227 protein-coding genes, 7 pseudogenes and 4 other annotated features (1 of these 238 only partly in view) are annotated in these 230686 nt (G+C 33.8%); of the genes and pseudogenes, 193 read left to right on the top strand and 41 right to left on the bottom strand.

All coding sequences use genetic code 11. The features are described 5' to 3' along the window. Together narK and AC0L0O_RS14520 are read left to right on the top strand one after the other, a co-directional pair. Positions 1-321, top strand: partial view of a nitrate transporter NarK gene (gene narK / locus AC0L0O_RS14525; protein WP_000841852.1) — the 3' end only. Its footprint begins 849 nt before the window's first position; only the last 321 of its 1170 coding nucleotides appear in the window; its start codon lies beyond the left edge, outside the window; it ends in the stop codon at positions 319-321. A gap of 353 nt (positions 322-674) precedes the next feature. After that, positions 675-1592, top strand: a complete 918-nt coding sequence (locus tag AC0L0O_RS14520) for an AEC family transporter (protein WP_000497480.1) — start codon at positions 675-677, stop codon at positions 1590-1592. Between the two features lie 220 nt (positions 1593-1812). Here the strand turns inward: AC0L0O_RS14520 and AC0L0O_RS14515 are convergent, their stop codons facing one another. The 6 genes from AC0L0O_RS14515 to ric all read right to left on the bottom strand — a co-directional run bounded on the left by AC0L0O_RS14515 (position 1813) and on the right by ric (position 8105). Continuing rightward, the gene (locus AC0L0O_RS14515) at positions 1813-2286 is read right to left on the bottom strand and encodes a precorrin-2 dehydrogenase (protein ID WP_428888691.1); all 474 of its coding nucleotides are present in this window, start codon (positions 2284-2286) and stop codon (positions 1813-1815) included. Beyond that, a complete protein-coding gene (locus AC0L0O_RS14510) occupies positions 2279-2989 on the bottom strand; it encodes a sirohydrochlorin chelatase (protein ID WP_000676461.1) in 711 nt (236 codons plus the stop codon). The genes AC0L0O_RS14515 and AC0L0O_RS14510 overlap by 8 nt, the downstream gene beginning before the upstream one ends. Continuing rightward, complete coding sequence (locus tag AC0L0O_RS14505; protein ID WP_001014960.1) at positions 2986-4410, bottom strand: uroporphyrin-III C-methyltransferase; 1425 nt, start codon at positions 4408-4410, stop codon at positions 2986-2988. The genes AC0L0O_RS14510 and AC0L0O_RS14505 overlap by 4 nt, the downstream gene beginning before the upstream one ends. A 62-nt stretch (positions 4411-4472) precedes the next feature. Then, on the bottom strand, positions 4473-4790 hold the full coding sequence (gene nirD, locus AC0L0O_RS14500) for a nitrite reductase small subunit NirD (RefSeq protein ID WP_000616670.1): 318 nt from the start codon (positions 4788-4790) through the stop codon (positions 4473-4475). A gap of 15 nt (positions 4791-4805) precedes the next feature. Beyond that, complete coding sequence (gene nirB, locus AC0L0O_RS14495) at positions 4806-7202, bottom strand: NADPH-nitrite reductase large subunit (RefSeq protein ID WP_428888692.1); 2397 nt, start codon at positions 7200-7202, stop codon at positions 4806-4808. Between the two features lie 210 nt (positions 7203-7412). After that, positions 7413-8105, bottom strand: coding sequence for an iron-sulfur cluster repair di-iron protein (gene ric / locus AC0L0O_RS14490; RefSeq protein ID WP_428888693.1), 693 nt, complete (start codon positions 8103-8105; stop codon positions 7413-7415). A gap of 277 nt (positions 8106-8382) precedes the next feature. On the opposite strand from ric, the gene AC0L0O_RS14485 reads away from it, so the two are divergent. Beyond that, positions 8383-8952: a hypothetical protein gene (locus AC0L0O_RS14485; RefSeq protein ID WP_000456975.1), complete on the top strand. Its 570-nt coding sequence runs from the start codon at positions 8383-8385 to the stop codon at positions 8950-8952. 124 nt (positions 8953-9076) lie between these two features. Here the strand turns inward: AC0L0O_RS14485 and AC0L0O_RS14480 are convergent, their stop codons facing one another. After that, positions 9077-10033, bottom strand: coding sequence for an excalibur calcium-binding domain-containing protein (locus AC0L0O_RS14480; RefSeq protein ID WP_000996485.1), 957 nt, complete (start codon positions 10031-10033; stop codon positions 9077-9079). A 199-nt stretch (positions 10034-10232) separates the two neighbouring features. Here AC0L0O_RS14480 and exsG point away from each other — a divergent pair, with 199 nt between their 5' ends. Together exsG and AC0L0O_RS14470 are read left to right on the top strand one after the other, a co-directional pair. Continuing rightward, positions 10233-10385: an exosporium protein ExsG gene (gene exsG / locus AC0L0O_RS14475; RefSeq protein WP_000395678.1), complete on the top strand. Its 153-nt coding sequence runs from the start codon at positions 10233-10235 to the stop codon at positions 10383-10385. Positions 10386-10600: 215 nt separating this feature from the next. After that, a complete protein-coding gene (locus tag AC0L0O_RS14470) occupies positions 10601-10810 on the top strand; it encodes a hypothetical protein (RefSeq protein ID WP_000830253.1) in 210 nt (69 codons plus the stop codon). A 95-nt stretch (positions 10811-10905) separates the two neighbouring features. On the opposite strand, the gene AC0L0O_RS14465 is transcribed toward AC0L0O_RS14470, so the two are convergent. Further along, entirely contained in the window at positions 10906-11745 is an 840-nt protein-coding gene (locus AC0L0O_RS14465; protein ID WP_000988909.1) for an arylamine N-acetyltransferase family protein, read from the bottom strand. 550 nt (positions 11746-12295) lie between these two features. On the opposite strand from AC0L0O_RS14465, the gene AC0L0O_RS14460 reads away from it, so the two are divergent. Further along, a complete protein-coding gene (locus tag AC0L0O_RS14460; RefSeq protein ID WP_428888694.1) occupies positions 12296-13897 on the top strand; it encodes an esterase/lipase family protein in 1602 nt (533 codons plus the stop codon). A gap of 429 nt (positions 13898-14326) precedes the next feature. Further along, positions 14327-14599 carry a stage V sporulation protein SpoVS gene (spoVS, locus tag AC0L0O_RS14455; RefSeq protein WP_000427803.1) on the top strand — a complete coding sequence of 91 codons (273 nt, stop codon included), beginning with the start codon at positions 14327-14329 and terminating at the stop codon, positions 14597-14599. Positions 14600-14840: 241 nt separating this feature from the next. On the opposite strand, the gene AC0L0O_RS14450 is transcribed toward spoVS, so the two are convergent. Continuing rightward, positions 14841-15977, bottom strand: a complete 1137-nt coding sequence (locus tag AC0L0O_RS14450; protein WP_473785844.1) for a site-specific integrase — start codon at positions 15975-15977, stop codon at positions 14841-14843. A gap of 20 nt (positions 15978-15997) precedes the next feature. Then, positions 15998-16516, bottom strand: coding sequence for an ImmA/IrrE family metallo-endopeptidase (locus AC0L0O_RS14445; RefSeq protein WP_473785843.1), 519 nt, complete (start codon positions 16514-16516; stop codon positions 15998-16000). Positions 16517-17062: 546 nt separating this feature from the next. Here AC0L0O_RS14445 and AC0L0O_RS14440 point away from each other — a divergent pair. Continuing rightward, positions 17063-22777: a P-loop domain-containing protein gene (locus AC0L0O_RS14440; protein WP_473785842.1), complete on the top strand. Its 5715-nt coding sequence runs from the start codon at positions 17063-17065 to the stop codon at positions 22775-22777. Between the two features lie 126 nt (positions 22778-22903). On the opposite strand, the gene AC0L0O_RS14435 is transcribed toward AC0L0O_RS14440, so the two are convergent. Beyond that, the gene (locus AC0L0O_RS14435) at positions 22904-23308 is read right to left on the bottom strand and encodes a helix-turn-helix domain-containing protein (protein ID WP_473785841.1); all 405 of its coding nucleotides are present in this window, start codon (positions 23306-23308) and stop codon (positions 22904-22906) included. Positions 23309-23481: 173 nt separating this feature from the next. Here AC0L0O_RS14435 and AC0L0O_RS14430 point away from each other — a divergent pair, with 173 nt between their 5' ends. The 37 genes and pseudogenes from AC0L0O_RS14430 (at position 23482) to AC0L0O_RS14250 (ending at position 52122) form a co-directional block, all read left to right on the top strand. Next, a complete protein-coding gene (locus AC0L0O_RS14430) occupies positions 23482-23679 on the top strand; it encodes a helix-turn-helix transcriptional regulator (RefSeq protein WP_473785840.1) in 198 nt (65 codons plus the stop codon). A 34-nt stretch (positions 23680-23713) separates the two neighbouring features. Further along, entirely contained in the window at positions 23714-24013 is a 300-nt protein-coding gene (locus tag AC0L0O_RS14425; RefSeq protein ID WP_473785839.1) for a DNA-binding protein, read from the top strand. 67 nt (positions 24014-24080) lie between these two features. Next, a complete protein-coding gene (locus AC0L0O_RS14420; RefSeq protein ID WP_473785838.1) occupies positions 24081-24596 on the top strand; it encodes a helix-turn-helix domain-containing protein in 516 nt (171 codons plus the stop codon). A gap of 28 nt (positions 24597-24624) precedes the next feature. Next, complete coding sequence (locus AC0L0O_RS14415) at positions 24625-24846, top strand: RNA polymerase subunit sigma (protein WP_097809072.1); 222 nt, start codon at positions 24625-24627, stop codon at positions 24844-24846. A gap of 186 nt (positions 24847-25032) precedes the next feature. Beyond that, on the top strand, positions 25033-25317 hold the full coding sequence (locus AC0L0O_RS14410) for a hypothetical protein (RefSeq protein WP_473785837.1): 285 nt from the start codon (positions 25033-25035) through the stop codon (positions 25315-25317). A gap of 117 nt (positions 25318-25434) precedes the next feature. Then, positions 25435-26382: a DnaD domain-containing protein gene (locus AC0L0O_RS14405; protein WP_473785836.1), complete on the top strand. Its 948-nt coding sequence runs from the start codon at positions 25435-25437 to the stop codon at positions 26380-26382. Further along, positions 26379-27701: a replicative DNA helicase gene (gene dnaB, locus AC0L0O_RS14400; protein WP_473785835.1), complete on the top strand. Its 1323-nt coding sequence runs from the start codon at positions 26379-26381 to the stop codon at positions 27699-27701. The genes AC0L0O_RS14405 and dnaB overlap by 4 nt, the downstream gene beginning before the upstream one ends. A 2-nt stretch (positions 27702-27703) precedes the next feature. Further along, positions 27704-27892 carry a hypothetical protein gene (locus AC0L0O_RS14395; protein ID WP_473785834.1) on the top strand — a complete coding sequence of 63 codons (189 nt, stop codon included), beginning with the start codon at positions 27704-27706 and terminating at the stop codon, positions 27890-27892. Then, the gene (locus AC0L0O_RS14390) at positions 27867-28229 is read left to right on the top strand and encodes a cell division protein SepF (protein WP_473785833.1); all 363 of its coding nucleotides are present in this window, start codon (positions 27867-27869) and stop codon (positions 28227-28229) included. The genes AC0L0O_RS14395 and AC0L0O_RS14390 overlap by 26 nt, the downstream gene beginning before the upstream one ends. A gap of 71 nt (positions 28230-28300) precedes the next feature. Next, complete coding sequence (locus tag AC0L0O_RS14385) at positions 28301-28492, top strand: DUF3954 domain-containing protein (RefSeq protein ID WP_473785832.1); 192 nt, start codon at positions 28301-28303, stop codon at positions 28490-28492. A 133-nt stretch (positions 28493-28625) separates the two neighbouring features. Then, positions 28626-29195 (top strand): hypothetical protein, encoded by a 570-nt coding sequence (locus AC0L0O_RS14380; RefSeq protein ID WP_473785831.1) that lies wholly within the window; start codon positions 28626-28628, stop codon positions 29193-29195. 397 nt (positions 29196-29592) lie between these two features. After that, positions 29593-30090, top strand: coding sequence for a hypothetical protein (locus tag AC0L0O_RS14375; RefSeq protein WP_063221093.1), 498 nt, complete (start codon positions 29593-29595; stop codon positions 30088-30090). A gap of 276 nt (positions 30091-30366) precedes the next feature. After that, positions 30367-30837, top strand: a complete 471-nt coding sequence (locus tag AC0L0O_RS14370; protein ID WP_473785830.1) for an ArpU family phage packaging/lysis transcriptional regulator — start codon at positions 30367-30369, stop codon at positions 30835-30837. Then, positions 30834-31376, top strand: coding sequence for a site-specific integrase (locus tag AC0L0O_RS14365; RefSeq protein WP_473785829.1), 543 nt, complete (start codon positions 30834-30836; stop codon positions 31374-31376). The genes AC0L0O_RS14370 and AC0L0O_RS14365 overlap by 4 nt, the downstream gene beginning before the upstream one ends. A gap of 310 nt (positions 31377-31686) precedes the next feature. Next, the gene (locus AC0L0O_RS14360; RefSeq protein ID WP_473785828.1) at positions 31687-32331 is read left to right on the top strand and encodes a 3-hydroxyisobutyrate dehydrogenase; all 645 of its coding nucleotides are present in this window, start codon (positions 31687-31689) and stop codon (positions 32329-32331) included. Between the two features lie 413 nt (positions 32332-32744). Beyond that, the gene (locus AC0L0O_RS14355; RefSeq protein WP_001104804.1) at positions 32745-33467 is read left to right on the top strand and encodes a hypothetical protein; all 723 of its coding nucleotides are present in this window, start codon (positions 32745-32747) and stop codon (positions 33465-33467) included. A 483-nt stretch (positions 33468-33950) separates the two neighbouring features. Then, positions 33951-34178 (top strand): hypothetical protein, encoded by a 228-nt coding sequence (locus tag AC0L0O_RS14350; protein WP_000778967.1) that lies wholly within the window; start codon positions 33951-33953, stop codon positions 34176-34178. After that, positions 34165-34500, top strand: coding sequence for an HNH endonuclease (locus AC0L0O_RS14345; protein WP_000666395.1), 336 nt, complete (start codon positions 34165-34167; stop codon positions 34498-34500). The genes AC0L0O_RS14350 and AC0L0O_RS14345 overlap by 14 nt, the downstream gene beginning before the upstream one ends. A gap of 124 nt (positions 34501-34624) precedes the next feature. Then, positions 34625-34936 carry a P27 family phage terminase small subunit gene (locus AC0L0O_RS14340; protein WP_428888723.1) on the top strand — a complete coding sequence of 104 codons (312 nt, stop codon included), beginning with the start codon at positions 34625-34627 and terminating at the stop codon, positions 34934-34936. After that, positions 34933-36600, top strand: coding sequence for a terminase large subunit domain-containing protein (locus AC0L0O_RS14335; protein ID WP_428888724.1), 1668 nt, complete (start codon positions 34933-34935; stop codon positions 36598-36600). The genes AC0L0O_RS14340 and AC0L0O_RS14335 overlap by 4 nt, the downstream gene beginning before the upstream one ends. Positions 36601-36608: 8 nt before the next feature. Then, positions 36609-37754 (top strand): phage portal protein, encoded by a 1146-nt coding sequence (locus tag AC0L0O_RS14330; protein ID WP_428888725.1) that lies wholly within the window; start codon positions 36609-36611, stop codon positions 37752-37754. Further along, on the top strand, positions 37754-38497 hold the full coding sequence (locus tag AC0L0O_RS14325; protein WP_428888726.1) for a head maturation protease, ClpP-related: 744 nt from the start codon (positions 37754-37756) through the stop codon (positions 38495-38497). Before AC0L0O_RS14330 ends, AC0L0O_RS14325 begins: the two co-directional genes overlap by 1 nt. A 3-nt stretch (positions 38498-38500) precedes the next feature. Further along, positions 38501-39652, top strand: a complete 1152-nt coding sequence (locus AC0L0O_RS14320) for a phage major capsid protein (RefSeq protein ID WP_428888727.1) — start codon at positions 38501-38503, stop codon at positions 39650-39652. Positions 39653-39657: 5 nt separating this feature from the next. Continuing rightward, entirely contained in the window at positions 39658-39951 is a 294-nt protein-coding gene (locus tag AC0L0O_RS14315; protein WP_428888728.1) for a hypothetical protein, read from the top strand. Position 39952: 1 nt separating this feature from the next. Beyond that, complete coding sequence (locus AC0L0O_RS14310; RefSeq protein WP_428888729.1) at positions 39953-40306, top strand: phage head closure protein; 354 nt, start codon at positions 39953-39955, stop codon at positions 40304-40306. A gap of 1 nt (position 40307) precedes the next feature. Continuing rightward, a complete protein-coding gene (locus tag AC0L0O_RS14305; protein ID WP_428888730.1) occupies positions 40308-40652 on the top strand; it encodes an HK97 gp10 family phage protein in 345 nt (114 codons plus the stop codon). Next, positions 40649-40978 carry a hypothetical protein gene (locus tag AC0L0O_RS14300; protein ID WP_428888731.1) on the top strand — a complete coding sequence of 110 codons (330 nt, stop codon included), beginning with the start codon at positions 40649-40651 and terminating at the stop codon, positions 40976-40978. Before AC0L0O_RS14305 ends, AC0L0O_RS14300 begins: the two co-directional genes overlap by 4 nt. Continuing rightward, on the top strand, positions 40979-41551 hold the full coding sequence (locus AC0L0O_RS14295) for a major tail protein (RefSeq protein WP_428888732.1): 573 nt from the start codon (positions 40979-40981) through the stop codon (positions 41549-41551). Positions 41552-41555: 4 nt separating this feature from the next. Further along, positions 41556-41918, top strand: coding sequence for a hypothetical protein (locus AC0L0O_RS14290; protein ID WP_428888733.1), 363 nt, complete (start codon positions 41556-41558; stop codon positions 41916-41918). 41 nt (positions 41919-41959) lie between these two features. Then, positions 41960-42142 carry a hypothetical protein gene (locus AC0L0O_RS14285; protein WP_428888734.1) on the top strand — a complete coding sequence of 61 codons (183 nt, stop codon included), beginning with the start codon at positions 41960-41962 and terminating at the stop codon, positions 42140-42142. Positions 42143-42159: 17 nt separating this feature from the next. Continuing rightward, a pseudogene (locus tag AC0L0O_RS14280) lies at positions 42160-46087 on the top strand (phage tail protein). A gap of 6 nt (positions 46088-46093) precedes the next feature. After that, on the top strand, positions 46094-46897 hold the full coding sequence (locus AC0L0O_RS14275; RefSeq protein ID WP_428888736.1) for a phage tail domain-containing protein: 804 nt from the start codon (positions 46094-46096) through the stop codon (positions 46895-46897). 12 nt (positions 46898-46909) lie between these two features. Then, positions 46910-48637 carry an SGNH/GDSL hydrolase family protein gene (locus AC0L0O_RS14270; protein ID WP_428888737.1) on the top strand — a complete coding sequence of 576 codons (1728 nt, stop codon included), beginning with the start codon at positions 46910-46912 and terminating at the stop codon, positions 48635-48637. A 4-nt stretch (positions 48638-48641) separates the two neighbouring features. Beyond that, positions 48642-50615, top strand: coding sequence for a phage tail spike protein (locus AC0L0O_RS14265; RefSeq protein ID WP_473785827.1), 1974 nt, complete (start codon positions 48642-48644; stop codon positions 50613-50615). Between the two features lie 38 nt (positions 50616-50653). Further along, a complete protein-coding gene (locus AC0L0O_RS14260) occupies positions 50654-50857 on the top strand; it encodes a hypothetical protein (protein WP_428888738.1) in 204 nt (67 codons plus the stop codon). Between the two features lie 36 nt (positions 50858-50893). After that, positions 50894-51319, top strand: a complete 426-nt coding sequence (locus AC0L0O_RS14255; protein ID WP_428888739.1) for a phage holin family protein — start codon at positions 50894-50896, stop codon at positions 51317-51319. Further along, on the top strand, positions 51319-52122 hold the full coding sequence (locus tag AC0L0O_RS14250) for a glycoside hydrolase family 25 protein (RefSeq protein ID WP_428888740.1): 804 nt from the start codon (positions 51319-51321) through the stop codon (positions 52120-52122). The genes AC0L0O_RS14255 and AC0L0O_RS14250 overlap by 1 nt, the downstream gene beginning before the upstream one ends. Before the next feature lie 35 nt (positions 52123-52157). Here AC0L0O_RS14250 and AC0L0O_RS14245 read toward each other — a convergent pair whose 3' ends face one another. Further along, the gene (locus AC0L0O_RS14245; RefSeq protein WP_428888741.1) at positions 52158-52760 is read right to left on the bottom strand and encodes a hypothetical protein; all 603 of its coding nucleotides are present in this window, start codon (positions 52758-52760) and stop codon (positions 52158-52160) included. 599 nt (positions 52761-53359) lie between these two features. Next, complete coding sequence (locus tag AC0L0O_RS14240) at positions 53360-54121, bottom strand: hypothetical protein (RefSeq protein WP_000499706.1); 762 nt, start codon at positions 54119-54121, stop codon at positions 53360-53362. Between the two features lie 109 nt (positions 54122-54230). Here AC0L0O_RS14240 and AC0L0O_RS14235 point away from each other — a divergent pair, with 109 nt between their 5' ends. The 16 genes from AC0L0O_RS14235 to AC0L0O_RS14160 all read left to right on the top strand — a co-directional run bounded on the left by AC0L0O_RS14235 (position 54231) and on the right by AC0L0O_RS14160 (position 75432). Then, positions 54231-54878, top strand: a complete 648-nt coding sequence (locus tag AC0L0O_RS14235; protein WP_000165938.1) for an HD domain-containing protein — start codon at positions 54231-54233, stop codon at positions 54876-54878. Beyond that, on the top strand, positions 54875-56770 hold the full coding sequence (locus AC0L0O_RS14230; protein ID WP_000783201.1) for an ABC-F family ATP-binding cassette domain-containing protein: 1896 nt from the start codon (positions 54875-54877) through the stop codon (positions 56768-56770). Before AC0L0O_RS14235 ends, AC0L0O_RS14230 begins: the two co-directional genes overlap by 4 nt. 75 nt (positions 56771-56845) lie before the next feature. Beyond that, positions 56846-57577, top strand: coding sequence for a Bax inhibitor-1/YccA family protein (locus AC0L0O_RS14225; protein ID WP_001260645.1), 732 nt, complete (start codon positions 56846-56848; stop codon positions 57575-57577). A gap of 105 nt (positions 57578-57682) precedes the next feature. After that, on the top strand, positions 57683-57937 hold the full coding sequence (locus AC0L0O_RS14220) for a DUF4318 domain-containing protein (protein WP_000975125.1): 255 nt from the start codon (positions 57683-57685) through the stop codon (positions 57935-57937). A 158-nt stretch (positions 57938-58095) separates the two neighbouring features. After that, positions 58096-58431 (top strand): single-stranded DNA-binding protein, encoded by a 336-nt coding sequence (locus tag AC0L0O_RS14215; protein ID WP_000982007.1) that lies wholly within the window; start codon positions 58096-58098, stop codon positions 58429-58431. A 548-nt stretch (positions 58432-58979) separates the two neighbouring features. Further along, complete coding sequence (locus tag AC0L0O_RS14210; protein ID WP_072180510.1) at positions 58980-60107, top strand: conserved virulence factor C family protein; 1128 nt, start codon at positions 58980-58982, stop codon at positions 60105-60107. A 3-nt stretch (positions 60108-60110) separates the two neighbouring features. Beyond that, complete coding sequence (locus AC0L0O_RS14205; protein WP_000634879.1) at positions 60111-60494, top strand: thiol-disulfide oxidoreductase DCC family protein; 384 nt, start codon at positions 60111-60113, stop codon at positions 60492-60494. Positions 60495-60577: 83 nt separating this feature from the next. After that, the gene (locus AC0L0O_RS14200; protein WP_000063713.1) at positions 60578-61012 is read left to right on the top strand and encodes a BrxA/BrxB family bacilliredoxin; all 435 of its coding nucleotides are present in this window, start codon (positions 60578-60580) and stop codon (positions 61010-61012) included. Between the two features lie 49 nt (positions 61013-61061). Next, complete coding sequence (locus AC0L0O_RS14195) at positions 61062-61838, top strand: class I SAM-dependent methyltransferase (RefSeq protein WP_000637435.1); 777 nt, start codon at positions 61062-61064, stop codon at positions 61836-61838. Positions 61839-61878: 40 nt separating this feature from the next. Further along, positions 61879-62093 (top strand) — a binding site (T-box leader). A 45-nt stretch (positions 62094-62138) separates the two neighbouring features. Next, positions 62139-63827: an arginine--tRNA ligase gene (gene argS / locus AC0L0O_RS14190; RefSeq protein WP_000384894.1), complete on the top strand. Its 1689-nt coding sequence runs from the start codon at positions 62139-62141 to the stop codon at positions 63825-63827. A gap of 114 nt (positions 63828-63941) precedes the next feature. After that, positions 63942-64271, top strand: a complete 330-nt coding sequence (locus tag AC0L0O_RS14185; RefSeq protein ID WP_000620803.1) for a DUF2085 domain-containing protein — start codon at positions 63942-63944, stop codon at positions 64269-64271. A gap of 29 nt (positions 64272-64300) precedes the next feature. Continuing rightward, positions 64301-64519 carry a hypothetical protein gene (locus AC0L0O_RS14180; RefSeq protein ID WP_000498599.1) on the top strand — a complete coding sequence of 73 codons (219 nt, stop codon included), beginning with the start codon at positions 64301-64303 and terminating at the stop codon, positions 64517-64519. 136 nt (positions 64520-64655) lie between these two features. Beyond that, positions 64656-65534 carry a class I SAM-dependent methyltransferase gene (locus AC0L0O_RS14175; RefSeq protein WP_000451291.1) on the top strand — a complete coding sequence of 293 codons (879 nt, stop codon included), beginning with the start codon at positions 64656-64658 and terminating at the stop codon, positions 65532-65534. A gap of 369 nt (positions 65535-65903) precedes the next feature. Further along, on the top strand, positions 65904-70106 hold the full coding sequence (locus AC0L0O_RS14170) for a bacteriocin-processing peptidase family protein (protein ID WP_072180188.1): 4203 nt from the start codon (positions 65904-65906) through the stop codon (positions 70104-70106). A gap of 98 nt (positions 70107-70204) precedes the next feature. Further along, positions 70205-70444 (top strand) — a binding site (T-box leader). Positions 70445-70498: 54 nt separating this feature from the next. Further along, positions 70499-73600: an isoleucine--tRNA ligase gene (gene ileS, locus AC0L0O_RS14165; protein WP_428888742.1), complete on the top strand. Its 3102-nt coding sequence runs from the start codon at positions 70499-70501 to the stop codon at positions 73598-73600. A 320-nt stretch (positions 73601-73920) separates the two neighbouring features. Next, a complete protein-coding gene (locus AC0L0O_RS14160) occupies positions 73921-75432 on the top strand; it encodes a M36 family metallopeptidase (protein WP_000482297.1) in 1512 nt (503 codons plus the stop codon). A gap of 81 nt (positions 75433-75513) precedes the next feature. Here AC0L0O_RS14160 and AC0L0O_RS14155 read toward each other — a convergent pair whose 3' ends face one another. Beyond that, positions 75514-76017 carry a hypothetical protein gene (locus tag AC0L0O_RS14155; protein WP_131370159.1) on the bottom strand — a complete coding sequence of 168 codons (504 nt, stop codon included), beginning with the start codon at positions 76015-76017 and terminating at the stop codon, positions 75514-75516. A gap of 81 nt (positions 76018-76098) precedes the next feature. Between AC0L0O_RS14155 and AC0L0O_RS14150 the strand changes: the two genes are divergently transcribed. The 38 genes and pseudogenes from AC0L0O_RS14150 (at position 76099) to AC0L0O_RS13965 (ending at position 117922) form a co-directional block, all read left to right on the top strand. Further along, positions 76099-77463 (top strand): UDP-N-acetylmuramoyl-tripeptide--D-alanyl-D-alanine ligase, encoded by a 1365-nt coding sequence (locus tag AC0L0O_RS14150; protein ID WP_473785826.1) that lies wholly within the window; start codon positions 76099-76101, stop codon positions 77461-77463. Positions 77464-77529: 66 nt separating this feature from the next. After that, positions 77530-77741 (top strand) — a binding site (T-box leader). Positions 77742-77849: 108 nt separating this feature from the next. Beyond that, the gene (gene aspS / locus AC0L0O_RS14145) at positions 77850-79148 is read left to right on the top strand and encodes an aspartate--tRNA(Asn) ligase (RefSeq protein WP_000529810.1); all 1299 of its coding nucleotides are present in this window, start codon (positions 77850-77852) and stop codon (positions 79146-79148) included. Between the two features lie 200 nt (positions 79149-79348). Further along, complete coding sequence (locus tag AC0L0O_RS14140; protein WP_000966846.1) at positions 79349-80113, top strand: vWA domain-containing protein; 765 nt, start codon at positions 79349-79351, stop codon at positions 80111-80113. 11 nt (positions 80114-80124) lie between these two features. Further along, positions 80125-80898 (top strand): protein phosphatase 2C domain-containing protein, encoded by a 774-nt coding sequence (locus AC0L0O_RS14135; RefSeq protein WP_000241763.1) that lies wholly within the window; start codon positions 80125-80127, stop codon positions 80896-80898. A gap of 28 nt (positions 80899-80926) precedes the next feature. Beyond that, on the top strand, positions 80927-81289 hold the full coding sequence (locus tag AC0L0O_RS14130; RefSeq protein WP_473785825.1) for a hypothetical protein: 363 nt from the start codon (positions 80927-80929) through the stop codon (positions 81287-81289). Positions 81290-81320: 31 nt separating this feature from the next. After that, positions 81321-85328 (top strand): type VII secretion protein EssC, encoded by a 4008-nt coding sequence (gene essC / locus AC0L0O_RS14125; protein WP_473785824.1) that lies wholly within the window; start codon positions 81321-81323, stop codon positions 85326-85328. Between the two features lie 127 nt (positions 85329-85455). Further along, a complete protein-coding gene (locus AC0L0O_RS14120; RefSeq protein ID WP_000807831.1) occupies positions 85456-85728 on the top strand; it encodes a WXG100 family type VII secretion target in 273 nt (90 codons plus the stop codon). 83 nt (positions 85729-85811) lie between these two features. Next, positions 85812-88487, top strand: a complete 2676-nt coding sequence (locus AC0L0O_RS14115; RefSeq protein WP_000506924.1) for a tetratricopeptide repeat protein — start codon at positions 85812-85814, stop codon at positions 88485-88487. A 23-nt stretch (positions 88488-88510) separates the two neighbouring features. After that, entirely contained in the window at positions 88511-91264 is a 2754-nt protein-coding gene (locus AC0L0O_RS14110; protein ID WP_473785823.1) for a hypothetical protein, read from the top strand. 70 nt (positions 91265-91334) lie between these two features. After that, the gene (locus AC0L0O_RS14105) at positions 91335-91772 is read left to right on the top strand and encodes an SseB family protein (RefSeq protein ID WP_001050360.1); all 438 of its coding nucleotides are present in this window, start codon (positions 91335-91337) and stop codon (positions 91770-91772) included. Between the two features lie 56 nt (positions 91773-91828). Next, on the top strand, positions 91829-93184 hold the full coding sequence (locus AC0L0O_RS14100; RefSeq protein ID WP_473785822.1) for a WXG100 family type VII secretion target: 1356 nt from the start codon (positions 91829-91831) through the stop codon (positions 93182-93184). Between the two features lie 7 nt (positions 93185-93191). Continuing rightward, the gene (locus AC0L0O_RS14095; RefSeq protein ID WP_473785821.1) at positions 93192-93584 is read left to right on the top strand and encodes an immunity 22 family protein; all 393 of its coding nucleotides are present in this window, start codon (positions 93192-93194) and stop codon (positions 93582-93584) included. Positions 93585-93919: 335 nt separating this feature from the next. Beyond that, positions 93920-94324, top strand: coding sequence for an immunity 22 family protein (locus tag AC0L0O_RS14090; protein WP_000414707.1), 405 nt, complete (start codon positions 93920-93922; stop codon positions 94322-94324). A gap of 529 nt (positions 94325-94853) precedes the next feature. Next, positions 94854-95180 (top strand): annotated as a pseudogene (locus AC0L0O_RS14085) (WXG100 family type VII secretion target); the annotation flags it as partial. Between the two features lie 99 nt (positions 95181-95279). Next, on the top strand, positions 95280-95573 hold the full coding sequence (locus AC0L0O_RS14080) for an HNH/ENDO VII family nuclease (RefSeq protein ID WP_080466680.1): 294 nt from the start codon (positions 95280-95282) through the stop codon (positions 95571-95573). Positions 95574-95588: 15 nt separating this feature from the next. Then, positions 95589-96038: an SMI1/KNR4 family protein gene (locus AC0L0O_RS14075; RefSeq protein ID WP_001030889.1), complete on the top strand. Its 450-nt coding sequence runs from the start codon at positions 95589-95591 to the stop codon at positions 96036-96038. A gap of 761 nt (positions 96039-96799) precedes the next feature. Then, the gene (locus AC0L0O_RS14070; RefSeq protein WP_000391693.1) at positions 96800-97582 is read left to right on the top strand and encodes a recombinase family protein; all 783 of its coding nucleotides are present in this window, start codon (positions 96800-96802) and stop codon (positions 97580-97582) included. Positions 97583-97740: 158 nt separating this feature from the next. Further along, entirely contained in the window at positions 97741-98976 is a 1236-nt protein-coding gene (locus tag AC0L0O_RS14065; RefSeq protein ID WP_473785820.1) for an IS110 family RNA-guided transposase, read from the top strand. 257 nt (positions 98977-99233) lie between these two features. After that, positions 99234-99515, top strand: a complete 282-nt coding sequence (locus AC0L0O_RS14060) for a hypothetical protein (protein ID WP_017560550.1) — start codon at positions 99234-99236, stop codon at positions 99513-99515. A gap of 13 nt (positions 99516-99528) precedes the next feature. Beyond that, positions 99529-100227 carry an SMI1/KNR4 family protein gene (locus tag AC0L0O_RS14055; RefSeq protein WP_000435837.1) on the top strand — a complete coding sequence of 233 codons (699 nt, stop codon included), beginning with the start codon at positions 99529-99531 and terminating at the stop codon, positions 100225-100227. 428 nt (positions 100228-100655) lie between these two features. Beyond that, entirely contained in the window at positions 100656-101228 is a 573-nt protein-coding gene (locus tag AC0L0O_RS14050; protein WP_411501275.1) for a GH-E family nuclease, read from the top strand. 16 nt (positions 101229-101244) lie between these two features. Next, entirely contained in the window at positions 101245-101784 is a 540-nt protein-coding gene (locus AC0L0O_RS14045; protein WP_149885491.1) for an ankyrin repeat domain-containing protein, read from the top strand. Further along, positions 101774-102118 carry a DUF2185 domain-containing protein gene (locus tag AC0L0O_RS14040; RefSeq protein ID WP_071736283.1) on the top strand — a complete coding sequence of 115 codons (345 nt, stop codon included), beginning with the start codon at positions 101774-101776 and terminating at the stop codon, positions 102116-102118. Before AC0L0O_RS14045 ends, AC0L0O_RS14040 begins: the two co-directional genes overlap by 11 nt. 452 nt (positions 102119-102570) lie before the next feature. Further along, positions 102571-102927, top strand: a complete 357-nt coding sequence (locus tag AC0L0O_RS14035; RefSeq protein ID WP_240049736.1) for a hypothetical protein — start codon at positions 102571-102573, stop codon at positions 102925-102927. A 2-nt stretch (positions 102928-102929) separates the two neighbouring features. Next, entirely contained in the window at positions 102930-103394 is a 465-nt protein-coding gene (locus AC0L0O_RS14030) for a hypothetical protein (RefSeq protein WP_071736284.1), read from the top strand. A gap of 476 nt (positions 103395-103870) precedes the next feature. Then, positions 103871-104905: pseudogene (locus AC0L0O_RS14025) on the top strand (DNA/RNA non-specific endonuclease); the annotation flags it as partial. A gap of 12 nt (positions 104906-104917) precedes the next feature. Continuing rightward, positions 104918-105388, top strand: coding sequence for an immunity protein YezG family protein (locus AC0L0O_RS14020; protein WP_000449604.1), 471 nt, complete (start codon positions 104918-104920; stop codon positions 105386-105388). Positions 105389-106016: 628 nt separating this feature from the next. Continuing rightward, the gene (locus AC0L0O_RS14015) at positions 106017-106592 is read left to right on the top strand and encodes a CdiA family toxin C-terminal domain-containing protein (RefSeq protein WP_347560098.1); all 576 of its coding nucleotides are present in this window, start codon (positions 106017-106019) and stop codon (positions 106590-106592) included. A 34-nt stretch (positions 106593-106626) separates the two neighbouring features. Then, positions 106627-107016 (top strand): hypothetical protein, encoded by a 390-nt coding sequence (locus AC0L0O_RS14010; RefSeq protein WP_001087573.1) that lies wholly within the window; start codon positions 106627-106629, stop codon positions 107014-107016. Positions 107017-107546: 530 nt separating this feature from the next. Further along, on the top strand, positions 107547-108359 hold the full coding sequence (gene imm47, locus AC0L0O_RS14005; protein WP_000862554.1) for an Imm47 family immunity protein: 813 nt from the start codon (positions 107547-107549) through the stop codon (positions 108357-108359). A 546-nt stretch (positions 108360-108905) separates the two neighbouring features. Further along, a complete protein-coding gene (locus tag AC0L0O_RS14000) occupies positions 108906-110090 on the top strand; it encodes a glycerate kinase family protein (protein ID WP_042511373.1) in 1185 nt (394 codons plus the stop codon). Then, the gene (locus tag AC0L0O_RS13995) at positions 110087-111517 is read left to right on the top strand and encodes an SLC13 family permease (RefSeq protein WP_042511372.1); all 1431 of its coding nucleotides are present in this window, start codon (positions 110087-110089) and stop codon (positions 111515-111517) included. The genes AC0L0O_RS14000 and AC0L0O_RS13995 overlap by 4 nt, the downstream gene beginning before the upstream one ends. A 128-nt stretch (positions 111518-111645) precedes the next feature. Then, positions 111646-112329, top strand: coding sequence for a response regulator transcription factor (locus AC0L0O_RS13990; protein WP_131370680.1), 684 nt, complete (start codon positions 111646-111648; stop codon positions 112327-112329). Between the two features lie 3 nt (positions 112330-112332). Next, entirely contained in the window at positions 112333-113691 is a 1359-nt protein-coding gene (locus tag AC0L0O_RS13985; RefSeq protein ID WP_000694900.1) for a sensor histidine kinase, read from the top strand. A gap of 19 nt (positions 113692-113710) precedes the next feature. After that, positions 113711-114649: a PepSY domain-containing protein gene (locus tag AC0L0O_RS13980; RefSeq protein WP_473785819.1), complete on the top strand. Its 939-nt coding sequence runs from the start codon at positions 113711-113713 to the stop codon at positions 114647-114649. A gap of 108 nt (positions 114650-114757) precedes the next feature. Continuing rightward, on the top strand, positions 114758-115141 hold the full coding sequence (locus AC0L0O_RS13975) for a PepSY domain-containing protein (protein WP_000780498.1): 384 nt from the start codon (positions 114758-114760) through the stop codon (positions 115139-115141). 129 nt (positions 115142-115270) lie between these two features. Then, positions 115271-115519, top strand: a binding site (T-box leader). Positions 115520-115636: 117 nt separating this feature from the next. Continuing rightward, the gene (locus AC0L0O_RS13970) at positions 115637-116977 is read left to right on the top strand and encodes a sodium-dependent transporter (RefSeq protein ID WP_000814522.1); all 1341 of its coding nucleotides are present in this window, start codon (positions 115637-115639) and stop codon (positions 116975-116977) included. 39 nt (positions 116978-117016) lie between these two features. Next, positions 117017-117922 (top strand): alpha/beta fold hydrolase, encoded by a 906-nt coding sequence (locus tag AC0L0O_RS13965; RefSeq protein ID WP_000774251.1) that lies wholly within the window; start codon positions 117017-117019, stop codon positions 117920-117922. Positions 117923-117958: 36 nt separating this feature from the next. Here AC0L0O_RS13965 and AC0L0O_RS13960 read toward each other — a convergent pair whose 3' ends face one another. Next, on the bottom strand, positions 117959-118534 hold the full coding sequence (locus AC0L0O_RS13960) for a nucleotidyltransferase family protein (protein WP_000701717.1): 576 nt from the start codon (positions 118532-118534) through the stop codon (positions 117959-117961). Positions 118535-118566: 32 nt separating this feature from the next. Further along, the gene (locus tag AC0L0O_RS13955) at positions 118567-119364 is read right to left on the bottom strand and encodes a lipid II flippase Amj family protein (RefSeq protein WP_001018765.1); all 798 of its coding nucleotides are present in this window, start codon (positions 119362-119364) and stop codon (positions 118567-118569) included. A 196-nt stretch (positions 119365-119560) separates the two neighbouring features. Here AC0L0O_RS13955 and AC0L0O_RS13950 point away from each other — a divergent pair, with 196 nt between their 5' ends. The 6 genes from AC0L0O_RS13950 to AC0L0O_RS13925 all read left to right on the top strand — a co-directional run bounded on the left by AC0L0O_RS13950 (position 119561) and on the right by AC0L0O_RS13925 (position 124974). Next, on the top strand, positions 119561-120226 hold the full coding sequence (locus AC0L0O_RS13950; RefSeq protein ID WP_428888750.1) for an HAD family hydrolase: 666 nt from the start codon (positions 119561-119563) through the stop codon (positions 120224-120226). A 209-nt stretch (positions 120227-120435) separates the two neighbouring features. Continuing rightward, complete coding sequence (locus AC0L0O_RS13945) at positions 120436-121875, top strand: GntP family permease (protein WP_000424312.1); 1440 nt, start codon at positions 120436-120438, stop codon at positions 121873-121875. 52 nt (positions 121876-121927) lie between these two features. Next, positions 121928-123130 (top strand): alcohol dehydrogenase EutG, encoded by a 1203-nt coding sequence (gene eutG, locus AC0L0O_RS13940; RefSeq protein ID WP_001158518.1) that lies wholly within the window; start codon positions 121928-121930, stop codon positions 123128-123130. Positions 123131-123277: 147 nt separating this feature from the next. Next, on the top strand, positions 123278-123976 hold the full coding sequence (locus AC0L0O_RS13935; protein WP_000848553.1) for an aspartate/glutamate racemase family protein: 699 nt from the start codon (positions 123278-123280) through the stop codon (positions 123974-123976). An 87-nt stretch (positions 123977-124063) separates the two neighbouring features. Continuing rightward, positions 124064-124537, top strand: a complete 474-nt coding sequence (locus AC0L0O_RS13930; protein WP_000493269.1) for an SAM-dependent methyltransferase — start codon at positions 124064-124066, stop codon at positions 124535-124537. Then, entirely contained in the window at positions 124534-124974 is a 441-nt protein-coding gene (locus tag AC0L0O_RS13925; protein WP_001223857.1) for a GNAT family N-acetyltransferase, read from the top strand. The genes AC0L0O_RS13930 and AC0L0O_RS13925 overlap by 4 nt, the downstream gene beginning before the upstream one ends. A gap of 56 nt (positions 124975-125030) precedes the next feature. On the opposite strand, the gene AC0L0O_RS13920 is transcribed toward AC0L0O_RS13925, so the two are convergent. Together AC0L0O_RS13920 and AC0L0O_RS13915 are read right to left on the bottom strand one after the other, a co-directional pair. After that, positions 125031-125558: an HAD-IIIA family hydrolase gene (locus tag AC0L0O_RS13920; protein WP_001284184.1), complete on the bottom strand. Its 528-nt coding sequence runs from the start codon at positions 125556-125558 to the stop codon at positions 125031-125033. A gap of 29 nt (positions 125559-125587) precedes the next feature. Continuing rightward, positions 125588-126019: a GNAT family N-acetyltransferase gene (locus AC0L0O_RS13915; RefSeq protein ID WP_000009791.1), complete on the bottom strand. Its 432-nt coding sequence runs from the start codon at positions 126017-126019 to the stop codon at positions 125588-125590. Positions 126020-126172: 153 nt separating this feature from the next. Between AC0L0O_RS13915 and AC0L0O_RS13910 the strand changes: the two genes are divergently transcribed. The 6 genes from AC0L0O_RS13910 to AC0L0O_RS13885 all read left to right on the top strand — a co-directional run bounded on the left by AC0L0O_RS13910 (position 126173) and on the right by AC0L0O_RS13885 (position 131023). Continuing rightward, on the top strand, positions 126173-126883 hold the full coding sequence (locus AC0L0O_RS13910; protein ID WP_000895239.1) for an ABC transporter ATP-binding protein: 711 nt from the start codon (positions 126173-126175) through the stop codon (positions 126881-126883). Beyond that, positions 126876-128075: an ABC transporter permease gene (locus AC0L0O_RS13905; RefSeq protein WP_473785818.1), complete on the top strand. Its 1200-nt coding sequence runs from the start codon at positions 126876-126878 to the stop codon at positions 128073-128075. The genes AC0L0O_RS13910 and AC0L0O_RS13905 overlap by 8 nt, the downstream gene beginning before the upstream one ends. A 285-nt stretch (positions 128076-128360) precedes the next feature. Continuing rightward, positions 128361-128948: a YpjP family protein gene (locus AC0L0O_RS13900; protein ID WP_001134414.1), complete on the top strand. Its 588-nt coding sequence runs from the start codon at positions 128361-128363 to the stop codon at positions 128946-128948. A gap of 106 nt (positions 128949-129054) precedes the next feature. Beyond that, on the top strand, positions 129055-129690 hold the full coding sequence (locus AC0L0O_RS13895) for an HAD family hydrolase (RefSeq protein WP_149282994.1): 636 nt from the start codon (positions 129055-129057) through the stop codon (positions 129688-129690). Between the two features lies 1 nt (position 129691). Beyond that, on the top strand, positions 129692-130078 hold the full coding sequence (locus tag AC0L0O_RS13890) for a VOC family protein (protein ID WP_001094656.1): 387 nt from the start codon (positions 129692-129694) through the stop codon (positions 130076-130078). 12 nt (positions 130079-130090) lie between these two features. Next, on the top strand, positions 130091-131023 hold the full coding sequence (locus tag AC0L0O_RS13885; RefSeq protein ID WP_411501282.1) for an aminoglycoside phosphotransferase family protein: 933 nt from the start codon (positions 130091-130093) through the stop codon (positions 131021-131023). Between the two features lie 32 nt (positions 131024-131055). Here the strand turns inward: AC0L0O_RS13885 and AC0L0O_RS13880 are convergent. From AC0L0O_RS13880 to AC0L0O_RS13870, 3 genes and pseudogenes are all read right to left on the bottom strand, one after another. Beyond that, a pseudogene (locus AC0L0O_RS13880) lies at positions 131056-131367 on the bottom strand (S41 family peptidase); the annotation flags it as partial. Between the two features lie 127 nt (positions 131368-131494). After that, positions 131495-131830, bottom strand: coding sequence for a DUF3471 domain-containing protein (locus AC0L0O_RS13875; RefSeq protein ID WP_407707266.1), 336 nt, complete (start codon positions 131828-131830; stop codon positions 131495-131497). A gap of 120 nt (positions 131831-131950) precedes the next feature. Beyond that, positions 131951-132928, bottom strand: a pseudogene (locus AC0L0O_RS13870) (serine hydrolase domain-containing protein); the annotation flags it as partial. Positions 132929-133136: 208 nt separating this feature from the next. Here AC0L0O_RS13870 and AC0L0O_RS13865 point away from each other — a divergent pair. The 6 genes from AC0L0O_RS13865 to AC0L0O_RS13840 all read left to right on the top strand — a co-directional run bounded on the left by AC0L0O_RS13865 (position 133137) and on the right by AC0L0O_RS13840 (position 141140). Then, the gene (locus AC0L0O_RS13865) at positions 133137-135719 is read left to right on the top strand and encodes a family 78 glycoside hydrolase catalytic domain (protein ID WP_411501283.1); all 2583 of its coding nucleotides are present in this window, start codon (positions 133137-133139) and stop codon (positions 135717-135719) included. Positions 135720-135825: 106 nt separating this feature from the next. Continuing rightward, positions 135826-136782 carry a thymidylate synthase gene (locus AC0L0O_RS13860; protein ID WP_000679592.1) on the top strand — a complete coding sequence of 319 codons (957 nt, stop codon included), beginning with the start codon at positions 135826-135828 and terminating at the stop codon, positions 136780-136782. 19 nt (positions 136783-136801) lie between these two features. Continuing rightward, the gene (locus tag AC0L0O_RS13855; RefSeq protein WP_000637198.1) at positions 136802-137290 is read left to right on the top strand and encodes a dihydrofolate reductase; all 489 of its coding nucleotides are present in this window, start codon (positions 136802-136804) and stop codon (positions 137288-137290) included. A gap of 155 nt (positions 137291-137445) precedes the next feature. Further along, positions 137446-139431 carry a penicillin-binding protein 3 gene (gene pbpC, locus AC0L0O_RS13850; RefSeq protein WP_001227211.1) on the top strand — a complete coding sequence of 662 codons (1986 nt, stop codon included), beginning with the start codon at positions 137446-137448 and terminating at the stop codon, positions 139429-139431. A gap of 242 nt (positions 139432-139673) precedes the next feature. Further along, a complete protein-coding gene (locus AC0L0O_RS13845; protein WP_000170017.1) occupies positions 139674-140309 on the top strand; it encodes an FMN-dependent NADH-azoreductase in 636 nt (211 codons plus the stop codon). A gap of 111 nt (positions 140310-140420) precedes the next feature. Further along, positions 140421-141140 carry a lysophospholipid acyltransferase family protein gene (locus tag AC0L0O_RS13840; RefSeq protein ID WP_000616588.1) on the top strand — a complete coding sequence of 240 codons (720 nt, stop codon included), beginning with the start codon at positions 140421-140423 and terminating at the stop codon, positions 141138-141140. A 40-nt stretch (positions 141141-141180) separates the two neighbouring features. Here AC0L0O_RS13840 and trhA read toward each other — a convergent pair whose 3' ends face one another. Continuing rightward, positions 141181-141837, bottom strand: a complete 657-nt coding sequence (gene trhA, locus AC0L0O_RS13835; protein ID WP_000136894.1) for a PAQR family membrane homeostasis protein TrhA — start codon at positions 141835-141837, stop codon at positions 141181-141183. Between the two features lie 213 nt (positions 141838-142050). On the opposite strand from trhA, the gene AC0L0O_RS13830 reads away from it, so the two are divergent. The 4 genes from AC0L0O_RS13830 (at position 142051) to AC0L0O_RS13815 (ending at position 144611) form a co-directional block, all read left to right on the top strand. Then, positions 142051-142236, top strand: coding sequence for a twin-arginine translocase TatA/TatE family subunit (locus AC0L0O_RS13830; RefSeq protein WP_000492443.1), 186 nt, complete (start codon positions 142051-142053; stop codon positions 142234-142236). A gap of 42 nt (positions 142237-142278) precedes the next feature. Next, positions 142279-143022, top strand: a complete 744-nt coding sequence (gene tatC, locus AC0L0O_RS13825; protein ID WP_473785817.1) for a twin-arginine translocase subunit TatC — start codon at positions 142279-142281, stop codon at positions 143020-143022. A gap of 342 nt (positions 143023-143364) precedes the next feature. Beyond that, entirely contained in the window at positions 143365-143616 is a 252-nt protein-coding gene (locus AC0L0O_RS13820) for a DUF2535 family protein (protein WP_000629012.1), read from the top strand. Positions 143617-143768: 152 nt separating this feature from the next. Next, positions 143769-144611, top strand: coding sequence for a DegV family protein (locus AC0L0O_RS13815; RefSeq protein ID WP_003266758.1), 843 nt, complete (start codon positions 143769-143771; stop codon positions 144609-144611). Between the two features lie 199 nt (positions 144612-144810). Here the strand turns inward: AC0L0O_RS13815 and AC0L0O_RS13810 are convergent, their stop codons facing one another. Beyond that, complete coding sequence (locus AC0L0O_RS13810; RefSeq protein WP_001129615.1) at positions 144811-145785, bottom strand: MBL fold metallo-hydrolase; 975 nt, start codon at positions 145783-145785, stop codon at positions 144811-144813. A 335-nt stretch (positions 145786-146120) separates the two neighbouring features. Between AC0L0O_RS13810 and AC0L0O_RS13805 the strand changes: the two genes are divergently transcribed. Then, positions 146121-146708, top strand: a complete 588-nt coding sequence (locus AC0L0O_RS13805) for an SCO family protein (RefSeq protein ID WP_000833353.1) — start codon at positions 146121-146123, stop codon at positions 146706-146708. Positions 146709-146749: 41 nt separating this feature from the next. Here the strand turns inward: AC0L0O_RS13805 and AC0L0O_RS13800 are convergent, their stop codons facing one another. Next, a complete protein-coding gene (locus tag AC0L0O_RS13800; RefSeq protein ID WP_001288087.1) occupies positions 146750-147211 on the bottom strand; it encodes an Hsp20/alpha crystallin family protein in 462 nt (153 codons plus the stop codon). Positions 147212-147428: 217 nt separating this feature from the next. Between AC0L0O_RS13800 and asnB the strand changes: the two genes are divergently transcribed. The 10 genes from asnB (at position 147429) to AC0L0O_RS13750 (ending at position 155980) form a co-directional block, all read left to right on the top strand. Then, on the top strand, positions 147429-149330 hold the full coding sequence (asnB, locus tag AC0L0O_RS13795; RefSeq protein WP_000333816.1) for an asparagine synthase (glutamine-hydrolyzing): 1902 nt from the start codon (positions 147429-147431) through the stop codon (positions 149328-149330). A gap of 93 nt (positions 149331-149423) precedes the next feature. Further along, positions 149424-149783, top strand: a complete 360-nt coding sequence (locus tag AC0L0O_RS13790; protein ID WP_000627511.1) for a GNAT family N-acetyltransferase — start codon at positions 149424-149426, stop codon at positions 149781-149783. A 48-nt stretch (positions 149784-149831) separates the two neighbouring features. Continuing rightward, positions 149832-150161, top strand: a complete 330-nt coding sequence (locus tag AC0L0O_RS13785) for a hypothetical protein (RefSeq protein ID WP_000094412.1) — start codon at positions 149832-149834, stop codon at positions 150159-150161. Between the two features lie 379 nt (positions 150162-150540). Continuing rightward, entirely contained in the window at positions 150541-151389 is an 849-nt protein-coding gene (locus tag AC0L0O_RS13780) for a phosphatase PAP2 family protein (protein ID WP_000247170.1), read from the top strand. Positions 151390-151534: 145 nt separating this feature from the next. Next, positions 151535-152497: an ABC transporter substrate-binding protein gene (locus AC0L0O_RS13775; protein ID WP_131370662.1), complete on the top strand. Its 963-nt coding sequence runs from the start codon at positions 151535-151537 to the stop codon at positions 152495-152497. Between the two features lie 131 nt (positions 152498-152628). Beyond that, entirely contained in the window at positions 152629-153504 is an 876-nt protein-coding gene (dat, locus tag AC0L0O_RS13770) for a D-amino-acid transaminase (RefSeq protein WP_000648356.1), read from the top strand. Between the two features lie 98 nt (positions 153505-153602). Beyond that, a complete protein-coding gene (locus AC0L0O_RS13765; RefSeq protein WP_001105306.1) occupies positions 153603-154250 on the top strand; it encodes a nitroreductase family protein in 648 nt (215 codons plus the stop codon). 259 nt (positions 154251-154509) lie between these two features. Next, positions 154510-154998: a hypothetical protein gene (locus AC0L0O_RS13760; RefSeq protein ID WP_000713488.1), complete on the top strand. Its 489-nt coding sequence runs from the start codon at positions 154510-154512 to the stop codon at positions 154996-154998. A gap of 67 nt (positions 154999-155065) precedes the next feature. After that, positions 155066-155320, top strand: a complete 255-nt coding sequence (locus AC0L0O_RS13755; protein WP_001061030.1) for a hypothetical protein — start codon at positions 155066-155068, stop codon at positions 155318-155320. A 111-nt stretch (positions 155321-155431) separates the two neighbouring features. Further along, on the top strand, positions 155432-155980 hold the full coding sequence (locus tag AC0L0O_RS13750; RefSeq protein ID WP_000816782.1) for a cysteine hydrolase family protein: 549 nt from the start codon (positions 155432-155434) through the stop codon (positions 155978-155980). A 35-nt stretch (positions 155981-156015) separates the two neighbouring features. On the opposite strand, the gene AC0L0O_RS13745 is transcribed toward AC0L0O_RS13750, so the two are convergent. After that, positions 156016-156465, bottom strand: coding sequence for an NUDIX hydrolase (locus AC0L0O_RS13745; RefSeq protein WP_000540516.1), 450 nt, complete (start codon positions 156463-156465; stop codon positions 156016-156018). Positions 156466-156690: 225 nt separating this feature from the next. Here AC0L0O_RS13745 and AC0L0O_RS13740 point away from each other — a divergent pair, with 225 nt between their 5' ends. From AC0L0O_RS13740 to adhP, 6 genes and pseudogenes are all read left to right on the top strand, one after another. Beyond that, entirely contained in the window at positions 156691-157128 is a 438-nt protein-coding gene (locus tag AC0L0O_RS13740) for an Hsp20/alpha crystallin family protein (RefSeq protein ID WP_001245063.1), read from the top strand. Positions 157129-157427: 299 nt separating this feature from the next. Continuing rightward, a complete protein-coding gene (locus AC0L0O_RS13735) occupies positions 157428-158321 on the top strand; it encodes a mechanosensitive ion channel family protein (RefSeq protein ID WP_000055435.1) in 894 nt (297 codons plus the stop codon). A 150-nt stretch (positions 158322-158471) separates the two neighbouring features. Next, positions 158472-159590, top strand: coding sequence for a GAF domain-containing sensor histidine kinase (locus AC0L0O_RS13730; protein ID WP_001008440.1), 1119 nt, complete (start codon positions 158472-158474; stop codon positions 159588-159590). Positions 159591-159603: 13 nt separating this feature from the next. Continuing rightward, the gene (locus AC0L0O_RS13725; protein ID WP_000694643.1) at positions 159604-160233 is read left to right on the top strand and encodes a response regulator; all 630 of its coding nucleotides are present in this window, start codon (positions 159604-159606) and stop codon (positions 160231-160233) included. Between the two features lie 20 nt (positions 160234-160253). Then, positions 160254-160769, top strand: a pseudogene (locus AC0L0O_RS13720) (MurR/RpiR family transcriptional regulator); the annotation flags it as partial. A 289-nt stretch (positions 160770-161058) separates the two neighbouring features. Continuing rightward, positions 161059-162096: an alcohol dehydrogenase AdhP gene (adhP, locus tag AC0L0O_RS13715; protein ID WP_473785816.1), complete on the top strand. Its 1038-nt coding sequence runs from the start codon at positions 161059-161061 to the stop codon at positions 162094-162096. Between the two features lie 150 nt (positions 162097-162246). Here adhP and AC0L0O_RS13710 read toward each other — a convergent pair whose 3' ends face one another. Together AC0L0O_RS13710 and AC0L0O_RS13705 are read right to left on the bottom strand one after the other, a co-directional pair. Then, positions 162247-163266, bottom strand: a complete 1020-nt coding sequence (locus AC0L0O_RS13710) for an ABC transporter permease (RefSeq protein ID WP_000836593.1) — start codon at positions 163264-163266, stop codon at positions 162247-162249. Further along, a complete protein-coding gene (locus tag AC0L0O_RS13705; RefSeq protein ID WP_000902503.1) occupies positions 163263-164165 on the bottom strand; it encodes an ABC transporter permease subunit in 903 nt (300 codons plus the stop codon). Before AC0L0O_RS13705 ends, AC0L0O_RS13710 begins: the two co-directional genes overlap by 4 nt. Positions 164166-164813: 648 nt before the next feature. Between AC0L0O_RS13705 and AC0L0O_RS13700 the strand changes: the two genes are divergently transcribed. The 16 genes from AC0L0O_RS13700 to AC0L0O_RS13625 all read left to right on the top strand — a co-directional run bounded on the left by AC0L0O_RS13700 (position 164814) and on the right by AC0L0O_RS13625 (position 182663). Next, the gene (locus tag AC0L0O_RS13700) at positions 164814-165971 is read left to right on the top strand and encodes a serine hydrolase domain-containing protein (RefSeq protein WP_000845166.1); all 1158 of its coding nucleotides are present in this window, start codon (positions 164814-164816) and stop codon (positions 165969-165971) included. Positions 165972-166124: 153 nt separating this feature from the next. After that, positions 166125-167456, top strand: coding sequence for an erythromycin esterase family protein (locus tag AC0L0O_RS13695; RefSeq protein ID WP_000728401.1), 1332 nt, complete (start codon positions 166125-166127; stop codon positions 167454-167456). Between the two features lie 501 nt (positions 167457-167957). Then, entirely contained in the window at positions 167958-168146 is a 189-nt protein-coding gene (locus AC0L0O_RS13690) for an FGGY family carbohydrate kinase (RefSeq protein ID WP_002036301.1), read from the top strand. Positions 168147-168188: 42 nt separating this feature from the next. After that, entirely contained in the window at positions 168189-168407 is a 219-nt protein-coding gene (locus tag AC0L0O_RS13685) for a hypothetical protein (protein WP_473785815.1), read from the top strand. 151 nt (positions 168408-168558) lie between these two features. Then, entirely contained in the window at positions 168559-169779 is a 1221-nt protein-coding gene (locus AC0L0O_RS13680; RefSeq protein WP_000526210.1) for a tetratricopeptide repeat-containing glycosyltransferase, read from the top strand. 34 nt (positions 169780-169813) lie between these two features. After that, the gene (locus AC0L0O_RS13675; RefSeq protein WP_000767359.1) at positions 169814-170968 is read left to right on the top strand and encodes a CgeB family protein; all 1155 of its coding nucleotides are present in this window, start codon (positions 169814-169816) and stop codon (positions 170966-170968) included. A gap of 145 nt (positions 170969-171113) precedes the next feature. Then, a complete protein-coding gene (locus AC0L0O_RS13670; RefSeq protein WP_000780361.1) occupies positions 171114-171650 on the top strand; it encodes an NADPH-dependent FMN reductase in 537 nt (178 codons plus the stop codon). Between the two features lies 1 nt (position 171651). Further along, a complete protein-coding gene (locus tag AC0L0O_RS13665) occupies positions 171652-172881 on the top strand; it encodes an MFS transporter (RefSeq protein ID WP_001275517.1) in 1230 nt (409 codons plus the stop codon). A 63-nt stretch (positions 172882-172944) separates the two neighbouring features. Beyond that, a complete protein-coding gene (locus AC0L0O_RS13660; protein ID WP_473785814.1) occupies positions 172945-173502 on the top strand; it encodes a YdcF family protein in 558 nt (185 codons plus the stop codon). 102 nt (positions 173503-173604) lie between these two features. Further along, positions 173605-174552, top strand: coding sequence for an ABC transporter ATP-binding protein (locus AC0L0O_RS13655; protein ID WP_000614096.1), 948 nt, complete (start codon positions 173605-173607; stop codon positions 174550-174552). 3 nt (positions 174553-174555) lie between these two features. Then, on the top strand, positions 174556-176067 hold the full coding sequence (locus AC0L0O_RS13650) for an ABC transporter permease/substrate-binding protein (RefSeq protein WP_000129141.1): 1512 nt from the start codon (positions 174556-174558) through the stop codon (positions 176065-176067). A gap of 213 nt (positions 176068-176280) precedes the next feature. After that, positions 176281-177708 (top strand): arginine-ornithine antiporter, encoded by a 1428-nt coding sequence (gene arcD, locus AC0L0O_RS13645; protein ID WP_000129469.1) that lies wholly within the window; start codon positions 176281-176283, stop codon positions 177706-177708. A gap of 76 nt (positions 177709-177784) precedes the next feature. Next, positions 177785-178045 (top strand): hypothetical protein, encoded by a 261-nt coding sequence (locus AC0L0O_RS13640; RefSeq protein WP_000398577.1) that lies wholly within the window; start codon positions 177785-177787, stop codon positions 178043-178045. Positions 178046-178150: 105 nt separating this feature from the next. After that, on the top strand, positions 178151-179971 hold the full coding sequence (locus AC0L0O_RS13635) for an AAA family ATPase (RefSeq protein WP_000766178.1): 1821 nt from the start codon (positions 178151-178153) through the stop codon (positions 179969-179971). Next, positions 179961-181811, top strand: coding sequence for a hypothetical protein (locus AC0L0O_RS13630; RefSeq protein ID WP_473785813.1), 1851 nt, complete (start codon positions 179961-179963; stop codon positions 181809-181811). The genes AC0L0O_RS13635 and AC0L0O_RS13630 overlap by 11 nt, the downstream gene beginning before the upstream one ends. A 255-nt stretch (positions 181812-182066) precedes the next feature. Next, complete coding sequence (locus AC0L0O_RS13625; RefSeq protein WP_000487803.1) at positions 182067-182663, top strand: hypothetical protein; 597 nt, start codon at positions 182067-182069, stop codon at positions 182661-182663. Positions 182664-182758: 95 nt separating this feature from the next. Here AC0L0O_RS13625 and racA read toward each other — a convergent pair whose 3' ends face one another. Further along, positions 182759-183301 (bottom strand): chromosome-anchoring protein RacA, encoded by a 543-nt coding sequence (gene racA / locus AC0L0O_RS13620; protein WP_000456010.1) that lies wholly within the window; start codon positions 183299-183301, stop codon positions 182759-182761. A 354-nt stretch (positions 183302-183655) separates the two neighbouring features. On the opposite strand from racA, the gene AC0L0O_RS13615 reads away from it, so the two are divergent. Beyond that, positions 183656-185011: a hemolysin family protein gene (locus AC0L0O_RS13615; protein ID WP_000356256.1), complete on the top strand. Its 1356-nt coding sequence runs from the start codon at positions 183656-183658 to the stop codon at positions 185009-185011. Between the two features lie 134 nt (positions 185012-185145). Beyond that, positions 185146-186570, top strand: a complete 1425-nt coding sequence (locus tag AC0L0O_RS13610) for an aldehyde dehydrogenase family protein (protein WP_000716439.1) — start codon at positions 185146-185148, stop codon at positions 186568-186570. A 119-nt stretch (positions 186571-186689) separates the two neighbouring features. Here AC0L0O_RS13610 and AC0L0O_RS13605 read toward each other — a convergent pair whose 3' ends face one another. Next, the gene (locus AC0L0O_RS13605) at positions 186690-187082 is read right to left on the bottom strand and encodes a YueI family protein (RefSeq protein WP_000247554.1); all 393 of its coding nucleotides are present in this window, start codon (positions 187080-187082) and stop codon (positions 186690-186692) included. A gap of 230 nt (positions 187083-187312) precedes the next feature. Here AC0L0O_RS13605 and AC0L0O_RS13600 point away from each other — a divergent pair, with 230 nt between their 5' ends. Further along, entirely contained in the window at positions 187313-188446 is a 1134-nt protein-coding gene (locus AC0L0O_RS13600; RefSeq protein ID WP_000425094.1) for a BA2291 family sporulation histidine kinase, read from the top strand. A 33-nt stretch (positions 188447-188479) separates the two neighbouring features. Here the strand turns inward: AC0L0O_RS13600 and AC0L0O_RS13595 are convergent, their stop codons facing one another. After that, the gene (locus AC0L0O_RS13595; protein WP_000083261.1) at positions 188480-189229 is read right to left on the bottom strand and encodes a DUF4397 domain-containing protein; all 750 of its coding nucleotides are present in this window, start codon (positions 189227-189229) and stop codon (positions 188480-188482) included. 814 nt (positions 189230-190043) lie between these two features. Between AC0L0O_RS13595 and AC0L0O_RS13590 the strand changes: the two genes are divergently transcribed. The 10 genes from AC0L0O_RS13590 to AC0L0O_RS13545 all read left to right on the top strand — a co-directional run bounded on the left by AC0L0O_RS13590 (position 190044) and on the right by AC0L0O_RS13545 (position 199348). After that, a complete protein-coding gene (locus AC0L0O_RS13590; RefSeq protein WP_001205893.1) occupies positions 190044-191354 on the top strand; it encodes an aspartate aminotransferase family protein in 1311 nt (436 codons plus the stop codon). Then, on the top strand, positions 191351-192049 hold the full coding sequence (gene atoD, locus AC0L0O_RS13585) for an acetate CoA-transferase subunit alpha (protein ID WP_000208097.1): 699 nt from the start codon (positions 191351-191353) through the stop codon (positions 192047-192049). The genes AC0L0O_RS13590 and atoD overlap by 4 nt, the downstream gene beginning before the upstream one ends. Continuing rightward, a complete protein-coding gene (locus tag AC0L0O_RS13580) occupies positions 192034-192696 on the top strand; it encodes a CoA transferase subunit B (RefSeq protein ID WP_000525271.1) in 663 nt (220 codons plus the stop codon). Before atoD ends, AC0L0O_RS13580 begins: the two co-directional genes overlap by 16 nt. A 15-nt stretch (positions 192697-192711) precedes the next feature. After that, a complete protein-coding gene (locus tag AC0L0O_RS13575; RefSeq protein WP_000436675.1) occupies positions 192712-193980 on the top strand; it encodes a peptidase in 1269 nt (422 codons plus the stop codon). Further along, positions 193977-194822, top strand: a complete 846-nt coding sequence (gene ablB / locus AC0L0O_RS13570; protein WP_000878620.1) for a putative beta-lysine N-acetyltransferase — start codon at positions 193977-193979, stop codon at positions 194820-194822. The genes AC0L0O_RS13575 and ablB overlap by 4 nt, the downstream gene beginning before the upstream one ends. 99 nt (positions 194823-194921) lie before the next feature. After that, positions 194922-196307, top strand: a complete 1386-nt coding sequence (gene rocR, locus AC0L0O_RS13565; protein ID WP_003288007.1) for an arginine utilization transcriptional regulator RocR — start codon at positions 194922-194924, stop codon at positions 196305-196307. 209 nt (positions 196308-196516) lie between these two features. Continuing rightward, entirely contained in the window at positions 196517-197938 is a 1422-nt protein-coding gene (gene kamA / locus AC0L0O_RS13560; RefSeq protein ID WP_000902136.1) for a lysine 2,3-aminomutase, read from the top strand. Beyond that, positions 197935-198207 (top strand): YokU family protein, encoded by a 273-nt coding sequence (locus tag AC0L0O_RS13555; RefSeq protein WP_000995764.1) that lies wholly within the window; start codon positions 197935-197937, stop codon positions 198205-198207. Before kamA ends, AC0L0O_RS13555 begins: the two co-directional genes overlap by 4 nt. 72 nt (positions 198208-198279) lie before the next feature. Further along, positions 198280-198495: a YozE family protein gene (locus AC0L0O_RS13550; RefSeq protein WP_000750724.1), complete on the top strand. Its 216-nt coding sequence runs from the start codon at positions 198280-198282 to the stop codon at positions 198493-198495. Positions 198496-198685: 190 nt separating this feature from the next. Beyond that, positions 198686-199348 (top strand): hypothetical protein, encoded by a 663-nt coding sequence (locus AC0L0O_RS13545; RefSeq protein WP_000101489.1) that lies wholly within the window; start codon positions 198686-198688, stop codon positions 199346-199348. 4 nt (positions 199349-199352) lie between these two features. On the opposite strand, the gene AC0L0O_RS13540 is transcribed toward AC0L0O_RS13545, so the two are convergent. Next, on the bottom strand, positions 199353-199520 hold the full coding sequence (locus tag AC0L0O_RS13540) for a DUF3930 family protein (protein ID WP_000456537.1): 168 nt from the start codon (positions 199518-199520) through the stop codon (positions 199353-199355). Between the two features lie 149 nt (positions 199521-199669). On the opposite strand from AC0L0O_RS13540, the gene AC0L0O_RS13535 reads away from it, so the two are divergent. From AC0L0O_RS13535 to AC0L0O_RS13515, 5 genes are all read left to right on the top strand, one after another. Next, positions 199670-199849 carry a YozD family protein gene (locus tag AC0L0O_RS13535; protein WP_000658451.1) on the top strand — a complete coding sequence of 60 codons (180 nt, stop codon included), beginning with the start codon at positions 199670-199672 and terminating at the stop codon, positions 199847-199849. 110 nt (positions 199850-199959) lie between these two features. After that, on the top strand, positions 199960-200142 hold the full coding sequence (locus AC0L0O_RS13530) for a hypothetical protein (RefSeq protein ID WP_000473370.1): 183 nt from the start codon (positions 199960-199962) through the stop codon (positions 200140-200142). Further along, positions 200142-200963 (top strand): serine/threonine protein kinase, encoded by an 822-nt coding sequence (locus AC0L0O_RS13525; RefSeq protein WP_000872036.1) that lies wholly within the window; start codon positions 200142-200144, stop codon positions 200961-200963. Before AC0L0O_RS13530 ends, AC0L0O_RS13525 begins: the two co-directional genes overlap by 1 nt. Further along, complete coding sequence (locus AC0L0O_RS13520; protein WP_000486596.1) at positions 200945-201700, top strand: sporulation protein; 756 nt, start codon at positions 200945-200947, stop codon at positions 201698-201700. The genes AC0L0O_RS13525 and AC0L0O_RS13520 overlap by 19 nt, the downstream gene beginning before the upstream one ends. Before the next feature lie 77 nt (positions 201701-201777). Next, positions 201778-202413: a phosphatase PAP2 family protein gene (locus tag AC0L0O_RS13515; protein WP_000833366.1), complete on the top strand. Its 636-nt coding sequence runs from the start codon at positions 201778-201780 to the stop codon at positions 202411-202413. Here the strand turns inward: AC0L0O_RS13515 and AC0L0O_RS13510 are convergent. The 4 genes from AC0L0O_RS13510 to AC0L0O_RS13495 all read right to left on the bottom strand — a co-directional run bounded on the left by AC0L0O_RS13510 (position 202403) and on the right by AC0L0O_RS13495 (position 206154). Then, positions 202403-203284 (bottom strand): cation diffusion facilitator family transporter, encoded by an 882-nt coding sequence (locus AC0L0O_RS13510; protein WP_000380395.1) that lies wholly within the window; start codon positions 203282-203284, stop codon positions 202403-202405. The genes AC0L0O_RS13515 and AC0L0O_RS13510 overlap by 11 nt on opposite strands. A 288-nt stretch (positions 203285-203572) precedes the next feature. Beyond that, on the bottom strand, positions 203573-203887 hold the full coding sequence (locus tag AC0L0O_RS13505; RefSeq protein WP_098500211.1) for a thioredoxin family protein: 315 nt from the start codon (positions 203885-203887) through the stop codon (positions 203573-203575). Between the two features lie 847 nt (positions 203888-204734). Further along, positions 204735-205343 carry a hypothetical protein gene (locus AC0L0O_RS13500; protein ID WP_000807974.1) on the bottom strand — a complete coding sequence of 203 codons (609 nt, stop codon included), beginning with the start codon at positions 205341-205343 and terminating at the stop codon, positions 204735-204737. 412 nt (positions 205344-205755) lie between these two features. Next, on the bottom strand, positions 205756-206154 hold the full coding sequence (locus AC0L0O_RS13495) for a RidA family protein (protein WP_001243654.1): 399 nt from the start codon (positions 206152-206154) through the stop codon (positions 205756-205758). A 734-nt stretch (positions 206155-206888) separates the two neighbouring features. On the opposite strand from AC0L0O_RS13495, the gene AC0L0O_RS13490 reads away from it, so the two are divergent. Then, entirely contained in the window at positions 206889-207242 is a 354-nt protein-coding gene (locus AC0L0O_RS13490; RefSeq protein ID WP_000865301.1) for a hypothetical protein, read from the top strand. Between the two features lie 268 nt (positions 207243-207510). On the opposite strand, the gene AC0L0O_RS13485 is transcribed toward AC0L0O_RS13490, so the two are convergent. Then, on the bottom strand, positions 207511-207597 hold the full coding sequence (locus AC0L0O_RS13485) for a hypothetical protein (protein WP_350340440.1): 87 nt from the start codon (positions 207595-207597) through the stop codon (positions 207511-207513). Between the two features lie 112 nt (positions 207598-207709). On the opposite strand from AC0L0O_RS13485, the gene AC0L0O_RS13480 reads away from it, so the two are divergent. Both AC0L0O_RS13480 and AC0L0O_RS13475 read left to right on the top strand, forming a co-directional pair. Next, on the top strand, positions 207710-208366 hold the full coding sequence (locus AC0L0O_RS13480) for a DUF6944 family repetitive protein (RefSeq protein ID WP_000431334.1): 657 nt from the start codon (positions 207710-207712) through the stop codon (positions 208364-208366). 392 nt (positions 208367-208758) lie between these two features. Beyond that, complete coding sequence (locus AC0L0O_RS13475; RefSeq protein ID WP_000520721.1) at positions 208759-209031, top strand: hypothetical protein; 273 nt, start codon at positions 208759-208761, stop codon at positions 209029-209031. Between the two features lie 120 nt (positions 209032-209151). Here AC0L0O_RS13475 and AC0L0O_RS13470 read toward each other — a convergent pair whose 3' ends face one another. Continuing rightward, a complete protein-coding gene (locus tag AC0L0O_RS13470) occupies positions 209152-209289 on the bottom strand; it encodes a DUF3956 family protein (RefSeq protein WP_000443219.1) in 138 nt (45 codons plus the stop codon). A gap of 203 nt (positions 209290-209492) precedes the next feature. Here AC0L0O_RS13470 and AC0L0O_RS13465 point away from each other — a divergent pair, with 203 nt between their 5' ends. The 3 genes from AC0L0O_RS13465 (at position 209493) to AC0L0O_RS13455 (ending at position 211120) form a co-directional block, all read left to right on the top strand. Further along, positions 209493-209891 (top strand): CHRD domain-containing protein, encoded by a 399-nt coding sequence (locus AC0L0O_RS13465; protein ID WP_000464537.1) that lies wholly within the window; start codon positions 209493-209495, stop codon positions 209889-209891. Positions 209892-210212: 321 nt separating this feature from the next. Beyond that, positions 210213-210464, top strand: a complete 252-nt coding sequence (locus AC0L0O_RS13460) for a DUF3947 family protein (RefSeq protein WP_000500085.1) — start codon at positions 210213-210215, stop codon at positions 210462-210464. A gap of 119 nt (positions 210465-210583) precedes the next feature. Next, on the top strand, positions 210584-211120 hold the full coding sequence (locus AC0L0O_RS13455; protein WP_009879854.1) for a C1q-like domain-containing protein: 537 nt from the start codon (positions 210584-210586) through the stop codon (positions 211118-211120). Positions 211121-212029: 909 nt separating this feature from the next. On the opposite strand, the gene AC0L0O_RS13450 is transcribed toward AC0L0O_RS13455, so the two are convergent. Further along, complete coding sequence (locus tag AC0L0O_RS13450; RefSeq protein ID WP_000412569.1) at positions 212030-212224, bottom strand: hypothetical protein; 195 nt, start codon at positions 212222-212224, stop codon at positions 212030-212032. Positions 212225-212659: 435 nt separating this feature from the next. On the opposite strand from AC0L0O_RS13450, the gene AC0L0O_RS13445 reads away from it, so the two are divergent. From AC0L0O_RS13445 to AC0L0O_RS13430, 4 genes are all read left to right on the top strand, one after another. Continuing rightward, positions 212660-213511, top strand: coding sequence for a peptidylprolyl isomerase PrsA (locus AC0L0O_RS13445; protein WP_000727474.1), 852 nt, complete (start codon positions 212660-212662; stop codon positions 213509-213511). A 504-nt stretch (positions 213512-214015) separates the two neighbouring features. Beyond that, positions 214016-214234 (top strand): hypothetical protein, encoded by a 219-nt coding sequence (locus AC0L0O_RS13440; RefSeq protein WP_000864284.1) that lies wholly within the window; start codon positions 214016-214018, stop codon positions 214232-214234. Positions 214235-214418: 184 nt separating this feature from the next. Beyond that, positions 214419-214826 (top strand): hypothetical protein, encoded by a 408-nt coding sequence (locus AC0L0O_RS13435; protein ID WP_134188994.1) that lies wholly within the window; start codon positions 214419-214421, stop codon positions 214824-214826. 429 nt (positions 214827-215255) lie between these two features. Beyond that, positions 215256-215591 carry a YolD-like family protein gene (locus tag AC0L0O_RS13430; RefSeq protein WP_001000616.1) on the top strand — a complete coding sequence of 112 codons (336 nt, stop codon included), beginning with the start codon at positions 215256-215258 and terminating at the stop codon, positions 215589-215591. Positions 215592-215807: 216 nt separating this feature from the next. On the opposite strand, the gene gerPF is transcribed toward AC0L0O_RS13430, so the two are convergent. Further along, a complete protein-coding gene (gerPF, locus tag AC0L0O_RS13425; protein ID WP_001141565.1) occupies positions 215808-216023 on the bottom strand; it encodes a spore germination protein GerPF in 216 nt (71 codons plus the stop codon). A 209-nt stretch (positions 216024-216232) separates the two neighbouring features. Here gerPF and AC0L0O_RS13420 point away from each other — a divergent pair, with 209 nt between their 5' ends. Then, positions 216233-216568: a hypothetical protein gene (locus AC0L0O_RS13420; protein ID WP_001066870.1), complete on the top strand. Its 336-nt coding sequence runs from the start codon at positions 216233-216235 to the stop codon at positions 216566-216568. 298 nt (positions 216569-216866) lie between these two features. After that, entirely contained in the window at positions 216867-217079 is a 213-nt protein-coding gene (locus tag AC0L0O_RS13415; protein ID WP_134188992.1) for a YqaE/Pmp3 family membrane protein, read from the top strand. A gap of 69 nt (positions 217080-217148) precedes the next feature. On the opposite strand, the gene AC0L0O_RS13410 is transcribed toward AC0L0O_RS13415, so the two are convergent. Continuing rightward, positions 217149-217355, bottom strand: coding sequence for a KTSC domain-containing protein (locus tag AC0L0O_RS13410; RefSeq protein ID WP_000423633.1), 207 nt, complete (start codon positions 217353-217355; stop codon positions 217149-217151). Positions 217356-217823: 468 nt separating this feature from the next. Between AC0L0O_RS13410 and AC0L0O_RS13405 the strand changes: the two genes are divergently transcribed. Further along, positions 217824-220328, top strand: coding sequence for a PBP1A family penicillin-binding protein (locus AC0L0O_RS13405; protein WP_001293985.1), 2505 nt, complete (start codon positions 217824-217826; stop codon positions 220326-220328). Positions 220329-220382: 54 nt separating this feature from the next. On the opposite strand, the pseudogene AC0L0O_RS13400 reads toward AC0L0O_RS13405, so the two are convergent. After that, positions 220383-220705, bottom strand: a pseudogene (locus AC0L0O_RS13400) (hypothetical protein). A 237-nt stretch (positions 220706-220942) separates the two neighbouring features. Between AC0L0O_RS13400 and AC0L0O_RS13395 the strand changes: the two are divergent. The 8 genes from AC0L0O_RS13395 (at position 220943) to AC0L0O_RS13360 (ending at position 230644) form a co-directional block, all read left to right on the top strand. Further along, positions 220943-222088: an MFS transporter gene (locus tag AC0L0O_RS13395; protein WP_098638755.1), complete on the top strand. Its 1146-nt coding sequence runs from the start codon at positions 220943-220945 to the stop codon at positions 222086-222088. 15 nt (positions 222089-222103) lie between these two features. Next, complete coding sequence (locus tag AC0L0O_RS13390) at positions 222104-222394, top strand: HesB/YadR/YfhF family protein (RefSeq protein WP_000406139.1); 291 nt, start codon at positions 222104-222106, stop codon at positions 222392-222394. Between the two features lie 398 nt (positions 222395-222792). After that, positions 222793-223914: a citrate synthase gene (gene mmgD / locus AC0L0O_RS13385; protein ID WP_001983266.1), complete on the top strand. Its 1122-nt coding sequence runs from the start codon at positions 222793-222795 to the stop codon at positions 223912-223914. A gap of 98 nt (positions 223915-224012) precedes the next feature. Continuing rightward, the gene (gene prpD / locus AC0L0O_RS13380) at positions 224013-225449 is read left to right on the top strand and encodes a 2-methylcitrate dehydratase (protein WP_000598114.1); all 1437 of its coding nucleotides are present in this window, start codon (positions 224013-224015) and stop codon (positions 225447-225449) included. A gap of 18 nt (positions 225450-225467) precedes the next feature. Then, positions 225468-226376 (top strand): methylisocitrate lyase, encoded by a 909-nt coding sequence (gene prpB / locus AC0L0O_RS13375; RefSeq protein ID WP_000312655.1) that lies wholly within the window; start codon positions 225468-225470, stop codon positions 226374-226376. A gap of 154 nt (positions 226377-226530) precedes the next feature. Further along, positions 226531-228240: an acyl-CoA dehydrogenase family protein gene (locus tag AC0L0O_RS13370; protein WP_000416013.1), complete on the top strand. Its 1710-nt coding sequence runs from the start codon at positions 226531-226533 to the stop codon at positions 228238-228240. Between the two features lie 16 nt (positions 228241-228256). Next, positions 228257-229147 carry an NAD(P)-dependent oxidoreductase gene (locus AC0L0O_RS13365; protein WP_000719416.1) on the top strand — a complete coding sequence of 297 codons (891 nt, stop codon included), beginning with the start codon at positions 228257-228259 and terminating at the stop codon, positions 229145-229147. Between the two features lie 36 nt (positions 229148-229183). Beyond that, a complete protein-coding gene (locus tag AC0L0O_RS13360) occupies positions 229184-230644 on the top strand; it encodes a CoA-acylating methylmalonate-semialdehyde dehydrogenase (RefSeq protein ID WP_000633351.1) in 1461 nt (486 codons plus the stop codon). The last annotated feature ends 42 nt before the right edge of the window (positions 230645-230686 follow it).

Genomic DNA, 230686 nt, shown 5'->3' with positions numbered 1-230686 from the left:
CTATCATTTATGCCAAGCATGAACGTGTATACATTTGGTTGCCTACTAGTCGCATTTTGTGCAGGTATCGGTAATGGTACAATCTTCAAACTCGTTCCAATGTATTTCTCAGAACAAGCTGGTATTGTAAATGGGCTTGTTTCAGCTTTAGGCGGACTAGGAGGATTCTTCCCGCCGCTAATTTTAACATTACTATTCCAACTAACAGGTCATTATGCGATTGGATTTATGGCATTATCAGAAGTCGCTCTAGCTTGTTTAATCATTACAGTATGGATGTATAGCCAAGAGAAACTGTTAGTGATGTTAAAGAATCATTAATAAGGAAAAAGAACCGTTCCAAAGTATTTTGGGACGGTTCTTTTAGTAACAGGCTTCGCTATATTTTTTAGGACCAGATTCTTTAGTAAGGCTAACAGATATTATGAAATAGTACACTTAAACTAAAGAATACAGTTTAGGTCGATAAGATAAAATTATAAATTTCTATAAATAATCCATAATTTTCTTTATGACTCATATTTGTTATGTTAAAGAAAAGAGAGGGGAGGGAAATAAAATAAGCGTTTTTTTCTGATTATTGAGAATTGAAGGTGTTTTCCGATGAATTAAATGTGATCCATATGTAGTAAAGCGTTTAATCCAACTAAAATATATGTAGAATGAGGTTTTACATGTTTGTATTTATTATATTAGACGTAATATTACCGATATTAATATTGATGTTAATTGGTGCAATCTTACAAAGAAAGTTTCAATTTGACTTAAAGCAACTATCTACACTTATTACGTATTGCTTGATGCCTGCGGCTGTATTTGTGAATATATATGATATTCGTATAGAAATAGATTTGTTGCTCCAGATAATATACTATTTAATGCTTTATAGTCTGAGTCTGATCATAGTAAGTCATTTCATTTCAAAAATATTAAAGTTAGAAAAAGGAGAAAGTGCAGCTCTGAAAAATAGCATTTCGTTAATGAATTCCGGTAATTATGGATTACCAGTAAGTCAATTGATTTTCAGTCACAATCCAGTGGGGGTTTCCATTCAGATTTTTATTGTTATTTTCCAGAATCTTTTAACCTATTCATATGGGATATATAACTTACTATCAGCAACAAAAACAATCGGAGGTATTATTCAATCATTTCTAAGACTGCCTGTATTTCATGCGCTCGTATTAGGGATTCTCTTTCAATCTTTTACAATTCAATTACCTAATTCTATCTTGCTACCTCTTAATCAGCTCGCGAATGGTTTTGTTGCAATAGCACTCATATTGCTAGGGGCGCAATTATCCAACATTAAGCTTAATTTTTCCCATCGAGTCATAACATGGGCTTTAATTGGAAGGTTACTAATGGGACCATTAGTAGCACTTGCCATGATTTATCTACTAAACATTGATGGTATTGTTGCACAATCATTATTTATTGCAAGTTCTTTTCCTACTTCAAGAAATACATCAACCATTGCTATGGAGTATCAAATTGAGCCTGAATTACATGCACAAATCGTTTTATTTTCAACACTTTTTAGCATTATTACAGTAACTGTCGTTATTTATTTATCATATATTTTGTTTTGAATATACGTTTAAAAACGAATAGATTTGAGGTGGTGAATGATGGATGGAAATCCTATCGATATGAGAAGAAAACAGTCTTTCATATATTAGGTGTCGTTTACAATTGTACTATGTCTGATAATCAAGCGGCTTAATTCAAAAAAGAAACCAAAACCAAAAGAACAAACGCTTCTAAAAAACGTTCGTCCAAAGGTAATTACTATTTTAGCTAAGAAATAGATTATAATTTGTGAGTACGAGAAAGCTTTTTTATAAAAGTAGGAAAAATAGATGTTAGTTCCTGCTTCATACGCTTCGTAAAAGATGGATCTTTACCTGAAGTTGAAATCGTTACAACATATTCACCATTTCGGATGACACCCGGTGTGTGAAACGATGATTCTGTACCGTCACTTACAACGTTAACCCATTGAAAATCATGGGCGGCCTGTTTGACCATCATATTTATAGCATGTTGATTTGTAGCTGCATAAATAAGATGAGCATCTTTAATATCATCATTACTAAAAGTTTTTTGCTTCCAAGTAATATAAGGAAGTTCCTTCATTTCCTTGCAAATTTCTGGGCTGACAACGGTGACAAAAGCGCCTGTATCTTTTAATCCAGACGCTTTTCGATATGCGATTTTACCTCCACCAATGATAACGACCACTTTATTATGTAGATTAAACATAAGAGGGTACATGTTATACATACACATATTCCTCCATTCGTTCTAGTAATGTTAATTTCATATATGTATCAAACTGAAGACAGTTACAAGTTGTAACGTGATCGTATTTTTTTGTATGCAACTTAATTTTTTGAAGCAATAATCCAGTAAAGAGAAGGTACGGCATGACATATACATGAGATGCAGTCGATGTTATAGTCTTGAGCTCAGCAGTAAAAGAGGGCGTTCCTTTCGTTAAAAAGGAACAACATACTCGCATACCGAGTTTTTGTTCGACAGCTACTCCAATTTGCTGTAACTCATGTATCGGCTGGGGGTCACTACTACCTCTTCCTACGAGTAAAATACTACTATTTTGCATTGGCATAGCTTCACGTATTCTTTTCACTACAAGTTCAACCATATGCGGATGCGTACTAAAAGGTGGTACAACTGAAAATGTTATATGTGGATATTGCTTTTGCATTTTTTCTATCTCAAAAGGAATATCACATTTATAGTGAGCTGCTGCAAATAATAAAATAGGTACAATCATTATTTCAGTTGCTCCCTCTAGTATCGTTTCTGTAACTGCATCAGAAATGGTAGGTGTCGTTAGTTCTAGAAAAGCTATTCTTTGAATTCTTTCGTTACGTTCTTTCATAACAGATTGAATAAAGTGAATGAATTGTTCGTTACCCTCTTGCAAGCGACTACCGTGTCCAACATATACAATTCCTTTCATTGTCTTACCATGTCTTTCTGCATAAGAGTTTCTTGTAATTGATGATCAATGTTATGAAACCCGACTTTATTTGCATAGCGTAAAGTTGGAACGTCGGTATACGAGAATGGGAGAGTAACAATATCGATAAAGCCAAGACGTTTTACTTCTGCTAGAAACGTATCAATAGAAGCGCGTCCTTCAAATACAATGCTATCCCATAAGAATTCTGAAAGCATACGAGAATGGACTTCATCGAAACGATGATCAATTGTATACTTATGAGTCATCATATAGGAGCCGGCACCAATTTTCTCTTGAATAAAAGCAATCCGATTAATATTTCTGCCTAAATAAACAGTTGTATCGGAAGAGAACTTTGCTTCTTTACTTAGTAGCCCATATTGCATAAGTTTTTCTTGAGTGGCAACGTTCATGTGTTGTAGCTCTGCCTGTAAGGAACGAATATCTTTCTTGTATTTACTACATGATTGCATCAAAATTTCTACACTTTCAGCTGAACAAAAAACAAGGCGATTAACGTTAAAAATTTCATTGATTTGTTCAAGTGTTAATGTATATTCTTCCTTTTTGAAAGTTGGAATTTGATATATTTCTGCACCAGCTTCTTGTAACTTTTGCTTCATTACACTTGTTTTATTTGTTGCGGATGTAAATAAAACTTTTTTACCATGTAATGGTTTATGTTCTTTCCAAGCGATTTGATCTCGTAATGAAACGACATCACCAACAATTGTCATAGATGGATTAGAAATATTTTCGTTTTTGACGATAGAAACAATGGTAGATAGTGTCCCTGTAACAACGCGCTGTTTACCAGTTGTACCCCATTCAATAACTGCTACTGGCGTATCTTCTTTTTTTCCTGCTTGTCGTAAGTCTTCACAAATTGTAGGTAAGTTTTTTATACCCATGTAGTAGGCAATCGTATCGCTATTGTGAGATGAATTATATTTTCCATGATCGGTTAAAGGACCTTTTGCATGTCCGGTTAGTAAAGTGACGCTATTACTGTAGTTACGGTGGGTGAGGGGGATACCTGCATAGCTACTAGCGGCGATGCTAGATGTAATGCCTGGTACAATTTCATATGGAATATTTGCTGCTGCTAAAGTTTCTGCTTCTTCACCAACACGGCCAAAAATAGATGGATCTCCGCCTTTTAATCGGACAACAATTTTTCCCTCTTGCGCAAATTGAAGAAGGTGTGCGTTAATCATTTCTTGTCGCATAATATGATTCTTTGGCATTTTTCCGCAATACATAAGTTCACATGTTTGTTTTGTATAGCTAAGAAAGAAAGGGTTTAGTAAACGGTCATATAAAACAATATCTGCACGTTTTAAACACTCTATCGCTTTCTTTGTAATAAGCCCTTCATCACCTGGTCCTGCACCAACTAAATATACATATCCGTTCATATAATTGCACCTCATCTAGTTTTATTTAAAAGGAAGCCAGGGGGGAGGCTTCCTTTTGTAAATTACATATATATATAAATGTCACCATCAATGATTTCTACTTCGTACGTTTGAATACAACCGTCATCAGGTTTTTGAACTTCACCTGTAAGTAATGAAATCTTCCAATCATGTAGCGGACAAAAGACGAATTCACCAGATACAATTCCTTCGGCTAATGGTCCGTTTTTATGAGGACAACGATTTTCTACAGCTCGAATATCGCCATTTGAAAGGCGGAATAGGGCGATAGACATACCTTTCATTTGGACCTCTTTACCGATTTGAATAGGAAGATCTTCTGCACGCATAACTTTTATTTTATCTTTCGTTTGTATCATATAGATCACAGCTCCTTATTTCACAGTTTCTACTTCATACATCGCTTTTAATGATTGTGCTTGTCCCCAAGCTTCTTTATATGTGCCACGGGCCGTTTGGAAACGTTCATTTAACTTAGTGACCATATTTGCATCTTGCAGTATTTCTTTTATGTGATCGAAGCCTAATCGTTCTGTCCAGTAGGCAGTACGCTCTCCGTAAATACCAGTTTCACGATAATATTGCATGTAAGCTGTAGCGATGTGAAGAACATCATCTTCAGTAGGGACAATCATTACAAAATCAGCTTCACGTACTTCTGTACCACCATTTCCACCAATATAAAGTTGGTATCCATTTTCGACACAAACAACGCCAAAATCTTTCGTAAGTACTTCCGCACAGTTACGCGGACAGCCCGTTACACCCATCTTCATTTTATGAGGTGTATCTACCATTTCTAATGATTGTTCAAGGAGCATACCAAGTCCTAATGAATCTTTCGTACCGAAACGGCAGAAACGAGAGCCAACACATGATTTTACATTACGAAGAGATTTTGAATACGCATATCCAGAAGTCATATTTAAGTCAGCCCATACGTTAGGTAAATCTTGTTTCTTAACACCGTATAAGCCAATTCGACTTGCACCGGTAATTTTCACAAGTGGAACATCATACTTTTTCGCAACTTCAGCAATTTTCATTAAATCATCTGCTGTTGTAACGCCTCCGTACATACGTGGAATAACAGAGAATGTACCATCGTGCTGGATGTTACCATTCATTCTTTCATTAACGAAACGGGAGGCTTTATCATCTTCATATTCTTCTGGAATCGCCATACGTAAATAGTAGTTCAAAGCAGGACGACATTTTGAACAGCCATCTTCATGTACAAAACCAAGAACATTTCGTACTTCTTTTGGTGATTTTAAGCCTTTTTCATGAATTGCCGCTACGACTTCATCACGTGATAAAGGTGTACATCCGCACATACCAGCAGACTGGGCTGAGGCATCAAAAGCATCTCCGAGTGTATGAGATAAAACTTGTTCTACAAGCGGACGACATTTACCACAAGACCCTGCGGCTTTCGTACAGCCTTTAACTTCTTCAAAAGTCGTTAACTCTTGTTCTAAAATGGCATGAACGATTGTTCCTTTCGTAACACCATTACATCCACAAATCGTGTCATCCGCACTCATTGTAGCAACATCAAGTTCACTTTCTTCACCAGCTTTGTGAAGAATGGACGCTGGTGTATATTCTTGTATATCTTCTTCTTTCTTTAACATGCTAAAGAGGCGTGTACCATCAGCTGTGTCACCATATAAAACGATACCGACGACTTTATTGTCACGAATTAATACTTTTTTATAGGAACGTTTGCATTCATTAAAGATGGATATTGCTTTCGTTTGATCATCTTCATAAATTTGGCCTGCAGAGAATAAATCACAACCAGCAACTTTTAATTGCGTACCGACGATACTGCCCGAATATCCATCAGTTTGTAAATTCGATATATGTTTCGCTAATATTGCACCTTGTTCATAAAGAGGGGCAACAAGTCCATATGCGATACCGTCATGTTCTGCACATTCGCCAACTGCATAAATGGACTCATCATTTGTTAGCATATAGTCATTGACTACAATGCCGCGATTGACAATTAAACCAGCATCTCTTGCTATTTGCGTATTTGGTCGGATTCCGACAGCCATTACGATTAAATCACAATCTACAACTTCACCATCTTCAAATTGAATGCCCTCAACATGGTTTGTACCAAGAATTTTTACAGTTTTCTTTTCCATGAGAAACTTCATGCCTTGTGCTTCTAAATCTTCACGCAGTAGAGAAGCGGCTTTCGTATCTAGTTGTTGCTCCATTAAGTTAGGCATTAAATGAACAACATGTACGTCCATTCCTAAGTCAATAAGACCTCGTGCTGCTTCTAAACCAAGTAATCCACCACCAATGACAACGGCCTTTTTCTTTTCTTTAGCAGTATCCATCATAAACTGTGTATCTTCAATGGTTCGAAAACCTGTTACACCAGGAAGAGTGGAACCTTCAACAGGTAAAATAAAAGCACTAGAACCTGTTGCAATAATAAGCTTGTCATATGTAAGAGTACGATTCTTTTCTGTCATAATAACTTTTTCTTCTCGGTCAATACTTTGAACTCTTTCATTTGTATACAAAGTTATTTCGTTTTCTTCATACCAACTGTATTCATTCATAATGATATCTTGTATATTTGTTTTACCTTGTAAAACATGAGAGAGCATAATGCGATTATAGTTTGGGTGTGGTTCATCTCCAAAAATAGTAATCTCATATGAATCACAATCATGTTTTAATATTTCTTCCATACAACGTATGCCAGCCATACCATTTCCGATCATAACTAAACGTTTTTTCATTTTCGTTTCCCCTTTTTTATGTGAAGTATTGAGCAAAGGATTATATTTCTATTATAGAAAATCAAAAAAGGGGGAGATGTGATATTTATCACACTTTTGAAATGATTCACAAATTGTTAAAATTCGGATTTGTGTGAGGGAGGATATGTATATTTTTTGTGAAATGAAAAAGCAGGACATCAGTATGTATACTTATGTCCTGCACTTTATTTACGCTCTCGTAATGGCACGTGGAAATAAAATATTATTTTCTAAATGAATGTGCTCAAATAAATCAGACTCTAACGCTTCAAGGCGATAAGTGCCGCAAGCTCCTTCTGGGGGAGTAAAGTCATTTGTAACTTTACGAAGCTCTTTAATAATGTTGCCAGCGTGGTTATGTTCATTTTCTAGTTCATCTACTACTTTACGTAACTTTGCATAGTTTTCATCAGTTGGATTTTTTTCAAATTCTAAAATTAATGGGAAATCTTCTGTTTCTTCTTTAATTAAATGCTGTTCTAATTCCATTTTAAGTTCATGAAATAGCTTATGAATTTTAGCTAAATGCGGCTGATTTGCTCCATGAACACGTAATACTTTCGTCACATAAGGACTTAACTGTGGTAACTCTTCATTTAAATAACGATGATGCTTATGAATCACATAATCAATCAATTCACGATAAGAAGCATTTTTCCAATCAATTTCAGATTCATTTAATCGTTTCGTATTATGATAAAGCGTATTTAACTCTGTAATTACTTCAGTAGCTGATAAATTTCTTTCATGAATTGCATCAATAAGTGGCTTATTACCGCCACAACAAAAATCTATTCTATAGGATTTAAAAAGATCACTAGCTTTTGGAAATTGTGTAACAATCTCACCGACAATAGAAGTTTCAGTAAATGTATGTTCCATATGAATGCCTCCATAAAGTTTAAATGTAATATCTAAATTAAGAATAGTCATAAATGAAAAACAATGTGGTGATTGAAATCACTTATTATGTGTCAGTTTTGAGAATAATAGGTATGGTATTTAACAGAGGACATTATAGAGCAGATGGCGAAGAATTTTTTGAGTAGGAAATTATCCACAGGGAATTATTATGATTTAGATAGTATACAAATTTATATTCTATCAATCTAAGTTCGCTTTTGAGTAGTTAGAAGTATATCTTTTATAGGAGGTTTTTATGGAATATGTTTATCATATGGTACCAGAAAAACTAAAAGGAGAATATTTAATCCCATTAAATGAGTTGAAAAGATTATATCCTAGTTTATACGGTGATTACATACAAAAATATAAAGACCATCCTCAAAGAGAGAACTTATTAACACGTAAAATACCGAAACTAGAATGTTTATGGAATGATGTTGTGCATTTTTTACCACTGCATCCTTATGAGATTTATAAAGCATTATTGGAAATAGGAGTAAACATCCATACAAATAAGCTATTTTATAAAATTCCTATTAGCGCACTGAAGGGTCAGTGTATGGCAATATACAAGTACTCAAAGCACAATTGGGGTGGACCAAATAGCGAATTAAAAGAATGTGAAATAGAATTCATCAATTTTAATGAATATAAAGAATTAAAGCAATTAAATACCTACACAAGAGAATATTATAGAGATGAATACAAAAATGGTAGGAGATTCGGGATGTTTCACTTAATTCCACATGTTCTTGTCAAAGGGAAAGTGGAGGTGAAACATATTGAAATCATAAATTGGAGTATTGATCCAGTTACTGATTAATGTTACAAGCATTCAAAAATAAGATGCCATTTTGAATTGATATTTGACTTAAAAGAATGGAAGAGTAATTAGATCTTATATGTAACAGTAAAAAAGAAGCTTACTAGAAGCTTCTTTTTTACTACTATTTTTCACATGCAACTCCATCGCCATCACGATCAAGATGTGAGTCATAACCTGGTTGTCCTTTATATAGAGGAGCTTTCCCGGCAGCTCTAACTGCGGCACAATTTTTGTAATATGCACTACTAGTATTTCCTGAAGCAGGTTGTGTTTGAGTTTGCTGTGATTTTTTCTGTTCCTCTTGTTGTTTGCGAGCTTGTTCATCAGCCAGACGTTTTTGCTCTTCTTGTTGTTTACGAGCTTGTTCATCAGCCTGGCGTTTTTGCTCTTCTTGTTGTTTACGAGCTTGTTCATCAGCCTGGCGTTTTTGTTCTTCTTGTTGTTTACGAGCCTGTTCATCAGCCTGGCGTTTTTGTTCCTCTTGTTGTTTACGAGTTTGTTCATCAGCAAGACGTTTTTGTTCTTCTTGTTGTTTACGAGCTTGTTCATCAGCCTGGCGTTTTTCATCCTCTTGCTTACGAGCTTGTTCATCGGCTTGACGTTTCTCATCTTCTTGCTTTTGAGCTTTTTCGTCCGCTTCTTTCTTTTCTAGTTCTTTTTTCTTCTCGCTATCTTTTTGTTCTGCATTGTTAGATGCAACTTGTTTACTAGTTGCTGTCGTTTTTTCAGAAGTAGGGTTTGAAATACTTGATAACGCACCAAAAATAACAAATAAAATAGCACTGATAATAAATTGTTTTTTTGCTACACCTGTCTTTTTAATTACAGATAAGATTGCTAGTACGAGGAAGAAAACAAATAAAACAAAACTTAAAATAGAAAAAAATTCAACAATTGGGTTATTAGCAGTCTCAGCACTAGTTATTATTAATACAATCGAAATCATAAAAAGAATAACGGCAGGACGACCATACTGTTTTGCTTTTCCATTTTTTTTAAAGAATGAAATGATACATAGAATTAAAAGAATAAAAGCAATTAAAAATAAAGCTGTACCAATATTACTCAAAATCGCCATTTCTATACCTCCATTTGTAAGATTTTCATTGCTAATTATATAGGAATTTATTGGGTATTACACGATTTATATAAAATTAGTAGTTCTAATAGACTGATAAACATTTATTCGAATATAGGAGAAAATGGATGTATTTCCTATTACATTTTTGAATAAAATCCATAAAGTATAATATACGGATTGAAAGGAGGAGATTTGAATGGAATTCCAATTGTTGGTGACTTGTATATTACAAGAAGGTAATGCTTTCTTTTTAGTAACGAAAGTAGACGATGTTATTACATTGAAAGTACCAATTACAGCGGGAGTAGCAGGTTTATTCTTAGCTTTAGGTGTACCAAGATGTTCTTAATTTAAATCTCTAGAGTAGAAAGAGGAGGACAAGCCTCTTTCTACTAATACATAATTATTTTATGTAAACTAAAGTATTCTTTTTGTAATAGCACGTTTAAAATGGACATGCATATACTATAATGTTTCATTGGATGTTTGTGATAAAAGGTAGTTTTAAATAGTACATTCAGTGATATTTTTTTAGCTATGAAAATAAAAGAGGTGCTATTATATATGAAAAGAAGAACATTTGATATTCCAGTCACATTACGAAGAGAGTGGTTTTTAATTGAATTGGCCCATTTAACGAAAAAATATGGAATTGAAATTGCAACTAGCAAAATGGAAGCTGCACCGTTTTTAAGAGATCAAGTTACGGAATCAAAAATAGGGTCAGGGCTCCAATACGATAAATATGATGATGAGTATATCATTGAAAATTAAAGGATAAGAGCAAAACAAATTTCTTTATAACAAAATATAAAATAAAGCAGATTCTAAATATGGAATCTGCTTTATTATGAAATACTTTTAGTCAACTAACCTCTTTCTAGTGTTTTTCCTACATATTTCACTTGTGTTATTCCAAAAGATTCACGAAGAATGCGAGCATAATCTTTTGATTCTATTGGACGTTTATTTTTGGTGCCTTTAAAGGTTTCTGTATAATTTTTATTTGTTAATGATATGTGACCATAATTAGTTAATTTACAAGTGATAGCTCCTTTATTAAAAGGAGATTCTTTATGTTCTACAATGACTTTTTGAATGTTATTCACCTTTTGCTCATCTATTGGATCTAAAGTGAAGGCATAGCCTATTTTCCATTCATCTGAAGGTTCAGATTGTAAAAAATTTGTAGATTCCCCGTTAGCTCCTTTTCTCATTTCTAAAATGTGTGTACCTTTTTGAGTAGTTCGTTTGCGAATTCGATATTCACCCGTTTGAGAAGATATGACTTCTCCGCTAAAAGGGACTGGATGTAAAGGTAGGTGAGAGGCAAAACCGGCATCTATAACATAATCTTTTTTATTATGATGTAATATGATAATGACATGACCATCATCAGGTTTCCATTTATTATCGTAAAGGTCATAAACAGTACCGGCTACTTTATATACTTGAAATCCACAATCCATTAAAAAGTAATATAGTAAGGAGTTTAATTCATAACAAAGACCGCCTCGTTTTTGAATAAGTAACTTTTCTACTAAGTTATTTTTTGAGATGTTTTTAATAGTGCCAGCCATAATATCAAGATTTTCATAGGGGAGAATCATTCCCATGTTTAAGAGAATTTCATCTAAATCATTAAATGTTATTTCTTTTGCAGGAATTTTTAGTCGTTTAAAAAACTCCTTTTGTAAATTGGTCATCATAAAGCATTCTCCTTTCTTTTTACAGAATTATCTTCTGCTCACCGATAGGTTAGTACTTCTGAAAGTTTAATTCAAGTCTGCGAAAATTATCATAATATATGTTTCTGGAAATATTAGTATCTATTCATAAAATTCAGTTTAATATTTAATGATAGGAAAGTCTTACAATATTAGCTTCTATTTTGTTTAGTTTGTATTTAATTAAATAAAAGCACATATATTCATTAACTTTTTTTATAACTAGCTGGTAATAAAGTGTTTTTTTACTAAAGTTTTTTCAAGATTTGTATGCTTTATATAAACAATAATAATTGGGGGATATTAGATTCAGTAAAGTTAACAATTGTTGAGAAACTTTTTTGTAGCATTCACTCAAAAGGAAGAGATAGAAACAAAGAGAATAACGTGTGTTAAGGAAGAAGGGGGACTAGTAATCTCTTAAGAATAGGGACAGGATCTTGTTTAAGTACAAAGATTATTTAGTATTAAGAGAGAAGATAAAAAATATTACAACGAGCACCTTCTTTCAAAAAAAAGTGGGGGGAGTAACATGCGATTGATGAGAAGATGTGTTGTCTTACTAATTGTATTTTTTATCATGGTTCCAATGATTAGCACAAATGTGCGAGCAGACGTTGTAAAAGAGCTTAAAACAGGCTTTCCAGATCAAGAAGTCTTTACACCTGGAGAATGGTTTTTAGGTCAAAAACCTGCTAATTATGATGAAAGTAAGCCTCCAATTCTCTTTGTGCAAGGAAGGAATGGGAATGCTGATAGTTGGTATGGAAAGACAGTGTATCACGATATAAATGATATGTATGACTATGCTTTGAAAGCAGGCTATCAAACAGTATTTATACAATTATATGATGCTGCTGGGAAAGGATCAGCTAGTCAGTGGGATAACGGAAAATTGTTAGCACAAAAATTAGAAGAAATATATAATCATTTCGGTAAAAAAGTTAATATTGTAGCACATAGTAAAGGTGGTATCGATACACAAGCTGCATTAGTAGGATATGGGGCAAATCGATTTGTCGGAAATGTTATTACACTTGCGACGCCACATCATGGATCAAACTTAGCGGATTTATCATATAGTTGGTGGGCAGGATGGCTTGCTTCTATATTAGGTCAAAAAGATGATGGTACGTATTCATTACAAATGGGCGAAATGGCAAAATTTCGTTCAACGATTGATAATAATCCAGCAGCTAAATTAAACCGTTATTATACAGTTACTGGGACTAGCTGGGGCCCTGTATTTTCGGCGTTATCAATGGGTGGATTATATTTGTCATCATACGGTTCAAATGATGGACTAGTAAATGAGTGGAGTGCTAAGCTGCCGTATGGAACGCATTTATTTACAGATTCTAGATTTGATCATGATAATATACGAAAAGGATCTGCTGTGTTCTCACGAATTGAACCATATTTACGTACGTCAAATGTAGCCGTACCAGATTTAGTAGCATCCAGCACTAGTTCAAATGAAAACATAGAACCATTAAATACAACTTCAAACCAAAACATTTTAGGCGGAGAATTGCCACAAAATCAGTGGATAGAGCAAACTGTTGCGGTTGATAAAAAGGCAGAAGGAATTGTTTCTATATTAACTGCTTCGTCGGATGTAGAAGTACAAATGATATCACCAAAAGGAAAAGTGTATACAAATAAGGATAGTGTTATAACTACTGGTGAAGATGAATCTTTCTTTGGTGGCGCGACAATTAAAACATTTAAATTTGATAAAATGGATGTAGGAGAATGGAAAGTTAAAATGATGGCGAAGCAGTCGAAAGATGCATATTTAGTTGTAAGCGATTACAAAACTGGCGCACCATTTGTTCTTCAAATGCCTACAAAAGTAAAAGCAAATAAATCTGAGTATAAACTGAAAAAATCACCTGTGGCACCTGAAATGAAAGGAAATCTTTCCCTAACAGTAAGAGTCGTGAATAAAGAAGGGAAACTAGTCTCTGAATATAATGAATTACAAAATGTGAATAACAATACATTTACTGGTGCTTTGAAGGACATAAAGCAACCAGGAGTATATAACGTTACGATGGATATAAAAGGGATGAATAAAGAAGGACAACCATATAATCGTACAATCGTTAAGTCGGTTTATGTGGAGAAATAAGAAAGAATGAGAAAAAAGTACCGAATTTTTGTAGTAGTAAAGTTCGGTGCTTTTTCATGTTTATTAGATTAACAAAAAGGTACAAAGGGAATTTTTGAAGGCACAAAGGTTAAGTATTTGGTAGAGAATTCTTGGAATGTAGCAGGAATGCTTTTTATATTGTAATTGCACCTGCAAAAGTAAAACGAGTATCTTCAGTTACAATGATGTGATTATTTAAGTGAATTTATGTCTTTTGAATATTTGTATATATAAGGTTTGGAGTCGTTGACCTTTATTTACGTAGCACGGCAGGAAGAAGAGAAAAAGTATCGAATGAATGTACATATGTAGTATTGTTTGCTTTTGGTGTGAATAGTAGTTAAAGATACGTTGAAATATTTTATACGGTAACAAAAGAGTAATTAAATAATAGAGGGAGCAACTTACATGGAAAATATATTAAAGGTATCTTCAAAATCAAGCCCCAATTCGGTCGCAGGTGCAATAGCAGGTGTACTAAGAACAAGTGGAAATGTAGAAATTCAAGCGATTGGAGCGGGTTCATTAAACCAAGCGATTAAAGCAATTGCAATCGCAAGAGGATTTGTTGCTCCAGGTGGTATTGACTTAGCCTTTGTTCCAGCATTTCAAGAGGTTACTATTAATGATCAAGAAAGAACGGCGATTAAATTAATTATAGGTCCTAGAAAGAAAAGGTAACTGCAGTAATTTACTATTGAAATGACATTTAATATAACAAACAAAAAAGTGTCACAAATGCTATAAATCAGGTATTTGTGACACTTTTTTTATTTTAAAGGAAATGAATAACCTTAAAACGGCTCATTCTTCTCCCAAGATTCAACGATATAGTATGGGAAACCTTATTATATCAAGGTTTTTAAGTGGTGATTTCCCTCGATGCTCACATTTTGCTCACATTAAATCTTTTCATTTGTTATCAGGTGTTTTCATTAGATTTTATTATGCTCTCGAAGTTTTCCGCTGCTTGTTGCTGCATGTTCTGTGTGATATGACTATACTTGTCTAAAGTCATTTGAATAGATGAGTGTCCTAAGCGATCTTGTACGATTTTAGGGTGTTCTCCAGCCTGAAGCATGAGTGTAGCGTGAGTATGTCGTAAGTCGTGTATACGAATCCGAGGAACACCAGCTTTTTTATAGTGATCATTCAAAAAGCGATAAGGAGCATCTATATGTAAGGGCGAATGTATCGTATTGCCGGTGAAAATAAACGCCTCTTCATTCAAATGTATACCCCAGCGGAAAAATTCTTTCTTTTTATAGGAGTAGTAGGATTGTAACTTTTCTATAACAAAAGAAGAGATACTAATGCTTCTATTTGAAGACTTAGTTTTTGTAGCAGCTTTAAATAGTCCTTTTTCTGTTTTTACAAGTGATTTATTAACCAGGATACGATTATTATCAAAGTCAATATCTTTCCATGTTAGTGCAAGTAATTCCCCGCGTCTCATACCTGTATAGATTGCAAGTAAGAAGAACATATGATACTTAATATTTTTTTCTTTTAGATACTGGAGGAATCGATTACATTCTTCGCTCGACCATGTTTTCATCTCACCTTGCTCTTCACGTGGTTTTTTAACCTTATTCATTATATTATCATGTATGATTTCCCATTCTACAGCGTGTTTGAAAATGCATCTTAGGCAGCGGTGGATATTGCTGATTGTACCATTTGATAGTCCTTTTTCCTTAAGTTCAGCATAGTAGCTTTGAATCATTACAGGTTTAATACTTTTAATTTTTTTATAACCAAAAGGGGGAAGGATATAGAGTCTAATTAAGCTCATGTCTTTTTCATAAGATGTAATTTTTAATTCAGCTTTTCGAAGAGGTTTTAGTTTTTCCCATACATCTAAAACAGTTAATTGTTTGTCATCAAAATATATGCCTTTCTCTATCTCCGTAATCATCGTTGCAGCAGCATTTTGGGCTTCCTTTTTTGTTCTAAATCCACTTTTACTTTTTTGCTGGCGTTTTCCTGTTGCCGGATCTATACCGATATCTATTGTAAAAGACCACGTATTTCCACGTTTACGAAAACTTCCTTTCATATTCAACACCTCCTGTATCTTTATTTTTGAAAATTACAGTATTGTGATATTTGATTCTGTAATTTACTTGCTAATAATTGATTTTCATAATGTAAAAGCCTTTTTTCAGCAAACTGTGTTGTTACATTAAACTTTTCTGAGATTATATATGCTTTTAACTGTAGGGGAGGAAGCTTTCGTAACATAAAAGTAGGTACACAAAATTGTTGTGCGAAGTTTTTAGCCTTTGCTTCTTGATAATTTAGAAACATTTGATGCATTAATAGTTGATTACCTGAATGAAATAGGATATGACAAGTCTCATGGCCAAAATCCTCCCATTGTTCTTGCTGAGAGATACGATTATCAATAACTAAGTTAGCTATTTGATTTCTTTCCATTGCATGACTTCCAAACGGAGCAAAGTACAGCCAAATGTTTAGCTTTTTCGCAATCTCTATCATATCTATTTGTTCAGGAACAATAATAGATATGGATTGGTACAAGTGCTGGATATAGTCTTCAAGTTGTGTTGTGTAGTAGGGTTGCGATTGAAACATATTTTCACTCCATTCATATTATAAGAACGTACGTTCTTATAATATGACAAAAATAAAAAAAATGGAAGGCTGGATAAAGAAAGAAGTATAGAAGTTTAAGAAACATATAAAGAGATTAATTGTAAGTGGCTGAAAATGAAGCTTTAGATAGAAAAGGGAAATATTAATTAACACATATAATAATAACTGTCTATGCCTAAGAAAATAAGATAAAATATATATGGAAAATTATTCTGTAGTTTTCGTATTTTTGTAAAATTAAATGTTGAAATATAGAAGAATATTAATTTTAAAACCATGGTGAAAATTTAAAGGTTAGCTATTGTGACATAAAAGATTGCTTTTGTTTTTATGTTAGTCTCATGTTGGGTAATCTATCTACCAATTTATGAATGATAGTCCATCATATGTTTGGAATAATAGAAATGAGGAATGATGTGCTTTTACAGCGCATATTAAACTATACCGCAATTTAATTAATACACTATGGAAAGCAAAAAGTAATTATTTATGAATTAGGAGAGTTTAAAGCAGGAGGTAATAATTATGGCATTACATAACGCACACGAGGGATATGAGTACCAAGATTTATTAACTATTTATTGTATTTTAAGAGAGCTTATTAATGAAAATAAGGCAGAATTCAAAATAGATGAAAAGATATTTGAGGAAGATAAATTTGATGACTTAAGAATTCTTAAAGAGAACATGATAGAACAGATGCAAGTCAAATATAGCAATGAAGATGTAAGTTATACTTTGTCCAAAACGGATTTAGCAGCCAAAGGAAATCATAAGATTCCATTAGATTTATTGTTTAATTCCTGGAAAGAAACGAATAAAATCTTAGAGGGTAAAAATTTGGAGTATAGGCTTTGTTTGGCTTGGAATCCTCCTATTGAAGATGATAAGATTCAGGATGTTATATTTGAAAATAATAGTTTAAATAAAACTTTTGAGGATACAAAAATATATCAAGTTGACGTCAATAAATTATGGCCAGTTGGAGGTAGACCGTTAGTCTCATGGCAAAGGTTACGTACAGAATCTGAAAAAATAGATAGAGAAGAATTTAGGGAATTTTGTAATAGCTTAATTATTGAAGTTAATTTCCCAAAGGCTAGTTTAGATATAGAGAGGCCGGGTCAATTAGAAAAACAGGTAGCACTTCTTGTTGAAAAATTAGGAATTGGAAAATATCCTAACAATAATATAAATATAAATGAGGCAATATTAAAATTAGCGCATTTGGTTAAATCCGTAAGGGCAAAATCTAGAGACGAGAAAATTAGAACGAATTATATAATCAGTTATCTTAATTTAGTAACGGATTATGGTAGCATAAATCAATTTATAAAAATTGACCAAAATAAAAATGTAAAAACAGAAAATGTGTTCAATGAATACATTGAAAAATTAAATGACTCGAACAAATTAGTTGTATATGGTAATCCAGGTTCCGGCAAATCTTGGTTTGTGGAAAACATCTCCGAATATTTAGAGGGTAAAGGATATATGACAGTAAAGCATTACTGTTATACACAATTAGGAGATGAGGAGGATTATAAAAGAATAAAAACTAGTTCATTATATGGGAATCTAATAGCAGATATTCTTAACAGGTTTCCGGAATTGAAACAGGACAAACCCACAAAATATGGTGTGGATAAAAGCGAACTTGAATATTTGTTAAATCAAATTCAAGAAGAATGTGTGATATTTATTGATGGTCTAGATCATATAGAGAGAATTTATATGTTGAATAGTGAAAAGTTAAATAGGTCCGAAATTTCTATAGTGGAAGATTTTGCAACTTTAGAAATTCCAAGTAATATAAAGGTTATCATCTCAACACAACCAATTCAAGAAGAATCTCTACTTGTAGAAAATGGGTACAGTATAAAAGAGTTGGAAAATTGGGATAATGAGCAAATCAAAATTTTGATGGGAAAATATAATGTTGAAAATATAAAACTAGAAACTGAATTTTTATCACAAATGTTATTAGCTAAGAGTAACGGAAACCCATTATATCTAACATATTTATTAGAGGAAATAAAAAAAGAAGAATTTATAGTTAAAGAAAAAATTGATTTATTGCCGCCATATTCTGATAATTTGGATGAGTACTATAAATATTTATTAAATGAGTTAGAAGACATGCTGGTAGTAAATGTTCTTTGTGGTGCTAATTTTAGTATTAGTATGACGGAATTAAAAGAAATCACAGGTTTAGGAGAGTATGTAGAGAAAGTTATTAGTGTACTTAGACCAGTATTAAGACATAACTTAGCCTCTGGTGGAGTAATTATTTATCATGAAAGTTTTAGAAGGCATATTATAGAGAGATTAAGAGCTCAAGGAGTTATGGTTAAAAAGATAATCTATCGAGATTTAATTGAATGGTTTGAAGAGAAAGGATTTTTGCGTCATCCTAAGGCGTATCGATATTATTTACCTGTTTTGTTAGAAGTAGGAGAAACAACCAAAATTATATCTTTATTGGAACGTTCATTTGTGGTGGATAGTTATTATTATGGCTATCCTAAAAAGTTAGTTGAAGGGAATTATAAAATTTTCTTAAAAGCAGTTACTATTCAAATGGATTTTGAGAAAGTTGTTTTATTATCTGAGATGGGTAATCAACTTGCTTCTACGATAAGTGAGGTGGAAGCAAATTATGGATTATATTTTCAAGCATTGGGACATGTTCATGGATTCGAACAATTAAAAAGTTGTTTAGTTTATGAAGATAAACCTGTATTTAGTCAAGAAATAGGATTAAAAGGATGTTATATTTGTTCGGAAAATGGTGTCATGCCTAATTGGGATGCCTATTTATTTTTAAATGATACAATATCTATTGAAAATTATAAATATTTTATTAGAGGGATTTTTGACAGTAATAACGATGAATTAATTAGAAAAGAAATGCTTTCTATATCCGATTCGGAGCTTAATGCATTCAAGGAACAATTTGTCCAGGAATACATAAATCATCATGATTTAGAATATCTCAAAAATGAAATTCAAAAATTAAACGATTTGAATTGGGAAAAATTCATAAAATATTACGAGGGAAAATTTAGTGTTTCACAAGAATCAGCGGAATACTCTGGGATTTCCAAGGATGTGTTAGATATTAGGCGTTTACGTGAAGAGGAAATTGAGGTTGTTACAAATTTATTTAATCAAATTAACTTAGCTATAATTAAACAGGAATTTGATGAAATTAAGGAGTTTATAGAAGAATTAAAAGGAAGGAATTGGTTTTTTAATTGGTTAATATTCACTGTAGAATTGAAATTGTTACAATATGAATCTACTAGTGGGTCAAAAGAGAATTTAGAAGAAAAAGTGAAAGAATACTTTAATCTACTTGAGCTAGATACCAATCCCTTTAAAGGGGAACCCAGGGTTGTAGATTTACACAATATAACAGATTTAATCCATCAAACATTTAAAGATGGATTAAATTTAATTAATACAAAAGAAACGTGGAATTACATAATTGATATTTTAAATAATGTTAGTATAAAAACTTCTTCTAGATTGCAAGGGGCTTTAGTAGGCCCTTTATCGAGCGAAAAACTAATTGAATTACTTTGTAATAATATTAAACCTGAAAACATTGAAAAGGTAATCGAAATAATAAATTATTATCAAGATGGAGAAGAAAATCAGGCATTTTATTCGTATTTAGCAGAGTATGCATTTAGAATAGCGATTTTATATTCAAAAATAAATCAAGCGGAACAAGCAGAACATGAATATAATAAAGCGATTACATATCTTACATCTTATACATTCCATAAAGATAGAACATTAGATCAGTTAATAGATTCATTTGATTCAATAAATGCATTAGATTCTACTTTAGCTAATACGTATATATATAAAATAAACACATTAGTAAACACTGTACTATCTCATACAAATGGTAAGGAAACAAGGTGGTATCCTATTTACTGGTATGAAAAGTTTGTGAATTTAGACTATAAGAATGCATTGCTATTTTTTAGATCGCGATTATTAGAAAGCACACCTAATAGAATTACTGAAAAAATGCTAATTGGTTTAATAACTAAAATTCCAGAAACGCAAATCACGGAAAAATGTTTGTTACTTAGAACCTTCCCTAATAAAATGTCAGATGAATTCATTAAATTATATATTGACTTAATTTATAAGCTTGATGAGTTAGATTATAGTCATATGGCAAGAATTTCTTTTTCAGATTTGATTAGTAGATTTGACTTTCAAAGTTTAAATTTAAAGGATATTTCTAAGAAGAACATTTCAAAAATGTACTGGCTTGCTAAAAGTTTGAATTACAATTGCGAAAAATTAGAAAGATGGTTTATCATCAAAAATAGTATTATTGAGAAACAAGAGGACAATAATTATTTACAAAATGGAATTATACATCGAAAAAGATTTTCTGACATGTCTACACAAGAATTTATAATATATTTTGAGAAAAATATATTAGTTGAAGAAGATATGAACGCATTTATATATTACTTGAGTTCAAACGCTTATGAAGACGATGAACTCAAATATATAATAAAAACTTTAATATGTAGGAATGAGCGATTTTTAGGGCGAAATGAACATATTAAAAATCTAAAAAAGTCATTTGAAGTTTTCTTATCAAATGATTTAAAAGCATATATGTTAACATGTGTATTTTGTGTAGAAGAAGATGGATGGTTAAATCGGTTCGTAAATATTGACGTTTTTGCTGAAGCCTACGAATTAGATAAAGAAATTACTATAAACACCCTATTTGAATGTATATATGAACATTTAGAAAGGATGGGATATCATAATTCTATAGGTTCATATCTAATTAACGCTTTAACAAAAATTAATTACGATAAAGAAATGGTAAAAAATATGTGGGGAGAGCTATACAATATTATTAGTTTTCGACTACCTGAAAAAATAGAATTAAATTGGGATAAAATATTACAAAATGATTTTGAAATGGATAATACTGAGTTATTACAATCAATAGTGCTTACTAGATTGAACCATGGAGAATTAGTACGACAAAAAATCATTATTAGTGGAATTAGTTATTTAATGGAGCGAGAAATCCAGAAATTACAAAAGCCTTTAAAGTGGTTTTTTTCTAATAAAGATAAGTTTACTAATATCTCAATTATTTTAATTTTGCAGTTGATTTTGGAACAGGATGATTATAGTAGCGAGGAATTAAAGGGTACCCTATTAGAAATATACCCAGTTCCCAATTATATGATAAATATATTGTTAGAAGAAATTTGTGAAGTCTATATAGAAAATAAACCTAAATTACCACAAGTTCAGGTGAATTATAAACCTACAGAAAAGCAAAAAGAGATGTTAAAGGTCCAACATACCGAAGTAGGAAAAATAGATAGAGCTGGATTAGATATAAGTCAAATAACAGCGCAATTTTATAAAAAAATATATGGTGGACTAGGGGAGGAAATAGGAAGGCTATTTTATAATCGATCACAAAAAATATTAATTCCAAATATTTATGAGAAAGATATAATAATTTCTATAATAAATGAAGAATTGTATGAGTATGATAATAATGGGCTGTTAGATGATTATGATGAGTTAGAATTATATTGTTGTGTTGCTCCAGATATTAAAACTATAGTAGCATATGAAAATACATTATCTATTAGACCTCAGAATATGCTAAGACCGAAGCAATATCAACAAGATATCTTTGAAAATTATATTAAGGATGCAGATAGACAATGGGTTCGATTAGCTTATTGGGAAGAAGAGTTAGTTAAAAGAAATTACACTTCTTTCGAAATTCATGAAGTGTTACAAGGGATTGTATTTTGTGAAGAAAAGCTGTCATTACCTGTTGGTCATTTGTATACAAAAGATATTTGGGGGTATCCAGAAATTTTAGGTGTAAATAACGAAAAACCAATTTGTATGGATATGTTTAGCGACTCTTTTATAAATTACCGTATTCTATGGCTAAATCCATTATTTATAAAACTATTGGGTTTAAAAGTTAAAAGTATGAATTGTGGATTAAGTGCAGTAAATGAGCAAGAGGAAGTAGTTTTGTTGTTAAAAAGTTGGAAAACTTCCTATTTAGGAAATGATGAGTTTCCAAGTTATGAATTACCTTGTTTAAAAGGGAATGAATTAGTAATAAGAGAAGATTATTTTGAAAAACTTTGTTCAATAATTGGAAAAGCACCAAAAAAGCAGCTAATAAAAAAGAGTTATAAAATATAAAGGCTTGATAAAATGTACTCCTTGAATTTATTTATTGAAGAATGGTATGTGACTTTCAGTGAGTGGATTCATATATTAGAGAGGTGAAGTTTTTAAAAATGGTTTTTATATCGTAAAAAAACACGCTTAGCGTGTTTTTTTATTTCCGTTAGTATTATATTTTTTTTCATTCAATTTAATAAAATCCCAAAAACGTTTTAATTCTTCACGTTTCTCAGGGGAAGCGTCTTTAATATCTTTAAACCAGAGGCCTAGCTCTAAATCTAAATCGTTTATTACAGTATCTAGATTAGGTGACCCAATCTTATTAGACTCTGATACTCTTCCTAATAAAAAGTCAGTAGTAACAGAAAAAAGATTTGCTATTTTTAAAATAGTTTCCATAGGTGGTTGTTTAGTATCATTTTCATATGCGGTATATGTAGTACGAGCAACACCTAGTTGATTAGCTACATATGTTTGCGTCCATGCAGCATTCTCTTTCTTTTTCTCTTCACGTAAATACTTAAGTTTTTGACCAAAAGTATTCAAAGTAGTCACCACCATTATACTTAAGTCTTATTTTTAATTATAAACGAATTTTTGAGTTACTAATAGTAACTAGTTAAAATGTTCTTATAAGTAACTTTTTTATTGATTTGTTCCCTTTAGTAACATATAATCTAATTAAGATGTTTTATAAGTAAAAAAAGGAGGTAGTTATATTGAGAGATTGGTTAAAAGAATTTAGATGTAGAGAAGGATATACTCATAAGGAAATTGCAAATAAATGTGAGATATCTAGGAGCTATTATACTCATATTGAGAATGGGAAAAAAACACCTTCTGTAGAAATAGCTCAAAAATTAGGGAGGGTATTAAATTTTAGTTGGATAAATTTTTTTGAAAAACATTGTTCCTAAAAGGAACAATTTATGATGTAGAGAGGTGATCTTAATGATTAATTTTGATATCGATTCATTTCGTCAAATCATCCGTGAAGAAGTGCAAAAAGCAACTGAGCACCTTCAACCAATGAAAGAGTTACCACCATTTTTAACTATTACAGAATTAATGGAACTATTACATATTAAACGTACCAAAGCATCTGAGTTATTAAATCGTTCTGATTTTCCAGTATGTCGTGAAGCAGGAGTTCTTATTCCTACACATCTTCTTTTTAAGTGGATGGAAAATCATACTGACTGGGTCGAAAATCATACTGAGTACTACAATCCATTCAAAGAATCCGTCTAATACTAAGTTACCATGTTGGGTTGTCACAAATAAATAATACTTTAGGTACGAATGGGGGAAGTAAACGATGTCTATAGGAAAAGAAGTTGCTATGGCACGTAAACGGAAGGGAATCACTCAAGAACAACTCTCTTTAGAAATCCCTGTGAGTCGTGAGTCACTAGCGAAATATGAAACTGAAAAACGGCGAATACCGAAAGACTTGCGAAAATGTATTACTGAAGGAATAGATGACCCACAACTGTTTTTTAAAATGTGGAGTGAAGCAACAGGTCATGTAAGTATCCCATTTTTTAATGGAGAATACATAGACCATCATCCTACAAGTATGAGGTACATGGTGCTGCAAGAAACAAATGAAGCTTTGAAACAGCTTGATACATTATGTTGGTTTAAGCCTTCACAAGCATGGTCTGAACACGAGAAAGAATCTATGAAAAAGGCCATGCATGAAATTTTAGATGCTACAGGTTCGATGATGAGTCTTGTAGCGGTGTTATGTGATCAGTATGGTTTTTCAATGACGGATATATTTAAATATTGGAAAGTGTCACTGAGAGCAAGGAAATATACAGATGGTTAATTTGATTATTACTAGGGAGGTTAAAGTAATGACAATTGATTATGTGAGTCCAACTTTAAAGCAATATAAAGAACTGGTAAGAAGAGAAGCAAATTTATATGGGGATATCCGAATTGCATCAATTTGTGGAGATTTTATAAAAGCTAAAAGTTTAAAGCAAGAGAAGAAATTAACGGAGATAAGAATCCGAATTATAGAAGCTGCATTTGTTTTGAAAAATAAAAAGAAAAAAGAAATGGCTACCGCATAGCCCGCGATAACCACAAAATATCAACAAATGAATTATAACATATTCCGATTTAATGCGACAAGCAACTGCGCTTGTCGTTATGGCCAGAAAGATTTGTTCTCCTGTTGTTAATAGTTTATAAGATTGTACTTTCTGGCCATAACGATACGTACAGTATCAAATTATTTGAAGTGTGAGGGATGAAACATGAAAGTAGAAAGTAATCGTCTGTTTGATTTAGTTCTACCAGGAGACTTTTCTTTTGCAAATGAATTACATAACTGCATGATGACATGTATTCATAATATGTTCAATGCTGGTTCGCTTGATGAAGCGGATCATTGGGAGAAAGAGTTAAATAGGTGCGTTAAAGAATTCAGGAGTATTCGTAACGCAAGAGAAGAACATGATGTATCAAAGAGTTATCGTGTGGTTGTAAAAAAGCTTCAAGGGAAAGGGATTAATGCATCAGTAGTTAGTCGAAGAAAATAAAAAATCTATCACTTGGCAGAGTGATAGATTTAAGACTCATATAGCGAGTCTTTATAAATATTAATTTAGTTAAATTATATCAAAGTAAATCAAGTAAAACAATGGAGGATGAATAATATGGCAGTTTATAGACCGGTACACGTTTCATTTTGGCAGGATTCATTTGTTTTAGATCTTACACCAGAGGAAAAGTATTTTTACTTGTATTTGATGACAAACAGTAAAACATCTCAATCAGGAATCTACGAGCTTCCACTTCGTATTATTGAAACTGATACAGGATATAACCGCGAAACTGTTATGAAGCTATTAGAACGTTTTTCCGAGTACGGGAAAATTAATTACAACCAAAAAACAAAAGAGTTGTTCTTAATCAACTGGTTGAAATTCAATCCGATTAAAAATGTAAACATTGAAAAGTGCGTTTTAAAAGAGATTCAATCTGTGAAAGACCAAGATTTTTTAGTTGATTTTTATGAAACTTGTTTGCAATTAGAAAAAGAGCAAGATTTTAAAATTCCTCGTATTAAGGAGTATTTATCAGTCCGTTTGGAGGGGCTTATAAGGGGCTTCCAAGACCCTAGCAAGGAAGAAGAAAAAGAAAAAGAAGAAGAAAAAGAACAACAACAAGAACGCGCAGGCGCGGAACAAGTTGTTGAGGTTAATCCAATTTCTTTTTACGAGCAAAACTTCGGATTCATTACACCTTTTATCGCAGATGGTATTTATGCTTGGATAGATGATTTAAATGCAGAGTTAGTTATTAAGGCTATGAAAATTGCTTTAGAGAAGAATACGAGAAACATGTCTTACGTAAATACGATTTTAAGAGATTGGCATCTTAAAGGCTTTAAAACAGTAGCTGATGTTGAGGCAGCTGATAAAGTATTTCGTGCTCAGCGATTAACAAAATCGCAACAACAGACACAAGCTCCTTATCAACAAAAAGGATTATCGGAATCTACTAAAAACGTATTACAGCAGCAACAAGCATGGGAGCAGAACATTCCAACAGAAGAAGAACTTGCAGTACTTAACCAACAGAATGCGTGGTTGGCCAAATGAGTAACGATATGATTCGTAATGTAGAAGCTGAACAAAGTGTTTTAGGTAGCATAATCCAAGAAGGCGATTTAATTAAAGATTGTCAGCTAAAGGTAAAACAGTTTTCTTTACCAACGCACCAAGTGATATTCAAGGCAATGAGAGAATTAGAAGATGCTGAGGTTCCGATAGATCTTGTTGCTCTCATTGGAAAATTCGATGAAAGCTTTATGCATCAAATTGGCGGAATCGAATTCTTTGTAAACCTGACAGAAGTTGTAACAACAACTAAGAACTTCTCGTATCACGAAGGTTTAGTGATTGAATCTTGGAAGATGCGACATGCTCAAGAGGTTGCTGGTAACTTATATAACCGCCTTCAGCAAGATAGGGATATGAGTGCTATTAGTACCTCAATTGATGAATTAAGCGCCATTGAAGAAACAGGTTATTTAGATGAATTTAATTTAAAGGAAACCCTAGTTGATCTGTATAAGAACATGCAAATTGATGTAGGAGATTTAACTGGTATACCAACTGGTTATGACGACTTGAATAGAATGACAGCGGGGTTACAAGAAGGTGATTTAATTATTGTTGGGGCCCGACCTTCAATGGGGAAAACAGCATTTGTATTAAACGTTGCTTTTCATGCAGCAAGTGCTCATACAGCAACAGGAATCTTCTCGCTCGAGATGGGGGAGGAACAGCTACTAAAGAGAATGATCTCAAGTACTGGAAATATAGATGCTACGAAATTAAAGAATCCTAAGAAGCTATGTAATTTAAAGGATTGGGAAAAGATTAGTCAAGCGATGGGATTAATTAATGATTTACCATTAGAAATTTACGATAAAGCAAATGTCACGATGCAAGAGATTTACGCTAAAACTAGGAAACTAAAGCGTAAGTACCCTGATAAAAAGGTTTTAATTGCAATTGATTATTTGCAGCTTATTGTGGGCGATCAAAAGCATAGGGGAAACCGCATGCAAGAAATCGGCGAGATTAGTCGTAAGTTAAAACTGATGGCAAGAGAATTAAATGTATGTGTAGTTGCATTATCACAGTTAAGCCGTGCTGTAGAAAGTAGGCAAGATAAGAGACCGTTGCTATCAGATTTACGTGAGAATGGTCAAATTGAGCAGGATGCTGATTTAATAGCGTTCTTATACCGTGAAGATTACTATGACCGTGAAACAGAAAATAAGAATATAACGGAAATTATTTTAGCGAAACAGAGGAACGGTCCAGTTGGTGTTGTTGAACTAGCATTCATTAAAGAATTTAGTAAGTTTGTAAATTTAGAGAGAAAGTTCAACCATCAACAGGAGGCTTAATCATGTTGTTACGTCAGGAAGTAGAACGTAGAAAACTAATAATCATTCGTAAATTAATGGGATTAGGATTAGCTCAAATTAACGGGCAAACATTAGATCAACTAACGTTAACGCAGCTTGAAGAAATTTTGATTGCAAGCTTGCAGGTATTGGAGGGGAAAAACAATGCCGAAGCAATTAACAATTTTTGACGTGGAACCAGTCGTATCTTTTGATTCTGAGAAAGCTCATATTCACCGTTTAAATTCAAAATTACGCTATGCAGATGTGGTTGTGCAAATACCACGTCAAGCCAAGGCGATTGATGAATTAAAACCAACGACAGCGCCTGATGAGCGTTATGAGTTGTTTGAGGATTATACAATTGGGATTTGGCGTTATAAAAGAGTAGAGGATAAACAATTTGTATGGGAAGAAGCTGAAGAGATGTGTAAGCGAGCAAGAGATGAAAAAGAGCCGATTCCGATTCGTCTCCATCTATCACTGGAACAATCGTTTGTTCCGGAAAATGTTTTGCAATATTTATAGATAAATAAAAAAGCTGAGATCACTCTCAACTTACTTCGACAAAGTAATTATAACATATGGGAGTGATTTTGGTGGGGATTAGAAAAGAAAATCTTGTTGAAATGACAGCTGAAATTTCATTAAGTCAAAATATGATTTACGTTGTAAAAGATGGAAAGATACATCAGATTGAGCCACCAATAACTGGTTATGGCGAGCAATCATTTGTATATAAAAGTGGGAAAGTAACTCGTATGGATGAGCGAAAGATACAATCGTTTTGATTTTGTTATATATAGATAATTAAATTTATTTTATAGAAAAGTTGAACGTTTATTAAGATATTGCACTATTTGAATTAAAGGGAGGAATAGTCTAGACTATTCATAGAAAAATGAATTGAATAGGAGGCAGATTATGTTTGATTTATTCGGGAGAAAACACAAGAGATTATATGAATATATGATAGATACATATTCTAAGTTAAAAACAGAAAAACAATTAAGTGATATTAAAAAAGAACAATCTGAAAACATTATTAATAACATTTCCAGTATTATTAGTGAGCATAAATATGAAATACTTTCTATAGAGTACAATAAAAAAATTAATGACTATGTGATAGTTTATATACGAAATGACGTAGGAGAGAATCTTACTTTTTCAGGAAAAGAGAGTTTTGATGTTTATATTAAAACTTTAGGCTATAAACAACTCAGGAATAAGAGTGAGATAAACTTTTTTGTTGATTTAAAAACAAAAGAAAAGTCATTTTTTATTGTGGACATTCAAACTGGAGGTAACACTAGTAAAGGTTTTGGTGCTATTGCAATGGATAATTTAATTAAACTAGCAAAAAGATGGGATATATTATGTATATATGGGGATAGATATTTTGAAGACGAGGCTAATAAAGTAAGACAAGAAAAGTATTATAGAAAATACGGATTTAAAGTCACTGAACATTCGATAAGATTAAATTTATAAAAATTGTTATTGTGTATGAATTTTAGCTTAACAATAACGAGAATAGTTAATTACCTAGAAAGATTAGAAGTGTGAGAAAAATGGTAAGGATATACTAGTATCCTACTGAAAGAATCAGTAGAAATCGAACCGCAGTGTATTAGTAATATTACTCTGCAGTTCGATTTCCGCATTTTTATTTTTGTTAGGATCGATAGGAATGAAACTAATTTGTGATCAACATTAAAGAAAGGAAATTGGATTGGCAACATAAAAAATTAAGTATTAGAGTAATAGAGGGGAATAAGTGTATTTATGGTGAAGTATTAGGGTGAAAAAATTTTGTAATTATATATATATTTCTTTCTTATTATTGTTAAAATAGGATTAAGGGATTTTTATTGGAGGGGAAATATTTATGAGTAATGATAAGTTAAGAAAAGAGTTAGAAAAAATGGGGATTAACACTGAAAAGTTAACTGACAAAGATATTGAAAAAATACTAATGAAGTTTACAAAAGGAAAATTTAGCGAGGAAACATTAATAGAATTTTTTAAAGAGAGCAATGTTTCTTCGCAGACATTAATTGATGCTTTGAAAAACTTTGCTAAACTTCATGAAATTTCAGAAGAAAAATATTTTAAAGCATTATACCATCTTATTGATGTGTACAGTGAAGAATTAAAAAAAGCAGAAACTTTGGAAGAAAAAAGACATTGCGATGGGATTTTACGCGACATTTTGGAAATGATGCGTGAAGAAGTTGAAGCAGACAGAAATCATGCTCTTAGATTAGCAATGATTGGCGGTGGAGCAGCAGCCGTTTCAGCAGGTATTGCTGTTTTTGCAATAACTCGTAATCCGAAAGTGTTATTAAAGGGAGCAAGAATGATATCTAAAGGTTTCTTTCGATAAGGAAAGTTCGTAAAAAAAGGTGTTATACTTAATGGCTCTTTTTTCTGACTTGGTAATCCTCTGAATTTTAATAATATGTATTCGAACAAACAGTCAAAAATCATTTTAATTGGAAATAGGACTGTTTTGATAAAAATGGTACAATAGAAATCGAGTGTTTAGTCCTACTGGAAAAACCAGCGGACATCAAACTATAAAGAGCTTTATCAGTATTGCTCTGTAGTTTGGTGTCCGCTTTTTGTATTTCATTATAATTGACAAGGAGTGTTTATATATATGACTCAATTAACTTTCTTACCTAAAATTAATCGAAGAGCAACGCAAGCTCGTTTAGAAGAGATTCTTGAAAATGTGCGTATTTATAGACGATTTGGGATGATTAGAAATGAGATGAAGGTTACAGCTTCTTATGAGGTAAGATATCATGGTCCAACAAACATAATAGGAAAGCCAACTGAAGATGTTGCTTTAGTAAATGTCGCAGTGAGCGAAAGAGAAGCGAAATTACACCGTCTATCTTTTCAAATTGATAAAGCGTTGAGTCGATTTAGCAAAACTCAACGAGACATCATTATAAAACGATATTTGGAAGATGAGGAAGTCTTTGATTATATGGTTTATAACGATATTGGTATGAGTGAACGCACATATAGAAGAAATAAATCTAATGCTTTTTATAAACTTGCTTTTGCTCTTAGATTAGAAGTATATGAGACGGAAGAACAGAATGGTGGGGATAACCTATGAATTTTGTTCAACCTATTCGGGAGCCAGAGCAAATACAACAAATTAAAGAATATCTGAAAGAAAACAGCGAACGCAATTTTATTTTGTTTGTAATGGGAATTAACACAGGTTTACGTATTAGTGACATTCTCAAATTGAAGATAGGTGATTTGAAAGGTAGTCATATTTCGATGAGAGAAAAGAAGACAGGGAAACAAAAACGCATCCAGTTAACTCCAGCGTTAAAAAGAGAATTACGTTGGTATATTGAAGAGAGAGAAGATAGTGAGTATTTAATTAAGAGTCGAGAAGGGAAGAATAAACCAATTGGTCGTAGCATGGCATATAAGATACTTAGAAGTACAGCGGCAGAGTTTGGTTTAGATGAAATTGGAACGCATACATTACGTAAGACATTCGGATATCATATGTACATGCAGACAAAGAATATAGCTTTGCTAATGGAAATATTCAATCATTCAAGTGAACGGGTAACGTTAAGATATATAGGAGTAAACCAAGATGCAATGGATAAAGCAATGACTAGGTTTAAAATCTAATCATTGCTTTATTTATTTTTCACTTCTCCTTCTGCTTCAACTTTATTCTAATCTTCATTATGCCAATTTTCCAAGTAAAAGAAGAGAAGTGATGAATTTATAATTTGTAAAGGGAAATTAAGAAAATCACGAGATTGAAATGGTTACTATACAACTAATAAATAAAAATCTATAAATAGTAATTTAGCGATATTTTTGTTATCATTGTAAATGATGGAAATGTAAAGCTAACTCAATTTAATGAAACTAAAATTATTAAGCATTAAGGTAAATTGAAAAGGAATAAGTTTAATGAAGGAGAAGGGTATTAGTGATTAAACGGATATTTTATTATTTAATAGCTTTTATAATAGGGACTGTTATTTGTGGTCTGTTAGGACTGGTGAATGATAAATTAGGTAAATTTGTAGGTTCATTGTTCATTAGTGTATATACGCTAAAGGTTTATTATGATTGTATGAATAGTACAATTTTAAGAAAGCGATTGGTACGTAATAAAAGGGTAAAGTATAAAACATTACAAGAATGGGTTGAAGGAAAATATAAGGGTTTTTACGAATTGGAGAATACAATATTTGCAGGAGAGGCTAAAACTGATTGTTTAGATAATTTAAAAGTAATTAGAAATCAAATTTTAAAGTTAGGAAAAGAAAAGGTAAAGTTATTACGTGCGCATTTAAAAGTAGTAGATAAGAATGAGTCTTACATAGAATTTTTACTTAAATTTATTACATCGATGGTAATGGGTATATTTCTATGGGGGGTGAAAAGTTTGCTCTTTAAAGAAACGCTGTCTTATGGTTTTGAAGAGGTTATTAATTTAATCACCTATTGTTTTGCTATTTTTATTTGGATCTCATCGATAGTTAGTAATAACCTTGAATCTTGTTATAAGACAAGAGTGTTACTCGAAATAATAGACACCATAGAGGACGATGATTATTATCTAAGTTAATTTTACCAGTTAACGGGGGAACATTAATTAGAAAAACTTAATTAGTTTTTCTAATTAATGTTTCTTTTTGTTTTTATATGCAAAAGAGCTGTAGAGCTGTAGAAATAATTCTCGTATTTTAGGCTATTGATACAGGAAGGTTATGATGTAATTATTATATTTTTTATTGATGGATAAAACAATGACTAGGTTTAACATTTTATCATTACTTTTTCCTTTTAATTCTATACAGTTATTCATTTTTATTGTGATGTGTAACTCAAAAAAGAAAATCGCATAAAAGCATGAATATCAAAGGCTATAGCGTTTGGCCTAGTTACACAAAATATAAGATATGGGTAACTAGATATAAGATTGTAAAAAATGTAATATGTTATTAGTTATATATTTCATAGAGTAATGGAGTGAGAGAAATGAATTGGTATTCAGCAGTAGAAGAGGGGTTAAAATGGATTCAAAGTTTAGGGATATTTACTGTAGGCACCGCAGCGCTAACGGGGATAATCGGTTACCTATTTAAAACATTATTTGCTCATGTTTTAAATAAACAATTAGAAGATCATAAAACGGCTTTAAATAAACAGATATCTGAAAATCAGTTGATGGTAAATAAACAATTAGAAGATCATAAAACGATTTTAACGAGACAGATAGATGAACATAAATCTGAATTGCAAAAATTAGAAAATAAACATCATATTATATTTAATAAGTTACATGAGAATAGAGCAGAGACAATAAAGGTTTTATATTCTAAATTTGTCGATTTAGAAAATAAAATGATTAATTTAACAAAGCTTTTTCGAGCGGCAGGGGAAAAAAGTATGAAAGAAAAAGCGGATGAAGCATTAATGAGCTATGAGGATTTTATAAGTTTTTATAGCGTGAACAGAATATATTTTAATGAAGATGTTTGTGAGCTGATTGATAAAATAGAAAAGGAAATTAGAGGGACATTAATTGATACTGGGGTATACGAATTAAATTTAATTGAATCAGGCCCAGGGAGTAAAGTTAGTGAGCAACAGACACAAATATGGATTAAGAATTGGAATCGTATTGAGAAGGATGTTCCGAAATTAAAAGGAAATCTGGAAGGGGAATTTAGAAAGTTACTGGGAGTTATTGAAAGTTAAAAATGTGGCAGAGTCGTGACCGCTTTTTGGCAGTAAATGTGCCGGTTGTTTTGGAATCAACGTGATATATTTGTATTGTGAGAAGTGGCGGAAAACATTTCTCACATTCCTTTATAATTCAAATGGATCGTTAGACTATGGGTGATGGTTGAGGATTGAATGAGATGTTGTTTCTTGTTTTCAATTCCAAAGTCAAATCTGTTTTGTAAACGGAGAGGGGCTTTTGCTCTTCTTCCAGTTACTTAATAATGTTGGCGCATATGAATGTAACAGCATTAGGTGATTGGAAGAAGAATAAAACTTCACGTACCGCAATTGAAACATAAATGAATAATTGAAAGAAAAGCATCCATTCGGGTGCTTTTTATTTTGGAGGAGGATGAAAGATGACTGTATTTCTATTTTGAAAAATGTAACGATATATGTGAATGGTAAAGAAGCATTAAAAGGTCTTGAGCATTTAATTGAAAAGGATGATGAGTAATGAAACTAACTAAACAAGAACAAGCGGTTGCAATTGGTACATTCATTGCCATGTTAGGACAGGATCTTGTGAATGAGCGTATCGATAAACAGAAGTTAGAAGGTGCGATTCCAATCTTTAATGAGTTAGAAGATAACACAACACCAAAGCAAAAGAGAGAAGCGATGGTTAGTTTGCTTGGTAAGACAATGGATGAATTCTTAGTGACGAATGATGAAAGAATATAAAACCAAACAACAGAAGCGTAAGTTCTATGACAGTGGTGAGTGGAAACAGTTACGTGAACAAGTAAAGAAGCGTGACAACTATGAGTGCCAAGAGTGTAAACGCAATGGTCGAGTACAAACAGATACCAATGAGTACAGTGAGAGTGCGAAGCGTAAGAAGATTCAACTCGTTGTCCATCATATCAAAGAACTTGAACATCATCCTGAGCTTGCATTAGATAAAGACAATCTCGAAACAGTCTGTGTAGATTGCCATAATAAAGAACACGGTAGAGTATTCGAAAAGAAAATCAACAAATGGGAACACGATGAAAAGTGGTAAAAAAGAATCAACAATAACAGTCCCCCCCTTAAAAAATTTCATCAAAAAATGCTCTAAGGGGCACCGGAGGAGGGGGTTAACTGTCAGGTTTTTTCGGAATTACGCACGTAAGGGGGGTGGGTAGATGGCTGTCAGTATTACAAAGTTAAAGGAACAGCTAATGAACAGTATTGATATTGAAGATTTAGTAGAGGTTGAAAAAGTAGAACGATACATTGATCTAGTTAAAGCATTTAGAAAAATAAACAGGACTATCAATCAAGAAGGTGAGTCTGTTACAGTCAAAAACGGATCCCAAGTTTTTGTTAAGGCCCATCCTCTTATAAGTGAGAGAAATAAAATTAACAGTTCTTTAATTGCTTTAGGAAGAGATATAAAGTTTGTTTGTAAACCAAATATCCCTAAGGCTGGTTATAATAAAAGTGATTTAACATGATTAGGCAAAAGTATGTAGAAGAATACATTGGACTTTATCGAAGTGGAAAAATAAAGTTCAACAAAGAGAGAGAACTGTTAATTAATTATCTAGAAAAATACGTTTTAAACAGAGACGATTTGTATTTTGATGATGAAATGATTCAGGATTGTATCAACTTCGGTGAGAAGTGGTATTTTCCATTGCAGCCATTTCAAAAATTCTTAATAGCATTCGTTTTTTTGTTTTATAAGAAAAATGGACGCGTATTTTATCGGAAATTCCTATGGATGTTAGGACGTGGTGGCGGTAAAAATGGTCTGATATCTGTAATTATTCACTTTTTAATTAGTGAATTGCACGGTATTCCAGAGTATAACATTTCCGTTGTTGCAAATAGTGAAGAACAAGCAAAAACAAGTCCTGACGAAGTTCATAAGTGCGTTAAAAAAAATGAGATTTTACAGAGAGCCTTTAAAACAACATTAACTCAAACTGTTTCAAAAGCTACTGAAAGTGTACTAAAGTTTAGAACTTCAAATGGTGATACAAAAGATGGGCTACGTGATGGTGCGGTTGTATTTGATGAAATACATCAATATGAAAGTAATAAAGACGTTCGAGTCCATATCAGCGGTTTAGGGAAAAAGAAAAACCCACGCGAGTTTTATATTGGTACAGATGGATATGTACGTGATGGTTTCTTAGATAAGCAAAAAGATAAAGCGGTGAAGGTTTTAAAAGGTGAAGCTCGTCCCAATGCTGTATTTCCATTTATCTGTAAGCTTAATGATGAAAAGGAAGTCGATGACATTGATAATTGGGAATTAGCAAATCCAATGTTATCAAAACCGTTAAGTGAGTATGCTGAAGGGTTGCTTGAAACGATAAAGGAAGAATATGAAGATTTAGAGGATGATCCAAGTAACCGAGAAGAGTTTATGACAAAGCGTATGAACTTACCAGTTACAAATCTAGAACGATCTGTTGCAAAATGGTCAGAGATTCTTGCTACAAACCGTCCATTTCCTAATTTATATGCTCAAGAATGCATAGGAGCGTTAGACTTTGCAAGTATTCGAGATTTTGCAGCATGTGGTCTTTTATTTAGACGAAATGGTGAATATATTTTTAAAACTCATTCCTTAGTACGAAAAGAATTTGTTGATATCTATTACGGGTATTCTAAAAAAGCCGGCGAGTTCAAGAAACAAAAATTCGCTCCAATTAAAGAGTGGGAAGAGCAAGGGCTACTAACAGTTGTGGATGAACCGACTATTAATCCTCAACACATTGTTGATTGGTTTGTAGAAATGCGAGAACAATATGGAATTAAAAAGATTATAGCTGATAACTTCAGAATGGAAGCAATAAGGCCACTATTAGTAGCAGAAGGGTTTGAAATAGAGGTTATACGAAACCCAAAAGCAATTCATAGTTTATTAGCTCCACGTATTGAAATGGCGTTTGCAAATCAACAAATTGTGTTTGATGATAATCCACTAATGCGTTGGTATACACAAAATGTTTTGGTTGTTATCAAAGCTGATGGAAATAAAATATATGAAAAGAAAGAGCCCGTTCGTCGAAAAACAGATGGGTTTCAGTGTTTTGTTCATGCTCTTTATCGGGCGGACGAGATACAAGAAGCTACTGACTTTGTTATAGGCAATATTAAATTCTAATAAAGGGGGTGATAACCATTGGATGGTTAGGTTCAGTATTTAAAAGAAATAAAGAATTAGAATTCATGTTGGATCTAGACATAATAACTGATACAGCAAACAGGCTTCATATGAAACGTTTGGCGATTGATACATGCGTATCATTTTTAGGAAGGACAATTAGTCAATCTGAATTTAGAGTAAGAAATGGTAAAGCATTTAAGAAGGATGAGCTTTATTATCGATTAAATGTAAGACCAAACAAGAATATGACCGCAAGTACCTTTTGGGAAAGGTTTGTTCGCAAACTTATTTATGATAATGAGTGTTTAGTTATACAAGCTGATGATGGGGATTTACTTATTGCAGATGGATTTCAACATAATGAGTATGCTGTGTTTGAAGATACTTTTACTGATGTAAGGGTAAAAGATTATACGTTTAAGAGAAGTTTTAAGCAAAGCGAAGTTATTCATTTGAAGTATCGGAATGATAAATTATCTCCACTTATTGATGGACTATTTGCAGACTACGGAGATTTATTCGGCAGGATATTAAACTCTCAAAAACGTAAAAATCAAGTTCGTGGTACGGTTGATATGGATATGATTGGTGCCAAAACTGAAGAACAAATAGCAAAGTTACAAGAGTTTATAGACAACATGTATAAATCAATTGGTTCAAAAGATATAGCTATTGTTCCACAACAAAAAGGTATAAATTATAACGAGATATACAATGGTGTTGCGAATGGTCCAAGCGTGGAAGAAATTAATAAAGTAACAAATGGTTTCTTAAATCAAGTAGCTATGGCAATTGGTATTCCTGTAGCTTTGATATATGGAGAAATGGCTGATGTAGAAAAGCAAACGAAAAATTATATGCTTTTTACAGTAAGGCCATTATTAAAAAAGCTATCTGATGAAGCGAACGTTAAATTCTTTGAAATGAGTGAATATCTTTTAGGACAAAAAATTGAAGTTAAGGCTGTTTCCTATCAAAGTATATTTGATCTTGCGACAAGTATTGATAAACTCATTTCTTCAAGTGCATTTACAGGAAATGAAATTCGTTCAGAAGTAGATTATGAAGAGTCGGATGATCCAAATCTAAATATCCATCATATTACGAAGAACTATACAAAATTAAATGAATCTGAAGGAGGTGAGAAATGATGGAACATGTGAGTATGAATAAGCTTTTGAATTTAAAGCGAGATATTCGTTTTGAAGCTAAAGGTGAAAATGAATACAAATTAACTGTTTATGGGTCAATTGGTGGATGGTTTAGTGAAAACAATGCTGAAGCAGTAAGAAGAAAAATTCAAGATGTTAAAGCAGAAAAAATTCACGTTCATATTAATTCGGGGGGAGGTTCCGCATTCGATGGTGTAGCAATTTGTAATCAGTTAAAGCAACATAATGCAGAAATTATAGTTCATATTGATGGTTGGGCGGCTAGTGCCGCATCTGTAATTGCAATGGCAGGTGATAAAATCATTATGCCTAGTAATACTATGATGATGATTCATCAAGCGAGTACCTTTGAATATGGAAATGCAGATCTTTTTGAAAAAACAGCACGAGATTTACGAAAGATTGATTCAGCTTTAGCAGCATCTTATAAAAAACGCTTTGTTGGAACAGACGAAGAATTAAAACAACTTCTAAAAGATGAAACTTGGCTAACAGCAGAGGAAGCGGTTGCTCTTGGTTTAGCTGACGAAATTGCTGATGAAATTGAAATTGATGATACGCAAGAAGATGAAGAAGTGGAAGTTGTAGAAAATTTCAAAGAAGATTTAGTAGCAAAGTATATGCAACAACCAAATAATCAAAATTCAAAAGAGCCTATTCAAGAGCCTGTTAATACAAAACAGAATCTGAGTACGCTCTTTTTAAATTTAGGGGGAAAATAAAATATGGTGATTAAATTTAATGATTTTGAAGATAAGAAACTAGCTTTCGCGAAAGCAACGCAGGAAGGTACGCCAGAAGAACAAACGGCAGCATTAAACTCCATGATTGAGGCACTTGCTACAGATGTGCGAGTAGATATTTTAAATCAAGTAAATGAATCTATGGTAGACCGTTCTATTATGCAATCTCGTGGTTCCAATGTATTAACAAGCGAAGAAATGAAGTTCTTTAATGCGGTTGTGCAAGATGGCGGATTTAAAGATACTGAGATTTTACCTAAAACAACACAAGAGCGAATCTTTGACGATTTAGTAAGTGGACATTCATTCTTAGAGCATATTGGGTTAGAAAATTTAGGAGCTGTTACAGAACTTATCTATGGAGATCCAGAAGGTGCAGCTGTATGGGGACCATTATTTGGTGATATTCAAGGACAACTAAATGCTACGTTCCGAAAAGAACCTATTACACAACTTAAATTAACAGCATTTATTCCACTATCAAATGATATGTTAAATTTAGGTCCAGTATGGGTAGAACGTTATGTTCGCACAATGATTACAGAAGCAATGGCAGTTGGATTGGAGCGAGGGTTTGTAGTGGGTACAGGTAAAAATGAGCCTATTGGATTATTAAAAGACCCTAGTGGAAGTGTTACGAATGGGGTATATCCAGATAAAAAAGTCGCTGGAACTTTAACTTTTGAACCTGGTCGTAAAACAATTAATGAATTGAAAAATGTTGTTAAGTTACTTGCTAAAAAATTAAAAGCTGATGGTAAGGATGCAGATAAGCCGAAGAATATTGCAGGGAAAGTAGTTATGGTGACGAATCCGTTTGACACGTTTGATGTTCAAGCAAATGCAACAACTTTAAATGCAGCTGGGGTTTATGTAACGAGCTTACCATTTAATCCAACACCTACAGAATCAGTGTTTGTACCTCAAGGGAAAGTGTTATTTTTTGTTAAAGGGCAGTATATTGCAGCAATGGGTGGAACGGAGCCGATTAAAAAGTTTGATCAAACGTTAGCGTTAGAGGATGCAACACTTTATATCGCTAAACAATATGCTACAGGTAAACCAAAAGATAAATATGCTGCACAAGTTTATGAATTGAAAATTGAGGAAGTAACGCCACCGACACAAGGATGATGTGAATGGATACAGTAATTTCAGATGTAATTATACAGGAGTTCAAAGATAGGATGCACTTAGGGGATGAGGAAGATGATAACCTAAAGCGCATCCTTTCTACATCTAACAAGGCATTACTTAGGGTTTGTGGAGCTTACGATTTAAATAATGACGAGGAGTTCAAGGAATTAGTCTTTGAACGCTCTCGTTATGTTTATAACGATGCACTAGAGTATTTTGACAAGAATTTTTTAAATCAGATTAATAGTTTAGGCATCGATAAAGCATTAGAAGAAATTAAATTGGACGGTGATTAATATGCGTCCTTTTCAGTATAAAAACCCACTGAATACTGGCGATTGTAGAAATCGAATTATCATTGAACAACCTGAAGTAATAAAAGATGAACTAAATCAAGAAGTTGAAACAGGGAATTGGCAAGAAGTTAAAAAGGCATGGGCAATGATAAAAACAGTAAAAGGCTCAGAGTATATTGAAGCTTCGGCTTCACAGTCTACACGGATTTATCGGTTTGTAGTTCCTTATACAACAGGGATTACAGAATTAATGCGAATTACTATGAAGGGTCGTATTTTTGATATTATCGAACCGCCAATGAATGATGATGAAATGTATCAAACATTGACTATTATCGCAAAGGAGCATACTTGATATGGATGATTTTGCGAGTGATCTTGCTAGAGAATTGCAAAGATATGCAAATGTTGTGGAAGAGGAATTACTTATAGCACAAGAAGAAGTGGCTGATGTTGCTGTAGAAAAATTAAAGCAAGACAGTCCTAAAAAAACAGGTGCGTATCGTAAAAGGTGGCGTAAGAAAAAAGATGGTAAGAATATTGTTATTTATAATACAAAGGGACAATTAACACATCTTTTAGAAAAAGGTCATGCAAAAGCTGAAGGTGGTCGAGTTCCAGCGCAAGTACACATCAGTCCGGTTGAAGATTATATTATTGATGAATTGCCAAGACGTATAGAAGGGGCGGTTCAACAATGACATTAGGTGAAGTAACGAAAATTCTTGAGGCTACAGGCTACCCTGTGGCTTATTCGCATTTCACAGCAACACCAGTCAAGCCAGTACCGAAGCCACCATATATTTGTTTTCTTGTGGATGGATCAGCAAATTTAATGGCTGACAATAAGGTTTATCACAAAATAAATGATTTAAATATTGAGCTTTATACAGTAAAAAAAGACTTAACTGCAGAAGCAAAACTTGAACAAGTCCTAGACGATCATGAGATTCCTTATGATTCGTATGGGACTTTTATTGAATCTGAAAAAATGTATCAAAAAATATACGAAACGAGGTTGATATAAATGAATGAAAACAAAGTAATTTTCGGTCTAAAGAAAGTGCATTACAGTGTTATCACTGAAGACGAAACAGGAAAAATCATATACGGAACTCCAGCTAAATTACCAGGTGCGGTTGAAATGAAATTGGAGCCAAAAGGCGAGCAATCAGACTTCTATGCTGACGATAGCAATTATTACACTGAATCAAGTAACCAAGGTTATGAAGGAACTTTGAATCTTGCTAAGTTAACAGAAGCTTTTCGAACTGAAGTACTAGGCGAAGTTTTAGATGAAAAAGACAAAGTTATTTCAGAAGTCTCAAATGCAAAAACAAAAAAAATTGCTCTTATGTTTGAATTTGATGGCGATGTAAAAGCCATTCGTCATTTACTATACAATGTGACTGTATCACGTCCTGGATTCGGTTCTTCCACAAAGAGTGATAAAACAGAGCCAACTACAACGGAATTGAAATTCGTTGCATCACAGCATCCAGAAACATTAAAAGTGAAGGATTCAACAACAGTAGGTACGCCAGCAGCTATTTATGATGCTTGGTATACAAAAGTTTACGAAAAAGTTGTAGGAGCGTAATTAAATGGAAAAAACAATTGTCATTGATGAAAAAGCAGTCCTTTTGAAAAGTACCGCTGGCACGGCAATCCGCTATAAATCACAATTTAGACGTGATATGTTTGCGGATATCCTTGGTTTGGGGGTACTTTCTTCATATATTTCAACTGATGGTGACCAAAATAATATCGATCTTTCGCAGGTAGATCTAAGTAAATTAGATTTTGAAGTTATTTATAACTTAGTTTGGGCATTTGCTAAGACAGCAAATAAGGACGTACCAGATCCATTAACTTGGCTAGATACATTCGGCGAATTTCCTATCACTGAAATTATCACTGAAATCCAGGACTTAATTAAAAGTACTGTTCAGTCAAAAAAAAAATAACAGAAGATGAACAAGGGCAAGGACGTAGCGATGGGCAAGGAATGTTTTCCGTTGATACATTCCTTGCTCTTTGTTATTCATGCAAATTATCAAAAGAAGATTTAGAAGATATGACAATAGGTGATTGCTTGGATTATATCGATGAGTATGTTGAATTACGAAATCCGAAGAAAGAACAAGAAAACACAAGAACAGCTACACAAGATGACTTTAATAATTTCTAAGCGAGTGAGGTGATAACATGGCAGGAAGAATTAAGGGAATAACGATAGAAATCGGCGGGAACACTCAACCGTTACAGAACGCCTTAAAAGACGTTAACAAACAAAGTGAAGCCGTAACTAAAGAGCTAAAAGATATTGAACGACTCTTGAAATTCAATCCAGGCAATGTGGAGGCACTAGCGCAAAAACAACAATTGCTTACTCAACAAATTGAGAATACAACGAAAAAATTAGATAGCTTAAAAGCAGCCCAACAGCAAGTGCAAGCACAGTTTGAAAGTGGCGCGATTAACGAGAAGCAATATCGAGCGTTCAGGCGTGAAATTGAATTTACAGAAGGGCAACTTAATGGATTCAAAAACAGTCTTGCAGGATTAAAGGCTGAGCAAGAAAAAGCAGCAAGTTCAACAAGACAATTAGAGACTTTATTTAGCGCCACTGGAAAAAGTGTTGATGATTTTGCAGATGCATTAGGGAATCGTCTTGTAAATGCAATTAAAAACGGTACCGCATCAAGTAGGCAGTTACAACAAGCCATTGAGATAATCGGTAGAGAAGCTCTAGGAGCTGAAGCTGATATTGAGAAGCTACAACAGGCGCTTCGTTCTGTTGATGATGGTAATTCCATTCAAAACATAAGAAACGACTTAAATCAACTTTCCCAAGAAGCAGAACAAGCAGGTGAAAGTGTTAAAGGATTAGGTGTTGAATTAGAAAACGTATTGGGTGGAATAGTTGCTGGTGGGGGCATTCAGGAAGTCATCGGACAGGCTTTAGACATGTCAGAGTTAAAGACAAAAATTGATATTAATTTTGACGTTCCAGAATCCTCAAAGCGATCTGTGGAAGATGCAGTTAGAACTGTTATTGCATATGGCGGTGATGCAGAGGAAGCGCTGGAGGGTGTACGTAGACAATGGGCATTAAATAAAGATGCTTCTGACGCAGCAAATACGGAAATTATAAAAGGGGCAGCTAACATCGCTAGTTCCTATTCGCAGATTGATTTTACAGAATTAATACAAGAAACCAATGAAATTGGTAGCGAATTAAATATTTCAAATAAAGAAGCGCTAGGATTAGTTAACTCTCTTTTGAAAATAGGTTTTCCGCCAGAACAACTCGATATTATTGCTGAATACGGCCAGCAACTAAGACGGGTTGGTTATACGGCACAAGAAGTACAAAGTATTATGGCAAGTGCAGCTTCTCAAAAATCTTGGAATATCGATAACTTATTAGATGGACTAAAAGAAGGACGTATTCGTTCTGTTGAAATGGCACGTGGATTAAGCAACAGTATGAAAGATTCTATTCGTGATGTTGTGGATGATACTGAGAAAATGTCTGATGAACAAGTTTCAGCGATGCAAAAAGGACTCGCGAAACAAGAATCTGAACTTGCTAAATCATTTAGTAATCAAGAAAAGGCGCTCTCTAAAAGTCATAGCAAAAGACAAAATGAATTAGCTAAAATTCTTGATACTGAGTACAATGCAGTTTCCAAAAGTTATGAAAATCAGCAAAAGAATTTAGAGAAGAAACTTAGCGCTCAATATGATGCAACATCTAAAAATTACGATAGGCAACAAAAAGCGCTTGAAAAGTCCCTCGAAGCGGAACTTAAAGCGTTCGAAAAATCATCTGAACAGAAAATAAAACTCATTGATAAAGAATATATGGCACGTCTGAAAGTGATCGATGAGGAAAAATATAATCGTCTTAAAGCGGTTGACGATCAAATTAATTCTTTGGATGTGAAAACGGCAGCTGAAGATAAATATTTTAAAGACCGTGAGAATGCTGAAAAACGTGCTGATTTAAAGGTGAAAATAAGCAAAGCCAAAAACGAAGAAGAGCGTCAGGCAGCAGTAAAAGCATTGCGAGATCTTGAAGAGAAAATGCAGCTTGATAAAATACGTGAAGAACGTAAAAGTCAGATTGACAGATTAAAAGAGGAAAAAGACAGTATTAAAGAAGCATCTGACGCAAAGAAAGAAGCGTTGAAGTCAGAGATTGATAGCCGAAAAGAGCAAGTTAAAGAGCAAATAAACAATGAAAAGGAAGCGCTGAAAGAACGACAGCAAGAACAAAAAGAGGCTTTCCAGCAGAACAAACAAGAGAATTTAAAAGCGATTAGCGAATCAAATAAAGCACAACTTGATTCGTTAAGAGAAGTGAATCAAGCAAACTTATCAGCTTTGAAAGAAAGTCACAATAACCGTAAACAAGCGTTAAGTGAGCGTTTGAGCGATGAAATGGACGCTGTACGAGAAGCTAGCTCATAGGGAAGAACTTGAATCTTTCAAAGAAATGAATGCGGAGAAACTGGAACTTGCGAAAAATCCACCAGATAGTGCGGCAGTACAAGAAATGTTTGCTCAATTAGAAGGCTGGGGCAAAGCGATTGCTAAAGGTGGCGAAGAAGGTAAGCAGGCATTTGTAGATATGGTTAAATGGCTAGATCAAATCGATGATGCTGCTTTGCGAGAAGCGATTGGCGTAGAACTGTTTGGTACAATGTTTGAAGATCAAGGTCAAAATATCATCAATACAATTTTAGAAACAGAAGAAAAACAAGCTGATTTAAAAAAAGGAATAGATGATTTACAAGAATCGGCAAATAAAATGGATGCATCACCGATGGTCAAATGGAAAGATGCGATGAAAGAGTTAAAAGAATCTCTTGAACCAGTGTTACTTACAGTAGCTGATGTCGTTTCGGCATTTGCTGGTTTCATATCAGCTCATCCAGTGCTAGCAGCCACAATTACAGCTATAACAGTTGCAATTGGTATACTTGTTGGTATTTGTGCGGCTCTCGCCCCAGTAATATTCTTAGCCACATCAGGGGCTATTACCTTTGCGGGAGTTATGGCTGTTCTAACAAGCCCGATTGCTTTAGTGGTTGCGGCAATTGCAGGATTAATTGCTATATGGGTATTATTCGGCGATAAAATAATGGCTATATACAATGAATATTTCAAACCCACGATAGATCAAATAGTATCTATAATTACTGAGACTTTACAGCCAGTCTTTGATGAAGGTTTTAAAATCATAAAAGATATTGTTAAAGATGCATTTGAAATTATCAAACGTGTGTGGGATGAAATACTATCACCTGTTTTTTCAGCCATTGGTTCCATTATCAAAACAGTTCTTTTACCAGCGTTTAAATTTGTATTCTCTGCTATTGGTAGTGTAGTGTCAGATGCATTTAGTGGAATAAAGGATATGTGGAATAATGTTTTAAAACCAATTCTTAACGGAATTATAGATTTCATTTCCGGTATTTTCTCAGGAAACTGGGAAAAAGCATGGGGAGGAATTGTGAAAATATTCAGCGGTGTTTTCGAAGGTATTAAATCAGCGGCGAAAGCACCAATAAATGCTGTAGTATCAATGCTTAATGGATTGATTGAAGGTATTAACAGCATAGAAATGCCGGATTGGGTCCCGTTTATTGGAGGTAGCAAACCGAATATCCCTAGAATTCCTATGTTAGCAACTGGAGGACATGTTCTTGGGGATGGATCGTTTATTGCTGGAGAAGCTGGACCAGAGTTATTTACCAAGAGAGGTAATCGTGTATCTGTTACGCCATTATCTTCAAATGAAAAATCACTTGGTATCACAGGTACTATGAGTCGATTAATTGGCGATATGAGTTATTCAATGGCTAGTTCTATGAAAGAGCTATCTGGCTTAAAAAGCGTAATGAGCAATGTATATGGCAGTATGGCTAGCAGCTCTCAAGCAATGAGTCGAAACGCTAGTCCAAGAAGTGTGGAAGGTAACACTTCTAAATCAAATGCTAATGTTTCATATAATTTAGCTGACATGTTTAGAGGTTCAACATTTGTCATTAGAGAAGAAGCGGATGTACAAAAATTAGCAAGAGAAATGACTAAAATTATTAATGGAGCGGGTAGAAAGGTGTGATGAAAAATGAGTCTTACAATCGATGGAAAAACGTTAAATGAATTGGGTTTAGCGCTTTTACCAGGGCATGAACATTCAGCCGCACCTTCTACACGCGATTATACAGTTACAATTCCAGGAATGTCTGGCGCATATGATTTCGGAGCTGATTTAGAAGTAAGGCCATTTACTTTACCATTACTAGTTAAACCGCAATCGATTTATGAATCAGCTCCAAAAATACGAGAGATCATGAAGACTTTTTTCGACCCATATGGAAAGCCGAAGACTGTAAAGTTAATATTTGATTATGAACCAGATAAATATTACAAGGTAAGGTATAGCGGTAGTTTAGATACAAATCGTTTTAAAACAATGACTAATCTTGTTATTCCATTAACAGCGTTTGATCCACACGCATACTCAGTAATTGATACATCAGATGATGTCTTATGGGGGGATGATATCCCGTTTCTTTCAGATATACCTTTTGGAATTGAAAATTTTCAATATAACGTAACAGGACCGTCGTACTTGCGAGTTGAAAATTTAGGTTCTCTTGTTGTTCGTCCAGTTATCGAAATAACAGGGAGTACAAGTTCTATGACTCTTACCGCTAATGGTAAGAGTTTTTCTGTTGGCGGATTTCCTGAAGGAGCAGAACTTCTAATTGATAGCACACATTATGTTGTGATGAAGGATGGACAAAATTATATCCACAAGATGACAGGAGATTTTTTAGAATTAATGCCAGGTGCAAATACAGTTGGTGTCGGCGGTACTAGCTTAAACATAAATATTACATTTAAATTCCGCGCGAAATACATGTAAGGTGGTGATTATATGGCTGATGCACAAAAGTTATTACCAACGGATAAGTTACGAGAAGGTTATCCGAAGATTAATCAAGCGATAGACAATGCAAATACAGCTTTAAATAAAGTAACGGAACCAATTGGAACTGAAAGATTAAAACCTAATTCAGTAACAAAAGAGAAAATGGCAGATGGGGCGGCATCTACATCTATTATTGACGATAAAGCCGTAACCGCTACTAAAATTGATGAAAAAATAGTGGATATTAGACATATGGCGACGCCTGTTACTTATATCACACCTTCTAAAAATTTAATTGATAAATCGCGAATTAAAGTAGGTTATTACATTGGTGCTGGAACAGGGAACGAGAATCCAAACTCTAGTTATAGTGCTAGTGATTTTATTTTCATTAAACCAAGTACTTCATACACACTCACGCCAGCTGATCAATTAGCTTTTTACGATAAAAATAAGAAGTATATAAGTGGTATTACTGGAGTAGCCGCAACTAAAACATTTACCTCTACAGCGGATGCGTATTATATCCGAGTATCGATTGTAAAGGGAAATGAAAGCAAAGTTCAACTTGAAGAAGGTGGATATGCTACCACTTATGAAGTGTATAAAACTCCAGTCGCCATAAAAAACGTTTTACAAAAAGATGTAATCACAGATCTTTTGTATCACATTATGAATCCTTTCAAAAGAATAAAGATAAAAATTATTGGTGACTCCATTACAGCCGGTGTCGGCGGGACAGGTTACTCACCAACAGGTGAATTAATGTTTATTGATTCGACTGGTAAAGAGCAAAGAGCGAATGTGGAAGATGCCATTTGTTGGGCAAATATGTTGAAGAAGTACTTAGAAGAAAAGTTTAATAAAGTCTTTCTGGTAGATTTATCTCATCCTGAAATTAAATTAGGATCATATGATGGTAGTTTCATTCAATATGATTCTACAGTAGGAACAGGTTATCAATATCAATTTCCAAATAAACAGGCTGGCTGTAACATGTTAGAGTTTACATTTTACGGCGAGTCTTTTTCTGTACTTATTTCTAAAGCCGCATCAAGAGGTATGTTTGATGTATATATTGATGGTGTAAAAAAAACAACAATTGACACTTATGATTCTAGTTTTACACAATTTACTCCTGTTGATGTTACTGGGTTATCAAATGATTATCATAAAGTGAGATTTGTTGAAACGGCAAGTAAGAACGCCTCATCCACAGGGACAACGATATACATTCAAGGTTTAAAAATACCGCAAACAACAATCGTTAAAAACTGGGGTATTAGTGGTAGACAATCTCGTCACTTAACTTATGACGGAACGAAATGGGTTGAAGCAGATGATGATTTCATCTTATTGCAATTGGGAACAAACGATAGGCAGCGTGATCCATATGGATATACACAAGAGCATCAACGAAATTTCATTAACTATGCAAGAGGACAAGGTAAGAAGGTAATTATGATGGCATCTATCCCAGCACCTACAGCAAGTGAAACATCTTATTCGTATGCTTGGCATATGGAGGATATTAATAATAAACTTGTAGCTTTAGCACATGAAATGCAAGTTCCATTTATCAATAATTATCACTTTATGATTGATTATTTAATGTATACGGAAAAAGACCTTAATTCTTTACTAGCAGATGGACTTCATCCTAATGATGTTGGATATGAATTAATGTTTAAAAATTTAATGAAGCATCTTGGCTTTGGTTATAAAGTGTGGTGAGATTATGAAACATTTAAGAATTTATGATATTAAAATGAATCTAGTGGCTATTTTGGAAAATGCCTATAAGATTGGTTATGAAAAAGAAACTAACAATTTGTGGACTTTCTCCTTTTCATTACCTCTTGATGATCCAAAACGTTTCGAGGTTAAGCCAAAGTATTTTATTGAACTGTACGACCATGATAAATATATTGGTAAATTCATTGTTAATCCTAAAAAGACAGTCAAAAACGAAAGTGACCAGAGCATAACGTACAATTGTGAGCACGTTTTGAGTACATTCCACTCAGACGTGCTTTTTCGTTACCATCAAAAAACGAATTGGACCACAAAAGATGTACTTCAATACCTTATCGATCAACAAGAAATAAAGCATTGGAAATTAGGAACAGTAGCGTTTACAAAGTATTTTGAGTATGCATGGGAAAATGAAGATTCGTTATTAAACGCACTTATAAGCGTACCTAAACCATTTAACGAATCATATTTGTGGACGTGGGATGATACGAAATATCCATTTACACTTAATTTGGTTCGTGCAACAGATGAAAAAATAGATATCATTCGATATGGAAAAAATTTAAAAGGTATTGAAAAGGAGGAAGACCCAACAGGGTTAATAACAAGAATTTACCCGTTGGGTTCTGGTGAAGGTGTAAATCAACTTGGTATTGAGAGTGTGAATAATGGCGTACCGTATTTACAGGCAGAACAATCTATTATTGACCAGTATGGTATTCACAAACGTATATGGGTTGATAGAAAGTTTGAGAATGCACAGTCATTAAAGGCATCTGCACAAGGTTTGTTAGATAGATATAAAAAGCCGCAAGTCACTATATCTGTAGATTGCATAGATTATGAGCTGATTGATCCATATAAGCTTGTAAAATACGATATTTCAAAAGTAGTAGGCGTGTATGACGAAGACACTGATACAAATGATGATTTACGCATTATGAAAATCACAAAATCAGATATCTATGGTGATCCATCAAATATACAATTTGAAATTGGGAATGTTCGTGATGATATTGGGACGACAATTACTGATTTACAGAAAAAACAGTTGGTCAATGATACATATTCCCAAGGTAGCACTAATATTGACAGTCAACCATTTCAAGATAACTGTGATCCAAATCATCCAGCTATTATTAGATTTCAAATACCTAACGATGTGAAGTATGTGAATGAAATGATACTCACATTTGAAACATTAAAATTTAGGGCGTATGAACGAGCGATTAAAGGCGGGGGAGCTGTGGTAGCTTCAACTTCAGCTGGTGGCGCAACAGTTGGTTCGACTAGTTCAGGTGGTGGTGTGGTCGGAACAACTTTAGCAGGTGGAGGAGCTGTACAAACAAGTAGTTCTGGCGGTGGTATTGTTAAAACATCGAGTGCTGGTGGGGATCATGTCCATAAGATGTTTGACGGTGCGGGAATTGTTGGTTTTGAACCTGAAACAAAAGGAATGTACACAGCTTATTCCGATCCAGGGAGAAATACAATGGCTACAATGTACGCAAGAGGAACAGGGAGTGACTTATACACGTATAGTTCTAGTGGAAATCATACGCATGAAACAACATTGCCGAACCACACTCATACTACTACTATTCCAAGTCACGCACACTCAATGAATATTCCAAATCATACACATGATATTAATATACCAAACCATACGCATGAAATAGCATTACCAGACCATACACATGAAATTGAATTTGGTATTTTTGAATTATACGAAACACCATCAAAAGTGATGATTGAAGTTGATGGGAATAGGTTACCGTTTGATTCAATAAGAGGACAAGATATAAATTTAATTCCCTATTTAGCAAAAGATAAGGATGGGAAACTTCAACGTGGCCGTTATGTTGAAATTAAAATCACTCCAAATAGTTTAGCGAGGATAAACGCCACTGTTACAGGTCGTCTTTTTATCCAATCAAGAAGCGGTGGAACGTTTTAATATAAATTAACGAAAATATAAAAAGAGTTGGAGACAATATGCAAATAATTAAAATCATTACACATAGTGGAGAGCAACATGTTGTAAAGGTAGAAAAATATGAGGTGGAAGATGCAATTAAGTTAAATGAACAGCTGAACAGTAATGAAGTAATGACTGTTTTGATTGGATCGTTAATTTTTTCTAAGATTGAAATTAAGCAAGTGATACCGATGAAAGAAGAAACTAAAGAGCAGTTATAAACGGGTATTTTTTATTTTTAGAAAAGGAGTGTAAAGATGGAACGAATTGATGTATTAATGAAATCATTTGTAGCCGCGTCTGGTGGCTTTTGTGGATACTTTTTGGGAGGATGGGATACGACATTGAAAGTTCTAGTTATTATGGCAGCTATCGACTATATTACAGGAGTATTTGCAGCTGGATACAACGGAGAGTTGAAAAGCAAAGTTGGTTTCAAAGGCATTGTCAAAAAGGTAATGCTTTTTCTTTTGGTTGGAGTGGCAACTCAGTTAGATACAGCGCTTGGAAGCAATAGTGCTATTCGTGAAGCTACAATCTTTTTCTTTATTGGAAACGAGTTACTTTCACTTTTAGAAAATGCTGGTCGCATGGGAATACCACTCCCACAGGCTTTGACAAACGCAGTTGAAGTTTTAGGCGGTAAACACAAACAAGAAGATAAAAAAGGAGATGTTCAATAATGGGTCATATTGTAGATATTTCTAAATGGAACGGTAATATTAATTGGGATGTAGCAGCACCAAAATTGGATTTAGTAATTGCAAGGGTACAAGATGGTTCAACAACTGTAGATCATATGTATCAAGGTTATGTATGTGAAATGAAAAAGCGCGGGGTACCATTTGGGAACTATGCGTTTTGTCGTTTTGTATCTGAAAATGATGCACGTGTAGAAGCCCGCGACTTCTGGAATCGCGGTGACAAAGATGCATTATTCTGGGTTGCTGATGTGGAAGTAAAAACTATGGGAGATATGAAGGCAGGTACGCAAGCATTTATTGATGAATTACGAAAACTTGGAGCTAAGAAAGTCGGATTATATGTAGGCCATCATACTTATGAGCAATTTGAAGCCCATACTATTTTAGCAGATTTTGTTTGGATTCCTCGTTATGGCGGGAACAAACCGGGATATCCATGTGATATCTGGCAATACACTGAAACAGGAAATGTGGATGGAATCGGTAAATGTGATTTGAATTATCTAATAGGTAGCAAATCTTTAGCGTGGTTCACAGCTGGTCATATAGGAGGAGTCGTACCAGAAGCAGGAAACCGCGTAGTTTCAAAGGTAGCCCAATTACGATTTTATTCTAAACCTTCTTGGGAAGATAAAGATGTCGCTGGATTTGCAACTGAAGGCAACGGATTCGAAATTATTGATAAAGTAATAGCAAATGGATCTCCACAGTACAAGGTAAAAAATTCTAAAGGTCATGTTTACTACATTACAGCTAGTTCTAAATTTGTTGATGTGAAGTAAAAAAGCCGTCATTCGACGGCTTTTTTTATTTGTGATTATTTAACAGTGACAAATTTTTTGAAGAATTCTGCTCGTTTAGCTTTAGTGTATACATATGGATTGTTAAATTTATTAGTCCAAGAATTATCGTTAACTTTTAAAGATTCAATTTTAAATCCGAGGTATGTATTTAAAGTATTTCTATCTAGGTTGATATTATATGTTTTTCCTTCAAATGGAAGAGTCATTTTTACTGAGTTTAAAGCATGAAAATGTCTTAGTAGTCTTGCAGGTTCACCAACAAATAATTTCTCGATAGCATCTCCGGTTGAAAAGTATTGCTTGTATTGTTCCTCCGTAGTAGTACTATCAGCGTGTGCAGATTTGTAAGCTGCGAAAGAGTCATAATATGTAATTTCAGCATTGTTATTGTTAACTTTTATTTCTTTAATGAAGTTCCCGCCTTTGATAGACTTTGCATAAGTAATAAATTCTGCCTCAGCCACTACGCTTTTTTGCTGATCTGGCCCTTCTTTAGATGTTTCTTTTTTAACTTCATGTTTTTGTACGGACTTATCTTTTGCCTCAGTTTTCTCTTCTGTAGAACCACAACCAGCTAAAAGTCCTAGAGATAGTCCTGCTACAATTAATTTTTTCATAGATTTATTCCTCCAAGTTGATATTAATAACTGTATCATTATATCAAACATTGGGGACATTGGTATTATTTATCAAGTAATTTATAATTCTGCTGAAATAAGTGAATTTATCATGCTGTATTTTTACTCCATGTTTAATATTCATACACACTTTTTAATAAATTTGAAGCCAATAGTAATCTCCTGTTCGTTATTTAATTCTCTACCCCTCAGTTTTAATATGATTTATAGCTCTATTGTGAAGTCTAACAACCTTCCAGAACCCTCAAATCATTTTAGATTCACTGTAAAAAGAGTTTTTAAAAGTAATACAACGTTCTGGTATTCAATGGCTATAAGGATAGCTTTTTAAAATGTAATAAGATTGTGAGTGGCGAACTTCGATGAGGAATTTTTTAATAAAAGTTATCTAATGTAGTTTAATTAAGAGGCTATTTTTTGCTCACATTTTGCTCACAAATGTTATAAAAACACGCGAAAAAATATGAATTATATTTTTATAATAAGATATAACGTAACAAATAAAAAGCGACACAAATGCTTGTATAACAGGCACTTGTGACGCTTTTATAGTTTTATTTAATAAAAAATAAACAACCCTAAAACTGTTCATTCTTCTCCCAAGATTCTACAATATAATGCGCAATCGTAGGATTAAAGCCTTTCCCAACTAAAAACATAATAGCAGCGACTTCTGTTAAAGCGTGTTTATGTGATGTATGTTTTGCTTCATTTAAACCGTAATCTACCCAAGGTTTTACGAAATCTAGTACAGGTTTTTTTAAAGGTAAAAACTGTGTACCGACAACTTGTTGAATTTGTTGTTGCGTTGGTTCTGTAATTGGTCCAGGTGGTAAGATTTGTGGCTGTGTAATATCTAATGTTGGTCCAGGTGGTAAAATTTGTGGTTGTGTAATATCGAATGTTGGCGGTTTAGGTGGTGAGACACGTGCGTCGTAGTTTGGTTGATACATTTGTTGTTGGTATTGAGTTTGTTGTGGCTGAGTTGGGTATGGGTTTTGTTGAAATTGTTGTTCTTGAGTTTGTGGTGTTACATATAGATTTTGTTGATATTGAAGTTCCTGATTTTGTGGTGCTGCATATGGATTTTGAGGATATTCATAATTTGGACGTGTGTCGTATGAGTTTTGTTGAAATTGTTGTTCCTGAGTTTGCGGCGCTGTATATGGATTTTGTGGATAATCAGCTTCTTGATATTGCGGTGTTACGTATGGATTTTGTTCATATTGTTGCTCTTGCTGTTGTAACTCTTGTTCTTCATATTGTTCTGTATATCTTTGTTCTTGTTGCTGAGGGTAAAATGGTTGCCTTGGGTAAGGGGGTTGATTATTATAGAACATATTTATTCCTCCTTCATGATGATGCCTACCACCTAGTGTATGGGCGGACAAGAAAATATGTGATGAAAAAATGCGGGCGTGTTACAATAAGTAACTGGGTGAAGATAAAATGACAAAACAAGAAAAGATAGAAAAAACAATTACGTTTGTAAAACATATTTTAGAAAAAGATGCGAGTGGGCATGATTGGTATCATATTGAGCGCGTACATAAACTGGCGATTTCTTTATCTGAGCAAGAAGGAGGAAATCGTTTTATAATTGAAATGGCAGCATTACTTCACGATGTAGCAGATGAAAAGTTAAATGAAAGTGAAGAAGCAGGAATGAAAAAAGTTTCTGATTGGTTAGAAGAGTTACATGTTGAAGAAGAGGAAAGTAAGCATGTTCTTCATATCATCGCCAATATGTCTTATAAAGGTGGTCATGGCGGTAAAGTGGAGTCAATTGAAGGGAAGATTGTTCAAGATGCAGATCGTTTAGACGCTCTTGGTGCAATTGGAATAGCTCGCACATTTGCGTATGGCGGGGCGAAAGGGAGATTAATGTATGATCCAACTATTCCTCCTCGTGAAGCGATGACGAAAGATGAATATAGAAAAAATAATGACCCATCTTTAAATCATTTTTATGAAAAACTTTTAAAACTAAAAGACTTAATGAATACGAATGCAGCAAAACAAGAGGCTGAAGTTCGGCATCGTTATATGGAACAGTTTATTGAACAATTTATGAAAGAGTGGAATGCACAAATATGAAAATGTTAACTGTGGAAAACTTATCAAAATCATATGGAGAAAAACCGTTATTTGATGGATTATCATTTAGTATTGCAGAAGGACAACGTGCCGGAATTATCGGTGTAAACGGAACTGGTAAATCAACTTTATTAAAAATTATTGCAGGGGCAGAAATTCCCGATACAGGTGATATGACTCATTCACGTGGATATACAATTAGTTATTTATCACAGCAGCCGGAGTTTGATGAGCAATTAACAGTATTAGAACAAGTCTTCCATGGTGATACACCTTTAATTCGTCTTCTTCGTGACTATGAAAAGGCGCTATTACATATCGAAAAAGATCCAAGCAATGAAAAAGTACAGGAACAATTATTTGCAGTGCAACAACGTATGGACGCAATGAGTGCGTGGGAAGCAAATGCGAACGCAAAATCGTTATTAACGAAATTAGGAATTACTGATTTCACAGCAACTGTTGGAAATTTATCAGGTGGGCAGAAAAAACGTATTGCGATGGCGCAGTGTTTTATTGAAACACCGGACCTATTAATTTTAGATGAGCCTACGAACCATCTTGACCATGAAACAGTTGAGTGGTTAGAGGAATATTTAGCAAGGTACACAGGTGCAGTATTACTTGTAACCCATGATCGTTATTTCTTAGATCGTGTGACGAATCGTATTTTCGAATTAGATAATGGAAAACTGTATAGTTATGAAGGGAATTACAGTACGTTTTTAGAAGCGAAAGCACTTCGTGAAGAACAAGAACTTGCGCAAGAATCAAAACGTCAAAACTTATATCGCCGCGAATTAGCATGGATTCGCCGTGGTGCAAAAGCTCGTTCGACTAAGCAAAAGGCACGTATTCAACGTTTTGATGAGCTAAAAGGTCAAGAAGGCCCAGCTGCCAAACAGTCTGTTGATATTGCACTTAGCGGTAGCCGCCTAGGGAAAAAAGTACTTGAGTTAAAAGATGTAACGAAAAAATTTGGTAATAAAACGGTGTTAAACAACTTTAATCATATCGTGAAACCAGGCGATCGTATCGGAATTATTGGAGCGAATGGAAGCGGGAAATCTTCGCTATTAAATATGCTTGCAGGTAAAATATCTCCTGATAGTGGTGAAATTGAAGTTGGGCAAACAGTAAAAATCGCTTACTATACGCAAGAAAATGAAGAAATGAATTTAAATCAACGTATGATTGAATACATTAAAGAAATCGCGGAAGTTATTCATACGACAGATGGAAAAGTAATTGGTGCGTCTCAAATGTTAGAACGTTTCTTATTCCCGCCGCATTCACATGGTACACCGCTTGGCAAATTATCTGGCGGTGAAAGAAGACGTTTATACTTATTACGTATACTAATGGGAGAACCGAACGTACTATTACTGGATGAGCCTACGAATGATTTAGATACACAAACATTAACGGTGTTAGAAGATTATTTAGAAGATTTCCCAGGTGTCGTTTTAACTGTATCGCATGACCGTTACTTCTTAGATAAAGTAGTAGATGAATTGTTCATCTTTACGGGAGAAGGAGAAGTGCGCGAATTTCTAGGTAGTTATACGGATTACTTAGAAATGGAAAAAACGAGAGAACTTATTGAGAAAGCGGAAGTACAGAAAGAGAAAAAAGTAGTAGAAGAAGCTCCGAAACAACAACGTAAGCGTAAACTTTCATATAACGAGCAGCGCGAATGGGAAACTATTGAAGATACAATTGCGGAACTTGAAGAAAAACTAGAATCAATTGGAGAACAGCTTGCGAATGTTGGTTCTGATTTCACAAAAGCACAAGAATTATCTGAAGCACAGCAAAAAACAGAAGAAGAGCTAGAAAAAACGATGGAAAGATGGAGTGAACTATCCGACATTGTTGAAGGATTAAAATAAAAACAAGCTGCATATATTGAAAAGTAAAGAGAAAAACTTTACACTATTGGTAGAACCTATTTTAGGAGGGAAAAAATGAGAACATCTAATCCAATGTTGAAAAAAGAGGCATTCCGTAAAGAGGGAGCAAGCGCTTCTGCAATGACTATTGGCGGAACAGTAGGCAAAACGTTTATTATGCTTATCTTGCTACTTGCAACGTCTGTCTATTCATACATACAGATGATGGAGGGTACGATGAAGATGCCAGTATTAATTGGTGCTTTAATCGTTGCGGCAATCATCGCATTTGCGTCTATGTTCTTCCCACGTATTTCACCTTTTGGTGCACCAATCTATGCGGCAGTAGAAGGGGTTGTATTAGGTAGTATTTCAGCGGTTTATACAATGAAATTTGGCGATTCTATCGTTTTAAATGCTGTTTTACTAACAATCTCAATTCTATTTGCAATGTTAGTGTTATATGCAACGCGCGTAGTAAAAGTAACGGATAAATTCCGTACAGGCGTGATGGCAGCAACACTTGGAATTATGGTTATGTATTTAGTCGTATTTCTACTAAACATGTTTGGTGTAACTGTTCCGTACATTCACCAAGGTGGTACAATCGGTATTATTATTAGTGCAGTTGTTATCGTAGTTGCTGCATTAAACTTATTACTAGATTTCGATTTAATCGAAAATGGTGTACGTAGTCAAGCTCCGAAATATATGGAGTGGTATACTGCAATGGGACTAATGCTTACATTAGTTTGGTTATACTTAGAAATTCTTCGTTTCGTTTCTTACTTTACGAAAAATGACTAATAAAAAATCCTGCATGAAAAATGCAGGATTTTTTTATTTTCAAAGATAAATTGATGATGTGGTATAATATGGATGTTGGTAACCTTAAATTGAAGGGGATGGAATATGATGAAAGAGAAGAAAGGGATTATGAAAAAATTATTTTCTAAAAGTTTTTTCATAGAACTAGATGATGCTTTAACGTATCCATCGGGAGAAGTTATTACTTCAGCTATTGAAAGTTATGCAGCTGAATGTAATGAACAACTTAAATTTGAGAGTAAAGTGAAACCGATAACTTTTTACTTAGAAGAAGTATTATATCGTGTGGAAATCAAGATGGCCCGCGGAGGATATTACATTTCATGCAGTGAAGTATAATTTTTTGAAACCTTACATGTTTAAAGTATGTAAGGTTTCTTTTTTGTTTTTATAAGATATAAAAATATATTTTTTATTATAAAGTATATTATTTTAAGCTTTTTACCCTTCACACATTTTTCTTTACAATGAAGAAAAATATGTGAGGTGGTATAACTATGATGAATCGAGTTGTATTAATCGGTAGATTGACAAAGGAGCCAGAATTATACTACACAAAACAAGGCGCCGCTTATGCAAGAATATGTATTGCGGTGAATAGAGGATTTCGAAATAGTTTAGGTGAACAACAAGTCGATTTTATTAATTGTGTCGTTTGGCGAAAATCGGCTGAGAATGTAACTGAATATTGTAAGAAGGGGTCACTTGTTGGGATTACAGGGCGTATTCAGACGAGTAATTACGATGATGAACAAGGCAAGAGAATATATAGAACTGAAGTTGTGATTGAGAGTATTACCTTTTTGGAGAGAAGGCGGGAGGGGGCATCGTAATAAAAGGTGATTTTAAGTAATAGCTTCGGAAAAAATTGTGGAAAGTATTTTAATAAACTTAAAGAAGGGATACCGCCAGCTTTTTTGAAAAAACAAGTAAAGAGTATACAAAATGTTATGACGCTTTTTGGCTAATCCAGTAACAAACGAGAACCGTAAAACCCATCACAGGATAGGAATGTATAAAAAGATGAATCAAGTGATAGAAAATAAAAAAGGAGGATCCCTTCGGAGCGTAAGGAATCCTCCTTTTTGTTGCTACCGATAACGAAAATTATGTACATAAGTTATCTATATGGCCAGCTTATTATATTTTGTTGCTTAGCGTGTTTTTTCAAAAATACTGGCGATGCCTCAAGAAATGGATAAAAAATAAAAATCATCGGAAACGAAAGCTTTTAAAACCTCATTCCTAATTTGAAATGTAAAAAGAATAAAATAGTATGGTAGCGGGAAGAAAGTAGTAAAAATAAGCATTCGAGTAGGAGTATAGCGTGATAACATGTTACAATACAGCTAAGAACACGCAATAAAGGAGAGTTTTTTACGTGAAGATTAAAGCAATTGAACCGACGCCAAGTCCAAATACAATGAAAGTTATTTTGAATGAAGTATTACCATCAGGAGCGCGTAATAATTATACAAATGAAAATAAAGAACAAGCACCAATGCAAGTGCAAGAAATTTTGAAAATTGAAGGCATTAAAGGTGTATATCATGTAGCCGACTTTTTAGCGGTGGAGCGAAATGCAAAGTATGACTGGAAAGTTTTATTACAACAAGTTCGTTCTGTTTTCGGCGAAGAAGTAGTAGAAGAAAGTGAAGAACAACAACTTGCTCATTTTGGAGAAGTGAAAGTGTTTGTTCAAATGTTCTTTACAATTCCAATGCAAGTAAAGTTAACAGATGGAACGACGGAAGAACGTGTTGGTTTACCAGATCGTTTTAAAGAATCAATTATGAAAGTTCAAATGTCTGCACCAAACGTTGTAAAAGAGCGTAAATGGGTGGAACAAAGTACACGTTACGGTAATTTTGAAGAAATCGGGAAAGAAGTAGTAGAAGAAATTGTTGCTGCTTATTCAGAAGAACGTGTAAATGAAACGGTAAAAGAATTATTAAATCAGGCGGGTGCTGTTGAAGTAACGATTCAAAAGCGTGAGCCATATAAAGTAACAGAAGAGATGATGAAAGATGCTGACTGGAAAAATCGTTTTGCAGCATTAGAACAAATGGATCCTACAGAAGACGATATTCCAGTGTTGAAGATGGCGTTAGATGATGAAAAAGTTTCAATCCGTCGTTTAGCAACAGCATATTTAGGTATGGTAAAAGGTGATGAAGTATTACCGTTATTATATAAAGCACTATTAGATCGTTCAGTAAGTGTACGTCGTACAGCGGGTGATTGCTTATCAGACGTAGGTGACCCAGCAGCGATGTTCGTTATGATTAAATCTCTGAAAGATTCAAGTAAATTAGTACGCTGGCGTGCAGCGATGTTCTTATTTGAACTTGGAGATGAAAGTGCGATTCCAGCATTAAAAGTAGCGCAAGATGATCCAGAGTTTGAAGTAGCGATGCAAGCACGTCTAGCATTAGAGCGTATTGAAGGCGGAGAAGAAGCAAAAGGTTCTGTATGGAAACAAATGACGGAGTCTCGTAAAGGGGAATAATGTATGATTGTTTTCTATGATAGTTGGTGTCCGATGTGTACGGCGGTTGCAGAACGTACGAAAAAATTAGATAAAAAGGGTAAGATGAAATTTGTTTCATTTCGAGATGAAGATGTAGTTGAGAAGTATGAGCTTTCTCAAGAACTACAAAGTAAGATGGAACAAAGATTGTATATTTTAAAAAATAATAAGTGGTATGACGGCATTCATAGCATATATGTATTAGCAAAGGCCGTTCCATCTTATTGGTTTGCCGTGCCTTTTATAAAGTTATCTATCGTACTTGGATTTGGAAGTAAAGTATACGATTATATCGCTAACAATAGAAAACTTGTTCCAGTTGGACATTGCCGCGAAGGGATTTGTGAAATCCCTACAAAAAAATGAAATCATCGTTATCTTTCTTTTGCACCTATTAATAGAGCGTGATATGATGAATTTGGAATGAAAGTTGAAGGAGAGATTACAAGATGTCAAATGCTTATGAAGAATACATGCGCCAAATGGTAATCCCAATGCGCCAAGAGTTAGTGCGTTCTGGGTTTGAAGAGTTAACTACAGAAGAAGCTGTAACAGAATTTATGGAAAACGTAACAGGTACAACTTTAGTAGTTGTAAACTCTGTTTGTGGTTGTGCAGCTGGTTTAGCACGTCCATCAGCAGGTCAAGCGGTTGTTCGTGCTGAAAAACAACCTGACCATCTTGTAACTGTATTCGCAGGTCAAGATAAAGATGCTACTGCAAAAATGCGTGAATACTTCGGAGAAATTCCTCCATCTTCACCATCAATGGCATTATTAAAAGGAAAAGAAGTTGTTCACTTCATTCACCGTCATGAAATTGAAGGTGCAACTATGGACGAAATTATTACGAACTTAGAACAAGCTTTTGAAAAGAATTGCTAAAGAAGGGGGAGAGTAAATCTCCCTCTTTTCTTTATATAGAGGTGAAAAAATGATAGTAACAACAGCAGGAAGAACGAACAAAGAAATGACAGCTTATGCAAAGCAGGTAGCGGCAGAATTAAATAGTAATTTCGTTATACGTAATGACATACCGGTACATAAACTGCATGAACAGTATGAACAAGATGTACTTGTCGTAGGGAAGAACCGATTAGCTATTTATCCGAAAGGTACGGAAGAATCGTTTTTCTTTCATCCGAACTCAGCGATGTTTCGTGTGAAAAGGTTAATGCGCGGAGAACACGATCCGTTTGTACAAGCCACGCAATTAGAGAGAGGAATGACAGTGTTAGATTGTACGCTCGGGATGGCATCAGATAGTATTGTAGCTAGTTATATTGTTGGTGAAAGCGGAAAAGTAACAGGACTTGAAGGCAATGAGTATATGGCTTATTTTATGGAAAATGGTTTGAAAACATGGTCTTCATCCGTTTCTGAAATTGATGAAGCAATGCAACGAATTGATGTAAAGCAAACGGAGCATTACGCATTTTTAAAACAATGTGAAGATAATAGCTATGACATCGTTTATCTCGATCCGATGTTTGAAGAAACTGTCATAGAATCTGACGGAATTAAAGGATTAAAACATTTCGCTTTGTATCATGATATTACTGATGAAACAATTGCGGAGGCGAAGCGAGTGGCGAGAAAGCGTGTCGTATTAAAAGATCATTTCCGTAGTTCTAGATTTGAAAAACACAATTTTCACGTATACAAAAGAAAAAGTGCTAAGTTTCACTTTGGTGTAATTGACCCTTGCTAATTGTTTGAAAAGATGTATAATAAGCAATAATTAATTAAATATACTGTCTGTGATGAAGAGAGTAGTCTTTTTTAGAAGGAAAGCGAGCTAGGGATGGTGTAAGCCTAGTACGGAAGAAAAAGATGAAGCGCACTTCGGAGATGCTTCTTGAACGAATAGTAGAGTAAGCCGAGGCCCCCTGTCCTCGTTATAAACGGGAAAGTGGTTCGTAATGAACAACAAGGGTGGTACCACGGGTTCAAACTCGTCTCTTTTTTAGAGACGAGTTTTTTGTGTTTTAAAAAATAAGGAGGTTAAATTATGGATTATAAAATGCATTTTGCGGAAAGTTTATCTAATATTTTCACGAATGAATTAACGCAAAAACAAATTTTAGATTTAATTGAATCACCGAAACAAGATGAATTTGGAGATGCAGCGTTCCCATGCTTTTCATTAGCGAAGCAATATAAAAAAGCACCGGCTATTATTGCAAAGGAAGTTGCACAGAAATTAAGCGATCCATTTTTTACGAAAGTAGAAGCTGTTGGTCCTTATGTAAATGTATATTTTAATCGTGATACAGTAAGTGATGCAGTATTAAAAACGATTTTAGCGGAGAAAGAAGAGTATGGTCAAAATTATTTTGGATGTGAAAAAACGGTCGTTATCGATTATTCCTCTCCTAATATCGCAAAGCCATTTTCAATGGGGCATTTACGCTCTACAATGATAGGAAATTCATTGAAACATATCGCTGAAAAATGTGGGTATGAAGTTGTAGGAATTAATTATATTGGAGACTGGGGAACACAGTTTGGAAAGTTAATTACGGCTTATAAAAAATGGGGAAATGAAGCAGTAGTGAAAGAGGATCCAATACGTGAATTATTTAAGTTATATGTTCAATTTCATGAAGAGGTAAAAGACGACGAAGAATTAGAAGAAGAAGGACGCGCTTGGTTTAAGAAATTAGAAGAAGGTGATGAAGAAGCTGTTGAGCTTTGGAATTGGTTCCGCCACGAATCCTTAAAAGAATTTTCTCGTATTTATGAACTTCTCGGTGTGGAATTTACTAATTTTCAAGGAGAAGCTTTTTATAATAATTTAATGGAAGACTTTATTGGGATTTTAGAGGAACATGATTTACTTGAAGAGTCAGAAGGCGCATTAGTCGTTAATTTAGAAGAAGAGGGCATGCCGCCTTGCTTAATTAGAAAATCAGATGGTGCGACGATTTATGCAACGCGTGACTTAACAGCAGCACTATATCGTCAAAACACATTTGGTTTTGATAAAGCGTTATATGTAGTTGGCCCGGAACAAAGTTTACACTTCAATCAATTTTTCACTGTATTAAAAAAGTTGGGCTACACTTGGGTTGATGGAATGGAACATGTACCGTTTGGGTTCATTTTAAAAGACGGTAAGAAAATGTCCACACGTAAAGGAAGAGTTATTTTACTCGAAGAAGTACTCGAGGAAGCAATTGACCTTGCAAAACAAAATATTGAAGAGAAAAATCCAAACTTAAAACAAAAAGAAGAGGTAGCAAAACAAGTCGGTGTCGGGGCAGTTATTTTCCATGATTTAAAAAATGAGCGTATGCATAATATCGAATTCTCATTAGAAAATATGCTGAAATTTGAAGGTGAAACAGGCCCGTACGTACAGTACACACATGCACGTGCTTGCTCTATTTTAAGAAAAGAAAGCGTAGAATTTGAAACGTGTACATTTGCATTAAAAGATGATTATAGCTGGAGTGTTGTAAAATTACTCAATAAATTCCCACAAGTAATTGAAATAGCCTTCAACAAAAATGAACCATCGGTTATTTCGAAATACGTATTAGATGTAGCGCAATCGTTTAATAAATATTATGGAAATGTGCGTATATTAGATGAAAACGCCGAAAAAGACAGTAGACTGGCATTAGTGTATGCTGTGACGGTTGTATTAAAAGAGGGGTTACGTTTACTTGGGGTGGAGGCACCTGAGGAGATGTAACATAGTAATAAACTGACAAACTGGGTTTAGTATATAAACCTGGTTTGTTTTTTATTTGGATATATAATTAATTTTCAAAATCAATTAAAATCTTTTTAGAGAGGAGGATTTATATTGATTCGAAATATGATTTTACAAATTCCTTGTCATAGAAGATCAGATAGAAGTTTTCTTAAACTACAAAAATACATACCTTTATGTGCGCGTTGTACAGGCATGCTTATCGGTATATTAATGTTTCCAATTTATTTTTATATAACACTTTCATTTCTTTTTGCAATTATACTATCATTTTCTGCTCAAATTCCGTTACTTATTGATGGATTTACCCAAAAGTGGAAATGGAGAAGTAGCACAAATTTACTAAGAGTAACTACTGGTGTATTAAGCGGTAATGGTATGGGGTTATTTATTTCATCAAGTGTTATTTGGATATTATCTTAAGGTATATAGTAACGGAGGTATTTACATAGATGTTCTGGATTTACTTAATTCTAATTTTTATTTCAGGTGGAAGTGGAATTGGTTTTATGATTCAAAATAAGTATACAGAAGCAATAATAGCTTTTACTATTTGTATACTATTGTTTGGGCTACTGTATTATTATCTTAAGAGAAACAAAAGAAAGAGAAAAGCAGATTGTGGCGATTTAGATTGTACGGATTGTTTTGATTGTGATTGTACTTGTTAAATTTTTCTTCCAAATAAAAAGCTAGTGTATTTTTAATAATACACTAGCTTTTTGCTTTGAAATTTTAAGAAAAGTGTAGGAATACGACTATTATATAGAGAACTTTAGTTTTGTATATAAAAGGAGGCGTTAGACGTTGGAAACGTATGATTGGAACAGTAAACTAACTTATTTAAAAAATACAAGAGATTTATATTACAATGACGATTATGTAAGCTTTTTAGTAAATACAGTTTGGAGAATCACTAAGCCAGTACATATCGTTGATTACGGTTGTGGATATGGTTATTTAGGCTTAATATTAATGCCATTACTTCCAAAAGGATCAAAGTATACAGGCATTGATAGCGGGGGAACATTACTTGCTGAAGCGAGAGAATTGTTTCGTTTACTTCCATATGAGACACAATTTCTTGAGGGAGATGCTACAGAAATTGAATTGAACGATACATATGATATAGCAATCTGTCATGCCTTCTTATTACATATGAGTTCACCAAAAACGATGCTACAAAAAATGATGCATTCAGTTAAAAAGGGTGGAAAAATAATCTGTTTTGAACCACATTGGATATCAAATATGTCTTCATACTTTTTAGATGGGGAGAATCAATCGGAAATTATTAGGTTAGGCACTTTGCAGAAGTTATTTGAAAGTGACACACAGAGAAACGGAAAAGATGGAAATATCGGCATGAAAATACCGATATATTTAAGTGAATTAGGTGTGAAAAATATTGAATGTAGAGTAAGTGATAAAGTGAACTTTTTAGATTCTAATATGCACCATAATAGTAAAGCGAAGTTGTATCATTCATTAAAGGAAGAGGGGATTGCGGAGAATCCAGGTGATAAACAGCAATTTATAGGACGTTTAATAGACAGAGGATTAACATATGATGATGCGCTAGCTCAATATGAAGCTGAACTACAATTTTTTAAAGCATTTCATATACATTCTTCATTAGTATACGCTCCGAATATGAAAATTACATTTGGTGAAATAGTATGTTAAAAGGTAGTAATACGATGAAAAATGTCGATAAGTCGATATTCGACATATAATCGCTGATATATTTTAAGAATCGGTCGATATATTTTGGAAATCGCCGATAAAATGAAAAAATCGCTGATATATTTGAATTATCGCTGATATAATTTCATGTACTGATTACAGCTATATAAAAATAAGATCCACATGTTACGTTATTCCATATAATCAAACAAAATATGGAGAAAAACAATCATTTCTACTATATTTTGTTATAAATTTGAATAATATTAATTAATACCATCCATTATAGGAGATTTTAGTTGAATACATACAATATGATGTGTAAAATCTAAGCAAGTAGCAGTATAAATAAATATTCGAGGTGAATACATGCTAGATTTTAAGCAGTTAGATGCTTGTTTGAAAGACAAGAGATTTATAGATGGATTACAGGAAATAAATAATAAAATTTCATATATAAAAGAAAAGAATACTTTATCTTATGTGAAGAATTGGCTTGCTAATATTTCTTCACATAAGGAGTTTGATATATTAATTCGCCTTACTGATGAAGGGCTTATGCACCAATACAGTTCATTCCTCATTCGCTACGCCTATAAAAAATTCCCAAATATGAGAACACTCTCTTTATATTGTGATGAGTTAATTGATGAGCGGAAAATTCTTGAAGCAGAACAGTTGTTAAAAGACTCATTAGAAGAGGTAAATAAAGAAGAAATTGAAGTTGATCTTTTAGCGAAAACATATTTTACGTTAGTACGATGTTTGTTGGAAATGAAACGAAATGAAGAAGCTCTTTATTATATGAAAAAGGCAGAGGAGTACAGTGAACGTGCCGTATTTGATAAATGGGGCTACGTCTATATGCATACAGGTGAATGGGAGAGAGCAGAAGAACAATTTATAGCTGGTATGCAGCATAAAGATTGCGAAGAGTTATCTACCTATTTATTATCACAGTTATATGCGAATAAAGGAGAACAAAAACGTGCATTGCAGCTAATTGATGATGCGATTGTAAAGTTCCCGCAAGTACCATATTTTCATTTTGAAAAGGTAAAATATTTATTAGATTTAGGTAAGTATGAAGAAATGTTAGCGGTAATAGATAACATAAATAATCAACTTCCTTATCATGCGTATAAAGCTTATTTTGTACATTTACGTGCAGAAGCGCTTTACAAAATGAATAAACTTGTAGATTTACAACAGTTATTACAAGAAGAAAAAAGTTTAAAAGGGTCTTTATATCATAATTTAGCAAAAAATCCAGATGGAAAAAAGGTTCACTTACCAATAGTTCCAATTGTACAAAAGGATAATTATTGCGTACCAACAAGTTTAGAAATGATGTTGCAAATTTGGGGAGAAAAACGGACACAAGATGAAATAGCAGAGTTTATTTTTGATATGACAGGCTCGAAGTTTTCAGATACTGTTTCTTATTTAGAAGAATTAGGTTATGAATATCGTTATTTTAAAGGGAATGTAGAAAATTATAAGAGATTGTTAAATCAGGGGATCCCCGTATTATTAAGTATAGATATTGAGCATGCTTCACATGTACAAGTACTAGCTGGATATGATGATACATTGCAGGCCTTTTATGTTCAAGATCCGAACTTTATAGAGCCAGTTATTGTGGAATATAGTAAGTTACAAGAAAAATATCGTTATACAGGTTGTTTAGCAATTACGTTTGTTCCGCAAGAAAAGAAGGAACAATTATCATTTTTAAATGAAGAAGAAAATGATTATTTCAAATCTATTTTTTCTTTAACGGATCATTTAGATGAACAAGATAAAGCTGGGATTCATAACTTAGTACAATTTTTAAAAGAGACGAGTGATAATCCGAATACGTGGTTATATACAGTTAAGCACTTAGATGTTGAAGTAGATAAAGAGTTTATTATATCTTGTATTGAAAAGTTAATGGAGAAGTTTCCTAACTCAGATTTTGTTAAATTACATGGTGCACAGTGCTTTATTCGCCTTGAAGAGTTAGAAAAAGCTGGGTACATGCTTGCGAGTGTTGAGAAGAAAAATAATCGTGCATTATATCATTTAATAAACGGAAGGTATGCTTTTGAGCAGGAAAGTTATATAGAAGCAATTTCAAGTTTTCGTTCCTCGTTACAATTAGACGCGGATCAGCCGATTGCTTGGAGTTTTCTCGCTTTATCGTATATGTATATTGATCAGTCTGAAAAGGCGTTGCAGTTTTCTCAAGTAGCTTTAGAGCGTAGCCCGGAACGATTCACTTTAACGAATCACGGGTTAATATTAATAGATTTAGAAAGATATGAAGAAGCGTATGAAATCTTTAATGATTTGTTAAAAGAATACAAAAATGAAGCACATGTATGGTATGAGCGAGCGAGATGTGCGCATCATTTAGGGAAATTATATTTAGCAATAAAAGGGCTTAAAATAGCAATTCATTTGGATAGTAATGCACCTTATATTTATACAAAACTTGCGGAAATATACGAATCTGATTTGAAGGATGAAGAAAGGACGAAAGAAGTTTTATTAAAAGGTATTGAGAAGTGTGATGATAAGGCACCTCTATACGTAAAACTTGGTGATTACCATTTCCAAAATGATAGTCTGGAAGAAGCAGAAACATTGTATACTCGTGCTTTGGAAGAAAATCATGATGATGTTTATTCTCACTTCGGACTTACGCAAGTTTATATGGCAAGAGAACAATATAAGGAAGCGAAAGAATATATTCTCAGTATTGAAAAACAAATTGAAAAGAGCCAAGATTTCCTTATGAACGCGGGAATGGTTTTATGGGATGCTGAGGTTGAACTTGGTGGAAGTGAAGAAGGATTTAAAGTAGCATTGTCTAAGTTAGAGAGTGGTATAAAGCAGAGCGAATATAATGTAGCAAGTGCGTTAGATGAATATGTGAATCGAATTAAAGGAACCGTATTTGTACAACGAGGAATAGCATTCTTAAGAACGATACACAAAGAAAGAAATGAAGTAAGTGAGTACGGTTGCTATATAGGTATTTTATATGAATCTATTGGACAGTACGGCCAAGCGATGAAAAGATATAATAAGGTGATAGAACAAAAGGAAACGGCATTACCGTATTACCGAATTGGTGAAACACTTATGGCATTAGGGCAATTGACGGAAGCAAAACAAGCGTATGAAACATGTTTAGAACTTGATGGGAATTTCGTCGGTGTACATTTACAGCTTGCAGAAATATACGAAAAAGAAGAAAATCGTTCTAAAGAACAAAGTCATATGGTTCAGGCGATGAAAGAAGAGCCGTTGCATATTAATATGGAATATTTGGCACAGCTTTCAGTAGAGATGAATCTTCAGGAAGAGTTGCTGACTGAACTAGAACAATTAGCAGACGAAGTACCTGAAATATGGCGATTAGATGCGATTGCATACGTGTATGGAGCGATGGATGAAATAGATAAAGAACAAGCGCAGATTGAAGAGGCACTAAGATTAGATGGCGAGCATACAGAAGTTTTATATCATTATGCAAAAGTATTAGTGAAAAATAGAAATGCAAAAGCAATTGAAATTGCAATGAAGGTTATACAAAAAGATGTAAATAATGAACGTATATTTGATGTATATGTAAAAGCGATAGAACAACATAAGAAATGGTCTAACATACGAGATTTTCTTCATACACTAAAAGTGAAAAAAGCTGAAAGAAGTATGGCATTTGTGTATGCAGCATCTGCGGTGACGGAAAGATGGATTGAACGTCAACAAAATGAACAGCCGAAGAAATCCATAATTACAAGAGCTTTTTATCGCATGAAAAACCGTGCGAAAGAAATTTCGATTATTACTACAATCATTGATTTATATGAAATCTCATTAAAGTTAAATCAAAAAAATAGTATGGCAGCGCAGCGATTTGCACTATTTTACGAGAATGTGGCGATGTATAAAGAGGCGATAGATGTACTGCAAACATCATTAGAAAGTAAATGGGATTACGATGTAGCGAAGCAACTTGTAAATCTTTTCATAGAGTGTGATGAAGAGGATATGATAAGGGATGCGTCGGAATTAACGAAGCAAATGGTTCGAGAGTTACCAGATGATTACGATACTCTTCTTCTGCATGCGCAAGTATTGTTTAAAGCAGGGGAAGAAAGAAAAGCAGAAAAGATTACCTTACAATTAACGGAGCAAACACCGTTTGTAAGTAGAGCGTTTCTTGCTTTAGGAGAAATATATCAAAGTCAAGAACGGTTTGAAGAGGCAATTCAAGTATTAGAAAATGCTTCTATACATCATCCGAATGAAACAGCAATTCTTCTTTCTTTAGCATCTTCTTATCATGGTGCCGGACAAACGATACAGGCAGAAAAAATAACAAATGAAGCATTAAAAATTGATGAGAGTGATTTGTTAGCAAGATATGATCGTGTTTGCTATTTAGCACAGTTAAACAGAATGGAAGAGGCGAAGGTAGAACTTGAAATTGTACTTCGTGAGGATGAGTCAGGATTTTTCGCTGAACTTATCGAGGATGATGAAAATTTAGTAGCATTGCGAGAATTTGAAAAATAATTGTATAAGAATAGGGAAAAAGGAAACAAATAAAAATATATTTTGAATTAGTTGACAATTAGTTTCCAAATGGCATAAAATAGCTTTTAACAAAGTATACAAATCTGAAGACGAGAAAGAGTAAAATAGTGTACTGTTCCCCAGAGAGCCGGTATGTTGCTGAAAGCCGGTGTACAGATGTTATTTGAAAATCATCTCCGAGGAGCCGAGGCTGAAAATAAGTAAGCTCGGACGGGTGTCTACCGTTACAAGGAACACGTATGATCGTACGTTGCTAAGTGCTATTAGTGAAGAACTAATAGAATTAGGGTGGTATCGCGGGTAAACCCGTCCCTACTTTATAGGGACGGGTTTTTTGTGTGCTTTAAAACATTCAAAAGGAGTGATTGTAGATGAAGAAAGTAGATGTAAAAGAGTCAGCTGTAGGGAGAGAAACACGTATTCGCAAACAGTGGAACGAGCAAAGCATTTTCGAGCAATCAATTCAGAATCGAGAAGGCGCACAATCTTTTGTGTTTTATGAAGGACCACCGACGGCGAATGGATTACCGCATGTAGGTCATGCACTTGGACGAACAATTAAAGATGTAGTAGCAAGATATAAAACGATGGCTGGTTATAAAGTATTAAGAAAAGCGGGATGGGATACGCACGGCTTACCTGTAGAATTAGGTGTTGAGAAGCAACTCGGTATTTCTGGTAAACATGAAATCGAGGAGTACGGAATTGAACCATTTATTAAAAAGTGTAAAGAGAGTGTATTCACATATGAAAAGCAGTGGCGTGAATTCACTGAAAGCATCGGTTATTGGGTAGATATGGATGATCCATACGTTACGTTAGAGAATCCATATATCGAAAGTGTATGGCATATTTTAGGGACGATTCATGAAAAAGGATTATTGTATAAAGGGCATAGAGTTTCACCATATTGCCCAAGCTGTCAAACTTCACTAAGTTCACATGAGGTTGCCCAAGGGTATAAAACAGTAAAAGATTTAAGTGCAACCGTTAAGTTTAAAGTGAAGGATAGTGAAAATGAATATTTCCTAGGTTGGACGACAACACCTTGGACACTTCCAGCAAATGTTGCACTCGCTGTACATCCAAATATGGAATACGTGAAAGCAAAACAAGAAGGTCATGTATACATTGTTGCGAAAGAACGTGTACAAGATGTATTAAAAGAAAACTATGAAGTATTATCTGTTCATAAAGGAGAAGAATTATTAAATATTTCTTATACAGCACCGTTTCCGATGAAAGAAGTTACAAATGGTTACCGCGTTATCGGAGCAGATTTTGTAACGGCAGATAGTGGTACAGGACTTGTTCATATTGCTCCAGCATACGGAGAGGACGATTATAGAGTCGTGCAAAGTGAAGGATTGTCATTCTTACATGTTGTAGATGAGAAAGGCGAGTATACAGAAGCAGTACCATTTTTGAAAGGGAAGTTTGTAAAAGATTGTGACGTAGATATCGTTCGTTATTTAGCGAAGGAAGGTTTACTATACCATAAAGAAAAGTATGAACACAGTTACCCGCATTGCTGGCGCTGTGATTCACCACTTCTTTATTATGCAGGAGAGAGTTGGTTAATCCGAACGACTGCAATTAAAGATACATTTTTACAAAATAATGATTCTGTTACTTGGTATCCAGATCATATGAAACATGGACGCTTTGGTAAGTTTTTAGAAAATATGGTGGACTGGAATATTAGCCGAAATAGATATTGGGGAACACCATTAAACGTATGGGAATGTGAAAGTTGCGATCATCAATTTGCACCGAAAAGCATTGATGATTTAAGAAAGCATAGTACGAAAGAAACACCTGAAGATTTAGAATTGCATAAGCCATATGTAGATGAAGTGCAAGTTTGCTGCGAAAAATGCGGAAGTACAATGAATCGTACACCAGAAGTAATTGATGTTTGGTTTGATAGTGGTTCGATGCCATTTGCGCAATATCATTATCCGTTTGAAAATAAAGAGTTATTTGAAGAACAGTTTCCAGCAGATGTAATTGCAGAAGGAATTGATCAAACACGCGGCTGGTTTTATAGTTTATTAGCTGTATCAGCACTATATACTGGAAAAGTACCGTATAAACGAGTGCTATCACTAGGGCATGTTCTAGACGAGGAAGGACAGAAAATGTCTAAAAGTAAAGGGAATGCACTAGATCCAGTTGATTTAGTAGGGAAGTTTGGTGCAGATGCTTTAAGATGGGCTCTACTTGTTGATAGTGCTCCGTGGAATGCGAAACGTTTTTCTGAAAGAACAGTACTGGAAGCGAAATCTAAATTTGTAGATACGTTAGTCAATGTGTATAGCTTCTACGTTTTATATGCAAATTTAGATGAGTATAATCCGAATGAAACATATGACGTAAAGCGGACGAAATTGGATGAATGGGTATTATCAAGATTGCATAGCACAACGAAAAAAGTGAGAACAGCACTTGATGATTATCAATTTACGAATGCAGCTCGTGAAATCGCGGCACTTGTAGATGAAGTAAGTAACTGGTACGTAAGACGATCACGTAATCGTTTCTGGGAATCTGGTATGAATGCGGAAAAAGCAGCTGCGTATGAAACACTTCATGACGTGCTTGTGACAATTAGTAAATTAATCGCACCGTTTACACCGTTTGTCGCTGAAGATATTCATTTGAATTTAACTGGAAGTAGCGTTCATCTAGAGGATTATCCAGTTGTAAATGAATCATTACTTCAGCCGAAATTAGAAGCGGAAATGGATGCTGTTTTACAAGTTGTTGAACTTGGAAGAAGTAACCGTAATCAGCATTCTTTAAAAGTAAAACAGCCGTTAGCGGAACTTGTACTACTTGAGCATAATGAAAATGATATGGACTGGGAATCTTATCGTGATATCGTCATGGATGAGTTAAATGTGAAGGCGTTCCATGTTGAACTAGATGAAACGAAATATACATCCTATCAATTAAAACTGAATTTTAAAAAGGCTGGGCCGAAGTTCGGTAAAAATGTGAATGCAGTAAATGGCTGGTTAAAACAATTATCACAAGACGAGGTACAAAACTTTGTCTCTACAGAAAGAGCGGTTTACGAAGCAGCATCAGGAGAAGAAGTAGTTGTAACGACTGAAGATGTATTAGTAGAGAAAGTTGCAAAATCAGGATTCTCTAATACGACTAACGGACAATATACAGTTATGTTAGATACGAATGTAACGGAAGAATTGTTACAAGAAGGAGTAGCACGTGAGTTTATTCGCGCCGTTCAAGAATATCGTAAGCAGTTGAATTTACCAGTAAATTTACGAGTGGATGTTATTCTTGATACAGAGGAAGAGCTACAGCAAACGTTAACGAATCATAAAGAGTTGTTGGAAGAAAACTTACTCGTTAAACAATTTACATTTGGTCACTTAACGAATGAAGACGATGAACTTTCTTTAGGTGAGACAAAAGTCCGCATTAAATTAAGTGCTGCTCAGTAAAGAAAAAAGGAAGTTGGAATGATTCTAACTTCCTTTTTGTGTGCTGGAAATGTATCCGGTTATTTTCCGCATAATCCATTCGATAGGACCTGTAGCACATATCTTACCAAAAACAATACTGTAGAAATATATTTCTACAGTATTGTTTTCGCTTTACACATAAATATTGAGAAACTTTCACTCACCCTAAATGGAAAGGTAATAGAATTGTTTATAGAGAATTAAACGTAGATTCAATTTTTATCCATCCATTGTGTAAAAAATGATTGCCTAGTGGGAATGGGGAAAGGTTGAGCTACTTTATTAGGGGGAGTGGTTCTATGTTTAATAAAAAAATGGTGGCAATGGCGATGACTGTGCCATTAGTAATGGGGACGCTTTCTACTGTTTCTGCAGTAGAGACAAAGAAACAAGTAAAGGTGGAAGCTTATTCGCCACAGAAAAAAGCTATTGAATATTTAAAAGGGAATGCCAATCAGTACGGATTAAAGCCAGACCTTTCAGACTTGCAATATATTTCTACAACAGAAACGCCTGTAGCTTCATATGTTAGGTTCCAACAAGTTGTGAATGGTGCACCTGTATTTTCAAATCAAATTACAGTAACTCTAAACGGAGAAGGAAAGGGTGTACTTGCTGTTTCTGATTATCAACCTATTAAAGCTGTGAAGCAAGTAACGGAAAAAATTAGTGAAAAAGATGCAATACAAAAATCAATGGCGTATGTTGGAGAAGCAAGTGAGCAAAACTTATGGGCTCCTACAGAGAAAGAATTTGGATACATTATTGAAGAGGGAATTGCTCGTCCAGTATATAAAGTGGTTGTCCATTCTAATAATCCATTTGGTGCATGGGAAACATTTATTGATGCGGAAAATGGAAAGTTAATTAAAAAAGTTGATATAAACCGAAAAGTAGAAGGAACAGGAAAAGTATTTTTACCTAACCCTGTCGTATCAAGTGGGAGTTTAGCAGGATTAAAAGATAATAACGATGCAGATTCAACAGCGCTAACGAATCAATTAAAAACTGTTACGTTAAAAGGTTTAGATGGGACAGGATTTTTAATTGGAGAGTATGTAACGATATCTTCAAAAGCGAGAACAAAATCTACAAACTTACAATTTAACTATACACGCGCAAATGATAGCTTTGAAGATGTGATGTCGTATTATCATATCGATACTTTACAACGTTACATTCAAAGTCTAGGTTTTCAAAATATTAATAATCGCTCCATTAAAGTGAATGTGAATGGAACGACGGCGGACAACTCATTTTATTCTCCGACAACGAAAGCTTTAACTTTTGGTACTGGCGGAGTAGATGATGCAGAAGATGCGGGTATTATCGCACATGAATATGGGCATTCAATTCAAGATAATCAAGTCCCTGGCTTCGGTAGTTCTGCAGAAGGCGGAGCGATGGGAGAAGGGTTTGGCGACTTCTTAGGTGCTACTTATGAAGATGCTGTATCGACTACAGGTTACGGAAAAGCATGTGTTGGAGAGTGGGATGCAGCGGCTTATTCTAGTTCAGATCCAACGTGCCTACGCCGATTAGATACGAATAAAGTGTATCCGAAAGATATAAAAAATCAAGTACATGCTGACGGTGAAATTTGGTCACAAGGACAATATGAGATGGCACAAGCTTTTGGCCGTGATGTTGCAACGAAAATTATTTTACAATCACATTGGTCATTAACACCAAACTCTAAATTTAGCGATGGAGCAAAAGCAATTAAGCAAGCAGATGCTCTTTTATACGGCGGACAACACGCTGCTGATATTGATCGTATTTGGGCAGCGAGAGGAATTAGTACGAATTAATATAAAAAGTCGTGGCATTGATAAGCCACGACTTTTTAATTTGCTTTAGAACTGGTACTAGTAAAGTAAGCTATATGAATGTTAGTGTGAATTTATTCGCATTTCATTTATTTTTTCGTTTTTAAAAACAAAATGCTCTTTAAATTTTCTAGACTCCACTTTTTGACCATTTCTCATAGAGCGGAAAGGGTGTTCTTGCCATGTAATAATTACATCAACCTCATCTGCTTTTGTAGCAACTGGAAAATTAGCATGTTCAAACCCAGTTTTTCCACTTGCTAAACGACTTTCCTTTAGAGAGAAGAGTTCATATTTTGTTTTTGTTTTTGGCTCGTTGCGGAACACTTCGACATGTACGTTATATACTTCACTGTTTCCAACATTTTTTACTGAAAATTGATATGTTTGAAATTCATCTTTTTTAGCTTGAAGCTTTTTTTTGTTTGCTTTTTTCGGTTCAGCAATATTTACTTGCCATTGATCAGAGTTTTGGGAGATTGGTAAAGATTTTGGTGAATAAGCATACGTTTCATTTACTACAATTAGGCATAACAAAAGGAGAAAGAAACTAATTGCTTTTTTCATATAAACACCTCACTATAAAATTTTTATTAATATGCGTAAATAAAACCGAAAATATGTAATAAAATGGAAATAGGTGATAATTTGATTCAAATGAATTTGAAAAAACTTGAAGAGGTAATAAATGGAGAAGGATTACACGAATCGTTTCATCAATTAGAAATACATGGTGTCTGCATAGATTCCAAAAACATTAAAGAAGGAAATGTATTCGTTCCAATCATTAGGGTGAAGGATGGGCATGAGTATGTGAAAGAGGCAATGGATAATGGAGCTATCGCTTCCTTATGGAAAAAGTCTTACGGTTCTCCGCCAAAAGGGATTCCAATTATATTTGTAGATGACACTTTGTTTGCTTTGCAACAATTGGCACAATTTTATCGAAGAGAGATAAATGTAAAAGTAATCGGAATTACCGGTAGTAATGGAAAAACTACGGTAAAAGATATAATAGAAGGTATTTTAAGGTCAACTTATAGAGTGCATAAAACAAAAGGTAATTTTAATAGTCAAATCGGTTTACCGTTAACAATTTTAGAGATGAAACGAGATACAGAGTTTTTAATACTTGAAATGGGGATGAGTGAAAAAGGACAAATTCGAAATTTATCACGAATCGCACAGCCAGATGTAGCGGTGATTACAATGATTGGACAGTCTCATTTAGAAACGCTTGGATCAAGAAAAGAGATTGCGAAGGCTAAATTAGAGATTATTGATGGGTTAAGAGAAAATGGTTTGTTCTTATATAATGGTGATGAGCCATTGCTTTCTCGAAATAATAAAACGTCGAGTGTAAATTGTAAGACATTTGGTGAAAAGGATACAAATGATTTGTTTCCAACAAACGTACAATTAGATGAATATGGTGTTCATTTTAAATTAAATCATACAAAAATACAGTACGATGTTCCCTTACATGGAAAACATAATATTTTTAATACGATTGTTGGAATCGCTGTAGGTCAATTTTCCAAAGTCCCTACAGAAAAAATACAAGAAGCATTGCAACAAATAAATATTACACAAATGCGCTTTCAGTTTTTAACCGCTAAAATAGGTTTTACAATTATTAACGATGCATGGAATGCCAGTCCTTCCTCCATGAAGGCTGCAATTGAAACGTTACAGAAGTTAAATGCCTATAAGAAAAAAATTATAGTGATTGGGGATATGTTGGAGTTAGGGAAGAAAGCGGAAACATATCATAGAGAAATTGGTAAAATGTTAAATGAGGAGAACATTCAATATGTATTTACGTATGGTGAATTAGCCAAATTTGTAGCGGAAGAAGCAAGAAAGAACTATCATATAGGTAAAGTACAGTCATTTGATAATAAAGCCGAGATAGCAGAGGAAGTATTAAAAGTAATAACGAAAAAGGATGTCGTATTATTGAAAGGTTCACGTGGAATAGCTTTAGAGGAAATTGTCCAAAAGTGGATGTGAAAAATCAAAATTTATTTAAAAATGCTTGCATTTTACAAAGTGAAGAGATAGAATACTCTGTAAATATAAAAAGTGATGATCAGGAAAAGTACATGATGCAAAGATCTACAGAGAGCAATCAGTTGCTGGAAAGATTGCGATACCGCATGATGGAAAGACACCTGTGAGTGTTGCTTTGAACGTGATAATTAGTAAAAGCAAACGGTACCTACCGTTATCAGGACTAAGATGGTCATTATGACAATTTGGGTGGTACCGCGGAAAAATCCGTCCCTATTTATAGGGGCGGATTTTTGTATTCTTTGAAAGGGGGTGAGTGACCGTGGATGATGACGATGACAACAACAATAACGTAAATAAATATAAAATTACTGGAGGGAAATGTAATGGGGCAAATCATGAAACGTTCACTCACAAAAGAATGTACGGAGAAAAGCGGAAAGGTTGTATCACTTCAAGGCTGGGTAAAAAAGATTCGTCATCTAGGTAATGTTAGTTTTTTATTATTACGGGACAGAACAGGAGTCATTCAATGTGTATTAGAAAACGAATTCGCTGGATTCAAAGTTGATGTAGAAAGTATTGTTCACGTAATTGGTGAAATAGTTGAAACGTCAAAAACAGAATTAGGCGTAGAAGTACTTGCTCACGAAGTGAAAATTTTAAATGGAGCAGAGCCTCTTCCGTTTGAAATAAATAAAAAGAAGTTACAAGTTGGTTTAGATCAACTACTTAATGAGCGAGTATTATCATTAAGACATGAGCGAACCACGGCGATATTTAAAGTGAAATCTACACTCGTTCAGAGCTTTAGTGAATTACTTATAGAGAACGATTTCACACGTATATTTACTCCGAAAATTGTTTCACAAGGGGCAGAAGGAGGAGCGAATGTTTTTAAGCTTCCATACTTCCAAAAAGAAGCTTATTTAGCACAATCACCACAGTTTTATAAACAAATGATGGTAGCTGGGGGACTCGAACGTGTTTTTGAAATTGCACCTGTTTATAGGGCGGAACATCACAATTCTTCCCGTCATTTAAATGAATATATATCGTTAGACGTAGAGCTTGGCTTTATTCATGATTTTCATGAAGTGATGCAATTAGAAACAGATGTTTTACGATATATGTTTCAACAAGTAGCAAAAAACTGTGAGAAAGAACTACAACTATTACAAATAGAAGTACCTGTTATTACTGAAATACCGAAAATCACATTGTTAGAAGCACAAGAAATCTTGAAAAGTAAGTATTGTAAAGAATCTCCTGTAGGGGATTTAGATACAGAAGGTGAAAAGTTACTAGGGAAATATGTGAATGAAACATATAAGAGTGAATTTGTTTTTATTACACATTATCCGAAAGAAGCGAGACCGATGTATACGATGCCGAATAACGAGAATTCTTCTATTACTGACTCGTTTGACTTATTATATAAAGGATTAGAAATAACATCAGGAGCACAGCGAATTCATAATTATGAAATGTTACTAGATTCTTTTAAAGAAAAAGGATTACATCCCGATAAATTTCAATCGTATTTAAATACATTCCGATACGGTTGTCCCCCGCACGGTGGTTTTGGAATTGGCTTAGAGAGAATTGTATATAAACTTTTAGAATTATCGAATGTGAGAGAAGCGAGTGCTTTTCCGAGAGATTGTACGCGTCTTATACCGTAACATTAGCACCCTTCTATAGTATAGAAGGGTGCTTTGCATTTCAATAAAAGTGAAAGAGAATAATAATATTTTTTGTGTGAAAATATGTAAATTATATTAAGAACATTTTATAATGAATTGAGAAAAAGAAAATTCATAAGTTATAATGAAATATGAATATAAAAAAAGTTCATATAATAATGTATGGAAGGGTATGAAACATGTTATATCAAACTCAAGCAACACAACAAACACCAGCTTATATAATTTATCTTCTAGATGTAAGCGCATCAATGAACCAAATGATGGATGCAGGCGGAGAAGAAAAAAGAAGAATTGATATTGTAACGGATGCTCTTTCTTTAGCGATTCGCCAAATGGTATTTCGTTCAACAAAAGGTAGTCGCTTGCTTCCAAGATATAAGTTATCTATTTTAGCATATAGCGATCATGTTTTTGATTTATTGGGTGGTGTGAAAACAATAGACGAGGTAGCAAGACTGCGCCCACTAGAAAAAATCCAAACGCATCGTTTAACTGATACAGCAAAAGCTTTCTCTGTAGTAGAGAAGTTATTGCAAAAGGAATTGCCAAATTTACAAGACGGACCAGCTCCTGTTGTTTGTCATATGACAGATGGTGCTTCAACTGGTGAAGATCCAGAATTAATTGTGCGAAGAATTATGAATATGTCTGTACCTGATGGAAATGTACTAATTGAAAATATTTTTATCTCAGATGAAATCATGCAAGAACAAATTACTAATATAAAGAAGTGGGAAGGCATTATGCCAAATACAGAGATTACAGATGAATATGGTGCAAAGTTGCAAAGACTTTCATCGCCTATCCCTCAAAGCTATCGTGAGATGATGACGGAACATGGATTTCATATTGCAGATGGTGCGGTGATGATGTTTCCTGGGACAAATGCGGACTTAGTATCACTTGGATTTCAAATGTCTGCTGCAACGCCGGTTCGATAGAAGGGGGAAGTATGGTGAAATATATCCTATCGCAAAAGAAAGAAACGGTATTGCAAGAAAAGAAAACTAAGCATTTTACTTATCAATATAGCTATGTTAGAGCAAAGGAAACGCAGGATTTAAATGAGAGTGGACAGGACTTCCTAGCATTTCAAGATAATGGAACTAGTTTCATATTTGTGTTATGTGATGGTGTAGGGCTGTCTTTTCATGGTGAAATTGCTGCAGAATTTCTAGGTATGAAGTTATTAAACTTGTTTGAAACGTATCAAGAAAGCGGACGGGATATTGCTGCATTATTAAATGATCAGTTGGAAAATTGGATAGAAGAAGCTTCAGAAGAAGTGAGTGCATTTCGATTGCCAGAAAAAACACCATGGTTACTTCGCGATGTATTGGAGGAAAAGCGAAAACAAGGTAGTGAAGCGATGTTTATTGGCGGGAAAATAGAACTTATTCCAAATCAAGATAAAGCACACATAGCGATAGTTACACATGGTGATTCATTTGTACAATTGTTTCAAGATAAGGAGAATTGTTCGAATGTAATGAAGTTTGAGAGAAATATAGAGAAAAGATGGTCTACACAGCGTGGCATTATTGGCGGGGAATTGGCGGTTTTTTCAAAGACATTATCTAGACAAGAAGCTAATCGGATAGTTATTCACTCAGACGGACTTGCACCACTTAAGCAGTATAATTTTGAGGAAGTGTTAAAAGAAATCGAGAGGGCACAAAACTCTCCGACAAGTGATGATATTTCATTTTTAGATGTTTCTTGGTAACAAACACGATGGAAAAAGGTGAATAAACGTGGAAGAGATTATTGTGACATACATAAAACAGTCAAATGAAGAAATTGATATTGCAATTCCAAATGACGTAAAAGCGGTACAAATTATTGAAGCAATTTTACATCATGAAAAAATAGATGAAGCATTGAGCAGTACCTATGAAATTAGAGTGGCAAAAGATAAAGAAGAATGGCATTCTATTCGAAATGATGAAACGTTGCGCGATAATGATTTGTGGGATGGACAATATGTAATGCTATATAAAAAAGGATCGATTATCCCTTCCTTTGAAATGCTACCGGCAGAAGAAGTTTATAATGAACCGGTTAAACAAGATATATCTACTAGTGAAGAAGATTATGTATGGAAAATTATTGAGTAATAGTTTTTGAATGGGGAAGGAGAAATGTTTTGTGCAAAAATCACCGTATTTTCAACGCTCTCCGCGTGTGAAAGTAGATATACCAACAGGGGATGTTATTATTCATGATCCGCCGAATATACCGGAGGAGCCGAAGTTTTCAATTGAAACAATGTTACTGCCAGCAATGATGACGGTTTTAACATTGGTATTATATTTTGTAATGATGAAATTTATGAAGATGAATTCAAGTTATATGCCATTAATGATGGTTTCAAGTATTCCAATGTTGGGATCATATGTAATTACAACGATGGGGCATTTCCGTAAAAAGAAAGAACATCGTCAAATGGTTGAACAATTACAAACAAGATATTTAGAGCAAATTCAAAAGCATCGAGTGGAATTAGATACGCTAAAGGTTGAACAAGCAAAATATTTAATTACACAAAATCCAAGCCCATTAAAAAGTGTACAAAGAATTGAAAATCGGGAAAGTAATTTATGGGAGCGTACACCTGAAAGCCCAGACTTTTTAGATATTCGTATTGGTACAGGAGAAAGACGATTTCTTGTAGAATTAAAGGTGCCTGAACAGAAAGGTTATGAAGAAAATCCATTAGTTACAGAAGCGCAAAATGTGAAAAGGGATTTCAATACGATACCAAATGGGCACATTTCAATTTCTTTGAAAAAAAACGATGTAATTGGTGTAGTCGGAAATAAAGAAGATAGACTAAACTTTATTCGAATTGTAACGACACAAATTATGACGCATCATGCACCAAATGAAGTGAAAATAGCAGCATTTTATCATGAGAAGGAGAAAAAGCAGTGGGATTGGATGAGGTGGCTTCCTCACGTATGGGATGAACAGAGAAGTATGCGCTTTTTATCTGAAAATCAACAAGATGCACAGAAACTAGCTGAAGTACTATTTACCCCACTTAACATGCGTAGAATCTATAATTCTTCTGCGCAAGCGGATGCAAAAGTTCCTTTAATTCCGATGTATGTCTTTTTCTTATCAGCGAGAGAATTTTTAGAAGATGACCCTTTAACTCCAATGTTACTTAGAGAAGGTGAAAGTGTAGGAGCTTCTACATTTATTTTTGCGGAACAAAAGGAACGGCTACCGATGGAATGTGATCTTGTTATAAGTTTAAATGGAGAAAATGGTGAGTTAGTCGAAACGTTTTCAAGTTCAGCTGAGAATAGTGGGACAACGCGTGCTAGTTTTAAAGTAGATCGACTTTCATTCGAACGATGTGAACTAGGAGCGCGAAGCATTGCTCCAATTCGGATGAAAAGCTCTACAGCAGCCAACATTCCGAAAGTATTAACATTTTTAGACTTGTTTCAAGCTAAAAACATGGAAGAGTTACAAGTGCTAGAGCGCTGGAAAGAAAATCGATATCCGACTTCATTACCAGTTCCAATTGGTGTAAGAGAAGGAAGTAAACCTGTTTTTCTAAATATTCACGATAAAATAGAGAAAAAAGGGCATGGGCCGCACGGTCTAATGGCTGGTACAACTGGATCAGGAAAAAGTGAAGTGATTCAGTCTATAATAGCAGCGTTAGCAGCAACCTATCACCCTCATGAGATGGCATTTATGCTTATCGATTATAAAGGTGGTGGAATGTCAAACACCTTTGCGGGATTACCGCATATTATTGCATCTATTACGAACTTAGAGGATCCAAACTTAATTGAGCGTGCCAGAATTTCATTAAAAGCAGAATTAGAACGAAGACAAAAATTATTCATTCAGGCTGGAAATGTTCAGCATCTAGATGAATATTACGAAACAAGCTGGCGTGAAAAAGAACCTTTACCACATTTATTTATTGTTATTGATGAGTTTGCTCAAATGAAAAAGGAACAACCTGAATTTATGGACGAGCTAATTAGTGTTGCTGCCATAGGAAGAACTTTAGGGGTTCACTTATTATTAGCAACTCAAAAACCTTCAGGGGTTGTAAATGACAAGATTTGGAGTAACTCACGTTTTCGAATTTGTTTGCGTGTACAAGATGACGCGGATAGTCGTGAAATGTTAAAAATTCCAGATGCATCAAAAATCAATGTACCAGGACGAGGGTATCTCCAAGTTGGTAGCAATGAAGTATTGGAATTATTCCAATCTGCATGGAGCGGAGCACCTTATAATCCAGATGAAGAGAAAGTGCTTGATATTGTTGATTTTACAGAAGTGAAGCTTTCCGGTGAAAGAATAAAAGTGAAAAAGCGCCCCAAACCAATGACAAATAGTCCAAAACAATTACAAGCTTTTATTCAATATGTACAAAGCGTATCAGAAAAAGAAAATATTAAAGCATTACCAGGACCATGGCTGGATCCATTACCAGAAAAATTATTGTTAAAAGAATTTTATGCTATGGAAAATTGGACAATTGCTGATTGGAATAAACCGAAAGAATATTTACAAGTAACAGTAGGATTAATTGATGATGTTGCAAATCAAGCGCAATATCCCCTGAAGTTAGATTTACAAGAAGGGCATTTAAATATTTATGGTATGCCAGGTACAGGGAAAACGACGATGTTACAAACGATTATTATGTCCTTAGCTGTATCTCACACACCAGAAGAAGTGAATTTCTATGTTATTGATTTTGGTCGAATGTTCTTAGATTTTAGAGATTTACCTCATATAGGCGGGATTATACAAGAGGGCGAAAATGAGAAAATGAAACGTCTATTCGGATTTTTAAAGCAGGAAATCACGAATAGAAAAGAGAGTTTTTCTAATATTGGTGCAAAGTCATTCTCTATGTATAACCGAATGGTAGAAAAGAAAGTACCAGCTATAGTAGTAATGGTAGATGGTTATATGAGATTCAAAAATGAATTCGAGAAAGAAAATGAAGTACTAGAATTGTTATTGCGTGAATCAAGTACATACGGAGTATATTTCTATTTCTCTCTGAATCAAACAATTGATATGTTCGATCGTGTTCGTAATAATATACCGATGGCACTTACATTCGAATTGCAAGATGGAACAGAATATCATAACTTAGTTGGCAGACCTAAATTCCCGTTAATTGAAGTTCCTGTTGGCCGTGGATTAATGAAAGGGCAACCACCGGAATTATTCCAAGCAGCATTGCCGTTTATTGGGGAAAGTGAACTTGAGTACTCTCAACAATTAAAAACAATTATTCAAAAAATGAATGGAGAATGGAATGGTGAAAAAGCAAAAACTATTCCAATGGTGCCTAAAGAAATATTTGTAGAGCATATGGTTGGGAAATTAGAAACAGCTCAAATTTCAGCAGGTATAGAAACAGAGGATATTCGTTTACAAAGCTTTTCTTTAGATGAAATGAGTCATATATTTATTGGAGGAAGAATAGAAGGTGGAAAAACATCGCTATTACAAACACTTCTGTTCACTACTACATACCAATACTCGCCAGAAAAGGTTGAGTTATACTTAGTAGACCTTGGTGAAAGACCTACAGGTATATTAGCTCTTGGAGATTTACCTCATGTGAAGAAGAAAGTTACAGATGCTATACAATTAAAAGAAATGTTAGATGAATTGTTAGAGTTAATAAATAATAGAGAAGCAGTAATGCCTACTTTAGATCCCAACGTAACAGTGGAGTTTCCATACAAGAGAATAATGATTGCAATTGATGATATTGATCAAATGTTAACTGTATTATCTACTGATTATGAGGCGAAAAATAAAATGGAACTAATAGTCCAAAACTGTAAAAATAAAGGGGTTCACTTTATGACTGCAGCTACTACGTCTAGCCTAAATAGTTATTCTCATGAAAAATGGTTTGCAGAAATTAGAAAGAGAAGTATTGGATATTTACTGGGAACGACACAAAATAACGATGTGTATTTCTTTAATATGAAACTGCCACATACTGAAATGGATCAAGAATTATTAAGTGGAGATGGATATTGCATACGTAGAAAGCCAATAAAAATAAAATGTGCATATACACCATTACATTTACTTCGCACGATGATAGATAAAATTAGTGTAAAATGGACTGAATTAAAAGTGAAATAATATTAAAATAGGGTTAAATTACTATAAAATAGAATATTTTTGTAATTTAACTCTTTAAAAATTGTATGAATATAGTTTATAATCTAATTGTTGTATCATTTATGATTTGAAAGGGGAAATTATTACAATGGCAGAAATTAAAATCACACCAGAAGAACTTGAAAGAATCGCAGGAAACTTTAAAAACGCAGCAGGAGAAGCACAAAGTCAAATTAATAGACTTGAAGGCGATATTAATAGTTTAGAAGGACAATGGGCTGGGGCAACACAAGCGAAGTTCCGTGGAGAATTTATCCAATCTAAACAAGCAATGCAGCAATATATTCCAATTTTAGAGGGTATTTCAACAGATTTAAAACGCATTGCTGATAAATTCCGTAACACAGATAACGCATACTAAGAATAGAACAATTGCAAAAGACCAGGAGCTATTGTTCCTGGTCTTTTTTGTGAAAAATTGTTATACGAGAGTAAGGGGATAAAATGGGATTCCGACCAGAAGTAGGAGAAAAAATTAGTCTGAATAAAGATGTTTATCGTTTTGAGAAACACCCAGCTGTAATTGGTATTGAAATGCCGTATGGGCAAGAAGGTAGACAAGGAACAGTCTATCAACTGCAACATGAAAATGGCATGGAACGAATTGCATTAAAAGTTTTTAAGGAACGCTATCGCGAGGAAAAACATCAACTAGCATTTTTGAAACCACTTTCTTCCATAGCGGGTCTTAAAGTATGTTCACGCTATATCGTTACTAAAGAAGAACATATATCTGCTATCGAAAAATCAGAAGACCTTGCTAATAGTATTGTAATGCCTTGGGTTGAAGGACCAACTTGGGCTGATATTTTACAAGAACAACGAATGTTATCAAAAGAACAATGCTTCTTTATTGCAGAAGCATTTCTTACAACACTTAAAATGATGGAGGAAAATGAAGTTGCTCATAATGATTTATCGTCTAGCAACGTACTCATACCTTTCTTAAGTGAAAATCCAATTGAAGGCCAACACTATATCGAACTTGTTGATGTTGAGCAAATGTATGGTCCAAAAACGAAAAGACCTTCGTTATTGCCAGCAGGTTCAGCGGGTTACGCACCAATGTATTTAAAAAGTGGAGTATGGCAAAAAGAAGCTGATCGATTTGCAGGTGCCATTTTATTAGGAGAAATATTGAGTTGGTGTAGTGAAGAAGTTCGAAATAAAAAATGGACGGATGCAAGTTACTTTAAAACGGAAGAAATGCAGAAAGAATGTGAAAGATATACGTTACTTCAGCAAGTATTACATAATCAATGGAATGGGGAAATTGCAAAATTATTTAAGCAGGCATGGAGTAGTAACTCTTTCGCAGAATGCCCAAGCTTTGCACAGTGGTACGATGTATTTCATAGCGTGAGAGAAAGAATAAAAATTGATGCGGAAAGGCAGTCAGCAGAAGAACACTCTCTTTTTGTATCAAAATGTTTGGAAATTGCAAGATTATTAGAAGAGAGAGGATTTAAACAAGCGGCATTATATGAGTATAAAATAATTTTCAATTCACTCAATCCATCAACAGCTCTGCAAAAAGAACTCGCATATATCATTCAAACTATGGAGAGTCAAGAGCCTGAAATAAATAAAAAAATGGTCCTACAACATTATTTGGAATTAGCTACTGAATTGGAACGAGAAAACAATGCAGCATTTGCTTGTTTCGTCTATTCACGAATCGTACAATTTCCAAACATTGATCAGGCGTTAAAACAGGAAATTGCAAGCATTATTGAAGAGATAAAAGAAGGGCAAGGAACAGAGACGCAGCAAGAAGTAGCAGCTACAATTACAGTTCCAAATAGTATTCTACAGAGCCGGAAAAAAACGAAAAAACAAGTGGAATATGATATAGATGATGAGATTTTAAATGCAAAAGCATCAAATCAACCACTTACAGTAGCGCATGAACAAAGTGAACCATCAGCTTTTTCGACATGGTGGAAAAAGAATAAAAAACGGATTTTGATTATTGGCTCAACTGTAGTTGTTGTGATAGGTGGTTCAACGTTATTTTATTTCTATACAACAAACGCGAAATATCAAAAGTTTATGGAACAAGCACGACAAGCTTATGATAATAAAAAATATACAAAAGCAGAAGAGGCTGTTGGACATGCAATTGCTGTGAAGGGGAAAGACGAGGCATATCTCCAATTAGCAACGATTTACGTTGCTGAAGGAAAAAATAAAATTGCAATCGACTATATTACAAAACTAATAAAAGATCGAGAAATAGATAAAGAAAATAATGAAGCTGCTTATTTATTAGCTTCAGCAAATTTCCGCATTGGAAAATATCAAGAAGCAGTGCAAAATTTTGAACAAGCGTTAGCAAATAATGCAAAAGGAATTGAACCATACAAAAAAGATGCAATGCGAGATTTAGCTGTAAGTCATATGAAAATGAAAGAATTTGAAAAGGCAGAAGATGTTATTGTCAAAATGAGCACGAAAACAAATGAGGATAAGGCAATTGTTTCGTATTTAAAAGGTCAACTTTCAACAGCAACTGTACAGTTAGAAAAAGCAGAATCTTTCTTTAAAGAAGCTATTATGCAAGATTCAAAGAATTCGATATATACAATTGAACTTTCAAATTTATATGTGCTTTGGAATAAAACAAACTTAATTGATAGTGCGAAGAAAGAAATGAATTATCAACAAGCATCTCACATTTTACAAGTAGCGATTCAAAAAGATATGAAAAATATTGAGTTGTTAAATCAATTAGGAATTGTGTATTACGAAGCGGGCCAATTTTATGAAACGCGAGATGGCGCAAAGAGTACTGCTGCATATCAGCAAGCGTTAGAAGCTTACAATAGAGTTGTTAGCAGTGGAACACGCGACATAAATACACTTGTAAATATAGGGATTTTATACGATAAAGTGGGACAAGGAAATGAAGCAGAGAAGCTTTTCACAGAAGCATACTCACAAAACGATGAAAATCCGCATGTGAATTTTGCATTTGGGATGTTTAAAATTAAACAGAAAAAATATGAGGAAGCAAGTCGCTTCTTAAGAAAAACAGTGCAGGCAAATGAAAATGAATCCGAAGTAAGAGCCGCCCAAGAAAAACTAACAGAAATGAAAACAAACGGTTGGATTCAATAAAGATAGGAAAAGGGGAAAAGGACATGGAGGAAAACAATAATAACTTAGGGAAAAAAGTCGCTATATCAGTAATGTCAGTAGCTTTACTTGGAACGTCAGGATATCTTGTGTATGACAAAGGCTTTAGGACAGCAGGAAAAGAGCCGGTAAAACTAGCAAGTAATACAGAAGAGAAAAAAGATGGTCGTATTACAGGGGGCGATTTACAATCTATGTTCCCAAATTTAGTCGCTGATCCTGCAAAAAAAGATGAAAAACCCGGCGAAAAACCAACTATTAATTTAGCAGACTTAATTGGAAATAATAAATCTCCAATTACACCAGTAACGTATAAACCTGATGAAGTATCGGTGGAAAAGAAAGATCCACAAATCAAATTATCAGATGCACCAACTCCACAAAAACTAGATTTACCAACTAATATGGTTGGACCTGTGGCAGAACCGACGGGAAATTTGCCTGAACCGGGAAAAGTGAATGATAATAAACAACAACTTAATGGGCAAGAAGGAGATGGGAAAAATCCAGAACCAAATCCGGGTCCACATCCAAATCCGAACCCGGAGCCAAATCCAAATCCGGGTCCAAATCCGAACCCAGAACCAAATCCAAATCCGGGTCCAAATCCGAACCCAGAACCAAATCCAAATCCGGGTCCAAATCCGAACCCAGATCCAAATCCAGAACCAAATCCCAAACCAAATCCGGATCCAGAACCAAAGCCAGATCCAGAACCAAAGCCAGATCCAGAACCAACACACCCAATAATTACAGTATCACCAAAAACGGGAGATATTTTAGTTGAGTGGTACGCTGGAAATGGAAAATACTATTCATCTGTTTTCTTTAATGATTTTTATACGAGTCAAAAAGAACTGGATGAAAATGCCTTAAATAATTTAACGAACTACTATAGCAAAAAAGAAGACTGGACGCTCGTTAGCCAATTGAATACACCATCAAAATCAAAATCGATAGCTGAACATAAGTTAGCGTTAGATAATGTAGAACAAATTCTTACAAGTGGTGAATATTCAAATGAGAGAGCACTATTCTATTTACGTAATCAAATGAATGTACTAAATGAATCGGTTACTACACAAGAAGAGTTACAAAGATATTTAAGTGAAAATAAGAAAGATTATATTAAATCTGTAGCAGAAAAAGTTTATCAAACAGCAACAGAAGAAAAAAGAGAGTGGTCAAATACAGGGGATGTAGCATCTTTAGAACAAGCGTTAAGTAAATTTTATTTAGTTACATCAGTATTTGAAAGTGTAGATCCTACATTAGTAGAAAAAGCGAATCAAGATGTAGAAGATATTTTCAACAAGCTATTACAAGAAGAATTACAGAACCTTAATATCCAAACATCAGTAGTGATGTCTGCAACTGAGACAAAAGAAAAAGCAAGCCCTGTAAAAGAAAATACTAGCAGTAATGAAGAAAAAGCAATTACAGAAAAAAATGAGGCAACAAGTACACTAGCTGAGAAAAAACAAAAAGATGCAAAGACTGAAGGTGCCAAAAATAACGAGAAAACAAGTAATATCGATTCAAGTACTCAAAAAGCACAAGTGAAATCTGAACCATTTAGTCAAGAAATCGATCAAATAGAAACATATTTAAATCCAGCGAATCCACAATATGAAAAAGCTTTACTATTAGCAAATCAGTATGTTGACGGGGCAACAGGAGAACAAAAAGAAAAATTAGAACAGCAATTTAGTGCGGCTGTAGAGGGACTTCGAGGACAAATAAAAGATTCTAAATTTACAGTGGAAGATGCTATAAATAAAGCGAATTTATTAGCAAATACGGCAAGAGTAGAAAAATCTGTTCAAGATGAATCTCATAAGTTATTAATGCCGCTAATGTTTGAAAGAAAAGCAAACGATGCTGCAAATAATGGAGAATATTATACAGCGGTATTAAATATTGCAAATGCAATTCGTACAAAGCACCCATTGGAACGTTCAAGAGAAGAAATGGTGAATTATGCGAATAAATTATGGACAGATACAGAAAATGAATGGAATAAAATAAATGGAACGACAGGATGGCAAAGTGAAGTAGGTAAAACATTATTACCATCATACACATTACTTGCACAGTTAAAAGATATTGACAAAACGATTGGCCAAATTAGTGGTATGAATATGATTGATAATGCATCAAAAAAAATGGAGGGAATTCAACTTGTGCAATTAGCAGGTGATGAAGCAAATAAAGAAGGACAAACGAGCCTTTATAATGCTTTACATTATTATGGTCAAGCAGCTTCACGCGGTGTTGTTGACAAAACAGGATTTTCTAATGTTGCTGGTCTTGTAATTAAAGAAGCAAAACAGTTAGAAAAAACGCAATATAAATCAGCGTTAAATAACTATCAAATTTTATATAAAACACCAGGTATTGAAGAATTAGGAATTAAAGATGGGGTAAAAGCAGCAATTGAGTATTTGAGTACATTTGAAGCTGCAAAGGTAAGCGGGAATAAAGATACGATTGAAGATTTAGCATCAGCAATTGAATTAACTTATCATTCTATGGAACTAGGATATCCGGAAGCAGATGCAAAAGAATGGATGAATACGGTAGCTCTAAAAATGTTTAATAAAGGTGCAGGATATATGTCCGCAACTGATACGAATAATGCATATAAATGTTTTGAATTTTTAAGTCGTGATAAATATGCAAATGCTATTAATGGAGAAATAACGAAACAAGCAAAAGAGAATGTAGAAAAAATTAAATCTATGAACGTTAAAAAATAATTAGATTTAACATTCGCCATCTTACCTTGAGTAAGGTGGCGAAATTATTTCGCATAAGGAGTGAAGTTCAATGAATTTACTAGAAATTTGTCCATTAGATGAGGCGTTAGTGGAAGCTTTACAGAATGAAGAAAAAAGAGTTCGTTTTTATGAGATATTACAGAAATCAAATTTGTACGTTGTTGCTTCGGTAGAGGGAGATACAACTGTAGATGAAGAAGGGAATTTGATTTCAACTGAAAATACACAATTGCAAATTCATTATTTTGAAATGGAAGAAGGATTAATGTTACCACTATATTCTGATTTGAAGCATTTAGAAATGGTTATTCCAGAAGAATGTCCGTATGTCTCTATGAATGCAGTTGAATTATTAAAGACAATAGATTTAGAGGCAAATGTAATATTAAATCCAGGAACAAAATTTCAAAAATTATTTGTAAAGGAAGAAATTGAAGCGATTTGTGATAATAGTATTTTTGATGTTTTTTCTAAAGGGGATAAGTAAAAATTGATGCAGTTCTATTCCTTTTTGGTATAAAATAGAGGAAGGTGGGAGAAGGTTTGGAAATTAAGGTCAAACCTGAACAACTCGAACAAATTGCCAAAAACATATCAGAGATGCAAACACACAGCCAGAACATACAACAAAATCTCAATCAATCTATGTTTAGTATTCAAATGCAATGGCAAGGAGCAACGAGTCAGCATTTTTATGGGGAATATATGAGATCAATGAGACTCATGGAATCTTACATACGTAACTTACAAGTTACAGAAAAAGAATTACGGCGTATCGCTCAAAAGTTTCGTCAAGCTGATGAAGAATATCAAAAGAAACAAAATGAAAAATTGAAAGAAGCCCATAAAAAAGAAAAGAAAAATGAAAAATCATGGTGGGAAAAGGGAATAGAAGGAGCAGCTGAATTCATTGGAGTAAATGATGCAATTCGTGCAGTTACCGGTAAAGACCCTATTACAGGAAAAGAATTATCAACAAAAGAAAGACTCATCGCCGCAGGATGGACACTCCTAAACTTTGTTCCTGTTGGAAAAGTGGCAAGTCTTGCTGGAAAAGGAATAAAGTATGTCGCTTCTAGCTTTGGGAAGACGATTGTAAAAGCAGGAAAAAAACTAGGCGAAGGCGTAACAATGGTAGCTGGAAAAGCTGGCAAAGCAGCTGTCGATGGCATAAAAACAGCCAGCCACAAAGTAAAAGAGGGTGTAAACTTTGTAGCCTCCACAGCAAAAGGATTTGCCGACAAAATCGGAAGCCTATGGAACAAAGGCGCCACAACCGTAAAAACAACCTTCTTGCAAGGGAATGAAAAGATCCAGCACGCAGTAAAAACATTAATGGAGTATAAATGGATCCCCGGTGAGGGAAAAGGCTTCGCCATGGCTGGAGTAGGAAATGTCTCAGGAGGAGGACAGTATTCTCTGAAAGAGGCTTATCAGTATATGGAGAGTAAGGTTGTTAAGGGTACGGGTGAAGCTATAGGGAAAATAAATATTCCTTCTATTAGGAATGGAGAGTTCAATAAATGGTTTGACGAGTTATCTTCAAAAGAGTTTAATAAAATGTGGGAGAACCCTAAGTTAAGAAAAAGGATTGAAGATAGAATTCGAAGACCGGGAGGATATCATGAGTGGCATTTGGTGGCAAGAACTCCAAAGTTTAAAGAGTGGGGAATATCAATGAATGATATAAAAGAAATGAGAACTTTAACAAAAGATGTAAAATTTGTTAATCCACCTGGTGTTCATGGTGGCGAAGGTTCTACAGTAGCTCATAATCAAATTCTAAGAATTATAGATACATCAAAAGATTATGAAACCTTTGTAAAAAGATTAAATAATTGGGCAGAAGATAGATTGGAAAGCGGAAAGATGGGATTACCAATTGAATTAAGGAGGTAGTAAAATTATGAATGACCATGTATCAATATGGATTGGGAATTTTGAGAATGAGGAAGAGTTAATGAATTATACAAATATTGAGTATACAGAAGATGGAGACAGTATTTCTTCAACTTTCGAAAAAGACTTTAACTTAGATTATTATGATCGCGATTTAATTGAAAAGAAATGGATTAGTAAATCGACAAACAGTGTGAAGGATTTATTAGATGGATTTTCTTACTCCGATCAATTTTTAGAACAGTTTGATACTATAAGATATAGTGAAGAATTTAATGCTGCTATTCTAATTTACAATTTGAAATATGATGCTCAAAAAACAAAAGGTAAATTTAAAAATAGTGATTTGAAGTTTATCGGTGTGGCACAATATACAATTACTGTAGATGATAGATGGTAATTTTTTAACTTTATGAAAGTATATGAGTTAAATTAAGCGTATTAAAAACCTTGAGTGGCTGATTGCCTTTCAAGGTTTTTTTACTTTAGTTTAAATTAAATAAGCTAATATTTGAGTGGGACAATTTGTTAATCCAATAGGTAAACATGGTGATATAGGTTCTACTACAACACATAATGAGTTGTTAAAAATTATTGATAGTTCTTTAGATTATAGTACATTTAAAAGAAGATTAAAAAATTGGGCACATTATAGATTGAAAGGTGGAATAAATTCATTACCTGAAGGCTTAAGATAAGTGATGTTACTATAATTTATATATAGGGGGATTCATTATGGAAAAACCGAGCGTAATGTCTTTATGGATAGGTAATTTTAGAACTAAGCAAAGTCTAAAAGAATATGTTGAAATTAAGTTTGATGAAGTTGGGGACAGAATTCAATCTAAATTCATGAGAGACTTTAATATTGATTTTATTGATTATAACCAAGATTTATTAGAGAGTATCTTGATAGAGGGCTCCACTACATCGTTGACTACCCCTTTAAGTGGTTCCTCTTACGAAGCGGAAATTTTATCACAATTTGTGGAACATTATGGGGAAGAATTGCCAGAAACCTATGATTCTGTTATTAGATTATATGATTTTGAGTACGATGGAGATATAGATGAAGTTAAATTTAAAAGTGGAAATTTAATTTATATGGGGTCAGTTGTATATGAGGAATGGGATGAATAGTTTGTGATTTAGTGAAGGAAACCAATACAATTAGCTATAGTAACTGCCTAAGTATTTATTACAGGACTTATAGGTTATATACTAGAGTGATAAAGCATGTGGTACTAAAATTGTATACACAGTCAGGTAAGGCATGAGAACGAAAAAGAATAGGCTGTTAAAAAGTAAAGACCTCATGATGGTTGTACCATCATAGAGTGTTATGTGCAATGATAGAATAGAAAATAAAGTATGAGCTTAGGCGAGATGACATTTTACCGGGCGATAAATATAAACACATGGAATGTGTACGAAACTAACGAACTCGTACAAACTCGTAAGTTTTAACGTAGTAGTTGTCATGACATATAAAAGGTGTCATACTGTTACTATAAAACTTACAAATTTATGCTACTTAACAACATATGAACTTAAAGCACTTGATTGTCTATGATAGGCAACAAGTGCTTTTTTCGTCTTAGTATAGAAATAAGTTATAATAAAAAAGTTAATATTTTGTTAGATTGAGAAAATAAAGAGTATCTACTAAAAAGCAGCTGTCGATGGCATAAAAACAGCCAGCCACAAAGTAAAAGAGGGTGTAAACTTTGTAGCCTCCACAGCAAAAGGATTTGCCGACAAAATCGGAAGCCTATGGAACAAAGGTGCCACAACCGTAAAAACAACCGTCTTACAGGGGAATGAAAAGATCCAGCACGCAGTAAAAACATTAATGGAGTACAAATGGATCCCAGGCGAGGGAAAAGGCTTCGCCATGGCTGGAGTAGGAAATGTCTCAGGAGGAGGACAGTATTCTCTGAAAGAGGCTTATCAGTATATGGAGAGTAAGGTTGTTAAGGGTACGGGTAAAGAATATAAAAACTATAAGGATGTAGAATATACTGGAACAACTAAAGTTAATGGAGAAGTAAGGGATATTAGCAGACGGGTTTTTCAAAGGTTAGATATTGATTATATGAGAATTGACCCTAAAACTGGTATGACAAATCTCCAATTGATGAAAAAAGGAAGAGCACCAATTTGGCAAGATGGGACTGCTATAGAACTTCATCATTTAATTCAAAGAGAGCCCGGATCAATGGTGGAGCTCCCGGGTAGCATGCATAAGGAATATTATAAAATATTGCATGGCTTAGTGGAGAATGGTGGAAGCTTTAGAAACGACCCTGTGTTAAAAAAGCAATATGAAAATTTTAGGTCGAAATATTGGAGATGGAGAGCTAAACAAATAGATAAAGCTGAATTATAAAAGGAGGAATTTTGAATGAATAAAGAGGAATTAACCAATTTTATTAAGGTAAATATGGAATCAGATGACTTTACTGGTGGAGTAGATAAAAAACAAGTTGATTATGTTCAAGATACCCTACAGTTAAAATTGCCAGAAAGTTATAAGTGGTTTTTAACAAATTATGGCTCTGGTGGGTTATTTGGTGTTGATATTTTAGGGGTGGCTAAGTCTAATATAGCTTCTGTTGTTATTGAAACAGAGAGTTATAGGGATTTAGGAATGAGTGAGAATTTAGTAGTTATTGAAAATATTGGGGAATATGCTTATTGTCTAGACACTAGTAATATGGAAAACAATGAGTGCCCAGTAATAGCATGGGATAGACAAGGTGGACTTGATGACTACAATACAGCAAAGAATTTTTATGAGTTTTTATCACAAAGGTTATTAGATGCAAAAGAAGCATGGGAAGAAGAGTTTTAATATAGATAAATGACCTTGTTTAGCTTAAAGCTAAATAAGGTCATTTTTATTATAAGAAGATTAATTGTTCATGATGAATAGAAGTTATAAGTATTATTGATATATTTTTTGTTTTATATATAATTATATTTAAAGTTTTGTGCGTAGGTAGACAAGAAAAGAGAATGAAAACGAATTTGTTTTTGATGTGGATAGAAAAAATATATGGTGTTTGAAAGTAAGTACTCCATGATGGTTGTACCATCATGGAGTACTGTGTGCAATGATAGAATAGAAAACGAAGTACGAGCTTAGGCGATATGACATTTTACTAGGCGATGAATATAATCACATGGAATATATATTAAACTAAAGAACTGTACAAGCTCGTAAGTTTTAGCGTAGTAGTTGTCACGACATATAAAAGGTGTCATACTGTTACTACAAAATATACAAATTTATACTACTTAAAAATAGATGAACTTAAAGCACTTGATTGTCAATTAAAGGCAACAAGTGCTTTTTTGCGTTTTAGCGTAGAAATTTAAAAGAGCATTATAATTTTATAAGTGCATTAAGTGTTAAATTTTTATTGTTGTTTTATAGATTGTAATGGCTATGTACAGTGTACGACGATAGTAGAGGAAAAAATAAAGGGTTGTGTTATTTTTTGAAGTCATCGTAAAGTACATTTTAACGGATGGACGTTATGCACACGTTATCCGCAAAAAACGGGTAAACGTTACAGGGACTTTAATTGCTGTAACGGGAAGGGACTTAATATGGAAGAAAAAGTAGTTGGTTATGTACGAGTTTCAACAGAAGGACAAGTACGTGAAGGGTATAGCCTAACGTATCAAGTAGAAGAAATTGAACGGCACTGCATTGAAAATAAACTACAGCTGCTTCACATATACGAAGATAAAGGAATTAGCGGAGCGACAGTAGATGAAGATGGATTAACAGTTGAACGTGAAGGCTTACAAGAATTACTGTCAGATATGACGTGTCATCAAGTAAGCAAAGTTATTGTACTAAATACATCTCGGTTATGGCGCTCTGATATGGCAAAAGTGTTAATACAACGAGAGCTAAAGAAACATGCAGTTGATGTGAAAGCAATTGAACAACCGAATTATAGTATATACACACATGACCCAAATGATTTTTTAGTAAATGGTATGTTAGAGCTATTAGACCAATACCAACGTCTTGAGATTGTATTAAAGCTAAGTCGAGGTAGAAAGAAAAAAGCGGAACAAGGTGGATATGCTGGGGGCGGTGTGATGTTTGGTTATAGAGTAAAGAAAGGACAAAAAGTGTTAGAAGTGGATACTAATAAAGCAATCGTTGTACGTAGACTATTTGAGCTACGACACTTTTGTAAGCATTGGTCACTTACTCAATTGGCAGAAAGACTGAATAGGGAAGGCTATTGTACAGAGAAAGGGAAGCGGTTTACGAAAGTACAAGTGAAACGCATGTTAGACCGAGAGAACTTTTATCGAGGGGTATATACATACGGGCAAATACAAACAAATGGGAAACATCCAGCAATTATATAACAGTCTTACTTAAAAAAATCGCTCATTTTACTATATGTACTTATGAAATTATGAAAATGGATAGGCTTGCGTACCTATGCGCATCGAAAGATGAACGCTCGAACTAAGGTTGCCGACATTTTTGTATATGACTAAATTATTGAATAGAGGGATGAGTTATGCATAATAGACAGAACTATTTGTATGTAGGAGTAGATTTACATAAGGAGCATCATACGGCTGTTATAATTAATTGTTGGCAAGAGAAATTAGGAGAAATACAATTTGAGAATAAACCATCGGCATTTTCGGAGTTTTTATTAGAAGTAGAGACATATGTGAGTAATGGTTTATCAGTTGTATTTGGTTTAGAAGATGTTGGTGGTTACGGAAGAGCGTTAGCGAAATATTTAGTAGATCATGAACAAGTAGTGAAAGAAGTAAATCCAGCTTTATCATTTTTAGAACGAAAGAGCCAAGTGATGATACAAAAAAATGATAGTTGGGATGCGGAATGTGTGGCACGCATATTGGTAAACAAATTTAATCAATTGCCAGATGCAAAGCCAAATGATTTATTTTGGTCGATACAACAATTGGTTTCAAGAAGGAATGCATTAGTAAAAGCACAAAGTGCATTAAAGAACCAATTACATATTCAATTAAACCACCATTATCCAAGTTATAAAAAGTTTTTCTCAGAGTTAGATGGAAAAACAGCATTAGCGTTTTGGCAGCAATATCCGTCACCCTCTTGTTTAGAGGGGGCAAATATAAAGCGATTAACAGCTTTTTTATTAGATGTTAGCAACAATACATGTTCAGTAAAGAAAGCAAGCGACATATTAAAACTTGTAAAAGAAGATGGACAAACAATGAAAGAGTATCAAGAAATGCGAAACTTTTTAGTAAGAAGTATTGTACGGGAGATTGAGTTTAAAAAGAAGGAAATGAAATACATCGAAAGAGAATTAAAACAGCTAGTAAATCTACTAGATTATCAATTAGAGACGATGCCGGGAATAGAACTTGTGACGGCATCAGCATTAATTGCAGAAATTGGAGATGTAAGACGATTTCCAAATGCCAACAAATTAGCACGATTTGCGGGGATTGCGCCTGTTTACTTTGGTTCTGGTGGGAAAGGTAAGACACACAAAAGCAAACAAGGAAACAGGGCGCTACACGCTTTATTTTATAATTTAGCAGTGCAGCAAGTGCAAGTAGCAAAAGGCAGTAAGATGCCACGAAACCCAGTGTTTCATGCGTACTATCAAAAGAAGCTTAAAGAAGGTAAAACAAAAGGACAAGCACTTGTGTGTATTATGAGAAGGCTTGTAAACATTGTATATGGCATGATGAAATATAAAACGGCATATGAATTGCCGATAGTAGAAGAAAAAGAAGTAGTTTAATAAGGTTTACATGGTTTGCTTTTTTATTGTGAGGGTTTAAGATTACAACATAGGGTACGGGTGATATTGGAACACCGCCTCGATACGGGGAAAGAAGAATCTCAAAGGAATTATATGATGAATTAAGAGATGGAACGCCTACTGCAAAGCTACGGGAAAAAGTTAATGAGGGCATTGAGGATAAAATAGGAACGCCTGACCCTGCTTTACCTGGTAAGTATATTACAGATAGACTTCAAGCTGATCATATCGTATCAATGAAAAATATAGCAAAGATGGAAAATTTAGATAAATTAACGAAAGAACAACAACTTAAGGTTTTAAACAATGAAGAGAATTTTCTAGGATTAAGTGAAGCAGCCAATAAATCTAAGGGGTCTAAATCTTATTCTGATTGGACAATTTATAAGAAAGAAAAAATTGAAGTTGATCCTAAGTTTAGAGAAGAAATGATAAAGAAGGAAAAAGAATTAGAAATGAAATTACAAAAACAAATTGATGATTTTGTTGAAGGAAATAAAAAGGATATAGATAAATAAAGGAGATAGAATTATGGAACAAAAACTTGGTTTTTTAAGAAAATATAAAAGAAATGCACAACTTATATCATGCCATGAGATTAATAAACTTGATAGTGGGAAAATACCAAATTCATGGTATGAATTGTTTCAAGAAGAAAACGTAGACAAGAGAGTTGAGAGTATTTTATCGATATGGAAAGAGCAAGTAGGAGTGGAATTAAGAAACACTATTTCTTATTTGTCTAGGCACCTTGAAGAAGTAGAGCTTATGAACACAAATGGTAGATATTCAATTTTATACACTATTAAAACAGATAATGGGGAAATTCTATATTATGAAGGGGGAAATCCCAAAGATGAGTTTAATAATGAAGAATTAGAAAAATCTTGGGATAAGATTCCTTCAACAATACGAAATTTTTATCGAACTGTTCATAATGGTTTCTATTTTTATGCGAGTCAATCTATGGGTTTAGTTCCTTTAGAAAATGTAACTTTTTTTGATGATGATGAATGGGGTATTATTGAGGAGTTAGAAGAACCTTTACAAATTGATTTACAAACTACTTTTGGTTTCTTTAAAAGTGGTATGGGTGGTTATGTTGCAGTAGATTATAAGAATTCTAATAATGATAATGCGACTTTATGGTGGACGAATAAAGAGCCTAGATATAATATGAATTTTTGGGACATTGTTGATGAATGGATATTAATTGGATTTGAAGTTTAGTTTAAAGGTTCTGTTGCAAAGTTTTTATATAAACAAAAAAATCCTAATTTAGTAGGTAGAGTTTATACAACTTTGAATAGATTCTCTAATTCATTGTACGTCGAAAAAACGAAGTACGAGCTTAGGCGAGATGACATTTTACCGGGCGATAAATATAAACACATGGAATGTATATAAAACTAACGAACTCGTAAGTTTTATTATAGTATTTGTCATGATGTACAAAAGGTGTCATACTGTTACTACAAAACTTACTAATTTATGCTACTTAAAAACATATGAAACTTAAAGCACTTGATTGTCTATTTGAGGCAACAAGTGCTTTTTTAATTGAAATGTATACTATAAATTTATAAAAGTTATTTTTATGAATTAAAGCTAACAGAAATTACTAGTATTATATAATTGAAAATACATTAGCAAAAGGTGTGGAATCCGTATCCCAAATCTTTAAAGGTGTAGAAATACTGCCAGATGGAAGTGTCGTTAGAGCTGGAACGAACTATAGCGGTAAATTCCAAGAAGCTCATGATGCCTCAAAGGCGAGTATTCAGAGTAGGATCTCGAATTTGGAGAGCGGTGGGGTTAAGGGTACGGGTGATGTTGGTGATATAGCCAGTGGAGCTAATATAAAGAAATTAGATGATTTTTCAGGACCTTTAGAAAATGGTCCATATATTAGAAACGGAAAACTTAGGGGTAGACCACAATTATCTGGGGAAAAGAAACTTGGATTTGAAAAAGATGTTTTCAATAAACAGATAGATCCAGATGGAATTTTACGAGACCCTAACACGAGTGAGACAATTGACTGGAAACCTGGACGACCACGAAAAGGTAAAGTGGATTTTGGTCATACAGAAGGAAATTCTTATAAGAAAATGTTTGAGAAGTATAAAAATGGTGAGATTACTCTTGAAGAATTAAAAGAATTTCAGTTTAACCCAGATAATTTCAGATTAGAAACGCCTTCTGCAAATAGGAGTCATAAATATGAGTAGTTAGGAAGATGATGTAATGAAAATATTAAATATTTTTGATGCGGTTAGAGAAGGAACTTATGAAGATTTTAAACAATTTTATGATGGTGATATTAATCAAATTGATAGTGATTTAGATATCAATTTATTGTGTATGGCAATGATTAATGATAAAAATTCTAGTGAAAAGCTTAAGATTATAAAATTTTTGCTAGAAGAGGATATTGATATTAATTACACTACAGCTAAAAATAAAAGGAATGCATTGCATATGTTTTATTTTTGTGTTTTACGCCCAACAATAGAATATGAATTAGAGATAACAAGGTTACTTATTGATAATGAGATTAATATCAATGCTTTAGATAAATATAATGCTATCCCCTTGAAGTATGCTATTACGATAAATAAATTGTCTACAGAAGATAATAAAGAGATGTATAAACTACTTATTAGTAGTGGCTCAAAGTATAATTTGAAAGATGAATTTGGAAAATCATGTGTGGATTATGCCAAAGAGTATTCTTGGAGAAATGATTTATTAACTATTATTGAGGAGTGTGGATATGAAAGTTAATAATTCTGACTTTGGAGGTTTTATTGTTTCTAAGAATGTTGTAGCCGGAAAACCAATACGTTATACATTTAGAGAAAAATCAGAAGTTCCTCAATTAAATGGGTGGACTATTTACTCTTTAGAAGATGATGATGAATATGTAAATGATTCTAGTAATTTTCAAGTTTTAGGAGCAAGCTCTATATTAGAAATAGCCCCAGTTATGTTAGAAATTTTTGATGCTCCCTATGGAACAGACCTATGTTGGTTGTATAAAGAAGGGGTTCATGTAGGATTTTATGATTTAGTAAGTGAAGATGAGAAAGATATTGGTCAAATTGTAAAAGGAAATTGATGCTATTTTGTGAGTTCCTTGGGCACTGACAAAAATACATTTCCAATAAGAAAAGTCAACAGCGACGTTAGGAGGACGTAGTGGTCTGTTGACTTTTTTTATTGTGTTATTTCATGACAAGGGTTATTTATTATCTTCGTTTAAGTTAATGTTTTTTTGTTTTTACCAACAATTCGTAGATTATTTAATTTGTTTTTACGAACTTCAAGGATAACTTTTCTCATGTCTCGTTCGATTCGTTGCTTGTAAAGAAGTTCTGTAAATGCTCTAAAGCATTCATTCCCGTTTCCAACATGTACTCGAATCAATCAATCTAAATAGAAAAGCTCGCCTTTTCCATCCCTATTTTCTCAACAAAAACCGACATTCGCTCGCAAATCCTCAATAATATTAATATCATCGGTAATACCATTGATATTATAGTTTGTTCGCTTGATATTTTAGGATTCCCAATGTTTAAAGGGAATGATGTTAAGCTTACGTTGGAAGCAAAAGAAGTAGGGGGAAAATACGTAGTTGACTCATATGCACACAATAAGGAAATAGTATCGAGAAAATTCACTCAACTTAGTGAAGTGCAAGAAAAGACAGCTAAGAGTTATTTAAATGAAATTACACAAAAATATCCTTCAGGTTCTAAAATATCAAATGGTTCTTTTAATCCTAACGCTCTCAAAGGGGGGCGACTTAAAGGGGAGTTAATATTAGAAGTACCAGTACAAAATAAACCAATTCCGCAAACGATTCTTGATGAAGCAACAAAAAATAGGATTATTATTAGGGATATTAAAGGGAAGGTTTATAATTGACTATGAAAATTTATTATTGTGACGAATGGTCGGACATTAAAAAGAGGCCTTGGAATATTCTGGGTGACCGTGATGCATACACATACCATCAAAAACATGAACCATATACGGCGGTATTAACTGAAGATGAAAACCTTAAGTATATTGTAAATGTTACAAATGAATGGGTTTCGGTGGGATTTTATGATGACTTGATTCGTAAGTATTTAAATTATGATTTTGAAGTTATGAGTGACAGTAAGATATTTTTAAGAACAGCTACGTATTGGGAATATGATGATGAAACTGATACAGAAGTAAGTAGCTTGATTTTGGGATTCCGAGAAAATGGCTATATAGCAATGGAAAAAAGGGATTTAAAGACCGGCTTAGTCGAGGAGCGTGAGATTAGCGATACCCTTGAAAGAAACTTTGATGTATTTCCTGAATTTGGTCATTATATTCATTTGTGTAGAGAGGAAAGATAATGTTTTTAGGAGCACTCTATAAGAAAGGTGTTATATATCACTAACACATAAGGCAAGCGAACTAAAGATAATTAGAATATTGAATTAGAAAAAAGAAAAATGATATATTTGAAAATAGTAATCCATGAAGTTAATACCATCATGGATTACTATTACTATGTGCAATGATAGAATAAAAAAAGAAGTATGATCTTAGGTGAGATGACATTTTACTGGGCGATGAATATAAATGAATTGTATATGAAACTAATGAATTCGTACAAACTCGTAAGTTTTAACGTAGTAGTTTTTATGACATACAAAAGGCATCATATTTTTACTGCAAGATTATGCTACTTAAAAACATATGAACAAAAAGCACTTGATTGTCTATAAGAGAAAACCAGTTCTTTTTGCATTTTAGGATAGAAGAGCATAATAAATGATAAGTACATATATTGTTTCAGCAAATAGTATAAGAAAATAGATTCTAAAGAGCAGCTGAATTCATCGGGCTAAATGATGCAATTCGTGCAGTTACCGGTAAAGACCCTATTACAGGAAAAGAATTATCAACAAAAGAAAGACTCATCGCCGCAGGATGGACACTCCTAAACTTTGTTCCTGTTGGAAAAGTGGCAAGTCTTGCTGGAAAAGGAATAAAGTATGTCGCTTCTAGCTTTGGGAAGACGATTGTAAAAGCAGGAAAAAGACTAGGCGAAGGCGTAACAATGGTAGCTGGAAAAGCTGGAAAAGCAGCTGTCGATGGCATAAAAACAGCCAGCCACAAAGTAACAGAAGATGTAAACTTTGTAGCCTCGACAGCAAAAGGATTTGCCGACAAAATCGGGAATCTATGGAACAAAGGTGCCACAACCGTAAAAACAACTTTCTTGCAGGGGAATGAAAAGATCCAGCACGCAGTAAAAACATTACTGGAATACAAATGGATCCCAGGCGAGGGAAAAGGCTTCGCCATGGCTGGAGTAGGAAATGTCTCAGGAGGAGGACAGTATTCTCTGAAAGAGGCTTATCAGTATATGGAGAGTAAGGTTGTTAAGGGTACGGTAAAAAATAGTGTTGAGCCAGATCATATAATTAAAGGTGAGTATAAATTAAAACCAAATATCAAGTATACTTCCAATGGATATAGTTATTCGACCGATGACATTGGTAGAATTGACAATGCACAAGGAAAGCTACAGTTAGGACAAGAAAAAAGAAATAGTACTCATCAGGTAAAGGTTGGTGGTGAAGATAGAAATAAAGGTGATCATGGTGGCCACTTAATCGCTCATATTTTTGGTGGTTCAGGATTAGTTGACAATATGGTACCTATGAATGGAAAATTAGTAAACCAAAGTTCATACAGGAAACTAGAAATAGAATGGAAAACAGCTTTAAAAGCAGAGCAAGAAGTTTATGTCAATATAAAGCCTAAATATAAAGGTAATTCATTAAGGCCAACAGAATTTATAGTGAATTATACAATTGATGGTAAGAATATACGAAGACGTTTAGGTAATCCATAGGAGGAGATGTAATTGGAAACAAATGAAATGGAAAAGTTGTACCAAAATATCGCTGGAATTTTAAATGATATGATTCCAGTTGATTGGTTAAAAATTTATCTTTATGCAGAAGTTAGTGAAGATTCTAGACAAGTGTTTTTTTATTTTTACTCAGCAGATGAAAGTGCTCCGATATACAGCCTCGATATTGTAGAGAAGTATAATGTAGAAGGGCATTATTGTGAAGAGTTAGAAGATGAATTATATGAATGCTTTACTGAATTATGGCATGAATTTGAGAGACAAAAACAAGAAAAGTGGACTAATTTAACATTTACACTTAATAATTCGGGTGAATTTAATATTGATTATGATTATAGTGATTTATCTGAAGTAGATTCATATGAGCAACAAATAATTTGGGAATATAAACATATGGGGATAGTAGCAGATGGAGATAGACCAAAAGCAATCATTGATAGATATATTGCTGAAAAGCACTGATTGAAAACTAACTAAATTTTTTCTGTATTGATTATTTGTGAATATTTTTGATTTATGATTTGAAAATACAGACCTCATGATGGTTGTACCATCATGGAGTATTGTGTGCAATGATAGAATAAAAAAAGAAGTACGAGCTTAGGTGAGATGACATTTTACTGGGCGATGAATATAAACACATGGAATGTATTTGAAATTAATGAACTCGTACAAACTCGTAAGTTTTAACATAGTAGTTTTTATGACATACAAAAGGTGTCATACTTTTACTGCAGGATTTACAAATTTATGCTACTTAAAAACATATGAACTTAAAGCGCTTGATTGTCTATGAAAGGCAACAAGTGCTTTTTTCGTCTTAGTATAGAAATAAGATATAATAAGAAAGTTAATATTTTGTTAGATTGATAAAATAAAAAGTATCTACTAAAAAGCAGCTGTCGATGGCATAAAAACAGCCAGCCACAAAGTAAAAGAGGGTGTAAACTTTGTAGCCTCGACAGCAAAAGGATTTGCCGACAAAATCGGAAGCCTATGGAACAAAGGTGCCACAACCGTAAAAACAACCTTCTTACAGGGGAATGAAAAGATCCAGCACGCAGTAAAAACATTACTGGAGTACAAATGAATCCCAGGTGAGGGAAAAGGCTTCGCCATAGCTGGAGTAGGAAATGTCTCAGGAGGAGGACAGTATTCTCTGAAAGAGGCTTATCAGTATATGGAGAGTAAGGTTGTTAAGGGTACGGTTGGAGCTAATAACTTTAAATTTGGAGATAATGCTAAAAATCATTTAAAAAATGTTGAGAATATAAGCACTAAAAAAGGGGTTAGTGGTGGACATAACATGGATGAATTTTACAATGCTTTAAAAAATCAGGATGTTGATGTAGAAGACTTAATTATATCTAAAAAATCACATTCTTCAATTGAAGGGATTTATGAGATAGAATACAAAATACCTAGAAAAGATATGGCTGGAAATATTGCAGAACCTGTTTCGTATAAAAATATTAAGGAGCCTAAAACAATATACGATCCAGCAATGATTAGTGATGATAAGATATATCAGTGGGGAAAAGAAGCAATGCAAAAGGGAACAATAAATGGTAGGCTTGTTGAAGGTACTGCTTCAAATGGATTGAAGTTCAGAGGTTATTTAAATGATACTGGGGAGATAACTAACTTTTTCCCAATTCTAGACTGATATTATTAAGATACAATATTTATAGGAGGATAAAATGAATAGTAATTTTGAATTTATTGAAGATAAAGAGAAAAACGATGAATTGATGTCAATATATTTTAACTTTATAAACGGTAAGTACTTGGAAAGAGCTTTGAGTTTTTTTGTAAAAAAAGAGGGGTTTGGACAAGAAATAGTATTCGTTCATTTTCAGTCTGATTTAGATGAATTTGATATGTCACAGCTACCTATACCTTTAGATGATAAGCATGTGTTAGTTGAATTAGATTCTCCAGCTGTTGAGTCTGAACAACAAGTGTATTTGGACTTTGAAACTTTTTATAATTATTTGGAAGAACATGTGAAAAAAGAAGTGGAAAAAAATCCAGAAAGAAATGGATTAATGGATTTATTAGTGCAAGTTAAGCGCAGCTTAAATTTGTAATATCTTATAGCCATTTTACTAGATTCGAAGGGCAGAAAAAGAACTTTTTGAAGAGCGCGTTTTTATTAGGATTTTATTATATTTCAATAAGGAAGATTGTCTGATATTGAATAAGTAAAGAGGAAGTTATAGATGAATAAGACTTAACAAAAGGGACCTCATATTTGAGGTCTCTTTTGTTAAGTGTATTGAAAAAATCTCTAATTAAAAATTAGCGTGAGATAATAAATATAATGGTACGGGTAAGGTTACTAAGGATGTAAACAAAATTGATTATGGAGCTTATTTAAAAAAGAATATAGGAGATCCTCCAAAAGATATATTTGATCCGCATGCGCATCATATTGTATTTAAAAAAGAAAATGGAAAAGCTCAAAAAGAATTAGTTAAAGAAAATGCTAAGGTACTAAAAATACATGAGAATGAAAAGGGGATTATTGTATTTGGTAATAATCCACAACATACTGAGGTTACTGTTTTTCAAAATAAAGTTCTGAAATGGCAACGAGAAAATGGAAAGAGATAATTTAATGAAAGTAGGTGCATTTATGGGAGAAACGAGAAATCTTATGAATAGTATATGGTTTGGAGAAAAAACAATTTTAGCTAAATCGGAAATAAAAGAAAAAATTTTAAAATCTGTAACAGAAACGGAAGTTTTATTTAACTTAATAGAATTATTTAAAACGGGGGATTTTACTCAAAAACCACTATTAGTTCAATTAATGAATCAGACTAAAGATGAAGCGGTTCTGAATTTATGTATTAGAGTATTTTTATCTGTCGCAACACATGAAGACTTAAGGGATTCAAATAATCTCCGTTTTCTTAGTGAGGTAACTGAAGAAACAGTAGACACTTTTGCATCAGCAGCCACAACCTCACTTTCTCTTGAGGTAATTCCATATTTATTGGCTTTACTTGAAGAGTGGGAGGAATTCAGTGATACAGCTACCATTATAAGAGACTCTATTGATTCCTTTATTAATTTTGAAGATCAAATTGGTGAAGATGCAACTATAGATGAAATTGGAAATTTTTATTTTAAGTATTGTCAGGAGAAGGATACAAATAGTTATTATTTTCAACAGAATTTAGCTTTTCCTGGAGACTTAGCTAAAAAATTGATTCAGCGGGTTATGATTGCTGCTAATAATGAGGAGCAATTAAAAATGGAATTAATACCATCTTTATTATCAATTTGGACTGGTAAAAGAGTATCTGCGGATTACAACACTATTATTAGTGCAAGTAATTATAAAGATTTTATTGACTGTATAAACGAACTTTCAAGTGAAAACTGGGAAAAGGGACAAAAATATTTTTACGGATATAAGCTTTAACTATAATCTATGAAAAACAAAATATATGTGAAGTGGATAGGAAAAAATAATAGTGTGTTTGAAAATACATACTTCATGATGGTTGTACCATCATAGAGTACTATGTGTAATGATAGAATAAGAAAACGAGGTACGAGCTTAGGCGAGATGACATTTTACTGGGTGATGAATATAAACACACGGAATGTATACGAAACTAACGAACTCGTACAAACTCGTAAATTTTAACGTAGTAGTTATCATGATATAAAAAAGTTTTCTTACTGTTACTACAAAACTTACAAAATATAAGCTAAAAGCAATTGCTTGTTGAGTACAGGAAACTCTAAATCGTACAAGTATTGTCCCGTAATAGAGAAATAAAAGTGGATAAAAAGTAAAGGAATACATCCGTTGCGCTATTTCATAGTGCAACGGATTTTTTAGTGCGCAAAATTCAGCACTTTCTCATCAGATTTTAATGTAAGCTTAATTGTGCTCTCTTTTTTCACCTTTAATATAAGCCGTAGATACGAAAGATATATAAGGTGAAGGGAGAAATAATACATGCGTATTTTAGTTGTACCATCAGGATTTAAAGAAAGTTTAGGGGCGAAGGAAGCTGCTGATGTAATGAAAGAAGGGATTTTAAAAGTTATGCCACTTGCTACTGTAGAGACTTTACCAATGGTTGATGGTGGGGAAGGTTTTACAGAGACAATTATAAATATTACTGGTGGAAAAATGTATGAAGTACAAGTAACGGGACCTGTTGGAGATGAGATACAATCTTATTTTGGTGTTTTTGAAACGAGAAACGGTGAGCGTACAGCTGTTATTGAAATGGCTGCGGCAGCTGGGTTACGCCTTGTACCGAGAGATTTACGTGATCCAAGGAAAACGACTACTCACGGTGTTGGACAGTTAATAGAATTAGCTTTAAACAAAGGAGTAGATCGTATATTAATAGGATGTGGTGATTCAGGTACGTCTGATGGAGGTGCTGGTATGGCTGAAGCGTTAGGCGTAAAGTTTTTAAATGAAGATGAAAAGGAAATACAAATTCAAGGTGGCACCTCTTTATTACAAGTTTCAAAAATAGATACGTCACAAGTAGATCCTAGATTAAGACATGTCCAAATCGATGTTGCTTGTAATTGGTTTAATCAATTATGCGGTGAGCATGGAGTAGCTAGAGTGTTTGGTCCGCAAAAGGGTGCTAACGAAGCACAAGTAATAGAACTAGAAAAAGCATTGGAACGCTATGCTTCTATTATAAAAAAAGATATAGGGATAGATGTACATCATACACCAGGAAGTGGTGCATCTGGCGGTCTTGGTGCTGGACTGCAAGCTTTAATTGGGGCAACGCTTCATCCGAGATACGACATTATTATGAAGTATATGGATTTAAATAAATTATTGTTAAAGTGTGATCTTGTATTTACCGCGGAAGGAAGTATAGATTTTCAAACACCACGTGGGAAAATTCCAGCTGAGGTGGCTAAATGTGCAAAAAGATATGGATTACCAGTAATAGCGTTAGTAGGGACAGTTGGTAAAGGGGCACGTATTAATTACGATTACGGAATTGATGCATATACAAGCATATTACCAATGCCATCTTCATTAGAAAATGCATTTTCTAATGCGGAGAAATGGCTTCGTGATTGTACAGAGAGTACGATGCGTACAGTTTTAGTTGGCTATCAAATCGCTTCTCGTTTAAATAAAAGTGGGTACGTATCATGATTGAAAAAAATGTAGTGGAATTACATGTGGATAATAATGATACTCCGAAAGTTAAGTCATCCTGGGTTCTGCCCGTAGCGCTTATATTAATTGTAGAAATAGTTCTTTTGCTTCCATCATCATTAACGATGGAAGCAAAATGGAGTTTGTTTGGATTTTGTTCTGCAATTATATTATGGACAACAACAACGATAAATTCGGCCTATATTGCACTCGGTTCTGTATTATTTCTAATTATTTCAGGAACAGCAAAGCAAGATCTTTTATTTAATTCGCTAGCTTCGGATGTCATTTGGCTTATGATTGGTTCGTTTATTTTAGGAAGAGCACTTCAAATTACCGGTCTAGCTGAAAAAATGACGTACTTTGTTGTGAATCGTGCTCGTAATATATCAGGATTATGCTGGATTTTAACAATGATTATTCAAATACTTGCCTTTTTTATTCCATCTACATCGGGACGCGCAGCAGTTGTATTACCTGTTTTTCAAGCTATATGTAAAGAAATTGGAAGTAGAAGAATTGCGAAAGCATTAGCAATTTTAATGCCTACTGTGATTTTAGTTTCAACAAGTTCTACAATTATTGGGGCAGGCTCACATTTAATCGCTCTAGATATGTTAAATGAATTTAATAATAAAAACATTACATTTGTAGAGTGGTTAATATGGGGATTACCATTTGGAATTATAATGAGCTTTATAAGTTGTCGCGTAATATTAGTACTATTTTTAGACAAAGAAGAAGTAAAAACGAAACTGCAACAGAAAAAAGTTAAGTTTGAATTATCACGAAATGAAAAGTATACAATAAGTATTTTAATAGCGATGGTAGCATTTTGGCTAACGGAATGGTTACACGGTTTGGAAATTGCAACTGTAACTATAATAGGAGTATTTTTATTAACTTTACCAAAACTCGGTGTGATGCAGTGGAAAGAAAGTTTAAAAGGTGTCTCTTGGAATTTAATTTTATTTGTTGGAGCGGCAATTGCATTAGGGAAATCATTAATGGAAAGCGGTGCAGCGCAATGGATTATGCAGAATTTATTTTTAGTAACAGAATTAATTAATAAGCAATCCATTTTCATCGTGTTACTCGTAATTGTTATCCTTTCAGTTACATCACATTTATATATTACATCTCACACTACGAGAGCAGTAATTTTTATTCCACCACTACTATACTTTGCAAGTAGTCTGCAATTAAATGAAGTAGCTGTCTTATTTTTAGGTATTGTTGGAATGAATTATTGTTTAACCTTTCCGGTCAGTTCTAAAGCACTACTATTATTTCAAGAAAGTGATAGAGAAACTTTTCAACCGCAAGATTTATTAAAATTAAGTAGTTATTTAAGTGTTATTTATATATTTGTAATGGTCATATTTTACTATGCATATTGGCAATGGGTTGGATTATCTCTTTAAAAATCAGGAATATATTTCATTCCTGATTTTTTTCATTAAGGGTAAAACATATTGGGTATTTTTTCTTTTGAAGGAAAGTATTACTTGTTATACTAAAATGGTGCAAATATATATTATAGGAGGTTTTTATGGGAGAAAGAATTTTAATCGTTGAGGATGAAGAAAAAATTGCTCGTGTCGTGCAGTTAGAATTAGAATTTGAAGGATATGAAAGTGAAATTGCAAAAACAGGTACAGAGGCAATGGAAAAGTTCGGAAATGGTAATTGGGATTTAATATTACTTGATGTAATGCTTCCAAATATAAGTGGGTTAGAAGTTCTTCGAAGAATACGTTTGAAAAATGCTGTAATACCTATTATTTTATTAACTGCTCGTGATTCAGTTGTTGACAAGGTTAGTGGTTTAGATCAAGGAGCAAGTGACTATATCACAAAGCCTTTTCAAATAGAAGAATTATTAGCAAGAATTCGTGCTTGTTTAAGAATTTCAAATGTAGTAAAAGAAGAGGAAAATAGTAGTTATCAAATTACAGATTTATATTTAGATGAGAAAACGAGAGAAGTGAAAAGAGGGAATAGTCTAATCGACTTAACACCACGTGAGTTTGATTTATTACTATTTTTAATGAAGCATGAAAATCAAGTGTTAAACCGTGAGCAAATTGTAACGAATGTTTGGGGATTTGATTATTATGGCGATACAAATGTTGTTGACGTATATATTCGATATTTGCGCAAAAAAGTAGATTGTAATGTGGACGTACCACTTATTCACACTGTTAGAGGTGTTGGGTATGTCTTAAAGGTGTAACATATGAAAATTAAAAATAAAATATATTTATTCTCTACAGTATGGTTACTACTTATTTTATTAATTATTAATAGTTCAATATATTTTTTGTTTTATAAAGTGACTACGAATGGAGAGTTAGAACGATTGAAACGTGAGGCAATACATATCATTGATGGAATGAATGCGGATTCAGCAAAGAAAGTAGATGCAATAAGTCTATTGCAACCATACTTACCTTCAAATGGTATGATTAGAATTATTAATGAAAATTCAAAGGTAATGATTAGGCAAGAAGTGGATAGTACAAAACCAATTCCAGCATTAAATACGAAATTTGAAAGAAAAGAGTCAGCTGGAATTTATGAGAAGAACGAGGGTAAATTTGCCTATATAAAAATACCAATCATTTGGAATGATGGGAAAATCGTTTCGTTAGAAATGACAGAACGTTTAGATAGTTTGCAAGAGAATTTAAATATGTTAAAAAATGTATTAGTTATTGCATCACTTCTCGTTTTAATTCCGTCTTTTTTTGCAGGAAGAATGTTAAGTAAGCTTATTTTAAAACCTGTAAATTCTTTAATACAAACTATGGAGCATATACAAGTTAGAGGGATATTCAAAAAAATACCGCTTGAGAACAAGTCAAAAGATGAACTTCACAAAATGGGATCGACATTTAATAAAATGATTGATTTATTACATCAGAACTTTGAAAAGCAGCAACAGTTCGTTTCAGATGCTTCGCATGAATTAAGAACACCGTTAACAGTTATTGAAAGTTATGCGAAATTATTAAAAAGATGGGGAATGAAAAAACAAGATGTTTTGGAAGAATCTGTAGAAGCGATTTATTCAGAGGCAGTAAGAATGAAAGGTATGACGAATCAAATGTTGCTTCTTGCAAATAGTAGTGCTGAGTGGAGTTTGGAGACTAACGAATCAGATTTAGTCCGATTATGTCAGGTGACTGCTGAGCAGTTAGAAAAAACATATGCTCGGAATTTTCGTGTTATAACAGATGAAGAAAAAATTGTTGTAAATATTGACGAACAAAAAATAAAACAAGTATTAGTAGTTTTATTAGATAATGCAATGAAATACAGTAAAGATTCTATAGATATTATAGTAGGAATACAAAAAGAAAAAGTCTTTTTTTCTATTCAAGATTACGGTATGGGAATTCCTAAAGAAGATATACAGAAAGTATTTGACCGTTTCTTTCGAGTTGATAAAGCGAGGAGTAGGGAAACAGGGGGGACTGGTTTAGGTTTATCGATTGCCAAACAAATTATTGATGCTCATGAAGGAGATATACAACTTGAAAGTGAAGAAGGAAAATGGACGAAAGTTACAGTAAATTTACCTCATTTTTCATAAAGAGATAGGAGCTTTAAACATGAAAAAGAAATGGAAAATTGCATTGTTAGTTTGCTTCACGGTTGTAAGTGTAGCGTTTGTATCACAACGTATTGTTTCTAAGCAAGGAGAAACAATATTATCTGAGAAGCAAATTCAAAGTATTGTTTCTGAACAGTATCCTGGAAAAATTAAAAGTATGAAATTAATAAATAAAGAGGAACAAGATTTTTATAAGGTAAATCTTCTAAATGAACAAGGCTCATATGAAATAATAGTAGATGCCAAAAATGGAGAGATAAAACGCGCAAAAGAAAAATCATTAAAAAGTAATACAATAACGAAAGAGAAAGCGGAAGAAATGGCGCTACAGAAAGTACAAGGTGAAATTAAACATACTATATTAGAAAAGAGAAATGAGATAGAAGTGTTCGTAATTACGGTAGAAACAAATGATAAGCAAAGTAAGATAGTTGAGATTGAAAAAACAACTGGTCAAATTCAATTGTTAGAGAAACCGATGACAAAAGTTACAGAAGAGCAGGCAAAAGAAATTGCAGTGCAGCAAGTGCCAGGGAATGTAAAGGGAATTAGGCTTGAGCAAAAAAATGAAAAAAATATATATGTAATAGAAATAGAGAAAAATGCAAATGAGAATGTAATAGTAGAAATTGAAGAAACTACAGGCGCTTTTATTGGTACTTCACAAATACAAAAAGTTATAACAGAAGAGCAGGCGAAAGAAGTTGCGTTACAAAAAGTACAAGGTGGATTTATTGAGAAGGTAAGTATAGTTGATATAAATGGTACGGCTACCTATCAAATTATAATAAAAAAACAAACAGAAACGGTTGATGTAAGGGTACATACAATAACAGGAGAAATTATATCAACTACATCAGTAAATAACACTATTCAGCAAAAGGAGTCATCGCAACAACAAGATGACGATGATCAAGATGATGATGATGAAGGATAATGACAACAATAAACGGATTCTCATCAAATTTTAATGTTCCTCACAGATTTCTTTCATTTTAACATTTTAGTATGTAAGTAAGAAAGAAATGAAGAGGAGGAATATGAAATGAAATTATGGATTGGAATCGTAATGGTGCTTTTCATTGCTGGAGGGACAGCATATGGTGTGAATGCAATGGAACATGAAGAAACGCGATATGAAGAGAGAGAAGAAAAAAGTTACGAAAGTAAAGAGCTTAGTCCAGAAACAGCTAAACAAATTGCAATTGAAAAGGTAAATGGAGTTGTAGAGGAAATTGATGTAGAACGTATGGACGATAAGGGGGTATATGAAATAGAGGTAGAAACAAACAAAGGTGAGGAAGAAATATATATTAACAAGAAAAACGGGAATATTATAGCGGAAAAGGAATTTGAATTTATTAAAAATGAAGATGAAGATGATGACAAAGGTGAAGACGATATGGAGTATGATGATCTAGATGATTAATAACATCGCCCTATTGTACAAAATTACAACGGAACATTCTTTTCGAAAAAAATTAACATATACCTTGACAGTTACCAATATAACCGATATACTTCATATTAATTTCAAAAGAAAATATATTCTAAATATTAAAATGCGTTGAATAGGAGTAGTAAGGTCATGTATTTGTACAGAGAGCTATGGGTTGGTGTGACATAGTCAAATGACATCCTGAACTCGCCTAGGAGCAGTAAGGTAGAACGGAATCACATTCTTAGTAAATCTTAACGGTTAACCTTCGATATTAGGTTTGTAATCGAACGATTACTACTAAGGTGGATTCATAATGGAATCAATAAGGGTGGTACCGCGTTAAGCAAATGGCTTAGCGTCTCTTTATATAAAGAGATGCTGAGCCATTTTTTATTTTATAGAAAAAGAAATGGAGGGTTTATTTGGATAGGTTCATAAAATTTATTTATTTATATAAAAAGATTTAATTAGGAGGAAAATAAGATGAAACAAACGGAGCAATGGACTTCGAAATTAGGTTTTATAATGGCTGCAGCAGGATCAGCAATTGGACTAGGTGCAATATGGAAGTTTCCTTATATCGCCGGGAAGAGCGGGGGAGGGGCATTCTTTTTAATCTTTATATTATTTACTGTATTAATTGGATTACCACTACTTATAGCTGAATTTATGATTGGACGTAGCACGCAGAAACAAGCAGTTGGCGCATTTAAAAGTATTGCACCAAATACAGGGTGGCACTGGATTGGACGCCTTGGCGTAGGAACGTGTTTTATATTACTTTCGTTTTATAGTGTTGTAGGTGGATGGGTATTCATTTATTTATTCAGAGGAGTAACTGGACAACTTATTACTCCAGGACAAAATTACGGTGCGTTGTTTACTGAAACAATTGGAAATCCCGCTTGGGCTATTTTGGGACATTTCGCTTTTATGTTCATTACGATTTGGGTTGTATCAAAAGGTGTACAAAACGGAATTGAAAAAGCAAGTAAATATATGTTACCAGCGTTGTTCGTTTTATTTGTGGCTCTTATTGTTCGTTCATTAACACTTGATAATGCGATACAGGGTGTGAAGTTTTTCTTGCAACCAGATTTTTCAAAGATTACTTCAGAAAGTATTTTGTTCGCAATGGGCCAATCATTCTTTGCGATTAGTATCGGGATTTCTATTATGGTTACGTATAGTTCCTATTTAAATAAAAAAGAAAGTTTACCAAAATCAGCAATAACAATTGTTGGATTGAATTTATTTGTTTCATTATTTGCGGGTCTTGCTATTTTTCCGGCCGTATTTTCATTAGGAATGGAGCCGACAGAAGGGCCTGGATTATTATTTATCGTATTACCATCAGTATTTAGTCAAATTCCATTTGGTGGTTTTTTCTTAACAGTATTTCTTGCACTATTTACATTTGCGACATTAACATCGGCATTTTCTTTACTAGAGACAGTTGTTTCAGCATTAGCAAATGGAGAACAAGAAAGAAGAACAAAGTTATCATGGATGATCGGTTTCTGCATTTTCTTAGTAGGTATACCATCAGCTTTATCATTTGGAGTATGGAGTGATATTACGATTTTCGGAAAGAATATTTTTGATGCTGTAGACTTCTTATCTAGTAATATATTAATGCCACTTGGTGCACTATTCATTAGTATTTTTGTTTCATTCAAAATGGAAAAGAAGGTGCTAGAAGCAGAGTTTTTTGTAGGTGGTAATTATGGAAAGAAAGTATTTACTTGTTGGGCGTTTTTACTTCGATTTGTAGCGCCGCTCGCAATAATTATCGTCTTTTTAAATGTAATAGGGGTTATTTAAGAATAAATGTTATAATATTCAGTAAAAAAGGTGATGTTTATGGCCGATTTGATAGAAACAGGTAAATACATGAATATTAGAGGGAAAAAGCTATACGTTGAAACGCATGGAGATCCTAAAAATAAACCAGTTCTATACTTGCATGGTGGACCGGGAGAAAGTTGCTATGATTTTTCATTTCATCAAGCGGAACGTTTAAAAGATTCTTTATATGTAATTATGATAGATCAAAGAGGTGTTTGTCGCTCAGAAGAAATTACTGAAGACGAAGCTTTTGGATTAAATGATTTGATTGAAGACTGTGAGGAATTAAAAAAAGTATTACAAATTAAGAAGTGGTCTATAATTGGACACTCTTTCGGTGGATATTTAGCATTGCTATATGCGTCGATATATCCAGGTTCAATAAAGAAAATAATATTTGAAGGACCAACTTTTGATTTTGCATTAACAAGCAGGGCTTTGTTGCAAAAGACAGGGCATTTATTAAAAAAGTATGGAAAAGAAGAAGTAGCAGAAGAATCTCTTGCTTATTCATCTAGCAATGCGAGTTCAGAAGAGTTGCTAGAAGCTTATATAAGACTAAGTGATGAACTAGAAGAAAAAAGAATGGAGATTTACAATTATAAGGAAGATGGGACAGATGAGAGTTTATATAGTGATGAAGAGTGGGAAGTATTTTCAAATCGCTCCAAGATCCATTTTGATAAATTAAAATTAGAGGGAGCATGTCATACGTCATTATTATCTAAAATAAAAGATGTACAGAATCCAATGTTATTAATAGTAGGAAAACATGATGTAGTAACGTGTGAAAAACAAATTGAAATATTTAATAAAGATGCTCGAAACGGCAAGTATATCGTATTTGAAGAGAGCGGTCATTCACCTCATTATGAGGAAGCAGATAGATTCGCAGAAACAGTCATACATTTTTTGAAATGAAGAAAAGGGTGCTTCTCTTAATAAGAAGCATCCTTTCTATATTTCTGGATATGTGATTGTAATGCTAGGCCACTTACTTTGCCAATTCTTTTTAATAACTCTATTTTTGTACATATGTAATCGTTCTTTCGATTCAAGAAAATGAGCTGTTGGTCTCACTTGTAAGGAAAGTACATCTTCTATCCCGCACGGAGCTGTTAATATAACATTGCTTTTTTCGTCTAATGTAACTCCTAAAGACGTTGCTGTTTCAGGGAACTTAGAAATAGCATCAACAGAAGAAGAATACGGTGGCATATTATTTACTACATGCATACGGGCTTGATTCTTTACAGACCAAGGGATAGCAGCATCCATATTCATTAATTTCGTTTCTAATGATTGTTCGTATATCTCATCTTTATGTAGACTATCATAATAAATCACATCAACATCAGGCATAGTCGTTTTAGCTTCATAGTTATGTAAAGTATCCCAAATTTTAGAACGAATAAATCCGGCACAAATCCACCAATCAGGTAATTCTAGTGATTTTGCTATTTGTAATACATTCATCATCCATTCGTCGTTTTCTATTAAGCGAACTATATCTTGCTCTGTTTGTATTTTCATTTGTTATCTCACCTTCTTTTTTAGAGAGTGCATTAATTCATAAGCTTTATAATCCATTTAATCCAGTAAGCACCTGGTATGAATAACAGTTGAGCTAGTAATGTACCAAAAAGTCTAGAAATCATTAGCCAAGCATACATTTTACTCATCGCTTCAGCACCTTCTTCTGATTGAAGAGCGCGCTCTGTTAAAAGAGCAATACGTGGATCTAATAGCACTGTTAATAAAATAGTAGCAAAACCATTAATAAGACCAGAAGCTGTAGTGGCTTTTGTTGCGAAAGCTGGAATTAAAAAAGAAGCATATAATGCGGAAAGAACCCCCGCTGTATAAATAGCAGTAGCAAACATGTTAATAAGCATAATACGTTTTGGAATACCACCGATACGCAGCCTATGAATCATTTCGAACTTTGGAAACCGTACATATTTTTTTGTGTACTTTAATTTTTGAATGTTATTCGTCTTCATCATTCGAATGAATGAACCATCTGTTTCAAAATTTTGAATGACGTATCCAAATAGTTTTGTCAAAGTTGGATATAGTATAATCGCAAGCAACGTACCAATAGAAGCCGATAATAGAACGAGTCGCATAATATTCTCTAAATCAATAGAAGAATCTAGTTTTGCTTCATCGACAATCCCGCCAAGTAAAAAGGCTTGTAGTAAGTTTGACGTTCTTGAAATGAGTAACACGATTCCTACGACAGATAATGCAACAGCAATCTTCTTTAAACGAACGCCTGCTAAGCGAATACTATAAGAGCTTGTTTCAACTGCGTGGATTACAATTGTGAAAGCCATTATAAAAATTAACGTAATTGCCATTTGTTTCACCAGTTTCTATTAAAATAATTGTAACTTTTTTACTTTATCATATCTATTACATTTTGTAACTGAAAGTATGTGACATAGGAAAAGTAATTTTTCAGAAAAAAAGATAATGATAGTATTATAATAGAAGGGAAAGAGGGGAAATCTGTTATAGGTTACTTATAAAGTAAAACGAGTGGGGGATTGAAACGTGTATACAACATATTTATTTGATTTAGATGGAACATTGACGGATCCGAAAGAAGGGATTGTCAATTCAGTATTGTATGCATTAAAAAAGGTTGGCATTGAAGAATTACATATAAGTGAGTTAGATTCATTTATTGGTCCACCCATCCAGCAATCATTCGTAGAGAGATATAATATGAATGAAGGAGAAGTTGAACGAGCTGTTTTTTATTTCAGAGAGTATTTAAAGCAAAGTGGATTGTTAGCGAATAATATATACGAGGGTATTCCAATTCTTTTAAAACAATTAAAAGATACAGGCAATCGTTTATTTATAGCAACTTCAAAGCCTACTATTTTTGCTGAACAAGTTATAGAGCATTTTCAACTAACGAATTATTTTGAAGATATCATTGGAAGTAATTTAGATGGTACGAGAATAAAAAAAGAAGAAATCATTGCTCATATTTTACAAACAAATGAAGAACTTAATAAAGAAGAAATTGTTATGATTGGAGATAGAAAGCACGATATAATTGGTGCGAATCAGAATGGAATTGCATCAATCGGCGTTTTATATGGCTATGGTAGTGAAACAGAATTGACTGAAGTGGGTGCAACTCATATCGCAATTGATGTAAAAGAACTACACCATCTTTGTTTAGAAAATAGTTTGATTAAAAAGTAAATATAGAGACTAAAAATCCCTTTATAACGTACGATGATGAAATCGTTTTTTGTTTAAAGGGATTTTTCATATGTAATCGAATACTTATAATTAGACATTTTTAGCATGAAAAATTTGTATGAATAAGAGGAGTGATGTCAGAATCAAAAGATTAGTAGTAAAAGTTTATCAATAATAATTTGAATTTTCTGTTTAAAGGAGGGTTATAATTGGAGCTAGTTATTATATTATTAGCACTTAGTTTACTTATGTTTGTAGCATATAGAGGTTTTTCTGTAATTTTATTTGCACCAATATTTGCATTATTTGCGGTATTTTTGACAGAACCTAGTTTTGTATTACCTTTCTTTTCGAATATTTTTATGGAGAAAATGGTAGGTTTTATTAAACTATATTTTCCTGTATTTTTACTTGGGGCAATATTTGGGAAGGTAGTAGAAATGTCAGGGATTGCGGACTCGATTGCAAAGACAATTATAGAGTTAGTTGGTGAAAAACGTACAATATTAGCGATTGTATTAATGGGTGCTATTTTAACGTATAGTGGTGTTAGTGTGTATGTAGTAGTGTTTGCTGTATATCCGTTCGCAGCTAAATTGTTTCGACAAGCGAATATTCCAAAACGTTTAATCCCTGGAACAATCGTGCTTGGAGCGGTCACGTTTACGATGGATGCGCTACCTGGATCACCACAAATTCAAAACGTAATACCTACAACGTTTTTTAAAACAGACATTTATGCTGCGCCAATACTTGGTATTGTAGGGGCAATTTTTGTTCTTACATTAGGTTTACTATATTTAGAGAGTAGACGTAAGAAGGCGAAAGCAGCTGGAGAAGGATATTATGGTTTTAACGATGGAAATACTGAAATGGCAGCTTCTTTACAAGCAGAACAAAAAGATATGCCGTTACTGAAAAGCCTTGAAATTACAAGAGCACAGCAAGTAATTGCTTTTATACCACTTATTTTAGTAGGTGTAATGAATAAAGTGTTTACTATTATGATACCGAAGTGGTATCCGAATGGTTTTGATTTTTCTGCAATTGGTATGAAAGCATTTGGAAAAGTAGAATTAAGTGCAGTAGTTGGAATCTGGTCAGTAGAATTGGCACTTATTATAGGTATAGTAACAACATTATTATTATATTGGAAACGAGTCGTAACAGGATTTCAAGCTGGATTAAATACAAGTATTGGTGGGGCGCTACTGGCAACGATGAATACAGGAGCTGAGTTTGGATTCGGTGGTGTCATCGCAGCACTTCCAGGATTCGCAATTATGAGAGATGGCATTTCTGCCACATTCACAAATCCTCTTGTGAATGGAGCAGTAACGACGAATATTTTAGCTGGTATTACAGGCTCTGCATCAGGAGGAATGGGAATTGTTTTAAGTGCAATGGGTGATAAGTTTATTGCAGCGGCCAATCAATTCGATATTCCATTAGAAGTAATGCATCGTATTGTGTCAATGGCATCAGGAGGAATGGATACATTACCACATAACGGGGCTATTATTACTATTCTTACAGTAACAGGTTTAACACATAAACAGTCATATAAAGATATTTTTGCAATTACTGTTTTGAAAACGGTTGCTGTGTTTTTAGTTATTGCATTCTATACAGTAACAGGAATTTATTAAGTCGATATATTATGAACTAAAATATTAATTAGGGTAAGAAGGGGTGGAGTACTTGCAAGAAGTTGCTGAGTTTCGTATGCCGAAGTCTGTATTATATGGAAGAAATTCTCTTGAAAAGCTGTGGGAACAATCTAAGAAATTCGGGAAAAGAGCGTTTATAGTTACGGATACAATTATGGAGGATTTAGGATATGTTGAGAGGTGTATACAACAATTAAATACGAAAGGTATAACTGTTATTACATATAATAAAGTAAATGCTGAGCCTACAAATATACACGTGTTAGAGGCGTTAACTATTTGTAAAGAAGGAAAGTGTGATTTTATAATCGGTCTTGGTGGTGGAAGTTGTATTGATGCAGCAAAAGCAGTTGCGGTGTTATATACAAATGGCGGAGAAGTGGAAGATTATGTCCAAAAGGATAGGGAAATAGACAATGATCCGCTACCACTTATTGCAATCCCAACAACCTCTGGAACTGGATCGGAAGTAACAAGTGTAGCAGTAATTACGAATAAACGAACAGATGTAAAAATGATGATGAAGCATCCGAGTTTTACCCCGCAAGTAGCAATTATTGACCCAATTTTAACACGTTCGGTACCACCTCACATTACAGCAGCAACAGGGATAGATGCTTTATGTCATGCAGTCGAAGCATATATTTCTAAAGTTTCACAATCACTTACAGATGTATTAGCTCTTTCCGCTATTGAAAGTATTATGAAATATTTACGTATTGCATATGAAGATGGAGAGAATATGGAGGCAAGAGAAGCGATGATGATAGCGTCCTTACAAGCTGGAATTGCATTTTCTAATGCATCTGTTACATTAGTTCATGGCATGTCGAGACCAGTAGGAGCATTATTTCATGTACCACATGGTATATCGAATGCAATACTATTACCTACAGTTTTAGAGTATACAAAAGGTAGTGCGGTAAAAAGACTAGCGGAAATTGGCCGCTGTTTAAATAAAGATTTGTATTCCTATTGTGATGAAGAAGTAGCCGACTACACGCTGGGGGAAATAAAAAAACTTTGTTTTGATCTTCATATTCCAAATTTAAAAGAATACGGAATTGGTGAGCTTGAGTTTGAAAAAGCTATTTCTAAAATGGCGTCAGATGCAATTGAAAGTGGAAGTCCAGCGAATAACCCACGTGTGCCATCATATGATGAAATTAAACAGTTGTATCGAGAATGTTTTCATTATAAATATGAAGATTCAATAAAAACATTAGGGAATTAATTCCAGAATATTCTTATAAAATTTCCTTGGAAATAGTTAAAACAAGGCTTTATATTTCAAACGTAAAGTCTTGCTTTATTATGTATAATATACATAATAAAATGTTGTAATTAACTTTAAAAAATAGTGTAAGGTAGGTGTAAGTTAATGAAAACGATAGGTTTAATTGGTGGTATGAGTTGGGAATCAACTGCTGAATATTATCGAATCATAAATGAAGAAATAAAAAGTAGATTAGGTGGGTTACATTCAGCTAAATGTTTAATTAATAGTGTAGACTTTGAAGAGATTGAACGATATCAGTCTAGCGGTGATTGGGATAGTGCAGGAGAAATTCTAGGGAATGCAGCATATTCATTACAAAAGGGAGGAGCAGATTTTATAATTATTTGTACAAATACAATGCATAAAGTAGTTGAGAAAATAAAGGAGAATATTCATATTCCAATCTTACATATTGCTGATGCAACTGCAAAAGAAATTAAAAGAAAAGATATTCAAACAGTTGGTTTGCTTGGAACTAAATATACAATGGAGCAAGATTTCTATAAGTCACGTATTGAAGAGAATCATATAAAAGTAGTGGTACCATCAGAAAAGGATAGAGATAAGGTAAATGAAGTAATATATACAGAATTGTGCTTAGGAAAGATAACATCTCAATCTAGAGAGTATTATAAAAGAGTTATAGAAAATCTAATACAAGAAGGGGCCAAAGGAATTATTTTAGGATGTACAGAAATAGGATTATTAATTAAACAGGAAGACGTATCAGTTCCGATATTCGACACAACCCGTATACATGCAGTTGAAGCAGTTCATTTCGCCTTACAAAATAGATTATAATTATATTATGTAACCTAGTTCGCGTATGTGGAAAACATTCAGAAAATATTTTATAATGTAAGTGGTTACATTTAAGGGGGAATGCGTATGTTTTCAGTTCAGTCAATCGCATTTGTACATAATGAAAGAAAGGAAATAAAAGATGATGAGTGGGGAGAAGTAAGATCCTATATTACTTTAACGGAAATGTATACAGAGGAAAGTATACAAGGGATTGAAGATTTTTCTCATATTGAAGTAGTTTTTTATTTTCACAAAGTAACTGATGAACAAATTCAATATGTTGCTAGACATCCTAGAAATAATCATGATTATCCTAAAGTAGGCATTTTTGTACAGCGCGGGAAAAATCGTCCGAATCGCATAGGAGCAACAATTGTAAAGGTAATTAAAAGAGAAGGTAAATCAATTATTGTTGAGGGGTTAGATGCTATTGATGGCACCCCTATATTGGATATAAAGCCAATAATGAAAGAGTTTATGCCGAGAGAAGAAATTGTACAGCCTAAATGGGCAACGGATATAATGAGACAGTATTGGAAGGGGAATGGAGTAAAATGAGAATATATGAGGCAACAATTGCAGATTTAGATGGACTAGCATCAGTTTTTAATAACTATCGTATGTTTTATAGACAAGATTCCGATATAGAAGGAGCAAAAGTATTTTTACGAAATCGAATGGAGAGAAAAGAATCCGTTATTTTCGTGGCAGTTGAAGACGGTGAATATATTGGGTTCACACAATTATACCCATCATTTTCTTCTATTTCGATGAAAGAATTATGGATTTTAAATGATTTATTTGTGCAAGCCGCTAGGCGCGGAGCAGGAACAGGAAAAAAATTATTAGAAGCTGCGAAAGAATTTGCCTTAGAAAATGGTGCAAAAGGTGTAAAATTACAAACAGAGATTGATAATTTATCAGCGCAGCGATTATATGCTGAAAATGGATATTTGAGAGATAATCGTTATTTCCATTATGAATTAACGTTTTAAATAATAATAGATTAAAAGAGGCGCTTTCATTTTGAAGGCGTCTCTTTTAATTAGCATTATAGTTGATTTAAAACCCAATTTGTCGCATCTTCAAAGTTTTCTGCAATGTAGTTTGGTTCAATATGTGCCCACTTGTCTCGGTACGTATGTAAAGCGTCGTATCCAGCGCCTGTTCGTACTAAAATTGTTGTCGCATTCACTTTTGCTCCCGCAACAATATCAGTCCAGCGATCACCAATTACAGCACATTGTGTTAAATCAAGCCCATGTTTTTCCGCTGCTTGTAGAAGCATACCTGTACTTGGTTTCCGGCATTCACAACCATCACTGTGTTTGTGAGGACATACGTAAATATCATCAAAACCGAAGCTTTTTAATTCTTGTGAAAAATCGGCTATAGTCGCTATCTCATCCGCGATACCTGGTTGATTTGTGAAAGAGAAAATTTTTATATGATTAGCTTTTAATTTTTGCAGTGATGCTTTTGTAAAAGGAAATAATGTAAATGATCCTGGATAATGTATTGTAGTGTCGCCGCCAATTGTACCGTCACGATCAATGAAAATTGCTTGAATGTTTGCCATAGTTATAGTCCTTTCCATTAAAAAGTAGTTTAAAAATGTTTTACAAATCGATAGCCATTTACTTCATATCCTAATTTTTTGTAAAAAGGATGAGCTTCTACTCTTTTTGTTCCACTAACTAGCCATGTGCCAATGCAATTATGCTTCTTTGCTAATTGCTCTGCATAATCCATTAATATGTGCCCAATGCCTTTTCGTCGTATTGTAGAATCAACGCTAATAATTGAAATTTCTCCATACCGAGTTATATCTTCTAAATTTTCACGTATACGAAACCCAAGTAATCCAAATATAGTTTTTTCTTCCTCATAAACATATAAAAAATCAAAAGGACTCATTTGTACGAATTGCAATCGGTTGTTCATATCCTCATACGAAATAGAGGAACCTTTTAGTTCTGTTGTTAAAGAGCAAAGTGCATCTATATCGTTTATCGTAGCTTCACGAATTTGAAAAGACATATTATCCACTCCAATAAAATGTAATCAAATATTTATTATTCTGTTTAAAAATGTTTTTTCCTGCTAGGAAAGTAAATATTTTATAATGATATATAGATAGTTATATGTTATTCTTTTCCTTGTTTGTATTGGAAATGGAAAGAAGGGGAATGTATGTTAGAAGTAAATATCCGCTCTGCTGGATATGAAATAGGTGAAAAAACAATTCATGATATCGCTTTTTCTATTGAAAAAGGTGAATTAGTTGCTCTTATTGGCGCAAATGGTGCCGGAAAAAGTACGACGATTAAAACAATGCTAGGGTTGCTTGTAAATGTGAATGGTGAAATATCATTTGGTGAAAAGAAAAATCCGTATGCATACGTACCAGAACATCCAACTTATTATGATTATTTGACGCTCTGGGAACATATTGAATTATTAATGGCTGCTCGAGGAAACGAAGTAGGAAGCTGGGAAAGGAAAGCGGAAGAGTTATTACATCTGTTTCGAATGGATAAGCATAAACATGAGTATTTATCAAAGTTTTCTAAAGGTATGAAACAAAAATCGATGCTTATATTAGCGTTTTTAACAGAACCAGATTTTTATATTATTGACGAACCTTTTATCGGACTAGATCCAGTGGCTACGAAAGAGTTTTTAAGTTATTTATATAAAGAAAAAGAACGCGGGGCAGGAATTTTACTTTGTACGCACGTATTAGATACAGCTGAAAGAATTTGCGAAAGATTTTTACTCATCTCACAAGGTACATTAGTCGCAGATGGCCATTTAGAGGCAATTCAAACGTTAGCAGAAATGCCAGGAAGTTCATTATTAGATTGTTTTGATGTAATCGTAAGGCGTGAACAGCATGATTAAAAAACAATTTTATAAAAGATTACGCCATGAACTAGGGCGGAAATGGAAGTCTATCCGGTCGGTAACAGATTGGACAGTCGCATTATATATTATTATTCCAGCATTTATATTTATGGGAATCTATTATCGATCACTCTGGATAAACGAATTATCAATGGAAGAGATAATTTATTTTGGATTAGGTTTACTAGCATTTTATCTAGTAACATATACGAGAGGAGTTCGTTCATTTTTTGAACAAGCGGATAGTTTATTTTTAATTTCGTATCCCGCTCACATGCAAAAATTAATCCAGTATGGCATGACATATACGTTTATTCGAATAGCGATAACGAATGTAGTAGTTGTTGTTGCTATGTTACCAGTGTTGATGAAAAGTATTGGAGTGACGAAGATACAAGTCGTATTATTTTGGTTATTCTTTACTCTATTTCGATGTATGTTGTCGTTATTAACGAGATATATTCATGTACGTGTGGGGAAAGGCTGGCTACTATGGATTATAAAAAATGTAATATTTTCTATAAGTCTATCCTTTTTGGGAATGAGCCTGTTTCTTATTTATAAAAATCCATTTTATTCTATACTATGTATCGGTCTAGTAGTTTTTCTAATTATCGCATTGATAAAAGAAAAACTAAATTATAGAAATTCCTTTTTTAAAGAAGTTGAAAAAGAAAAAGAAGAAAGTATGCGCTGGACGAGTGGGATTATGCAAGTTGGTGGTCATGCAGCTAAACCGAGTAGTTCGAATAAAAAGCCGTGGATGTTTCCACGTTCTAAAAAGTTTTTAGGGAAGAAAACTGATGATCGTATTGTTGAATCCTTTTTGAAAGAATTTTTCCGTACAAGTAGTGCACGAATATTTTATATTCCAATTGTATGTATAAGCGCGATAAGTATTGTTATGAGTCCTAGGTGGATTGCAGCTATTATTCTTGCATTTGCTTTATTTGCAATTTCCCGCTATGCACGCGATTATTGGGCTGAATTTGCGAAAAAAATGTTTCTTCATTTATATTGTGATGAAGGCAAATTACTATTGTTAAGATGGAAGGCAGATCGCTATTTATTACTTCCAGTAATCCTTTTATATGGAATAATTATCCTTTCTTATTTTTATTTATTAGCAGCTGTAATTGCCGGGATTATTTTTATAGTATGGATTGGTTGGATTGTATTTTTACCATAAAAAAAGAGCCGGAAAATGGCTCTTTTTCTAATCTGTCACACATTGATAAATAAAATATACTAAAACGAGTATGCTTGCGGCGGAATACATGACATCTAAAGTCATCGGATCTCCTCCTCATTGTTGTTGTTGTATTTTATTGTATGAAATCTTACAATTCCATATTCAAGTGAAAAATATGTGAACGTTAACAAAATTGTAAAGTGCAAAAATTACAATCATTTTGTATAATAGAGGAAACGACCGTTATATAAAATATAATGAGTGAAAGGGGAGGAAACATACATGCCAAATTGGTTTAGAAAAACCTTAGTCGCATTAATTACCGTATTTACATTTGGTTTAGTGACGCCTCCTTCCATATTGCTTGATAATGCCAAAGCTGCGGACAAGCCTACAAGCACAGCTGGGCAACAAAATTTGGAGAGTACGTCCTATACATATGAAGAAACGAATGACAGGTTAACCACCGATACTTTTATTACTTACGCAATGCAAGAAGCAGAGAAGCAGTCGATGCAAAAGTTTGGCACTAAAATTGGTCCAGTAATTGAAGATGAGTTTAAGGATGTAATATTACCGAAAATTGAAGAGGCAATTGCTGAACTAGCAAATGATGTGCCAGAAGAATCGCTACAATCATTAGCGATTTCTCAAAAACCAGCGGGTGGAAATAATGAAAAGATTTTTCACGTTTACGATACGAAAACAGGAAATGACTTATTGCGTTTCCACGTAAGAAGAGATCATCCACCGCAAGATGGTTATTATTTTAATTTCCACTATCACCGTTTTGATGATGGGTACTCAGGACATCATGAGTTAGGAAATATTTATTGGAATACGAATGTGCCGCCAAAATGGCTTTCTTAAAAAGAACGAGAGAAATCTTGTTCTTTTTTTATGTTTATAGAAGGGTAAGACAACTATGTTGTTGAATAAGATAGGTTTAGAAAAAAGAAGTAAAAGGAGTATGGGAATGCAAAAATATATTGTTTTTGACTTTGATGGCACATTAGTAGATTCACAAAATATATTTGTACCAATTTATAATCAAATTGCTAAAAAGCACGGATATAAAACGGTAAGGGAAGAAGAAATCGAGTATTTACGCAAGTTAACGATGCCAGAGAGATGTAAACAACTCGATGTACCGCTGTATAAACTACCAATATTAGCGCTGGAGTTTTATAAATTGTATCAACCTGCCATAAAAGATCTTATTTTGTTCCATGGGATGAAAGATGTATTAGACGAACTACATAAAGAAGGCTACGGAATTGCAGTCATATCATCGAACTCAGAGGAGCATATTCGTGCGTTTTTACACAATAATGGTATAGAAAATATACAAGAAGTGTATTGTTCTAAAAATTTGTTCGGTAAAGATAAAATGATTAAAAGGTTTTTAAAATCGAAAAAGATAACGGAGAAAGATATATTATACGTTGGTGATGAACAGAGAGATGTAGCGGCTTGTAAAAAGGCAGGGGTGAATGTAATTTGGGTATCTTGGGGATATGATGTCATTGAAACAGTGAAAAAAGATGCACCAGATTATATGGTTAATACACCTATGGAAATTGTACAAGTAGTACAAGGGGCGTATTCTTAATATGAATACACTTCGAGCAGGTATTCATCATATTGAATTTTGGGTAGCGAATTTAGAGGAGTCCATTTCTTTTTATGATATGTTATTTTCTATAATTGGCTGGAGAAAGTTAAATGAAGTAGCATATAGCACAGGAGAAAGTGAAATATATTTTAAAGAAGTAGATGAAGAAATTGTAAGAACTTTAGGACCAAGACATATTTGTTACCAAGCTATTAATAGAAAAGTAGTTGATGAGGTAGCAGAATTTCTTTCTAGCACGAAAATAAAGATAATACGTGGTCCGATGGAAATGAATCATTATTCGGAAGGGTACTATACGATTGATTTTTATGATCCGAATGGGTTTATTATAGAAGTGGCGTACACACCAAATGTAGAAATGTAAGGAGGAATATACATGAAAACAATTACAACATGGCAAAACAATATACAAATAGTAAAAGATGCAGCGAATATTGAAGAAATTTCTAAAGGTTTTTCACCTGATAAAAAATATATAGTTACAACAATTGATGATGAAAAATATTTGTTACGGATTGGCGATATACAAGAGTATGAAAGAAGAAAAATAGAGTTTCAAATTTTAAATGAAATGGCAAAACGTAACGTACAGGCACAAAGGCCGATTGAAATAGGTATATTGGAAGAAGAAGGTGTATGCTATAGTATTTTTTCATATTTAGAAGGGGAAGATGCAAAGAAGCTATTGCCTACGTATTCACCAAAAGAACAATATGAAATTGGTATAGAGGCAGGAAAAGATTTAGCAAAAATGCATACATATGAAGCTCCTAAGGATTTACTTCCATGGTATGAAAGAGCAATGAAAAAACATCAAAAATATGTAGAGGCATATAAAACGTGCGGAATAAAAATAAAAAATGATGATAAAATCATTAAATTTATCGATGAAAATGAAATGTATTTACAAAACCGCCCAAATCGATTTCAACACGATGATTTTCATTTAGAAAATATAATTGTACGGGATGGGAAATATGTAGGGGTTGTTGATTTTAATGGTTATGATTGGGGCGATCCACTCCATGATTTTGTAAAAATTGCACTATTTGCAAGGGACATTAGTATCCCATACTCAATCGGACAAATAGAAGGATACTTTAATGGTATAATACCAGAGGAGTTCTGGAAGTTATATGCTGTGTACGTTGGCATGACAGTTTTCTCTTCAGTTGTCTGGACATTACGAGCAGCACCGCATATGTTAGATGATACGTTAGAGCGTCTTACTATCGTTTTAGAGGATCATAAAGACTTTGAGCTATTAAAGCCAATTTGGTTTCAACCAGAAAAAATGAATATGAAATAGAAAAGGTAGGTGTGATTCACAGCTACCTGTTATTTTTTTATCATTCTTCGTTTTGAAGTGGATGTAATATAGAGACGGTCTTCGTATCTTTTTACTTGAAAGCCAACACTGTTAAGCGGTTGATTGTTAGAGATCATTTTGAAAAACATATGATTATCTTTAAAGTCTAATAAGTAATCATGTACAATCTCAGTAAATTGTACTGGTGTTAGTTCTCCTTGCTTCTCTAGTTTCTCGATTGTCTGTAAATAAGTAGTGGGATCGTCCCATCCTTTCTTATCTATACAACCTGAATAATCGTGATGAGTAATTGAAATAACTTCTTTGAAAATTTCTGTGTATATAGCTTTCCCTCCTGGTAATTCAAATAGTTAAATAAAGGGATTCTTTATTCAATGCTTAAAATCCTTTATTTGGATGGGGATTGTAATGAAAAATAGAGGGACGTGTTATCATCCCTCTATTAAAACTTTATTTAATTTTCTTAAATGCAAGCGGCTGAGTACTTAACATAGCTGGTACATGTAACTGAAGGGATGGAAATTCACCGTTCACATTCATTTCATATGCAAATAATAGATTCATCTTCATTTGGAATAAGTCAACTTTTGCAGAGAAGATGTCGTAATGATGATGGCCCAATTGAATGTCCATCTCCATAAATTGTACAAATAACGAATCATCTTGTTTGTGTACTTGTAATGTTCCGTATGCAGGATGTTCGAAAGTACCAGTGTAATCCTCTAATTTGTGAGAAGGTGTAGTCCCTTTAATTTGTTCTGGAACGGATTCGGTTGCTTCTTTCATCATTTCCTTCATTTTTTCCGTATCTTCTACAGCACGTTTATGCCAATCAATGGTTTCTAATTCAAGCAGTTCGTCATAAATTTGATTAGCAAGATAAGTAGGCAGTAATGTGCCTCCAGCATTCGTTAAAATGACAAGGCCGATGTTTTCTTTTGGTATGAAAGAAACAAGCGCTGAAAATCCATCAATATTACCACCATGATGAATCACCTTATTACCACGATAAGCGCTTATAAACCAACCAAGGCCGTAACTATTTAATGGAGATTCAGGAAGTGATAAAACTGGTTGATCTGGAATTGAATTGTGTGGTGTATACATTTGTTGTAATAATTCAGAGGAGATTAATTCATGATCTCCAAATTTTCCATTGTTTAAGTGAAGAAGTACCCAATTTGCCATATCTTCAATTGTAGAATTAATACAACCAGCAGCGCCAACGGTATCGATGTTGCGGAATGGAACTTCTTTTATTTCCCCATCATTTTCAATGTAAGGTAAAGCATAGTCTTCTGTCGTTTGTGAATCGGTAACAGAGAAGTTTGTATGTCTCATATTTAAAGGTTCTAAAATATGTTCTGTAGCGTATTGCTCCCACGTTTGATTTGTGATGTTCTCTACAATATAGCTAATTGTCGCATACATTAAGTTGTTATATAGAAATGAAGTCCGAAACGGTGCATCAAGTGGTAAATGTTTTATTTTTTCAACGAGATCTTTTCGAGATAAGGAAGAGCTATACCAAAGAGCCTCATGGCGGCTTACGCCAGTTCGATGAGAAGCTAAATCTCGTCCGGTAACTTGTGAGCTAGCAAGTAGTTCAGATAAAGAGAAGTTTTGTATATAAGACTGGACAGGAGCATCCCAATTAAATTTTTTTTGCTGCGCTAATAAGCTTAATGAAAGTGTGCCAAAAGCTTTCGTTGAGGAACCGATTGCGAACAAAGTACGCGGTGTAACAGGGGCTTTTGTCTCTAAATTACGATAGCCGAAACCTTCTGAAATAATCATTTCACCGTCTTTTATAACAGCTACAGCAGCTCCCGGAACGTTTAAATCCTTCATCATTTTTTCAACCGTTGTTTGTAAAGAAGCCATAACAGGGGTTTCAATTTTAGACATACTTCTAACCTCCAAATATAATTTTTGTTCTACCGCACTATACTTTCGGTAATAGAAAATGAAAACCTTTTTAATTATGGAAAGTTAATAATTTTGTAAGGATGAATAAAATTATTATTTATTTAGAATTTTATTTTTATTATAATTAATTTAAATTAAAATTTAGAAAAGACGGTGAAGAAGTGTGCTAACAATAAAGAAATTGCTCTGTGATAATAAAAATAATCCGATAGGTATAGATTCGAAAGTTGTTAAAATTAGTTGGCAACTCGAGTCGAGTAACCGAAATGTAAAACAACTTGCGTATCAATTGCAGGTTGCGAAGGATAGAGAGTTTAAAACTATAGTATTTGATTCGCAGAAGGTAGAGACAGATCAAAGTTTATATATACCAATCAATTCGTTTTCATATAGTAGGGAAACACGCTATTTTTACCGAGTGAAGGCATGGGATAATCATGAAGAAGAGTCGTCTTGGTCAGAAGTAGCATTTTGGGAGACTGGATTACAAGGGCAAGATAATTGGAGCGGGAACTGGATTGCTGCGAAAAAAGAGCGCACGCAAGTTATGTCTTTTCATAAAAGTTTTCCTATTAAAAAAATAGTTAAAAAAGCACGTTTATATATTACAAGTTTAGGGTTATACGAGGCTTCTATAAATGGAGAGCGTATTGGAGATTATTATTTTACCCCAGGATGGACAAGTTATGATAAGAGAGTGTTGTATCAAACGTATGATATAAAGCATGTATTAAAGATTGGTCAAAATGATATTTCTGCAATGGTAGGAAATGGATGGTACAAAGGGCCGATTACCATGCATCATGTACGTAATTATTACGGGAGAAGGAGAGCGATAATTGCTCAAGTACATATCACGTATAAAGATGGAACGAAAGAAAAAATTGTAACAGATGAATCATGGAGAGTAACTCCAAGCCCTATTTTGTATTCGGAAATTTATGAAGGAGAAGTTTACGACGCTAGGCTAGAAGAAAGTGAACAAGTGCTAGAAGATGTTGAAGTAATTGAGCATTCCAAACAAATAATTGTTGCACAGGAAAATGAAGCGATTCGTAAAGTGAAAATTATAAAACCAATCGCTATTTCAAAACTACCAAATTACGAATGGCTTATTGATATGGGGCAAAATATGGTAGGTTGGGTTCGGTTTAAAGTCCGTCATGTTTATACTGGACAAAAGATAGAATTGCATCATGCTGAAATATTAAATAAAGACGGTAGTTTTTATAATGGGAATCTTCGCAAGGCAAAACAAAAAATAGTGTATACAGCAAAAGGAGAAGAGGAGGAAACGTTTGAACCTCATTTTACATATCAAGGTTTTAGATATGTAAAAATAAGTGGATTAACTCAGCCGCCTCAAATAGCAGATTTTGAAGGGTGTGTATTACATACAGATATGGAAAAAGCGACAGCATTTGAAACGTCTAATCCATTAATCAATCAACTTCATCATAATGTGGAATGGTCTCAAAGAGGGAACTTTTTTGATGTGCCAACAGATTGTCCGCAGCGAGATGATCGACTTGGATGGACCGGAGATGCACAAATGTTTATTGGGACAGCTACACAAATTATGAATGTCCAATTGTTCTTTAAAAAATGGCTTCAAGATTTATCACTAGACCAAAATGAAAATGGAGCTGTACCTTTAGTTATACCAGATGCATTTGGGAAAAGGGAGGATTTTGATCTGGATACTTCTGGAGGTTGGGGTGATGCAGCTATTATTTGTCCATGGGTTCACTATTTGCATTACGGAGATGTATCGATTTTAAAAGAACAATATGAAAGCATGAAAAAATATATAGATTACATACGTTCACAAGGTGAGAATGAGTATATATGGGATACAGGTTACCATTTAGGGGATTGGCTTGCATTAGATACAAAACCAGATGTATTTGAAGGCGGAACAGACAAACACTTTATTGCGACGGCTTTTTATGCATATTCTACAGCGCTTTTACGAAAGGTTGCTGAGATTTTAGGTGAAAATACAGATGCTAAGTTTTATGCAGAGCTACATGGAAATATTGTTCAAGCGTTTCAAAATGAATTCGTTACACAGAATGGTAGGTTAATTTCAAATACACAAACAGCCCACATATTAGTACTTCTTTTTGAACTAGTGAAAGATAATGTGAAGGAGAAAGTATTTAATCGATTAATTGAGCTTTTAAAAGCAAATAAAAATCATTTAACAACAGGTTTTATAGGAACACCGTATCTAAATGTAATATTAAGCAAGTTTCACCGTCATGATCTTGCTTGTAAACTTTTATTTCATGAGGATTATCCATCTTGGTTATATCAAGTTAAAAAAGGTGCCACAACGATTTGGGAACATTGGGATGGCGTAAAAGAGGATGGAACACTTTGGAATGATAGTATGAATTCTTACAATCATTACGCATATGGCTCTATCGTTGAGTGGATATACCGTTATATTGTTGGATTAGAAGTGGATGAAACAAAACCAGCATATAAACATTTTTATGTACAACCACATTTTGATTCGAATTTAGAATGGATTAGAGTAAAACGTGAGACAGCTTATGGGGAAATTAAGGTTGAGTGGCGTGTAGAAAATGAACAAGCCTTTCTACAGATTTTTGTACCGCCAAATACAAGAGCTACATTGCGGATAGACGAAACGCACTGGAAAGCAGAACATAACATTGAAAGGGATTTAGGATCAGGCGATTATAAATTTACCTTTTGTAAAAATATAAAGGAGTAGAATTCTGTTAATATAGAAATATTTTTTATTGATTAGGATGATTAAATTTACTATTTTTCATGTTATGATAAATTCCATATACGATTGAAAGAAGGTTTTACTACATATGAAACATGCTGAAAATGAATACTTAAATTTATGCCGCCATGTAATGGAACATGGTACGAAGAAAGAAGATCGTACAGGGACAGGCACTGTATCTGTATTTGGATATCAAATGCGTTTTGATTTAAGTAAAGGTTTTCCTTTATTAACGACAAAGAGAGTGCCGTTTCGCCTTGTAGCAAGTGAATTGCTTTGGTTTATGAAAGGTGATACAAATATTCGTTATTTATTGCAGCATAATAATAATATTTGGAATGAATGGGCATTTAAGAGCTGGGTAGAAAGTGACGAGTATACTGGTCCTGACATGATTGATTTCGGTCTTCGCTCACAACAAGATGAAGAATTTAAAGTACAGTACGATGAGCAAATGGAATTGTTTAAAAAGAACGTTTTAGAAGATGATGAGTTCTCAAATAAATATGGTTATTTAGGAGACGTATACGGTAAGCAGTGGCGTGCTTGGAAAACGACAGCTGGTGAGACACTTGATCAATTAAAAGATGTAATTGAAATGATTAAGAAAACGCCAGATTCGCGTCGTCTAATTGTTTCTGCTTGGAATCCTGAAGATGTACCAAGTATGGCATTACCACCTTGTCATACGTTATTCCAATTTTATGTAGCAGATGGCAAACTTTCTTGTCAGCTATATCAAAGAAGTGGTGACATATTCCTTGGAATTCCATTTAACATTGCAAGTTACTCACTACTGACACATTTAATTGCACATGAATGCGGACTTGAAGTGGGAGAATTTGTTCATACAATTGGAGATGCACACATTTATACGAATCATTTTGAGCAAGTAGAAAAGCAATTGGCACGTGAACCACGTCCATTCCCGAAACTTACACTAAATCCAGATGTGAAATCTGTGTTTGATTTTGAAATGGAAGATTTAACAATTGAAGGATATGATCCACATCCAGCAATTAAAGCACCAGTTGCAGTGTAATTGTAGAGGAGATGAAAAGATGATAGTTTCATTTATGGTCGCAATGGACGAAAATAGAGTAATTGGTAAAGATAATAATTTACCTTGGCGTTTACCGAGTGAATTGCAGTATGTAAAGAAAACAACGATGGGTCACCCGCTTATTATGGGAAGAAAAAACTATGAAGCGATTGGTAGACCACTGCCTGGAAGACGTAATATTATTGTAACTCGCAATGAAGGATATCATGTTGAAGGCTGTGAAGTAGCACATTCTGTAGAAGAAGTGTTTGAGCTATGCAAAAATGAAGAAGAGATCTTTATTTTTGGCGGAGCACAAATTTATGATCTCTTTTTACCTTACGTAGACAAGTTATATATAACAAAAATCCATCATGCATTTGAAGGAGATACATTCTTCCCAGAAATGGATATGACAAATTGGAAAGAAGTTTTTGTTGAAAAAGGTTTAACGGATGAAAAAAATCCGTATACGTATTATTACCATGTATATGAGAAACAACAATAATCCCAAAGATTGATGTGAATATTCGCATCAATCTTTTTATTTGTATCCATTAATATTGGTTTATAGATGAGATTCGATAGTGCTATAATGAAAGGTAGCATGTGAAAATGCTAAAATTTTCAAGAGTATTAAGATAGTAAGAGGAGGAGAATCGATTGAGAAAAATATGGGGGATTCTTTTTCTTTGCCTAACATTCATGTTAGTCGGATGTGGTAAAGAAGAAAAACCACAAGAAGCATTTGATACATATGCAAAAGCATGGAATAAACAAAAATTTGCAGAAATGTATGATCAATTATCAGAAAAGGCAAAAAAAGATATTTCAAAGAAAGAATTCACTGAGAAATATGAAAAAATTTATTCTGGCATTGAAGTGAAAAACTTAAAAGTGGAAGCAGGAGAAGTAAAGGAAGATAAAAAAGATGAAGGTCCTATTCCTTTTAAAGTAAGCATGGATACAGTGGGTGGAAAAATCAATTTTGGCCATGAAGCAAAAATGGTGAAAGAAAAAGATGGAGATAAAGAATCTTGGAAAGTAGATTGGACTCCTGACTTTATCTTCCCAGGTATGACGAAAGATAGTAAAGTGCGTATGCAAACGACAGAGCCAAAACGTGGGGAAATATACGATCGTAATGGAAAAGGTCTTGCAACGAATGGGAAAGCTTCTGAAATCGGATTGATTCCTGAAAAGTTAGGAGATACTGCTCCGCAAACGAAAGAAACGGTAGCGAAGTTGTTAAATATGTCTGTAGAAGAAATTGATCAAAAATTAGCTGCTAAATGGGTAAAACCAGGGTATCTCGTACCAATTGGAATTTTACCTGAAGGGGCAACACAAAATACGTACATTGATTTACCGGGTGTTTCAACAAAACCTGTAAATGTTCGTACATATCCATTAGGGGAAGCAGCAGCACATCTCACTGGTTATATTGGAAAAGTAAATGCTGAAGATTTAAAAACGCTACAAAAGAAAGGCTATCAAGCGGATGATCCAGTTGGTAAAGCTGGTTTAGAGCAAGTACTGGAAGAGAAGCTGCGCGGTAAAAAAGGCGGCCGTGTCTTTGTGGAAGATGCACAAGGAAAAGAAATTAAAAATTTAGCAAAAACAGATGCTGTTGATGGAGAAAATGTAACTTTAACGATTGATAGTGCTGTTCAAGAAAAAACTTATAATGAAATGAAAGGCGAAGCTGGTTCAAGCGCGGCAATTAATCCGAAAAGTGGAGAAACTCTTGCACTTGTAAGTAGCCCAGCATATGATCCTAACATAATTGCAAGAGGAACATCAAAAGCACAACGTGAAGCATGGAATAATGATCCAAAGAAACCGATGACGAATCGATTTACACAATTATCAGTTCCAGGTTCTGTGTTTAAGCCTATTACAGCAGCAATTGGTCTTGAAACGAAAACGATTGATCCAAAAGAAGAGTTGAAAATTGAAGGGTTGAAATGGACAAAAGATTCTTCTTGGGGTAATTATTATGTAACGCGTGTAAAAGATGCAAATCCGATTGATTTTGATAAGGCGATGAAATACTCGGATAATATTTATTTTGCACAAGAAGCTTTGAAAATCGGAAAAGATAAATTTATGAGTGAAGCGAAAAAATTCGGATTCGATGAGAAGCTACCAATTGAATATGGATTCCCAGCTTCTAAAATCGCAAATGATGGTATTAAAAATGATATTCAAATGGCAGACACAGGTTATGGACAAGGACAAGTATTAATGACACCACTCCATCTAGCATTAACGTACGCACCAATTGTTAATGATGGAAACATACCTTCTCCATACATTATTAAAACAGATAAGCAACCAAAAGTTTGGAAAGAGAATGTCATTTCAAAAGGCAATCAGGATATACTAAAAACTGCTATGACGAAAGTAATTAATGATCCAGATGGTACCGGGAAAATTGCTAAAATTGATGGTATGACGCTTGCTGGAAAAACAGGTACAGCAGAATTAAAAGTATCAAAAGAGGCCGAAGGAAAAGAACTAGGCTGGTTCGCTGCATTTGATTTAAATTCACCAGATATGGTCATTACAATGATGATTGAAGATGTAAAAGGTAGAGGCGGAAGTAATATCCCGGCTGAAAAAGTAAAACATGTATTTCAAAAATAATATGTAATAAAAGACTAGCTCTATAATTTGTAGAGCTAGTCTTTTTATATGAAGAAATTCTTGATATTTGTATACTTAATTTTAAGGAAACAAAATAAATCATTAACTTACGAAAAAAAAGTAGCTATTTTTTATTGACATCAAACGTAACTTTTTATATTATACTTACATAAGGTAAGTTATTTACTTTCAAATTATAAATCTCAAATTAAAGATAAAATGTAGAAAAGGGAGAGAATACAATGACAAAAGTACTATTCATTACAGCAAATCCAAATTCAGCAGAAGGTTCATTCGGAATGGCAGTAGGGGAAGCTTTCATCGAAGCTTATAAAAATGAACATCCACAAGACGAAGTTGTAACAATTGATTTATTCAACACTACAGTACCAGCAATCGATGCAGATGTATTCGCAGCTTGGGGTAAATTTGCAGCAGGTGAAGGATTTGAAGCTTTAACTGAAGCACAACAACAAAAAGTTGCAGCAATGAACACAAACTTAGAAACATTTATGCATGCAGATCGTTATGTATTCGTCACTCCAATGTGGAACTTTAGCTATCCACCAGTAGTAAAAGCATACTTAGATAACTTAGCAATCGCAGGTAAAACATTCAAATATACTGAAAATGGACCAGTTGGCTTATTAGAAGGCAAAAAAGCACTTCACATTCAAGCAACAGGTGGCGTTTATTCTGAAGGACCATACGCAGCTGTAGACTTTGGCCGCAATCACTTAAAAACAGTATTAGGATTCATCGGTGTAAATGAAACTGAATATATTGCAGTTGAAGGCATGAATGCAAATCCTGAAAAAGCACAAGAAATTAAAGAAGCAGCAATTGCTAATGCTCGTGAATTAGCAAAACGTTTCTAATATATCATACTTAAAAATGTCCAAACACTTGCTGTTTGGACATTTTTTCTTCTTTTTCCTTCGTTTGTCTAGTATAATGAAGGTCGGAATGATAATAGGTGGGGGTTCTGTATGATTCAAACGTTTTTTAAAATCTTTTATTTAATTTTAATCGTAATTGCGATTACACCGAGAATGTGGCGGCTTAAAAGACAAGTAAATACGATGTCGCCACAAGAAAAAGATAATGCTGTGTACAAAACGACAAATTGGTTTGGTAAGAAAATGGTACGTGTAGCAGGGGGAACAGTAGAAGTGAAAGGACTTGAAAATGTTCCGAAAGACAAGCCGGTACTAGTTGTAAGTAATCACCAGAGTAATATGGATATCCCTGTTTTACTAGGTTATTTAAATAAACCAATTGGCTTCGTTTCAAAGGCAGAGATTAAAAAGTTCCCAGTTGTACCAACTTGGATGGAACTTATGAATTGTGTATTTATGGATCGTAGCGATCGCCGTCAATCACTTCAAGCGATTAAAGATGGAATTGAGCTATTGAAGAATGGGCATTCTATCGTAATTTTCCCTGAAGGAACGAGAAGTAAGGGTGGCGAAATTGGAGAGTTTAAGGCTGGGAGTTTTCACCTTGCTGTAAAATCTGGTGTAGCAATCTTACCTGTAACATTAGATGGGACATATAAAATGTTTGAAGCGAATGGAAACCGTATGAAGTCAGCTCGTGCAACAGTAACAATTTCTAAGCCGATTACACCTGAAGAGTATGCGAATATGGATATTAAAGAGTTAACGAAGCATACACAAGATGTTATCGCATCAAAATTACATAAGTAATAAAAAAGGTTTCAGCTTATATAAGCTGAAACCTTTTTTATTATGCTGTAGGTAAGACGTAAAAGAGTACGCAGAAGAACATCATTGCACTACCACCTAATACGAAAAGATGCCAAATGGCATGATTGAAAGGTAACTTTTCCCAAAGGAAGAATATAGCTCCTACAGAATATAAAATTCCACCTGCTAAAAGTAGTGAAAAACCATGTCCAGTTAGATTTTCATAAAGTGGTTTAATAGCAACGATTATGAGCCATCCCATTATGATATAACATAGAGTTGATGCCTTAATAAAGCGACGTACAAAGAAAATTTTGAAGATGATACCCCCGATTGCTAGTGTCCATATAATTGCGAGTAACGTCCAACCTAATGGGCCACGAAGCGTGATAAGTAAAAAAGGAGTATATGTGCCAGCGATTAATAAATAAATGGCTGAGTGATCTAGTATAGTAAATAATTTTTCTACTTTTGGATGGTGAATGCTATGTAACAATGTCGAAAACAAGTACAGTAAGAACATGCTTACACCATAAACAGTAAATGCAACTACAGCTGATGCGGTACCATGCTTAGAAGCATGAATAATCAATATGATTAAGGCAGGGATGCTTAAAATGGCACCGATACCATGTGTTATTGCATTTGCAATTTCTTCTTTTACAAATTGGGTCATTCGTGTCATTTTTTCAGTCATAATGCCAATCCTTTCTACTATTATAAAATAATATGTCGTTTCCCTTACCATATCATACACAAGGGCAATAGAAAATGAAATTTGTATAATTGATTATATTTTTGAATTTTTTTGACAAAAGCCAATGGATTTGTTGACGTTTTCAAACTTTTTTGACAAAATAAAATTATGCAATAGTAGGACAAGGAATCTACTAATAAAGGGGATGGAGAAATGTTTTCAAATATTGGCTTTCCAGGATTAATTTTAATTTTAGTAGCTGTACTTATTTTATTTGGGCCTAAAAAATTGCCGGAAATCGGAAAGGCCTTAGGGGAAACGTTAAAAGAATTCAAAAAATCAACGAAAGAATTGACTGATGATGCATTTCAAGAGAAGGAAAAGAAAGAAAAAATGTAATGAATTTTCCTCGTAATGGATAAATAAAGTGTGGTGAACGAGATGGAAGATCGGGAAATGAGCGTCGTAGAACATATAGTTGAGCTTCGCAAAAGAGTAATATATACAGTGCTATCCTTTGTACTATTTTTAATTATTGGGTTTACTTTTACGAAGGATATTTATTTTTGGCTTGTCAAAGATTTACCAATGAAATTAACTGTTCTCGGTCCAAGTGATGTATTGTGGATTTTTTTCTCGATTGCTACAGTATTTGCTATCGTTTGTACAATTCCTTTTGCTGCTATACAAATTTGGCTATTCGTAAAACCGGGTTTACATCCAAATGAACAAAAGATGACAGTCATGTATATACCGGTATTGTCTATATTATTTATTGCAGGTTTATGCTTTGGATATTTCGTTGTAATGCCGTTTTTATTTCATTTTTTAACTACGATAGGTAATGAAATGTTTAATACGATGTTTACGACAGAAAAGTATTTTCATTTTGTTCTTAATTTAACAGTTCCATTTGCTGTAATTTTTGAATTGCCAGTAGTAGTAATGTTTTTAACGAGTATTGAACTATTGACGGCAGAATTTCTAATAAAAATAAGAAGGTATGCTTACGTAGCATTGATTATCATTGCATCGTGTATATCACCGCCAGATTTTTTATCTCATAGTTTAGTGGCAGTACCGCTTATTTGTATTTATGAAATTAGTATTGCTTTATCAAAGATTGTTAGTAAGCGAAAAAAGAAAAGAGAAGATGAAAGCCAGTCGAAAAGTGCCGCGTTATAAAGGCACTTTTTTTATTTATTTGTTATACTCTAGCTATAAACGTATACAATATAGAGAAGAAAAAAATTATAGAATCTCCAAAATTTAGACAAACTTTGCGCTTTTATAAGTTTATACTGAATATATTAAGCAATATACGGATAACGAGTCCTCGTCTGATTGGATATGTAGGATGGGGGATGGATTAGGTGGAGATGAATAGAGTATAAATCTTCTAACCATAAGGACTACAGGGATTGTCTAAGGGTACTTTTGTATTCATAGGAGTCTCCACTTTAAACAACGTGTTACAGCGTAAAGTAGAGGAAGTTCAAAAATCCAATGAAAAAGAGGATTGATATTGTGATTACGAAAAGTTTTTATTTCACTCATTCAACAGGGGATTGTATTAAAATATTTGAAATCCCTGTCCTACAGGCGCAGCATCCATTATCGTTTCTAATTCAGTCTCGTCTTCAATTATTTATTGCAAAAATTCAAAAACAAAAACATCCAAGATTTTCGTATTCTTTCCGTGAATATTTACAAAATTGTTTGAAGTGGAATGATTATTTAAATGTATATAAAACAAATACTCTTGAAAAAAATGCATGATATAGAGTGTGGACAGGGTCAAGAGCTCTGTCTTTTTCATTTTAGATATAAAAATATAATTAATTTGATTAAATTTCGTTCCAAATTGTTGAAAGCAATGGGAATACTAGTATAATAACAAGGAGAGCGTATTGGAAAGGGAAGAATATAATATGCAAAAAATTAAAATTGTAACAGATTCAACGGCAGATTTATCACAAGAGGTAATTGAGAAGTATGACATTCATGTTCTACCATTATCAATCTCTGTAAATGGACAAACATATTTAGATCGCGTTGATCTACAACCAGATGAATTTATTGAAGAAATGATTAAATCAGAGGAACTACCAAAAACATCACAACCGGCAATGGGTACATTTGTAGAAATGTATGACAAGTTAGGTGAAGATGGAAGTGAAGTACTTTCCATTCATATGACAAGTGGAATGAGTGGTACTGTGGCAACTGCAAATAGTGCTGCATCAATGACCGACACAAAAGTAACAGTTGTTGATTCGCAATTTATTACACATGCTTTAGCATATCAAGTAGTTGAAGCTGCGAAAATGGCAAATGAAGGACGCTCACTAGAAGAAATTTTAAAACGTGTAGATGAAGTGAGAAAGAATACTCGTTTATATGTAGTAGTAGATACATTAGAAAACTTAGTGAAGGGTGGACGTATTGGTAAAGGGAAAGCATTTATCGGTTCGCTGCTGAATATAAAACCAATTGCTAGCCTTGAAGATGGTGTTTATAACCCTGTAACGAAAGTGCGTAGCCAAGGTCAAATTGTAAAAACGTTAGCTAAGTTATTTGAGGAAGATACAGCTGGAAAAGTTGTAAAAGCCGTGGCAATTCCACATGCGAAAGCAATTCCTTTAGCTGAAAATGTAAAAGCGGCTGTTGAAAAAGTGAGTGGATTTGCTCAATCAGAAATTTTCTTTACAACGCCTATTATTAGTACTCATACAGGTCCAGGTGCAATCGGATTTATGTATTTAGCAGAGTAATAAAAAAAGCTACTTGAAATTTATTTCAAGTAGCTTTTTTATGTGAATAGAAAATAAGAAATAAGAAGGGCTATACAGGCACTCCCGCTAATGATATAGCGAGTCTGTAAATATTCATTCATAGAAAACACCTACTGATTAAAGTTTCACTTTATGATTTTCTATATTATATGTTGGATATAGAAAATAAGTAGTTACGTTATACATGTAACGTTTCAATTTTTTCATTCACTTTTTTAGTAGGTGTTTCGCTATTATAAGTGAAAGTTTGACCTAAAAAGAGTACATGCAGTTGTTCCCACGGTAACATACGTAAATTCCAATTATTTCGAAGCCTTGTTATTGCCTCGCGAGGTGTTTCATCAGCGAGTGCAAAAGCCCCGTAATGCATTGGTATAAAGTGTGTAGCATGTAAATCTAAATAAGCTTGCACTGCTTCTTCAGGTGAAACGTGAGATATTTTCATAAACCATTCTGGTTCATAAGCTCCAATTGGCATAAGGGCAATATCAATTGAAAAGCGTTTGCCAATTTCTTTGAAGCCTTGGAAATAACCACTATCTCCGCAAAAATAAATAGTTTCCTCCATATTGTCATTCTTAATAATCCATCCACCCCAGTGAGATGTATTCATATCAAATAATGATCTTCTCGTCCAGTGCTGAGCAGGTACGAAGTGAAAGGAAACATTATCAATAGTCGTACTTTCCCACCATTTATACTCTTCTACATTGTTGAATTTTTTACGAGTAAATAATTTTTTTAACCCGATGGGCACTAAGTATAATACGTCATCGTTCAGCTGGCGGAGTGTTGAAAAATCTAAGTGATCATAATGGCCATGTGAAAGAAGAACGATATCAATTTTAGGTAGTTCTTTTATAGAAAGTCCAGGTTCTGTAAGTCTTGGGACTAATTTTAATTTATTGGCCCATACTGGATCCGTTAATATATTAAGTCCATTCGTTTGGATAAGAAAAGTGGAATGCCCAATCCATGTGACAGTCGTTTTTTTAACATTATTTTGCAAAAATGCACTTTGTTTAACGGGTGATTGTTCTACTAAGAAAGAAAAATCTTTTTTGTTTTGCTTTCGTTCTTTACGCCAGCGTATAAAAGAGCGAATTGATTTTTTTGTGCTAACATTATCCATATTTTCATAGCGCTTTGCCATGAACATCACCTCATTTAAAATCGTTGTAATTATATTGTACCGAAATGTTGTTAAGGAATACAGTGTATAACATGGATGAATGTTTAAGTAATTGTAAAAAAATAGAGGGGTGCATTTACAAAAATAAAAATAAAATTAGTTTTGCAACTTATATTTAGAGAAATAATAGTGAAAAAATATATTTTGTCTAGTAATTCGCTTGAAATAAAGAAGTAACATACGTAAATTCGTACGATTTCGTGAACAAATGTAGTAAACAATTTTCTCGTAGTGTTAACTTTTGTTATGATAAACATAACCTATTTAAATTTAGGATAGAGAAAAGAGGTTTATAAATGAAGCGTTATCAAAAAGTAATTGGTCTTATGGTTGTATTTTGTCTCTTTGTACTTGCTGGATGTAGTGGATCAGGTTCAAAGCTTCGTAAACCATTGAATTGGGATTTAGAAACTTTCCAATTTACAAATCAAGATGGAAAGCCATTTGGTACAAAAGATTTAAAAGGGAAAGTTTGGGTTGCAGATTTTATGTTCACAAACTGCCAAACAGTTTGTCCGCCAATGACTGCTAATATGGCAAAACTGCAAAAGATGGCAAAAGAAGAGAAATTAGACGTTCAGTTTGTTTCGTTTAGTGTAGATCCAGACCTAGATAAGCCAGAGAATTTGAAGGCTTTCATTCAAAAGTTTACAGAGGATACTAGTAACTGGAATTTATTAACGGGGTATTCGTTAGAAGATATTACAAAGTTTTCAAAAGATAATTTCCAATCACTTGTAGATAAACCTGAAAATGGTCAAGTGATACACGGTACGTCATTTTATTTAATTGATCAAAACGGAAAAGTAATGAAAAAGTACAGTGGCATTAGTAATACGCCGTATGAGGACATTATACGTGATATGAAGCGATTAGCAGAATAAAAAGAAGGGTGCAGATTATAAAGCACCCTTCTTTTTTTACATTAGTCTATGGATAAAATGTCATGTTGCTGTGGAAGTTTTGGCGCCCGAATTTCTAACACGCCATTTTGATACGAAGCTTTTGCTGCTTTTTTATTAATGGAGTACGGTAATTTAATTAATCTGGATGCTTCTGAAATAGAACGTTCTCGGCGATAATAGTTATGGGATGTTTGCTCTTCTTCTTCAAGTATCTCTTCTTTTACAGAGACTTTTAAGTATTCACTTTGTATTTCAATTTGAATTTGTTCTTTTTGTATACCTGGTAGTTCAGCTGTCACAACGAGTTCTTCACCAACTTCATATAAATCTACAGGGAATGTTAATAAACGGTTTCCTTTTTGGAAAAAATGATTTAAATCAGCGATTACATTACGAAGTGGTGTTTGCTCGAAGAAATCATCAATTTGCTTTAAATAATTACGAACCGGTGGGCGAGAAGAGTCTTTTTTTTCTTCACTCATAATATTCCCTCCTAAAAATCAATTTGCAATATCATATGACAAAAGCGGAGAAAGGTGAGTGCCTAGTTTTCATGTTTTCATAAAAAATTGTTAAAAATGTGAAATGGAGTGATTTTTTTATAGTTTTTGGTCGCCATATTCAGTTGATTATGCTAGTATAAATAGGGTTGATATAGTAGTATAGAGACAGAATGAAAACTGAAAGAGGGTAAGAAGTATGTGTGGTTTTGTAGGATGTTTATGTGAAAACCCTAGAGAGTTTTCAGAAACAGAAAAACATCAATTTGAAAATATGAACACGATGATTTTCCACCGTGGTCCAGATGACGAAGGATATTTTCGTGATGAACATGTACAATTTGGCTTCCGCCGTTTAAGTATCATTGACTTAGAGGCAGGACATCAGCCGCTAACTTATGAAAATGATCGATATGTAATTATTTTTAATGGTGAAATTTACAACTATGTAGAATTACGTGAAATGTTACTTGAAAAAGGTGCAACGTTTGCAACGCAATCTGATACAGAAGTTATCATTGCATTGTATGCACATATGAAAGAAAAATGTGTAGACTACCTTCGTGGTATGTTTGCATTTATGATTTGGGATCGTGAAGAGAAGAAACTTTTCGGAGCACGTGATCACTTCGGTATTAAACCTTTATACATCGCACAACAAGGTGATACTACATTCTTCGCATCTGAGAAGAAAAGTATTATGCATGTGATGGAAGATAAAGGCGTTAATCCAACGTCACTACAACATTACTTTACGTATCAATATGGTCCAGAGCCAGAAACATTAACAATTGATGTTAATAAAATCGAGCCTGGTCATTATTTCGTAAAAGAAATCGGTAAAGAGATGGAAATCCATCGCTACTGGAAACCTTATTTCAATGCTTCAAGTGCAACGAAAGAGGAACATATCCAAGCGATTCGTGATGTGTTATATGATTCAGTAAAAGTGCATATGCGCAGTGATGTACCAGTAGGTTCATTCTTATCTGGTGGTATCGATTCATCTATTATCGCTTCTATTGCAAGAGAAATGAATCCAAATCTTTTAACATTCTCTGTTGGTTTTGAGCAACGTGGTTTTAGTGAAGTTGATGTTGCGAAAGAAACTGCTGAGAAATTAGGCGTTAAAAACCATAACGTATTCATTTCAGCGAAAGAGTTTATGGATGAGTTCCCAAAAATCATTTGGCATATGGATGATCCTTTAGCAGATCCGGCAGCTGTACCATTGTACTTCGTTGCAAAAGAAGCACGTAAACATGTAACAGTTGTTCTTTCAGGTGAAGGTGCAGACGAGCTATTTGGTGGTTATAACATTTACCGTGAGCCAAACTCACTGAAAATGTTCTCTTACATTCCTAGCCCAGGTAAGAGCGTTCTAAAAGCATTAAGTGGTGCTCTTAAAGAAGGCTTTAAAGGAAAGAGCTTCCTAGAGCGTGGATGTACGCCAATTGAAGAGCGTTACTATGGAAACGCGAAAATCTTCCGTGAAGAAGAGAAAGCTGAATTAATGAAGTATTACAATGAAAGTGTTAACTATATGGATATCACGAAACCATTGTATAACGAAATTAAAGATTATGATGATGTAAGTAAAATGCAGTACATTGACATGTTCACATGGTTACGCGGTGACATTTTATTAAAAGCTGATAAAATGACAATGGCGAATTCATTAGAACTTCGTGTACCGTTCTTAGATAAAGAAGTATTCGATGTTGCATCTAAAATTCCAACTGAATTTAAGATTGCTAACGGAACTACGAAAGCTATTTTACGTGAAGCAGCACGCGGAATCGTTCCAGATCACGTATTAGATCGTAAAAAACTTGGATTCCCAGTGCCAATTCGTCACTGGCTAAAAGACGAAATGCATGATTGGGCTATTAATATTATAAACGAAAGTAAGACAGAGCATTTAATCGACAAACAGTATGTATTAAACTTACTGGAAGCACATTGTGCAGATAAAGGCGATTATAGCCGTAAAATTTGGACTGTACTTGCATTTATGGTATGGCATCAAATTTATGTTGAGCATAAATACGATACGAATAAGTTCCACGAAGAAACGAAACGTGCGTATAGCTTAGTTTAATTAGAAAAACCTTAAGATCGCATACGGTCTTAAGGTTTTTTTCATAAATAGGACGTATTATTGATACAATAATAGTAAAAGGATGGACAACATATGATTACGTTTGAAAAAGTAACTGTAGAAAATGAAAGCGTTGTTAAAGAAATGTTTCACTCACATAGTTTAAGTGAGAAACAGGTACAGTATTGTGTGAAAGTCGATGATACATATATTGGTGTAATAGATTATCGTGTTCAAGGGGAGACTGCGGTTTTATCTCAGTTAATTATTCACTTTGATTATCAAAGTTACGGTTATGGAACAAATACGTATTTTACATTTGAAACAATGATGAAAGAAAGAAATGTGAAAGAGATAAAGGTATTACAAACGGAATTAACAGAACAAGCAAAATCTTTCATTGAGAGCTTTGGTTTTAATGAGGAAGATGGAATATATGTGAAGAAAATATAATGATGAGTACTTATGCAGGATAAATATAAGGCAGGTGGATGTATGACAATGAGTTCTGGTCTTGTATTAATTGGAGGGTGTTTCCTAGTAGCAGAGCTAAGTCATAAGTTTATTCGAAAAAGAATGAATAAGAAGAGAAAGCCATATGAATTACAATATGCCCCAGTGTTTTTCCTTTTGTTTTGTATGCTACTTACATTACAAAGCATAACGAATTTTCCGCCGCTTTTAAATGTTTTTTTAAAGTTCGGTTTGCTGTATAGTACCACTGGAATAGCCCTTTTATTCCTTTTATTTTGCATACGTTATATTCACTATCAATCGTATATATTTATATTAAATTGGTTAAAACAAAATGATAGCAACCGCCTTACTTAAGGGCGGTTTTTTTGTAATTGTAATGGCTTTGTATATAAAGCTCAAAACTCTATTGAAATTTATAAAAATGATTAGAGGATTTAACATATTATCTATTTTTAGTATGTGGTACTATATATTCTTAATCTGTAACGTAAGTAGGTGTATAAATTTGAAATGTTAATCAACTAGTTTATCCCACTTTAATGGGCAGTAAGACCCACACCTCAAAATTCAGCGAAAGCAAAGAAGTTAGGTGGGGGATCAACTGCCCATAAAAGTCCGATTGGTGAGGGCTGATAATCAGTGGGGGATGAAGAAAACCCCCACTGATTAAAGTTTCACTTTATATGAAGTGCTGACAAATAGCAGAAGGAATTTTTTGGAGGTATCGTTTTTTATGGTTAATATTGATATGTTATTTCTTGAATGGATGACCAGTCTGGAAGGAAGTGTACTTACAGCATTTTTTAAACTTGTATCTAGTCTTGCAAATGAAACGTTGTATTTAGTTATTATTTCGTTTTTATATTGGTGCGTTTCTAAAAGAAAAGCATTTCATATGATTGTTATGCTTTGTTTCTCTGGGTATATAGGGATAATGGTAAAAGAATTTATGAAAATCCCACGACCGTATACATATGACGGAATTGAAGCTTTATATGAAAAATCAGCCGCAGGTTATTCTTTTCCAAGCACACACGTCCAATTATCGACAACATTTTGGGGCTCATTCATGATTTTATGCAAAAAGAGAATCGTTTGGATCATTGGTATTATTTTTATTATATTAGTTGCTATTTCTCGTCTATATTTACGTGTACATTGGCTCAGTGATATAATAGGTGCCGTTTTATTTAGTGTCATAGTTGTTTATTTATATACGAAGGTAACAATGGGATTAAGTGATAGGAAATTTATATTGTTACAACGAATTATATTGGCTGTTTCACTCATTATGTATGTTATGACAAGCCAAGTAGATAATCTTAAATTACTAGGAGTTTTAACAGGTTCTACGATTGGTATCATGTTAGAGAATCATTTTATTAATATGAATGAAAGTAATGATTTTAAAATGCAAGTGGTAAAAACAGTATTGGGCCTAAGTATCATGCTAATAATGCAGTTTATACTAAAAAAAGTAATACCTGATATGTATTATTTACGTTATGCAGTGACTGGAATTACAATTACTTTCTTATGTCCATTTATGTTTCACATGTTACGATTAAAAAAATGTGAGTAGCAAATAAGTAAAAAAATAGTTTGAATAAAAATGAGGTCTAAATTATATATATTGAAAAAGTTTTCTGATATATCTATTGACAATGTATGAGATATACATTAATCTTTAAAATGTAAATGATAATCAATTTCAACTAGGAGGACTTATGACACGCACTAAAAATATGCTTATATTTTGCATTATGCTACTAACAATCATAATCGCAGGGTGTAGTAAAGAAGAAAAGAAAGAAAATGATACATCAGCTAAAGCGAAAGATTCGTATACGATAAAACATGCAATGGGCGAAACGACACTGAATGGTACGCCAAAAAGAGTTGTTGTTTTAACAAATGAGGGTGCTGAGGCACTTTTATCTGTTGGAGTAACGCCAGTTGGAGCGACGAAACCAAGAGCTGGCGATGAATGGTATTCTCATTTAGCGAAAGAGTTAAAAAATACGAAAGTAGTAGGAACTGAGCGTGACATTAATTTAGAAGCAGTAATGAAGCTTCAGCCGGATTTAATTATCGGAAATAAAATGCGTCACGAAAAAATATATGAGCAATTAAAAGAAATTGCGCCAACTGTATACGCTGAAACATTACGCGGTGATTGGAAAGAAAACTTTACGCTATATACAAAAGCTGTAAATAAAGAAAAAGAAGGACAAAATGCTCTTAATGATTATAAAAAGCGTATTGCAGGAATAAAAGAAAAATTAGGTGATAAAGTTAAGTCTAAAGTTTCTATTATTCGCTTCGTCCCTGGTGATGTTCGTATTTATCAAAAAAATTCATTCTCAGGTGTTGTATTAAATGATATTGGATTTAAACGACCACCATTACAAGATAAAGATGAATTTGCAATTAAAGGAATTACAAAAGAGCAAATTCCAAATATGGACGGGGATTATTTATTCTATTTCACATCTGATAAAGATGCGGATAAGAATAATGAAGGAAATACATTAGCAAAAGAATGGACAGAAGATCCACTCTTTAAGCAACTGCAGGCTTCTAAAGATAATAAAGTATTCCAAGTAGATGAAGTGATTTGGAATACAGCAGGTGGTATTGTAGCTGCAAATCTTATGTTAGATGATATTGAAAAATATTTTCTGAAGTAAATGAATAATCGAGTGCATCACTTTAAATAGGTGATGCACTTTTTATTTTGTTAAAATACAGAAAATTCCTTCTTTTGAGTGTGGATAAGTTGTACAATTAAAATAATCATGGAATAAAGGAGTGGGAATAAATGAAAGCTACTCATAAAGATTGGATTTTATTTAACGGAAGAATTGTAAATACGAAGGAAGAACAACCGATGATTCCATTAGAGGAGAGAGGCTTTCAATTTGGTGATGGTATATACGAGGTATTCAGACTATATGATGGGAAGCCACATTTATTAGATTTACATTTAGAGCGATTCTTTCATTCTATGGAAGAAATAAAATTAATTCCACCATTTACTAAGGAAGAGTTGGCGGAAGAGTTACATCAAATGATTGAAAAAAATCAATTTCAAGAAGATGGGAATGTATATTTGCAAATATCAAGAGGCGCCCAAGCACGTAATCATGTATATGAGTCAAATATGCAACCAACATATTTTGCAAATATTGTTTCGTTTCCACGACCAATTGCTACTATGGAACAAGGAATAAAAGTTACTGTAGAAGAGGATATACGCTGGAAGTTTTGTCATATAAAATCTTTAAATCTGCTACCTAATATTATGATTAAAAATAAAATAAACGAACAAGGCTATCAAGAAGCGATATTAGTGCGAGATGGAATTGTAACGGAAGGTTGTCATTCAAATTTCTTTATGGTGAAAAATAATAAATTGATTACACATCCGGCTGACAATTTCATTCTACACGGCATTACACGTCATTATGTTATTACATTAGCGAAGGAGTTACATATTGAAGTAGAAGAAAGAGAATTTTCACTTCAAGAAGTATATGAGGCCGATGAGTGCTTCTTCACAGCGACACCACTTGAAATATTCCCAGTCGTTCAAATTGGTGACGAGCAGTTTGGAAACGGAGAAAGAGGGCCAATTACAAAGAGACTCCAAGTTGCATATGAAGAAAGTATTCGTTTGTTTAAAGTTACGAACTAATACTATGAAAAAAAGCTGGTATTCCTCCAGCTTTTTTTCATGATATAATTCAAGCATAGGACAAGATTTGAAAACGCTGTAAAAAGGGGATTTAAGGTATGAATTATGAAGATTTTAAAGAAGTAATTCACGGTAGACGAAGTGTTAGAAAGTTCACAGAACAAGAAGTATCCACTAGTGATATAAAAGAAATTATTGATTGTGCTCGTTATGCACCGAGTGATACAAACTCACAAACTTGGGAGTTCTTGGTCATTATGAACCGAGAAAAAATTAAAGAAATTGAACAAATGACATGGGATGCATTACATAAACTTGCGGCAAAAGCGGCAGAAAACGGAGAAGAGAAAGCAGGGAAATTACTTACACGTTCTTTCGGGCCATATGCAACAGCTTTCTCGGAGGCACCAGTATTAATCGTATGTTTGGCAACGCCATATGAATCAAAGTTTCGTGAAAAGATATTTGATCCAATTGCTTTTGTTCCAAATTCAGTTTGGGAAGAAGAAGGAATTAAAAGTAGCTGTTTAGCGGCACAAAACTTAATGTTGGCTGCACATGCGAAGGGGCTTGGTACTTGCCCAATGACAGGACCTGTATTATTAGCTCAAAATGAGTTACGACAATATTTACAAATTGAGCCTGAAAAACAAATAAATATGGTTATTTCACTCGGTTTTCCGAAGGATAAACCGAAGAAACTTCCAAGAAAAGAAGTAGATGAGATTACAACGTTTGTTTTTTAAAGCCCAAAATAAAAAGACATTGAATGAACAATGTCTTTTTATTTTGGGCAGGTATGTAATTAATCTGTTAGGTTAAAATGATAGATAAGAGGGAATTACTATTTATTTCATAAAAAAAATTAATGTTCTATTAAGGAAAGTATGATACATTAATCGTGAGCAAGATTCTATTTGTTCATGAAAGTGTTAAAAGTAGCCTTAAAATTTAAAAATTATTTTTGTATAATAAATTATAATGAAATGACAGGGGGGATGAATTTTGAAAAAATTCATAATCACTGGATTGTCTGTATTGTTATTAGTTGGTTGTGGTGCTCCAAAGGAAAAAGAGGGTACACAATCAAAGCCGGAAGAACAAGTTGTAAACGCAAGTAATGAGAATATAGTTGTATTTCCTGAAGGAGCAGTGCCAGTTGGAGAAGGAAAAGTGAAAGTTATTACTCCAGATGGTACTTCTGAGAATGGTAATATACCAACCGTATTCATCAAAAAGGATACTTTAATTCAACACGTTGAATTAGAGCTTTCTAATTTTCAAAATGATAAAGAAACATTCGTATTTGTAGATCAAGTGTATGCAGATAAACATCAAGTAACTAGTACAACACAGACAACAGTACAATTAAAAGAAAAGACGCTTGAAACAGGTAGTCATACAATTACTGCAGTTCAGTATGAAAACAATGACCCAAAAGGAAAGGTTATTAGTTTTAATCAAGCAACATTTGAGACAAAACCTGCATCTTAATAAGGATAAAAAGTACATTACTCAAAAAAAGTAGTGTGCTTTTTTATTTGGATTAGAGTATGGAATAGTGAATAACTTGTTTCGTTTTCAAATACGATTAAATAGAAAGAAATCACTTATTACTTCTATGATAGAGGAAGAGGTTGAAGATGTGAATCGGTGTATTCGTATCGTCTTGATGAGTATGATGATGGCGGTATTTTGGTTTACGATACAAGAGGTGATTCAAGTTACGCTCAATTATCAAATTCATGACTTATTAATAGGAGCTCTTTGTTTTACCATTGTTTATCTATTATATGATAAACTCGGACTAAGGTAATTTTCAGAAGAAAAATGTAGGTATTTCATTTGAAATGTCGAATAGTACATACGATGTCGTAATAACAAATTTTCTATTGTTTACTGTGAAACAGGAGAAGGAGAGATAGTAATGAAACGAGCTCTTATAAATATTGATTATACATATGATTTTGTAGCGGAAAAAGGTGCTTTAACTTGCGGAAAACCCGGTCAAGAAATTGAGAAAGAACTTGTACATATAACGAAGCGATATATCGAAAATGGAGATTACGTTGTCTTTGCTATTGATAAACATGAAGAGAATGATGTATATCATCCTGAATCAAAATTATTCCCGCCTCATAATATAGCGGGTACAAATGGAAGAGATTTGTTTGGTGAATTACAAGATGTATATGAAACATATAAAGATGATGAGAATGTATATTACATGGATAAAACACGGTATAGTGCATTTGCAGGAACAGACTTAGAGATGAAGTTAAGAGAAAGAGGAATTGAAGAGGTTCACCTTGTAGGGGTATGTACTGATATTTGTGTTCTTCATACAGCGGTAGATGCTTATAATAAAGGGTTTAAAATTGTAGTTTATGAAAAGGCGGTTGCATCTTTTAATGCGCAAGGGCATGAATTTGCACTTGGACATTTTAAATCTTGTTTAAACGCAGAAGTGAAGTAAAAAGAGAGGCCTTTAAAAAAGGTCTCTTTTTACGTTTAAATTGAGACGAGGTTTTGCTCAATTAATTTTTTTATAAATGGGCTAATATTCTCTGGTAGCTTATCAAAATCAAAAAATTGTACACTTAATGATTCGATCCCATCAGCTTTTAGCAAGCCGCCTTTAATGTCTTTGCAAAGATATGCGATTGTTATAGGATAAAATTCATCACCGTTCGGTAATTTTACAAAAAATTCTTTTCCAGAAAATACGCTTATTAACTGTAAGGTTCCTATTTCAACCCCTGTTTCTTCAAACACTTCTCGTCTCCCAGCTTCTTCTGTTGATTCACCAAGTTCAACGAATCCACCAGGGACACCCCAAATACCATTCTGCCTTTGTTGTAGTAGTATTTGTCCTTGTTCATTGAAAACAGCTACAGCAACTCCTGCTAGATTGAGTGGTCTTGATCCGACGACTTTTCTAAGTTCTTCAATATATCCCATTGTATGTAACCTCCGTAAGAAAAAATAAGAGTAAATAAACTATTCGTTATTATGTAAATATATTCCTCTTTATAAGGGGAGAGATGTCATATAACTCATTTGTTTTATGTGGTAAAATATACATCAAAAAAGGTCAAACAAAATCTTTGACCTTTTTTGACCAAATGTTATAATAAAGACAGAAAGAGATAATCTTTCATTCATAAACAATAAGGAGGAAAAAATATGCGTAATTTATTTCCAGAAATAACAAAACGTCAAAATGGTATTTTTGATTTTGGACCTTCTTTATTAGAAGGGATGACAGATGCTTTCTTTAAACCGATGAACATGGATACTTTTAAAGTAGATGTTCATGAACAATCTGATAAATATACAGTGAAAGCAGATTTACCAGGTTTTCAAAAAGAAAACATTCAAGTTGAATTTGAACAAGATGTATTAACGATTCAAGCAACTAATCATAATGAAGTAGAAGAAAAAAATGAGAATGGCACATATATTCGTAAAGAACGTTCTATAGGTTCTGTAACTCGACGTTTTAGTTTTAAACAAGTTGAGGAAGAAAATGTTAGAGCGAATTACAAAGATGGCGTGTTGACAATTGAATTGCCAAAATTGAAAGAAGAAAAAAACAGTAAAACAACAATTAATATTGAATAAAAGAGCTGATAAATTCAGCTCTTTTTTTGTACTTATTTAATACATAAGTTAGTTGAAATCAAAATGAGCTGATACAGTTTTAACGTTAAAAAAAAATTTACTATTAGCTCCCCTTACGTTATTAAAAAGGGTATATTTAAAGGGAAAGGAAAAGAACATCTAGACATACTGTTGAAAGTGAAATAGTAATAAAGTCAAAATACATAGTAAGGGTAGCGGCATTTTAGAGTAGGATAATAGATTTTTCTAGAACAAACTGAGACGATTATGAATTTTTTAATTAGTAAGGAAGTGGTTAGATGAGTTTATTAACGTATACTGAAGAATTTTTTAATTATGTAAGGGAGTTTTTGCTTTTAAGATTTTTACTATTTGCTTTAGTGCTGATCATTATTTCTTTTGTAATAAACCGCATTATTGATTGGTTTTTTAGGAAATCAAGCTTTTTTGATGAAGAGGTAGAGCAAACGATTCAAAGTGTGATTCGATCTATTTTTAGATATATCATTATCATCAGTCTAATCATATATTTAATTAGCCAATTTGTAGATATAAAAAGTATCATTGCAGGTGCAGGGATAGCAGGGGTTGTTATCGGTTTTGCTGCACAACAGATGCTGAAAGATGTTATATTAGGCTTTGCGAGATTAGCGGACAAAGAGTTTCGTGTTGGCGATTTTGTTACGTTTAACGGAACAAACTCAGGAACGATTGAGGAAATTAGTATTCGTTTTATGCAAATTCGTGAATGGTCAGGAAAACTCCTTACCATACCACATGGAGAGATTAGAACGATACAAAATTTTAATAAAGGCTGGATGCGAGTAATTGAACGGATTACAGTAAGTTATCAGGAAGATCCTACAAGAGTTAAGGAATTGTTAGAGGAAGTTTGTGTTAATTGTAATGAAAAATTGGCCCCAAGTCTTTATAAAGTAGAGGATGAAGCTGTTGAACCTTTTAAATATGTAGGTGTTACAGATTTAAACCCGAATCTGAAATACGTTGGATATGAATTTTGTATTACAGGTTTAATAAAGCCAGAAGATTATTTTGAAACTTCTAGACAAGTAAGATTTGAATTAATGTCTATGTTCCATAAGAATCAAGTACAAATGCCAGCAGCAAATATGCTTGTTAATACTGAAAGTTTACAGCATACCCATGGTGGACAATCTTTATCGGACAGCTAAAGTAGAACAGTTTATTGACGGAAATTTCGTTTTCAACATTGGAATAATAATAAAATGATTGATTTAAAAAAAGAGCTGAAGGAATTCAGTTCTTTTTAATTTGTAGAATTTAGAAATTTCTTAATGTTATAATGATAGATGGTGATGAAAATGAACTTTGAAGAAAAAGAGATGCATCGATTAGAAGCATTAAAAGCAATTGCTGAATTATTAAATGAAGCAACAGACTTACAGGACATGTTAGAAAAAGCGTTACATACATTGTTACAAGTTATGAATTTACAAACAGGGTGGATCTTTTTTATTGATGAAAGTGGAAAGCACCGTATGCTTGTGGATGAAAACTTACCGCCAGCTCTTACGTGGCAAAAGAAGAAGCCGATGTGTGAAGGAGACTGCTGGTGTGTAGAGCGTTTTGTGAATGGCAGATTGGAAAAAGCGACTAATATTATTGAATGTAAGCGAATAGAGGATGCGATTGAATGTAATTGGGGAGAGACAGAAGATGTTACGCATCATGCGACAATTCCCCTTAGGTCTGGATCGGAGAAATTTGGTCTATTAAATGTCGCCTCTCCTCAAAAAACACATTTTTCAGAGGAAGAATTGGCATTATTAGAATCGATTGCATTTCAAATCGGAACGACAATCCAACGTATTCAGTTAGTAGAGAAAGAGCGTAAATACGTAGTAGTAGCTGAAAGAAATCGACTTGCACGTGATTTACATGATTCAGTAAAACAGTTGTTGTTTTCCATTATGCTAACAGCAAAAGGTACGCTAAATATGACACAAGATAGAGACTTGCAAGAGATGTTGAGCTATATTGGAGAATTATCACAAGAAGCATTACAAGAGATGACACTTTTGATTTGGCAATTAAGACCGGAAGGATTAGAGAAAGGGTTAGCAGAAGCAATTAAAAATTACGGAAAGTTGTTAGGGATTCACGTGGAAGTTCGAATTGATGGAATGGTTTCAATTGGAGATGAAATAGAAGAAGTTTTATGGCGTATTAGTCAAGAAGCAATACATAATTGTAAAAAACATGCTTCATGTGAAAAGGTAAATGTTCTTTTGAAAATAGAAAATAACCAGCTGTATTTTTACATAGAGGATAACGGAATAGGATTTATACAAAAGCAAGTAAGAGAGTCAGCACTCGGTTTAAAAAGTATGAAGGAGCGTATTCAGTTATTGAATGGATCATTTCAAATAAAAACTGAGCTGAAAAAGGGTACGAAAATTGAAATTCAATTGCCGATTTGAAGGGGGAAGAAGGTTGAAGATTAAATTACTACTAGTTGAGGATCATCATATCGTTCGAAGAGGACTTGTATTCTTTTTGAAAACGAGAGAAGAATTTGAAATTGTTGGGGAAGCAGAAAATGGTGAAGATGCATTAACATTTGTTCGAACGGAAAGGCCAGATGTAGTATTAATGGATCTATCAATGCCGAAGATGGATGGTATTGAAGCAACAAAACAGATAAAACAATATGATGAAACAATAAAGATACTAATATTAAGCAGTTTTTCAGAGCAAGATTATGTTTTACCAGCACTAGAAGCTGGAGCAGATGGTTATCAATTAAAAGAAGTACAACCTGAGCAACTTGTAGCTTCTATCATTGCAATATATGAAGGGAATGCGAATTTTCATCCGAAAGTAACACCGGCACTATTAGGACGATCAGCCGTCAAAAAAGAAAACCCTTTCTCCATGTTAACGAAAAGAGAGCAAGAAGTACTTCAGGAAATTGCGAAAGGGCGAAGCAATAAAGAAATTGCAGCAGAGCTTCATATTACAGAACAAACTGTGAAAACACATGTTTCAAATATTTTAGCTAAATTGGAAGTAGATGATCGTACGCAAGCTGCACTGTACGCAGTGAAACACGGCGAGAAATAATAAGTATGAATAACTGTGTCACATTGCATTTGTTAAATGATACAGCGCTAGAGCAAGCTGTAAAAGCTTTACAAGAAGCGAATCGAATTGAGTTTTATGGAAATGGTGGCTCTGGTATTATTGCGACGGATGCGTAGCATAAGTTTATGAGAACGGGTATTTCATGTATCGCTCATACTGATTCGCATTTCTAAATTATGGGAGCGGGTTTACTCTCGAAAAATTCAGTTGTTATCGGCATTTCTCATTCTGGTAGCGATAAAGGGTTACTTGAAGCGTTAGAAGTAGCGAAAGCAAGAGGTGCTAAAATTATTGCGATTACGAGCTATCAGAAATCGGCATTAAGTCAACTTACTGATATAACGCTCTATACTTCAACACGTGAGACAGAATTCCGCACAGAAGCAAGTTCATCACGATTAGCACAGTTAAGTTTAATTGATACTTTGTATGTAGGATTGTCGTTGCAACGACAGGAGGAAACGTTAAAACATTTACAAAGTATACGTGAAACGATTTCGATGAGGCGAAAATAAGAAAAGCTCTTCAAATGAAGTGCTTTTTTTATTTTCTTGTAGAAATATGTGGCTTACTTATAGCCAGTGATAGACTCTCATTTTTAAAAATATAAAATAAAAACCGACTTATGCAATAATTCAAATATTGTTCATAATTTCACAAAATGTTTTTGAAGTGTCATGTTATGATGAACATGTAATGATGATTGAACACTTACATTTGGCATAATGATTAGCCAAACTAGTGAAGACAGAAGTTGTGAGATGAACTCATTAAAATTCTAAAACACTAAAGGGGAGATCACATATGAAAGCAGTAGTAGTTAATAAAAATAGTAAAGCCAATATTGAGGTTGTTGAAAAGGAATTACGTCCGCTACACTCAGGTGAAGCACTAGTAGATGTAGAGTATTGTGGGGTTTGTCATACTGATTTACACGTTGCAAATCATGATTTTGGAAACACAGATGGCCGTATTCTTGGTCATGAGGGTGTAGGTATTGTGACGAAAATCGCTGATGATGTTACTTCACTAAAGGTAGGTGATCGTGTAAGTATTGCATGGATGTTCCAATCTTGTGGACGTTGTGAATATTGCGTGACTGGTAGAGAAACATTTTGCCGTGAAGTTAAGAATGCTGGTTATTCAGTAGATGGTGGTATGGCTGAACAATGTATTGTTACAGCTGATTATGCAGTGAAAGTACCAGAAGGATTAGATCCTGCTCAAGCATCATCGATCACATGTGCGGGCGTTACTACATATAAAGCTATAAAAGTATCTGATATTAAACCTGGTCAACCGATCGTAATCTATGGTTGTGGTGGATTAGGTAACTTAGCTATCCAATATGCTAAAAATGTATTTGGTGCAAAGGTAATTGCAGTAGATATTAATGAAGATAAACTAGCCTTAGCAAAAGAGGTTGGTGCTGATATGACAATCAATCCAATTTCTCAAGGTCCTGCTGATAAGATTATTCAAGAGGAGTTTGGTGGTGCTTATGCTGCTGTAGTAACAGCTGTTTCAAAGGTAGCATTCAACTCAGCAGTTGACGCAGTACGTGCTTGTGGTAAAGTCGTTGCAGTAGGTTTACCAGTAGAAACTATGGATTTGAACATTCCGCGCCTTGTACTAGATGGAATTGAAGTAGTTGGTTCTTTAGTCGGTACTCGTAAGGATCTAGAAGAGGCGTTTATGTTCGGGGCAGAAGGAAAAGTAGTGCCAGTTGTTCAAACTTGTTCTTTAGATAAAGTACAAAATGTATTCGAAGAAATGGAACAAGGTAGAATTCAAGGGCGTATGGTAATCGATTTTAAACAGAACAATTGTGATTGCAAATAATTCACATTAAACATAAAAAATATGAGTCTAACAAAGTACATGTAAAAAAGTTAGACGGTATAAAAAAGATGATCTCTGTATTCAATAGGGATCATCTTTTTATATTCTACTAATATCAATGCCAATTCATACTTGATTTATGAGAGATGATTAAAGGTTTACTTTATTTGCAAAAGAAAAAGAATCTTTATGTTTAACAAATTTCTTTTGATCTGGAACAGATTGAATTGCTACAGTTTGCGAATCTCTTGCTTTCAGTGCATCTTGAATCCCGATTGTCATAAGCTTAATAAATAGAATCGTAATAAAGAATGAAGCGAGAGAATAAAAAATAATCCACCATGAAAGATTCATTTCATAACGATTTAATCCAATAAGGCCAGCCCAATCATTAGATAGAGAAACAGGTTTGAGCGCTCCATCATAGAGTTCCCGCATTTGGATCCCGCCAATTATAATATCAAGCAACGCTAAATGGATAACGAGTATGAGCGCTTGGACAATATGTTCCATAAATAACACAAATAAGCGATCAAGTAACAAGACTCGTAAGTGTTTTTTGATAATATGAAAACGGCTAGCTCCTAGCAATTGGGAACTTAAAATGTAATCTTGTTTCATAAATTCATCAACCTCTGAGGATATATATAAAGAAAGTGTAGGCAGTGCGACGAATATAAGTACGAGTACTTGATAAAACGCAAATGAAATATTTGGATCTAATCTATCAGCATTTGATACGATTACAATATTAACAGGTGTGATGAGTATAAATGCGATAAATAAAGTAGGAATATAGTAAAAAACTTCTGAGCATGCCTGGAAAAATCTCTTGAATTTTGAAGCGTATAAACTTAAGAGTATTCCTATACATGTTCCGAATAATATGCGAAAGAAGCTAATTACTACGGCTAATAAAATGGTGAACTTTGCTCCTTCTATAATTTGTAAGAAAACAGACTCTCCAAAACGATCCGATCCAAAAGGCGGTATTAATGATGGTGGAAAGGGAGCCTTTCCAAGTAATTCGTTATTGTCATTGTAAAGTAACTGGGGAGCTTTTGGGATGGTATCTTTAAAGAACCAACTATAAATAAAACTAGCTGAAACAAGTATGAATAAATAAGTAAAGCCGATTAAAAAGCGTTTTGATTTCCAAATAGATTTCATAAAGCTGCTCCTTTCAATTGTTTTTGCCATCTATTCATCATGAAAGAGATGATTTGAAAAATGGCGTAAAACGGTAAAATAATCATCACAAGTATGATAAATGCAGCTGGAGGTGAAATAAACGCCTTTTTAAATAAAAATTGAATAATGCCTTGCATATTAAAAACGAATTCTAAAATGAATAAGTTAGACAGTAAGAAAACAAAAATCGTTTTTAAATGGTGGAAGAAGTGGATAGATATATTTTTGAATAAATGAATACAAAGTATATAACTTGATGAAAGGCCTTTGCCATATGCAACCTCTACGTAATGTTTTCCATGTTCTTCTTTTATGTATAACACCATCATTCGAAACATTTGTAATGTAGGTAAAACAGATAAAGATAAAATAGGGAGTAAATAAGCTCGATTTTCATTATAGGAAATAATGGTGAAAGGAGCTTCTCCGAATTTCTGAAGTACCCATATGAAAAATATTTGCAAACAAATCATCATCATCATATCAGGGACAGCTTCTAATATGAACACAATTCGGTTTATCCATTTTTTTATATAATCTTTTGCTAAAAAATAAAAAAATGCCATGCTAGATGAAAAAAAGAGCGCAAGCAAAAAGGCTAAAAATAAAATAGTAAATGAATATAGATAAGGTTCTAAAACAGTTGGAAATAATGGTGTTGTTTTTAAATGACCATACTTTGGGTCTGATCCTATAACCAACAATGATTCAGGGGAGAAAACCTGTTTTAACATAGTAACGATCTGGTCAAAAAAATAAATTGGTTGAAAGGTAAATCCTTGTTGAGTGATAAATAAATAAGGTAAATTTAATAATAGTAACAGTGATAAAAGAATGGATGAAAGCTTCATTGTGAATTGAGATATTTTATGTAACATTAAATCCCTCCGACATCTTTTTACAACATTATACAATAAATTCAATGTTACTGTCTTATTTTTCTGAAAAATAAGAAATTAATCGAGTTTTATAATTTTAATATGGAATATATATTTATACGGTAAAAAGGTTATAGTGGGGAGCCAGTCCCTATGTCCATCAAGCAAAATGTACAGTATTTCCATTTTTGAGGCATTTACTTTTCTTCAGTTGCTGGGTATTTGGTGCTATTTCATTGCGATCAAGTTAATAGAACTAAGTTTTCTTAAATAAAAACCACCGAAATATAGAAGTGATTTTGAACGTAAGGAATTTGTAAGGAAGGAGTAAGAAAAAAGAGATTTTCAATGTATATGATTAAAATATAGAGAAGAACGGGAGGGGGAATAGTTACAATATATTTTTAGAAAAACAAATTAATAAAACTCTATGGAAGAAAAAGAAGAAATTATAGAAATTAACAAACATCTGAAGAAGAGGGATTAATCATTTATTAGGTCAGAGAGTTGCTTGTAGAAATAATTGATCTATAGATGATTGCAAATTCAGTGTTGACTTTTATCATTGGGAGAGTTGATAGCTGTGTGGTTAGTATATGACATACCTATCAACCATCAATACAATTTAAATAGAGAAGAGGATGCTTTATGAAAACATGCAGTAAAATTACATGTGCAAGTCTATCACTTTTAATAGCTGGAAGTTCCCTGTTATACATAACACCAGCCTCAATTGTAAAAGCAGAACCTACGCAAAATGTATCTAGTTCGTTACAAACAAGTATGCAAAGCGATCGTACTTCCGTTAAGAAAGCAATACGGGATGCACTACAACTTGGATACCCGGGAATACTCGCTAACATTTCTAAGGGTGGTAAAACTTGGAGTTATACCGCTGGGTTAGCAGATGTGAGAACCAAGAAACCAATGAAAGCAGATTTTCGCTTTCGTATTGGCAGTGTGACGAAAACGTTCATTGCAACAGTTCTACTTCAATTATCTGGAGAGAACCGTTTGAATCTAGATGACTCCATTGAAAAATGGTTGCCTGGTGTCATTCAAGGAAACGGATATGATGGTAACCAAATTACGATCCGGCAAATATTGAATCATACAAGTGGTATTGCTGACTATATAAATTCAAAAGACTTTGATATTACGGATATAAAAAAATCGTATACGGCTGAAGAATTTGTAAAGATGGGGATTTCTCTTCCCCCAGACTTTGCTCCAGGGAAGGGTTGGTCTTATTCAAATACAGGATACGTAATACTAGGAATCCTTATTGAAAAAGTAACAGGAAACAGCTATGCGGAAGAGGTTGAAAATCGGATTATTGAACCGCTTGATTTATCAAATACATTCCTACCTGGCAATTCAAGCGTGATTCCAGGCACCAAGCATGCCCGTGGCTATTTGCAACTAGACGGAGCCAGTGAGCTAAAAGACGTTACTTATATTAACCCAGGTAGCTCGGATGGAGATATGATTTCCACTGCTGACGACTTAAACAAATTCTTCTCTTACTTACTAGGTGGCAAATTACTGAAGGAACAGCAACTAAAACAAATGCTTACTACAGTTCCTACAGAAAGAGAAGGAACTGGATATGGTCTTGGAATACTTGAAATTAAGCTTCCAAATGGTGTCTCGGTATGGGGACACAGGGGGGGCGTTCCAGGGTTTTCCACTTTTGTTGGTGGAACACTTGGAGGCAAGCATACATTGGCCGTCAATTTGAACAGCTTTAACTTTAGTAATCCTGATCCTTTTAAAAGTATTTTACTTGCTGAATTTAGGAAGTAGGCAAAAAGGAAAAACGGATAAGTTTTGTCATAGTTTTATAGTTTAAAATATAACATTTTGGTGCAAAAAACAACTTGCTCTAAAAAAATTTAATACTCGTAATTAAGTATAAAAGAACGCTATCGTTTTAAGTAAATATTTCAGGAGGGTTTTATGAAAAAGAAAATGATTACTGCACTTGGTGTTTCTGCAATAATACTGACTAATTTTGTAGGAAGTACTTATGCAGACTCGAAAATAGGAGTTTCTGTTACAGCTCCTTACAATAAAAATCAAATAGCGGAATGGTTAGAAATGCACGCGAAGCCTTTAAAAACAACTAATCCAAATGCACCTTTTAATGATTTAAAACCATTTAAGAATATGGTAGGTTCTGCTTCAATTGTAGGTTTAGGTGAAGCCACGCATGGGGCTCATGAAGTTTTTACGATGAAAAACCGTATTGTGAATTATTTAGTATCTGAAAAGGGCTTTACCAACCTAGTTTTAGAAGAGGGGTGGGACAGAGCTTTAGAACTTGATCGATATGTTCTTACTGGTGAGGGAAATCCAAGCCAGCATCTATCACCTGTATTTAAGACGAAAGAAATGTTAGATTTACTTGATTGGATTCGGCAATATAATGCTAATCCAAAACATAAATCTAAAGTGCGTATCATCGGGATGGACATTCAATCAGTAAACGAGAATGTTTATAATAATATAATAGAATATGTTAAAAGAACCAATTCAAAACTTGTGCCGAGGATAGAAGAGAAGATAAAAGGTCTTATTCCTGTAACAAAGGATATGAATACTTTTGAAAGCCTTACGAAAGAAGAAAAAGAAAAGTATATTTCAGATGCTAAACAAATTAGTGCTGTATTGGAGGAAAATAAAAGTTATTTAAATGGGAAATCTAAAGAGTTCGCATGGATAAAACAAAATGCCCGTATTATTGAACAGTTTACTACTATGTTAACGTCACCTCCTGATAAACCATCTGATTTATTTTTGAAACATGATATTGCAATGTATGAAAATGCGAAGTGGACTGAAGAACATTTAGGAAAAACTATTGTATGGGGGCATAATGGCCACGTTTCGAAAACAAATATGCTTCCTTTTGTATACCCTAAAGTAGCTGGGCAGTATTTAGCAGAGTATTATGGAAAACGGTACGTATCTATTGGAACGTCAGTTTATGAAGGACAATACAATGTCAAGAATAGCGATGGTGAATTTGGCCCATATGGAATATTAAAATCGGATGATCCAAACAGTTATAACTACATCTTTGGACAAGTTAAAAAAGATCAATTTTTTATTGATTTACGTAAGGCAAACGGCGTGACAAAAAATTGGTTGAACGAACAACATCCAATTTTCGCTGGAGTAACTACCGAAGGGCCTGGTATACCAAAAACAGTTGATATATCATTAGGTAAAGCGTTTGATATACTTGTTCAAATTCAAAAAGTGAGTCCATCTCAACTACATCAATAAATTTAGAATAATGTACCTTAATGAAGTGTAGTGTTAAGTGTCAATAGAGTTGTTTGAATGTGTCGGTTAGGTTATTTTCATTAAAGATTTATTAAATGGAATAAATGTTTTTAAATTAGAGACGATGTGGGATAGAAGCACAGTATCATCAAGTTAACAAAATAAAATTCTACCTAAAATGAAAAAATACGCTATTCTTTCTATAGAATTATAGGAAAGGATGGCGTTTTTTTATTTAATCTATTATTATAATTTGCTCAAGGAATCTAAAACTTTTTCTCCCCTAACATATTACGCAATCTTGCTAAAAATTTTGAGTTTGTACAACAAACCACATATCCATTAAGCTAAAGAACAAGTTAATTAAAAACTAGAAAAAGAGTGTGTTTCGAAACGGATATTATGTAACTTTACCGGACGGAAAAGCTACATATAGTATGTAAATGAAATGGAATAAGGGGATTTATTTTTTGTGATGAAAAAATTTTCTAATTGTTATGGATGAAAGAAGAGGAGCCAGAATTATATAAAAGTACTTATAAATTTATTTCTATTAAAGAGTATGGGATTTATCAATTATTTTCACGCTACGTAGTTGATGATTCTATTGCTTCTGCTACAGGGTTATTCAATTTAGAAACGTTAAATTGGGATGTTGATGTGCTGGGAATATTAAATATTTCTACCTAACAATTATCAACTCCAGTACCAACTACATATATTTTATCGGGTATGAAATCAGAATTAGCACCAAAGATGGGGATTCATAAAGATACTCCAGTTGTTATTGGTGCAAGTGATGGAGTTCTTGCGAATGTAGGCGTTGGTGCAATATCGCCTGGCTCAGCTGCAATTACGATTGGAACTTCACCAAAAGATCCAGGGATTATTGATTCTATTAAACTAGGACTTGATAATACGTTAGGATTTTTAGCAATAGTTTTAGCATGAGGAACGATGCATGAAATATATCCCAACATAAAAATAAGAATAAATAAAATGAAGTTTTCATAAATAGTAAAAGGATGATTATGTCATCAGTGTAGCTAAGAAATGATGTTACATATGGAGAGAGCGTGTTAAAAAAATATGAGGTGGTTAAATGGGAAATGAGCAAGTGAAGAATGTAGGGGAAGAAAAAAAGTTATGTCTTTGTATGATTGTTAAAAACGAGTCTAGAATTATGGAAAGATGTTTAAATGCTACGAAATCAATTGTAGATTTTGTCTCTATTTGTGATACTGGATCAACTGATCATACACCTGAAATTATTGAAAATTGGTGTAAAGAAAATGAAATCCCTGGAACAGTTCATCATGAACCATTTAAAAACTTTGGTTATAACAGAAGTTTAGCTGTTTCATTGGCACAAAAAACATATCCAGAAGCAGATTATTTATTAATATTAGATGCAGATATGATATTAGAAGTTGATCCCGAATTTGATAAGACGAGTTTAACAGAAGACCATTATCTTACATTACAATATGATATTCATATTAAGTATTGGCTTACACGCCTTTTAAAAGCTTCCTTACCATGGAAATCTGTCGGTGTTACTCATGAGTATTGGGATATAGATCGTTCAAAAGTTGGAGCAAATTACAATACGAGAGTAGCTAGGCTAGAGACGCTTGTCGTTAACGATCCTGGGGATGGTGGTAGTAAAGCTGATAAATTTGAAAGAGATGAGAGGTTGTTATTACAAGGAATAAACGACCCAGAAACAACGCCAGACTTGCATATAAGATATTTATTTTATTTAGCCCAAACTTATTTTCATTTAAGTCAATTTGAAGATTCGATTAAATGGTATAAAAAACGAGTGGAAGCAGGTGGATGGGTTGAAGAGGTATTCTATTCGTTATTGCGAATAGGATTTTGTTATGAACAACTAGCAAATCGTTCAGCAAATAAACAACATGAAGTAACAGAAGCGGATGAAAAAGAAAATGCTAAGAAGCAAGAAGAACAATACACAGCATTAGCTGTTCTTTATTTTCAAAAAGCGTGGGAATATAGACCAACTAGAGCTGAGCCATTATATCAACTTGCAAGAATGTATCGATTAAAATCTCAAAATAATATTGCGTTGATGTATGCCTTGCAAGGGAAGGAAGTGCCTTTTCCAAAAGATGATCTTCTATTTGTAGATTATCATGTGTATGATTATTTATTTGACTATGAGATATCTATAAATGCTTTCTATATACCGCATAAAAAACATTTAGGTGCAGCATCACAAAAATATTTAGAATCAAAAAAAGAAGAGTTACCGTTGCATATTGCCAATATGGTAGAGAATAATGCGAAATTTTATTAAATACAATTTCGGTTAAAGGAGTAGTGGAGTAATAATGAAATTAATACGATGGGCGCTAGAACTAGGGGAATCTGTGCATGGAAATACGTATGAAGAATTGTTACCACTACTAGATTATTATTATGATCGTGATCATTTAAAAGCGTATTGTATAGCGAATCTTCTTTTAGATATGGATGTAGCAGATGAGCATCGGCAAAGAATTGAATTAAGAAGGTGCATTGCCGCTTATTATGCAGGATTATATAAAGTGGCAAAAAAGCATGCAAATGAGCTTTTACTTAAATATCCGGATGTGGATTTATATAAAAATAATTTAAGATTAATGGAAGCACATTTGAATAAAGGATATGATTATTGTCTGTTTATATGCCCAAAGACGTATGGTAGTTTCATAGATGTCGCGCGAGCTTTGAAATGGCAGTTGGAGAAGGAAGGAAATACAGCAATCATATCAGAAACAATACTAGAAAATGTGAAAAATACAATTGTTTTTGGAGCGCATACATATGCACATAGCCCCAATCTACTTCCGAAAAATGCAATTATTTATAATTTAGAACAGCTATACGATGGAAGTCCATATGCGCATCCGCTTTATTTAATATTATTAAAAGATAGAGTGATTTGGGATTATAGTAAACAAAATATAGAATGGCTAAAACAAAAAGGAGTAGGAAAAGAAATAAAACATGTAGGAATGAACTATGCACCAACTTTAGAAATAAAAAAAGAAGCATTTGAAGATGAGATTACTGAAGACATTGATATATTGTTTATAGGTGCTCTTAATCCGAGGCGGCAAGCTATTTTTGATCAATTAAAAATAGTGGCCCCAAATTTAAACATAGTTTTTAAAAATAATGCGTGGGGGATTGCTAGAAATGAGTTGATTGCTAGGTCTAAAATTATATTAAATATTCACTTTTACTTATCAGGAATTCTTGAAACACCTCGCGTTTCTTATGCAGTCGCAAATAAGAAATTTATTATTTCCGAAAATAGTAATCCAGAAGATGAGATAGAGTGGCCAGGAATTGTATTTACTCCGTATGAAAAAATAATAGAAAATATAATAAAATATATAGAGTTACCAGAAGAACGGAAAAAATTAGCGGAAACAGCATATAATCATTTTAAAGCAAATGAAAATTTAGGGACATTAAGTCTGAAAGATGAAGCAAAGTAATTGTGCGAAACTCATACGAAAGTATGAGTCATTTTTTTGTTTATCATACTATTTTGTGAAGATAGTTCCCTCTTTATATTGTTTTTTGTATAGAAATTTCTGATAATATATAAGTGTAACTTGAAAACAAAGGGGAGAAATAATTATGAAACTAGTCGTTATTAACGGTACACCAAGAAAATTCGGTAGAACTCGTGTGGTGGCAAAATATATTGCTGACCAATTTGAAGGGGAGTTATATGATTTAGCAGTAGAAGAACTGCCTTTATATAATGGGGAAGAATCACAACGTGAATTAGAAGCGGTAAAAAAATTAAAGGCGTTAGTGAAAGGTGCTGATGGGGTAGTATTATGTACACCAGAATATCATAATGCGATGAGTGGAGCGCTGAAAAACTCTTTAGATTACTTAAGTAGTAGTGAATTTATTCATAAACCAGTTGCGTTACTTGCGGTTGCTGGAGGCGGTAAAGGTGGAATTAACGCATTAAACAGTATGCGTACTGTTGCTAGAGGTGTATACGCAAATGCCATCCCAAAACAAGTTGTGCTTGATGGACTTCATGTACAAGACGGTGAATTGGGAGAAGATGCAAAACCATTAATTCATGATTTAGTTAAAGAATTAAAAGCATATATGGGCGTATATAAAGAGGTGAAAAAACAACTAGGAGTGGAGTGATATGTCAGCTCTTTATAAAGATTCTCGCTTGTATTACATTCTAGGAGCCAATAGTCTATCAGCTATTGGTTCCGGAATTGTAATGATAACGATTCCGTGGTTGTTAATTAAAGAGAGTGGAGGGGAGACAACGTTTGGTTATGTTTCCATTATCTCAACTTTTATTATGTTTTTGTTAACTCCGTTTATCGGGCAAAGTATTGATCGTTTTTCAAGAAAATCTTTATTGTTATGTAACGAAGGAATCGGCATAGCTGTAATCGGAATAATGGTTATATGGGGATTTGCTGGGCAACCTTATCATTCTATTCATTATATTCTTATTTATATAGCAGGCTCTTTTTACTATCTATTATTTTATCCTACAATTTTTGCATTTAACCAAGAAATTTTTCAAGCAGAACATTATAAAAGTTTAAGTGGAACGATGGAAATACAAGGACAGTTAACACAAGTTATTTCAGGAGCAGTCGCGAGCTTCCTAATTGAAATTGTGTCTTTGAAATGGATTTTATTAGTAGATATGTTAACTTTTGCAGGAGCATTTTTCTTGTTCTTATGTATACCATACGTAAAGAAAAAAGAGATAAAAAAGAAAATAACATTTAAGAAACAATTGTTCGAAGGAATTCGCTTTATGAAAAAACGTCCTAAGCTCTTTTGGTTCTTACTTGCCACTTATATGCCATTTATAGGTGTTATGATGGCAAATTATTTAATACCAGTTTATATTTCGGATATACTTAAAGCTAATGCCTCTGTATACGCAATAGAAGGAATGATGTACGGTGTTGGAGCGGTTGTTGCAGGAATTTGTATTCCAATCATCATGAAATATGTCAAAACAGAAGTTTCAATTGTTATGACGATGTGCATTTATGTAATTTCAATTACCGCAATGATTATTGAACCTTCCGTAATTTTCTTATATGGACTAGCGATTTTTCATGCGATTGGAAATGCGGGGACAAGAGTGGCGAGAAATGTATTAATGATGGAGGAAATTCCAAATGAAGTAATGGGACGTGTAGACAGCCTATTCCGATTAATTGGTACAGGAATACGAATTGTATTGTTAATGTTGTTTACAGTCGGTGTTTCTAAAGTAGGTGTCATGGTACAGTTTTATTTACTAAGTTTCATATTGATCCTTTCGTTAGCAATTGCTATAAACTATGTAATCTCAAAACGTAAATTCGAAGCGAGTATTTCTAATAAATCGATTGTTTAAAAAACACTTCTGCCTTCCTTTCTTTTTTTATATAATAAAAAGAAAGGAAGTGTAAACTTATTTATGAACAAATGGATCTTGCTTATAATTTTATTATTACCACCATTATATATTCTTTATATGACGTTTCGAATGAAGAAAGTTGCTCGTGAAAAATTGAGCCATCACTCTCCATACGTTCTTATATTAGGCGCAAAGTTATTTGGAGATAAACCGTCTTTATCACTTCAAAATCGTTTAGATGTAGCGCTGGAATATTTATATTCTCATCCTGACGTAAAAGTAATTGTTTCAGGCGGCCAAGGGAAAGATGAAGATATACCAGAAGCTCACAGTATGAGAAATTATTTAATGGCGCGTGGTATAGATGAGAGTCGTATTTTAATAGAAGATCAATCTACAAATACGTATGAGAATGTAAAGTTTAGTATGGACTTATATGATGTGAAACATGCGGTAGTTGTAAGTAATACGTATCATTTATATAGAACGAAAATAATTGCAAAGCGTTTAGGCATGAAGATGGAGGCACTAGCTGCTGAAACCCCAATGCGTTCTAAGAGAAAAATGTATGTGCGTGAATATGCTGCTATAATGAAAACAATATTGTTAGACCGTTAGAGCTCAAATGTGAGCTCTTTTTTTGTAGAATAATGCGTATCATTTGAAATGAATTCCATATTCCATCAAAATAAAGGAAACAACGATAAAGGAGTTGTATTTGTGATTCAGTTTAATCAAGTGTCAAAATCATATGAAGATGGCACAAAAGCAGTGGATTCATTGCATTTAGAAATTAAAAAAGGGGAATTTTTTGTTCTCATTGGTCCGAGTGGTTGCGGGAAAACAACGACAATGAAGATGATTAATCGTTTAATTGAAACGACAGAAGGCTCAATTTTAATCGATGGAAAAGATATTCAACAATATAATATTAATGAATTACGCTGGGATATAGGATATGTGTTGCAACAAATCGCTTTGTTTCCGCATATGACAATTGCTGAAAATATTGCAGTTGTTCCTGAAATGAGAAAGTGGAGCAAAGAAAAAATAAAAGCCCGTGTCGATGAGTTGCTACAGATGGTCGGACTAGATCCAGACGTATATCGTAATCGTATGCCAGATGAATTGTCGGGAGGCCAAAAGCAACGTATCGGTGTCGTACGGGCATTAGCCGCAAATCCGAAAATCGTTCTTATGGATGAACCGTTTAGTGCGTTAGATCCGTTAAGTAGGGAGCAGCTTCAGAAGGATATTGTACAGTTGCAAAAAAAGATTCAAAAAACAATTGTTTTCGTAACACATGATATGCAAGAAGCGTTATCACTTGGAGATCGTATTTGTATTATGAAAGAAGGAAAAGTTGTTCAATTAGATACACCAGAAGGAATTATACATAATCCGAAAAACGAATTTGTAGAAGAGTTCATTGGAAATCGTGGACGACCTTGGTATGAGGGGAAAAGTATAGAAGATGTATTGCCACTTGATGAAAGTATACGGATAGAAGGAGAGGCACTATCATTACATTCTTCTTTACAAGAAGCATTAGTTCGTCTGCGAGCTGATGAAGTCGTTCCAGTTGAAGAAAAGGGTCGATATGTTGGAGCTTTAACGAGTCGTCATATTGTCAATTATATTGTTGAACAAATGAAGGAAAGAGGCTAAACAGTGACTGATTTTATACAAACGTTTCAAGAACGAAAAATAGAATTACTAACTGCATTAAGTGAGCATTTACAAATATCGCTTATTTCATTATTTTTTGCAGTAATTATTGCGGTACCGCTTGGCATTTTATTAACGAGAAAAGAAAGAATGGCTGAGTTGATTATAGGAACTTCTGCAGTTATGCAGACCGTCCCATCACTTGCATTACTCGGACTATTAATTCCGTTGGTAGGAATCGGAAAAATCCCGGCCGTTATTGCATTAGTTGTATATGCACTATTACCTATTTTACGCAATACATATACAGGAATACGGGAGTTAGATGAATCTTTAATCGAAGCAGCGAAAGCTATGGGGATGAATAGTTGGAGAAGACTGTGGAAGGTAGAGCTTCCTCTTGCCTTACCAATTATTATGGCCGGTATTCGTACGGCAATGGTATTAATTGTTGGAACAGCTACATTGGCAGCTCTTATAGGTGCTGGTGGACTCGGTAAACTCATATTACTTGGTATTGATCGGAATGATCATGCACTTATTATTTTAGGGGCCGTACCAGCCGCGTTACTCGCTTTATTCTTTGATGTAGTACTTCGAGTGCTTGAGAAGCCAAAACGCTCGTCTAAGCGTGTTATATTGACGATATGTATCGTTTGTATAATGGTTGCTTCTCCATTTCTTTGGAATACAGAAAAGAAAGATATTGTTATTGCGGGCAAACTTGGATCAGAACCTGAAATTTTAATTCAAATGTATAAGCAGCTTATTGAACAAGATACCGATTTACACGTACAATTAAAACCAGGTCTTGGAAAAACAGCATTTGTATTTGAAGCGTTGAAATCAGGAGAAGTAGATATATATCCTGAGTTTTCGGGAACAGCTTTATCTACTTTCGTGAAAGAAGAGCCAAAAAGTACAAATCGGGATGAAGTATATGAGCAGGCTCGCGTTGGAATGGAAAAGAAATATAATATGGTTATGTTGAAGCCGATGGAGTATAACAATACATATGCACTGGCTATGCCGAAAAAAATAGCAGATCAAAATAATATAAATACAATCTCTGATTTAGGAAATATTGCACAGGATACGAAAGTAGGATTCACATTAGAATTTGCTGATCGTGAAGACGGTTATAAAGGAATGCAAAAGTTATATAACTATAAGTTTTCAAATGTGAAAACGATGGAACCGAAATTACGTTACAGTGCAATTCAATCAGGGGATGTTAACGTAATCGATGCATATTCAACAGATAGTGAATTGGAGCAATACGGACTTAAAGTGCTAAAAGATGATAAAGGGTTATTCCCACCATACCAAGGTGCACCATTATTAAGAAAAGAGACGTTACAAAAATATCCTGAACTTGAAAAAGTATTAAATAAATTATCTGGAAAGATTACAGATGAAGAAATGCGAAAAATGAATTATGAAGTAAATGTGAATGGTAAAAATAGTGAAGAAGTAGCGAAACAATTTTTACAAAAAGAGAATTTACTTCGTTAAATTTACAAGAAATATACAAATTTATATGTATGAAATGACCGTTCATTACAAAATGAACGGTTTTTTTGTGCATACTTATACATTTTTTCAAAAAAGTATTCCATTTTTCTTCATTTTCTTTTAGAATAAGTAATGTTTTCCTGAAAAAATATAAGAGAAGCGTCTATTAGAGAAAAAGGTGACTTTAATAGTTGAACGAACATAACACCTAGAATGACAGATGGGGTGGTACAAATAGAAAAGAAGTTAGGATTTTTTCCATTAATTGCATTAGTAGTCGGAACAATGGTTGGTGGCGGTGTTTTTAGTTTACCGCATGATTTAGCAGTAGGAGCAAATAGTGGCTCTATCATAATTGGCTGGTGTATTACAGCGATGGGAATGATTCCACTCGCGCTCGTATATCAAACGTTAGCAAGAAAGAAACCAGAGCTTGAGGGCGGGATTTATAGTTATGCACGTGCTGGTTTCGGTGAATATATTGGATTTAACAGTGCTTGGGGATACTGGTTAGCAGGAATTTTAGGAAACGTTGCAACGATCATGTTACTGTTTAGTACATTAGGTTATTTCTTCCCAATTTTTAAGGGCGGAAATAGTGTTGCGTCTATCGTAGGAGCATCACTTTTATTATGGACACTTCATTTTCTAATTTTATTTGGCATTCGTGAAGCATCTATTATGAATGTGATTGCAACGATAGGAAAATTGGTTCCAATCGTATTATTTATTGTTGTAATGGTAACAGCGTTTCGCTGGGATACATTTACACAGGATTTTTGGGGAGAAGGAACTATTTCAGTTTCCTCTATACTAGGTCAAGTGAAAAATACAATGCTTGTAACTCTTTGGGTTTTCATCGGGGTTGAAGGAGCGGTAGTATTATCTGGAAGAGCAAAAAATAGTCGAGATGTCGGGAAAGCGACAGTATTAGGACTTATTTTAGTAATGTCTATTTATATTTTAATTTCTGTCTTGTCAATGGGAGCGATGACAAGAGGAGAACTTTCTGTTTTAGAAACTCCGTCAATGGGACATGTATTAGAACATGTTGTTGGGACATGGGGGGCAGTTGCGATAAACATCGGGTTAGTTGCTTCACTTGTAGGTACATTAATAGGCTGGTTTTTACTTGTTTCTGAAATTTCCCACGTAGCAGGAAAAGATGGCGTGTTTCCGAAAGTCTTTACGAAAACAAATAAAAAACAAACGCCGCATATGGCATTATGGATCTCAAATGGCGTTGCCCAAGTTATATTTATAATCGTTCTGTTTTCAGAATCAACATATCAAATTATGTATTTCATAGCGTCAACATCAATTTTAGTACCATATTTATTATCAGCGTTATTCCAATTTAAATTAGTAATTACAAATGAACTAAAAGATGCAAAAGTCAAAAATGGTTCGCTAGCTTTAATTGCTTCACTTTACTCTGTATGGCTTATTTATGCAGCTGGTTTGAAGAATTTATTGCTCGTTTCAATCGTATACGGGATTGGAATCATTGTTTATGTGTATGCAAGAAAAGAAAAAGGAAATCGTTGTTTTACTGGTATAGAGAGATATGTAATGTGGGCAATTGTAGTAGCAGCTGTTACATCTCTATATATGTTATTGACTGGAAATATAAAAATGTAAAAGTCCTTTTCATTTAAAGGGCTTTTTTCTTTGTCTATAGAATATTTAATACATAAGATATTCAGGAGGGATGAAAATGGAAGGAAAAGAACAGTTGACGAGAATTGTTGATTTAGCGAGTGAAGTAAGGAAAGTATTAGTGCAAGAATCTTTTTTTAATCATCATCCTGAACTGAGAGGAGTGATTGAAAATTTAGCGAGTGCTGTAGAGAATTTGGCGGAATTACAGCAAAATAAAGATGAAAACGCTGAAGATCGTTTACGATATGTACTTGCAAAAATGAAAATTGCTCATAATGCCATTTTACAAGAGAAAAATGCATTTCCATCTCATTAATATACGATTTCATTTTGACCCTGGCGGATAACGTCAGGTTTTTTGTTTCTAGTTTTGCGTTTCTTTCATACACTAAGAATAGTATGAAAAAAGAAGGTGACGAAGGTGAAATTACATAAAGCTCTTCAGCCAAGTTTTATAAAACGCATGTACTATATGAGGTTTATTGGGAAGTTTACAAAAGCAGAGAGTGAGAAGAGTGGAGAGAATTTCTTTGTACAATGCCTATCGCCAATACCATTCACGTTGCAAGAGCAATTGAAAAATGAACCATATGTATTTGAAGGTTTATGTAACAATAAAAAGAATGAAAAAGTCTTTTCGGAATTAAAGAAAAGAAAATTAGAAAAGCAATTGGTTATGTTTCGTCTTTATTATGAAAGAGGACATATATACGTAGAGTTAATTTGTACAGAAGAACCGCGAGAAATCGCAAACGGTTATAAAATGATTCCAGTACCTAAAGTTTCCGATTATAAAAAGGGGGAGTCTTTAGAAAGAAAACTTAGTAATGGTTATTTGTCATTTCTAATGCCAAAATATCCGAAAGACTTTGAGCCGCCTGAGTTATTGTGGCACGAGGGAAGGTTATATGGAAATATATCTTTAAAGTCATCGTCAATTAGTTCAATCGCATATTTTGAACAGCAGCGGGAATGCAAGTATATAGAATTTAATGACTGGATGAAGTATGTAGAAATAGCGGTAGAAGATCAATTATATTTTGTAAGCAATCATGTGTATGAGCAATTAAAAAAACGAATAACTGAAGAAGGTAAGCTTGTAGAGGTAGAGGAAGTAAAAGTGCAAAAGGATGAATGGGAATGGGATGAGCGTGAATCCGTCTTTTTACAGTATGTGAAAAGTTTTGTACGTAATAAAGGGCTATATTTGGATGAAACAGATATTTATAACTTTCACATAAGTGCAAAAACAAATATGTTGACGATTCTGGGTGGTATACCAGGCGCTGGAAAATCCCGTTTTGTGCAAGCTTATGCAGAAGCACTTGGATTACAGTATGGGGAAGAATTGGTTTGGATTCCGATTTCGCCATCGTATCAAGAACCACATGATTTACTTGGTTACCTTCACTCAAATGGTACTTTTATTGAAAGTGAAACAAAATTAGTTAGAGCGTTAATGAAGGCAAAAGAAAATCAAAATCAGCTGTATATAATCGTTTTTGATGAAATGAATATGTCACATATTGAGCATTGGTTTACTCCATTTCTATCTGTTCTTCAACTTGAAAAGCAAAACCGTATTTTAAATTTGTATGAAGGTGTACAAGAGGAAGAAAATCCAATTCCACCAACAATTGAAATTGGAGAAAATATTATGTTTGTTGGTACTGTGAATTTTGATGAAACAACGAAGGAACTCTCAGATCGATTATTAGATCGGACGAATGTAATAACTTTAAGAAAGGTTCCGTTTTGTGAGATGTGTATGGAGCAAGAGAAAGTTGTATTACAACCACCTCTGAAAGTAACTGCAGGAGAATTTCGTATAAATTGGGTCAGGAATAAAACGATGATTGAGGTGTTTTCTGAAGAAGAGTTAGAGCTATTAGATAAGTTACATGGTGTATTGTCATCACACGATACGTCAAAGGGAATTTCTTTTCGATGCGCAAATGCAATAGCTACTTACTTGCAAAATATACCGTTCCAAAATAATCATTCCTATATGATCAGTAGAGAAGAAGGATTTGATTTACAAATAAAGCAACGTGTATTGACGAAAATAAGAGGGACTGAAATGATGGTTGGGTCTTTACTTTCAGAGGAAGTAAAAAGGGGGGCAACATTAGTACCTCTTTTGCAATCTTCACTTGCAAACAGAGTATCTACATTTGAACACTCTTTAGCATATATAAGAGAAAAGCGTAGAGAATTGGAGTTGTATGGTTATGCAAAATGAAGGGCGATATGAAACAGAAATCGTTGATACGAAAGAAACGCTCCCTTTTGTATTAAAGTTAATCATTGGGACAGAAACAAAGGGGGAATATATTTTATTAAATCGTCTTTGCACCTCCACTACAGCATTAGTTCAATGTATTTATAAAGTGCAAGAATTAAAACCAATTAGATTGCAATACCATTATGAAAATCCAATGAATATTACTTTTATATGGAATAAAGTATATGAGGGACAGAAAAATATAAAAGAGACAAAATATGAAATAAATGAAAAAAAACAAAAGGTATTAATATATGAACATGGAAAAACGGAATTTTTTTATCCATGGCGTTGTGGTTTATATCATTTTGAGGTGAATATAGAAGATCGAACGTATTATGGCGCTTTTCAAGTCGTCCCCAAAAATTTTTTTGATGACCAATTTGAAATGATTCAAAACTATGTGAAGTCAATTTTAAATGAGTTGATTTTAGATAGAGGTTATTATAAAAAGACTTTCTCTGCACTTAGCGATATTGAAGATTCTTCTTATCTAGTGTTACTTAGAAAGTTGCCGCAAAAAATGAAAAAGATAAAGCAAATTTTTAAGAAAATAGAATCGAGTTCAAAATTTATACATGAATATAAATGGGAAGAAAAGGAGCGGAAAGTAACGAGGAAAGGAGCGGTAGTGGCGGAAAGAAAACCGTATGCAAAATATTATAATCGTAAGTTCATCGAACAAAAAAATAGTACGGAAAATGCATTTCTTAAATTTAAAGCGATGCAATTTTATCTTTATTTACTTGAAGCCGAAAGTTTTTTGCGTCAAACAATTGAAATATTAGAAAGAGAAAAAAAGAAGAAATCAGAAGAATTTCAAGCTGTAAAAACGATTATACAAACAATTGAGCGTAATGGATCAGTGACCGATAGAGAGAAACAAAAATATAAAAATATACATTTACTAAAAGAGGCGGATTTACGAAAAAGTTCTATGAAGATACAAGAATATAAAATTTTAGCGCATTTCGTACATGATAGTGTACAATACTTTCAAACTTTAATGCATTCTCCATTCTGGAGAGAAGTTTCTGAAACGGGTAGAATGAACGCACATAATTTACCGATACCACATCAACAATTACTACAGCATTTAGATTTACTCCCACAATATACAGATCAATCTCCATCTTTATTATTTGTTTATAAACCAACTTTTTTAGTGTATGAATATTACGCTTTTTTTATCGTTATTTCCATGTTAGAGCAAATTGGTTTTGAAGCCAGAAATTCCATTCGTGAACAAATACAAGAACATTTTTATGTAGATGGATTACAAGATGGAACGACAGTAGTTTTACATCGAGATGATATGAAAGTCCATGTCGCATTTAATGATTTAATTGAAACACATCCTCTTATTGCATTAAGTAAAGGGAGTAATTTTTATAATGGAGAAGATACGAAGAAGCCAGATATTCGCTTAGACTGTTATGTAAAGGAGGAAGAGAAATACGTCTATCAATCTTCTATTATTATTGAAGTGAAGTATAGCCCAATGTACAATATTTTTCAGCACGTTGGGAATACGAAAGCAACTGAGCAAATGTATAAGTACTGGTCTATAAAATTTGTAGAAGAACAGGATGGAAAGCGAGTCTATCATCGAAGGGCCATTGATGAAGTCATTTGTGTATATCCAGGAAGTCATATGCATAGTAAAAAAATTGAGTCTGGTTGTGGTATTTTCTTACAATTATATCCATATAAAACAAAGCAAGGGGAAGAGAAATTAGCTGGAAAACATGGAATGGTACAAATTTTTGAGAAGTGGTTAAAAAGCATGAAGAAGTAAAAGAAATCCTTTTTTATAAAGGATTTTTTTAGATTAAGAAGAATTATATGCAGTATGGGAGACGGCTTCATATGATATGAATTTGCAAGTAATATAAATATATTGTGAGAAGGATGGTACATGATGGAATTTAATTCGTTTTGCAGAATATAATAAGTCATAAATATTTTTAGTTGCATACGAAGATTTGTTCTTATATGATAGATAGCGAAAGCGTTATCAAAAACAGAGCGGCGATGGGAAAGGCGGGGAAATATGTTCCAGCGTGTTCAAACAAAGGAAGAACATTTTTGGTTCGAGCAACTATGGGGAGATTTTTGTGAAGAAAGAAACTTAATGTTCGTAGAACGTAATTTAAATCCATCACGATTTTTATTAATAGAAGATGAGCATCATATTGGTACAGTAGAATGTATTAAGTATACGGTACCAGAGCAATCGAATTCTGAGTTTTTCTATCCGTTTTCTAAAAATGATTTAGTGAAAGATTTGCAAAATGTATATGAAATCGGCAAGTTAAGTATCGCAAAAACGTCTCGTGGGAGAGGACACTTTAAAAGACTAACAGCTATTTTATTTATGCATGCATTAGAAACGAAAGCAGAATGGTATATTGCAGCAGTTACAAAAAGAATGTATATGTATTTATTAACACTCGGTTTTCCAATTGAACCGATAGATAAGCCATTTCAGTTTCATGATACTTTACAAGGTGTACCAGTACGAATTCATGCCCGAAAAGGGGCTACGCATTTGTATTCTTTAAAAGAATTTCGAGATGTGATTCAAGGGAATGCCCATGCACAGGCATTAATCGCAGAATACAGTAAGAATATTATGTTAACCAAATAAAAAGAAATGAATATGTATAATAAAGAGAATACTATTTTAAAATGAAATCATCCTTCATGAAAAAGACCCTTATTATTTTAATAAGGGTCTAAAAATTATAATCCAAATATACTAAAAATCATTTTACGGCGCTTCGGTTTCTTTTCACGTTCATATGTTGGTTTTGTATCGGGAGTAATATATATTGGTTCTTCTTTCTTGAGGCCAGCTTCTAGCTTTTGAATTCGCTCTAACATTTCCTCCATTTCACGGCGATGTTGTAAAAGTTGGTATGTAACAACATCATTTGCCTTATCTTGCATTTGTTCTTCCATTCGATCTAGTCTTCTCGTAATTGTGTTTAATTGAGCGGCTAATTGTTCAAAATCATGCGATGATATGTTTTGAACAATTGTATTTACTTGAGTTTTTAATTCTTCAACATCATTTGATGATGTTTTTTGAGTAGGGTGAGTGTTTTGAGACTGCTCTATTTGTGAACGATGGTATTCTAACATTTGGTCTAAATCATCTTGTGTGAAAATAAAGTGACCATATTTATTTTTTTCTATTGTAAGATTTAATTGTTGTGCAATCCGGACAACAGCCTTTGGGCTAACACCTAATTTTTTTGCGATAAATGGTGTTTTATATTCCAAAATAATCCCTCCTATATATATCCTGTTGAATGATTTCGATCTATGAAGGAAGTTCCCTTCTGGTATGACAAAAGAAGTGTGGAATCGGCAAAGAAAGTGTTTTTTCACGAAAAGAAGCTATAAAGAATATATCGTGTATATAAAAATATTTTATATTAACATTTAGAATCATTTGACTGAGGGAAATAAATTAGATTATCATAATGATAAATATCTTTTTTATGTATGCATATAATATATAAAAAGGTGGTTGCTAATGTAGAATTTTGTTAGAGTATTAGAATGCTTACTTCACTTGAATAAAATTAAGTAGGAGGTGGCTTCCTTGCTTACAATGTAAGTAAGGAAAAGTATTTGGACATATATAGTATAAGTATAGTGATTGTTTTAATTGCCTTAACGGCATTTTTCGTTGCAGCAGAGTTTGCAATTGTTAAAGTACGAAGTTCACGAATTGACTATTTAATTGCAGAAGGAAATAATCGTGCAACATCTGTCAAAACAGTCATTACAAACTTAGACGAATATTTATCTGCTTGTCAGCTAGGAATAACAGTTACAGCACTGGGAATTGGGTGGTTTGGTAAACCAGCATTAAAGCAAATGTTTGACACGCTTTTTGTGAATTTGAACATTTCTACTCAACTGGCAGACATTTTTGCTGTAATTTTAGTGTTTTTGTTTATTACATTTTTACATGTTGTAATAGGGGAATTGGCCCCAAAAACATTTGCGATTCAAAAAGCTGAGCAGGTAAGTTTATTTGTTGCTAAACCGTTAACTTTCTTTTATCGTATGGCATTTCCATTTATTTGGCTATTAAATGGATCAGCCCGAATTATTACGAAGTTGTTAGGGCTGAAACCACCGAAAGGGCACGATGAAGTTCATTCAGAAGAAGAATTACGGTTGTTAGTTTCAGAAAGTTACAAAAATGGAGAGATTAATCAGTCTGAATATAAATATGTAAATAAAATCTTTGAATTTGATGATCGTATAGCAAAAGAAATAATGGTACCCCGAACTGAGATGCATATTATAAGGAAAGAAATGCCTGCTGAAGAAGCTTTGCAAAAGATGTCTCGGGAAAAATATACAAGATATCCAGTTGTTGATGGAGACAAAGATCACGTAATAGGCTTTGTGAACTTTAAAGATATTTTTACAGATTTTGTGCAGCATAAAGCGGTTCGTAATAAGAAAGTAGAGCAATATATTAGGCCGATTATTTTAGTTATTGACTCTATCCCAATACACGACTTATTTTTAAAAATGCAAAAACAAAGAACACATATTGCTATATTGATAGATGAATATGGTGGTACGTCTGGACTTGTTACTGTTGAAGACATTTTAGAAGAAATAGTTGGAGATATTCAAGATGAATTTGATACAGATGAACAGCCAGAAATTCAACAAGTTAGTGAAACGAAAACGATACTAGAGGGAAAAGTACTTGTTAGTGAAGTAAATACGTTATTAGGTTTAACAATAGATGATAATGGTGTTGATACAATTGGTGGATGGATTTTAACGAAAAATATAGAAATTGCTGAAGAGGATTTCATTGAAATCGAAAATTATAAGTTTTGCGTGAAAGAATTAGATGGACACTATATAAAGAGATTAGAAGTTACAAAAACTGTAGAATCAATTGTTATTTTAGAAGATGAAAAACAAATTTCATTACAAGAACAAATTAGTTCGTAGACTCTGCTAGATGGCAGAGTTTTTTTTTGAGCATAATGTTTTTGGCAAAATAAGGGCTATGTTACAATGGAATAAGTCAGACCTTTCACTAGGTGAAGTATTGTTGTATACATATATTTGAAAGGAGAAGAATTATGAAAAAGCATTTATATATAAATGGAGATTGGAAGTCTGTAAACACGTATAAACCATTATACGCACCATATTCTGAAGAAACATTAGCGGAAATTGCGCAAGGAACGGAAGAAGATGTAAAAGAGGCTGTTGCTGCTGCAAAAAATGCCATGAAAGAAATGAATACATTATCTGCATATGATCGTGCGACTATTTTAGAGAAAGTCGCACAAAAAATGGATGAAAGAAGAGAAGAATTTGCAGAGATTATTGCAAAAGAGGCTGCAAAACCAATACGTGCTGCAAGGGGAGAAGTAGATCGTACCGTTCAAACATATAAATTTGCAGCTGAAGAAGCGAAGCGTATATACGGTGAGACACTGCCACTTGATGCAGCACCTGGTGCAGATGGGCGTATTGCATACACAATACGAAAACCGATTGGGGTTATAGGGGCTATTACACCATTTAATTTTCCATTAAATTTAGTGGCACATAAAGTTGGTCCTGCAATTGCTGCTGGAAATACAGTTGTATTAAAACCAGCTGATCAAACGCCTCTATCATCTTACGCATTAATCGAACTATTTGAAGAGGCAGGATTGCCAAAAGGAGCTTTAAATATTATTTCTGGCCCCGGTTCAACTGTTGGTGAAGCAATAGTTACAAATGATGATGTGGCTTCCATTACTTTTACAGGAAGTCCGAAAGTTGGAATTGGAATTAAGGCAAAGGCTGGGTTAAAGCGAGTTACGTTAGAACTAGGATCAAATGCTGCAGTTATTATTGATGAAGATGTAGAATTAACAGATGAATTAATTGAACGTGTAAAATGGGGAGCATTTGTTAATAATGGACAAGTTTGTATTTCGGTGCAACGTGTTTTTGTACATGAAGAGAGAATGGATGACTTTCTATCAAAGTTACGGAAAGCGATGGAAACAGTTGTTGTTGGTGATCCGCTGATTGAGGAAACGGATGTATCAGCTTTAATTTCGAAAAAAGATGTCGAGCGTATCGATAACTGGGTGCAAGAAGCGGTTAAAGAAGGAGCAAACGTTTTATATGGCGGTAACAAACGTGATGAAAGGGTTTTTGAACCAACTGTATTAACAAATGTGCCGGAGCATGTATCTGTACAGTGCCAAGAAGTATTCGGCCCACTTATGACAGTAAATACATTTAAAGAATTTGATGAGGCCATAGAGCAAGTAAATAATTCACGTTACGGTCTACAAGCAGGCGTATTTACTAATAATTTGTTTAAAGCAATGCGTGCAATTGATGAATTAGAAGTTGGTGGTGTCATGATAAATGATATTCCGACGTTTAGAGTAGATCATATGCCTTACGGTGGTGTGAAAGAAAGCGGTACAGGGCGTGAAGGAATTAAATATGCAATAGAAGAAATGACAGAAATGAAATTAGTATGTATTAAAAAATAAAGTATATAGAATGTAAATAGCGCAATAAAAAACGAGTAGGAAATGTTTACGATTCCATACTCGTTTTTTACTTTTGCTTTACGCTTTTCAGAACGATTTCATTTAATCAAGTGTACCATTTACTTCATTTCTTGTTTGTAAATAGCATCTTCTACATAAATTTGTTCTTTGTCAACAGCAGTGCTATGAGATAATACTAAGCCGATTGGTGTCTCTATGCCTTTATTTTGAACAATTGTAAAAGGAACATTTTTTTCATTTGCCAATTTAATGTATTTGGATAAATGTGGGTAAGCAATGCCACCATTTAGGAATATTTGTAATGAGTGAGAAGAGCGCATGCTACTAGCTACTTCAGCATATACATTACTTTGCATTACTTGACCGATAGTTAAAGCGATTTCTACACGCTCACGTAATGTAGTTAAATACATATTACGTTCTTCTGGTTTGTTCTGCTTTTGGCCATAAATGCCTTCTTGGAGATAATCTTCCACATTTTTATTTACCATATTTTTCACACCTTTCCTTTTCTATTGTACGAAAGAATGAATCAGGATGCAAAAAAAGTCGCATCGAATAAAAAAATTTGAATGAAAGGAAGGAAAATGGAATGCATCAATCTAAACAATTAATAAAGTTATAAAAATTTTATCAACACATATTAACAAAATGTGACAATAATCTATTAACGAATCATGATTTTTGTGTTAATATTCAAAATATAAAGGGTATTCGTCGCATGGAAATGGAGGGAATGGAGGTTTTTCCAATCGATAAGGATATTAAAGAAGTATTTTGTTCGCACTTGAAAAACAACAGGCACCAATTCGTTGAGAACTGGAAAAACAAAATGATAATTTCCGATAAAGATCCATTTAGACTAGAAGTAGTTCAAAATGGAGAGGATTTATTAGAGTTTATTATTGAACTTATTATGGAAGAAAAAGATATTAATTATCTTCAGCCATTATGCGAGAAAATTGCTATTGAACGTGCAGGAGCAGATGCTAATATAGGTGATTTTGTTTATAATGCAAATGTGGGAAGAAATGAGCTTTTCGAAGCGATGTGTGAATTAGATGTTAGTGCACGTGAATTGAAACCAATTATGAACCAAATACATACTTGTTTTGACAAATTAATTTATTATACTGTTTTAAAATACTCGGAAATTATATCAAGAAACTTAGAGGAAAAACAGCAATATATTAACGAAACACATAAAGAAAGGCTGACGATTTTAGGGCAAATGTCAGCTAGTTTTGTACACGAATTTCGTAATCCGCTTACTTCCATTATGGGATTTGTCAAATTATTAAAGGCAGATCATCCTAGTTTATCGTATTTAGATATTATTTCTCATGAATTAGACCAATTAAATTTTCGTATTTCACAATTTTTACTCGTATCAAAAAAGGAAATGTGGAATGAATCAGAAAGTTTTTGGCTTAATGACTTGTTTCAAGATATTATACAGTTCTTATATCCGAGTTTGGTCAATGCAAATGTTTCGATTGAAAAGAATTTGCCATATCCAATTCCGCTTACTGGTTATCGGAGTGAAGTGAGACAAGTATTTTTAAATATATTAATGAACTCAATTGACGCTCTTGAATCAATGAAAGAAGAACGGAAAATTATCATTGATGTATTTGAAGAAGATCAATCGATTCGAATTGTAATAAAAAATAATGGGCCAATGATTCCAGCTGAAAATGTAGAAACGATTTTTGAACCATTTGTAACTACTAAAAAGCTAGGAACTGGTATTGGATTATTTGTATGTAAACAAATTGTAGAAAAACATAATGGATCCATCATGTGTCGTTCGGATGACGATTGGACAGAATTCCAAATTGCATTTCAAAAATAAACAGTCTACACCAAATAAATGGTGTAGACTGTTTTAATTTGTAAGTATAACGGCTTCTAATTTAGGGTCTTTCGTGGAATAACCTAAAATTGAAATTGTATAAATAATGTTCGGTTCGACTTTGAAATCCGGTATAGTTAGCAATACACTTTGATTATCTGCGAGTGAAACTTCAATATCAGCTGTACCAGGGCTAACTTCTAAAAAATCTGTTATTTGTTTAAAGAGTACATTTTCAAATAAATGATCGCCATCTTTTAAACTTACATTTACAACAGGGGTATCGGGAGAAAAGTGTGCAAAGCGTATTTTTGCCTGACCTGCTGGTAAATGAGTATTATCAAGCATAGGCTGTAATTGTAGATGATTATCATTATTTATTGTAGCAAAAGTATAAGTGTGATTTCCCATTATTGGTACTAAAGCTGAAAAGATGGGAGTTTCATTTCCGACAGGAACAATATCTATTCGGTACTTACCTTGCACTAATGTTAAATAAGGGCTAAATTGTTTAAATGAAATATTTTTAATAACCTTTTGCCCGTTTACTAAAATATCAACCGCAGGTGTATTGGAAGCAGAGTGAAAAAATCTTATGTGTGACGGTAAAGTAGCTTCTTGTGAATCTCTTTTTTCATATGCCTGTACAAGATTCGTAAGCGCATCATAATATTTCATATATAGTTCTACATATTTTTTGGGATTATGAAATTGATAGTAACGAGCGAGCTGTTCGTAACGAGCAGCTTCTTGTCCATATTTTTCGATTTCAGATTGAGACATGAACATTCCTCCTTTGTCATCATTAAAACTATATGCTTAGCAAGGATGAGGTTATGCGAAAAAATGGTTTCCAAAGGAGAAAATTTGTAATGAAGACGATGAAATGCATGGTCTGAAATTCTTGAAAAATAGGGATTTTTTAAATTATAGGCAAATACACATACAAAGTGATAATTGTCCTACATAATTTATAAAGGAATGGTAGTTTGACTTTGAGGGAAGGAGTGACGAATTGGGATATGGTTATCCCAAAGGTGATTGGAAATGAAGTTATGAAGGATTTTGTGCTATTGTTTTTAGTTCATTTTTGCAAGTGAAGGTATTAACCGGTAATAGAGCGTCGTGCCGAACTGATTAATGTAGTTAATCGGTTCTTTTTTTATTGTATAAAACGAACGCAATGTATGTAGAATATTGGTTTTTATACAAATAATCACTATGCATTTAGTAAGGATAATTGTCGAATTTTGTTTGAAAATATGCAATATAAAGTAGGGGAATAGGAAGGAGTTTAAAGGGAGTTTCGTCGAAGTTTACACAATGTCGGCAATTGAGCGAGGCTGGCATTATGTTAGAAAAATATTTAGTGAAGCGTTAATTTTATATAAGGGAGGGTTATTTGAGCGTATAGATTAGGGTTGGTCTTTGAATTAAGTTCTGAATTTTCTGTTTTCGAAATAATATTTAGCACTCATTTGTATATTTTATAATAGTTTTTTGATAAATTCACTGCTTTCGCAGAGGGTTCTTTTTTATGAAAGAAACGTCAATTTTCTTCATATATATATACAAATTGGAGAAATGGGGGAGCGCTATGCGCGATTACTTAATTAAACCACTTGTTGGTCAGCCGTATCCAATGATTTCACATGGAAAAGGTGTGTATTTGTATGATCAAAACGGAAATAAATATTTTGATGGCTCGTCAGGGGCAATTACGGCAGGGATTGGGCATGGCGTAAAGGAGATTGCGGACGTTATCAAAAAGCAAGCAGAGGAGATTGCTTTCGTTTATAGATCACAGTTTACGAGTGAACCAGCTGAAAAATTAGCGAAGAAATTAAGCGATTTAAGTGTAGGAGATTTGAACTGGAGCTTTTTTGTAAATAGTGGTACGGAAGCAAATGAAACAGCTATGAAAATTGCAATTCAGCATTTTCAAGAGCGGGGTATTCAAGGAAAGCATAAAATTTTGTCTCGATGGATGAGTTATCACGGCATTACGATGGGAGCATTATCGATGTCTGGGCATCCACTCCGTAGACAACGTTTCGTATCAATTTTAGAAGATTATCCAACTATTCCAGCTCCATATTGTTTTAGATGTCCGGTGCAAAAAGTATATCCAACTTGTCAGCTTGCCTGTGCGACGGAACTAGAAAGGTCAATTGAAAGAATTGGAGCAGAACATATTGCAGCTTTTATCGCTGAACCGATTATTGGAGCAGCTGGAGGCGCAGTCGTTCCGCCGAAAGAATATTATAAAGTTATTAAAGATATTTGTAGCCATTACGATATTTTATTTATTGCTGATGAAGTAATGACTGGGCTTGGTCGTACTGGTGCATGGTTTGCGATGGAGCACTGGGGTGTAGAACCGGATATTATGACTCTTGGTAAAGGTTTAGGAGCTGGATACACACCGATGGCAGCGACGGTTGTAAGTGACCGTGTTATGGAGCCGATTTTACGAGGGTCACGTTCTGTTATGAGTGGGCATACGTTAAGTGCAAATCCATTATCTGCAGCAACAGCTCTAGCTGTTATTGAATATATGGAGAAACATAATTTACCTGAAAAAACAGCGGAAAAGGGAGAGTATTTAATAAAGGGACTACAGAAAGTTCAGCAACAATCGACAATCATTGCTGATGTGCGCGGAAAAGGATTGCTAATCGGAGTAGAATTGCAACCGTTTTCAAAAGCATCGGAACTTATTTCGGTTGCAGCTAAAAATGGTCTTCTTTTATACCAAGCTGTTTCAGGGCAAGCAGGAAAAGAAGATAGTGCACTGCTTGTGGCACCGCCAATGACAACTACATATTCCGAGTTAGATGAATTACTTTCAATTTTTGCAAAAAGTGTAGAAGAAATGATGCAAAAAGGAGGGCATAGTATCGCATGACAACTATTACGAATACATTCGATAAATTAAAAGAGATAGAGGAAGTAATTTCTTTATTCCACGATGATATGACATTAATGTTTGGGGGATTTGGGGGGATCGGATCCCCTCCATCTTTAATACAGGCGATTTTAGAAAAAGGAGTTACAAATTTAAATTTAATTGGGAATGATACGGGATTTCCTGATGTAGGAATCGGTCGTCTCGTTACAAATGAAAGAGTAAAATCATTAATTACTTCTCATATCGGTTCAAATCCAAATGCAGGAAGACAGCTAAACGAAGGAAGGTTGCAAATTGAATTTTCTCCTCAAGGAACATTAGCAGAGCGTATTCGCGCTGGTGGTGTAGGACTTGGTGGCGTATTAGTTGATGTAGGTGTTGATACGATTGTAGAAGAGGGAAAACGTACAGTTGAAATGAATGGCAAGACATATTTAGTTGAAACAGCATTAACTGCTGAGGTTGCGATTGTATATGCGAAAAAAGCGGATCCATTTGGTAACCTTGTGTTTGATAAGAGCGCTCGTAACATGAACCCTCACGTTGCTATGGCCGGGGATATAACGATTGTAGAAGCAGAGGAAATCGTTCCACTTGGAAGTTTAGATCCAGAAGAAATTGTTGTCCCAGGAGTATTTGTAAATTATATCGTACCGTCGGAAGGAGTGAATTGGAAATGGGTATGGGCGTAGAAGTGAGAGATAAAATTGCTAGACGTGCGGCGAAAGAAATACAGAATGGAATGATTGTAAATTTAGGTATTGGTATACCATCGCTTGTACCAAATCATTTGCCTGACGATATAAACGTTATGTTTCATGCGGAAAATGGAATTGTAGGTATGGGACCTACGCCAAGTAAAGGAAATGAAGACGAAAATTTATGTAACGCAGCAGGTTTGCCAACTTCTCTTATTACAGGAGCAAGTTATTTTGATAGTTGCACAGCGTTTGGGATGATTCGAAAAGGTTTACTAGACATAACAATTCTTGGTTCATTACAAGTAAGTGAGAATGGTGATTTAGCGAACTGGATTGTTCCAGGAAAACGCGTTCCAGGTATTGGGGGAGCAATGGATTTAGCTCAAAAAGCGAAGCGGGTCGTTGTTGTGATGAATCATGTCGATAAATACGGAAATGCAAAAATTGTTTCGGAGTGTACATTACCATTAACTTCAAAAAAATGTGTAGATTTAATTATTACGGATATGGCAGTAATGGAAGTAACGGAGGGTGGACTTATTTTGCAAGAATTGATGAGCCCTTACACAGTGGAAGATATAAAGCAACATACAGAAGCAAATTTTAAAATTTGCTCTAACTTACTAGTAATTGAATGAGGGGAGATGTAATATATGGAGCAATTAAAAAAACAAATTTGTGATTATATTGAGAGTCAAGAAGAAGAGAGCGTAAAATTTTTAAAACGATTAATTCAAGAAAAGAGCGTATCTGGTGATGAAAGTGGTGCACAGGCAATTGTGATTGAAAAATTGCGCGAGCTAGGTTTAGATCTTGATATTTGGGAACCTTCATTTTCTAAAATGAAAGATCATCCTTATTTTGTATCACCACGTACAAGTTTTTCGGATAGCCCGAACATTGTGGCAACCCTTAAAGGAAGCGGCGACGGGAAATCTATGATATTAAATGGACATATTGATGTTGTACCAGAAGGAGATGTGGACCAGTGGGACCATCATCCCTATAGTGGTGAGAGAATAGGAAATCGTATATACGGCCGTGGAACAACGGATATGAAAGGCGGCAATGTCGCGCTAATGCTTGCGATGGAAGCAATTATTGAATCTCGTATTGAATTAAAAGGAGATATTTATTTTCAAAGTGTAATAGAAGAAGAAAGCGGCGGAGCAGGAACATTAGCTACGATATTAAGAGGATATAAAGCGGATGGTGTCATTATTCCAGAGCCGACAAATATGAAGTTTTTCCCGAAACAACAAGGTTCTATGTGGTTTCGTCTACATGTGAAAGGGAAAGCAGCGCATGGTGGAACACGTTATGAAGGAGTAAGTGCAATTGAAAAAAGTATGTTTGTTGTAGATCATTTGAGAAAGCTGGAAGAGAAGAGAAATAATCGAATTACAGATCCGTTATTTAAAGGAATCCCGATTCCAATTCCAATTAATATTGGAAAAATTGAAGGCGGGAGCTGGCCAAGTTCTGTTCCCGATTCGTTAATTTTAGAAGGAAGATGCGGTATTGCGCCGAATGAGACTATAGAGGCAGCAAAAGAAGAGTTTGAGAATTGGATTACGGAATTAAATGATGTGGACAATTGGTTTGTTGAAAATCCTGTAGAAGTAGAATGGTTTGGAGCAAGATGGGTTCCAGGTGAACTGGAAGAAAATCATGAGTTAATGACAACGCTCGAGCATAACTTCGTTGAAATCGAAGGGAACAAACCGATTATTGAAGCATCTCCGTGGGGGACTGATGGAGGCTTATTTACACAAATCGCAGGTGTACCAACGATAGTATTTGGCCCAGGGGAGACGAAAGTAGCGCATTATCCAAACGAATATATAGAAGTTGATAAAATGATAGCTGCCGCAAAAATTATTGCATGTACATTACTAGATTGGTGTGAGGTGAAAAAATGAAATACTATGAATCTTTTAGAGAACAGACGAATGGCTATACAGTAGAAGGTGTTTTGGACTATTTTAATAAACGTATTCGAGTAGACCACTACACAGGAAATGTTGAGAGGATTATCCAAACAATTGATGAATTAGCAGAGAAACATTCTTTCACTAAATGTATTGTTAAAGGAAAGGGAGAGCATGTTTCCACATGGCTCTCTTTCGGTTTTTTATTAGAAGCAACATTACCACATTATTTTCAAGGTCATGATGCATACTTTTTCGTGAAATTTAATAATGATGAAAGACGAAATAGTATTCATTGGGCTGAGGAAGATACCATTTTAAGCGGTGTAAAAGCAAAAGAGGTAAAGGAAAAAATAGTCCCAGAGAAATTTCTATTAAGAAAAGCGACAGAAGAGGATGCAGAAGAATTAGCGGCTGTCTTTGGAGAAGTATTTGAAGTGTATCCAACTCCATTAAACGAAGCGAGTTATGTAAAACAAACGATGAAAGAAGACGATACAATTTACTATGTGTATGAATTCGAGGGGAAAATAATTAGTACAGCATCTGCAGAAATGAATATAAAAGAAGGAAATGCAGAATTAACGAATTGTGCTACTTTACCTGCATATCGTAAACATGGGTTTATGAAAAGTTTATTAATTAAGTTAGAAGAAGAACTTCAAGAGAAATCGATTTTCTGTTCTTATACAATTGCTCGATCGCTTTCTTTCGGAATGAATGCAGCCTTTTATCAGTTAGGCTATACGTATACAGGAAGATTGGCGAACAATTGCTACATTTTCGATAAGCTAGAAGATATGAATATATGGGTAAAGGATTTGTCTAAATAGTACGTTATAAAAATAGAACGGAAACGTCATGCTTATAATCGCACATAGGTATGCCGGAAATTCGGCATAGTATTTGCTGAATTTTCGGCAAGAGGGGGGATGACATTGCTAGCAGTTTCGACACAAGAAGTCATTGAAGCGATTTTGGGCAGTATTGATGAGGCTATACACGCAGTAGATGAAAATGGTATTACAATTTTCTATAATACTGTAGCTGCAAAACACGATGGATCAAAAATTGAAAAAGTGTTAGGTAAACATTTGTTAGAAGCGTTCCCTTCTTTATCTAGGGAAACAAGTACGTTGATGAAAGTGTTAGATACAAAAAAACCAATCGTTCATCAAGTGCAGCATTATCAAAATTTAAATGGAGAAGACATTTGCACAGTAAATACGACGTTACCTATTCTTATAGATGGAAACATTGCTGGTGCTGTTGAAATTGCAAAGGATTATTCCACAGTTCAAAAGCTTACAGATACAATAGTCGATTTGCAGTCGAAAATAAAGCGGTCATCTAGAAAAAAAGCAATCAAAAAGCATGTTGCATTTGAGACAATCGTAACGAATGACGCTCGGTTTAAACAGACGAAAGAATTAGCACAAAAAGTAGCTCCAACTGATGCGAATGTTTTAATATATGGGGAAACAGGAACAGGGAAAGAGTTATTTGTACAAGCGATTCATGAAGCTTCTAAACGGAAAAACAAGCCGTTTATTGCACAAAACTGCGCAGCTTTGCCAGAGTCTCTATTAGAAAGTTTATTGTTTGGAACGACGAAGGGTAGTTATACTGGGGCAATTGAACGAGCGGGGTTATTTGAACTTGTAGATGGAGGGACATTGTTTTTAGATGAACTGAATTCAATGCCACTCGATTTACAAGCGAAAATGCTACGTGTATTAGAAGATGGTGTTATTCGTCGTATTGGTGATAATAAGACGAGAAAAGTAGATGTTCGCGTTATTACGGCAATGAATCAGCCGCCAGAAGTATGTTTAAAAGAGAATAAAATTCGCACTGATTTATACTATCGATTAAATGTCTTTTCATTATATATTCCGCCGCTCCGTGAAAGAACGGAGGACGTATTATTATTAGCGTCTTATTTTTTGAAAGAATATAATAAAAGTTATAAAAAAGGTGTACTTCAAATGGATAAGGAAGCGAAAGAAAGACTACAATCTTACCAATGGCCTGGAAATGTTCGGGAGCTAAAACATACGATTGAACATGCTGTCATTATTGCAGAAGGGAATACATTAACAGCCAATTGTTTACCGCGTACATTTCGGAAAGAGAGTTTTCCGAAGAAGAAAAGCATATTGCCGCTTAGAGAAGCACTTCATCAAACAGAAAAAGAATTAATAGATCAAGCGTTAATTGAAACGGAAGGGAATATACTACAAGCTGCAAAAATGTTAGGCATCCCTCGTCAAACGCTTCAATATAAACTGAGTAAGTACGACAAAACCGCCGAATAATTGGCGGTTTTTGTGTGTTTGCACGAATAAAAGAGCGTTTACATATATGTAAAGTAATGAATATGATAGTATGTATGAATTTCATACAGTGCTTAAAAATTTTTTTCGCTTATGTAATAGGGTTCTCCGCACATTTACTTATCAATAAAGTAAAGTTGGCATAACTATTGCTTATATAAAGGATGAGCGTATAAAAAGGGGGAATAGCAATGTTACATGATGTATACAAACCAAATCGTCACTGGAAGGATATCGAATTATGGAAAGATGTTACTGAAGAGCAATGGAATGATTGGGTTTGGCAATTAACGAATACGATCAAAACGTTAGATGACTTAAAGAAAGTGATTAACTTAACACCGGATGAAGAAGAGGGCGTTAAAATTTCAACGAAAACGATCCCGTTAAATATTACACCGTACTATGCTTGGTTAATGAATCCTGATGACCCACGCTGTCCGATTCGGATGCAATCTGTACCGATCTCGGAAGAGTTATATAAAACAAAATATGATTTAGAAGATCCGCTTCATGAAGATGAAGATTCTCCAGTTCCAGGGTTGACACATCGTTATCCTGACCGTGTATTATTCTTAGTAACGAATCAATGTTCTATGTATTGTCGTTACTGTACACGCCGCCGTTTTAGTGGACAAATTGGAATGGGTGTGCCGAAGAAACAATTAGATGATGCAATTGCTTACATTCGTGAAACACCACAAGTACGAGATGTATTAATCTCTGGTGGCGACGGTCTTCTAATTAACGATAAAATTTTAGAATATGTATTAAAAAATTTACGAGAGATTCCACATGTCGAGATTATTCGTATCGGTACGAGAGCGCCGGTAGTATTCCCGCAGCGTATTACAGAAAACCTATGTAACATTATTAAAAAATATCATCCAGTATGGTTAAATACACATTTCAATACATCTATTGAAATTACTGAAGAATCGAAAAAAGCATGTGAAATGTTAGCCAATGCTGGTGTTCCAGTCGGAAACCAAGCCGTAATTTTAGCTGGTATTAACGATAGCGTTCCAATTATGAAAAAACTAATGCATGACTTAGTAAAAATCCGTGTACGTCCATACTACATTTATCAATGTGACTTATCTGAAGGTATTGGCCATTTCCGTGCACCAGTTTCTAAAGGTCTTGAAATTATTGAAGGTTTACGCGGACATACGTCTGGTTATGCAGTACCAACATTCGTTGTTGACGCACCAGGAGGAGGCGGTAAAATTGCGCTTCAGCCAAACTATTTAATCTCGCAAAGTGCAGATAAAGTTGTACTTCGTAACTTTGAAGGTGTTATTACAACGTATCCAGAGCCAGAAAGCTACATTCCAGGAAGAGCAGAAGGATACTTTAAAGAAATCTATCCAAACTACGAAGAAAAACGTTCAGATGTTGGTATCGCAGGTCTTATGAGCGACAAGAAATTTAATCTTGTTCCAGACGATTTACAGCGTATGAACCGTCGTAAAGACTATGAGGATAATGAAACGCATGCAACATTAAAAGATAAACGTGATAAGCGCGACCAATTGAAAGATAAAAAATATCAAGCACAAATGGCTAAATTAGAAGAAAACGACAAAAAAACTGAGGGTGATGCAGTATGAATTGTATGTGGTGTGACAGTACAGAAGCAAAAGAAAGCTTAAATACTGTATATTGGGAATTACCAGATGGTACGAAAGCCATTGAAATCCAAGAGACACCATGCATTTCTTGTTCCTCATGTGGTATGGACTATCAATCAGATCAAACAGTGAAAGAAATAGAAGATCAATTGTTTCTAATTTATACGAAAGACTTACCAAAACAACTAACATATGAAGAATTAATGGGAAGACCACGTCTATTAAAAAGAAATTATTTCGACTTTTAACCAGCTTTTATGCTGGTTTTTTTCTTTTTTGCCTTGTATAATGTACCCAAGTTAGAAAGGTAGGGAATATTTTTGAAAAAGACATTTTACCACTATATGATGAAGCATCGTGCAGCTTTATTTAGTAATGAAATATCGAATTTAGCAGAGGCAATGTATGATGATTTAAGTTTTCCGAAGCAATCTGAAGATTACGATGAAATTAGTTCATACTTAGAGCTAAGTGGAATGCTAGAAAGTATGTCTATATTTGATGAAGCGTGGGATTTATACATACAAGATAGATAAAAACTATATGAACTTTTTTCGACATGAAGCTAGTCTATTTGCTAGCTTTTTTTACGTTGTAAATAAATTTTCATATGATGATATTTTTTATTGAAAAAATTTATGAATATACGCTTCTGTGATAAGCGTTTTTATGTAGGTTGCATATACTGTTATCAAAATCACGACGTCAAAAAAAGGAGAGATATAGATGGCAAGGAAAAAGCAACCTAAATATAACGTAGGGGACATAGTCGTGATTACGCTATATGGAACCGTTGGTAAAATCACAAATATGAAGATTTTAGATGGAGTTTACGTATACGAAGTAAATAATCACGATGGTTTTTACGTTGAGCAAACGTTACAGCACGTTTCAGAGCAAGATATGAAAAAAGGTGAAACTGAGTGGATTGAATTAAATTATCATTTCACATTTGGTGATCTCGTGCAAGTAACAGGATACGATAAAGATGTGTTTCGAATTGTTGGTTTTCGTACAGAAGTATGGAGATATAAAAATGACGCATGGGAAGATACAATATACGAACTGTCACGAATTACGGATGGTGAATGGTTAGAAGCGGATGAGTCAGATTTAACGTTACTTGCTAATGCTCAAACGGCAAATGCAATTTTGAAGAAAATGAAACAAGATAAAGCAGGTATGAATAAATTAGATTTAGGAAAATTAAAGTCAATTAACAACTCAAAAAAAGTGAGTGTTAAGACAAATCGTCAAGAAATCATTGATGGATTACTTGATATTTATAACGATTACCAATTGTTATTTGATACATTTAAAGATGAAGAATACAAAATTGTTATGGATGTTGTTCATAATTATTTAGTTAAATTGACAGAGAAAAAATAGTTAACTAGAAAGAGAGAATGAATTGAACAACAACATATGCAGTATAAGGTATGCCTACAATTATTAAAAAAATAAAAAGCCATTTAATAAGAGAGTCTGCCCATTGATCTTCATGCATGAACTCTTCTTTTGTTTGTCCTACTTCTTGCTTTACCTCGTATTGATATTCCATAATTATATCCCCCTTTTTGATAGCTTGTACTACCATCGTATGCACCTTGTCCAAAGGATATGACCTATAAAAAAGAAAAACTATTTTTCTAATCTCATATACATATTTTTGAGATTTTTTCATAAAACAGAAATAAAGGAGTGATGCTCATGAAGGAAATTGAAGTCGTAATTGATACGGAAGAGATTGCGGAGTTTTTTTATGAGCAACTAATTGAAAGAGGATACGTCCCAAAACGTGAAGAAATTGAAGATCTTGCAGATATTACATTCGAGTATTTATTAGAGAAATGTATGATTGATGAAGTGTTTGATGAAGAAGATGAGTGAAAGTAACGACGGGCTTAACTCGTCGTTTTTTACTCTTTACAAACTTGTCACAACTAAAGTCGGCAATTATTGGTATAATTAAAAGAAAATTTTACTCAAGAGGTGAAGGGATGTTCAAAAAAATTATTGATTCTTTATTAGGAAAGAAAAAATATCGTTCGTATTCTAGTAGCGATTATCGCCATAGAGGTCGCTCTTATTCAAGTAGCGATTATAAACGACGTTCATCTGGTTATGGGCATCATCATTATAAAAGAAAACGTAAAAGCCGTAGCTTCTTTTCAAGTAGCTGATGAAATGGCGTCGTATACTAGCTTTATTTGATAGACCGCTGCGAAAAAATACAATTGTTGCAGAACGTTATAAAATTGAATCAGTAATTGGAATGGGCAGTTATGGGGTTACATATGTCGTTAATGATTTACAAATAAATAGATATAAAGTCTTAAAACAATTAAGACAAAGTAAACAAAGATATGTGTCTGGTAGAAAATCATTTGAACAAGAGAAAATGATTTTACAAACATTAAATCATCATGCAATTCCTAGTTTATACGATCATTTCGTATGGGAGAAAAAAAGCTTTTTTGTGATGGAATATATGCCTGGTAAAAATTTCGAAGATTATATTTTCTTAGATGGACATGTATATACAGAACGAGAAGTTTTAAAAATTTTATATGAAATATTAGAAATTGTATCAGTGTTTCATAGTAAAGATATTATTCACCGAGATTTACGCATTCCAAACATATTAATGAAAGAAAACCAAATTAGTATTATTGATTTTGGGTTGGCGAAATGGAAAGGTGAGGGTGATGAACGAGCTACAACTTATGAAGGTGAACAAGCTTTGATGCGAGAGGTTCACTTTCGTAGCGATTTTTATGCGCTTGGTCATTTCTCATTATTTTTATTATATGCAGGCTATGAATCTAATGAAAAATATGAAAAACCATGGTATGACGAATTAACTTTGGAAAATTACAACCGTGAAATGCTGATGCGAATGTTACAAATGAAAACGCCGTACTATGAGAATGTAAGAGATTTAAAAAAAGATGTAGCTTTTGCTTTAGAAAGGATGGAGGTACCATGTTTCAAAAGTTTTTAGCAAGCGTTGGTATTGGTAATGCAAAGGTAGATACAGTTCTTGAAAAAGATGAGTATATTGTGGGAGAAGAGATACTCGGGAAGGTTCACATAACTGGAGGTTCCGTTAGCCAACAAATTGAAAGCATTTACTTAACGTTATCAACATCGTATATTCGAGAAGTGGATGATAAAAAAATAACAACAACATATGATTTAGAGCGAGTTCGTTTAACAGAACCTTTTTCTGTTGAGCCGAATGAAAAAAGAGAAATTCCATTTTCATTTAAAATGCCAGTTGAAACACCGCTTACTCTTGGAATGAAAACAGTTTGGATACACACAGGCCTTGATATTAAACGTAGTATAGATCCAAGTGATCGTGATTACATTCAAGTATTGCCAAATGCACTATTAAATAGTGTGTTAGAGAGTGTCAATCAATTAGGCTTTAAAGCGCGTCATATTGAGTGTGAAGAATTACCGTATCGACTACGTAAGCAAGTTCCATTCGCGCAAGAATTTGAGTTTGTTCCTGTTTCTGGACAGTATTATGGGAAATTAGATGAACTAGAATTGTTGATCTTGCCAAGTGCTTACGATCGTCTAGAGATTATTATGGAAGTAGACAGAAAATCTCGCGGATTAGCAGGTTTATTTGCAGAAGCACTTGATCTTGATGAGAAAGTGATTCGCTTTACAGTAACGAATGAAGATATTCCAACAATGAAAGAAACAATTAACAATTATATTTTTTAATAGACTATGCATAAAAAAGAAATGGAGAGGAAAACTAAAACAACCGCTCCATTTTTTTGCATAGTGAGGTTATGTATGTGAAACGATATCGACATTTATACTTGTTAAGTTTTACGCTACTCATTTGTTTTGTCGTATTATCACTTTCGTATCATACCGCTTGTATTGAGAAATTTGACAATATAGTCGCGCATTTTATTCAAAGTTTTCGAAACGACTACTTGACAACCTACTTTACTTGGATGTCTTTTATCGGTTCCAAAAGAATATATTTTCCATTACTCATCATTCTTGTAATGTATTTTCTCGTTAGAAAAAAATTGCTTAGTGCATTACTTCTAACAATTAATTATTATGGATCTCGTTATTTAAACAGTATGCTTAAACTATGGTACGAACGAGCAAGACCTGATGTAACACAACTTGTTACTGCAACTGGATATAGTTTTCCGAGCGGTCATACGATGAATGCTACTGCTTTTTTAGGATTTATTGCATACGTCACAATTACAGAAGAACGTATTACATTGCATAAAAAATTGTTGATTATTTTTATAGCGAGCTTTGTTGTATTATCTATTTCAGTTAGCCGAATATATCTTGGCGTTCACTATCCATCTGACATATTAGCAGGATGGGCAGCGGGCGGTAGCTGGCTCGTTTTATGTGTTATATTTCATAAAACGTTCATTAAAAAAGAACCTATGTCATAATAGGTTCTTTTTCCATTGGTTCAACATGAATGTGTGCATGATAAATGCCAAACTTTTTCCGAAGCATAGCCTCAATGTTGTCAGTAATACAATGACTTTCACCAACATCCATACGAGCATCTACTTCAATTGTAATATCAACGTACGTTTGATTCCCGTACATACGCGCTTTAATATCTACGATATTTTCCACGCCACCAATATGTTCAATAGCATCAGCGTACTCTTCCATCTTATCTGGATCGATTCCATCCGTTAGCATATGCGAAGCTTCTACGAAAATCTCCCATGCAGTTTTACAAATAATAAGGCCGACAATTAAAGCGGCGATAGGATCTAAAATAGGCATTTGGAACTGTGAACCGACAATACCTACTACTGTACCAATACTTACGAGAGCATCTGATAAATTATCCTTTGCAGCGGCTTCTAATGACTTACTTTTTGTGCGTGCTGCAATCTTTTTCGTATACAAATACACACAGTACATAACGACAGCAGAAAATAAAGCTACCCATGCAGCAAGTACATTAGGTGCTGCTTGTTTTGGATTTAAAAAAGATTGAATGGCACTAATAACAACTTCTAATCCGACCGTTGCCATAATAAAAGAAGCAACAAGTGATGCAATTTGTTCTGCACGCGAATGCCCATATGGATGATCTGGATCACGAGGTTTCCGAGAGATTTTTAGACCAATTAATATCGCTAAAGAAGCACCGATATCCGTTAAGTTATTTAAACCGTCAGCACGTAATGCGCTAGAAAGGGTAATATAACTGATGATGATTTTCATAGAGGATAAAAATATGTAGGCCAAAATGCTGACAATAGCACCTTTATCAGCTTCTTTATTAGAAAGAGTATCCATTTTAATCACTCGCCTTTCTACAAGGAATTTCTTTCTATAAATAGAGTATCAAACGAATGTCGTGTGGGTCTATACAAACATTGTTGACGTTTTATAGCTTTTTAAGAAGTGGGTAACAAAGTTTCGTGAAGGAAAAACATGTTGTAAAGTGCAAAGTTAGGGTATGCAAGCGATTTAGATCTATGTATAACCGGGGAAGGAGAAGGGAGTACAAATATGTATACTTCTGACAGCTGATTTGGAAAAAATAAAAACCCTCTAGAAAATATTTTTCAGAGGGTTTTCATCTTAGTATGCTTCTAAAAACTCAGTAACTTGCTCTTCAGTTTTTGCGTTAGCACTATGTAAGTGGCCTAGCTTCTCACCATTTTGATATACAAGTAAACTTGGAATACCCATTACTTGATACTCTTCAGCGATACTTGGGAATTCATCTTTATTAATAGAATACCATTCAAACTTATTGAACTCTTCCATCACATCTCCGATAAAGTTGTCCATACGCACGCAATCTGGGCACCATGTAGTAAAGAACTTAACAACTACTGGCTCCTCGTTTGCGATGATGTCTTTGAATTCCTGTTCAGATTTGATTTCTTTCATGTTTTGTTTCTCCTTTTTCACTATCAATATTTTTGGTGATTTAGTTGGTGTATTTGCTTTGAAACGAAAACTTCTAACATGAGTTTTTCTACTCGAATAATTCGTTAGCAAATTAATCCACCCAGTTTCTTGAAGTCCTTGTATAACATGTGAGTAAGTATCCGGTGTAATCCTACTTTTATGTCCTGAGCATTCATTTGCGATTTTTGGATATACACCTTAAATCCTAGAAATGAATATTAGGAACCTCACTTTTCTTTATAAGCTTTTTCTAGAGCTGTGTCAAACTTCTGAAATGGTAAGATTACTATTATAAGTAGGGTAAATCAAATTGTATTCATAATAACCATTGCTATAACGTTATTTTCCTCAGATATTTTTATGAGATGTTTATAATGTAATGACGGATAAAACAAGAAATTCCTTTCCAGCACTTAGAGAAGGTAAACGATGGATGATCATTACTCATAAATTTTATGAGTGAATGGAACAACAAGCAGGAAATTCAAAAAATGATGTAGGAATGCATGTATGAACTTAGAGGAATCGTTATAAAAATTTATTTATGAAGTTGTGAGATAAGAGATTAGGGTGACGTTATCTGCGTTCCAGCAACAATCACAACCGAATAAAGTAATGCGGGGGAAAGCGTGGTAGAAAGATATCATTATTCTTTCAGAGTGGGCGTTTTTTGAAATGGGTAAGGAAACAATTTCAAAAAACGCCCACTCTACATTGTTTTTGAGAAACAAGTAGGTGAGCTTCAATTAACTGAAACGAATAGGATTTGTAAAAATTGTGCCCAAATTATGCATGAATAAGGTATTGAAAGAAATACCTATACCCCTTACATCTTATTCCATAAATAACAAAGCTGGTGAGCTTCTGATTCAAGAGCTATTACATGATTATTATTAATAGAGTTATTCGTATACATTCTATTCTTTTGGATATTAAGGACCGTATAATTCACATCTTTATGTTCATTTGAAAATGTTGATTCGTTTAATAATGTTAGTGTTGAGTTAATGTTATATTTATCAATTCGCTCTTTTTTTCCTTTGAAAAACAGTTTAATAAGATGCGGCTCATCATTAATGAGCAAACCGAGTTCAGGTGATGAGCGGACGATTAAATTATCGGATAACCAATGTGATTTACCTGGATCAAACCAAGAGACGTCTTTGTTTGTAATAAATTTTTTGTACTGCTTTAAAACATCAATGTAGTTTTGCTTTTTCTTCTGGTCAACAGCTTGTACTAATGCTTCGAAACAGTCAAAAGATAGTTTGTTTTTATGAAATTTAATAACAGTTTCTCGTAATTGTTTCCAGTAATCAAAAACTGGGTGATATTCAGGTTGAGATTTTAGATTCTTAACAAAATTTGTTTTAGCCGCACTACTTTTCAGTGTAAAGTCTAAAAATTGTGTAAGTCCCACTTTAATTTCCGCCATGTTACACCCCCTTTCCGAACATTACTAATTCGATAGTGGAAAGGGAAATCCTGCATTTTTAAGGAGGTGAACGAGACGTTAGAAAAACTGATGTTCATGCACAATGGCTATTGTAAAGCTGATCCGCAAGAACAAGAGGGAATTATTACAACTGTTTGGTTTCCAGTGTTGCCAGAGTGGGACCTATAGGGAAGTGAAAATGTTGCATAGGTAGGACCGATTGAACCCGGATTTAATGCAGTGGAGGATTAAAACTCGTCCAATATCATTCACCTCTGAAAAGTTCGTATTACTAATAATAAATGTGGGAGTAGAGTCAAAGGAAATGGACAAGCAATTGTATATGTGAAATTTAAAAGAACAGCTAGCAAATGCTAACTGCTCTCCAAATGGAATGAAGTGTGTAATTATATTATGGTTTAGCTGCCCATATCTCTATTTCAATTTTAATTTCTGGTAATCCTAATTCTGAAATATATCCAATTGTCATTGCTGGGTATTGAGTATTAAATAATTGTTCCCATTCAAAATCCAAGTACGCCCAATCAATTTTTTCTGTCGCCCATACATTCACTTTTATAATGTTAGCAGCCGTTAATTCTTCAGACTCTAAAACTTTAATTATATTTTTAAAGGTATTACTGATTTGTTCATTCATACTCTTTGGGAATTGGCCATTCTGATTTATCCCAATCTGTCCTGATGATACAAATAACTCTGCATTTCTAGGAATTTTAGTAATATGCGTATAGTTTCCCACTGGTTCTGGCATATTTGTTGGGTTTTTTCTAATAATTATTCCGTTTCTCATTTATTCCACCTCATCATAAAAAAATTTACTGCGGTTTCTTCTATATCATTTTAGACACACTTCACCCTATAAAATAATTTTAGAAAAAAACAGCAGTCGAGTACCCATATCCGTTTGATACAAATTTTATTGATTTTTTCTTCATGATTTTGGTACTCTCCTTTCTTTAAAACGATAAAGTGAAATACTTATCTTAAATCATACGTGAATAATATCTCAGTAGCAACAATGTTTTAAAGGAGGGAAAATATATTGTTGGAAGCGATAGATGTATTGAATGAGTAAATCAATATTACTTTTGTTAATACGAAAAAAGGTCCTGTTGTTTCCAACAGGACCTTTCCTAAAATGGCAAAGAGTAACTCTTACCTTACTCTTCTCGTATATAATACATGAAAAAGATAGATGTGTATACAACAAGAAATTCCAATATAATTATTCGAATATAGTGTTTAAAAATAAAAAGGTGTAATTTAAAATAAGGGATTAAATTACAAATGTTGATTTATCAATGGATTTGACTATTTTTCTATTAACTTGTAGTAAATAAAATAATATTGAGATAATAAGATATGTAATTTTGCATACCGGATTGTAAAAGTAACAAGGGTATTAATCATGTAAATAATACTGAAGTTGAGGGAGAGTAATACTAAAATTTCATTTACCTGTTCACGGTATAGGATAAATTCATTTGAATAGAAGCGAAAAATAGAGGTTTGCCTTAGACATTTATGAAGGTTAAGAATATTAATAAGGAAAGGAGTAAATACGCAGGTCCGATTTTTGTAATGATGGAGGGAATTGGTGTGGACATAACTCAAAGTATGGCACGAATCGTAGTTAATGGAAAAGATCTTCCGTTTATTTCAGTTAGAACTTCTGTATGGAATCAAGGGCCTGTAAATGATTTAATTGTTTCAACAAACGAGAGAGTCGAGGAGTTTTATCAATTTATGTGGTCACAAGTTCCAGTAATGCTTGCGATGTATTTTCTTCAAGGTGCGGATTTAATGAGGTTTGCTAGAATTGCTGGGATTAATCAAGGTGTAATGGGAGAGTATATATATCATTTTTCTTGGGGATAAAATGAATGTAAAGCAGCGTAACAGCAGCTTTTATATTTTGTAAAGAAATTTATGGAGGTGATGAATAGGAGGTTAGAAAAATAAGATTATAGGGTGATATAGGTAATTTGTTACTGTTTTTAAGCTCGTAAAGATAATTGATCAATTCTTTTAATACAATGGGTTTAACAAATAAATGTATAGAAGTATACATAAGAAAAATGAAATGAGTTGAATAATATCCCTTCTATGTATATTACAATTAATACAAAGTACGTAGATAGGGAAACTATGAATATGAAGTATGTAAGGAGCATAAGAAAATAGTTCCGGTTGCTATACCAGTTGGAGCAATATCTACTGGGACCATATCTATAACCGTATTTGTAGCAGTATTGATAACAGAAACAGTCTGAATTTTTAACAGGTATACGTGTAATTGAATAGGATGAAAGTAATTACTTAATTAATGTTGGGATAGGTTATAAATGGAAAACCAACTGAAAGAAATATTTGGTGCATTGATAGCAGCTATAGGTACAATAACTTCCGCTATTGGAAGTACACCGTTCTATTTTATAAGTAGTAATGTAAGGGAGGATTTGAATATATATGGAAATACATTACAAGCAGTTGGTAACGCTTTAGAGGCTGACGGTCAAGAGGGAATATCTCTTGAAAAAATCGGGAATGAAATCCAATCAACTGGTAATGTAACTGTAATATCTGGATTGGTTATTGATTTTAAAGATGAAACAAAAATTAAATTAGTGATTGCTGGAAATTGGACGCAGGCTTTAGGAGGACTTACAGCATTAGCGGACGAATTTGAAGATGCTTCAGATAAAGATGAATCTTTTAATATTATAGGAAACTTATTGCAAGCTATAGGGAATTCCTTGCAGGCAATTGGAGGAATTTACGAGCTGAAAAGTATTAGAAAAGAGCGGCTGGATAGTAAAGACGAATTAGTAAATGATACGGAGGGGAATTTAGACAATCAAGTAAATAGTGAGCTGGATAAAAAGAAAGAAGGACAGTCAATAGATACCATAGGCAGTTGGATCCAAGCTGTAGGTTCTGTATTTTCATTAATTGGACAAATACGTGAAGAAAGTGAGGAGTTAGAAGGGAGCGATAACTAGAGTAGTTTAATAAGAGTGGTTAGCAAAAGCTAAATGCTCTCGTGAAAAATGGAAAACAACATGTACTTATTGATAAAGGAATAGTAAATATAAATTGAGAGAATGAAAAAGAGCTCTTATGGAAAGTTCTTTTAAATTAACAAATTATTGTAATATCACTAACGCTAATATCAAGTTTATTGATGTATTTTAGTGTTAGCAAAACATGTGTGCAAAGATATATGAATAACTTTCATTTTGATGAACCATTCCCATATAAAAATCATATGATACTTTGTAAGACAAGCAAACAGCTTATAAACTATTAAATACTCATTGTAATTGTTGCTCACAACTACTGATGAAAATGCTTTTGTATTGAACAAAACGCCCATTTGAATAGGAGGTTAATGTTGGGAAAGACATTAGAAGAATTAGAAAGGTGTTATAATGAAGCCTTAAATGAAGGAGCAGAGTATGTAGCTGTTCAGATTAAAATAGATGGATTTTCTAGCGATGAATTAATTATTAACGACAAATATAACATAGATTCTAAACTAGCGTATTACAAGAGAACGTACAATGAAGATCTAGAACATAAATGGAATCCAAGAATTCGTATTGTAGATTTTGCATATGGTTATTCGTTTTCAGGAATTATACGCCAATTAGGATTGCTAGTTTAGTACTAATGAAACAGATGTTGATTATTGCGATAGATACCATGATTTAGGCGGTATCTTTTTTTGTTAAGGAATAAATTAAAAAAGAGGGCTTAAGCCCTCTTTTTAATAAATGCCTAACTATTATGCACAGATTGGAATTCCTAATGCTATTAAAGTCAATGCTACTTGAAGAGAAAGTTCTAATCTAGCAATTTCAATCCCAGCAACTGATACCACTAAAAGAGGTTGTCCATTAACGAACAAAACACAACTTTCCATACTTACACCTCCTTTCTAGTAATCTACTATAGTATATGAATTTAATTTAAAAACGTAATAGATTAATTTATAAATTTAATAAAATTGATAAATTAATCTATTATATAAAATGATCTTTTAATGGCCTAGCATCTGCTTTTTTGTCACCTTATAAAAAGGGTATGAATATATTAGTAGTATATAAAAGCATAGGAGTGATAGATATGTTTTTTGCAAAATTACGTGGTAGAAATGAAGTTCCTCCAGTAGAAACAGACGCTCGAGGGGAGGCTTTCTTTAAATTAAGCCGGGACGAGCTTAGCCTAAAATTTAAGTTAGATTTATTCGATATAGAGGATGTAGTAGCTGCCCATCTGCATATTGGAGCAAAAGGAACTAATGGTCCTGTTGTAGCTTTTTTATTTGGACCTATAACAAATCCGGTTTCAATAGAGTGTGCAACTCTTACGGGAATGATTACTCAAGAAGATTTGGTTGGGCCGTTAGCGGGTCAAACATTAGGTACTCTTATAAATGAAATCATATCTGGAAACATTTATATTAATGTTCACACTGTACAACATCCTAATGGTGAAATTCGTGGACAACTGAATTATTGCTAATGAATTATAGTAGTGAAAAATAAAGCATCCGTTTAGGGTGCTTTATTTTGTGGAGAATGTATAAGTAGATAATTTACTTTTATCAATCTTGAAAATTCATTTTTATAGTTTCGAAAGTAATCAAATTGAATTAGTAATAGTGAATTCTTTACCTTTTTAGTTAGTAAAGTAAATATTGAAAACTTGTAAAAATATGAAAGTGTAAGAAATAATAGAAATATTTAAGCTTAATAAAAGCCAATAGACTAGCTTTCAGCACTCATTGAAACAAAGAATCATAACATACTTTGTAATAACTTATATGGAAGTGAGTTGAAAATAATGTTTTATTCATATTTTGCTTCTCAAGTGGGGATGAGACCTGCTTATGGTACATCTATAACGTATAGTGGAGCACAAAGTACAGTTCAAGCTGTTCAACAAGCGTTACAAATGCAACAACAAATGCAAATGCAGCAACAAGGTATCCAGCCGTATTATTCATCTATGGAGTATTTTTATCCAGTGCAAACTATTACACCGTATGGAGGTTCTTTTCTTACTATCCCATATGGAGCTGTATTTAATTTATAAGTAGAGAAAAATAAGGGTGCAAGAATAGGGCGCCCTTATTAGAAAAAATATTAGCTCGTCCAACCATTACAAATTCCTTTTACATAATATAGAGTAATAAGCATGAAAGGGGAACTAGTATGTCTTGCTATTACTACTGTAAGCATTGTAAAGAATATAAAAAGAAACAGCATAACTGTTGTAAGAACAATAGTAAGTGTAATGACAACAAGGACAGTCTTGTTAGGGCATCAGCATTTAGAGCTAGAAATACGGTGAATCAACCTGTTCCTGCTAATACTTTTGTAAAAGTATTGTTTCAAAATGAACAATTTGATTTAGCAAATGAGTATAATCCAGCAACGTCTATTTTTATTCCGAAGACTAGAGGTGTTTACTCTATTATTGGAACAATTGGTTTCTTTCCAAATAATTCAAATTCCGATTATAGAGCGCGTGTAGAAATTCGTGTGAATGGAAACGCAGCAATAGCTATAGATAATGATTTTTTTGGTACAATAAACTTTGGAAATGTAGTAAGTGTTTCGACGATTATTCAATTAAATGAAGGAGATCAAGTCGAGGTTTATGCGCAAAGTAGCATAGACGGGGTTTTAAGTACTTCGGAAGATGGCTCACATTTTGAAGCTGCGAGGTTCCCTTCTCCAACTGAATAATGAAGAAAATAAATTACTTTGCAGTATGTTTAGTTAATCCCCTTCACCAAATGGTGGGGGATTTTTATTGTTTTTCTAAAATATATAAGGGAATAGATTAAATGTAGTTTATTTTTAGGAGCATTTCGCATGCTAGGATGTAATGATGAAAATAAAAATAAAAATAAAAATGAAAATGAAAATGAGGACTACATAATAAATGAAAGATAAAGTTTTAAAATTATTTTTTGCCGTTTTGATATTAAAAGGGCTTTCTTATTTTTAGTATTAGATTTTCTACAGGTAATAAAAAGACATCTTCATTTATGTTCGTATAATTGCTTGTTTTTTTATTGCTATATAGAAATTACATATTTAACATTGGTTTGTGCAGGTATTGCTATTGTATGGAAAGGAATAACATTACGGTAAGTACACTATATAAAAATAAAATAAATCCTAAGATGAGTAGTATGGGATGCAACTTGAACATATTTGACCTCCTTGAGTATATAAAGAATTTTAATACATCTTTAGTTAATTTAGAAGGAAAATATATTAGATCAATGATGCTAGAATGGATACACTAATTAAACAGAGTAGTGAATGTATAATAAAGAAGTAATGTGGAGGCACCTTGACTAAATTGTTTATAAAGGGCTGGTCGATTTACCTTACGTGAAATATAAAAGTGATTACATTTATATGTACAAAATAAGGGATAAATAAAAAAGAGCATACATAAAAAGTACGCTCTAAAGAAAGATAGGTTTTATGAGTGGATAATCTCCATACGATAATATATGCTCGGCTCATCAAAACGTGTAAAAAATCAATAGATTATCAATGAAATATCATGCAATGAGTAATTTTAGTCTATTATTAAAGTCGTGTAGTTAACCAAATTATAAGGATTGTGTATAGAATAAATTAACAACTGGACAATGATCGCACTTCAGTTTCGTATTTCGTATAGTTTGGATATCGCGTAATAGTTTGACATTTTGGTGTGGAAAGTTGATTAATTATAGAAACATTTGTAATTACCTCGTTACAAGGACCGAAAAATGTAACTTTTAATTTTGAATTTGGTGGAACTTTGAAAACAATAGGTTTTTTCTCCATGAAATCAGCTCCTATGATGCAGTATTGTATACTGCGTTTTTTGTGTAGATGATAAAGGCGTATTAATATAATATGAATCTTTAGTTGATAATGATATGAAGTTAACTACTATGCAAAGCCTGAATGTAAAAATTATTAAGGGAATATTGATGGATTAAAACTTTTTCATGTGTGGGGCAGAGCGAAAAATACGGTACATATTGTACAAAAAAATTGGATACTAAAAGAGTATGTAACTATAAGTAGTTATATATTTTATGAATACGTAAAGGGTCATTTTACTCATACATAGTAAGATGACTTTTCATATTTGAATAAAAAGAACTTCATACATAGTTTTTTCAAATGAAATGAATTACATGTAGAAAACACATTGTTTACACAAGAACATTGTATAGTTATTCTTGTATAATAATAAAAGTGAGGTATTTTGAATTGAAAAAGAAAAAGCTATTTTTAGGAACAATTATTTCATGCGTAGTACTGGCATTATCTGCATGTGGTTCCTCAGACAACGTAGTAACATCAAAAGTAGGAAATATTACAGAGAAAGAATTAAGTAAGGAATTAAGACAAAAATATGGGGAAAGTACTTTATACCAAATGGTGTTAAGTAAGGCGTTGCTAGATAAATATAAAGTTTCAGATGAGGAAGCAAAAAAACAAGTAGAAGAAGCAAAAGATAAAATGGGTGACAACTTCAAATCGACTTTAGAGCAAGTTGGATTGAAAAACGAAGATGAATTAAAAGAAAAAATGAAGCCAGAAATTGCATTTGAGAAGGCGATTAAAGCAACTGTCACAGAAAAGGATGTAAAAGATAACTATAAACCAGAAATGAAGGTAAGTCACATTTTAGTAAAAGATGAAAAGACTGCTAAAGAAGTGAAAGAGAAAGTGAATAATGGAGAAGATTTTGCAGCTTTAGCGAAGCAATACTCAGAGGATACTGGTTCAAAAGAACAGGGCGGAGAAATAACTGGTTTTGCTCCAGGACAAACGGTAAAAGAATTTGAGGAAGCTGCATATAAATTAGATGCAGGACAAGTAAGTGAGCCAGTAAAAACAACTTATGGTTACCATATTATAAAAGTGACAGATAAAAAAGAATTGAAGCCATTTGATGAAGTAAAAGATTCAATTCGTAAAGATATAGAACAGCAAAGACTGCAAGATACGACAGGTAAATGGAAACAGCAAGTAGTCAATGAATTATTGAAAGATGCCGATATTAAGGTGAATGATAAAGAGTTTAAAAATACATTTGAATTTCTAGAAAAGAAATAATGACTGTAATTAGAAAAGGGAACCTTTAAAGGTTCCCTTTTCTAGTTAGTGTGTGAGTTATAAATAGATAGTAAGACAATACAATATTACATATAAATATTAAGAATTACAATGGGAATTTATGTAATTGTTTTAAAGTGGAATAATCATCACTTCATAGAATGTTGATATTATAATGTTTTGTTTGTTTTATTTCATTAAATATAAAACGAATTTATTAATTTTATCCCATTATTTTTAGACAATACGACTTGCGTCGGCTAATTATTAAACAGGAATGAACAAAACTTGAATAGATTTAAGTTTTACTTTATTGAAGTGGATAAACATAATTTGCAGAATGAAACATACAATAATATTGAAAAATATTGACGCTAAATGAAGTGAAAAGCAGAGCATTCTATTAAGATGAATGTTCTTTTTCGTATGAAGTTTTAAGGGGAAGAATGAATACTTTTAAATGAATTATTGAATAGATAAATAAATTATGTAGGGGGAGAAAATGTGAAAGTAATTTTTCAAAGAGAAGACGGAGGGAAAATTTTCGAATCGTATGATGAAGATATAAATAACCTTTTAGCTATTTTAAAAGAAACGAAAGGGATTAAGATTGGGATGGTTGACTATAAAGTATTAAAATACGAATTAGAGTATTTTCGGAATCCTAAAAAAGCAGTAACGGAGAGGGAATTACATATAATAGTACAACCAAAATATATTTAATAAAATTACGCAGTATGTACGAAAAGAGAGTGTTTAAATTGCTCTCTTTTCATAGAAATTTATAAGGAACGAGTTTTGATTCTTTATTAATTTCATAGATTTTTTGAATTTAGGCAGGGATTTTATATTTGGGTAGATAAATGTTCATATAAGTTATTTTTATGTGAATATTGGAGGAGTAAAAATGAGTTTAGCAAGTTATATAGGGTGTAATGTAGAAATTCCATTAACGGATCCAGATTCTAATGATGTAATTGTTTTTGCTCCATGTTTTTCAGATGAAAGTATGCTTGAAATTGTACAAGAGTTTCAATTCCAAACAAGTTATACATATGAAGTTTCAACGAGTTGGGGCATTGAACTTGTTGAGTGGCAAACTGAAAGAGAGAAGAAAGAGGCTAAAAGAAAGCTAGTAGCCTTATGCACGATTATGGAAGGTTATTTAAATGATGGGGACTGTTTTGAATTATTCAGTTGTTGGGTTGGTGATGAAGATAAGGAACGATTGGGAGAATTAAAGTTAAAAATAAATCATTTTAATATAGATGAGATTCGTATTCCAGAAAGAACACTTGTTAGGATAGAAAAATAAATATAGAAATATAGGTGATTAGAAAAAGCGACTTCTCTTTAAGTGAAGTCGTTTTTTAGTTGATACGTGAACTTCCTATTAAATGGGAAAAAGGCTCATTTGATGAAGAAAAAATAAATTCCTTCTCAAAAGAACGTAAGTTCGTGTATAATTAGAACGAATGTTCTTGCATGTGTAGATAGTATACGATTTAGAAATAAAGTGAAAATGTAATTAGTGGGTGTTCATCATCCACTAATTACATTTTCACCAATCGGCTGTTTACGGGGAGTTGATTTTCGACTTACTTTCCTTGTATGTTGTGAATTTTGAGGTGGGAGATTTCCTACCTGTTCATGCGGTGGAAATATAAGCCGAGCAATTATTAAAGAATAATCGAAGCGCAATATGTTTGAAATAGAATGGATAAATAATTAAGGAGATAGAGAAATGAATGATGTAAAGATGCAAAAAGCAAAAAGAGAATGGGTTCCATTTACAGTAATGTCGGAACAATTATTAAGTATGCAAAAGGTTATTGGAGAGAAATTTAAAGTACAAAAACCACTCTTAACAAAAGAAGCAAAAGAGGGAATTTCTGATAAATTATTAACGTCATTATTGTCAGAGAAAGAAATATTGGTGACTTATTTTGAAGATGGGTACATACTTACAAGCTATATGACAGTTGTACATATAAACCCGCTAAAGCGCATTGTAATGTGTACTGACGCGTTTTATAAAACTTACGTCTTTAATACTGCGGATATTATTGAAATAACGTAAAGTAAGCTAAAAGTTAACTCTTAGCTTACTTTACGTTATGTTAGGTGTGGAACAGAAAAAATGAAACGAAAAAGCAGCTAGCTTCATACTAGCTGCTAAGCCCCAGGGAAAGGGAGAAAAGATAGGGTACTCCAAAAATCAATAATAGCTGTGTAACAGCCTGATTATAGTATGGACAAATTTGAAATTCTTAAACAGTAAGATGAAAAAATAGGGTTAGGCTGTACCGACTTGGTTTTGATCCGCAAGGTCAGAATCAAACGTATTAGTCGCACTCACGCCATTAAAAGTATTAACAACAAAACCGACGTTTGAAGCGCCAGATCCATTATAAGCCTTCGTATTTTCTTTCGGAGAAACGTTGTAGAAATCACCTAAGTTAAATGAACCGTTACTATTTTGTACAACTAAATTCCCTACAACTGAGGGCATGGTTTTCACCCACTTTACAATCATTTGTTAACAATACTATATGGTCTTATAGTCCAAATGGTTCATATAATAAAAATTGCGAAATAGTAAAACGTTTGAAGTGTAGTTTAATCCCATAATAAAAGTGTGTTAAACTGAACGTAAGGTTAAGTAATTAAAAATAATAATTGTATAATTAGTATATGTGAAAATAAAGGAGGCAAAATGTAATGAATAATGTTATAAAAAAAGTAGATTTAACAGATGCAAAATCAAGTAATCTTGTTGCACTTATTTATAGCAATGAAGTTATATTGGTGGAAGAAGCATTTTGTCCAAATGAAATAAAATTAAAGTTTAATGAAATTGCAATTTTATCGGCTATTAAAACAGCACATATAATGAAAGTATCCATCAGAAAAGAGCTGGAAGCGATTTTTCATGACACGGGTGTTTTATTGGTGAAGCATAGTGCTGAGTATGGAAACAGTCAATCTATTACTATGCATTTCGAACAATTTAAAAAGTTGCAATATGAGATTGAGTATTTAAATAAAAGTATGTAATTGGTGTTTGGATACAAGTGATAGAAACTGCTATTTCTGCGATTGGATTAACTATAATAGAGACAGAAAAAAGATTAGAAAAAATAATAATAAGAAATTGTTCATGTAAAGATGGTATGTAAAATTAAAATTTTACATAAGTAGAAAAATTGAAGTGGTAGGTTTTTTGGCATTAAAATAGAATATATAACAGTAGAATAGTTATTAGTTGTTAATAAAAATATCGGAAATACGAAAGTAATTGGTTTTTATACCGTATGGAGAGAGAAAAAATACGAAACAAGGAGTTTTTCAAAAGATGATGTATTTATTGGCAATTGTACTACCACCTGTAGCCGTATTAATTTGCGGAAAACCATTTCAAGCAATAATTAACTTCATATTAACATTAATTTTTTGGGTTCCAGGCGTTATCCATGCGATATTAGTTGTACATGATAAAAAAGCAGATCAACGATTAAAAAAACAAATTCAAGCATATGATGAAATAAATAAGAAGAACAGAAGGTAGCTGAGTTGTGAAATGATTTTAAAAAGAAAGGGGGGGACTGCCTCCTTTCTTTTTTCATTCTGGTTAAGTTTAAATTTTAGTGTAGCGGTAAGAATTTTTAATATAAGTATTGTGATAATTAGTTTTGGAGTGTGCGTTTAATAAACCGGTGTAAATGTTTTTAGGGACGTTAAAGAAATCATACATTCCATGCTTTAATTGAATGCGTAAAATCATAGAAAAAGGATTATAGCCAACAGCAACTATAGTTTTTGAAATCACGGGAGATAGTTCCATTATTACGCAACTCCTCACTTTTCATTTTTAATAATTTCTTATAGATGTTGAGGTTGTGGTGTTGAAGTCTTTATAATTAAAGAGGTATTATACTTATATGCAATATATTAAATGTTCGTTATACGTAATTATAAGGAAGTTCACACGAAGTACATATCGTTGTGCTATTTTTATTTCACCTTTGATTTATAAATAAGAAAATATTGACCATTTGAAAAAAAGGTATATTATTTATACGAGGTATTAAAATTTCACTTTTTACATTCTATGCTTAAAGGGGCAGCATTATTAGAAAAATAGAAGTGAAAATACTTAGTATAAGAAGTATTCTAAAATTTATAATCTGTGAATTAGGAAAATATTGAATGCTCCAGGTCGATATACTTTCTTAATTTAATTCATTTTAGAAAGTGACCTCAATATTTTTAAGTAAATCAACGGGAGAATTGAAAGGCAGGAGAAAGTAACATGTCAGAAAATTATCGTTCTCGAGAGGAGCGACGACAAGTTAAAAAGAAAAAACAGCCAGCTTCTAAAACACAAAAACCAAAAGGTAAAACATCGTTCTTTCGCAAGTTTTTAATTACTTGTTTATTACTTGGTATTGTTGGTTTAGTGGGGGGAGTTGCTACCTTTTTCGTAATGATTAAGGATGCACCAAAACTTGAGAAAGCAAAACTTGTTAATCCGTTATCCTCAAAAATTTATGATAAAAATGGCGATTTGGTATATGAATACGGGAAAGAAAAACGGACGAATGTTACGTATGATCAAATTCCTAAATTAGTAGAAAATGCATTTTTAGCAACAGAAGATGCACGTTTTTACGAGCATAGCGGAGTAGACTTTAAAGGTACTGCCCGTGCTGTTTTGGTGAGTCTTAAAGGCGATTACGGTTCACAAGGTGGAAGTACGATAACACAGCAGGTTATTAAAAATTACTTCTTATCGATGGAAAAAACATCAAAACGTAAGATTCAAGAAATATATTTAGCGTATAAGCTAGAACAACAATATTCAAAACATGAAATTTTAGAAATGTATTTAAATAAAATTAATTTAGGTAATCGTTCATATGGTATCGCAACAGCAGCACAAAACTACTACGGTAAAGAATTAAAAGAGTTAACTTTACCAGAAGTTGCGATGCTTGCAGGTTTACCAAAAGCACCGAATAACTATGATCCAACGAAGACAGAAAATGTTCAAAGAGCAACAGAAAGAAGAAATGTTGTCCTAAAATTAATGAATCGACATGGTTATATTACGAAGGCAGAAATGGAAGAAGCTTCGAAAGTTGAAGTAACAGATGGACTTAAGACTGCAACTGTACAAGCAATGCCATATCCTGCATTTATGGATGCGGTTGTGAAAGAAGTTGAAAAAGAATTGCCAGATGCTAATATTGGTTCTGACGGTTTAGAAATTTATACAACATTAGACATAGACGCACAGAAGGCTGCTGACAGGATATTAGATGCTAATATTATTAATTATCCAAATGATAAATTCCAAAGTGCTTTCACATTTATGGATACGAAAACAGGAGAAGTTCGTGCTATAGGTAGTGGACGTGGTGAAAATAAAGCAGTATTTAAAGGGCATAATATGGCAATTGAATTAGATCGTGCAGCTGGTTCAACTATGAAGCCAATCTTTGATTACGGTCCTGCAATTGAATACTTAAAATGGGCTACGTATCATCAAATTGATGATTCTCCATTTAAATATTCAACTGGACAAGAAGTTCGAAATGCCGACAGAAGTCATTTAGGATCAATTACGATGCGTGAAGCATTAAAAATGTCACGTAACGTTCCGGCAGTTAAAACTGCAAAAGAAGTAGGACTTAATAAAGCGAAGGAATTCTCTGAGAAATTAGGTATTACACTTAAGTCAGTACCAGAATCTACAGCGATTGGTACAAACGAAGTATCACCAACTGAAATAGCTGGTGCTTATGCGACATTTGGTAATGGTGGTAAGTATGCAAAACCGCATTTTGTTAAGAAAGTAGTTTATCCAGACGGCAAGTCACAAAGTTTTGGACAAAAACCAAAACAAGTTATAGCTGACTCTACAGCATATATGATTACTGATATGCTTCGTTCAGTAGTGACATCAGGTACTGGTACAGCAGCAAATATAAGTTCTTTAGATGTAGCTGGAAAAACAGGTACAACAAACTATGATTCAAAACAATTAGCGAAATTTAATATTCCGGAAAGTGCAACTCGTGATAGTTGGTTTGCAGGTTATACGCCGCAATATACGATGGCAGTATGGACTGGGTATATGAAAGATGGTAAGGACGAGTATATTAGTAGTAAAAATACGAAAATTGCACAGTTGATCTTTAAAGAAATGATGAGCGAGATGGCTACAGATAAATCAAGATTTAAAATGCCAAGTAGTGTAATTCAAGAAGGTAGTGAGCTGCGTATAAAAGGTGAAAAACGTGATTCTTCTCCAAATACGAGCGTACCGGATACAACAGAAAAACCAAAACAAGATCAACAGCAAAAAACTGAAGAAGAGAAAAAGCAAGAAGAATTAAAAAAACAAGAAGAACTTAAAAAACAAGAAGAAGAAAAGAAACAAGAGGAACTGAAGAAGCAGGAAGAACAAAAGAAACTAGAAGAGCAAAAGAAACAAGAAGAAGAAAAGAAACAAAATGAACAAAATAATGGAAATGGTCAAGGAACGACCCCTCCAGCAAATAACGGAGGAGGTCAAGGAAATACGACTCCTCCAGCAAATAACGGAGGAGGTCAAGGAAATACAACCCCTCCAGCAAATAACGGAGGAGGTCAAGGAAATACGACTCCTCCAGCAAATAACGGAGGAGGTCAAGGAAATACAACCCCTCCAGCAAATAATGGAGGAGGTCAAGGAAATACAACTCCACCAGCGACCACACAACCGGAGACTGGCGGTAATGCAGGAGAGGCCCCTGCTAATAATGGTCAATAAGAAAATTTTATAAAAAATATTAAAAAGCACTTAAGATTTGTAAAAATTACAATCTTAAGTGCTTTTTTCGTTAAATGTAGTAGCTATGAGACGATGTATTTTAAATGTATCATATAAATTTTGAAAATAAATTGAAGAGAAATGATAAAAACTTGAGATTGAGGTAACGGAGAATAACCGTGGCTATGAAAGGTAGTACCACTTGTTGGATATGCGCCATGATGCCAAGATAAGGGGGAAACTTGATCAGGAATTTAATATTGTTGCCAAGTTACAGGAAGTTCAATACCAACATTGGAACTAGCTGTATGAACTGCAGGAACGTGTATCTCAGGAGTCGAAGGAACTATGGCAGTTACTCTTGGAGATACCCACATAACATAATCACACCTAAGTTGTGATAATAAAGAAGTATATTCTTTTCACACATATAAAGGTACATATAGATAGGACTTTAGGCTAAAACATGCGTATAAAGTTGTAAGACCAATTTAAATTGATTTTGGACCATTTATTATAAAAAGATACGTCTATTTACGGAAGGCAAAGGAACGAAGAAACTGTAAAATGGAGGTGTTAATTGCAATAACTTACGTGTTTATGGAGGAATTTTAATGGAACGATTATGGACGAAATCATTTATTCAAATGACTTTCGCAATGTTATTTTTATTTACAGGATTTTATTTACTTGTTCCAACGCTTCCGCTTTTTATTAAAGAGATAGGTGGCAATGAATCACAAGTTGGACTCATGATGGGAATGTTTACAATAGCTGCAGTTGTAATACGACCGATTATTGGAGGGATGTTAGATCAATATGGTAGAAGATCCTTTATTATTTTCGGACTCATCTTTTTTGGGTTAACGATGTACTTTTATAATTTAGCGACGACTATTGTCCTTTTAGCTATTTTACGTATTATTCACGGAGTAACATGGGCTGTTTCTACAACAGCTGTTGGAACAGCGATAACTGATATTATTCCAGATTCACGCCGTGGTGAAGGTATGGGGTGGTATGGGATGGCTATGACGATTGCAATGGCAATCGGCCCAATGATTGGATTAACGGTTGTACAAAATTATTCATTTCATGGCCTTTTCTTATTAGCCACTCTTTTATCCTTTATGGCAGTCTTATTATCGTTAATGACGAAAATGCCATTCACACCACAAAAAGAAAAAGGGAAAATGCAATTGTTTGAAAAATCCGTTCTATCCATTACGATAGTTGTATTCTTTTTATCATTTGCATATGGAGGCATTACGACGTTTTTACCGCTATTTGCATCGTCAATTGATGTGAATCCTGGGACATTCTTTCTTGTATATGCAATTGCTTTAACAATCGTAAGGCCAATTTCAGGAAAACTATTAGATAAGTACGGAGAAGTATTTATCATACTTCCGGCACTATGCATTACTGTTATTGCAATAGTTGTGCTAACGATTTCAAATAATTTAATAGGTGTAGTTATCGCAGCTACATTATATGGTGTTGGATTCGGTTCAGCACAGCCAGCATTGCAAGCCGCGATGCTTTCAATTGTTGACCCGAGTAAAAGAGGAGTTGCTAACGCTTCGTTCTTTACCGCATTTGATTTAGGGATTGGACTTGGTGCAATTTTACTTGGAGTTGTTTCACAAATGTTTGGTTACCGTATTTTATTTGCTGGTAGTGCAATTTCAGGATTAATTGCTTTCATTATTTTTGTGTTTTTTGTAAAACAGCAATTAGGCAAAAAAGAATTTGCGTAAACGGGAGGAACAAAGATGGAAATTTCAATTGATCATAAAGCTCTACAATGGTTTAAAGAAGAATTACGTATAAAGCATGGTGAATCTATACGGTTTAATGTAAGATACGGAGGAGATAGCTCCATCCAGCCAGGCTATTCTTTAGGAATTGTTGCAGAGAAAGCAGATGGGGAAATTGTGTCAGTTGAGAAAGAAGGTATTTTATTTTTTGTGGATGTTGATGATCTTTGGTACTTTCAAAACTATGATTTAGTTGTAGGTTATCATGAGGAAATGGAAGAAATTCAATTTAATTACGTAAAATAATAACTTTATTAAAAATAAATAAATTTTATATGGAAATTATATTTAGAGAATAGTGAAATAAATATAATGCAAAAAACGGGCTGTATATGAATACAGCTCGTTTTTTTATTTAGTAAAAGGAATTGTAAAGTAGGTATATATTTAACTGGATTATATGAATTAACTTTATATTTTGTTTTAAAGATAAGTAAAGAGAAGTCTGTCCTTTCTTTATAAACTATGAAAGTTATTGTTGAAAAATTGTATTGTTACATCGGTAAAAGTATAGGAAACTTATCATTATAAAATAAATTGAAATCTTCTAAAAACTCTGATACATTGAAATAGAAATGTAGTTTCACAATATTGTAAAGGCTTACAGTTATGTGCACGAAGATCTATTAGGATTGGAGGAAATAATGATGAAAGCTGAAGAAAAATTTTCCCCGGGATTAGATGGTATAGTGGCAGCGGAGACGAAGATCTCGTTTCTTGACACAGTGAAAGGTGAAATTGTAATTCAAGGGTATGATTTAATCGAACTCTCAAAAACAAAAGAGTATTTAGACATTGTGCACCTTTTATTGGAAGAACATCTACCGAATGAGGATGAAAAAGCAACACTTGAAAAGAAATTAAAAGAAGAATACGCGGTACCAGAAGGTGTATTCAACGTATTAAAGGCATTACCGAAAGAAACGCACCCTATGGATGGATTGCGTACAGGTGTGTCCGCATTAGCTGGTTACGATAATGATATTGAAAACCGCTCGTTAGAAGTAAACAAAAGCCGCGGATACAAATTATTGAGTAAAGTACCAAACATTGTAGCGAATAGCTATCATATTTTAAATAATGAAGAGCCAATCGAACCACTTAAGGAATTATCATATAGTGCAAATTTCTTCTATATGTTAACAGGTAAAAAACCAACTGAACTTGAGGAGAAGATCTTTGATCGTTCCCTTGTTTTATATAGTGAACATGAAATGCCAAACTCTACATTTACAGCGCGCGTTATTGCATCTACACAATCCGACTTATATGGTGCTTTAACAGGTGCGGTTGCATCTTTAAAAGGTAGCTTACACGGCGGTGCAAACGAAGCGGTTATGTACATGCTTTTAGAAGCTGGTAATGTTGAGAAATTTGAAGAATTATTACAGAAGAAACTATATAACAAAGAAAAAATTATGGGCTTTGGACACCGTGTATATATGAAGAAAATGGATCCAAGAGCTTTAATGATGAAGGAAGCTTTAAAGCAGTTATGTGATGTAAAAGGTGATTATACACTATATGAAATGTGTGAAGCTGGAGAAAAGATTATGGAGAAGGAAAAAGGAATTTATCCAAACCTTGATTATTATGCAGCTCCAGTATATTGGATGCTTGGTATTCCAATTCAACTATACACGCCAATCTTCTTTAGCTCTAGAACAGTAGGACTATGTGCGCACGTTATTGAACAACATACGAACAATCGTTTGTTCCGTCCACGTGTAAATTATATTGGCGAGCGACATGTACTTAGTAAGTAAAAACAACTGGGGAGTTGTTAGCACCGCCCGCCAGATGGGTGTTTGACCGACACCCATCATTAATAATAACGAATTTTCGACAGAAAGGGAAGGATAGCATGATTAAAACAAATGAAATTAAACAAAAAGATGCAATATTAGAAGAGATTACGGATTATGTATTAAATAAAGAGGTAACAAGTGCAGAAGCATTCAGTACTGCTCGTTACGTATTACTTGATACACTTGGATGCGGAATTTTAGCATTACAATATCCAGAGTGTACGAAATTATTAGGACCAGTTGTACCAGGAACAATCGTGCCAAATGGAACACGAGTGCCAGGTACGTCTTATGTATTAGATCCAGTGAAAGGTGCATTTAATATCGGATGTATGATCCGTTGGTTAGACTATAACGATACTTGGCTTGCAGCAGAATGGGGACATCCATCTGATAACCTTGGCGGCATTTTAGCAGTTGCAGATTATATTAGCCGTGTTCGTATATCAGAAGGAAAAGAACCGTTAAAAGTACGTGAAGTATTAGAAATGATGATTAAAGCACATGAAATTCAAGGTGTATTAGCTTTAGAAAACAGCTTAAACCGGGTTGGTCTTGACCACGTATTATACGTAAAAGTAGCAACAACTGCTGTAGTTGCGAAAATGCTTGGCGGAACACGTGAAGAAATCTTTAATGCATTATCACATGCATGGATTGATAATTCTAGTCTTCGTACATATCGTCACGCTCCAAATACTGGATCACGTAAATCATGGGCAGCAGGTGATGCAACAAGTCGCGGTGTTCACCTTGCAATGACTGCTTTAAAAGGTGAAATGGGTTATCCAACAGCATTATCTGCACCGGGTTGGGGATTCCAAGATGTATTATTTAATAAACAAGAATTAAAGTTAGCTAGACCATTAGAGTCTTATGTAATGGAAAATGTATTATTTAAAGTTTCATATCCAGCAGAATTCCATGCACAAACAGCTGCAGAATGTGCTGTAAAATTACATCCGGAAATTAAAGAAAGATTAGATGAAATTGACCGTATTACAATTACAACTCATGAATCAGCAATTCGTATTATTGATAAAGAAGGTCCATTAAATAACCCAGCTGATCGTGATCATTGTTTACAATATATTACGGCAATTGGTTTATTAAAGGGAGATATCGTTGCGGATGATTATGAGGATGCAGTAGCAAATGATCCACGTGTAGATGAATTACGTAATAAGATGGTTGTTGTTGAAAACAAACAGTACAGTTTAGATTACCTTGACCCGAACAAGCGCTCAATCGCCAACGCTGTTCAAGTTCATTTCAAGGATGGAACTGTAACAGAAAACGTGGAATGTGAATATCCACTTGGTCACCGTTTCCGTAGAGACGAAGCAATTCCAAAAGTTGTTCAAAAATTCACTGCAAATATGGCAGGTCATTATTCTAGTAAACAGCAAGAACAAATTCATGAAGTTTGTTTAAATGAAGAGAAACTAGAAAATATGAATGTAAACGAATTTGTAGATCTATTCTTAATTTAATAATAGGGGGAATTTAGAATGGCTTGGGTTGTGAATAAACAGTCAACACAAGAGGAGCTTGCGAATCGCTTCCGAGCTTTAGTAGAAGCAAATGAAATTTTGCAAATTCCAGGTGCTCATGACGCAATGGCAGCTTTAGTTGCGAGAAATACAGGATTTTCGGCTCTTTATTTATCAGGAGCTGCCTATACTGCAAGTAAAGGATTACCTGATTTAGGAATCGTGACGTCTACTGAAGTAGCAGAGAGAGCAAGAGATCTAGTAAGAGCTACAGATTTACCAGTTCTTGTTGATATTGATACAGGATTTGGTGGTGTCCTAAACGTAGCGAGAACAGCTGTAGAAATGGTGGAAGCGAAAGTAGCAGCTGTTCAAATTGAAGATCAACAATTACCAAAAAAATGTGGACATTTAAATGGTAAGAAACTCGTTACGACAGAAGAATTAGTTCAAAAGATTAAAGCAATTAAAGAAGTTGCACCAAGCTTATATATTGTAGCTCGCACAGATGCTCGCGGCGTAGAAGGCTTGGATGAAGCGATTGAAAGAGCGAATGCTTATGTAAAAGCAGGTGCAGATGCGATATTCCCTGAAGCGCTTCAATCAGAAGAGGAGTTCCGTCTATTTAATAGTAAAGTAAATGCACCTTTACTTGCGAATATGACTGAATTCGGGAAAACGCCGTATTATAGTGCAGAGGAATTTGCGAATATGGGCTTCCAAATGGTTATTTATCCTGTAACTTCACTTCGCGTTGCAGCGAAAGCGTATGAGAATGTGTTTACTTTAATTAAGGAAACTGGTTCTCAAAAAGATGCACTTTCAAATATGCAAACGAGAAGTGAGTTATATGAAACAATTTCATATCATGACTTTGAAGAACTAGATACTGGTATTGCAAAAACAGTATTATCAGAGGATCAATAGATAAAACAACTAAGGCGATGAGAATACATCTTTAGCAAGACGAACTGCTTGATGTGAAAAATCATCGCCTTCTGTTTTCAAAAATAAGATATTCCACTCATCGTAGACGTGCATAATTAGTAGCAAGTAAGGCCGAAATGATAGGGGGATTCAGATGGAGAAAACGAAGTTACCGTGGGATGAATTTTTTTCACTTAATAAAGATGTGAAGCATGCTTTCTTTACGCCAGAAGATTTTTCAGGAGATGAAGATTTAATCGCAAAAACGACAGAACAATTCGTTAAACAAGAAATTGTTCCACAAATGGAGAATATTGAACAACATAACTATAAAGTTTCCCGTCAATTGTTTGAGAAAGCTGGAGAACTTGGATTATTAAGTATCGAGGTCCCAGAAGAATATGGCGGATTCGAATTAGGAAAGGCAGTTTCAGGGCTTGTAGCAGAAAAAATGGGATACGCTGGTGCATTTAGCGTTTCATTTAATATACACGCTGGTGTAGGTACATTGCCTTACATATATTACGGAACGAAAGAACAAAAAGAAAAATATTTGCCGAAAATTGCGTCTGGAGAATGGATTGGAGCTTATGCTTTAACTGAGCCAAATGCCGGTTCTGATGCATTAAGCGCAAAAACGAGCGCAGTATTGAATGAAGATGGTACTGCTTGGAAGTTAAATGGTGAGAAGCAGTGGATTACAAATGCTCATATGGCAGATGTATACGTTGTTTTTGCGAAGACAAATAAAGGAATGACAGCGTTTATTGTCGAAAGAACATGTGAAGGTGTATCCATTGGACTAGAAGAAAAGAAAATGGGGATTAAAGGTTCTTCAACGGCTACGCTTATTTTAGAAGATGTTGTTATACCTGCTGAAAATGTTTTAGGGGAAGTTGGGAAAGGGCATCACGTAGCTCTTAATATTCTTAACTTCGCTAGACTAAAGCTTGCTTTTGGAAATATTGGAACTGCAAAACAAGCAATTGGATTGTCGGTTCAATATGGAAAAGAGCGAAAACAGTTCCAAACGGAATTAGTAGATTTTACGATGATTCAAGAGAAAATTGCAAATATGATCATTGCTACATATGGAGCAGAAAGTGCAGCTTATCGTACAGCAGGTGTAATTGATGAAGCAATTCATGAGAGTGATGAGGATCTTATGAAGAAAATGTCTCAATTTGCTATTGAATGTGCACTGAATAAAGTAAATGCTTCTGAAACATTAGGTCATATCGTAGATGAAGCTGTACAAATTCATGGTGGTTACGGTTATATGCAAGAATACGAGGTAGAACGATTATATCGTGATGCTAGAATTAGTCGTATTTTTGAAGGAACGAATGAAATTAATAGATTAACAGTTGCCAAAATGTTAATGAAGCAAATGGAACAAATTGAAGATACTGAAGTAGAGATTGATGTAGCAAATGTCGAACGAAATCATCGTTACATTTTATTAGCGAAAAAATTGTTGAAACAATCTTTGAAAACGCTCTCTAAAACTCCAGGGTTAAAAATTGATCAAGAGCAAGAATATTCACGTGTATTATCTAATATGTTAACGGATGTGTACGTCATGGAATCAGCATTTTTACGTACGAGTAAAGCAATTAGTAAAAATGGTGAAGGGAAAGAACGTACGAAACAAATGATAACTGACGTTATTTGTGAAGAAGGCTATCGTAAAGTAGAAGAAGCGGCGATTTCTATACTTTCAGCGGCTGTTACAGAAGAACAAGATAGGCACGTAATTTTAGCTGAAATTCGTCAATTATTAGTACCTTTATACACGAACGTATTTACAAAAAAGAGAGAAATTGCGAAAGCTATTATAAATCGCGGAAAGTATATTGTGTAAATAGGGGGAAAGCGATATGAAAAAGATTGGTTTTATCGGTTTAGGTAACATGGGTCTTCCAATGTCTAAAAATTTAGTTAAATCGAATTACACAGTATATGGTGTGGATTTAAATAAAGACGCTGAAGCTTCCTTTGAAAAAGAAGGAGGAATAATTGGCTTATCAATCTCAAAACTAGCAGAAACATGCGATGTGATTTTTACAAGTTTACCTTCACCTCGTGCTGTTGAAGCAGTATATTTTGGACAAGAAGGATTATTTGAAAATAGTCACTCGAATGTAGTTTTAATAGATACAAGTACTGTATCTCCACAGTTAAACAAACAGTTAGAGGAAGCTGCAAAGGAAAAGAAAGTAGACTTCTTAGCGGCACCTGTTAGTGGTGGGGTAATTGGAGCTGAAAATCGTACATTAACGTTTATGGTTGGTGGATCAAAAGAAGTATATGAAAAAACAGAATCTATCATGGGCGTACTAGGCGCTAACATTTTCCATGTTAGTGAGCAAATTGATAGTGGTACAACAGTTAAATTAATTAATAACCTATTAATTGGTTTTTATACAGCTGGTGTGAGTGAAGCTTTAACGTTAGCGAAAAAGAACAATATGGATTTAGATAAAATGTTTGATATTTTAAATGTAAGTTATGGTCAAAGTAGAATTTATGAGCGCAATTATAAAAGTTTCATTGCATCAGAAAACTACGAGCCAGGCTTTACTGTAAATTTATTAAAGAAAGATTTGGGATTTGCAGTTGATTTAGCGAAAGAAAGCGAACTTCACTTACCAGTAAGCGAAATGCTATTAAACGTATATGAAGAAGCAAGTGAAGCAGGTTATGGTGAAAATGATATGGCTGCTTTATATAAAAAAGTTAGTGAACAATTAATTTCTAATCAAAAATAATAGATTTATAAACATCATAAAAAAGGAGAGAATATAATGATTACAACTGAAATTAAACGAGTAAAAAATCATATTAATGGTGAGTGGGTAGAATCTACTGGTACAGAAGTAGAAGCAGTTCCAAATCCGGCGACTGGAAAAATTATCGCTTACGTTCCGCTATCTCCGAAAGAAGATGTTGAAAAAGCTGTTGAAGCAGCAAAAGCAGCATATGAAACATGGTCTAAAGTACCAGTTCCGAATCGTTCAAGACAATTGTATAAATATTTACAGCTTTTACAAGAAAACAAAGAAGAACTGGCAAAAATTATTACGCTAGAAAATGGTAAAACATTAACGGATGCAACTGGTGAAGTACAGCGTGGTATTGAAGCGGTAGAACTTGCAACGTCAGCACCAAATTTAATGATGGGACAAGCACTTCCGAATATTGCTAGTGGCATTGATGGATCAATTTGGCGCTATCCAATCGGGGTTGTTGCTGGTATTACACCTTTTAACTTCCCAATGATGATTCCATTATGGATGTTCCCTCTTGCAATTGCTTGTGGTAATACATTCGTATTAAAAACATCTGAAAGAACGCCGCTTTTGGCTGAAAGACTTGTAGAGTTATTCTATGAAGCTGGTTTTCCAAAAGGCGTACTAAATTTAGTACAAGGCGGAAAAGATGTTGTAAATAGCATTTTAGAAAATAAAGATATTCAAGCTGTTTCGTTCGTTGGATCTGAGCCGGTAGCTCGTTACGTATACGAAACAGGTACGAAACATGGAAAACGTGTACAAGCGTTAGCTGGTGCGAAAAACCACGCGATTGTAATGCCAGATTGCAATCTTGAGAAAACAGTGCAAGGTGTAATTGGATCCGCATTTGCAAGTAGCGGAGAACGCTGCATGGCATGTTCAGTAGTAGCGGTAGTTGATGAAATTGCTGATGAATTCATTGACGTACTAGTAGCAGAGACGAAGAAGTTAAAAGTAGGTGACGGTTTCCACGAAGATAATTATGTTGGACCATTAATTCGTGAATCTCATAAAGAGCGTGTATTAGGCTATATTAATAGCGGTGTAGCAGATGGGGCTACTTTATTAGTAGATGGCCGTAAAATTAAGGAAGAAGTTGGAGAAGGTTACTTTGTAGGTGCGACAATCTTTGATGGCGTGAATCAAGAAATGAAAATTTGGCAAGATGAGATTTTTGCTCCAGTATTAAGCATTGTACGTGTTAAAGATTTAGAAGAAGGTATTAAACTAACAAATCAATCTAAATTTGCAAATGGTGCAGTTATTTATACGTCAAACGGTAAACATGCACAAACGTTCCGTGATAACATCGATGCGGGTATGATCGGTGTAAACGTAAACGTTCCAGCACCAATGGCATTCTTCGCATTTGCAGGAAATAAAGCGTCATTCTTTGGTGATTTAGGTACAAATGGTACAGATGGCGTTCAATTTTATACACGTAAAAAAGTTGTAACTGAGCGCTGGTTTTAATATAGAGTAGACAGCCAAAGCAATTATTAAATGAAAACCACC

The organism is Bacillus sp. GS3m_15504 (genome assembly GCF_055825275.1).
Note: the sequence above shows the minus strand (reverse complement) of the source record. Positions and strands in the feature narration are given on the sequence as shown.

Bases quoted from the DNA above. Each gene is read 5' to 3' on its own strand.
- AC0L0O_RS14520 (WP_000497480.1), top strand. From the start codon at position 675: ATGTTTGTATTTATTATATTAGACGTAATATTACCGATATTAATATTG.
- AC0L0O_RS14515 (WP_428888691.1), bottom strand. From the start codon at position 2,286: ATGTATAACATGTACCCTCTTATGTTTAATCTACATAATAAAGTGGTC.
- AC0L0O_RS14510 (WP_000676461.1), bottom strand. From the start codon at position 2,989: ATGAAAGGAATTGTATATGTTGGACACGGTAGTCGCTTGCAAGAGGGT.
- AC0L0O_RS14505 (WP_001014960.1), bottom strand. From the start codon at position 4,410: ATGAACGGATATGTATATTTAGTTGGTGCAGGACCAGGTGATGAAGGG.
- nirD (WP_000616670.1), bottom strand. From the start codon at position 4,790: ATGATACAAACGAAAGATAAAATAAAAGTTATGCGTGCAGAAGATCTT.
- nirB (WP_428888692.1), bottom strand. From the start codon at position 7,202: ATGAAAAAACGTTTAGTTATGATCGGAAATGGTATGGCTGGCATACGT.
- ric (WP_428888693.1), bottom strand. From the start codon at position 8,105: ATGGAACATACATTTACTGAAACTTCTATTGTCGGTGAGATTGTTACA.
- AC0L0O_RS14485 (WP_000456975.1), top strand. From the start codon at position 8,383: ATGGAATATGTTTATCATATGGTACCAGAAAAACTAAAAGGAGAATAT.
- AC0L0O_RS14480 (WP_000996485.1), bottom strand. From the start codon at position 10,033: ATGGCGATTTTGAGTAATATTGGTACAGCTTTATTTTTAATTGCTTTT.
- exsG (WP_000395678.1), top strand. From the start codon at position 10,233: ATGGAATTCCAATTGTTGGTGACTTGTATATTACAAGAAGGTAATGCT.
- AC0L0O_RS14470 (WP_000830253.1), top strand. From the start codon at position 10,601: ATGAAAAGAAGAACATTTGATATTCCAGTCACATTACGAAGAGAGTGG.
- AC0L0O_RS14465 (WP_000988909.1), bottom strand. From the start codon at position 11,745: ATGATGACCAATTTACAAAAGGAGTTTTTTAAACGACTAAAAATTCCT.
- AC0L0O_RS14460 (WP_428888694.1), top strand. From the start codon at position 12,296: ATGCGATTGATGAGAAGATGTGTTGTCTTACTAATTGTATTTTTTATC.
- spoVS (WP_000427803.1), top strand. From the start codon at position 14,327: ATGGAAAATATATTAAAGGTATCTTCAAAATCAAGCCCCAATTCGGTC.
- AC0L0O_RS14450 (WP_473785844.1), bottom strand. From the start codon at position 15,977: ATGAAAGGAAGTTTTCGTAAACGTGGAAATACGTGGTCTTTTACAATA.
- AC0L0O_RS14445 (WP_473785843.1), bottom strand. From the start codon at position 16,516: ATGTTTCAATCGCAACCCTACTACACAACACAACTTGAAGACTATATC.
- AC0L0O_RS14440 (WP_473785842.1), top strand. From the start codon at position 17,063: ATGGCATTACATAACGCACACGAGGGATATGAGTACCAAGATTTATTA.
- AC0L0O_RS14425 (WP_473785839.1), top strand. From the start codon at position 23,714: ATGATTAATTTTGATATCGATTCATTTCGTCAAATCATCCGTGAAGAA.
- AC0L0O_RS14420 (WP_473785838.1), top strand. From the start codon at position 24,081: ATGTCTATAGGAAAAGAAGTTGCTATGGCACGTAAACGGAAGGGAATC.
- AC0L0O_RS14415 (WP_097809072.1), top strand. From the start codon at position 24,625: ATGACAATTGATTATGTGAGTCCAACTTTAAAGCAATATAAAGAACTG.
- AC0L0O_RS14410 (WP_473785837.1), top strand. From the start codon at position 25,033: ATGAAAGTAGAAAGTAATCGTCTGTTTGATTTAGTTCTACCAGGAGAC.
- AC0L0O_RS14405 (WP_473785836.1), top strand. From the start codon at position 25,435: ATGGCAGTTTATAGACCGGTACACGTTTCATTTTGGCAGGATTCATTT.
- dnaB (WP_473785835.1), top strand. From the start codon at position 26,379: ATGAGTAACGATATGATTCGTAATGTAGAAGCTGAACAAAGTGTTTTA.
- AC0L0O_RS14395 (WP_473785834.1), top strand. From the start codon at position 27,704: ATGTTGTTACGTCAGGAAGTAGAACGTAGAAAACTAATAATCATTCGT.
- AC0L0O_RS14390 (WP_473785833.1), top strand. From the start codon at position 27,867: ATGCCGAAGCAATTAACAATTTTTGACGTGGAACCAGTCGTATCTTTT.
- AC0L0O_RS14380 (WP_473785831.1), top strand. From the start codon at position 28,626: ATGTTTGATTTATTCGGGAGAAAACACAAGAGATTATATGAATATATG.
- AC0L0O_RS14375 (WP_063221093.1), top strand. From the start codon at position 29,593: ATGAGTAATGATAAGTTAAGAAAAGAGTTAGAAAAAATGGGGATTAAC.
- AC0L0O_RS14370 (WP_473785830.1), top strand. From the start codon at position 30,367: ATGACTCAATTAACTTTCTTACCTAAAATTAATCGAAGAGCAACGCAA.
- AC0L0O_RS14365 (WP_473785829.1), top strand. From the start codon at position 30,834: ATGAATTTTGTTCAACCTATTCGGGAGCCAGAGCAAATACAACAAATT.
- AC0L0O_RS14355 (WP_001104804.1), top strand. From the start codon at position 32,745: ATGAATTGGTATTCAGCAGTAGAAGAGGGGTTAAAATGGATTCAAAGT.
- AC0L0O_RS14350 (WP_000778967.1), top strand. From the start codon at position 33,951: ATGAAACTAACTAAACAAGAACAAGCGGTTGCAATTGGTACATTCATT.
- AC0L0O_RS14345 (WP_000666395.1), top strand. From the start codon at position 34,165: ATGAAAGAATATAAAACCAAACAACAGAAGCGTAAGTTCTATGACAGT.
- AC0L0O_RS14340 (WP_428888723.1), top strand. From the start codon at position 34,625: ATGGCTGTCAGTATTACAAAGTTAAAGGAACAGCTAATGAACAGTATT.
- AC0L0O_RS14335 (WP_428888724.1), top strand. From the start codon at position 34,933: ATGATTAGGCAAAAGTATGTAGAAGAATACATTGGACTTTATCGAAGT.
- AC0L0O_RS14325 (WP_428888726.1), top strand. From the start codon at position 37,754: ATGGAACATGTGAGTATGAATAAGCTTTTGAATTTAAAGCGAGATATT.
- AC0L0O_RS14320 (WP_428888727.1), top strand. From the start codon at position 38,501: ATGGTGATTAAATTTAATGATTTTGAAGATAAGAAACTAGCTTTCGCG.
- AC0L0O_RS14315 (WP_428888728.1), top strand. From the start codon at position 39,658: ATGGATACAGTAATTTCAGATGTAATTATACAGGAGTTCAAAGATAGG.
- AC0L0O_RS14310 (WP_428888729.1), top strand. From the start codon at position 39,953: ATGCGTCCTTTTCAGTATAAAAACCCACTGAATACTGGCGATTGTAGA.
- AC0L0O_RS14305 (WP_428888730.1), top strand. From the start codon at position 40,308: ATGGATGATTTTGCGAGTGATCTTGCTAGAGAATTGCAAAGATATGCA.
- AC0L0O_RS14300 (WP_428888731.1), top strand. From the start codon at position 40,649: ATGACATTAGGTGAAGTAACGAAAATTCTTGAGGCTACAGGCTACCCT.
- AC0L0O_RS14295 (WP_428888732.1), top strand. From the start codon at position 40,979: ATGAATGAAAACAAAGTAATTTTCGGTCTAAAGAAAGTGCATTACAGT.
- AC0L0O_RS14290 (WP_428888733.1), top strand. From the start codon at position 41,556: ATGGAAAAAACAATTGTCATTGATGAAAAAGCAGTCCTTTTGAAAAGT.
- AC0L0O_RS14285 (WP_428888734.1), top strand. From the start codon at position 41,960: ATGTTTTCCGTTGATACATTCCTTGCTCTTTGTTATTCATGCAAATTA.
- AC0L0O_RS14275 (WP_428888736.1), top strand. From the start codon at position 46,094: ATGAGTCTTACAATCGATGGAAAAACGTTAAATGAATTGGGTTTAGCG.
- AC0L0O_RS14270 (WP_428888737.1), top strand. From the start codon at position 46,910: ATGGCTGATGCACAAAAGTTATTACCAACGGATAAGTTACGAGAAGGT.
- AC0L0O_RS14265 (WP_473785827.1), top strand. From the start codon at position 48,642: ATGAAACATTTAAGAATTTATGATATTAAAATGAATCTAGTGGCTATT.
- AC0L0O_RS14260 (WP_428888738.1), top strand. From the start codon at position 50,654: ATGCAAATAATTAAAATCATTACACATAGTGGAGAGCAACATGTTGTA.
- AC0L0O_RS14255 (WP_428888739.1), top strand. From the start codon at position 50,894: ATGGAACGAATTGATGTATTAATGAAATCATTTGTAGCCGCGTCTGGT.
- AC0L0O_RS14250 (WP_428888740.1), top strand. From the start codon at position 51,319: ATGGGTCATATTGTAGATATTTCTAAATGGAACGGTAATATTAATTGG.
- AC0L0O_RS14245 (WP_428888741.1), bottom strand. From the start codon at position 52,760: ATGAAAAAATTAATTGTAGCAGGACTATCTCTAGGACTTTTAGCTGGT.
- AC0L0O_RS14240 (WP_000499706.1), bottom strand. From the start codon at position 54,121: ATGTTCTATAATAATCAACCCCCTTACCCAAGGCAACCATTTTACCCT.
- AC0L0O_RS14235 (WP_000165938.1), top strand. From the start codon at position 54,231: ATGACAAAACAAGAAAAGATAGAAAAAACAATTACGTTTGTAAAACAT.
- AC0L0O_RS14230 (WP_000783201.1), top strand. From the start codon at position 54,875: ATGAAAATGTTAACTGTGGAAAACTTATCAAAATCATATGGAGAAAAA.
- AC0L0O_RS14225 (WP_001260645.1), top strand. From the start codon at position 56,846: ATGAGAACATCTAATCCAATGTTGAAAAAAGAGGCATTCCGTAAAGAG.
- AC0L0O_RS14220 (WP_000975125.1), top strand. From the start codon at position 57,683: ATGATGAAAGAGAAGAAAGGGATTATGAAAAAATTATTTTCTAAAAGT.
- AC0L0O_RS14215 (WP_000982007.1), top strand. From the start codon at position 58,096: ATGATGAATCGAGTTGTATTAATCGGTAGATTGACAAAGGAGCCAGAA.
- AC0L0O_RS14205 (WP_000634879.1), top strand. From the start codon at position 60,111: ATGATTGTTTTCTATGATAGTTGGTGTCCGATGTGTACGGCGGTTGCA.
- AC0L0O_RS14200 (WP_000063713.1), top strand. From the start codon at position 60,578: ATGTCAAATGCTTATGAAGAATACATGCGCCAAATGGTAATCCCAATG.
- AC0L0O_RS14195 (WP_000637435.1), top strand. From the start codon at position 61,062: ATGATAGTAACAACAGCAGGAAGAACGAACAAAGAAATGACAGCTTAT.
- argS (WP_000384894.1), top strand. From the start codon at position 62,139: ATGGATTATAAAATGCATTTTGCGGAAAGTTTATCTAATATTTTCACG.
- AC0L0O_RS14180 (WP_000498599.1), top strand. From the start codon at position 64,301: ATGTTCTGGATTTACTTAATTCTAATTTTTATTTCAGGTGGAAGTGGA.
- AC0L0O_RS14170 (WP_072180188.1), top strand. From the start codon at position 65,904: ATGCTAGATTTTAAGCAGTTAGATGCTTGTTTGAAAGACAAGAGATTT.
- ileS (WP_428888742.1), top strand. From the start codon at position 70,499: ATGAAGAAAGTAGATGTAAAAGAGTCAGCTGTAGGGAGAGAAACACGT.
- AC0L0O_RS14160 (WP_000482297.1), top strand. From the start codon at position 73,921: ATGTTTAATAAAAAAATGGTGGCAATGGCGATGACTGTGCCATTAGTA.
- AC0L0O_RS14155 (WP_131370159.1), bottom strand. From the start codon at position 76,017: ATGAAAAAAGCAATTAGTTTCTTTCTCCTTTTGTTATGCCTAATTGTA.
- aspS (WP_000529810.1), top strand. From the start codon at position 77,850: ATGGGGCAAATCATGAAACGTTCACTCACAAAAGAATGTACGGAGAAA.
- AC0L0O_RS14140 (WP_000966846.1), top strand. From the start codon at position 79,349: ATGTTATATCAAACTCAAGCAACACAACAAACACCAGCTTATATAATT.
- AC0L0O_RS14135 (WP_000241763.1), top strand. From the start codon at position 80,125: ATGGTGAAATATATCCTATCGCAAAAGAAAGAAACGGTATTGCAAGAA.
- AC0L0O_RS14120 (WP_000807831.1), top strand. From the start codon at position 85,456: ATGGCAGAAATTAAAATCACACCAGAAGAACTTGAAAGAATCGCAGGA.
- AC0L0O_RS14115 (WP_000506924.1), top strand. From the start codon at position 85,812: ATGGGATTCCGACCAGAAGTAGGAGAAAAAATTAGTCTGAATAAAGAT.
- AC0L0O_RS14110 (WP_473785823.1), top strand. From the start codon at position 88,511: ATGGAGGAAAACAATAATAACTTAGGGAAAAAAGTCGCTATATCAGTA.
- AC0L0O_RS14105 (WP_001050360.1), top strand. From the start codon at position 91,335: ATGAATTTACTAGAAATTTGTCCATTAGATGAGGCGTTAGTGGAAGCT.
- AC0L0O_RS14095 (WP_473785821.1), top strand. From the start codon at position 93,192: ATGAATGACCATGTATCAATATGGATTGGGAATTTTGAGAATGAGGAA.
- AC0L0O_RS14090 (WP_000414707.1), top strand. From the start codon at position 93,920: ATGGAAAAACCGAGCGTAATGTCTTTATGGATAGGTAATTTTAGAACT.
- AC0L0O_RS14080 (WP_080466680.1), top strand. From the start codon at position 95,280: ATGAGAATTGACCCTAAAACTGGTATGACAAATCTCCAATTGATGAAA.
- AC0L0O_RS14075 (WP_001030889.1), top strand. From the start codon at position 95,589: ATGAATAAAGAGGAATTAACCAATTTTATTAAGGTAAATATGGAATCA.
- AC0L0O_RS14070 (WP_000391693.1), top strand. From the start codon at position 96,800: ATGGAAGAAAAAGTAGTTGGTTATGTACGAGTTTCAACAGAAGGACAA.
- AC0L0O_RS14065 (WP_473785820.1), top strand. From the start codon at position 97,741: ATGCATAATAGACAGAACTATTTGTATGTAGGAGTAGATTTACATAAG.
- AC0L0O_RS14060 (WP_017560550.1), top strand. From the start codon at position 99,234: ATGAAAAATATAGCAAAGATGGAAAATTTAGATAAATTAACGAAAGAA.
- AC0L0O_RS14055 (WP_000435837.1), top strand. From the start codon at position 99,529: ATGGAACAAAAACTTGGTTTTTTAAGAAAATATAAAAGAAATGCACAA.
- AC0L0O_RS14045 (WP_149885491.1), top strand. From the start codon at position 101,245: ATGAAAATATTAAATATTTTTGATGCGGTTAGAGAAGGAACTTATGAA.
- AC0L0O_RS14040 (WP_071736283.1), top strand. From the start codon at position 101,774: ATGAAAGTTAATAATTCTGACTTTGGAGGTTTTATTGTTTCTAAGAAT.
- AC0L0O_RS14035 (WP_240049736.1), top strand. From the start codon at position 102,571: ATGTTTAAAGGGAATGATGTTAAGCTTACGTTGGAAGCAAAAGAAGTA.
- AC0L0O_RS14030 (WP_071736284.1), top strand. From the start codon at position 102,930: ATGAAAATTTATTATTGTGACGAATGGTCGGACATTAAAAAGAGGCCT.
- AC0L0O_RS14010 (WP_001087573.1), top strand. From the start codon at position 106,627: ATGAATAGTAATTTTGAATTTATTGAAGATAAAGAGAAAAACGATGAA.
- imm47 (WP_000862554.1), top strand. From the start codon at position 107,547: ATGAAAGTAGGTGCATTTATGGGAGAAACGAGAAATCTTATGAATAGT.
- AC0L0O_RS14000 (WP_042511373.1), top strand. From the start codon at position 108,906: ATGCGTATTTTAGTTGTACCATCAGGATTTAAAGAAAGTTTAGGGGCG.
- AC0L0O_RS13995 (WP_042511372.1), top strand. From the start codon at position 110,087: ATGATTGAAAAAAATGTAGTGGAATTACATGTGGATAATAATGATACT.
- AC0L0O_RS13990 (WP_131370680.1), top strand. From the start codon at position 111,646: ATGGGAGAAAGAATTTTAATCGTTGAGGATGAAGAAAAAATTGCTCGT.
- AC0L0O_RS13985 (WP_000694900.1), top strand. From the start codon at position 112,333: ATGAAAATTAAAAATAAAATATATTTATTCTCTACAGTATGGTTACTA.
- AC0L0O_RS13980 (WP_473785819.1), top strand. From the start codon at position 113,711: ATGAAAAAGAAATGGAAAATTGCATTGTTAGTTTGCTTCACGGTTGTA.
- AC0L0O_RS13975 (WP_000780498.1), top strand. From the start codon at position 114,758: ATGAAATTATGGATTGGAATCGTAATGGTGCTTTTCATTGCTGGAGGG.
- AC0L0O_RS13970 (WP_000814522.1), top strand. From the start codon at position 115,637: ATGAAACAAACGGAGCAATGGACTTCGAAATTAGGTTTTATAATGGCT.
- AC0L0O_RS13965 (WP_000774251.1), top strand. From the start codon at position 117,017: ATGGCCGATTTGATAGAAACAGGTAAATACATGAATATTAGAGGGAAA.
- AC0L0O_RS13960 (WP_000701717.1), bottom strand. From the start codon at position 118,534: ATGAAAATACAAACAGAGCAAGATATAGTTCGCTTAATAGAAAACGAC.
- AC0L0O_RS13955 (WP_001018765.1), bottom strand. From the start codon at position 119,364: ATGGCAATTACGTTAATTTTTATAATGGCTTTCACAATTGTAATCCAC.
- AC0L0O_RS13935 (WP_000848553.1), top strand. From the start codon at position 123,278: ATGAAAACGATAGGTTTAATTGGTGGTATGAGTTGGGAATCAACTGCT.
- AC0L0O_RS13930 (WP_000493269.1), top strand. From the start codon at position 124,064: ATGTTTTCAGTTCAGTCAATCGCATTTGTACATAATGAAAGAAAGGAA.
- AC0L0O_RS13925 (WP_001223857.1), top strand. From the start codon at position 124,534: ATGAGAATATATGAGGCAACAATTGCAGATTTAGATGGACTAGCATCA.
- AC0L0O_RS13920 (WP_001284184.1), bottom strand. From the start codon at position 125,558: ATGGCAAACATTCAAGCAATTTTCATTGATCGTGACGGTACAATTGGC.
- AC0L0O_RS13915 (WP_000009791.1), bottom strand. From the start codon at position 126,019: ATGTCTTTTCAAATTCGTGAAGCTACGATAAACGATATAGATGCACTT.
- AC0L0O_RS13910 (WP_000895239.1), top strand. From the start codon at position 126,173: ATGTTAGAAGTAAATATCCGCTCTGCTGGATATGAAATAGGTGAAAAA.
- AC0L0O_RS13905 (WP_473785818.1), top strand. From the start codon at position 126,876: ATGATTAAAAAACAATTTTATAAAAGATTACGCCATGAACTAGGGCGG.
- AC0L0O_RS13900 (WP_001134414.1), top strand. From the start codon at position 128,361: ATGCCAAATTGGTTTAGAAAAACCTTAGTCGCATTAATTACCGTATTT.
- AC0L0O_RS13895 (WP_149282994.1), top strand. From the start codon at position 129,055: ATGCAAAAATATATTGTTTTTGACTTTGATGGCACATTAGTAGATTCA.
- AC0L0O_RS13890 (WP_001094656.1), top strand. From the start codon at position 129,692: ATGAATACACTTCGAGCAGGTATTCATCATATTGAATTTTGGGTAGCG.
- AC0L0O_RS13885 (WP_411501282.1), top strand. From the start codon at position 130,091: ATGAAAACAATTACAACATGGCAAAACAATATACAAATAGTAAAAGAT.
- AC0L0O_RS13875 (WP_407707266.1), bottom strand. From the start codon at position 131,830: ATGAAAGAAGCAACCGAATCCGTTCCAGAACAAATTAAAGGGACTACA.
- AC0L0O_RS13860 (WP_000679592.1), top strand. From the start codon at position 135,826: ATGAAACATGCTGAAAATGAATACTTAAATTTATGCCGCCATGTAATG.
- AC0L0O_RS13855 (WP_000637198.1), top strand. From the start codon at position 136,802: ATGATAGTTTCATTTATGGTCGCAATGGACGAAAATAGAGTAATTGGT.
- AC0L0O_RS13845 (WP_000170017.1), top strand. From the start codon at position 139,674: ATGACAAAAGTACTATTCATTACAGCAAATCCAAATTCAGCAGAAGGT.
- AC0L0O_RS13840 (WP_000616588.1), top strand. From the start codon at position 140,421: ATGATTCAAACGTTTTTTAAAATCTTTTATTTAATTTTAATCGTAATT.
- trhA (WP_000136894.1), bottom strand. From the start codon at position 141,837: ATGACTGAAAAAATGACACGAATGACCCAATTTGTAAAAGAAGAAATT.
- AC0L0O_RS13830 (WP_000492443.1), top strand. From the start codon at position 142,051: ATGTTTTCAAATATTGGCTTTCCAGGATTAATTTTAATTTTAGTAGCT.
- tatC (WP_473785817.1), top strand. From the start codon at position 142,279: ATGGAAGATCGGGAAATGAGCGTCGTAGAACATATAGTTGAGCTTCGC.
- AC0L0O_RS13815 (WP_003266758.1), top strand. From the start codon at position 143,769: ATGCAAAAAATTAAAATTGTAACAGATTCAACGGCAGATTTATCACAA.
- AC0L0O_RS13810 (WP_001129615.1), bottom strand. From the start codon at position 145,785: ATGGCAAAGCGCTATGAAAATATGGATAATGTTAGCACAAAAAAATCA.
- AC0L0O_RS13805 (WP_000833353.1), top strand. From the start codon at position 146,121: ATGAAGCGTTATCAAAAAGTAATTGGTCTTATGGTTGTATTTTGTCTC.
- AC0L0O_RS13800 (WP_001288087.1), bottom strand. From the start codon at position 147,211: ATGAGTGAAGAAAAAAAAGACTCTTCTCGCCCACCGGTTCGTAATTAT.
- asnB (WP_000333816.1), top strand. From the start codon at position 147,429: ATGTGTGGTTTTGTAGGATGTTTATGTGAAAACCCTAGAGAGTTTTCA.
- AC0L0O_RS13790 (WP_000627511.1), top strand. From the start codon at position 149,424: ATGATTACGTTTGAAAAAGTAACTGTAGAAAATGAAAGCGTTGTTAAA.
- AC0L0O_RS13785 (WP_000094412.1), top strand. From the start codon at position 149,832: ATGAGTTCTGGTCTTGTATTAATTGGAGGGTGTTTCCTAGTAGCAGAG.
- AC0L0O_RS13780 (WP_000247170.1), top strand. From the start codon at position 150,541: ATGGTTAATATTGATATGTTATTTCTTGAATGGATGACCAGTCTGGAA.
- AC0L0O_RS13775 (WP_131370662.1), top strand. From the start codon at position 151,535: ATGACACGCACTAAAAATATGCTTATATTTTGCATTATGCTACTAACA.
- dat (WP_000648356.1), top strand. From the start codon at position 152,629: ATGAAAGCTACTCATAAAGATTGGATTTTATTTAACGGAAGAATTGTA.
- AC0L0O_RS13765 (WP_001105306.1), top strand. From the start codon at position 153,603: ATGAATTATGAAGATTTTAAAGAAGTAATTCACGGTAGACGAAGTGTT.
- AC0L0O_RS13750 (WP_000816782.1), top strand. From the start codon at position 155,432: ATGAAACGAGCTCTTATAAATATTGATTATACATATGATTTTGTAGCG.
- AC0L0O_RS13745 (WP_000540516.1), bottom strand. From the start codon at position 156,465: ATGGGATATATTGAAGAACTTAGAAAAGTCGTCGGATCAAGACCACTC.
- AC0L0O_RS13740 (WP_001245063.1), top strand. From the start codon at position 156,691: ATGCGTAATTTATTTCCAGAAATAACAAAACGTCAAAATGGTATTTTT.
- AC0L0O_RS13735 (WP_000055435.1), top strand. From the start codon at position 157,428: ATGAGTTTATTAACGTATACTGAAGAATTTTTTAATTATGTAAGGGAG.
- AC0L0O_RS13730 (WP_001008440.1), top strand. From the start codon at position 158,472: ATGAACTTTGAAGAAAAAGAGATGCATCGATTAGAAGCATTAAAAGCA.
- adhP (WP_473785816.1), top strand. From the start codon at position 161,059: ATGAAAGCAGTAGTAGTTAATAAAAATAGTAAAGCCAATATTGAGGTT.
- AC0L0O_RS13710 (WP_000836593.1), bottom strand. From the start codon at position 163,266: ATGAAATCTATTTGGAAATCAAAACGCTTTTTAATCGGCTTTACTTAT.
- AC0L0O_RS13705 (WP_000902503.1), bottom strand. From the start codon at position 164,165: ATGTTACATAAAATATCTCAATTCACAATGAAGCTTTCATCCATTCTT.
- AC0L0O_RS13700 (WP_000845166.1), top strand. From the start codon at position 164,814: ATGAAAACATGCAGTAAAATTACATGTGCAAGTCTATCACTTTTAATA.
- AC0L0O_RS13695 (WP_000728401.1), top strand. From the start codon at position 166,125: ATGAAAAAGAAAATGATTACTGCACTTGGTGTTTCTGCAATAATACTG.
- AC0L0O_RS13690 (WP_002036301.1), top strand. From the start codon at position 167,958: ATGAAAGAAGAGGAGCCAGAATTATATAAAAGTACTTATAAATTTATT.
- AC0L0O_RS13685 (WP_473785815.1), top strand. From the start codon at position 168,189: ATGAAATCAGAATTAGCACCAAAGATGGGGATTCATAAAGATACTCCA.
- AC0L0O_RS13680 (WP_000526210.1), top strand. From the start codon at position 168,559: ATGGGAAATGAGCAAGTGAAGAATGTAGGGGAAGAAAAAAAGTTATGT.
- AC0L0O_RS13675 (WP_000767359.1), top strand. From the start codon at position 169,814: ATGAAATTAATACGATGGGCGCTAGAACTAGGGGAATCTGTGCATGGA.
- AC0L0O_RS13670 (WP_000780361.1), top strand. From the start codon at position 171,114: ATGAAACTAGTCGTTATTAACGGTACACCAAGAAAATTCGGTAGAACT.
- AC0L0O_RS13665 (WP_001275517.1), top strand. From the start codon at position 171,652: ATGTCAGCTCTTTATAAAGATTCTCGCTTGTATTACATTCTAGGAGCC.
- AC0L0O_RS13660 (WP_473785814.1), top strand. From the start codon at position 172,945: ATGAACAAATGGATCTTGCTTATAATTTTATTATTACCACCATTATAT.
- arcD (WP_000129469.1), top strand. From the start codon at position 176,281: ATGACAGATGGGGTGGTACAAATAGAAAAGAAGTTAGGATTTTTTCCA.
- AC0L0O_RS13640 (WP_000398577.1), top strand. From the start codon at position 177,785: ATGGAAGGAAAAGAACAGTTGACGAGAATTGTTGATTTAGCGAGTGAA.
- AC0L0O_RS13630 (WP_473785813.1), top strand. From the start codon at position 179,961: ATGCAAAATGAAGGGCGATATGAAACAGAAATCGTTGATACGAAAGAA.
- AC0L0O_RS13625 (WP_000487803.1), top strand. From the start codon at position 182,067: ATGTTCCAGCGTGTTCAAACAAAGGAAGAACATTTTTGGTTCGAGCAA.
- AC0L0O_RS13610 (WP_000716439.1), top strand. From the start codon at position 185,146: ATGAAAAAGCATTTATATATAAATGGAGATTGGAAGTCTGTAAACACG.
- AC0L0O_RS13605 (WP_000247554.1), bottom strand. From the start codon at position 187,082: ATGGTAAATAAAAATGTGGAAGATTATCTCCAAGAAGGCATTTATGGC.
- AC0L0O_RS13600 (WP_000425094.1), top strand. From the start codon at position 187,313: ATGGAAATGGAGGGAATGGAGGTTTTTCCAATCGATAAGGATATTAAA.
- AC0L0O_RS13595 (WP_000083261.1), bottom strand. From the start codon at position 189,229: ATGTCTCAATCTGAAATCGAAAAATATGGACAAGAAGCTGCTCGTTAC.
- AC0L0O_RS13590 (WP_001205893.1), top strand. From the start codon at position 190,044: ATGCGCGATTACTTAATTAAACCACTTGTTGGTCAGCCGTATCCAATG.
- atoD (WP_000208097.1), top strand. From the start codon at position 191,351: ATGACAACTATTACGAATACATTCGATAAATTAAAAGAGATAGAGGAA.
- AC0L0O_RS13580 (WP_000525271.1), top strand. From the start codon at position 192,034: ATGGGTATGGGCGTAGAAGTGAGAGATAAAATTGCTAGACGTGCGGCG.
- AC0L0O_RS13575 (WP_000436675.1), top strand. From the start codon at position 192,712: ATGGAGCAATTAAAAAAACAAATTTGTGATTATATTGAGAGTCAAGAA.
- ablB (WP_000878620.1), top strand. From the start codon at position 193,977: ATGAAATACTATGAATCTTTTAGAGAACAGACGAATGGCTATACAGTA.
- rocR (WP_003288007.1), top strand. From the start codon at position 194,922: ATGACATTGCTAGCAGTTTCGACACAAGAAGTCATTGAAGCGATTTTG.
- kamA (WP_000902136.1), top strand. From the start codon at position 196,517: ATGTTACATGATGTATACAAACCAAATCGTCACTGGAAGGATATCGAA.
- AC0L0O_RS13555 (WP_000995764.1), top strand. From the start codon at position 197,935: ATGAATTGTATGTGGTGTGACAGTACAGAAGCAAAAGAAAGCTTAAAT.
- AC0L0O_RS13545 (WP_000101489.1), top strand. From the start codon at position 198,686: ATGGCAAGGAAAAAGCAACCTAAATATAACGTAGGGGACATAGTCGTG.
- AC0L0O_RS13540 (WP_000456537.1), bottom strand. From the start codon at position 199,520: ATGGAATATCAATACGAGGTAAAGCAAGAAGTAGGACAAACAAAAGAA.
- AC0L0O_RS13535 (WP_000658451.1), top strand. From the start codon at position 199,670: ATGAAGGAAATTGAAGTCGTAATTGATACGGAAGAGATTGCGGAGTTT.
- AC0L0O_RS13530 (WP_000473370.1), top strand. From the start codon at position 199,960: ATGTTCAAAAAAATTATTGATTCTTTATTAGGAAAGAAAAAATATCGT.
- AC0L0O_RS13525 (WP_000872036.1), top strand. From the start codon at position 200,142: ATGAAATGGCGTCGTATACTAGCTTTATTTGATAGACCGCTGCGAAAA.
- AC0L0O_RS13520 (WP_000486596.1), top strand. From the start codon at position 200,945: ATGTTTCAAAAGTTTTTAGCAAGCGTTGGTATTGGTAATGCAAAGGTA.
- AC0L0O_RS13510 (WP_000380395.1), bottom strand. From the start codon at position 203,284: ATGGATACTCTTTCTAATAAAGAAGCTGATAAAGGTGCTATTGTCAGC.
- AC0L0O_RS13505 (WP_098500211.1), bottom strand. From the start codon at position 203,887: ATGAAAGAAATCAAATCTGAACAGGAATTCAAAGACATCATCGCAAAC.
- AC0L0O_RS13500 (WP_000807974.1), bottom strand. From the start codon at position 205,343: ATGGCGGAAATTAAAGTGGGACTTACACAATTTTTAGACTTTACACTG.
- AC0L0O_RS13495 (WP_001243654.1), bottom strand. From the start codon at position 206,154: ATGAGAAACGGAATAATTATTAGAAAAAACCCAACAAATATGCCAGAA.
- AC0L0O_RS13490 (WP_000865301.1), top strand. From the start codon at position 206,889: ATGAAGGTTAAGAATATTAATAAGGAAAGGAGTAAATACGCAGGTCCG.
- AC0L0O_RS13480 (WP_000431334.1), top strand. From the start codon at position 207,710: ATGGAAAACCAACTGAAAGAAATATTTGGTGCATTGATAGCAGCTATA.
- AC0L0O_RS13470 (WP_000443219.1), bottom strand. From the start codon at position 209,289: ATGGAAAGTTGTGTTTTGTTCGTTAATGGACAACCTCTTTTAGTGGTA.
- AC0L0O_RS13465 (WP_000464537.1), top strand. From the start codon at position 209,493: ATGTTTTTTGCAAAATTACGTGGTAGAAATGAAGTTCCTCCAGTAGAA.
- AC0L0O_RS13460 (WP_000500085.1), top strand. From the start codon at position 210,213: ATGTTTTATTCATATTTTGCTTCTCAAGTGGGGATGAGACCTGCTTAT.
- AC0L0O_RS13455 (WP_009879854.1), top strand. From the start codon at position 210,584: ATGTCTTGCTATTACTACTGTAAGCATTGTAAAGAATATAAAAAGAAA.
- AC0L0O_RS13450 (WP_000412569.1), bottom strand. From the start codon at position 212,224: ATGGAGAAAAAACCTATTGTTTTCAAAGTTCCACCAAATTCAAAATTA.
- AC0L0O_RS13435 (WP_134188994.1), top strand. From the start codon at position 214,419: ATGAGTTTAGCAAGTTATATAGGGTGTAATGTAGAAATTCCATTAACG.
- AC0L0O_RS13430 (WP_001000616.1), top strand. From the start codon at position 215,256: ATGAATGATGTAAAGATGCAAAAAGCAAAAAGAGAATGGGTTCCATTT.
- gerPF (WP_001141565.1), bottom strand. From the start codon at position 216,023: ATGCCCTCAGTTGTAGGGAATTTAGTTGTACAAAATAGTAACGGTTCA.
- AC0L0O_RS13420 (WP_001066870.1), top strand. From the start codon at position 216,233: ATGAATAATGTTATAAAAAAAGTAGATTTAACAGATGCAAAATCAAGT.
- AC0L0O_RS13415 (WP_134188992.1), top strand. From the start codon at position 216,867: ATGATGTATTTATTGGCAATTGTACTACCACCTGTAGCCGTATTAATT.
- AC0L0O_RS13410 (WP_000423633.1), bottom strand. From the start codon at position 217,355: ATGGAACTATCTCCCGTGATTTCAAAAACTATAGTTGCTGTTGGCTAT.
- AC0L0O_RS13405 (WP_001293985.1), top strand. From the start codon at position 217,824: ATGTCAGAAAATTATCGTTCTCGAGAGGAGCGACGACAAGTTAAAAAG.
- AC0L0O_RS13395 (WP_098638755.1), top strand. From the start codon at position 220,943: ATGGAACGATTATGGACGAAATCATTTATTCAAATGACTTTCGCAATG.
- AC0L0O_RS13390 (WP_000406139.1), top strand. From the start codon at position 222,104: ATGGAAATTTCAATTGATCATAAAGCTCTACAATGGTTTAAAGAAGAA.
- mmgD (WP_001983266.1), top strand. From the start codon at position 222,793: ATGATGAAAGCTGAAGAAAAATTTTCCCCGGGATTAGATGGTATAGTG.
- prpD (WP_000598114.1), top strand. From the start codon at position 224,013: ATGATTAAAACAAATGAAATTAAACAAAAAGATGCAATATTAGAAGAG.
- prpB (WP_000312655.1), top strand. From the start codon at position 225,468: ATGGCTTGGGTTGTGAATAAACAGTCAACACAAGAGGAGCTTGCGAAT.
- AC0L0O_RS13370 (WP_000416013.1), top strand. From the start codon at position 226,531: ATGGAGAAAACGAAGTTACCGTGGGATGAATTTTTTTCACTTAATAAA.
- AC0L0O_RS13365 (WP_000719416.1), top strand. From the start codon at position 228,257: ATGAAAAAGATTGGTTTTATCGGTTTAGGTAACATGGGTCTTCCAATG.
- AC0L0O_RS13360 (WP_000633351.1), top strand. From the start codon at position 229,184: ATGATTACAACTGAAATTAAACGAGTAAAAAATCATATTAATGGTGAG.